At 61.2% G+C, this 227,216-nt stretch carries 208 protein-coding genes, 1 tRNA gene and 1 pseudogene (2 of these 210 cut by a window edge); 117 read left to right on the top strand and 93 right to left on the bottom strand.

Annotated elements, in window-relative coordinates:
• The 5 genes from hemB to AMK00_RS32900 form a co-directional block, all read left to right on the top strand.
• Positions 1 to 831, top strand: the 3' portion of a protein-coding gene (gene hemB, locus AMK00_RS07670) for a porphobilinogen synthase (protein ID WP_064810074.1). The gene continues 183 nt to the left of window position 1, outside the view; the window shows 831 of its 1,014 coding nt (coding positions 184-1,014); its start codon lies off the left edge, out of view; the stop codon is at positions 829 to 831.
• A 74-nt stretch (positions 832 to 905) separates the two neighbouring features.
• Entirely contained in the window at positions 906 to 1,364 is a 459-nt protein-coding gene (locus AMK00_RS07665; RefSeq protein ID WP_064801688.1) for an RDD family protein, read from the top strand.
• A 193-nt stretch (positions 1,365 to 1,557) separates the two neighbouring features.
• Entirely contained in the window at positions 1,558 to 2,334 is a 777-nt protein-coding gene (locus AMK00_RS07660) for an arginyltransferase (protein WP_064801686.1), read from the top strand.
• Positions 2,335 to 3,216, top strand: a complete 882-nt coding sequence (locus AMK00_RS07655; RefSeq protein ID WP_064810073.1) for a DMT family transporter — start codon at positions 2,335 to 2,337, stop codon at positions 3,214 to 3,216.
• Positions 3,217 to 3,264: 48 nt separating this feature from the next.
• Complete coding sequence (locus AMK00_RS32900) at positions 3,265 to 3,408, top strand: hypothetical protein (protein WP_237350449.1); 144 nt, start codon at positions 3,265 to 3,267, stop codon at positions 3,406 to 3,408.
• Positions 3,409 to 3,517: 109 nt separating this feature from the next.
• Here the strand turns inward: AMK00_RS32900 and AMK00_RS07645 are convergent, their stop codons facing one another.
• Both AMK00_RS07645 and parC read right to left on the bottom strand, forming a co-directional pair.
• A complete protein-coding gene (locus AMK00_RS07645) occupies positions 3,518 to 3,976 on the bottom strand; it encodes an SRPBCC family protein (RefSeq protein WP_064801682.1) in 459 nt (152 codons plus the stop codon).
• Positions 3,977 to 4,200: 224 nt separating this feature from the next.
• Positions 4,201 to 6,456 carry a DNA topoisomerase IV subunit A gene (gene parC / locus AMK00_RS07640; protein WP_064810072.1) on the bottom strand — a complete coding sequence of 752 codons (2,256 nt, stop codon included), beginning with the start codon at positions 6,454 to 6,456 and terminating at the stop codon, positions 4,201 to 4,203.
• Positions 6,457 to 6,691: 235 nt separating this feature from the next.
• Between parC and AMK00_RS07635 the strand changes: the two genes are divergently transcribed.
• Positions 6,692 to 7,879: a hypothetical protein gene (locus tag AMK00_RS07635; protein ID WP_064801678.1), complete on the top strand. Its 1,188-nt coding sequence runs from the start codon at positions 6,692 to 6,694 to the stop codon at positions 7,877 to 7,879.
• Between the two features lie 140 nt (positions 7,880 to 8,019).
• On the opposite strand, the gene aspS is transcribed toward AMK00_RS07635, so the two are convergent.
• On the bottom strand, positions 8,020 to 9,810 hold the full coding sequence (aspS, locus tag AMK00_RS07630; RefSeq protein ID WP_064806062.1) for an aspartate--tRNA ligase: 1,791 nt from the start codon (positions 9,808 to 9,810) through the stop codon (positions 8,020 to 8,022).
• 255 nt (positions 9,811 to 10,065) lie between these two features.
• On the opposite strand from aspS, the gene AMK00_RS07625 reads away from it, so the two are divergent.
• The 4 genes from AMK00_RS07625 (at position 10,066) to AMK00_RS07610 (ending at position 15,337) form a co-directional block, all read left to right on the top strand.
• Positions 10,066 to 11,457 carry a multicopper oxidase family protein gene (locus tag AMK00_RS07625; protein WP_064801676.1) on the top strand — a complete coding sequence of 464 codons (1,392 nt, stop codon included), beginning with the start codon at positions 10,066 to 10,068 and terminating at the stop codon, positions 11,455 to 11,457.
• 131 nt (positions 11,458 to 11,588) lie between these two features.
• Entirely contained in the window at positions 11,589 to 12,734 is a 1,146-nt protein-coding gene (rnd, locus tag AMK00_RS07620; RefSeq protein WP_064801674.1) for a ribonuclease D, read from the top strand.
• Between the two features lie 76 nt (positions 12,735 to 12,810).
• Positions 12,811 to 13,872: an adenylate/guanylate cyclase domain-containing protein gene (locus AMK00_RS07615; RefSeq protein WP_064810071.1), complete on the top strand. Its 1,062-nt coding sequence runs from the start codon at positions 12,811 to 12,813 to the stop codon at positions 13,870 to 13,872.
• Between the two features lie 106 nt (positions 13,873 to 13,978).
• A complete protein-coding gene (locus AMK00_RS07610; protein ID WP_064810070.1) occupies positions 13,979 to 15,337 on the top strand; it encodes an esterase-like activity of phytase family protein in 1,359 nt (452 codons plus the stop codon).
• Positions 15,338 to 15,607: 270 nt separating this feature from the next.
• Here the strand turns inward: AMK00_RS07610 and ppx are convergent, their stop codons facing one another.
• From ppx to AMK00_RS07590, 4 genes are all read right to left on the bottom strand, one after another.
• Positions 15,608 to 17,128, bottom strand: a complete 1,521-nt coding sequence (ppx, locus tag AMK00_RS07605; protein ID WP_064801668.1) for an exopolyphosphatase — start codon at positions 17,126 to 17,128, stop codon at positions 15,608 to 15,610.
• Positions 17,129 to 17,139: 11 nt separating this feature from the next.
• A complete protein-coding gene (locus AMK00_RS07600; RefSeq protein WP_064810069.1) occupies positions 17,140 to 19,344 on the bottom strand; it encodes an RNA degradosome polyphosphate kinase in 2,205 nt (734 codons plus the stop codon).
• 65 nt (positions 19,345 to 19,409) lie between these two features.
• The gene (gene hdaA, locus AMK00_RS07595) at positions 19,410 to 20,123 is read right to left on the bottom strand and encodes a DnaA regulatory inactivator HdaA (RefSeq protein WP_064810068.1); all 714 of its coding nucleotides are present in this window, start codon (positions 20,121 to 20,123) and stop codon (positions 19,410 to 19,412) included.
• On the bottom strand, positions 20,116 to 21,240 hold the full coding sequence (locus AMK00_RS07590) for an AI-2E family transporter (RefSeq protein ID WP_064801663.1): 1,125 nt from the start codon (positions 21,238 to 21,240) through the stop codon (positions 20,116 to 20,118). The genes hdaA and AMK00_RS07590 overlap by 8 nt, the downstream gene beginning before the upstream one ends.
• Before the next feature lie 244 nt (positions 21,241 to 21,484).
• Between AMK00_RS07590 and purM the strand changes: the two genes are divergently transcribed.
• Entirely contained in the window at positions 21,485 to 22,558 is a 1,074-nt protein-coding gene (purM, locus tag AMK00_RS07585; RefSeq protein WP_064810067.1) for a phosphoribosylformylglycinamidine cyclo-ligase, read from the top strand.
• Positions 22,555 to 23,226 (top strand): phosphoribosylglycinamide formyltransferase, encoded by a 672-nt coding sequence (purN, locus tag AMK00_RS07580; protein WP_064810066.1) that lies wholly within the window; start codon positions 22,555 to 22,557, stop codon positions 23,224 to 23,226. Before purM ends, purN begins: the two co-directional genes overlap by 4 nt.
• Here the strand turns inward: purN and AMK00_RS07575 are convergent.
• The 3 genes from AMK00_RS07575 to AMK00_RS07565 all read right to left on the bottom strand — a co-directional run bounded on the left by AMK00_RS07575 (position 23,223) and on the right by AMK00_RS07565 (position 27,332).
• Positions 23,223 to 24,392 carry an alpha-D-ribose 1-methylphosphonate 5-triphosphate diphosphatase gene (locus AMK00_RS07575; RefSeq protein WP_064810065.1) on the bottom strand — a complete coding sequence of 390 codons (1,170 nt, stop codon included), beginning with the start codon at positions 24,390 to 24,392 and terminating at the stop codon, positions 23,223 to 23,225. The two genes, purN and AMK00_RS07575, sit on opposite strands and share 4 nt — an antisense overlap.
• Positions 24,393 to 24,540: 148 nt before the next feature.
• Entirely contained in the window at positions 24,541 to 25,131 is a 591-nt protein-coding gene (locus AMK00_RS07570) for an NUDIX domain-containing protein (RefSeq protein ID WP_064801656.1), read from the bottom strand.
• A complete protein-coding gene (locus tag AMK00_RS07565) occupies positions 25,128 to 27,332 on the bottom strand; it encodes a molybdopterin-containing oxidoreductase family protein (protein WP_064810064.1) in 2,205 nt (734 codons plus the stop codon). The genes AMK00_RS07570 and AMK00_RS07565 overlap by 4 nt, the downstream gene beginning before the upstream one ends.
• 16 nt (positions 27,333 to 27,348) lie before the next feature.
• Here AMK00_RS07565 and AMK00_RS07560 point away from each other — a divergent pair, with 16 nt between their 5' ends.
• Positions 27,349 to 28,218 (top strand): 23S rRNA (adenine(2030)-N(6))-methyltransferase RlmJ, encoded by an 870-nt coding sequence (locus AMK00_RS07560; protein WP_064810063.1) that lies wholly within the window; start codon positions 27,349 to 27,351, stop codon positions 28,216 to 28,218.
• A 60-nt stretch (positions 28,219 to 28,278) separates the two neighbouring features.
• Positions 28,279 to 28,875, top strand: a complete 597-nt coding sequence (locus AMK00_RS07555; RefSeq protein ID WP_064810062.1) for a glutathione S-transferase — start codon at positions 28,279 to 28,281, stop codon at positions 28,873 to 28,875.
• 86 nt (positions 28,876 to 28,961) lie between these two features.
• Here AMK00_RS07555 and AMK00_RS07550 read toward each other — a convergent pair whose 3' ends face one another.
• Positions 28,962 to 29,597 (bottom strand): outer membrane protein, encoded by a 636-nt coding sequence (locus AMK00_RS07550; RefSeq protein ID WP_064810061.1) that lies wholly within the window; start codon positions 29,595 to 29,597, stop codon positions 28,962 to 28,964.
• Between the two features lie 365 nt (positions 29,598 to 29,962).
• On the opposite strand from AMK00_RS07550, the gene AMK00_RS07545 reads away from it, so the two are divergent.
• From AMK00_RS07545 to AMK00_RS07525, 5 genes are all read left to right on the top strand, one after another.
• The gene (locus tag AMK00_RS07545; RefSeq protein ID WP_064801647.1) at positions 29,963 to 30,730 is read left to right on the top strand and encodes an SDR family oxidoreductase; all 768 of its coding nucleotides are present in this window, start codon (positions 29,963 to 29,965) and stop codon (positions 30,728 to 30,730) included.
• On the top strand, positions 30,727 to 32,766 hold the full coding sequence (gene uvrC / locus AMK00_RS07540; protein ID WP_064801645.1) for an excinuclease ABC subunit UvrC: 2,040 nt from the start codon (positions 30,727 to 30,729) through the stop codon (positions 32,764 to 32,766). Before AMK00_RS07545 ends, uvrC begins: the two co-directional genes overlap by 4 nt.
• A gap of 158 nt (positions 32,767 to 32,924) precedes the next feature.
• Entirely contained in the window at positions 32,925 to 33,515 is a 591-nt protein-coding gene (pgsA, locus tag AMK00_RS07535) for a CDP-diacylglycerol--glycerol-3-phosphate 3-phosphatidyltransferase (RefSeq protein ID WP_011424811.1), read from the top strand.
• Positions 33,512 to 33,766 (top strand): molybdopterin converting factor subunit 1, encoded by a 255-nt coding sequence (moaD, locus tag AMK00_RS07530; RefSeq protein WP_064801643.1) that lies wholly within the window; start codon positions 33,512 to 33,514, stop codon positions 33,764 to 33,766. Before pgsA ends, moaD begins: the two co-directional genes overlap by 4 nt.
• A 261-nt stretch (positions 33,767 to 34,027) precedes the next feature.
• Positions 34,028 to 34,483 (top strand): molybdenum cofactor biosynthesis protein MoaE, encoded by a 456-nt coding sequence (locus AMK00_RS07525; protein WP_064810060.1) that lies wholly within the window; start codon positions 34,028 to 34,030, stop codon positions 34,481 to 34,483.
• Between the two features lie 56 nt (positions 34,484 to 34,539).
• Here the strand turns inward: AMK00_RS07525 and AMK00_RS07520 are convergent, their stop codons facing one another.
• Positions 34,540 to 35,436, bottom strand: coding sequence for a branched-chain amino acid ABC transporter permease (locus tag AMK00_RS07520; RefSeq protein ID WP_064810059.1), 897 nt, complete (start codon positions 35,434 to 35,436; stop codon positions 34,540 to 34,542).
• A gap of 64 nt (positions 35,437 to 35,500) precedes the next feature.
• On the opposite strand from AMK00_RS07520, the gene AMK00_RS07515 reads away from it, so the two are divergent.
• Together AMK00_RS07515 and AMK00_RS07510 are read left to right on the top strand one after the other, a co-directional pair.
• Positions 35,501 to 36,046 (top strand): CGNR zinc finger domain-containing protein, encoded by a 546-nt coding sequence (locus AMK00_RS07515; protein WP_064810058.1) that lies wholly within the window; start codon positions 35,501 to 35,503, stop codon positions 36,044 to 36,046.
• A complete protein-coding gene (locus AMK00_RS07510) occupies positions 36,043 to 36,546 on the top strand; it encodes a hypothetical protein (protein ID WP_064810057.1) in 504 nt (167 codons plus the stop codon). Before AMK00_RS07515 ends, AMK00_RS07510 begins: the two co-directional genes overlap by 4 nt.
• A 72-nt stretch (positions 36,547 to 36,618) precedes the next feature.
• Here the strand turns inward: AMK00_RS07510 and ndk are convergent, their stop codons facing one another.
• Both ndk and AMK00_RS07500 read right to left on the bottom strand, forming a co-directional pair.
• Entirely contained in the window at positions 36,619 to 37,041 is a 423-nt protein-coding gene (gene ndk / locus AMK00_RS07505; RefSeq protein WP_004680549.1) for a nucleoside-diphosphate kinase, read from the bottom strand.
• An 81-nt stretch (positions 37,042 to 37,122) separates the two neighbouring features.
• Positions 37,123 to 37,811: pseudogene (locus AMK00_RS07500) on the bottom strand (glutathione S-transferase family protein).
• A 138-nt stretch (positions 37,812 to 37,949) separates the two neighbouring features.
• Between AMK00_RS07500 and AMK00_RS07495 the strand changes: the two are divergent.
• The 6 genes from AMK00_RS07495 (at position 37,950) to AMK00_RS07470 (ending at position 45,787) form a co-directional block, all read left to right on the top strand.
• Positions 37,950 to 38,459: a DinB family protein gene (locus AMK00_RS07495; RefSeq protein WP_064801632.1), complete on the top strand. Its 510-nt coding sequence runs from the start codon at positions 37,950 to 37,952 to the stop codon at positions 38,457 to 38,459.
• A 146-nt stretch (positions 38,460 to 38,605) separates the two neighbouring features.
• Positions 38,606 to 39,655 (top strand): GGDEF domain-containing protein, encoded by a 1,050-nt coding sequence (locus AMK00_RS07490; protein ID WP_064810056.1) that lies wholly within the window; start codon positions 38,606 to 38,608, stop codon positions 39,653 to 39,655.
• A 145-nt stretch (positions 39,656 to 39,800) separates the two neighbouring features.
• Positions 39,801 to 41,684 (top strand): ABC-F family ATP-binding cassette domain-containing protein, encoded by a 1,884-nt coding sequence (locus AMK00_RS07485; protein ID WP_064810055.1) that lies wholly within the window; start codon positions 39,801 to 39,803, stop codon positions 41,682 to 41,684.
• A 128-nt stretch (positions 41,685 to 41,812) separates the two neighbouring features.
• The gene (locus AMK00_RS07480) at positions 41,813 to 42,664 is read left to right on the top strand and encodes a polysaccharide deacetylase family protein (protein ID WP_064810054.1); all 852 of its coding nucleotides are present in this window, start codon (positions 41,813 to 41,815) and stop codon (positions 42,662 to 42,664) included.
• Positions 42,665 to 42,731: 67 nt separating this feature from the next.
• Positions 42,732 to 44,771, top strand: a complete 2,040-nt coding sequence (locus tag AMK00_RS07475) for a prolyl oligopeptidase family serine peptidase (protein WP_064810053.1) — start codon at positions 42,732 to 42,734, stop codon at positions 44,769 to 44,771.
• Between the two features lie 89 nt (positions 44,772 to 44,860).
• Positions 44,861 to 45,787, top strand: coding sequence for a Gfo/Idh/MocA family protein (locus AMK00_RS07470; protein WP_064810052.1), 927 nt, complete (start codon positions 44,861 to 44,863; stop codon positions 45,785 to 45,787).
• A 44-nt stretch (positions 45,788 to 45,831) separates the two neighbouring features.
• Here the strand turns inward: AMK00_RS07470 and AMK00_RS07465 are convergent, their stop codons facing one another.
• Together AMK00_RS07465 and AMK00_RS07460 are read right to left on the bottom strand one after the other, a co-directional pair.
• Entirely contained in the window at positions 45,832 to 46,281 is a 450-nt protein-coding gene (locus AMK00_RS07465) for a DNA polymerase III subunit chi (protein ID WP_064810051.1), read from the bottom strand.
• Complete coding sequence (locus tag AMK00_RS07460; RefSeq protein WP_064810050.1) at positions 46,278 to 47,771, bottom strand: leucyl aminopeptidase; 1,494 nt, start codon at positions 47,769 to 47,771, stop codon at positions 46,278 to 46,280. Before AMK00_RS07460 ends, AMK00_RS07465 begins: the two co-directional genes overlap by 4 nt.
• Positions 47,772 to 47,913: 142 nt before the next feature.
• Here AMK00_RS07460 and lpxF point away from each other — a divergent pair, with 142 nt between their 5' ends.
• From lpxF to rsmA, 7 genes are all read left to right on the top strand, one after another.
• Positions 47,914 to 48,687, top strand: a complete 774-nt coding sequence (gene lpxF / locus AMK00_RS07455; RefSeq protein ID WP_064810049.1) for a lipid A 4'-phosphatase — start codon at positions 47,914 to 47,916, stop codon at positions 48,685 to 48,687.
• A 99-nt stretch (positions 48,688 to 48,786) separates the two neighbouring features.
• Positions 48,787 to 49,968 (top strand): LptF/LptG family permease, encoded by a 1,182-nt coding sequence (locus AMK00_RS07450; RefSeq protein WP_011424787.1) that lies wholly within the window; start codon positions 48,787 to 48,789, stop codon positions 49,966 to 49,968.
• A complete protein-coding gene (lptG, locus tag AMK00_RS07445) occupies positions 49,965 to 51,053 on the top strand; it encodes an LPS export ABC transporter permease LptG (protein WP_064810048.1) in 1,089 nt (362 codons plus the stop codon). The genes AMK00_RS07450 and lptG overlap by 4 nt, the downstream gene beginning before the upstream one ends.
• Positions 51,053 to 53,383 (top strand): LPS-assembly protein LptD, encoded by a 2,331-nt coding sequence (locus AMK00_RS07440; RefSeq protein WP_064810047.1) that lies wholly within the window; start codon positions 51,053 to 51,055, stop codon positions 53,381 to 53,383. Before lptG ends, AMK00_RS07440 begins: the two co-directional genes overlap by 1 nt.
• A 183-nt stretch (positions 53,384 to 53,566) precedes the next feature.
• Positions 53,567 to 54,511, top strand: coding sequence for a peptidylprolyl isomerase (locus AMK00_RS07435; RefSeq protein ID WP_064810046.1), 945 nt, complete (start codon positions 53,567 to 53,569; stop codon positions 54,509 to 54,511).
• Between the two features lie 6 nt (positions 54,512 to 54,517).
• Complete coding sequence (gene pdxA / locus AMK00_RS07430) at positions 54,518 to 55,546, top strand: 4-hydroxythreonine-4-phosphate dehydrogenase PdxA (protein WP_064810045.1); 1,029 nt, start codon at positions 54,518 to 54,520, stop codon at positions 55,544 to 55,546.
• Complete coding sequence (rsmA, locus tag AMK00_RS07425; RefSeq protein ID WP_064810044.1) at positions 55,546 to 56,373, top strand: 16S rRNA (adenine(1518)-N(6)/adenine(1519)-N(6))-dimethyltransferase RsmA; 828 nt, start codon at positions 55,546 to 55,548, stop codon at positions 56,371 to 56,373. Before pdxA ends, rsmA begins: the two co-directional genes overlap by 1 nt.
• A 35-nt stretch (positions 56,374 to 56,408) precedes the next feature.
• On the opposite strand, the gene gmk is transcribed toward rsmA, so the two are convergent.
• The 7 genes from gmk to fabD form a co-directional block, all read right to left on the bottom strand.
• Entirely contained in the window at positions 56,409 to 57,071 is a 663-nt protein-coding gene (gene gmk, locus AMK00_RS07420) for a guanylate kinase (protein ID WP_064810043.1), read from the bottom strand.
• Positions 57,072 to 57,074: 3 nt separating this feature from the next.
• Positions 57,075 to 57,962: a YicC/YloC family endoribonuclease gene (locus AMK00_RS07415; protein ID WP_064810042.1), complete on the bottom strand. Its 888-nt coding sequence runs from the start codon at positions 57,960 to 57,962 to the stop codon at positions 57,075 to 57,077.
• 17 nt (positions 57,963 to 57,979) lie between these two features.
• Positions 57,980 to 59,197: an endolytic transglycosylase MltG gene (gene mltG, locus AMK00_RS07410; RefSeq protein WP_064811668.1), complete on the bottom strand. Its 1,218-nt coding sequence runs from the start codon at positions 59,195 to 59,197 to the stop codon at positions 57,980 to 57,982.
• Positions 59,198 to 59,328: 131 nt separating this feature from the next.
• On the bottom strand, positions 59,329 to 60,591 hold the full coding sequence (gene fabF, locus AMK00_RS07405; protein WP_064810041.1) for a beta-ketoacyl-ACP synthase II: 1,263 nt from the start codon (positions 60,589 to 60,591) through the stop codon (positions 59,329 to 59,331).
• 93 nt (positions 60,592 to 60,684) lie between these two features.
• Positions 60,685 to 60,921: an acyl carrier protein gene (locus tag AMK00_RS07400; protein WP_003547058.1), complete on the bottom strand. Its 237-nt coding sequence runs from the start codon at positions 60,919 to 60,921 to the stop codon at positions 60,685 to 60,687.
• Between the two features lie 286 nt (positions 60,922 to 61,207).
• Positions 61,208 to 61,945 (bottom strand): 3-oxoacyl-[acyl-carrier-protein] reductase, encoded by a 738-nt coding sequence (gene fabG, locus AMK00_RS07395; protein WP_010061153.1) that lies wholly within the window; start codon positions 61,943 to 61,945, stop codon positions 61,208 to 61,210.
• A gap of 30 nt (positions 61,946 to 61,975) precedes the next feature.
• Positions 61,976 to 62,920, bottom strand: a complete 945-nt coding sequence (fabD, locus tag AMK00_RS07390; protein ID WP_064811667.1) for an ACP S-malonyltransferase — start codon at positions 62,918 to 62,920, stop codon at positions 61,976 to 61,978.
• A gap of 201 nt (positions 62,921 to 63,121) precedes the next feature.
• Between fabD and AMK00_RS07380 the strand changes: the two genes are divergently transcribed.
• The 6 genes from AMK00_RS07380 to AMK00_RS07355 all read left to right on the top strand — a co-directional run bounded on the left by AMK00_RS07380 (position 63,122) and on the right by AMK00_RS07355 (position 68,809).
• Positions 63,122 to 64,165 (top strand): aldo/keto reductase, encoded by a 1,044-nt coding sequence (locus AMK00_RS07380; RefSeq protein WP_064810040.1) that lies wholly within the window; start codon positions 63,122 to 63,124, stop codon positions 64,163 to 64,165.
• Positions 64,166 to 64,476: 311 nt separating this feature from the next.
• Entirely contained in the window at positions 64,477 to 64,935 is a 459-nt protein-coding gene (rpsF, locus tag AMK00_RS07375; protein ID WP_004680499.1) for a 30S ribosomal protein S6, read from the top strand.
• A 12-nt stretch (positions 64,936 to 64,947) separates the two neighbouring features.
• Positions 64,948 to 65,196 carry a 30S ribosomal protein S18 gene (gene rpsR / locus AMK00_RS07370; protein ID WP_004680498.1) on the top strand — a complete coding sequence of 83 codons (249 nt, stop codon included), beginning with the start codon at positions 64,948 to 64,950 and terminating at the stop codon, positions 65,194 to 65,196.
• Between the two features lie 156 nt (positions 65,197 to 65,352).
• On the top strand, positions 65,353 to 66,339 hold the full coding sequence (locus AMK00_RS07365) for a DUF2232 domain-containing protein (RefSeq protein WP_064810039.1): 987 nt from the start codon (positions 65,353 to 65,355) through the stop codon (positions 66,337 to 66,339).
• Between the two features lie 22 nt (positions 66,340 to 66,361).
• Positions 66,362 to 66,940 carry a 50S ribosomal protein L9 gene (gene rplI, locus AMK00_RS07360; RefSeq protein WP_010013418.1) on the top strand — a complete coding sequence of 193 codons (579 nt, stop codon included), beginning with the start codon at positions 66,362 to 66,364 and terminating at the stop codon, positions 66,938 to 66,940.
• Between the two features lie 372 nt (positions 66,941 to 67,312).
• Positions 67,313 to 68,809, top strand: coding sequence for a replicative DNA helicase (locus tag AMK00_RS07355; RefSeq protein WP_064692681.1), 1,497 nt, complete (start codon positions 67,313 to 67,315; stop codon positions 68,807 to 68,809).
• A 24-nt stretch (positions 68,810 to 68,833) separates the two neighbouring features.
• On the opposite strand, the gene AMK00_RS07350 is transcribed toward AMK00_RS07355, so the two are convergent.
• From AMK00_RS07350 to AMK00_RS07340, 3 genes are all read right to left on the bottom strand, one after another.
• Entirely contained in the window at positions 68,834 to 69,136 is a 303-nt protein-coding gene (locus AMK00_RS07350; protein ID WP_064810038.1) for an AzlD family protein, read from the bottom strand.
• Positions 69,133 to 69,852, bottom strand: a complete 720-nt coding sequence (locus tag AMK00_RS07345; RefSeq protein ID WP_064810037.1) for an AzlC family ABC transporter permease — start codon at positions 69,850 to 69,852, stop codon at positions 69,133 to 69,135. Before AMK00_RS07345 ends, AMK00_RS07350 begins: the two co-directional genes overlap by 4 nt.
• Positions 69,853 to 69,919: 67 nt before the next feature.
• Positions 69,920 to 70,741: an AraC family transcriptional regulator gene (locus tag AMK00_RS07340; protein ID WP_064811666.1), complete on the bottom strand. Its 822-nt coding sequence runs from the start codon at positions 70,739 to 70,741 to the stop codon at positions 69,920 to 69,922.
• Positions 70,742 to 70,927: 186 nt separating this feature from the next.
• Here AMK00_RS07340 and alr point away from each other — a divergent pair, with 186 nt between their 5' ends.
• Positions 70,928 to 72,091 carry an alanine racemase gene (gene alr / locus AMK00_RS07335; RefSeq protein WP_064810036.1) on the top strand — a complete coding sequence of 388 codons (1,164 nt, stop codon included), beginning with the start codon at positions 70,928 to 70,930 and terminating at the stop codon, positions 72,089 to 72,091.
• A 9-nt stretch (positions 72,092 to 72,100) separates the two neighbouring features.
• Here alr and AMK00_RS07330 read toward each other — a convergent pair whose 3' ends face one another.
• A complete protein-coding gene (locus AMK00_RS07330) occupies positions 72,101 to 72,736 on the bottom strand; it encodes a LysE family translocator (protein ID WP_064811665.1) in 636 nt (211 codons plus the stop codon).
• 166 nt (positions 72,737 to 72,902) lie between these two features.
• On the opposite strand from AMK00_RS07330, the gene radA reads away from it, so the two are divergent.
• From radA to AMK00_RS07310, 4 genes are all read left to right on the top strand, one after another.
• The gene (gene radA / locus AMK00_RS07325) at positions 72,903 to 74,300 is read left to right on the top strand and encodes a DNA repair protein RadA (protein ID WP_064810035.1); all 1,398 of its coding nucleotides are present in this window, start codon (positions 72,903 to 72,905) and stop codon (positions 74,298 to 74,300) included.
• Between the two features lie 90 nt (positions 74,301 to 74,390).
• A complete protein-coding gene (locus AMK00_RS07320) occupies positions 74,391 to 75,008 on the top strand; it encodes a CvpA family protein (protein ID WP_064801593.1) in 618 nt (205 codons plus the stop codon).
• A gap of 231 nt (positions 75,009 to 75,239) precedes the next feature.
• Entirely contained in the window at positions 75,240 to 76,730 is a 1,491-nt protein-coding gene (gene purF / locus AMK00_RS07315) for an amidophosphoribosyltransferase (protein WP_064801591.1), read from the top strand.
• A gap of 78 nt (positions 76,731 to 76,808) precedes the next feature.
• Positions 76,809 to 77,549 (top strand): SDR family NAD(P)-dependent oxidoreductase, encoded by a 741-nt coding sequence (locus tag AMK00_RS07310; RefSeq protein ID WP_064801589.1) that lies wholly within the window; start codon positions 76,809 to 76,811, stop codon positions 77,547 to 77,549.
• A gap of 9 nt (positions 77,550 to 77,558) precedes the next feature.
• On the opposite strand, the gene AMK00_RS07305 is transcribed toward AMK00_RS07310, so the two are convergent.
• A complete protein-coding gene (locus tag AMK00_RS07305; RefSeq protein WP_064810034.1) occupies positions 77,559 to 78,308 on the bottom strand; it encodes a glycoside hydrolase family 25 protein in 750 nt (249 codons plus the stop codon).
• 320 nt (positions 78,309 to 78,628) lie between these two features.
• On the opposite strand from AMK00_RS07305, the gene cysS reads away from it, so the two are divergent.
• The 8 genes from cysS to rarD all read left to right on the top strand — a co-directional run bounded on the left by cysS (position 78,629) and on the right by rarD (position 85,873).
• Positions 78,629 to 80,020 carry a cysteine--tRNA ligase gene (cysS, locus tag AMK00_RS07300; RefSeq protein WP_064810033.1) on the top strand — a complete coding sequence of 464 codons (1,392 nt, stop codon included), beginning with the start codon at positions 78,629 to 78,631 and terminating at the stop codon, positions 80,018 to 80,020.
• A gap of 247 nt (positions 80,021 to 80,267) precedes the next feature.
• Positions 80,268 to 80,636 carry an endonuclease domain-containing protein gene (locus tag AMK00_RS07295; RefSeq protein WP_064810032.1) on the top strand — a complete coding sequence of 123 codons (369 nt, stop codon included), beginning with the start codon at positions 80,268 to 80,270 and terminating at the stop codon, positions 80,634 to 80,636.
• Positions 80,633 to 81,112 carry a GFA family protein gene (locus AMK00_RS07290; protein WP_064810031.1) on the top strand — a complete coding sequence of 160 codons (480 nt, stop codon included), beginning with the start codon at positions 80,633 to 80,635 and terminating at the stop codon, positions 81,110 to 81,112. Before AMK00_RS07295 ends, AMK00_RS07290 begins: the two co-directional genes overlap by 4 nt.
• Positions 81,112 to 81,603, top strand: coding sequence for a GFA family protein (locus AMK00_RS07285; protein WP_064810030.1), 492 nt, complete (start codon positions 81,112 to 81,114; stop codon positions 81,601 to 81,603). The genes AMK00_RS07290 and AMK00_RS07285 overlap by 1 nt, the downstream gene beginning before the upstream one ends.
• Entirely contained in the window at positions 81,593 to 82,069 is a 477-nt protein-coding gene (locus tag AMK00_RS07280) for a GFA family protein (RefSeq protein WP_064810029.1), read from the top strand. The genes AMK00_RS07285 and AMK00_RS07280 overlap by 11 nt, the downstream gene beginning before the upstream one ends.
• Positions 82,066 to 83,028, top strand: a complete 963-nt coding sequence (pip, locus tag AMK00_RS07275; protein WP_064810028.1) for a prolyl aminopeptidase — start codon at positions 82,066 to 82,068, stop codon at positions 83,026 to 83,028. The genes AMK00_RS07280 and pip overlap by 4 nt, the downstream gene beginning before the upstream one ends.
• A gap of 175 nt (positions 83,029 to 83,203) precedes the next feature.
• Positions 83,204 to 84,817 (top strand): citramalate synthase, encoded by a 1,614-nt coding sequence (cimA, locus tag AMK00_RS07270; protein WP_064810027.1) that lies wholly within the window; start codon positions 83,204 to 83,206, stop codon positions 84,815 to 84,817.
• A 138-nt stretch (positions 84,818 to 84,955) separates the two neighbouring features.
• Positions 84,956 to 85,873 carry an EamA family transporter RarD gene (gene rarD / locus AMK00_RS07265; RefSeq protein WP_064810026.1) on the top strand — a complete coding sequence of 306 codons (918 nt, stop codon included), beginning with the start codon at positions 84,956 to 84,958 and terminating at the stop codon, positions 85,871 to 85,873.
• 33 nt (positions 85,874 to 85,906) lie between these two features.
• Here the strand turns inward: rarD and AMK00_RS07260 are convergent, their stop codons facing one another.
• The 3 genes from AMK00_RS07260 to AMK00_RS07250 form a co-directional block, all read right to left on the bottom strand.
• Entirely contained in the window at positions 85,907 to 86,839 is a 933-nt protein-coding gene (locus AMK00_RS07260) for a hypothetical protein (protein ID WP_064810025.1), read from the bottom strand.
• A 94-nt stretch (positions 86,840 to 86,933) separates the two neighbouring features.
• A complete protein-coding gene (locus AMK00_RS07255; RefSeq protein ID WP_064810024.1) occupies positions 86,934 to 87,941 on the bottom strand; it encodes an alpha/beta hydrolase in 1,008 nt (335 codons plus the stop codon).
• Positions 87,934 to 88,827, bottom strand: a complete 894-nt coding sequence (locus AMK00_RS07250) for an MBL fold metallo-hydrolase (protein WP_064810023.1) — start codon at positions 88,825 to 88,827, stop codon at positions 87,934 to 87,936. The genes AMK00_RS07255 and AMK00_RS07250 overlap by 8 nt, the downstream gene beginning before the upstream one ends.
• Positions 88,828 to 88,914: 87 nt before the next feature.
• Here AMK00_RS07250 and AMK00_RS07245 point away from each other — a divergent pair, with 87 nt between their 5' ends.
• A complete protein-coding gene (locus AMK00_RS07245; protein ID WP_064810022.1) occupies positions 88,915 to 89,850 on the top strand; it encodes a LysR family transcriptional regulator in 936 nt (311 codons plus the stop codon).
• A 43-nt stretch (positions 89,851 to 89,893) separates the two neighbouring features.
• Here AMK00_RS07245 and AMK00_RS07240 read toward each other — a convergent pair whose 3' ends face one another.
• Complete coding sequence (locus AMK00_RS07240; protein ID WP_082240281.1) at positions 89,894 to 90,517, bottom strand: TIGR00730 family Rossman fold protein; 624 nt, start codon at positions 90,515 to 90,517, stop codon at positions 89,894 to 89,896.
• 154 nt (positions 90,518 to 90,671) lie between these two features.
• Between AMK00_RS07240 and AMK00_RS07235 the strand changes: the two genes are divergently transcribed.
• Positions 90,672 to 92,738 carry a LysM peptidoglycan-binding domain-containing protein gene (locus AMK00_RS07235; RefSeq protein ID WP_064810020.1) on the top strand — a complete coding sequence of 689 codons (2,067 nt, stop codon included), beginning with the start codon at positions 90,672 to 90,674 and terminating at the stop codon, positions 92,736 to 92,738.
• Between the two features lie 199 nt (positions 92,739 to 92,937).
• Positions 92,938 to 94,815: an ABCB family ABC transporter ATP-binding protein/permease gene (locus AMK00_RS07230; RefSeq protein WP_064810019.1), complete on the top strand. Its 1,878-nt coding sequence runs from the start codon at positions 92,938 to 92,940 to the stop codon at positions 94,813 to 94,815.
• A gap of 88 nt (positions 94,816 to 94,903) precedes the next feature.
• Here AMK00_RS07230 and AMK00_RS07225 read toward each other — a convergent pair whose 3' ends face one another.
• From AMK00_RS07225 to AMK00_RS07215, 3 genes are read right to left on the bottom strand one after another with little or no spacing between them, the layout of a single operon-like run.
• Entirely contained in the window at positions 94,904 to 95,515 is a 612-nt protein-coding gene (locus AMK00_RS07225; protein ID WP_064801560.1) for an ATP-dependent Clp protease proteolytic subunit, read from the bottom strand.
• Between the two features lie 45 nt (positions 95,516 to 95,560).
• Positions 95,561 to 95,911 carry an SRPBCC family protein gene (locus AMK00_RS07220; protein WP_064801559.1) on the bottom strand — a complete coding sequence of 117 codons (351 nt, stop codon included), beginning with the start codon at positions 95,909 to 95,911 and terminating at the stop codon, positions 95,561 to 95,563.
• Entirely contained in the window at positions 95,908 to 96,222 is a 315-nt protein-coding gene (locus AMK00_RS07215) for an ArsR/SmtB family transcription factor (RefSeq protein ID WP_064810018.1), read from the bottom strand. Before AMK00_RS07215 ends, AMK00_RS07220 begins: the two co-directional genes overlap by 4 nt.
• Positions 96,223 to 96,509: 287 nt before the next feature.
• On the opposite strand from AMK00_RS07215, the gene AMK00_RS07210 reads away from it, so the two are divergent.
• From AMK00_RS07210 to AMK00_RS32465, 3 genes are all read left to right on the top strand, one after another.
• On the top strand, positions 96,510 to 97,208 hold the full coding sequence (locus tag AMK00_RS07210; RefSeq protein ID WP_064810017.1) for a phosphatidylserine decarboxylase: 699 nt from the start codon (positions 96,510 to 96,512) through the stop codon (positions 97,206 to 97,208).
• A gap of 56 nt (positions 97,209 to 97,264) precedes the next feature.
• A complete protein-coding gene (gene pssA, locus AMK00_RS07205) occupies positions 97,265 to 98,110 on the top strand; it encodes a CDP-diacylglycerol--serine O-phosphatidyltransferase (protein ID WP_064801555.1) in 846 nt (281 codons plus the stop codon).
• A 281-nt stretch (positions 98,111 to 98,391) separates the two neighbouring features.
• Positions 98,392 to 98,538, top strand: a complete 147-nt coding sequence (locus AMK00_RS32465; protein ID WP_164517774.1) for a hypothetical protein — start codon at positions 98,392 to 98,394, stop codon at positions 98,536 to 98,538.
• 138 nt (positions 98,539 to 98,676) lie between these two features.
• Here the strand turns inward: AMK00_RS32465 and AMK00_RS07200 are convergent, their stop codons facing one another.
• Positions 98,677 to 99,441, bottom strand: a complete 765-nt coding sequence (locus AMK00_RS07200; RefSeq protein WP_064810016.1) for an SOS response-associated peptidase — start codon at positions 99,439 to 99,441, stop codon at positions 98,677 to 98,679.
• Between the two features lie 65 nt (positions 99,442 to 99,506).
• Positions 99,507 to 99,827 carry a YnfA family protein gene (locus tag AMK00_RS07195; protein WP_064810015.1) on the bottom strand — a complete coding sequence of 107 codons (321 nt, stop codon included), beginning with the start codon at positions 99,825 to 99,827 and terminating at the stop codon, positions 99,507 to 99,509.
• Positions 99,828 to 100,006: 179 nt separating this feature from the next.
• Here AMK00_RS07195 and AMK00_RS07190 point away from each other — a divergent pair, with 179 nt between their 5' ends.
• From AMK00_RS07190 to AMK00_RS07155, 8 genes are all read left to right on the top strand, one after another.
• On the top strand, positions 100,007 to 100,423 hold the full coding sequence (locus tag AMK00_RS07190) for an NUDIX hydrolase (protein WP_064801549.1): 417 nt from the start codon (positions 100,007 to 100,009) through the stop codon (positions 100,421 to 100,423).
• 58 nt (positions 100,424 to 100,481) lie between these two features.
• The gene (locus tag AMK00_RS07185) at positions 100,482 to 100,898 is read left to right on the top strand and encodes a TIGR02301 family protein (RefSeq protein WP_064810014.1); all 417 of its coding nucleotides are present in this window, start codon (positions 100,482 to 100,484) and stop codon (positions 100,896 to 100,898) included.
• A gap of 103 nt (positions 100,899 to 101,001) precedes the next feature.
• Positions 101,002 to 101,259, top strand: a complete 258-nt coding sequence (locus AMK00_RS07180) for a hypothetical protein (protein WP_020920882.1) — start codon at positions 101,002 to 101,004, stop codon at positions 101,257 to 101,259.
• 17 nt (positions 101,260 to 101,276) lie between these two features.
• On the top strand, positions 101,277 to 102,032 hold the full coding sequence (locus AMK00_RS07175; RefSeq protein ID WP_064810013.1) for a hypothetical protein: 756 nt from the start codon (positions 101,277 to 101,279) through the stop codon (positions 102,030 to 102,032).
• A gap of 97 nt (positions 102,033 to 102,129) precedes the next feature.
• On the top strand, positions 102,130 to 102,975 hold the full coding sequence (gene ygfZ / locus AMK00_RS07170; RefSeq protein ID WP_064810012.1) for a CAF17-like 4Fe-4S cluster assembly/insertion protein YgfZ: 846 nt from the start codon (positions 102,130 to 102,132) through the stop codon (positions 102,973 to 102,975).
• A gap of 29 nt (positions 102,976 to 103,004) precedes the next feature.
• The gene (locus tag AMK00_RS07165) at positions 103,005 to 103,577 is read left to right on the top strand and encodes a YfbR-like 5'-deoxynucleotidase (protein ID WP_064806051.1); all 573 of its coding nucleotides are present in this window, start codon (positions 103,005 to 103,007) and stop codon (positions 103,575 to 103,577) included.
• Entirely contained in the window at positions 103,574 to 104,104 is a 531-nt protein-coding gene (locus AMK00_RS07160; RefSeq protein WP_064810011.1) for a tyrosine phosphatase family protein, read from the top strand. The genes AMK00_RS07165 and AMK00_RS07160 overlap by 4 nt, the downstream gene beginning before the upstream one ends.
• A gap of 58 nt (positions 104,105 to 104,162) precedes the next feature.
• Positions 104,163 to 105,044, top strand: a complete 882-nt coding sequence (locus AMK00_RS07155; protein WP_064801543.1) for a mechanosensitive ion channel family protein — start codon at positions 104,163 to 104,165, stop codon at positions 105,042 to 105,044.
• Positions 105,045 to 105,073: 29 nt separating this feature from the next.
• Here AMK00_RS07155 and AMK00_RS07150 read toward each other — a convergent pair whose 3' ends face one another.
• Both AMK00_RS07150 and AMK00_RS07145 read right to left on the bottom strand, forming a co-directional pair.
• Positions 105,074 to 105,589: a superoxide dismutase family protein gene (locus tag AMK00_RS07150; protein WP_064801541.1), complete on the bottom strand. Its 516-nt coding sequence runs from the start codon at positions 105,587 to 105,589 to the stop codon at positions 105,074 to 105,076.
• A 124-nt stretch (positions 105,590 to 105,713) separates the two neighbouring features.
• On the bottom strand, positions 105,714 to 106,055 hold the full coding sequence (locus AMK00_RS07145; RefSeq protein WP_064801539.1) for a hypothetical protein: 342 nt from the start codon (positions 106,053 to 106,055) through the stop codon (positions 105,714 to 105,716).
• A 425-nt stretch (positions 106,056 to 106,480) separates the two neighbouring features.
• Between AMK00_RS07145 and AMK00_RS07140 the strand changes: the two genes are divergently transcribed.
• The 3 genes from AMK00_RS07140 to AMK00_RS07130 all read left to right on the top strand — a co-directional run bounded on the left by AMK00_RS07140 (position 106,481) and on the right by AMK00_RS07130 (position 110,056).
• Positions 106,481 to 108,385, top strand: a complete 1,905-nt coding sequence (locus tag AMK00_RS07140; RefSeq protein WP_064810010.1) for a putative bifunctional diguanylate cyclase/phosphodiesterase — start codon at positions 106,481 to 106,483, stop codon at positions 108,383 to 108,385.
• A gap of 146 nt (positions 108,386 to 108,531) precedes the next feature.
• Positions 108,532 to 109,176 carry an HD domain-containing protein gene (locus AMK00_RS07135; RefSeq protein ID WP_064810009.1) on the top strand — a complete coding sequence of 215 codons (645 nt, stop codon included), beginning with the start codon at positions 108,532 to 108,534 and terminating at the stop codon, positions 109,174 to 109,176.
• 28 nt (positions 109,177 to 109,204) lie between these two features.
• Positions 109,205 to 110,056, top strand: a complete 852-nt coding sequence (locus tag AMK00_RS07130; protein WP_064810008.1) for an MOSC domain-containing protein — start codon at positions 109,205 to 109,207, stop codon at positions 110,054 to 110,056.
• 120 nt (positions 110,057 to 110,176) lie between these two features.
• Here the strand turns inward: AMK00_RS07130 and AMK00_RS07125 are convergent, their stop codons facing one another.
• The 12 genes from AMK00_RS07125 to rpoZ form a co-directional block, all read right to left on the bottom strand.
• Positions 110,177 to 111,172 (bottom strand): aldo/keto reductase, encoded by a 996-nt coding sequence (locus tag AMK00_RS07125; RefSeq protein WP_064801531.1) that lies wholly within the window; start codon positions 111,170 to 111,172, stop codon positions 110,177 to 110,179.
• Positions 111,173 to 111,271: 99 nt separating this feature from the next.
• A complete protein-coding gene (gene recO / locus AMK00_RS07120; protein WP_064810007.1) occupies positions 111,272 to 112,042 on the bottom strand; it encodes a DNA repair protein RecO in 771 nt (256 codons plus the stop codon).
• A gap of 124 nt (positions 112,043 to 112,166) precedes the next feature.
• Positions 112,167 to 112,652, bottom strand: a complete 486-nt coding sequence (locus AMK00_RS07115) for a response regulator (RefSeq protein WP_064801528.1) — start codon at positions 112,650 to 112,652, stop codon at positions 112,167 to 112,169.
• 102 nt (positions 112,653 to 112,754) lie between these two features.
• Positions 112,755 to 113,507 carry a Crp/Fnr family transcriptional regulator gene (locus AMK00_RS07110; RefSeq protein ID WP_064810006.1) on the bottom strand — a complete coding sequence of 251 codons (753 nt, stop codon included), beginning with the start codon at positions 113,505 to 113,507 and terminating at the stop codon, positions 112,755 to 112,757.
• Positions 113,508 to 113,655: 148 nt separating this feature from the next.
• Positions 113,656 to 114,597 carry a GTPase Era gene (era, locus tag AMK00_RS07105; protein WP_064810005.1) on the bottom strand — a complete coding sequence of 314 codons (942 nt, stop codon included), beginning with the start codon at positions 114,595 to 114,597 and terminating at the stop codon, positions 113,656 to 113,658.
• Between the two features lie 7 nt (positions 114,598 to 114,604).
• Entirely contained in the window at positions 114,605 to 115,324 is a 720-nt protein-coding gene (gene rnc / locus AMK00_RS07100; protein WP_064801525.1) for a ribonuclease III, read from the bottom strand.
• Positions 115,321 to 116,064: a signal peptidase I gene (gene lepB / locus AMK00_RS07095; protein ID WP_064801523.1), complete on the bottom strand. Its 744-nt coding sequence runs from the start codon at positions 116,062 to 116,064 to the stop codon at positions 115,321 to 115,323. Before lepB ends, rnc begins: the two co-directional genes overlap by 4 nt.
• Before the next feature lie 135 nt (positions 116,065 to 116,199).
• The gene (gene acpS / locus AMK00_RS07090) at positions 116,200 to 116,604 is read right to left on the bottom strand and encodes a holo-ACP synthase (RefSeq protein WP_064810004.1); all 405 of its coding nucleotides are present in this window, start codon (positions 116,602 to 116,604) and stop codon (positions 116,200 to 116,202) included.
• A gap of 37 nt (positions 116,605 to 116,641) precedes the next feature.
• Positions 116,642 to 117,232 carry a DUF2062 domain-containing protein gene (locus AMK00_RS07085; protein ID WP_064810003.1) on the bottom strand — a complete coding sequence of 197 codons (591 nt, stop codon included), beginning with the start codon at positions 117,230 to 117,232 and terminating at the stop codon, positions 116,642 to 116,644.
• 155 nt (positions 117,233 to 117,387) lie between these two features.
• The gene (locus AMK00_RS07080; RefSeq protein WP_064706756.1) at positions 117,388 to 117,537 is read right to left on the bottom strand and encodes a DUF3563 family protein; all 150 of its coding nucleotides are present in this window, start codon (positions 117,535 to 117,537) and stop codon (positions 117,388 to 117,390) included.
• A 197-nt stretch (positions 117,538 to 117,734) separates the two neighbouring features.
• Complete coding sequence (locus AMK00_RS07075; protein ID WP_064801517.1) at positions 117,735 to 119,969, bottom strand: RelA/SpoT family protein; 2,235 nt, start codon at positions 119,967 to 119,969, stop codon at positions 117,735 to 117,737.
• A 142-nt stretch (positions 119,970 to 120,111) separates the two neighbouring features.
• Positions 120,112 to 120,516 carry a DNA-directed RNA polymerase subunit omega gene (gene rpoZ, locus AMK00_RS07070; protein ID WP_011424719.1) on the bottom strand — a complete coding sequence of 135 codons (405 nt, stop codon included), beginning with the start codon at positions 120,514 to 120,516 and terminating at the stop codon, positions 120,112 to 120,114.
• Between the two features lie 298 nt (positions 120,517 to 120,814).
• On the opposite strand from rpoZ, the gene AMK00_RS07065 reads away from it, so the two are divergent.
• Complete coding sequence (locus AMK00_RS07065) at positions 120,815 to 121,396, top strand: LabA-like NYN domain-containing protein (protein WP_064801515.1); 582 nt, start codon at positions 120,815 to 120,817, stop codon at positions 121,394 to 121,396.
• Positions 121,397 to 121,435: 39 nt separating this feature from the next.
• Here AMK00_RS07065 and smpB read toward each other — a convergent pair whose 3' ends face one another.
• Positions 121,436 to 121,915: an SsrA-binding protein SmpB gene (gene smpB, locus AMK00_RS07060; RefSeq protein ID WP_004675044.1), complete on the bottom strand. Its 480-nt coding sequence runs from the start codon at positions 121,913 to 121,915 to the stop codon at positions 121,436 to 121,438.
• Positions 121,916 to 122,008: 93 nt separating this feature from the next.
• Entirely contained in the window at positions 122,009 to 122,893 is an 885-nt protein-coding gene (gene dapA, locus AMK00_RS07055) for a 4-hydroxy-tetrahydrodipicolinate synthase (RefSeq protein ID WP_064810002.1), read from the bottom strand.
• A gap of 213 nt (positions 122,894 to 123,106) precedes the next feature.
• On the opposite strand from dapA, the gene AMK00_RS07050 reads away from it, so the two are divergent.
• A complete protein-coding gene (locus tag AMK00_RS07050) occupies positions 123,107 to 125,182 on the top strand; it encodes a lytic transglycosylase domain-containing protein (protein WP_064810001.1) in 2,076 nt (691 codons plus the stop codon).
• 127 nt (positions 125,183 to 125,309) lie between these two features.
• A complete protein-coding gene (locus AMK00_RS07045; RefSeq protein WP_064811664.1) occupies positions 125,310 to 126,212 on the top strand; it encodes an alpha/beta fold hydrolase in 903 nt (300 codons plus the stop codon).
• Positions 126,213 to 126,343: 131 nt separating this feature from the next.
• Here AMK00_RS07045 and AMK00_RS07040 read toward each other — a convergent pair whose 3' ends face one another.
• The 7 genes from AMK00_RS07040 to AMK00_RS07010 all read right to left on the bottom strand — a co-directional run bounded on the left by AMK00_RS07040 (position 126,344) and on the right by AMK00_RS07010 (position 142,096).
• Entirely contained in the window at positions 126,344 to 127,792 is a 1,449-nt protein-coding gene (locus AMK00_RS07040; protein ID WP_064810000.1) for an HlyD family type I secretion periplasmic adaptor subunit, read from the bottom strand.
• Positions 127,789 to 129,933, bottom strand: a complete 2,145-nt coding sequence (locus tag AMK00_RS07035; RefSeq protein WP_064809999.1) for a peptidase domain-containing ABC transporter — start codon at positions 129,931 to 129,933, stop codon at positions 127,789 to 127,791. Before AMK00_RS07035 ends, AMK00_RS07040 begins: the two co-directional genes overlap by 4 nt.
• Positions 129,934 to 129,974: 41 nt before the next feature.
• Positions 129,975 to 130,283, bottom strand: a complete 309-nt coding sequence (locus AMK00_RS07030; protein WP_064801506.1) for a hypothetical protein — start codon at positions 130,281 to 130,283, stop codon at positions 129,975 to 129,977.
• A 73-nt stretch (positions 130,284 to 130,356) separates the two neighbouring features.
• Positions 130,357 to 131,589: a GTP-binding protein gene (locus AMK00_RS07025; protein ID WP_064809998.1), complete on the bottom strand. Its 1,233-nt coding sequence runs from the start codon at positions 131,587 to 131,589 to the stop codon at positions 130,357 to 130,359.
• Positions 131,590 to 131,608: 19 nt separating this feature from the next.
• The gene (locus AMK00_RS07020; protein ID WP_064809997.1) at positions 131,609 to 136,129 is read right to left on the bottom strand and encodes a DUF4082 domain-containing protein; all 4,521 of its coding nucleotides are present in this window, start codon (positions 136,127 to 136,129) and stop codon (positions 131,609 to 131,611) included.
• Positions 136,130 to 136,346: 217 nt separating this feature from the next.
• Positions 136,347 to 137,531, bottom strand: coding sequence for a GTP-binding protein (locus tag AMK00_RS07015; protein WP_064811663.1), 1,185 nt, complete (start codon positions 137,529 to 137,531; stop codon positions 136,347 to 136,349).
• Positions 137,532 to 137,632: 101 nt separating this feature from the next.
• Positions 137,633 to 142,096: a DUF4082 domain-containing protein gene (locus AMK00_RS07010; protein WP_064809996.1), complete on the bottom strand. Its 4,464-nt coding sequence runs from the start codon at positions 142,094 to 142,096 to the stop codon at positions 137,633 to 137,635.
• A 516-nt stretch (positions 142,097 to 142,612) separates the two neighbouring features.
• Here AMK00_RS07010 and AMK00_RS07005 point away from each other — a divergent pair.
• The gene (locus AMK00_RS07005) at positions 142,613 to 143,929 is read left to right on the top strand and encodes a polysaccharide biosynthesis/export family protein (RefSeq protein ID WP_064809995.1); all 1,317 of its coding nucleotides are present in this window, start codon (positions 142,613 to 142,615) and stop codon (positions 143,927 to 143,929) included.
• A gap of 19 nt (positions 143,930 to 143,948) precedes the next feature.
• On the top strand, positions 143,949 to 145,454 hold the full coding sequence (locus AMK00_RS07000; RefSeq protein WP_064801496.1) for an O-antigen translocase: 1,506 nt from the start codon (positions 143,949 to 143,951) through the stop codon (positions 145,452 to 145,454).
• Between the two features lie 190 nt (positions 145,455 to 145,644).
• Here AMK00_RS07000 and AMK00_RS06995 read toward each other — a convergent pair whose 3' ends face one another.
• Genes AMK00_RS06995 through AMK00_RS06970 form a run of 6 tightly spaced genes read right to left on the bottom strand, consistent with a single transcriptional unit; the run spans position 145,645 to position 151,176 of the window.
• Entirely contained in the window at positions 145,645 to 146,862 is a 1,218-nt protein-coding gene (locus tag AMK00_RS06995; RefSeq protein ID WP_064809994.1) for a DegT/DnrJ/EryC1/StrS family aminotransferase, read from the bottom strand.
• Positions 146,859 to 147,833 carry an NAD-dependent epimerase/dehydratase family protein gene (locus AMK00_RS06990; protein ID WP_064801492.1) on the bottom strand — a complete coding sequence of 325 codons (975 nt, stop codon included), beginning with the start codon at positions 147,831 to 147,833 and terminating at the stop codon, positions 146,859 to 146,861. Before AMK00_RS06990 ends, AMK00_RS06995 begins: the two co-directional genes overlap by 4 nt.
• On the bottom strand, positions 147,830 to 148,546 hold the full coding sequence (locus tag AMK00_RS06985) for an acyltransferase (protein ID WP_064801490.1): 717 nt from the start codon (positions 148,544 to 148,546) through the stop codon (positions 147,830 to 147,832). The genes AMK00_RS06990 and AMK00_RS06985 overlap by 4 nt, the downstream gene beginning before the upstream one ends.
• Entirely contained in the window at positions 148,536 to 149,639 is a 1,104-nt protein-coding gene (locus AMK00_RS06980) for a DegT/DnrJ/EryC1/StrS family aminotransferase (protein ID WP_064809993.1), read from the bottom strand. Before AMK00_RS06980 ends, AMK00_RS06985 begins: the two co-directional genes overlap by 11 nt.
• Positions 149,636 to 150,673, bottom strand: a complete 1,038-nt coding sequence (locus tag AMK00_RS06975) for a Gfo/Idh/MocA family protein (protein WP_064801487.1) — start codon at positions 150,671 to 150,673, stop codon at positions 149,636 to 149,638. Before AMK00_RS06975 ends, AMK00_RS06980 begins: the two co-directional genes overlap by 4 nt.
• Complete coding sequence (locus tag AMK00_RS06970; protein WP_064801486.1) at positions 150,670 to 151,176, bottom strand: acyltransferase; 507 nt, start codon at positions 151,174 to 151,176, stop codon at positions 150,670 to 150,672. The genes AMK00_RS06975 and AMK00_RS06970 overlap by 4 nt, the downstream gene beginning before the upstream one ends.
• Before the next feature lie 555 nt (positions 151,177 to 151,731).
• Here AMK00_RS06970 and AMK00_RS06965 point away from each other — a divergent pair.
• Positions 151,732 to 152,487 carry a response regulator transcription factor gene (locus AMK00_RS06965; RefSeq protein WP_064801485.1) on the top strand — a complete coding sequence of 252 codons (756 nt, stop codon included), beginning with the start codon at positions 151,732 to 151,734 and terminating at the stop codon, positions 152,485 to 152,487.
• Positions 152,488 to 152,659: 172 nt separating this feature from the next.
• Here the strand turns inward: AMK00_RS06965 and AMK00_RS06960 are convergent, their stop codons facing one another.
• The 5 genes from AMK00_RS06960 to AMK00_RS06940 all read right to left on the bottom strand — a co-directional run bounded on the left by AMK00_RS06960 (position 152,660) and on the right by AMK00_RS06940 (position 158,201).
• Positions 152,660 to 153,703, bottom strand: coding sequence for a glycosyltransferase family 2 protein (locus AMK00_RS06960; protein WP_064801484.1), 1,044 nt, complete (start codon positions 153,701 to 153,703; stop codon positions 152,660 to 152,662).
• 128 nt (positions 153,704 to 153,831) lie between these two features.
• Complete coding sequence (locus AMK00_RS06955; protein ID WP_064809992.1) at positions 153,832 to 154,641, bottom strand: glycosyltransferase; 810 nt, start codon at positions 154,639 to 154,641, stop codon at positions 153,832 to 153,834.
• Between the two features lie 132 nt (positions 154,642 to 154,773).
• Positions 154,774 to 155,826 carry a UDP-glucuronic acid decarboxylase family protein gene (locus tag AMK00_RS06950; RefSeq protein WP_064809991.1) on the bottom strand — a complete coding sequence of 351 codons (1,053 nt, stop codon included), beginning with the start codon at positions 155,824 to 155,826 and terminating at the stop codon, positions 154,774 to 154,776.
• A 46-nt stretch (positions 155,827 to 155,872) separates the two neighbouring features.
• On the bottom strand, positions 155,873 to 157,327 hold the full coding sequence (locus tag AMK00_RS06945) for a sugar transferase (protein ID WP_064809990.1): 1,455 nt from the start codon (positions 157,325 to 157,327) through the stop codon (positions 155,873 to 155,875).
• Positions 157,328 to 157,334: 7 nt separating this feature from the next.
• The gene (locus tag AMK00_RS06940; protein ID WP_064809989.1) at positions 157,335 to 158,201 is read right to left on the bottom strand and encodes a WecB/TagA/CpsF family glycosyltransferase; all 867 of its coding nucleotides are present in this window, start codon (positions 158,199 to 158,201) and stop codon (positions 157,335 to 157,337) included.
• A gap of 289 nt (positions 158,202 to 158,490) precedes the next feature.
• Here AMK00_RS06940 and AMK00_RS32895 point away from each other — a divergent pair, with 289 nt between their 5' ends.
• A complete protein-coding gene (locus tag AMK00_RS32895; protein ID WP_237350448.1) occupies positions 158,491 to 159,411 on the top strand; it encodes a phytanoyl-CoA dioxygenase in 921 nt (306 codons plus the stop codon).
• A 136-nt stretch (positions 159,412 to 159,547) separates the two neighbouring features.
• On the opposite strand, the gene AMK00_RS06925 is transcribed toward AMK00_RS32895, so the two are convergent.
• Together AMK00_RS06925 and AMK00_RS06920 are read right to left on the bottom strand one after the other, a co-directional pair.
• On the bottom strand, positions 159,548 to 161,677 hold the full coding sequence (locus tag AMK00_RS06925; protein ID WP_064809988.1) for a right-handed parallel beta-helix repeat-containing protein: 2,130 nt from the start codon (positions 161,675 to 161,677) through the stop codon (positions 159,548 to 159,550).
• Positions 161,674 to 162,993 carry an O-antigen ligase family protein gene (locus AMK00_RS06920; RefSeq protein ID WP_064806046.1) on the bottom strand — a complete coding sequence of 440 codons (1,320 nt, stop codon included), beginning with the start codon at positions 162,991 to 162,993 and terminating at the stop codon, positions 161,674 to 161,676. Before AMK00_RS06920 ends, AMK00_RS06925 begins: the two co-directional genes overlap by 4 nt.
• A gap of 616 nt (positions 162,994 to 163,609) precedes the next feature.
• Between AMK00_RS06920 and AMK00_RS06915 the strand changes: the two genes are divergently transcribed.
• From AMK00_RS06915 to gmd, 5 genes are read left to right on the top strand one after another with little or no spacing between them, the layout of a single operon-like run.
• Entirely contained in the window at positions 163,610 to 164,560 is a 951-nt protein-coding gene (locus AMK00_RS06915; RefSeq protein ID WP_064809987.1) for a glycosyltransferase family 2 protein, read from the top strand.
• Positions 164,557 to 165,660 (top strand): glycosyltransferase family 4 protein, encoded by a 1,104-nt coding sequence (locus AMK00_RS06910; protein ID WP_064809986.1) that lies wholly within the window; start codon positions 164,557 to 164,559, stop codon positions 165,658 to 165,660. The genes AMK00_RS06915 and AMK00_RS06910 overlap by 4 nt, the downstream gene beginning before the upstream one ends.
• Positions 165,651 to 166,796 carry a glycosyltransferase family 4 protein gene (locus AMK00_RS06905; RefSeq protein ID WP_064809985.1) on the top strand — a complete coding sequence of 382 codons (1,146 nt, stop codon included), beginning with the start codon at positions 165,651 to 165,653 and terminating at the stop codon, positions 166,794 to 166,796. The genes AMK00_RS06910 and AMK00_RS06905 overlap by 10 nt, the downstream gene beginning before the upstream one ends.
• Positions 166,793 to 169,000 (top strand): GumC family protein, encoded by a 2,208-nt coding sequence (locus tag AMK00_RS06900; protein WP_064809984.1) that lies wholly within the window; start codon positions 166,793 to 166,795, stop codon positions 168,998 to 169,000. Before AMK00_RS06905 ends, AMK00_RS06900 begins: the two co-directional genes overlap by 4 nt.
• A gap of 52 nt (positions 169,001 to 169,052) precedes the next feature.
• Positions 169,053 to 170,144, top strand: coding sequence for a GDP-mannose 4,6-dehydratase (gene gmd, locus AMK00_RS06895; RefSeq protein WP_064809983.1), 1,092 nt, complete (start codon positions 169,053 to 169,055; stop codon positions 170,142 to 170,144).
• Positions 170,145 to 170,297: 153 nt separating this feature from the next.
• Here gmd and AMK00_RS06890 read toward each other — a convergent pair whose 3' ends face one another.
• The 4 genes from AMK00_RS06890 to AMK00_RS06875 all read right to left on the bottom strand — a co-directional run bounded on the left by AMK00_RS06890 (position 170,298) and on the right by AMK00_RS06875 (position 174,694).
• On the bottom strand, positions 170,298 to 171,323 hold the full coding sequence (locus AMK00_RS06890) for a porin (protein WP_064801457.1): 1,026 nt from the start codon (positions 171,321 to 171,323) through the stop codon (positions 170,298 to 170,300).
• A gap of 667 nt (positions 171,324 to 171,990) precedes the next feature.
• Positions 171,991 to 172,081 (bottom strand) — tRNA-Ser (locus AMK00_RS06885).
• Positions 172,082 to 172,273: 192 nt separating this feature from the next.
• Positions 172,274 to 173,491, bottom strand: a complete 1,218-nt coding sequence (locus AMK00_RS06880; RefSeq protein WP_064809982.1) for an NAD(P)/FAD-dependent oxidoreductase — start codon at positions 173,489 to 173,491, stop codon at positions 172,274 to 172,276.
• An 87-nt stretch (positions 173,492 to 173,578) separates the two neighbouring features.
• A complete protein-coding gene (locus AMK00_RS06875) occupies positions 173,579 to 174,694 on the bottom strand; it encodes a Gfo/Idh/MocA family protein (RefSeq protein ID WP_064809981.1) in 1,116 nt (371 codons plus the stop codon).
• A gap of 209 nt (positions 174,695 to 174,903) precedes the next feature.
• Between AMK00_RS06875 and AMK00_RS06870 the strand changes: the two genes are divergently transcribed.
• The 8 genes from AMK00_RS06870 (at position 174,904) to AMK00_RS32460 (ending at position 183,299) form a co-directional block, all read left to right on the top strand.
• Positions 174,904 to 175,779: a MurR/RpiR family transcriptional regulator gene (locus AMK00_RS06870; RefSeq protein ID WP_064809980.1), complete on the top strand. Its 876-nt coding sequence runs from the start codon at positions 174,904 to 174,906 to the stop codon at positions 175,777 to 175,779.
• Positions 175,780 to 175,870: 91 nt separating this feature from the next.
• Positions 175,871 to 177,805 carry a bifunctional 5-dehydro-2-deoxygluconokinase/5-dehydro-2-deoxyphosphogluconate aldolase gene (locus AMK00_RS06865; protein WP_064809979.1) on the top strand — a complete coding sequence of 645 codons (1,935 nt, stop codon included), beginning with the start codon at positions 175,871 to 175,873 and terminating at the stop codon, positions 177,803 to 177,805.
• A gap of 204 nt (positions 177,806 to 178,009) precedes the next feature.
• Entirely contained in the window at positions 178,010 to 179,860 is a 1,851-nt protein-coding gene (iolD, locus tag AMK00_RS06860) for a 3D-(3,5/4)-trihydroxycyclohexane-1,2-dione acylhydrolase (decyclizing) (RefSeq protein WP_064809978.1), read from the top strand.
• Positions 179,861 to 179,927: 67 nt separating this feature from the next.
• Positions 179,928 to 180,845: a myo-inosose-2 dehydratase gene (gene iolE / locus AMK00_RS06855; RefSeq protein WP_064809977.1), complete on the top strand. Its 918-nt coding sequence runs from the start codon at positions 179,928 to 179,930 to the stop codon at positions 180,843 to 180,845.
• Between the two features lie 155 nt (positions 180,846 to 181,000).
• Positions 181,001 to 181,798 carry a 5-deoxy-glucuronate isomerase gene (gene iolB / locus AMK00_RS06850; RefSeq protein ID WP_064809976.1) on the top strand — a complete coding sequence of 266 codons (798 nt, stop codon included), beginning with the start codon at positions 181,001 to 181,003 and terminating at the stop codon, positions 181,796 to 181,798.
• 88 nt (positions 181,799 to 181,886) lie between these two features.
• Entirely contained in the window at positions 181,887 to 182,117 is a 231-nt protein-coding gene (locus tag AMK00_RS06845; protein WP_064809975.1) for a DUF1127 domain-containing protein, read from the top strand.
• Positions 182,118 to 182,190: 73 nt separating this feature from the next.
• Entirely contained in the window at positions 182,191 to 183,030 is an 840-nt protein-coding gene (locus tag AMK00_RS06840) for a helix-turn-helix transcriptional regulator (RefSeq protein WP_064809974.1), read from the top strand.
• A gap of 107 nt (positions 183,031 to 183,137) precedes the next feature.
• Complete coding sequence (locus AMK00_RS32460) at positions 183,138 to 183,299, top strand: hypothetical protein (protein ID WP_167377186.1); 162 nt, start codon at positions 183,138 to 183,140, stop codon at positions 183,297 to 183,299.
• A gap of 46 nt (positions 183,300 to 183,345) precedes the next feature.
• Here the strand turns inward: AMK00_RS32460 and AMK00_RS06835 are convergent, their stop codons facing one another.
• Entirely contained in the window at positions 183,346 to 184,713 is a 1,368-nt protein-coding gene (locus AMK00_RS06835) for an MATE family efflux transporter (protein ID WP_064809973.1), read from the bottom strand.
• Between the two features lie 83 nt (positions 184,714 to 184,796).
• Entirely contained in the window at positions 184,797 to 185,231 is a 435-nt protein-coding gene (locus AMK00_RS06830; protein WP_064809972.1) for a glyoxalase superfamily protein, read from the bottom strand.
• A gap of 353 nt (positions 185,232 to 185,584) precedes the next feature.
• Here AMK00_RS06830 and AMK00_RS06825 point away from each other — a divergent pair, with 353 nt between their 5' ends.
• Entirely contained in the window at positions 185,585 to 185,917 is a 333-nt protein-coding gene (locus AMK00_RS06825) for a hypothetical protein (RefSeq protein ID WP_064809971.1), read from the top strand.
• Here AMK00_RS06825 and AMK00_RS32890 read toward each other — a convergent pair.
• Positions 185,868 to 186,116: a hypothetical protein gene (locus AMK00_RS32890; protein ID WP_082240280.1), complete on the bottom strand. Its 249-nt coding sequence runs from the start codon at positions 186,114 to 186,116 to the stop codon at positions 185,868 to 185,870. The two genes, AMK00_RS06825 and AMK00_RS32890, sit on opposite strands and share 50 nt — an antisense overlap.
• 89 nt (positions 186,117 to 186,205) lie before the next feature.
• Here AMK00_RS32890 and AMK00_RS06820 point away from each other — a divergent pair, with 89 nt between their 5' ends.
• Positions 186,206 to 187,072 (top strand): LysR family transcriptional regulator, encoded by an 867-nt coding sequence (locus tag AMK00_RS06820; protein ID WP_064801431.1) that lies wholly within the window; start codon positions 186,206 to 186,208, stop codon positions 187,070 to 187,072.
• A gap of 53 nt (positions 187,073 to 187,125) precedes the next feature.
• On the opposite strand, the gene AMK00_RS06815 is transcribed toward AMK00_RS06820, so the two are convergent.
• Complete coding sequence (locus AMK00_RS06815; RefSeq protein ID WP_064806044.1) at positions 187,126 to 187,572, bottom strand: baeRF12 domain-containing protein; 447 nt, start codon at positions 187,570 to 187,572, stop codon at positions 187,126 to 187,128.
• 416 nt (positions 187,573 to 187,988) lie between these two features.
• Here AMK00_RS06815 and AMK00_RS06810 point away from each other — a divergent pair, with 416 nt between their 5' ends.
• Entirely contained in the window at positions 187,989 to 188,414 is a 426-nt protein-coding gene (locus tag AMK00_RS06810; protein ID WP_064801427.1) for a hypothetical protein, read from the top strand.
• Positions 188,415 to 188,597: 183 nt separating this feature from the next.
• Positions 188,598 to 189,710, top strand: a complete 1,113-nt coding sequence (locus AMK00_RS06805; RefSeq protein WP_064809970.1) for a pyridoxal phosphate-dependent aminotransferase — start codon at positions 188,598 to 188,600, stop codon at positions 189,708 to 189,710.
• 63 nt (positions 189,711 to 189,773) lie between these two features.
• Here AMK00_RS06805 and AMK00_RS06800 read toward each other — a convergent pair whose 3' ends face one another.
• Both AMK00_RS06800 and AMK00_RS06795 read right to left on the bottom strand, forming a co-directional pair.
• Positions 189,774 to 190,211, bottom strand: coding sequence for a VOC family protein (locus tag AMK00_RS06800; RefSeq protein WP_064809969.1), 438 nt, complete (start codon positions 190,209 to 190,211; stop codon positions 189,774 to 189,776).
• A gap of 238 nt (positions 190,212 to 190,449) precedes the next feature.
• A complete protein-coding gene (locus AMK00_RS06795) occupies positions 190,450 to 190,719 on the bottom strand; it encodes a sel1 repeat family protein (protein ID WP_011424668.1) in 270 nt (89 codons plus the stop codon).
• Positions 190,720 to 191,161: 442 nt separating this feature from the next.
• On the opposite strand from AMK00_RS06795, the gene AMK00_RS06790 reads away from it, so the two are divergent.
• The 3 genes from AMK00_RS06790 to amn all read left to right on the top strand — a co-directional run bounded on the left by AMK00_RS06790 (position 191,162) and on the right by amn (position 193,486).
• Complete coding sequence (locus AMK00_RS06790) at positions 191,162 to 191,500, top strand: DUF2147 domain-containing protein (protein ID WP_064809968.1); 339 nt, start codon at positions 191,162 to 191,164, stop codon at positions 191,498 to 191,500.
• A gap of 216 nt (positions 191,501 to 191,716) precedes the next feature.
• Positions 191,717 to 191,896 carry a hypothetical protein gene (locus AMK00_RS06785; protein ID WP_064809967.1) on the top strand — a complete coding sequence of 60 codons (180 nt, stop codon included), beginning with the start codon at positions 191,717 to 191,719 and terminating at the stop codon, positions 191,894 to 191,896.
• An 87-nt stretch (positions 191,897 to 191,983) separates the two neighbouring features.
• The gene (amn, locus tag AMK00_RS06780) at positions 191,984 to 193,486 is read left to right on the top strand and encodes an AMP nucleosidase (RefSeq protein ID WP_020920826.1); all 1,503 of its coding nucleotides are present in this window, start codon (positions 191,984 to 191,986) and stop codon (positions 193,484 to 193,486) included.
• Between the two features lie 9 nt (positions 193,487 to 193,495).
• On the opposite strand, the gene AMK00_RS06775 is transcribed toward amn, so the two are convergent.
• Entirely contained in the window at positions 193,496 to 193,711 is a 216-nt protein-coding gene (locus tag AMK00_RS06775) for a hypothetical protein (RefSeq protein WP_064801419.1), read from the bottom strand.
• Positions 193,712 to 193,865: 154 nt separating this feature from the next.
• On the opposite strand from AMK00_RS06775, the gene AMK00_RS06770 reads away from it, so the two are divergent.
• Genes AMK00_RS06770 through AMK00_RS06755 form a run of 4 tightly spaced genes read left to right on the top strand, consistent with a single transcriptional unit; the run spans position 193,866 to position 196,202 of the window.
• A complete protein-coding gene (locus AMK00_RS06770) occupies positions 193,866 to 194,216 on the top strand; it encodes a YciI family protein (RefSeq protein ID WP_064809966.1) in 351 nt (116 codons plus the stop codon).
• Positions 194,217 to 194,228: 12 nt separating this feature from the next.
• Positions 194,229 to 194,588, top strand: a complete 360-nt coding sequence (locus tag AMK00_RS06765) for a YciI family protein (RefSeq protein ID WP_016734316.1) — start codon at positions 194,229 to 194,231, stop codon at positions 194,586 to 194,588.
• A gap of 2 nt (positions 194,589 to 194,590) precedes the next feature.
• Positions 194,591 to 194,950: a YciI family protein gene (locus AMK00_RS06760; RefSeq protein ID WP_064809965.1), complete on the top strand. Its 360-nt coding sequence runs from the start codon at positions 194,591 to 194,593 to the stop codon at positions 194,948 to 194,950.
• Between the two features lie 10 nt (positions 194,951 to 194,960).
• Positions 194,961 to 196,202 (top strand): RNA polymerase sigma factor, encoded by a 1,242-nt coding sequence (locus AMK00_RS06755; RefSeq protein ID WP_064809964.1) that lies wholly within the window; start codon positions 194,961 to 194,963, stop codon positions 196,200 to 196,202.
• Here AMK00_RS06755 and AMK00_RS06750 read toward each other — a convergent pair.
• Complete coding sequence (locus AMK00_RS06750) at positions 196,170 to 197,132, bottom strand: lysylphosphatidylglycerol synthase domain-containing protein (RefSeq protein WP_064809963.1); 963 nt, start codon at positions 197,130 to 197,132, stop codon at positions 196,170 to 196,172. The two genes, AMK00_RS06755 and AMK00_RS06750, sit on opposite strands and share 33 nt — an antisense overlap.
• A 183-nt stretch (positions 197,133 to 197,315) precedes the next feature.
• Here AMK00_RS06750 and AMK00_RS06745 point away from each other — a divergent pair, with 183 nt between their 5' ends.
• The 4 genes from AMK00_RS06745 (at position 197,316) to AMK00_RS06730 (ending at position 202,961) form a co-directional block, all read left to right on the top strand.
• Complete coding sequence (locus AMK00_RS06745; RefSeq protein ID WP_064809962.1) at positions 197,316 to 198,809, top strand: ArnT family glycosyltransferase; 1,494 nt, start codon at positions 197,316 to 197,318, stop codon at positions 198,807 to 198,809.
• A gap of 136 nt (positions 198,810 to 198,945) precedes the next feature.
• The gene (locus tag AMK00_RS06740; RefSeq protein WP_064809961.1) at positions 198,946 to 199,962 is read left to right on the top strand and encodes a glycosyltransferase family 2 protein; all 1,017 of its coding nucleotides are present in this window, start codon (positions 198,946 to 198,948) and stop codon (positions 199,960 to 199,962) included.
• A gap of 12 nt (positions 199,963 to 199,974) precedes the next feature.
• Positions 199,975 to 201,474 carry a glycosyltransferase family 39 protein gene (locus AMK00_RS06735; RefSeq protein ID WP_064811662.1) on the top strand — a complete coding sequence of 500 codons (1,500 nt, stop codon included), beginning with the start codon at positions 199,975 to 199,977 and terminating at the stop codon, positions 201,472 to 201,474.
• The gene (locus AMK00_RS06730; protein WP_064809960.1) at positions 201,474 to 202,961 is read left to right on the top strand and encodes an ArnT family glycosyltransferase; all 1,488 of its coding nucleotides are present in this window, start codon (positions 201,474 to 201,476) and stop codon (positions 202,959 to 202,961) included. The genes AMK00_RS06735 and AMK00_RS06730 overlap by 1 nt, the downstream gene beginning before the upstream one ends.
• 6 nt (positions 202,962 to 202,967) lie before the next feature.
• On the opposite strand, the gene AMK00_RS06725 is transcribed toward AMK00_RS06730, so the two are convergent.
• On the bottom strand, positions 202,968 to 204,335 hold the full coding sequence (locus tag AMK00_RS06725) for an aspartate aminotransferase family protein (RefSeq protein ID WP_064809959.1): 1,368 nt from the start codon (positions 204,333 to 204,335) through the stop codon (positions 202,968 to 202,970).
• Between the two features lie 83 nt (positions 204,336 to 204,418).
• On the opposite strand from AMK00_RS06725, the gene AMK00_RS06720 reads away from it, so the two are divergent.
• Positions 204,419 to 205,768 (top strand): glutamine synthetase family protein, encoded by a 1,350-nt coding sequence (locus tag AMK00_RS06720; RefSeq protein ID WP_064801400.1) that lies wholly within the window; start codon positions 204,419 to 204,421, stop codon positions 205,766 to 205,768.
• Positions 205,769 to 205,780: 12 nt separating this feature from the next.
• Here the strand turns inward: AMK00_RS06720 and AMK00_RS06715 are convergent, their stop codons facing one another.
• A complete protein-coding gene (locus AMK00_RS06715; RefSeq protein ID WP_064801398.1) occupies positions 205,781 to 206,725 on the bottom strand; it encodes a diacylglycerol/lipid kinase family protein in 945 nt (314 codons plus the stop codon).
• Between the two features lie 294 nt (positions 206,726 to 207,019).
• Between AMK00_RS06715 and AMK00_RS06710 the strand changes: the two genes are divergently transcribed.
• Together AMK00_RS06710 and mgtE are read left to right on the top strand one after the other, a co-directional pair.
• On the top strand, positions 207,020 to 208,243 hold the full coding sequence (locus AMK00_RS06710) for an MFS transporter (protein WP_064801397.1): 1,224 nt from the start codon (positions 207,020 to 207,022) through the stop codon (positions 208,241 to 208,243).
• A gap of 263 nt (positions 208,244 to 208,506) precedes the next feature.
• Entirely contained in the window at positions 208,507 to 209,880 is a 1,374-nt protein-coding gene (gene mgtE / locus AMK00_RS06705) for a magnesium transporter (RefSeq protein ID WP_064809958.1), read from the top strand.
• A 171-nt stretch (positions 209,881 to 210,051) separates the two neighbouring features.
• Here the strand turns inward: mgtE and AMK00_RS06700 are convergent, their stop codons facing one another.
• Positions 210,052 to 210,546, bottom strand: a complete 495-nt coding sequence (locus AMK00_RS06700; protein WP_189637628.1) for an Lrp/AsnC family transcriptional regulator — start codon at positions 210,544 to 210,546, stop codon at positions 210,052 to 210,054.
• A gap of 125 nt (positions 210,547 to 210,671) precedes the next feature.
• On the opposite strand from AMK00_RS06700, the gene AMK00_RS06695 reads away from it, so the two are divergent.
• On the top strand, positions 210,672 to 211,574 hold the full coding sequence (locus AMK00_RS06695) for a DMT family transporter (RefSeq protein WP_064809957.1): 903 nt from the start codon (positions 210,672 to 210,674) through the stop codon (positions 211,572 to 211,574).
• 75 nt (positions 211,575 to 211,649) lie between these two features.
• On the opposite strand, the gene AMK00_RS06690 is transcribed toward AMK00_RS06695, so the two are convergent.
• Entirely contained in the window at positions 211,650 to 212,264 is a 615-nt protein-coding gene (locus AMK00_RS06690; RefSeq protein WP_064809956.1) for a L,D-transpeptidase, read from the bottom strand.
• 135 nt (positions 212,265 to 212,399) lie between these two features.
• Positions 212,400 to 214,064 (bottom strand): electron transfer flavoprotein-ubiquinone oxidoreductase, encoded by a 1,665-nt coding sequence (locus AMK00_RS06685; protein WP_064809955.1) that lies wholly within the window; start codon positions 214,062 to 214,064, stop codon positions 212,400 to 212,402.
• A gap of 243 nt (positions 214,065 to 214,307) precedes the next feature.
• Between AMK00_RS06685 and AMK00_RS06680 the strand changes: the two genes are divergently transcribed.
• On the top strand, positions 214,308 to 215,096 hold the full coding sequence (locus tag AMK00_RS06680) for an SDR family oxidoreductase (protein WP_064809954.1): 789 nt from the start codon (positions 214,308 to 214,310) through the stop codon (positions 215,094 to 215,096).
• Between the two features lie 6 nt (positions 215,097 to 215,102).
• Here AMK00_RS06680 and AMK00_RS06675 read toward each other — a convergent pair whose 3' ends face one another.
• Entirely contained in the window at positions 215,103 to 215,984 is an 882-nt protein-coding gene (locus tag AMK00_RS06675; protein ID WP_064809953.1) for a phosphotransferase family protein, read from the bottom strand.
• Positions 215,985 to 216,260: 276 nt separating this feature from the next.
• Between AMK00_RS06675 and AMK00_RS06670 the strand changes: the two genes are divergently transcribed.
• The 6 genes from AMK00_RS06670 (at position 216,261) to AMK00_RS32455 (ending at position 223,714) form a co-directional block, all read left to right on the top strand.
• Complete coding sequence (locus tag AMK00_RS06670; protein ID WP_064809952.1) at positions 216,261 to 217,583, top strand: efflux RND transporter periplasmic adaptor subunit; 1,323 nt, start codon at positions 216,261 to 216,263, stop codon at positions 217,581 to 217,583.
• Positions 217,580 to 220,699, top strand: a complete 3,120-nt coding sequence (locus AMK00_RS06665) for an efflux RND transporter permease subunit (protein WP_064809951.1) — start codon at positions 217,580 to 217,582, stop codon at positions 220,697 to 220,699. The genes AMK00_RS06670 and AMK00_RS06665 overlap by 4 nt, the downstream gene beginning before the upstream one ends.
• 200 nt (positions 220,700 to 220,899) lie before the next feature.
• Positions 220,900 to 222,192 carry an Hsp70 family protein gene (locus tag AMK00_RS06660; protein WP_064809950.1) on the top strand — a complete coding sequence of 431 codons (1,293 nt, stop codon included), beginning with the start codon at positions 220,900 to 220,902 and terminating at the stop codon, positions 222,190 to 222,192.
• Between the two features lie 68 nt (positions 222,193 to 222,260).
• Positions 222,261 to 223,145, top strand: coding sequence for a uracil-DNA glycosylase (locus AMK00_RS06655; RefSeq protein ID WP_064809949.1), 885 nt, complete (start codon positions 222,261 to 222,263; stop codon positions 223,143 to 223,145).
• 131 nt (positions 223,146 to 223,276) lie between these two features.
• Positions 223,277 to 223,468 carry a hypothetical protein gene (locus AMK00_RS06650; protein WP_064809948.1) on the top strand — a complete coding sequence of 64 codons (192 nt, stop codon included), beginning with the start codon at positions 223,277 to 223,279 and terminating at the stop codon, positions 223,466 to 223,468.
• 90 nt (positions 223,469 to 223,558) lie between these two features.
• Positions 223,559 to 223,714 (top strand): hypothetical protein, encoded by a 156-nt coding sequence (locus AMK00_RS32455; protein ID WP_167377185.1) that lies wholly within the window; start codon positions 223,559 to 223,561, stop codon positions 223,712 to 223,714.
• Here the strand turns inward: AMK00_RS32455 and AMK00_RS06645 are convergent, their stop codons facing one another.
• Together AMK00_RS06645 and AMK00_RS06640 are read right to left on the bottom strand one after the other, a co-directional pair.
• The gene (locus tag AMK00_RS06645) at positions 223,715 to 224,587 is read right to left on the bottom strand and encodes a hypothetical protein (protein WP_064801380.1); all 873 of its coding nucleotides are present in this window, start codon (positions 224,585 to 224,587) and stop codon (positions 223,715 to 223,717) included.
• Between the two features lie 223 nt (positions 224,588 to 224,810).
• Complete coding sequence (locus AMK00_RS06640; RefSeq protein WP_064809947.1) at positions 224,811 to 225,749, bottom strand: DMT family transporter; 939 nt, start codon at positions 225,747 to 225,749, stop codon at positions 224,811 to 224,813.
• Between the two features lie 363 nt (positions 225,750 to 226,112).
• On the opposite strand from AMK00_RS06640, the gene pepN reads away from it, so the two are divergent.
• A protein-coding gene (gene pepN / locus AMK00_RS06635) for an aminopeptidase N (RefSeq protein ID WP_064809946.1) crosses the window boundary here: on the top strand, positions 226,113 to 227,216 show its start. The gene runs 1,545 nt beyond the window's last position; only the first 1,104 of its 2,649 coding nucleotides appear in the window; the start codon lies at positions 226,113 to 226,115; its stop codon lies off the right edge, out of view.

Raw genomic sequence — 227,216 nt, 5'->3', positions numbered from 1 at the left:
GTCAACCGTATGAGCATCGACAAAGCCGTCGAGGCCGCGCGCGAAGCGGCCGACCTCGGCATTCCGGCGCTGGCGACCTTTCCCAATATCGAGATGGAGCTGCGCGACGAGACCGGCTCGAACAGCCTCGAGGCCAACAATCTGATCAATCGGACAACAGTGGCGATCAAGAAGGCGGTGCCCAATATCGGCGTCATCACCGACGTGGCGCTCGATCCCTTCACCAGCCATGGCCATGACGGAATCCTGAGAGACGGCGAGATCGTCAACGACGAGACCGTCGACCAGGTGGCGCGCGCCGCCGTCATGCAGGCCGATGCCGGCGCCGACATCATCGCCCCATCGGAGATGATGGACGGGCGCATCGGCGCCATCCGCAGGGCGCTCGATGCGGCCGGCCACCAGAGCGTCGGCATCATGAGCTATGCAACGAAATTCGCGTCCGCCTTTTACGGCCCCTATCGCGAGGCGATCTCCACGGGCGGGCTGCTGAAAGGCGACAAGAAGACCTATTATATCGACCCCGCCAACGGCACCGAGGCGATCCGCGACGCCGCCCTCGACGTCGAGGAAGGTGCCGACATGCTGATGGTAAAGCCCGGCCTGCCCTATCTCGACATCTGCTGGCGGATGAAGGAGGCCTTCGGCCTGCCGACCTTCGCCTACCAGGTGTCCGGCGAATATTCGCAGATCAAGGCAGCGGCGATGAACGGCTGGATCGACGGCGAACGGGCGATGCTCGAAACGCTGCTGTCGTTCAAGCGGGCTGGATGCGACGGCATCCTTACCTATTTCGCGGTCGAGGTGGCGAAAATTCTCGCAAAGAGGTGATTTCGGGGCGAATGATTGTATTTCGCCCCGCCGACACCATATCAGCGGCGTCGCTTTTGCGAGAGGAGATTGAGATGAGCTACAACCCCAATCCGCTTTATGCCGCACCGGAGGACTGGCGCGCCTATAGCGGCGTGTTGAGCCGCCGTGTCTTTGCCTTCATCCTCGATTACCTCATCGTGGCGCTGCTGTGCATTCCCGCCGCGATCGTTCTGTTCTTCCTGTCGATCGTCACGCTCGGCCTCGGCTTCTTCCTCTACCCTGCCCTCTTCGTCATCGTCGCCGGCCTTTACTTCGGCCTGACGGTCGGCGGGCCGAGCCAGGCTTCGCTCGGCATGCGGGCAATGGGGATCGCGATCGTGCGCGTCGATGGACGGCCGATGGATTTCCTGACGGCGATCGTGCATCTGGCGCTGTTCTGGATACTCAACTCGGTGCTGACGCCGCTCATCCTGCTTGCCGGCCTGTTTATCGAGCGCAGCCGTCTCATCCACGACCTCCTGGTCGGCACGGTGACGGTACGCACTGCCTGAGACCTGCCTGTCTGAGATCCTGGCGGAGACGAAAAAGTCTCCGCCTTCCCCTGTACCGGGGATGACGACGCTCCATATCCAAGATTAGAAGACTGAAATGTACGGCGAAGGCCGCCGCGCTGTTGACGTTTTCTATTCTTAGGTCATGCTGTCAGAAAACGGCACTGTCTCGACAAGGAAATTTCCGCGACACATGAATACGCAGACGACGCCATCCCCGCAGTTTTATCTGACGGCTCCGGCTGCGTGTCCGTATCTGCCGCATGAGATGGAGCGCAAGGTCTTCACCCATCTGGTCGGCCCGCGGGCCGCCGAAATGAACGACATCCTCACCCAAGGCGGGTTCCGCCGCTCGCAGAACATCGCTTACCGTCCGGCCTGCGAATCCTGTCGCGCCTGCGTTTCCGTGCGGATTCTCGCTCAGGAATTCGAACCGACGAAATCGATGAAACGGGCGCTTGCCGCCAACTCCGACGTCATCGCCACCGAATTCGCAGCCCAGCCTTCCAGCGAGCAATATTCACTCTTCCGGCGCTACCTCGATTTCCGTCACCAGCAGGGCGGCATGTCCGATATGACCGTGCTCGATTATGCGATTATGGTGGAAGACACGCATGTGAACACGCGAATCATCGAATACCGCCGGCGCGAGGAAGGCTCCGGGCTGGAAGAGCGGCCGAAGGGTGAGCTACTTGCCGCCGCACTGACCGACACGATGAGCGACGGGCTGTCGATGGTCTATTCCTACTTCAATCCGTCGCTCGAGCGTCGTTCACTCGGCACATTCATGATTCTCGACCATGTCAGGCGCGCGAAAGCGCTCGGCCTGCCGCATGTCTACCTCGGCTATTGGGTTCAGGGATCACGGAAAATGGACTATAAGACCCGTTTCCAGCCGCAGGAGCATCTGACCCCGCGCGGCTGGGAGCGTTTCGACCCCTCCTCCATGCCCGAAAGCACCCACGACTGAATGTTCCCCACTGCTCTTTCCGAACATTGGAAAGGCCTGTTGCTGACGGCGATCGGCGGGCTGGCGCTTTCCATGGATATCCCGCTCGTCCGCCTTGGCGACGGCGACATTTGGTCGATTCTCGGAGTGCGGAGCGCAGCAACGGTTGTCGCCACGCTCGTCATCCTCGGAGCAATGCGCCTTGTTTCGGGCAAGTGGCCGGTGCTCGTTCCAGGGCGACCCGGTCTGATCGCCGGTCTGCTCTACGGTCTCTCTTCCCTCACCTTCGTGCTGGCCGTCTTCAACACGGCCACCGCCAATGTCGTCTTCATCGTCGCCTTCAACCCAATGTTCGGGGCTCTTCTTTCCTGGATTTTCCTCAAGGAGAAGCCCCCGGCCGCAACGTTGATCGCCATGCTGTTCATGATCCTTGGCGTTGGATTGATCGTGAGCGGAGGACTTTCCAGCGGCCATGTTTTTGGCGACGCCATGGCGCTTCTCAGCGCGCTTATTCTTGCCGCAGCCATCACCGTCGGACGGGCCTCGCGCCGGCAAATGGGCTTCGTGCCGCTGCTTGCCGCCATCCTGCCGGCTGTACTCGGCCTCACGCAGGCTCTGCCCTCAGGGCTTTCTATCGCCCATCCCGGCTGGATCCTCTTCAACGGCGCCATCGTGATGCCGGTCGCCTTCTGGTGCCTGGCGACCGGGCCACGTTATCTGTCCGCGCCTGAAGTCGGCATGTTCTATCTCTTGGAAACGGTGCTCGCGCCGATCTGGGTCTGGCTGATCTTTGCCGAAACGCCCGTAACGACGACGCTCGTCGGTGGCGGCATCCTCACGGCGACAATCGCAGTGCATTCCCTCTGGATGGCGCGACGCAAGAGCGCCAGGCAAGTCTCGTGATGTGACGTTGTCGCCTGCTCGGCGCAGGCACCTTCCCGCGGCCGGCCGATGCATAAGGCCAATTACGGTTGCGACCATGTCGTCGACTCGCCGCCGCATAGCTTTGGCCTTGCCCGCAAGCATGCATTCGTCGACGGCAACAAAAGCATCGAGATCGTCGCCGCCGGTGTATTCCTGCTCGAAAATGGCTAAGAGATTGAGACCACCGATGCCAATCTCTAGGCTTTCGTCCTCGGCGTCGCCGCCGAAGAGGTGGAGGAAGAAGGCGCGACCAGCTTTCTGCGTGACTTCAGCGTGCCGCTCAACCAGTAGCCTTCAACTGCTGCTGTTCCAGTTCCCTGCCGAGCGCTTCGACGACATGCGCCCAGCCTTTCCGTGTTTTCTCCTCGTGTGCGGCCCATTCGGCGCACATTTCATGGGTCAACGTCAGGCGGCTGCCGCCGCCGAGAGGCTCGATGTCGATTTCGACGCGATCGCAATTGTGGTCGTGCTCCTCAACGGAAAAGCTGAAGACCATGCGTTGCGGGCGCTTCAATTCCAGGAAGACGCCCTGATGAAAGGCGTCGCCGGTCGGGCGACGGTCGACGACGAAGAAACGTCCGCCGACGCGCGGATCGATGTCGGCACGGATGACGTGACCATCATCGGTTGCAAACAGGAAGCGGCGGGCAATTTCGGGGTTGAGCCAGGCGTCGTAGACCACAGCGGGCGGGGCCTTGTAGGTCTGGCTGACATGCAATTTGATGGTGCTGGCGGGCATCGATTTTCCTCCGGTAGGGGCACGCGCGCCTTCCCGAAGCGCAACGAACCACAGCCGTTCCGTCCGCCCACGCAACCGGCCTTCTCTTATTTTTGATAACAGCAATGAGATAGAGAAGTTCCCGCGCCCGCCAAGAGCCGAGCGCGCAATTTAATTCGGTACAAAATCAAGGCGTTACGGCAAGTCCTTTGTGCGCCTGAACAGACACGCGGCGCTGTAAAGCCTCAGCCCGCGAATTTGCCGCTGCGCGGGAAGCCCTTCGGCACGGTGCGGCCGGCGCTGGCGCGGTCGCCCAGCCATTCGGCGAGCTCGTCCTTGTTCTTCGTGAAGGTGCGGCCGGCGCTGTCTTCCCAGACGAGGCCGTCTGATATCGCGAAGCAGCGGACGTCGGAAATGCCGCCATCCTTGTAGCGCTGCAGGCGCACGCCCTTGCCGCGCGACATTTCCGGCACCTGCGCGAGCGGGAAGACCAGCAGCTTGCGGTTTTCGCCGACGACGGCGACATGATCGCCGCTGACGGGCACCAGCAGCTGCGTTTCCTCCGGCAGCGCGACATTCATGATCTGCTTGCCTTTGCGCGTGTTGGCGACCAGTTCCGCCTCTGGAACGACGAACCCGTTGCCGGCCGTCGAGACGATCAGCTGCTTGCGCGAGGAATCGTGGACGAAGGCGGTCAGCACCGCCTGGTCGTTGTCCATGTCGACCATGATACGCAACGGTTCGCCATGGCCGCGACCGCCAGGCAGCTTATCGCCACCGAGCGTGAACGCCTTGCCGCCTGTCGTGACGATCAGGATCTTGTCTGTTGTCTGCGCCGGGAAGGCGACCTTCAGGCCGTCGCCTTCCTTGAAGGTCAGCGTCGCCGTGTCGGCGATGTGGCCCTTCAGGGCGCGGATCCAGCCCTTTTCGGAAATGACGACGGTGATCGGCTCCTTCTCGATCATCGCCTGCTGGATCGCCTCTTCATCGGCCTCAGGCGCTTCGGCGAACTGGGTGCGGCGGCGGCCGACCTCGGTCGCCTTGGCGAATTTCTTCTTCACTTCGCCGATTTCCCAGGCGACCGTCTGCCACTGCTTGTCGTCGGAGGCAAGCAGCGCCTCGATCTCGCTCTTTTCCTTGGTGAGTTCGTCGAACTCCTTGCGAATTTCGAACTCTTCCAGCTTGCGCAAGGCGCGCAGCCGCATGTTGAGGATTGCCTCGACCTGATTGTCGGTCAGATCCCATCGCGCCATCATGACGGGTTTCGGCTCGTCTTCCTCGCGGATGATCCGGATCACCTCGTCGATGTTGAGGTAGGCAATCAGAAGACCGCCGAGGATTTCGAGACGCTTGTCGATTGCGGCCAAACGGAAGCGTGACCGGCGCTGCAAGACCTCGCGACGATGGTCCAGCCACTCCTTCAGCACCTCGTTCAGCGCCATGACCTTAGGAATGCGCCCCATGGACAGGACGTTCATGTTGAGCGGGAAGCGGCTTTCGAGCTCCGTCAGCTTGAACATCGATTCCATCAGGATCGTCGGATCGACGCTGCGCGACTTCGGCACCAGGACGATGCGGATGTCCTCGGCCGATTCATCGCGGATGTCTTCCAACAGCGGCAGCTTGCGGGCGATCAGCAGTTCAGCGATCTTTTCGATCAGCCGCGATTTCTGCACCTGGAAAGGAATTTCGGTGACGACGATCTGGTAACCGCCACGGCCCAAATCCTCCGTCTGCCATTTCGCCCGCACGCGGAAACCGCCGCGGCCGGTGCGATAGCTCTCGATGATGCTGTCGCGGCTGTCGATGATGATGCCGCCTGTGGGGAAATCCGGGCCGGGAATGAATTCGACGAGCTTTTCGACGGTCGCATCCGGATGTTTGATCAGATGCAGGGCGGCGTCGCAAAGCTCGTGGGCATTGTGCGACGGGATCGAGGTCGCCATGCCGACGGCGATGCCGGAGGAGCCGTTGGCGAGCAGGTTCGGGAAGGCGCCGGGAAGGACAACCGGCTCGGAATTCGATTCGTCATAGGTGTCGCGGAAATCGACGGCGTCCTGATCGATGCCTTCGAGCAGCAGTTCGGAGACCGCCGTCATCTTCGATTCGGTGTAACGCATGGCGGCGGGGCTGTCGCCGTCGATATTGCCGAAATTGCCCTGGCCGTTGACCAGCGTGTAGCGCTGCGAGAAATCCTGGGCGAGACGGGCAAGCGCGTCATAGATCGACTGGTCGCCGTGCGGATGGTAGTTACCCATCACCTCGCCGACGATCTTGGCGCATTTGCGGAAGGCCGAGGTCGGCCTCAGCCCCATCTCGTTCATGGCATAGACGATGCGGCGATGGACGGGCTTCAGCCCGTCGCGCACGTCAGGCAAGGCGCGATGCATGATGGTCGACAGCGCATAAGCGAGATAGCGCTGCTCGAGCGCCGCCTTGAGGTCGACCGGCTGGATGTTGTCGTCGTCTCCGCCGGAAGGCGGCAAAATCTCTTGTCCCATGGGTCCTGACTAGCCCAGAAGTGGCCGGCGGGCAAGGAATCCGGGCCATTGCAGCTGTGGATGAAGTCTTGGCACCGACATCAAAGGATGAGACACACGTTCCGCCGCAATTTGGACTTCGTTTGCCGTTCCTTTCAACAGAAATTTAGAAGTCCGTAAATATAAAGCGGGCCCAATCCGTAGTAGCGTAACTGCAGATTTTAGAACCGCCACACGCCACCAGAGGAATCACCCCATGAACTTTTACCGGACAATGCGGCTGATGCTGTCGAGCGCAGCCTTTTTTTCGCTCGCCGGCTCGGCCTTCGCTCTCGATGGCACCGATCTGCTGAACAAGATCAATGCCGCTTATGCCGCACAGGGCGGGACGATTGCAGCTGAGAACATCGACATCGACGGCACGACCGTGACGTTGAAGAATGTCACCCTCAAGCCGACCGGCGGCGAAAGCCTGCCCATCGGCGAAATCACCCTTTCCGGCGTCGAAGAAGACGAGGACGGCGGCTATTACATCGAAGAAGCTGCCTTCCCCGACATCAACAAGACCCAAGACGGCGTGACTGTGACCGCGCAGGAGCTGACGCTCGGCGGCATCTCCGTGCCCGCAACGGCTGGCGGCGACACGCTCGACACCATGATGCTCTACGAAACCGCCCATACCGGCCCGCTGAAGGTGGTCAAGGACGGTGCGGAAGTGTTCTCGCTGCTCCAAACCGACATGAACCTGACGCTGCGCGAAGACGAATCCGGCTTCGATTTCGACGGCGCCTTCAAAAGCATGAAGGCCGATCTCAGCAAGGCCGAAGACGCGCAGAGCAAGGACGCGATCGAGAAGCTCGCCCTGCAGCACGTCCAGGGCGACATTACCATGAAGGGCGCCTGGGAACTCGCGCCCGGCACGATCGATATTTCGGAATTCGCCTTCGACTTCACCAATATCGGCAAGCTGAATCTTGGCTTCAAGATCTCGGGTTACACGATGGCCTTCATGAAATCGATGCAGGATGCGATGAAGGAATCCGAAGCCAATCCGAACAAGGAACAGTCGCAGCAGGCGCTCGGCCTTGCCATGCTCGGCCTGATGCAGCAACTGTCCTTCGAGGCCGCACAGGTGCGTTTCGAAGATGCGTCGATCACCAAGCGCGCGCTTGATTACGCCGGTTCGCAGCAGAACATGTCCGGCAAGCAGATGGCGGATTCGCTGAAGGCGATGACGCCGATCATGCTGGCGCAGCTCAATATCCCGGAACTGCAGAACGCCGTTTCGGCCGCGGTTAACACCTTCCTCGACGACCCGAAGAGCCTGACCGTCAAGGCCGCTCCCGAAAAGCCGGTGCCGTTCCCAACGATCGTCGGTGCTGCCATGGGCGCTCCGAACACGCTGCCGCAGGTGCTCGGCGTCAAGGTTTCGGCTAACGACTGATCGTTTGGCTTTCTTCATGAGAGCAGGCTCGGCAGTTCCGCCGCCGAGCCTTTCTATTTCAGGCATGTGCAGGCATCGGCACAAATGAAAAGCCCGGCGATTGCGATCGCCGGGCTTTCTCATTCGAAAACGAACCGAACTCAGTCCTTCTTGACCGGCGGGATCGGCCGGATCGCGAGTTCGCGCAACTGCGTCGGCGTTGCCGGGCTCGGTGCGCCCATCAGCAAGTCCTGCGCTTGCTGATTCATCGGGAAGAGCGAGATTTCGCGCAGGTTCTTCGCGCCGACGAGCAGCATGATGATGCGGTCGATACCAAAGGCAGCGCCGCCATGCGGAGGCGCGCCATACTGGAAGGCGCGGTAGAGGCCGCCGAAGCGGTCCTCGACGTCCTGCTGGCTGAGGCCGATCTTCTCGAAGGCGGCAACCATGGTTTCCGGCGACTGGTTGCGGATCGAACCGGAGGCGATCTCGAAGCCGTTGCAGACGGCGTCATACTGGAAGGCCTTGATCGTCAAAGGATCCTGGTTCTGCAGCGCGTCGAGGCCACCCTGCGGCATCGAGAACGGATTATGGGCGAAATCGACCTTCTTCTCTTCCTCGCTCCATTCGAAGAAGGGGAAGTCGACGATCCAGCAGAGTTCGAAGCGGTCGCGGTCGACGAGGTTGAGTTCTTCGCCGGCCTTGGTGCGGGCCTCGCCCGCAAACTTGTGGAATTTTTCCGGCTCGCCGGCGACGAAGAAGCAGGCGTCGCCGTCACCGAGACCGAGCTGGGTGCGGATCGCATCGGTGCGCTCCTCGCCGATGTTCTTGGCGAGCGGTCCGGCGCCTTCGAGCTTCTCGCCTTCCTTGCGCCAGAATATGTAGCCGAGTCCCGGCTGGCCCTGGCTCTGCGCCCAGGCGTTCATGCGGTCGCAGAAAGCGCGCGAGCCACCGGTTTTGGCCGGAATCGCCCAGACCTGGACCTTCGGGTTAGAAGCGATCATGCCGGCGAAGACCTTGAAGCCGGAGCCGGCGAAATGCTCGGTCACCGCTTCCATGACGATCGGGTTGCGCAGATCCGGCTTGTCCGTACCATATTTGCGGATCGCCTCGTCATAGGGAATGCGCGGCCATTCCTTGGTGACCGGCTTGCCTTCGGCAAACTCCTCGAACACCTTGGTCATCAGCGGACCCATCGTGTTCCAGACGTCTTCCTGGGTGACGAAGCTCATTTCGAGGTCCAGCTGGTAGAATTCGCCCGGCAGGCGATCAGCGCGCGGGTCTTCGTCACGGAAGCACGGCGCAATCTGGAAGTAACGGTCGAAACCTGCGACCATCAAGAGCTGCTTGTACTGTTGCGGCGCCTGCGGCAGAGCGTAGAAGGTGCCGGGATGAATACGGCTCGGCACAAGGAAGTCGCGCGCGCCTTCCGGCGAGGAGGCCGTCAGGATCGGCGTGCTATACTCGGTGAAGCCCGCGCCGCCCATTTCACGGCGCATGGCCGAAATCACCTGGGTGCGCTTGACGATGTTCTTGTGCAGGGTTTCGCGGCGAAGATCGAGGAAGCGATACTTGAGGCGAACGTCTTCCGGATAATCGGGCTCGCCGAAGACCGGCAGCGGCAATTCCTTGGCGGCGGAGAGCACTTCGATCTCCTGCGCATAGAGCTCGATCTCGCCGGTCGCCATGGTCTTGTTGACGGTGTCTTCGGTACGGGCCTTGACGAGGCCGTCGATGCGGATGACCCATTCGCCACGCACGGTCTCTGCCGTCTTGAAGGCGGGGCTATCCGGGTCGGCGACGACCTGGGTGATGCCGTAATGGTCGCGAAGGTCGATGAAAAGAACGCCACCATGGTCGCGAACGCGATGGACCCAGCCGGCGATGCGGACGGTCGAGCCGACATCCGTCTTGCGGAGGGCGGCACATGTGTGGCTGCGGTAGCGATGCATGATCTCAAATCCTGGCATGTGGCTGAAGACGGCAGCAGGGGTTCGAAGACCCTCCCGCGCCGACAAGAAAATCGGGCGGAAAAGCGCATGGACGCTCCGATTTGTCAAGGCTTAGCGCGCCCCGCCCCTGGGTTTGGCATGCGTTTATGGCGAGGCTGCGACCCGCAGGCTGCGGCAGTTTGGCCGCGTTTCCCATATTGATGAAGATGCGGCTCAACTTTAAAAGGATCGGCATTCTCGTCCTGGAGCCTCTGCATGCCTCTGCTGACCCGCCGCAACCTTCTGAAGACATCCGCCGTCGCCGGCGCCTATGGCGCCGGCATCGCCGTTGCGGGCAAATTCGGGCTTGCCGAGGCGGCGCCGGAGCCGCAGCTGCTGACGGCTGTGAAAACCGAGGCCTTGCTGACCGAGGCGGGTCCGACCAGGGATGTCATGAGCTGGGGCCATGACGGCATGCCGCCGGTTCTGAGGATGACCAAGGGGCGGCCCTACGCGGCAAGGCTGAAAAACGGGCTCGATGAGCCGACGACGATCCATTGGCACGGGCTTCGCATCGACAACCGCATGGATGGCGTGCCCTTCGTGACGCAGCCCTATATCTATACCGGCGACAGCTTCGATTATGTCTTCACGCCGCCCGATGCCGGCACCTTCTGGTATCATCCGCATTGCAACACGCTGACGCAGATGGGACACGGCATGACCGGCATGCTCGTCGTCGAGGATCCGGCCGATCCGGAGTTCGACACGGAGGTGCTGCTCAATCTGCGCGACTGGCGGCTCGGAGGCGACGGGCAGTTCATCGCGCCCTTCCGGCCGCGCGACGCTGCCAAGAGCGGCACCTACGGCACGGTGCGCACGGCCAACTGGCGCCAGGAGCCGCAATATGATGCGCCGGCCGGCGGGCTGGTGCGGCTGCGCATCGCCATCACCGACGTGACGCGCATTTTCTCGCTGACGATGGCGGGCGCAGATGCGACCGTCATCGCCATCGACGGCAATCCGGTGCCGAAACGCTTCCCTCTGGACCTCCTGCAGATCGGGCCGGGCCAGCGGCTCGATCTTGCCGTACGCATGCCAGATGGCGAAGGCGCCGTCGCGACGCTGGAAGACATTCGCGGCACGGCGCCGAAGACGATCGCCAGCCTGCGTGCGGTCGGACAGTCGTTGAAACGCAATATCGGCGATCTCGGCCCGCTTGCCGAAAACCCCGTTCCGAAGGCTGATCTTTCCGCTGCCGAACAGATACCGCTGATCCTCAGCGCCACCGCGGAAAATGCCGCCGTCGAGAGTATCTGCGGCACGCTTGGTTACAGCTTCTGGGCGATCAACAAGGTGCCGTGGCCCGGAGACACGCCCGATCCGACGGCGCCGCTGGCGGAGCTGAAGCTCGGCAGGAGCTATGTCTTCAACCTCGAGAACACCACGCCGCACGCGCATCCGATCCACCTGCACGGAATGAGCTTCACGGTGATCTCCTCCTCGACGCGCGAGGTGATGCCGCTGGTGTCCGACACCTACCTCGTCCAGCCGGACGAGAAGGTACAATTGGCCCTTGTCGCCGACAATCCCGGCGACTGGGTGCTGCATTGCCATATCATCGAACATCAGAAGACGGGAATGACCAGCTATATCAGAGTGAGCTGAAGCATTCGCCTTGCCTCAGTTTGGACGTGATTCTTCTTCAGCAATGCGCGAAGCCTGTGCTGTTGTATTGACATATCGAAGCGAAAGGAGAAGGAAGGTTCAACCAACCTTTTCCTTGCGAATGAATTGATATGATCGAAACCACCGCCGATTTGGCGGCCGCCTGCAAAGAGCTGGCCAAGTCCGACTTCATCACCATTGACACCGAATTCCTGCGCGAAACGACCTTTTGGCCGGAGCTCTGCCTGATCCAGATGGCAAGCCCGACACTGGAAGTTCTCGTCGATCCGCTGGCGAAGGGCATCGACCTCGCCCCCTTCTTCGAGCTGATGGCGGACACGAAGGTGTTGAAGGTCTTTCACGCGGCGCGCCAGGACATCGAAATCATCTTTAATCGCGGCAATCTCATTCCGCATCCGATCTTCGACACGCAGGTCGGAGCCATGGTCTGCGGTTTCGGCGACAGCGTCTCCTATGACCAGCTGGTCAGCCGCATCAAGAACGTCCATATCGACAAGTCGTCGCGCTTCACCGACTGGAGCCGCCGACCACTCTCCGAAAAGCAGCTGGAATATGCGCTGGCCGACGTCACGCATCTGCGCGATGTCTACCTGTCGCTGAAGGCCGAACTCGATCGGGAAGGCCGCACATCGTGGCTGCGCGAGGAAATGGACATTCTCGAAGCGCGTGAAACCTACGACATGCATCCCGACGACGCCTGGCAGCGTCTGAAGATGCGCTTGCGCAAGCCGCAGGAGCTGGCGGTCCTGAAATATGTCGCCGCCTGGCGTGAGCGCGAGGCGCGGGCCCGCAATGTGCCGCGTTCGCGCGTCTTGAAGGATGATGCGATCTATGAGGTCGCCCAGCAGCAGCCTAAGGATTCCGAAGCGCTCGGCCGCCTGCGCACCATTCCGAAGGGCTGGGAGCGTTCGGCCGCCGGGACGGCGGTGGTCGAGGCGGTCAATGCGGCGCTCGCCCTTCCGAAAGCCGAGATGCCGCATGTGCCTCGTCAGGCACAGGCCCCGGAAGGCGCAGCTGCCGCCGTCGAACTCTTGAAGGTGCTGCTGAAGCTGATCTCGGAGAAACATGGCGTGGCGCCGAAAGTGATCGCCAACAGCGAGGATCTCGATAAGATTGCCGCCGATGGCGAGAAGGCCGATGTCGCTGCCCTGCACGGCTGGCGGCGTGATCTTTTCGGCGAGCCGGCGCTGCAGCTGATCCAAGGCCAGATCGGGCTGCGTTTCGCCGGCCGAAAGGTTGAAACCGTCAGCCTCTGAAAGCAAATCGAATTCGCTTGACGCTTTTTTCCCAGCTGAAACAATGACTGGAGGAAACCTCAGGCGACGAGGCGGCATGCGGGAAATATCTCCAACGCAGAACTGGATTTTAATCGCGATCGTGCTGGCTGCCAGCGGCGTCGTTTACGATCTGATGTTCTACTCCAATCAGACGCCCGTCATCGGGGCGATCTTCGCGCTCTTCATCGGCATGCCGATTCTCGCCTTCGAGCGCAAAGTTCTGTTTCGCACCCTCTACAGACGCATCCAGAGTCTGCCGACCTTCGTGTTCATCATCACGGAACTGGTGATCTACGAGATCCTGATGAGCATCGGCTTCGCCTGCGCCGGCCTCCTGCTCTGGTCGCTCGGCATGCTGAAGCCGTCGTCGTTCCTCGACCTCGTCATCATGCCGTTCGAGGTCTTCCTCTATGCGCTTGCCGTCTGCTCGGCACTGATCTTCATCCTGCGCGTCCGGGAATTGCTCGGCCGCGAAGTATTCGTCAGCATGCTCATCAGCCGCTATCGCAATCCGGTCAAGGAAGAGCGTGTCTTCCTCTTCATCGATCTCGTCGATTCGACAGCTTTTGCCGAAAAACATGGCGACCTCAGAGCACAGCAGCTGCTGAGCTCACTGTTTGCGACCTTCGCGGAACCAGTGCGGCGCCACAAGGGCATGATCAACGACTATGTCGGCGATGCGGCGATCATTACCTGGCCGCTTGCCCGCGGCGTCAAGGATGCGCGCTGCGTTCGCTGCATCTTCGATATCCTCGCCGATATCGAAGCCAATGCCGCCGGCTGGCGGAAAAATTACGGCCAGGTGCCGAAGCTTCGCGTTGCCCTTCATGGCGGCGATATCATCACGGCGGAAGTCGGCGTCGACCACCACAAGATCAGCTATTTCGGCGATACGGTGAATACGACCGCCCGGCTGGAGACGCTCTGCCGCAGCCTGAACCGGCAGGTGCTGATCTCCACGGAGCTGGCCCGGCGCATGACTTTTCCCGACGACATTTCCTGCGAAGATCTCGGGATCCATGCCGTCAAGGGACGCGGCCAGGCACTCGGCGTCATGGCACTGTCCTCGCGTGCGGTGACCGTTCTGAACACGCCCGCAGTCGTTCTGCACGGCTGAGCAAGTCCATTTATCACGCGTCACCAAAGCTTCACCCAACCGTCAATTCGCTGATACGGAAGCCCTGTTAAGCGGAAGCCATTCGCATCCGTTTCATGGGGATATTATGAAGAACCTCCTTTTTGCGTCCGTATCGCTTTTCATGCTGATTGCCGGCCCCGTTTCGGCCGACCAGCAGCAGTTCCCGGCCAAGCTCGCTGGCCAGGCGATCCTGCCTGCCAACACCATGGTCCCGGCTCCGGCCGACGCGCCTGACTTCCTCAAGCATTCCGGCAAGTTCACGACGCCGGACCGCAAGCGCACCGAAGCGCTCGGCACCGTTCCCGGCAAGGACGGCGCCCGCGTGACCGATCTGAAGCTTCCGTTCGACGGCCAACCGATCCAGGGTTTCTCGGGCATCAAGACGATGGCCGATGGCACCTTCTGGACGCTCTCCGATAATGGCTTCGGTTCCAAGGCCAACTCGTCTGACTCCATGCTGTTCCTGCACCAGATGAAGTTCGATTGGACTGCCAACAAGGCTGAGGTCGTCAAGAACCTCTTCCTCTCCGATCCGAACAAGATCGCCCCCTTCCCGATCGTGCTCGAAGGCACGGATACGCGCTACCTCAGCGGTGCCGACTTCGACATCGAGTCGATTCAGCCGGTTGCCGACGGCTTCTGGCTCGGCGATGAATTCGGTCCCTATATCCTCAAGGTCGATACCGAAGGTCGCCTGACGGACGTGATCCCGACCACGCTCGACGGCAAGCCGGTTCTCTCGCCCGACAATCCGCTGATCCAGCTGCCGGGCAATCCGGCCGCCAAGATGCCGGTCTTCAACCTGAAGCGCTCCGGCGGCTTCGAAGGCCTTGCCATGTCGAAGGACGGATCCAAGCTCTACGGCCTGCTGGAAGGCGCCATCTACAAGGATGACGGCACGATGGAAACAGCCGACGGCCACACAGCCATCCGCGTCATCGAATTCGACGTCGCCGCGAAGAAGTGGACCGGCCGCAGCTGGCTTTATCCGTTCGAGGGCAAGGGCGTGTCGATCGGCGATTTCAACATGCTCGATGACGCCACCGCTCTCGTCATCGAGCGCGACAGCGGCGCCGGTACCAGCGACAAGGCCTGTGCCGACCCGAAGCAGCCGAAGCCGGATTGCTTCGAAGCTCCGGCCGTGCTGAAGCGCGTCTACAAGATCGAATTCAACGATGCCAATGCCGGCAAGGCTGTACGCAAGATCGGTTACATCGATCTCCTTGATATTCAGGACCCCGACAACAAAAAGAAGGCTGGCAGCAAGGACGGCGTCTATGACATGCCGTTCGTCACCATCGAAAACGTCGACCGCGTCGACGCCACGCACATCATCATCGGTAACGACAACAATCTGCCCTTCTCGGCCGGACGCTCTGTCGACAAGGCTGATGACAACGAGTTCAGCCTGCTCGAGGTTGGCGAGTTTTTGAATGCTAAGTAATTGGGGGTTCTAGTGTGAGATTGAGAGGGCGGTGCGTCAGTGCCGCCCTTGTTGCAGCGGTTGTGCCGTGCGCCCCCTGCCCTGCCGGGCATCTCCCCCACAGGTAGGGAGATTGGCTGGGCGCAACGATTCCGCCAAACAATACTGCTTAGCATCAGTAGATTGCTGGAAAGGGACCGAGCGATCACCTCCTGCCAATCTCCACCCTTGTGGGGGAGATGCCCGGCAGTGCAGAGGGGGTGCCCCATGGCCCAACCGCCGCAAATCAACCTACTCGAACCGAAACGCCAGCCTCTTGTTCGTCAGCCTCGACAGCTGCTGCAGGCGGCCGTCCAGGCGCTCGCCGGCGAAGTCCCGGTATTCCGGCGGCACCACGAATTCGAGGTCGAAGTCCGGATTTGACGATTTGCGGAAGGTCAGGTTCTTGACGATGCCGGGCATGGAGGCCGAGAAGAGATAGACGACCCGCAGCATGCCGCCGAGCAGTTTGGCGCGGTCGATGAACTGAGGGGTGGCGATCTGCGCCAGCGGACCGGTGGCGCCGTCGTCATGCAAGCCCTCGAAACGGTAATAATTGGTGAGCGCGATGAAGGCGCGGCCGGGATGGCTGATGCCGACGAAGGAGGAGTGGGCGATGACGTTCAGCGCCTGCAGGCCGCGATAGTCGGGATGGGCGCGCCAGCTGATATCGGCAAGCAGACAGGCGGCCTGACGATAGCGGCTTTCCTCTTCGGTTTCCTGGACGCCGAACAAGGGCATCATCCGACCGGTCCATTCCGCCAGCTCGCGGGCATGCTCCGGCGAACGGGCACGCAGGATCGCCAGTTCGCCGGCGGCAGCCAACAACGGATCGGCGCGGCGCTCGGCCTCCGACAGCAGCGAGTAGAGATATCCCTCGCGCACGCCTTGCGCCGAGAAGGAAATCACCGACGGCTTCATGACGCTCAATACTTCCTTCATGGCGATGGCGCCGAAGGGCAGCAGCGAACGGCGATGCTTGGAGACCGCCTGAAGGGCCGGCTCCTTGGAATCGCGCGCGGTGGCCACCTGATCGAGGAACAGCATCATCGCTTCGAGCGACACTTCATAACCCTGCATCATGTGCAGCGGATAATTGGTAATCTCCATGTGCAGCTTGGCGATGTTTCGCCAGGTGCCGCCGACGGCGTAGAAGGTGCGCCCCTCGCCTTTCGCCAGGAGCTTTGCCGTTTTCACCTGCTTGCGGGCAAAAGTTCGCGCCTTGGGGAGCGAGCCGCCGGCATATTCCGACAGGCGCAGACCGCCAAGCGGCAGCGTAATGCCCTTGCCGACCTCCTTGCCCTTGATGTCGATCAGTTCAAGAGAACCGCCGCCGAGGTCGCCGGCAATGCCGTCAGGATTGAAGAAGCCGCTGATGATGCCGAGCGAGGCGAAGCGAGCCTCCTCCTCACCTGACAGCACCCGGACGTGGCGCTGCAGGATCGTCTCGGCCTGGTGGATGAAGTCGGGACCGTTGCTCGCCTCGCGGGCGGCGGCCGTCGCCAGCACATACATGGTGGCGGCCCGCGCCTGATCGGACAGGGCCTTGAAACGGTGGAGCGCCGCCAGAGCCCGGGCGACGCTCTCTTCATCCATCTTGCCGGTGACGGCTATGCCTTTGCCGAGGCCGCAGAGGACCTTTTCGTTGAAGAGGATCGTAGGCGAACGGGACAGGCCTTCGTAGACGACAAGACGAATGGAATTCGATCCGATGTCGACGACGGAGACCGGGGCGATCCCTGGAAGGCGCCCCTGGGCTTCAGATTCAACCATATGGTCCAGTTTTACATGTTGTTGCGGCCTTCGAGCAGACCGGCGATCAGTTTCGGCGCGCTTGATTTCAGAGCTTCACCACGGCCCGACAGGCTCGGATTGGTCATGAAATACTGCTGCGCATTGAACGGTTCCTCGCCCCTGCGCACTTCCATGCGCCGCGACGTACCGTCGGGCAATATCTCGTAGCTTTGTTGATTGTCAATCACGTTGCCGAGCATAATCTGTGACAAGACCTGCTCATGAACAGTCGGATTCGTCAGCGGAACCATGGTCTCGACGCGGCGGTCGAGATTTCTCGGCATCATGTCGGCCGAGCCGATATAGACCAGCGCCTTGTCCGACGGCAGGCCATGGCCGTTGCCGAAGCAGAAGATACGGCTGTGTTCGAGGAAGCGGCCGACGATCGACTTGACGCGGATCTTCTCCGAGAGACCGGGCACCTGCGGACGCAGGCAGCAGATGCCGCGCACGACGAGATCGATTTCGACGCCGGCATGGCTGGCGCGGTAGAGCGCATCGATGATGTCGGGGTCGACAAGCGAGTTCATCTTCATCCAGATCGCCGCCGGCGCACCGTTCTTGGCATGCTGAATCTCTTCCTCGATGTGGCGCAGGATACGCGAGCGCAACGTATAGGGCGAGACGGCGAGCTGCATACCCTCTTCAGGTTCGCCGTAGCCGGTGATGAAGTTGAAGATGTTCGCCATGTCGTGGGCGATGACGGGATTGCAGGTGAAATAGGAGAGATCCGTATAGATCTTGGCGGTGATCGGGTGGTAGTTGCCAGTTCCCAAGTGGCAATAGGTTCTGAGCTTCCCTTCCTCGCGGCGGACGATCATCGACATCTTGGCGTGGGTCTTGAGCTCGATGAAACCGAATACGACCTGCACGCCGGCGCGTTCGAGATCGCGCGCCCAGCGGATATTCGCCTCTTCGTCGAAACGGGCCTTGAGTTCCACCAGCGCCGTCACCGACTTGCCGGCTTCGGCGGCATCGACCAGAGCGCGGACGATCGGGCTGTCGTTAGAGGTGCGGTAAAGCGTCTGCTTTATCGCCAGAACGTCAGGATCGCGCGCAGCCTGGAGAAGGAACTGGACCACCACATCGAAGGATTCATAGGGGTGATGGACGACCATGTCCTTCTCGCGGATGGCGGCGAAGCAGTCGCCGGCATGTTCGCGGACGCGCTCGGGAAATCGCGCATTGTAGGGCTGAAACCTGAGATCGTCGCGCGGCGCCTTGGTGATCTCGGACAGAGTGTTCAGCGCCAGGAGCCCCGGCAGAACGGCGACGCGATTGTCGGGGATGCTGAGTGCTTGCACGACGAACTGACGCAGCGAGGCCGGCATTTCCGAATCGGTCTCGATGCGGATGACTTTGCCGCGGCGGCGCCGCTTCAGTGCCGTCTCGAAAAAGCGCACGAGATCCTCGGCCTCTTCCTCGACTTCGATATCGCTGTCGCGGATGACGCGGAACGTACCGGAACCCTGCACCTCGTAGCCCGGATAGAGACGGTGGATGAAGATATTGGCGACGTCTTCCAGCGTGATGTAGCGGATTGTGTTCGCGTCATCCGGCAGGCGGACGAAGCGGTCGAGCGCCGGCGGCAGGCGCAGCAGTGCCGTCATCGGTTCGCGGCCATTCTTGCTGACGAGCTGCAGCCCGATCGAAAAACCGAGATTGGGAATGAAGGGGAACGGATGGGCCGGATCGATGGATAGCGGCGTCAACACCGGGAAGATCGCCTGTTCGAATTCGGCCGCCAGCCACTGGCGGTCTGCATCACTCAGGGCGCCCGGACGCACGATCAGAATGTCTTCCTTGGCGAGATACTGCTGCAGCACCGCGAGCGAGGCCTGCTGCTCCATCTGCAGATGGTCGATCTCCTGCAAGATCGAATCGAGCTGTTCGGCCGGCGTCTTGCCGTCGGGGCTGCGGATGGCAATGTTCTGGCGCACCTGGCCTTCGAGGCCCGCGACGCGCACCATGAAGAACTCGTCGAGGTTGGCGGCCGAAATCGACAGGAAGCGGACGCGCTCGAGCAGCGGATGTTCGGTATTCAGCGTCTCTTCCAGGACACGGCGGTTGAACTGCAGCCAGGAGAATTCGCGGTTGATGAAGCGCTCGGGACTTGCCAGCAACTCTTCCAGCGGGGGCACGTTGTCGTTGGTTTCCGGAGTGAGTTCCTGATGTTCTGCGACTGCGCTGTCCATGGTCGGCTTACCCCGTTTTCAATCGCGACGGCAATTATATCAGTTTCACGACGGAACTGTGACAGTCAATCGGCCGGTTCCGAATTTCCCAATTCATTCAATACTTCGGCAGCAAGAGCTCGGGTGATTTTCGTACCCCGCGACAGGGCCAGCCGGTCGAGCCTTTCGACGATCATCTGGGCCGCGTTCAGCGACCGCTCCATCCGGTTGACGATATAGAGCACGAGTTTGTCATCTATATAAAGCTGCCGGTCGGCGAAGAGCTTGACGATCACTTGCGACAGCAAGGCCTCGTCGGGTTCGCCGATCTCGACGACGGTCGCAGCTTTCAGACGCGAGCGCAGATCGGGCAGCAAAACCGGCCAGGAGATCGGCCAGAGACGGCTTGTTATCAACAGGCTGGTGGCGTTTTCGCGCACGCTGTTGATGACGTGGAAAAGCGCATTGTCGTCGAAGCCGAGGCGGTCGGCATCTTCGAACAGCACCGGACCGGCAGCGGCAGCGACAGCCGCGTCCGAACCGAGTTCGGGATGAATGCTGACGGCGCCGCTCAACTCCTGCCAGATGCGGGCGAGATGCGATTTCCCCGAACCGACCGGGCCGGCGAGCACGACTACCGGCGACGGCCATGCCGGCCAGGCGTCGACGATCGACACGGCGGCGGCCAGCCGCTCCGAAATCAGAAGATCGTCGCGGCCGCTTGCGGCGTCGTGCGAAAAGGCCAATGGCAGCTGCTCTCCGGCCTTGCGCTTCGGATCAGCGTTCTTCACGTCACTCATTGGGAACTGATTTCGTCTTCTGAGCGCGGGCGCTCGGCGACCCGCCAAAATAAAGATCGCTCTGAAGGTAACGCGAAAGCGCGAAGCGGACAAGGACGCCGACGGCGGCGGCCGCCGGCACGGCAACCAGAAGACCGACGAAGCCGAAGAGCGCGCCAAAAGCAAACAGCGCAAACATCAGCCAGACCGGATGCAGGCCGACGCTGGAGCCGACGAGCTTCGGCTGCAGGATATTGCCTTCCAGAAACTGGCCGCTGAAGAAGACGACCAGCACCAGGCCGATCCAGGGATAATCTGGCCAGAATTGCACGATTGCCACGCCGACGGCGAGAACGAGGCCGACCAGCGAGCCGACATAGGGAATGAAGCTGATCATACCGGCGAAGAGGCCGATCAAGAGGCCGAAATTCAATCCGACGAGGGAAAGGCCAGCGGCATAATAAATACCGAGAATGAGGCAGAGCGAGCCCTGGCCACGGATGAAGCCGGCGATTGCCTGATCGATCTCACTGGCGATCTGGCGGACATCATTCACGTAATCGCGCGGAATCCATTGATCGACCTTGGCGACCATGCGGTCCCAATCGAGCAGGATATAGAAAGCGACGACGGGGGTGACGACGAGCAGCGAGATGACGTCGACGATCGCCTTCCCGGAATTCCAGATCTGCGCGAAGAGCCCGGTCAGAAAGCCCATGCCTTCGGAGAGGATTCCTGAGAAATTATCCTTGATCGTGCCGACTTGACTCCTGATCCACTGCGGCAGCAGCGAATGCTGCGACTGGGCGATGAATTTCTGCAGCTGGCTGATATAACTCGGCAGGCGCTCGGCGAAATCGTTGAACTGGCTGATCAGCACGGGAATGAGGATCATCAGCGCCAGCGCAAAGACGATGACAAAGGCGATCAGAATGCCGACCGTCGCCATCATGCGGCTGAGGCCCAGGCGCTCCAGCCGGTCGGCGACGGGATCGAGGAAATAGGCGATCGCCATGCCGGCGATGAACGGCAAGAGGATCGAGCTGAAGACATAGAGAAAGGCGATGAAGAAAACGAGCACGGCCAGCCAGAAGAAGATCTGGCGCTTCAGACTGTTGCCGCTGACATGCTGTGGCATTGCTTCCCCGTTTCACTCGCCGCCGCCGAACGCCGCCTCTTGTCCGACGCGGCCATTCAGCACATAGGATGCAGGCGCAAAGATGGTCAACCCTATCACGCCAAATCCCGGACAGGCCGGTTAAAGACACGGGAAATTGGGGGCTTTTCCCATGCAGCGCTTGCATAAATGCCCCTGTCATGCAATTGCGACCGGCAGATGACGCGGCGCGTCTGCCGCCTGGAAATAGCCATCGGAGACCAGCATGAGCCAGTCTGGAAAAAACGGCCTGACCTATAGCGACGCGGGCGTCGACATCGATGCCGGCAACCTCCTCGTCGAGAAGATTAAGCCGGCTGTGCGCTCGACGCGCCGTCCGGGCGCCGACGGCGAGATCGGCGGCTTCGGCGGGCTCTTCGATCTCAAGGCGGCGGGCTTTACCGATCCGGTCCTCGTCGCCGCCAATGACGGCGTCGGCACCAAGCTGAAGATCGCAATCGACGCGGATTACCACGATACTGTCGGCATCGACCTCGTCGCCATGTGCGTCAACGACCTCGTGGTCCAGGGCGCCGAGCCGCTGTTCTTCCTCGATTATTTCGCGACAGGCAAGCTCGATCCCGATCAGGGTGCGGCGATTGTCGGCGGCATTGCCGCCGGCTGCCGCGAGGCTGGCTGCGCTCTGATCGGCGGGGAGACCGCCGAAATGCCCGGCATGTATTCCTCCGGCGACTATGATCTTGCCGGCTTTGCCGTCGGCGCCGCCGAACGCGGCAAGCTGCTCCCCTCCGGCGACATTGCCGAAGGCGACGTCATTCTCGGTCTCGCCTCCTCCGGCGTCCATTCCAACGGCTTCTCGCTGGTCCGCAAGATCGTGGAACTGTCCGGCCTCGGCTGGGACGCGCCGGCGCCGTTTGCCGAAGGCAAGAAGCTCGGCGAAGCGCTGCTCGAACCGACCCGCATCTATGTGAAGCCGCTTCTGAAGGCGATCCGCGAGACCGGCGCGCTGAAGGCGCTCGCCCATATCACCGGCGGCGGATTCCCGGAGAATATTCCGCGCGTGCTGCCGAAGCATCTGGCAGCCGAGATCGATCTTACCGCCGTCAAGGTTCCCACGGTATTTTCGTGGCTCGCCACGACGGGCGGCGTCGAAGCGAAGGAAATGCTGCGCACCTTCAACTGCGGCATCGGCATGATCGTCGTCGTCGCCGAGGAGAATGTCGCCGCGGTATCCAAGGCGCTCGAAGCCGAAGGCGAAAAGGTCGTCATGCTCGGCCGGATGATTGCCCGCGCCGAAGGCGCTGCCGGCACGGTCTACAAGGGTACGCTTGCCATATGAGCACGCCGCGCAAACGCGCCGTCGTCTTCATATCGGGTGGCGGCTCCAACATGATGGCGCTGGTCGCGGCGGCGAAGGCGGCCGATTATCCGGCCGAGATCGTCGGCGTGATCTCCGACAAGGCGGAGGCCGGCGGGCTTGCCAAGGCAGCGGCCGAGGGCATCGCCACCTTCGCCTTTCCCCGCAAGGATTATGCCAGTAAGGACGCGCATGAGGCGGCGATCTTTTCGGCGCTCGACGAGCTTTCCCCCGACATTCTTTGCCTGGCCGGCTACATGCGGCTGCTGACGGCGACCTTCATTCAGCGCTACGAAGGTCGGATGCTCAACATCCACCCTTCCCTGCTGCCGCTGTTCCCAGGCCTGCGCACCCATCAGCGGGCCATCGACGCCGGCATGCGCATCGCCGGCTGTACCGTGCATTTCGTCACCGAAGCCATGGATGAGGGGCCGACGATCGGCCAGGCCGCCGTGCCCATTCTCTCCGGTGACACGGCCGAAAGCCTGGCCGCGCGGGTGCTGACCGTCGAACACCAGATTTACCCGCAGGCGCTGCGGCTCTTTGCCGAAGGCCGCGTGACGATGGAGGACGGCAAGGCGGTCGGCGCCGAGGCTTCGGCAGCTACCCCGAAGGCCCAGCTCATCTCGCTGATCGGCGACCTCGCTTAGGCCGCCAACGCCCGCAGCGGATGCAGCGTACCATCGCTATAAACGAAGCGGCCGGCGCGGAAGGTGGCGCGGATGCGGTTGATCTCGCCCGGCTCGACGACGACCAGATCGGCGCGCTGGCCGATGGCGATTTCGCCACGGTCCAAGAGACCGGCGGAGCGGGCGGCGTTGCCGGTCGCCATGGCGACGGCTGAAGGCAGGCCGCCTTCCACCATGTCGGCGAGCTTGAAGATGCCGGGCACAAAGGCAGCCGGGTGATAATCGGCGGCGATGATGCTGAGCAGCCCGGCCCTTGCAGCGTCGAGCGCGCTGAGATTGCCCGACATCGACTGGCCGCGCAGCGCATTCGGCGCGCCCATCAGCGTCCAGAGGCCGCGGCGGCGTGCCTCTTCTGCGGCGGGTGCCGTTACCGGAAACTCGCTGATGGTGACGCCGAGATCGTGCATTTCGGCGACCTTTTCGACGCTGTCATCGTCATGCGAGGCAAGCGAGAGCCTGTGCTTCAGCGACAGCGCGACGATCTCTTTCAACTTGGCCTCAATGTCTGGATTGCTGCGCATGGCAATGCGCTTGGCGACGATTTCGGCGGCCATGTCCTCGGAGATGGCGCGGCGCTCGGAAATGCTGAGGATGTAGCTTTGCAGGTTATTGTACTGGCCCTGGCCGGGCGTGTGGTCGGTCAGCGACACCATGTCGATCTGATCGGCATTGAGCAGGCGCTCGAGCGCGGGAGCAGCTCCCAAGTTGGTGATTTCATAGCGGGCGTGGACGCGGTGGTCGATCAGCAGATCATCGCGCAGCCGGTTGATGCCCTCGATCACCGCCGACGTCGTCTCCAGCGAGCGGACGTGGCCATAGACGCTTTCGGTGGCGAAGGAGACCGCGGCAAAGGCTGTCGTCACACCGGCGGCGGCAAGTTTCTTGTCGAGTTCGTGAATGCCGAAATCGATCGGCATCGTCGCATTCGGCCGCGGCGCGATCTCACGCTCGATCATATCGCCGTGCAGATCGACGAAACCCGGCATCAGCAGCCGCCCGCCGCCATCGATCGCCGCACCGGCGACTGGCTCCGGCCGGATCTCGGCGATGGCGCCATCCTCGACACGCACGGAACCTTCACTCACTACCTCGTTCGGGAGAACGAGAGTGAAATTGTTGAGCCACATGGGCCTTCTCCTGACCGATCCGATGATTGACAAGCCGCAGCGGATAGAACCGCTCCATGACATTCGTATGAAATCGTAAGCGCTATTATCTCAAAGCGGAAAACGTCATGGGCTTAACCGCCAAGCCGCCCGAAGACCGCCTCATCCGCTATCGAATTTTGTGCCTGTTCAAGGCTGCCCATTGCAGCAGCACGATCGTCTTGGTGTCGAAGATCTCGCCGGTTTCGATCATCCGGGTCGCCTCATCCAGCGGAATTTCAAGAACCTCGATATCCTCGTGTTCCTCATCCAGGCCGCCGCCTTCCGCGACGCGGTCCGTGGTATCGATAAGGGAAACGAAGAAATGGACGACCTCGGCGATAGCGCCGGGCGAGGGATAGGATTTGAAAAGGAAGCGGGCCTCACGCAAGTGGTAACCGGTTTCCTCCATCGCCTCACGGCGGATCGCCTGTTCGGGATGGTCGTCATCAAGAAGGCCGGCCGGCACCTCGATCATCCATGCGGGATCGCCGTTCAGATGAACGGCGAGACGGAACTGGCGGACGAGAACGACGAGATCGCGTTTCGGATCATAAAGCAGGATGCAAGCGGCCGGCGTGCGGTGGTAGACCTCCCGCTTCAGCCGCTGTGTCGCGCCCTTTCGGTCGATATAGTCGAGCAGATAGCTGCTCAGCCGCGTCCACCCATTCGACAGGATTTCCTCGCCGACGATCTTCACCCGCGATTTCGGCTGCATCATACCGTGTCCTTGCGAAGCCAGACCTTGTTGTCGTGCACGGCCGCGCCGCCATAAGGCGCGACCGGATCGGCGCCGGTCAGAACGTTGATGCCCTCGCCGTCCACATGCGCCTTGTTCGGCCAGAGGCCCTCGGCGATCAGCACGCCCGGCCTGACCTCGATGGTGATGCGGGCATGGATGCGCAGATCGCCGCGGCTGTTGCCGATGCGGACGAGCTCGCCATGGGCGATGCCATTGGCTTCGGCGTCAACAGGATTGATCATCACCTCCGGGCGGCCTTCCTTTTGACGCGAGGTCTTGGTCTCGGAAAAACTCGAATTCAGGAAGTTGCGGGCGGGCGATGTGGCGAGGCGGAAGGGATGCTCGGGATCGGCGACTTCGATGACATCGACCTGATCGGGGAAGACCGGAAGCTCCCCATGCGGCCCGAGTGCGCCGATCGCAGTCGGCGGCTTGTTCGGCGCCGGCTGGTTGATCCAGTCCGGCCGGAAATGGAACTTGCCGTCCGGATGGGCAAAACCGTTCAGGAAATGCGCCTCCTCGAAAGCAGGCTGGCGATCGAACCATTTGTGTTCGAGGAAATGGTCGTAACCCGGCAGGCCGCTCGATTCGAGCACGCGGTCGACCATTTCACGGGCGGTGAAGCCGAAACCGGGGCGGTCGGCGACGCCGAGGCGTTTTGCCAGTTCCTCGATGACGAAGAGATTGGTGCGCACGGTAGGCGGCGGCTCGACCAGCTTCGGGCCGAGCAGAATATGGTTCTGGCCGCCGGCCCTGTAGATATCGTCATGCTCGACGAACATTGTCGCGGGCAGCACGATGTCGGCAATCTCGGCCGTCTCGGTCATGAACTGCTCATGCACGGCGACGAACAGGTCGTCGCGGGCAAAACCGCGTCTGACGAGGCGCTGCTCGGGGGCGATGTTGGCCGGATTGGTGTTCTGGATCAGCATTGCCGTCACTGGGCCGCGATGACGCAGGGCTACCGGATCGCCGGTGAGCACGCGGCCGATCTGCGACTGGTCGAGCATGCGGATATCGGCATCCTTCATCGAGCGGCCGGTCAGTTCCGCATTGTTCATGCGGAAGATATCGCTGTTCGAATGGAAGGCGCCGCCGCCCTCATATTGCCAGGAGCCGAGAACGGTGGCGACCGAGGCGGCCGCATGCATGGCGACCGCGCCGTTGCGCTGGCGGGTAAAGCCGTAGCCCAAACGGAAGAAGGTCTTCTTCGTCGTGCCGACGAGGCGGGCGAAGGCTTCGATCTCCTCGACCGAAATGCCGGTGATCTCGGCCGCCCATTGCGGCGTCCTGGTTTTCAGATGCGCTTCAAGACCGGCGGGATCATCGGCGTATTTCGCCATATAATCCCGGTCGGCATAGCCGTCGCGGAAGGCAACGTGCATGACCGCGCAGGCGAGTGCAGCGTCGGTGCCCGGTCTGACGATCAAGGCCATGTCGGCCTGCTTCATCGTCGGATTATCGTAGATGTCGATGACGACGATCTTGGCGCCGCGTTCCTTGCGCGACCTGATGGCATGGGTCATCACATTGACCTGCGTCGAGACCGCATTGGTGCCCCAGATGACGACGCAATCGGTGCGGCCCATCTCACGCGGATCAGGCCCGCGGAGCACGCCGGTCGCCATGGTGAAGCCGGTCCAGGCCGGGTTGGTGCAAATCGACGAGAAAAAGCCGGAGTAGCGCTTGGCGTGACGCAGGCGATCGATTGAATCGCGCTGCACCCAGCCCATGGTGCCGGCATAGAAATAGGGCCAGACCGCCTCGCTGCCGTCCCTCGCCTCGGCCTTTATGAAGGCTTCGGCAATTTCATCCAGCGCATCGTCCCAGGAAATCTGCTGCCATTGCCCTGCCCCCTTGGGGCCGGCGCGGCGCAAGGGGTGCATCAGGCGGTCGGGATGGTAGAGCCGCTCGGCATACCGGGCGACCTTGGCGCAGATGACGCCCGACGTATAGGAATGGTCGCCGGCGCCGCGCACGCGGCCGATGCGGCCGTCTTCCGATATCTCAACCTCCAGCGCGCAAGTGGAGGGACAGTCGTGCGGACAGGCCGTGTGGCCGATCTTGCTGTCCAGCTTCGGGGATTTGGCGTCGATGGGGGTCGCAATATTCATGGCATTTGTATATGCCAAGGCCTGCATGGCCAAAAGCCAGAAAAACTCCCCATGATACGAATTCATACGGGCATCAGCGAAAATGAACTACCGCCATATCTACCACGCGGGCAATTTTGCCGATGTGCTGAAACATGCCGTGCTGGCGCGGCTGATCCGCTACATGCAGAAGAAGGAGGGCGCCTTCCGGGTGCTCGACACCCATGCCGGCATCGGGCTCTACGACCTCTCCTCCGAAGAAGCGCAAAAGACCGGAGAGTGGCAGGATGGCATCGGAAAATTGATGGAGGCAGACCTCGGGGCCCAAGTTTCCGAACTGCTGGAGCCCTACCTCTCGGCGATCCGCGAGCTCAATCCGGAGGGCGGCATCCGCTTTTATCCCGGGTCGCCGAAGCTCGCGCGCATGCTGTTCCGCCCGCAGGACCGGCTGTCGGCGATGGAACTGCATCCCGAAGACTTCGCCCGCCTGCACCGGCTGTTCGAAGGCGATCACCACGCCCGCGTCACCGAACTCGACGGCTGGCTGGCGCTCGGCGCGCATCTGCCGCCGAAGGAGAAGCGCGGTATCGTGCTCGCCGATCCGCCCTTCGAGGAAGAAGATGAATATGAGCGCCTGGCCAGGGGATTGGAAAAGGCCTATCGCCGCTTTCCCGGCGGCACTTACTGCCTATGGTATCCGCTGAAGAAGGGCGCACCGATCAAGGAATTTCACGAGACGCTGCAGGGGCTCGACATTCCGAAAATGCTCTGCGCCGAGCTGACCGTTCGCAGCGATCGCGGGATGACAGGATTGACGGGCTCCGGCCTCGTCATCGTCAATCCGCCCTTCACATTAAAGGATGAGTTGCACCAGATGCTTCCGGCGCTGAAGGATCACCTGGCCCAGGACCGCTTCGCCTCGCACCGCGCCTTCTGGCTGCGCGGCGAGAACAAGACGGTCAAGGGCGATTGACCGGGTAATCCGCATCGGGGATAGTCCGTCCCACAGCCCCACAGCCTCATCAGGTGTCCCATGAAGCTCCTCTGCTCACCCGCCTCGCCCTATTCCAGCAAGGTGCGGATGGCCGCGCACTTTCTGGATATCGAGATCGACGCCATCCGAGTCGATACCAATACCGGACCGGCGATCCTGGTGAACAACAATCCGCTCGGCAAGATTCCGACGCTTCTGACCGATGACGGAGCCTCGATCTTCGACAGCGTCGTGATCATGCATTATTTCGACAGGCTGACGAAGGGCCGGCTCTACCCCTCCAAGAAGGGCAAGCGCACGGATGCGGAAGTTCTCGAAGCGCTCTGCGACGGTATCTGCGACTGCCTGCTGACGATTGTCTACGAGCGCCGCTTCCGCGAGGAAGAAAAGGTTCACCAGCCTTGGATCGACCGGCAATGGAAGAAGGTGACGGCCGGGCTCGCCCATCTCGGCGCCAAGCCGCCGAAACTCGGCAAGAAGCTCAATGGCGGGCATTTCGCGCTGGCCGCCACGCTCGACTATCTCGACCTGCGCTTCAAGGACCAGTGGGAAGCCGATCACGCGCCGCTTGTCGACTGGCTGGCGCAATTCGAAAAGAAATTCCCTGCTCATCGTGAGCTCAAAGCCAGCGCCTGAGCCTGATCCGGAGCTGAAACGGAGCGCCGGACAGCAAAAAGCCGGGCGATGAGCCCGGCTTCTGCATATTGGGATGTTCAATCGGCTTAGAACTTGACGCCGATACCGAGCTTGACGCTGTTCTCGTCGTAACCGCGCGAGAAGCTGCCGGAGTCGAGGTCGTAGTCCTTGCTCTGGTAGTCGGTGTAGCGATATTCGAGGCGCGTCGTGATGTTGTTGGTCACGAAGGCTTCGACACCGGCGCCGACCGTATAACCGTAGTTCGTCTTGCTTTCGTCCGAGGTGCCGTCGGAAACCTTGACGTTGCCGAGGGCAAGACCGGCTGTACCGTAGAGCAGGAAGGGGTTCATGTCGTAGCCGACGCGGCCACGGACGGAGCCGTTCCAGCCATACTTATTCTTGACGCCGCCCGAGGAGACGTCATCGCCGCTGTAGCCGAGATCGGATTCAACGCCGTAAACGATCTGGCCTGCTTGCCAATTGTAACCGGTGAAGACCTGGCCGCCGAAACCGTAGGTGTGGCGGTCGGAACCGAAATCACCCATGTTGTAGGTGCCGGCGCCGCCGAGGTAGAAGCCCTCCCAGTTGCCGGCCGGCTTGACCGGGGCTTCCTGAGCAACCGGTGCTTCCGGAACCTGGTCGACGGCATCAGCCGCCTGAGCTACCGAAAAGCCCGCAATCGCAAAAGTGGAGGCCATGAGGCCAGCAATGAGTACACGCATACTTTTCTCCTTTCAGTCCCGCGCCGCTTATCATCTGTCTCTCAGCGAAGCATTGGCGGGGAAATTGCCAGATGTCCCTTCCGGATCGAGACTGAAATTGGAACTGAATTGCGGATTTGAAAGAGCCAAATTGTGATATCATTGTGGCTGCCGGATGGCGGAAATTCGATGTTGCTTGCGAGCAACATAGGTTTCATTAACCCTACCGAATGGTTAAACTTAAAATATCGATTTTAAGAAATCACATTATTAAATAATACATAGAATATCTCGGCCATGGATGCAACCGTGGCCGCCTATTTATATAATCTCCGCCCGCCCTTATATAGGTTGCACACAGACTCGCGGGATCAGAAGGCAAGATTTTGAACCACAAAAGACTTCGCTCAGCCCTGATAACAGGGGCGGCCAAGAGAATAGGCCGCGCAATCGCCGAAGACCTTGCTGCAAATGGCTTTTCCGTCGCGATCCACGCCAACAGCTCCCTCCGCGAAGCGGAAGAGCTGGCGGCGGAATTGCGGCGAAAGGGACAAAGAGCGGTCGCGTTGCAGGCCGATCTTACCGATATCGGCGAGGCGGGCGAACTGGTCGCGAAGGCGTCGGAAGCGCTCGGGCCTCTCGATCTGCTCGTCAATAATGCGTCGGTCTTCCAGCATGATTCCGCGCGTAGTTTCAACGCCGACACATGGGCTCTGCACTTCGACCTGCATGTGCGTGCGCCGTCGATCCTTGCGGCAGCCTTCGCGCAGCAGGTGCCCGCCGAGGCAGCGGGGATGATCGTCAACATCATTGATCAGCGGGTCTGGGCACTGAGGCCCAGCTTCTACTCCTATACGCTCTCCAAGTCCGCGCTGTGGACGGCAACGCAGACGCTCGCCCAGGCATTGGCGCCACGCATTCGCGTCAATGCGATCGGCCCCGGCCCCTCGATGCCGAGCGAGCGGCAAGCATTGGAGGACTTCCAAGCGCAGGTCTCAGCCCTTATCTTGCAGCGAGGGCCGGCACTGGAAGAATTCGGACAAACGATTCGCTTCCTTTACGACACGCCCTCGATCACCGGCCAGATGATTGCCCTCGACGGCGGCCAGCACCTTGCCTGGCAGACGCCCGACGTGGCGGAGATTACGGAATGAACGGACGAAAGCTGCCGGATGGCGGCGTTCTCTACGACGATACGGATGAGAGCGAAGACGATATCGAGGTGGAAGGCGAGGTTTCCGCCGCCCCTCTGGCGGCTGCGGTCGACTGGAATGTGGGCAGCCTCAACGAGACCGGGCTTGTCGGCGCCGAACTGATCGCCGAATTCGTCAAGCGGCTACCGAACAGCCCCGGTGTCTACCGCATGTTCAATGCCGAGGGAGACGTGCTCTATGTCGGCAAGGCGCGCAGCCTGAAGAAGCGTGTCGGCAACTACGCCGTCGGCCGCGTCCATTCCAACCGCATCGCCCAGATGGTGCGACAGACGGCGAACATGGAGTTCGTGACGACGCGCACGGAAACCGAAGCGCTGCTTCTGGAAGCGAATCTGATCAAGCGCTTGCGGCCGCGCTTTAACGTGCTGCTGCGCGACGACAAGTCCTTTCCCTACATCCTCATCACCGGTGATCACCGGGCGCCGGCGATTTTCAAGCATCGCGGGGCCAGGGCGCGAAAGGGCGACTATTTCGGGCCTTTCGCTTCGGCCGGCGCAGTCGGGCGTACGATCAATTCGTTGCAGCGCGCCTTCCTGATCCGCACCTGCACCGATAGCGTCTTCGAAACACGCACGCGACCCTGCCTGCTCTACCAGATCAAGCGCTGTTCCGGGCCTTGCACGCGCGAGGTCAGCGACGAGGGCTATGCCGAGCTCGTACAGGAGGCGAAAGATTTCCTGTCCGGCAAGAGCCAGAAGGTGAAGTCGCATATGGCGGAAGCCATGAACCAGGCGGCCGAGGATCTCGATTTCGAGCGGGCGGCGATCTATCGTGACCGCCTGGCAGCACTGTCGCATGTGCAGAGCCACCAGGGCATCAACCCGGCCGGCGTCGAGGAGGCTGACGTTTTCGCCATCCACCACGAAGGCGGCGTCTCCTGCATTCAGGTATTCTTCTTCCGCACCGGCCAGAACTGGGGCAACCGCGCCTATTTCCCGAAAGCCGATCCGCAACTATCAAGCGCCGAAGTTCTGAATGCCTTCCTCGCGCAATTCTACGACGATAAGCCGGTGCCGAAACAGATCATGCTGTCGGAAACCGTCGAGGAACTGGAACTGCTCGCCGCAGCGCTCAGCGAAAAGGCCGGCCACAAGGTTTCCATTCTCGTGCCGCAGCGCGGCGAGAAGCGCGATCTCGTCGAGCATGTGGTCGGCAATGCGCGCGAAGCGCATGGGCGAAAGCTCGCCGAGACGGCGTCGCAGTCGCGGCTGCTGGAAGGCTTCAAGGAAACGTTTGGGCTCGCCTATGCGCCGCAACGCATCGAAATCTATGACAACTCGCACATCATGGGCACCAATGCCGTCGGCGGCATGGTGGTGGCGGGGCCGGAAGGCTTCGTGAAGAACCAATACCGCAAGTTCAACATCAAATCCACCGACATCACTCCCGGCGACGACTTCGGAATGATGAAGGAGGTGATGACGCGGCGCTTCTCGCGGCTGATCAAGGAGGAAGGCATTCCCGACCGGACGGCGCAGGCAGCAGCTGCCGACGCCGCCGACATGCCCTTCCCCGCCTGGCCGGATGTGATCCTCATCGACGGCGGCCAGGGGCAGATGACGGCGGTGCGCGCCATCCTGGCCGAACTCGGTATCACTGACAGCGTGACGGCGATCGGCGTCGCCAAGGGTGTCGATCGCGACGCCGGGCGGGAGCGCTTCTTTCCGCCCGGGCGCGAGAGCTTCACACTGCCGCCGCGCGATCCGGTGCTCTATTTCATCCAGCGCATGCGCGACGAAGCGCATCGTTTTGCGATCGGCTCGCACCGGGCGCGGCGCAAGAAGGAAATGGTCAAGAACCCGCTCGACGAGATCGGCGGTATCGGCCCATCACGCAAACGCGCGCTGCTCCAGCATTTCGGCACGGCGAAGGCGGTTTCTCGTGCCGCTTTGTCCGACCTGATGGCGGTGGAAGGTATTTCGGAAGCCGTGGCAAAGCAGGTCTATAACCATTTCCACGACGACGCCGCGAAATAAGCGGCGGCCGTCGCAAATTCCACGCAATGGCGGTGAAAAGACAGAAAGAATGTTGACGGTCCCTGGCCAAAGCCGTCATCTACATCGACCCGAAAATCGGAATCGGTTTTCGTAAAGACGCGGCGCTGCAGCGGCGCATCAATTCAGAGAAACGATCCATGGCATCGCGTGCGTACAGCCTTCCCAACCTTTTGACTTACGGCCGCATCCTCGCCGTGCCGCTGATCGTTCTCTGTTTCTTCGTCGAGGGCAGACTGTCGATCAGCAATACGGCGCGCTGGGTGGCGCTGTGGATCTTCATCATCGCCTCGATCACCGATTTTCTCGACGGCTATCTCGCGCGGATCTGGAACCAGACGTCGAATATCGGCCGGATGCTCGATCCGATCGCCGACAAACTGCTGGTCGCCTCGATCCTTCTCCTGGTCGCGGCCGACCAGACCATCGCCGGCTGGTCGATCTGGGCGGCAATCATCATTCTCTGCCGTGAGATCCTGGTTTCCGGCCTGCGCGAATATCTGGCGGCGCTGAAGGTCAGCGTGCCGGTGACGCGGATCGCCAAGTGGAAGACGACGCTGCAGCTCGTTGCCATCGCCTTCCTGCTCGCCGGCCCGGCCGGCGACGAGATTTTCCCTTATACGACGCAGACCGGCATCGCGCTCTTGTGGATCGCGGCACTGCTGACCATCTATACCGGCTATGACTATTTCCGTGCCGGGCTGAAACATATCGTGGATGACGAGGAATGACGCGGCTTGTCTATTTCGCCTGGGTGCGCGAGCGCATCGGCAAGGGCGAGGAGGAGATCGACCTCCCCTCCTCCGTCGTCACCGTTGCCGATCTTCTGAATCATTTGAAGACGCTGGGCGAGGAATATGAAGCCGCACTTCAATATCCCGAGGTCATTCGTGTGGCTCTTGATATGGAGCATGTCGAGCATGATGAGCCGATTGGAGCTCCCCGTGAGATCGGGATCTTTCCTCCGATGACGGGGGGATGAGACGGTGACGGTGGTGCCATGTCGCTACCCCCCTCTGCCCTGCCGGCCATCTCCCCCACAAGAAGGGAGATTGGCTGGGCGCACCGGTCTCTCCAAACAATCAACGTTTCAGCCCAACGAAACGGTAAACGGGCGGGAAGATCACCCCACTTGTAATCTCCCCACCTGTGGGGGAGATGGCCGGCAGGCCAGAGGGGGGCGGACACGGCGCAGCCTTTCCGCATTCTTCACAGCGGCTTCAAAGCAGCGGAGGATTTCGCTGTGACCCCCACCATCCGCGTCCAGCGCGAGGACTTCGACCTGCAGGCCGAGGTCGATCGCCTCTCCAAGGGCAAAGCCGGCGTCGGCGCCGTCGTCACCTTCTCCGGCCTCTGCCGTGACGAAGGCGGCACGCTGGTGGCGCTTGAACTCGAGCATTATCCCGGCATGGCCGAAGCCGAGATGACCCGCATCGGCGAACTCGCCATCACCCGTTTCGGGCTGCTCGGGCTGACCGCCATCCACCGCTATGGCAAGATCGCTCCCGGCGAGAATATCGTGCTCGTCGTCGCAGCCGCCCCGCACCGACAGGCGGCCTTCGACGGCGCCAATTTCGTTATGGATTTCCTCAAGACCGCAGCTCCCTTCTGGAAGAAGGAGCACGGCAAGGACGGCGCCGAGGGCGACTGGGTCGCGGCCAAAGACGCCGACGATGCGGCGCGCGACAAGTGGAAGTGATCAGAGCATGATGCCAAAAAGTGTGCGCGGTTTTCGGATAACATCATGCGCCATTTCTAAAGCACCACGCGCTCCCTGCGGCTCATAACCAGCAGCAGGACGAGCAGTGAGAAGATGACGAGATCCCGCCAGACAAAGGGACCATAAGCGCCCCACAGGGTTTCGACGATGGCAAGCCCGGCAGCGCCGCCAGCCGAGCGCAGCGGATCGGAATAGCCGCCCACGGCTGCGATCAGCAGCACCTTGAGCCCGAACATCAGACCCGCGCCGAAATCCATCGAACCGTAATAGAAGGTGGCGAGGATGCCGCAGAGGGTGGCGACGAGCGCGGCTGCCGTATAGGCGACAAGGAAGACGCGACTGGCGCTGGTGCCGCAGAGCTCGGCGGCCAGCGGATCGTCGGTGACGGCGCGCCAGAGGCGGCCCCAGGCCGTGCGCCTGAGGATCAGCGCACCGACCGCGACGATGGCTGACATCAGCGCCGTGTCGATCAGTTGGATGTAAGTGAGCGTCACCTTGAATGAACCGTCGTTCCAGAAGACGACGACATCGTTCAGGAACGGCGGCAGCCAGATGGCGCGCGTATCGGCGGCGAGTCTGGCGGTCTCCATCAGCACGATCATAATGCCGAGGGCGGCAACGATCACCGTATTCGGCGATTTGCTGGCGAGCGGCAGCATGATCGAGCGGCCGATCCAGATGCCCGCGGCCAGCGAATAGATAAGCGCAGCGCAGGCGCCGATGGCAAGGGCGGCCGGCAGCACCAGCCAGAACCTGATATAGGCGAGTTCGGTAAAAAGCAGCAGGATCTGGCCCGAGAAGGCGAAGATCGCCCCATAGGTGATATCGGCCCGCTTGGTCACGCCGAAGGCAACGGCATATCCGAAGGCGAGCGCGGCATAGAGGGCGGCAAGCGGCACCGCATTCGCCATCTGCTGCAGAAGATAAGCCATTCCGAGGACTCCGCGTCAGCAAATTATAACTGGTAAAACCTATTTCGCCAGTTATAATTTCATCATGAGCTTTTCCTGGACCCCTCACCGTTTTGCCGGCGGCGCGCTGGCGCTCGATGTCGCCAACAGCGTCGTGCTGCGCGACGACCCAAAACGGCGGATCGACCGCTTCGCGAGCCGCGAGCAGATGCGGAACTTCCCGCGCGCCGCCGCCGAATTCTGCGCCGAACGCGCCTTGTTCGGCGAGATCGCACCGCTGGCAGCACAAGACGAGGCGGATTTCTTCGCGCTGAGGGATGCGATCGACCTCTATTTCCGCAAGCGTATACTGGACGGCAGCGACAACCAATTGCTGGCCGGACTACTGGAAGCGGTGGCCAAGATCTTGCGTGGAGCCAGTCCTGGCAATCTGGCCGCGGCGACCGCCCATTCGGTGCTCAGGCTGATCGCCATGCCGGATCCCGAACGCATGAAGATCTGCGGCAATTGCGGCTGGCTGTTCATCGACCGCAGCAAGAACAGGAGCCGCGCCTGGTGCGACATGGCGGTCTGCGGCAACCGCGCCAAGGCGAACCGTCACTATCGCCGCAAGAAGGAGGAGACGCCATGAGAAGACATCTGATCGTCACAGCGGCGGCAATCGGCCTTGCGCTATCCGCCTGTCAGCGTCAGGCCGAAAACCTGGTCGAGGTCACCGGCCATCTCTTCGTCTTCAACTATCGGGTGGCGAGTGCCACCTATCTGCTGACACTGAAGAAGACCGGTCCCATTCCCGACGGCTCGGTCATCATCGCCGAATTCGAAAATCCTCAAGGCGGCGCGCCGCTGGTGCTGAACCAGAAAATCTACCCGATCGACGACAAGATCGCGCTGCAGAGCGAAAACCTGCACTGCGTGCGCAAGGACCGTCCCTATTCCGTCAGCGTCCGGCTGGTCGACAAGGACGGCAAGGTGCTGCAGCAATTGAAGACTGAGTTCCGCTCCGACCTCGACCAGACGGTGCTGCCGAGCAAGCCGCTCGTCGTCGGCGCGCTTTATGACAAGAACCCGGAAGTCTTCAAGCCTGACGGCAGCGTCGATTTCTCGAACACCGACAAGTGCCCATCATAGAAAAAGCCGGGGCGAGGCCCCGGCTTTCGAGAGTCAATTCAAGCTATTGCGAGGCAATGCCGAAGCGCGGCCTCAGCCGACGATTTCAGTGTCGGAGAACCAGTACTTGATTTCCTGGGCAGCCGTTTCCGGAGCGTCAGAGCCGTGCACGGAGTTTTCGCCGATCGACAGCGCATGGACCTTGCGGATCGTGCCTTCATCTGCGTTTGCCGGGTTGGTCGCGCCCATGATCTCGCGGTTCTTCAGGATCGCGCCTTCGCCTTCCAGAACCTGGACGACGGTCGGGCCGGAGGTCATGCCTTCGACGAGTTCGCCGAAGAAGGGGCGATCCTTGTGAACGGCGTAGAAGCCTTCAGCTTCGCGGCGGCTCATCCAGACGCGCTTGGAGGCGACGACGCGCAGGCCGGCATCTTCGAGCATCTTGGTGATGGCGCCCGTCAGGTTGCGCTTGGTTGCGTCCGGCTTGATCATCGAGAAGGTGCGTTCAATCGCCATAGTCAAATCCTCTGTTTTCTCGGGAAAAGTGGGCGGTCTTTACCCGCCCCAACGCTCGAAAACAAGAGGTCGGCGGCAATTTCACGCCGCTGTCACAGTCCGGCCGCGGCTTTGGTGGAGATCGAGGCAGCGATCGAACCAGGCGATCACGGGATCGTCGGCGGCCAGCATGGCCAGCCCTGCGGACACGCGCAGCCATTGCAGCGCGCCGAAGACGATATAATCGGCAAAGAGCGGCGATTGCCCCCCGATGAAGGGCTGGAACTTCAGCATGTGACGGAGCGGCCCAGCTTGGCGCCGAAGGCAGCCTTCTCCGCCTCGCTGTCGGCGGCAAAGACTTCCAGCGGCTTGCCGAGCCTGACCTCGCGGCTCTGACGAAAGTAAGCCTTGTCGCCTTCGTCCAGGATCGCGTGGATATCGAGAAGGGCGATCCGCATGATCGCCGGGTGGATGATCATCTGCGAATAGCCCTCCACCATGCGCGACAGCGCCTTGCCGCCCTCGCCATTGAACAGCGACGGCCGCTCCGGATAGGCCTCTTCGAGATAGAGGGCGATGGCAAAACTGTCCGAGATCAGCCGGCCATTATCGTCGAGCACGGGCAGGGTCGACGAGACGCCGCCGCCGATTTCACGGATGCGGGCATAGGTTGTCGGGATCTCCTCGAAATCGAGCCCCTTATGCGCGAGCGCCATCACCGCTTTCCAGCAATGGGGCGAAAAGAAGCGCCCTTCGTCGGCGCCGCAGAGGGAATAGAGGGCTCTGGTCATGATAATCCTTTCGAGGTCTGATCTGCCTGCATTCGACGACAGAAAGCGAGCGTGATCAAATCAGGAAATTTCATGGCGCCATCACTCGGACTTCTCGGGAAACCGGCTAGACTGCGCCAGCAACGTCAGGGGAAACATATGCTTAGACATTTCAGAATGTTCGCGGCCTATAACCGCTGGGCCAATGCCCAAGTCTATGCGGCTGCGGCCGAACTCAGCGAGGCGGAGTTCCGCAGCGACCGCGGCGCCTTCTTCGGCTCGCTGCATCGCACGCTCAATCACCTGCTCGTCGCCGACCGCATATGGATGAAGCGCTTCACCGGCATCGGCGAAGCGCCGGTGACCCTCGATGCCGTGCTTTTCGAAGAGCTGGACGCGCTTGCCGCCGCGCGCAAGGCGGAGGACGAGCGCATCATTGCCTGGACAAGTACGCTCGATGAGGCGAGCCTTGCCGGTGACTTCACCTATGCCCCGGTGACGCAGCCGATCCGGATCACTCAGCCACTGTCGAGCGCGCTCGCGCACCTTTTCAATCACCAGACGCATCACCGCGGCCAGTGCCATATGACCCTGACGGCGCTAGGCAAACCGAGCCTCGGGCTGGATCTTATCTATTTTCTGCGCAGCGAAGGCCGCGAGTGGATGTGAGGCAGCGGCCTGCATCAAGACTGAATTAACCGCCTTCGCCGGTTCCCATCGCCCATCCGCCGCTTCCCTTCGCAAATTCAGCCTCTTTTAAAAGCTTGCGAGCATAGCAGAAGGCGAGAAATGAGATCGCGCCGCGAGGGATCGTCATGCAGAATGCAAGCACAAACGCATTGGTGGCGCGCGAGACCGTGCGCCCGGGGCCAATGTCCGATATCCAGAAGATTGCCCAGCACATGGCGCGGCTCAACGTCGCCGCGCTGCCGCGCAACTATGAACTCTTTCATGAGGCGATCATCGGACACAATCCTGGTCTTGCGCAGGATATCGCCGCGCTCGGATCGCAGCCGCAACAGGCGATGCTCGACGAACTCGGACTGAAATACCGCCTCGTCGGCCATTGCGGGCTGGCGGGCGAGACGTCGCGCAACGAGGCCAGCCGGACGCTGCGCGCGCTGGCGGAAAGGCTTGCCGAAGGATTGCGGCACAGAGACGCCTTTGCGCGCGCCTGCGGCACGATCCTGAGATCTGTCGCCGGTCATGAGGACCAGAGCCTTGCCGCCTTCATCGGCGAGGTCGATTACCTCACAGCCTCGCTTGCAACGGTGATGTCGGCGGAGATGGAAATCGCCGCCAGACTGCAGGACGACATCGACAGGCTGGAAACGTTGGAGCGCGGCATTTCGGCGATGCAATCGGCCACCGTCGCGGACAAGATCACCGGCCTTGCGAACCGCATCGCGCTGAACCGGCAGATCGCCGAACTCTACGAACGTGAAGAGGGTGCCGCCGGCAGCGCGCTGATCATGGTCGATATCGACGATTTCACCGAGATCAACGACAGATACGGCACTCAGGCAGGCAACAAGCTCTTGAAGAAGCTTGCCGCCCTGTTTCGGAAATCAGTGAAGAAGAACGACTTCGTCGCCCGCACCGAGGCCGACGAATTCGCCTTGCTTTTTGCCAATGTTGGTATGCAGGATGCGATTGCGATCGCCGAGCGTCTGCGCGCCTCCGTCGAGGAAAATCTCGTCTTCGCCACCTCCGACAGGGCTGACAGCGGCAGGCTGACCATCTCGGTCGGCCTGGCGCTCAGCGCCGATGCGGCAACACCGGGGCAGCTCCAGGCCAACGCCCGGGTAGCGCTGCTTGCCGCGCAATCGAACCGCCGTCTGCCGGTGCAAGCTTTCGGCCGCTGAGGCGTATGGTTGCGGCCAGCGCCGACGAGCGCGCCGCCGGACGAACGGGCTCGCCGCCGGACGAGCAAGCTCGCCGGGGGACGAGCAAGCTCGCCGGGGATAAGCGGTCTTGCCTTGACGGGCAGTTTCGGCCAAAACGCCGGCCATGATCACGATTACCGATATTTCCGCCCGCATCGCCGGACGCCTGCTTCTCGACAATGCCAGCCTCTCGCTGCCTTCGGGCGCCAAGGCCGGTCTCGTCGGGCGCAATGGCGCCGGCAAATCCACGCTGTTTCGCGTCATCACCGGCGATCTCGGCTCGGAGACCGGGTCAGTGTCGATCCCGAAGGCGGCGCGTATCGGCCAGGTGGCCCAGGAAGCGCCGGGAACCGAGGATTCCCTGATCGAGATCGTGCTTGCCGCCGACAAGGAACGCGCGGCTCTGCTTGCCGAGGCGGAAACCGCAAGCGATCCGCACCGCATCGCGGAAATCCAGATGCGCCTCGTCGATATCGATGCGCATTCGGCCGAAGCGCGGGCTGCGAGCATCCTCGCCGGCCTCGGCTTCGACCAGGCGGCGCAAGCCCGTCCCGCCTCCTCCTTCTCAGGCGGCTGGCGCATGCGCGTTGCCCTTGCCGCCGTGCTGTTTGCCGAGCCGGACCTGCTTCTGCTTGACGAGCCGACCAACTATCTCGACCTCGAAGGCACGATGTGGCTGGAGGACTATATCCGCCGTTATCCGCATACGGTCATCATCATCAGCCACGACCGCGATCTCCTGAACAACGCGGTCAATTCCATCGTCCATCTCGACCAGAAGAAGCTCACCTTCTACCGCGGCAATTATGATCAGTTCGAGCGGCAGAAGGCGGAGGCCGAAGAGCTGCAGACGAAGGCCAGGGCCAAGAATGAGGCAGCGCGCAAACATCTGCAGAGCTTCATCGACCGCTTCAAGGCCAAGGCTTCCAAGGCCCGGCAGGCACAGTCGCGCGTCAAGGCGCTCGAGCGCATGGGAACGGTCGCTGCCGTCATCGAGGATCATGTGCAGCCGATCACCTTCCCCGAACCGGAGAAGCAGCCGGCCTCGCCGATCGTCGCAATCCAGGGCGGCGCCGTCGGCTACGAACCCGGCAAGCCCATCCTGAAGAACCTCAACCTGCGCATCGACAACGACGATCGCATCGCTCTGCTCGGGTCGAACGGCAACGGCAAGTCGACCTTCGCCAAATTCATCTCAGGGCGACTGTCGCCGGAGAGTGGCGAAGTAAAGCTTGCGCCGAGCCTGAAGATCGGTTTCTTCGCCCAGCATCAGCTCGACGATCTGATCCCCGAGCAGTCGGCCGTGGAGCATGTGCGGCGGCTGATGCCCGCCGAACCGGAGGCCAAGGTGCGCGCCCGCGTTGCGCAGATGGGACTGGCGACCGAGAAGATGGCAACGGCCGCCAAAGACCTTTCCGGCGGCGAGAAGGCACGCCTGCTGATGGGGCTTGCCGCCTTCCATGCGCCGAACCTGCTGATCCTCGACGAGCCGACCAACCATCTCGACATCGACAGCCGCCGTGCCCTCATCGAGGCGCTGAACGATTATGACGGTGCAGTCATCCTGATTTCGCACGACCGCCACCTGATCGAGGCGACCGTCGACCGGCTGTGGCTGGTCAACGGCGGCACTGTCACCACCTTCGAAGGCGATATGGACGAGTATCGCGACCTCATCGTCAGTTCCGGCAAGAAAAAGGAAGAGAGGCCGCAGACCAGCGACGATACGACCTCGAAGGCTGACCAGCGCAAGCTCAATGCGGAGAGACGCGCCTCGCTGACGCCGCTGAAGAAAAAGATCAACGAAATCGAATCCTTGACGGCCAAGCTGGAGAAACAGATTCAGGCTCTTGATGCGGAACTTGCGGATCCGGCCCTTTATGAGAAGACGCCCGCCAAAGCCGCCGAAAAGGCAAAACAGCGCGGCGAGGCTGCGGCAAAACTCACTGCTGCCGAGGAAGAATGGCTGATGCTGTCGTCCGAATACGAAGAGGCAATGGCAGGATAGCCACAGTCTTCGAGGAAACGCGGCGGACTGCCACGCGTTAACGAGAATTCCTGCCGATCTCAACCGATCGTTAACCATAATTCGAAAGGTTGTCTCAACATTCATTACTGATTTGTTGAGCCCTTTCCATGCATCGATTTTTCGTTCTTTCCTGCATCGCCCTTGCGGCCGCCCTCTCCGCCTGCAGCACGACCAGACAAGCTCCCGACACCTCGATCAAAACCGCCTCGGTTGTTGCGCCCGAGGGGCGGACGCTTTCAGGCAAGCCCGCCAAGGATGATGATGCAACGCCGCTCTTCGTCGGCCCGCATCATCTTTCCGGTAGGACGCTGGAGATCTCCTCGCTCGCCGATCTCAAGCTCAACGACAAGGAAGTGATCTTGAGCTTCGACGATGGCCCGATCCCCGGCCGGACGGACAAGGTGCTGGCGATCCTCGACCAATTCGGTGTCAAGGGCGCCTTCATGATGGTCGGCGAGATGGCCGAGATGCATCCGGCGCTGGCGCGCAAGGTGGCAATGGAGGGCAATGCGATCGGCAGTCACACCTATGACCATGCCAATTTGACTGCGCTGAGCTTCGATGCGGCAATGGACGAGGTGGTGAAGGGCGAACTGGCGGTGACCAAGGCGACGGGAACAGACGTCTCGTTCTTCCGCTTCCCCTATCTCGCCGAGAGCCACAGGCTGCGCGCCGCCATCGCCATGCGCGACATGGTCGTCATGGATGTCGACATCGACAGCAAGGACTATTTCACAACCACACCGGTATCCGTAACGCAGCGGACGATGAATCTGCTGCACAAGCGCGGCCGCGGCATCGTTCTGATGCACGACATCCACAAGCGCACCGCGACGATGCTGCCGACCCTGCTTTCGAAACTCGAAGCCGAAGGTTACAAAGTCGTGACGCTGAAGTTCAAGAAGCCGGCGGCGCCAAGCAACCTCGTCGCCTCGGCCGATCTGGTGATGACCCGCTAAGGCGGCTTGCCAAGCGAGGACCGGCTGCCTAGATCTCAGCGACATCAATGCAAGCGGCAGCTCAGACATGAACCTTCATCTCGAAACGGACGAAGATCCACGCACCCGCCAGTTCATCGCCGAACATAATGCGCTCTCCGACGCGGCATTGAGAACGCCGCAATTTGGCGAAGATCGCGAGGCGATCAAGGCGCTGATCGAGCGTCAGGACAGGCTGATCGTGCCGATGCGCCGCGGCGGTTGGCTGTTCGATTTCCGGCAGAGCAAGGACAATCCGCTCGGGGTCTGGCTGCGCCTGGCAGCCAGCCAGCAGCCGTTGCCGGAGGCCGATTGGGAGCCGGTCTTCGATCTCGACGCCTTCTGCCTCGCCGAAGGCAAGCGCTGGAGCTGGCGCGGCGCCGTCACCTGCCCGTGGGAGCCGACGCGCGTCCTACTGATGCTTTCGGACGGCGGCTCAGATCTCATCCGCCTGCTCGAATTCGACGCGGAGCGCAAACAGATCGTGAAGGGCGGGTTCGACACGCCCGCCGTGCGGTCGCATGCCACTTGGCTGAGCCGCGACGAAATTTGTTATTTCGGCTCGATCGACCGATTTTCGGCGACCCGCTCGGGATGGCCGCGCGTCGGGCGGCGGTTGACGCGCGGACAGCGGCCGGAAGATGCCGCCATCATGTTCGAAGCCGCCGATGAGGATGTCTATGGCTTCAATCTCGTCATCGACCCTGCCCTATCGGGCGCTTCGGCGGATGCCGAACTGATCGACATTTTCGTCACCACCCACGAAATCGGCGTGGCCAGCGCTTTCCTCATCGCCGATGATGGCGCGCAACGGCACATCGATCTGCCCAAGGAAGCCGATTTTCAGTTCAATCATAATCATTGCCTCTGGCGGGCAAAGACCGATGAGCGCGTTGCGACCGGCAGCCTCGTACTGCAATCTTTCGATCCCGCCTCGCAGGCGCTGCTCGGGCCGGAACGGATCCTGTTTCAGCCTGGTGAGGGCCAGTCGATTTCGCAGATGATGCTGATGCGCGAATGGTGCGTGTTCATCGTTTCCGACCGGCTGCGGCCGCGTCTTCTGGTGCTCGACCTGACAAAGCCCGATGCCGAACAGCGGGAAATCGCGCTGCCGGCGGAGATGCAGACGGCTTATGTCAGGCCGCTCCATGCGGATCTGCATCTTGGCGACGACACGCTTCACATCGTCGGCCAGGGTTTCCTGCAGCCGCCGACCTGCTACCGCCTCGAACTCTCCGATCGCAGCAGAGAGCCGGAGCCGATTTTCGTAGCGGCGGCGCCGAGCTACTTCGATGCGACCGATATGTCGTCGGAACTGCTGGAGGCCGTGTCCGAGGACGGAACCAGGGTCGCCTACCGGCTGGTGCTGCCGCGACAGTGGACCAAAGGCGCACTGCCGGTGCTGATCTACGGTTATGGTGGCTTCGATGTCTCGCTGTCGCCAAGCTATTCCGGCGTAACCGGCCGTTGGCTGGAGCAAGGCGGCGCCTATGTGCAGGCCTATATCCGCGGCGGCGGTGAATTCGGCCCTGACTGGTATCGAAGCGCCAAGCGGCAGGGGCGAGACCGGGCATTTGCCGATTTCGTCGCCATAGCCCGCGATCTCGTCGCTCGCGCCTACACTGTGCCATCGCGGATCGCCTGCCAGGGCGGCAGCAATGGCGGCCTGCTGACGGGCGTGATGCTGACGCGCTACCCGCACGATTTCGGCGCGGTCTGGTGCCAGGTGCCGGTGCTCGACATGACGCGCTTCCACCTGTTCAGCGCCGGCCGGGCGTGGATGGACGAATATGGCGATCCGGAGACGCCGGCGGACCGGGAATTCATGCTCGGCTATTCACCGCTTCACAATATCAGGCCGGCCAGCGAGGTCACTTATCCGCCAATCTATATTGAAAGCTCCAGCAATGACGATCGCGTGCATCCCTCGCACGCACGCCGTTTTGCTGCGAGGCTGGAGGAAGAAGGACATCAGTTGCTCTTCCACGAATTCGGCTTGGGCGGGCATGGCGGCGACGGCAGTTCCGAGGAGCGCGCCGCCCGCGCGGCGATGGGTTACAGCTTCCTTCGCGAGACCATCATGCGATAGGATAGAGGAGCAGAGCTTGTCGGCGCTCTTCTTTCTGCTACAACAGGCTCAATAAATCATACTTTTCATACAGGCACGAGCGAAACACCATGTCTCCTATCAATCTCGCCATCGTCGGCGTCGGCAAGATCGTCCGCGACCAGCACCTTCCTTCCATCGCCAAGAACCCGGATTTCAAGCTCGTCGCCACGGCAAGCCGTCACGGCACGGTCGAAGGCATCAACAGCTACACAACGATCGACGCGATGCTCGACGCCGAGCCCACGATCGATGCCGTTTCGCTCTGCATGCCGCCGCAATATCGCTATGAAGCAGCCTATAAGGCGCTCGTTGCCGGCAAGCATGTCTTCCTGGAAAAACCGCCGGGTGCAACGCTGAGCGAAGTGGCCGACCTCGAGACGCTGGCGAACAAGCAGGGGGCGTCGCTCTTTGCCAGCTGGCATTCGCGTTATGCCCCGGCCGTCGAAGCCGCCAAAGCCTTTCTTGCCTCGACGACGATCAAAAGCGTGCATGTGATCTGGAAAGAGGATGTCCGCCACTGGCATCCGAACCAGGACTGGATCTGGCAGGCCGGCGGCCTCGGCGTTTTCGATCCCGGCATCAATGCGCTGTCGATTGTCACCCATATCCTGCCGCGGCAGGTCTTCATCACCGGGGTTGTGCTGGAATTCCCGGAAAATCGTGATGCGCCGATCGCCGCCGACATTCACTTCCGCGATGCAGACGGCCTGCCCGTTCATGCCGAATTCGACTGGCGCCAGACCGGCAAGCAGAGCTGGGACATCGTCGCGGAAACGGCAGCCGGCCAAATGGTCCTCTCCGAGGGCGGCGCCAAGCTTTCCATCGATGGTAGGCTGACATTCGCCGAACCGGAACAGGAATATCCTTCGCTCTATCGCCGCTTCGCCGAGATCATCAAGGCAGGTAAATCGGATGTCGATCTCGCCCCGCTGCGCCACGTCGCCGACGCCTTCATGCTCGGCAAGCGGAAATTCGTCGAGGCCTTCCACGACTGAGTCATTTGGGTCCTTGCCGGTCGGCTCCGACGGCAAGGACTCGCTCAAGCCTTCTTTTCCCACCGCCCTTCCGGCGTCTGCTGCCAATAGGTGAGGTTATGCCCCTCACCTTTCAGCTTCTTCCATTGGGCGCGGGCAGCTTCCAACTGCTCCTGATCGTGGCCATCGAACATGAAGACGACGCGCTCATAGGCATCGGCCGGCGGCGGCTCGGCGCCGTCGACGATGAAACGAACCGTCGCCGCATTGGCATTGTCCGACGTGACCGTCAAAAGCACCGGCTGGTTTTGAGCGAAATCAGCCGTGTCGATCCCATGTGGCAGGAAACTCTCCTCGCGAAACGTCCAGAGATGCGCATCGAGTGCATCGCGCCGCGCGGCCTCGCTCGTCTGGACGACGACGCGCCAGCCGCGCTCAATGCTTTTGTCGAGGAGCGGCGGAAGCGCGTCTTCCAGCCTGGTTTCGGTCAGATGATAGAAGAGAATGTCGGTCATCGGGATTCACAGTGGGCGCGAACGAGCTCGTCGAGCAAGCGCACCCCGAAACCGGAACCCCAGGACTGGTTGATCTCATCCTGCGGCGAACCCATCGCCGTGCCGGCAATGTCGAGGTGCGCCCAGGGCGTGTCCTGCACGAAACGATTGAGGAAATGCGCCGCGGTGATCGAGCCGGCCTGACGGCCGCCGGTGTTCTTCATGTCGGCGAATTTGCTGTCGATCAGCTTGTCATAATCCTTGCCGAGCGGCATGCGCCAGAGTTTCTCGTTTGTCGAAAGGCCGGCCGCCGTCAGCTGGGCGGAAAGCTCGTCGTCATTGGAGAACAGACCGGCGTGCACATTGCCAAGCGCCACGACGATTGCACCAGTCAAGGTGGCCAGATTGATCATGAACTGCGGCTTGAAGCGATCATTGCAATACCAGAGCGCATCGCAGAGCACGAGGCGGCCTTCGGCATCGGTGTTGATCACCTCGATCGTCTGGCCGGACATGGAGGTGACGATGTCGCCCGGACGCTGAGCATTGCCATCCGGCATGTTCTCGACCAGGCCGATGATGCCGACAGCGTTGACGGCCGCCTTGCGGGCGGCGAGCACGTGCATCAGGCCGGTCACGGCGGCGGCGCCGCCCATATCCCCCTTCATGTCCTCCATGCCGGCGGCCGGCTTGATCGAAATGCCGCCGGTGTCGAAGACGACGCCCTTGCCGACGAAGGCGATGGGACGGTCCTTGCTCTTGCCGCCCTTCCACTGCATGACCGCCAGACGCGGCGGGCGCACGGAGCCCTGCGCGACGCCGAGCAGCGCGCCCATGCCGAGACGGCGCATCTCCTTCTCGGTCAGAATTTCCACCTCGACGCCGAGATTTTCCAGTTCCTTCGCCCTGGCGGCGAACTCGACGGGTCCCAGCGCGTTCGGCGGTTCATTGACGAGGTCACGGGCGAGATTGACGCCGCCGGCGATCGCTTCGGAATCGGAAAACGCCTTTTTGGCACCGGTCGCATCCGCGGTGACGATCGTCACCTTGACGGATTTTGCCGGCTTCTCCTCGTCATCATTTTTCTTTGTCTTGTAGGCATCGAAGCTGTAGGCGCGCAGCAGCATGCCGAGAGCGAAATCGGCAGCGGCGCGTGCGTTCGTCTCGAGGCCGGGCACGTCGATGAAGATGGCGGCCTTGTCAGTATTCTTGACTTTCGACGCCGCAGCGCCCCCGGCCTTCAGCCAGTCATGGGCGGCGAGTTCGCCGACCTTGCCAAGCCCGATGACGACGATGCGATCGACGGGGGCGCCTTCCGGGGCGACAATATCGAGCGCGGCCATTGATTTAGCGGAGAATCGAGCGATCTTGGCAGCCTTGGCGATCACGCCTGCCGGATCAGCCGTTTCGGTGCCTGCGGCGCTGTCGGCCTCGGCAGTCTTCAACAGGATCGCCAGCCCGCCATTGAGCTTTACCGACTTCGAGAATGAAATTTCGAACTTTGCTGACATGTCTTCTCCGCTGGGATTCTTGAAATCCGTCCCCGGCGGATAATTTCGCGTTTGGCGGGTCTGTCAATGGCTCGCGACACTTGTTATGGTCGCCCGCGTCCGTCCAGGCTCTCGTGTTTCGTCACTTTCGTAGATATTCGCGTTGACAGTTTTTTCGAAAAATCGATGGCAGGGCCCTGTGATCCGCCTGCCGAAAACGACTTTCGGTGCATTCCTGTTTCTGTTCTGGGCGTGGTGGGCGCTGCTTGCCATCTTTCGCGCCTTCCCCGGAATAGACATCTATTTTTCCCAGCTTTTTTTCCTGGGCACCGATTGTGACGCGACCTCCGCTGCCGGAAGCATCTGCGGCGGTTTTCCCTATCGCGACTCGGGCAATTTCGACCTGCTGCGCACCATCTTCTTCCGCCTCCCCTATGTTGTGGCGATCGTGATGGCGTGGAAACTGATCGAATGCTACCAGCAGCACGGCGCGACCTTCAACGCCGAGCGGGCGCGCAAGCTCAAAGTCGCACTCGGAACGATGCTGATCGGGCCGGTGCTGCTCGTCAATGTTATCCTGAAGGAACATTGGGGTCGGCCGCGGCCGGTGCAGACGGATATTTTCGGCGGGAGCCTGCATTTCGTCGAGGCCGGCTCGCTTGCCGGCAAATGCGTGTCGAATTGCTCCTTCGTCTCCGGCGAGGCGGCGAGCGCCGGCTGGCTGTTCTGCCTGCTGCTCTTTGTCCCGAAATCGCTACGCTATGCGCTGGTGCCGCCCGTTGCCGCGATCTCGATCCTGACGCCGGCAATGCGGCTGTCCTTCGGCGCGCATTATCTCTCCGACGTCACGCTCGGATGGCTCTCGTCGCTTGTGGTCTTCGCAGCGCTGCTGGCGTTAACTGAGTCGCAACAGCACCAAAAAAATTCTGAAATTTGAATGAATTTTTGACACCTGCTTGTCGCAAAAGCGCGACAAAGAGCGTAGAGGGATTCTCCTGCAAGCCGTTTGGGCGTGCAGGTGCTTTCAAGGGCCGGCATGAAACTACTCGAGACATACATATTGCGGCGCGTCGGCCAGATGTTTCTCGTGGCGCTCCTGCCCGTGCTGGCGATCATCTGGACGACACAGGTTTTGCAGCGCATCAACCTCGTCACCGACAGCGGCCAGTCGATCGGCTCGTTCGCCAAGCTCGCGACGATGATCCTGCCGTCGATCATTCCCGTGGTGCTGCCCTTCGCCCTCGTCATCGCCATCACCCAGACGCTGACGACGATGAACAACGATTCCGAGCTGACCGTCATCGATGCGGCCGGGGCACGGCGCACCATTCTGGTCCGGCCGATCCTGCTGCTCGCCGCCGTCATCAGCGTCTTTTCCTTTTTCGTCGACAACATCGTCGAGCCGCGGGCAAAGACCGTGGCGCGTCAGATGATCGCCGAAACCTATGCCGATCTCCTCTCCTCGGTCATCGAGGAAAAGACCTTCCGCAAGCTCGACGAGGGTCTCTATGTGCAGATCTCGCAGCGCCTGGCGGGGCGCATGCTGAAGGGCCTGTTCGTCGCCGACGAGCGGGACCCGGCCTACGAGCTGATCTATTACGCCAAGGAAGGCGCCGTCGACGATACCGGCACGACGCTGATCATGCACGACGGCGAGGTGCATCGCAAAACGCCCGACGGCAACGTCTCGGTCATCAATTTCGATTCCTATTCCTTCGATCTCTCCGACATGACGGAGAGCCGGGGTCAGGCGACGCTGAAAGCCAGCGACCGTGACCTGTGGTTCCTGTTCAATCCGGATCCGAACGACAAGGATTATACGATCCGTCCGCAGAGCTACCGCGCCGAACTGCATCGACGGCTGACGGACTGGATCCTTCCTGTCGTCTTTGCCCTGTTTTCGCTGGCGATCGCCGGCGACGCCCGCTCGCACCGCGAAGCGCGGCTGCATCCGATGGTGAGCGCGCTCGGCTATGCTTTCGCACTACGGTGGGCTGCCTTCTACGCGGCAAACCAAATCGACACCGATCCGGAATATATCGCGGTTCTCTACGCTCTCCCGATCGTCAGCAGCATCGTCTCGATCATCTTCCTCGGCTTGCACAAGCGACTGGTCATGCCTTCGTTCGTCTGGGACCGGATATCGGTTTCCTGGAGACGCATGCAGGAAAGACTGCTTACCGCGACCAGCAGGTCCGGCGGGGGCGCGGCCCAATGATGTTCGGGACATTGTCGCGTTATTTCTTTCGCCGCTACCTGGCGACGACGGGCTGGTTTCTGATCGGCGCGTCGGCGATCGCCTTTCTTCTTGATTTCAGCGAGACGGCGGGACGTATGTCCGGCCTGCCCGGCTACACGATCGGCGGCGGCATCGTGATGACCGCCGTGCGCCTGCCGCTCATCCTGCAGCAGACAATCCCCTTCGTTGCCCTCTTCGTCGGCATGACGGTGCTGATCGGGCTCAATCGCAAATATGAGCTCGTCGTCACCCGCGCAGCCGGCATTTCGGTCTGGCAGTTCATGTTTCCCTTCATCGCCGGCTCATTGGTGCTCGGCGTACTGACGACGACGGCGCTTAACCCGCTTGCCGCCTGGGGACAGCGCCAGGCGCTGCTGGTCGAGTCCGACTGGCGCGGCGAAAACGCGGTTCTGCGCAAGGCGCCACAGATTCCGTGGCTGCGCCAGATCAGCGGCCGTGACGATGTCATCATCGGCGCCCAGACGGTCCAGGAGAACGGCACCAAGCTGATCGACGCCGTGTTGATCCATTTCGATTCAAGCGGTCGAGTCATTCTGAGACAGGATGCCGCCACGGCTAAGTTGGAAGATGGTTACTGGCAGCTTAACGGTGTCGTCGAGCGCAAGCCTGGCGAAATCCCGCTGCGCAAAGCTTCGGTCCAACTTCGCACCAATCTGAAACAGGATTTCGTTCAGGAGCGGCTGACAGCGCCGGAAACAATTGGTTTCTTTGACCTTTCCAATCGCATTGCGGCGGCCAAGTCCTTCGGCATCTCGACCAAGGCCTTGGAGACGCAATTCAACTCTCTGTTGTCTCAGCCATTGCTGCTGGTGGCCATGACTCTCATTGCTGCAACAGTGTCCCTAAAATTTAGCCGGTTCAACCAATCCCGCTCCGTGATTCTGGGTGGAATCCTGTCAGGCTTCATGCTTTATGTCATCACCGTGCTTGTAAAAGCATTCGGAAGCAGTGGAGTCGTGCCTCCCTTCGTGGCGACCTGGATACCGGTTGTTGTCGCGATGGCCTTGGGCGCGACTATTTTGCTTCATCAGGAGGACGGCTAGTGGCGGTAGGCGACCGCAAGTATTTTAGTAAACAATCGGTTGCCCTGCTTGTCGGTGCGGCTCTATGTTCCTATTTCGGCAGCGTCCCGGCCTCCCACGGCCAGGCCAGCGCGCCTGAGCAAAATGTTCAGAACAAGATTCCCGAAGGCGCCAAATTGCTGCTTTCGGCCAATGAACTCGTCTACAATCGTGACGCCGACCTCGTCTCGGCGGTCGGCGGCGTGCAGATCAACTATGGCGGCTACAAAATGGTCGCGCAGAAGGTCGAGTACAATCAGAAGACCGGCCGGATGATGGCGATGGGCAATGTCGAGCTCGTCAGCCCGGACGGCAACCGCATCTATGCCGACAACCTTGACGTGACCGACAATTTTGCCGACGGGTTCCTGAACTCGCTGCGCGTCGAAACCTCCGACAATACGCGTATCGTCGCCGAAAGCGGCGAGCGGGTCGGCGGCACGAAGATGATTCTCAACAAGGGCGTCTATACCGCCTGCCTTCCCTGCGCCGAAGATCCGAAGCGCGCACCCTTCTGGCAGGTCAAGGCCAAGCGCGTGATCCAGAACGGCGAGACCCATACGATCCGTCTGGAGCGAGCCCGCTTCGAGCTGCTCGGCTACCCGATTGCCTTTGTGCCGTTCATCGAAGTTCCCGACAATACGGTGAAGCGCAAATCCGGCTTCCTGTTCCCGACGATGAGCCTGTCGCAAAATCTCGGCTTCGGTCTTTCCATTCCTTATTATTATGTGATCTCGCCGAGCATGGATGCGACGGTCACCACAACCGGCTATACCGCCCAGGGCTTCCTCGTCGAAGGCGAATTTCGTCAGCGCTTCGAGAACGGCACGCATATCCTGCGCGTCGCCGGCATCGACCAGGCAAAGCCGGGCAATTTCAGCTCCGGCACCAGCGATGCCGAAGCCGAGCAGCGCGGCATGGTGGCGTCAAAGGCGGAGTTCCGCATCAATCCGCGCTGGACGTTCGGCTGGGACGTCATGGTGCAGAGCGACAATAATTTCTCGAAAACCTACAAGCTCCGCGGCTTGAGCGGCACCGATCGCACGAACCAGATCTACCTGACAGGGCTTGGGAAACGGAATTATTTCGACATGCGGGCGTTTTATTTCGACGTCCAGGATGCCGATCGGACGAACACGGCCGAAAAGCAGCAGGCCATCGTCTATCCCGCGCTTGATTATCACTATGTCGCGCCTCAGCCGCTTGCAGGCGGCGAACTTTCTGCGGACGTCAACCTGACGAATATTTCGCGCACACACGACGACTTCTATACCGTCGACGGATTCGACCGCTTCCGCGGCCTGAAGGGCCAGACGTCGCGTCTGACGGCCGAACTTCAATGGAAACGCACCTACGTCACGCCGACCGGCTTGGTGATCACGCCGCTTCTGGCCGCGCGCGGCGATGCTTTCGCGCTTAATATGAATGACCCCACAGGTTACGCCGGCAATTATCTTGACGACGAATCCGCCACCCGCTCGATGCTCACCGCCGGGCTGGAGATTCGGTATCCGATCCTGATGACGACTGATAACAGCACCCATATCCTGGAGCCGATCGTCCAGATCTATGCGCGCCCCGACGAGCAGCTCGCCGGACGGCTGCCGAACGAGGATGCACAAAGTTTCGTCTTCGATGCCACCTCGCTCTTCGACCGCGATAAATTCTCAGGTTATGACCGCGTCGAGGGCGGCACCCGCGCCAATGTCGGCTTCCAGTATACCGGGACTTTTGACAGCGGTTACAAGCTGCACGGCATTTTCGGCCAGTCTTATCAGATCGCCGGCCAGAACTCGTTCGCGACCGATGACCTCGTCAATGTCGGCGCGGATTCGGGCCTCGAAACCGACCGCTCAGATTATGTCGGCCTCGGAGGCATCGAAACACCCTATGGCGTTTCCGTTGCGGCCTCCTACCGGCTCGACGAGAAGGATTTCGAGTTTCGCCGTGGCGACCTGACAACAGGCTACCAGAACGACACCTTCCAGACGCAGGTGACCTACACGCATCTCAGCGCCCAGCCGGCCTATGGCTTCGCCGAGGACAATGACGAGATCCAGACCAGCAGCAAGGTCAAGTTCAAGGACTATTGGTCGATCTTCGGCGGCATCGCGTGGGATCTGAACAACGATGTGATCAGCCGCCGGACACTCGGCCTTTCGTATGAGGACGAATGCACGATCTTCACGATCGCCTATACGGATAGCAGGGATTCCGACGACGAATCGGCAAGCGACTGGACGATCGGCGCGCGGCTGACGTTCCGCACGCTCGGCGACATCAAGATCGGCTCCGACACTCTCTCCAACTAGCGGGCGACGGCGTAAACATGGCCTCAAGTCATTCTTTCGCCGTAAGCCTGTGCAGGACATTGCCGCCAGTCGATATCCGAGGCATAGGAGTTTCGCGCCGCGATGGAAGCGATTTCCGCGTGTCTCGCACTGTGGTAAGGACGCCGCGATCAACGTCTCGCGGCGCTATTGGGAGGTCAACAGATGACTGACGCGAAAAAAGCCATAACCGCCTTTCTCGCCGGCGCAGCGATTGCCTTGCTGACAGGCCTTGCCGGCCCGGCGCTTGCAGTAAGCGGAGTCCAGGCCGTGGTGAACGGCACAGCCATCACCAGCGGCGATGTCGCCAAGCGTCAGGCCTTCCTGCGCCTGCAGCATACCAAGGCCGACGCCAAGACCGCCACGGAGCAGTTGATCGACGAGACGCTCAAGCGCCAGGAGGTCGCCCGCGTCCATATGTCGGTTTCGCAGCAGGACGTCGACGCGTCTTTCGCACGCTTTTCAGCCGGCAACAAACTTTCCGTCGAACAGATGTCGCAGATCCTCGATCGCGCCGGCGTCGGCGTCGACCATTTCAAAGGCTTCATCGCCGTGCAGATGAGCTGGCCGCGTGTCGTCAATGCGCGCTACGGCTCGACGTCGCGGCTGTCGAACTATGATCTCGTCTCGCGCATGATGCAGAACAACAAGCAGAAGCCGGTGACGACGGAATATATGCTGCAGCAGATCATCTTCGTCATTCCCGAGGCCAAGCGCGGCGCCATCACCGGCAAGCGCAAGGGCGAGGCCGAGGCATCGCGGTCGAAATTCCCCGGCTGTGATCAGGCAAAGACCTTTGCCGCGACGATGCGCGATGTTTCCGTGCGTGATCTCGGCCGCATGCTCGCTCCCGAGATCCCGCCGGATTGGAAGCCTCTGGTCGAGCAGGCCAAGGGCAACACCACAGGCACCCGCGTTACCGAGAAGGGCGTCGAATATCTGGCGATCTGCAGCCAGCGCCAGGTCTCCGACGACCAGGCCGCCGAAATGGTCTTCCGCCAGGAGGATCTCGACAAGTCCAAGGCGGGCAAGAGTGGCCCACCGGAAAACGAAAACAGCAAGAAATACCTGGACGAACTGCGCAAGAAGGCGCAGATCGCCTATCGCTGACCGACGATGGCGATACCCTTTTCACGACCGCTTGCGCTGAGCCAGGGCGATCCCGCCGGCATCGGACCGGATATCACCTTGATGGCCTGGCTCCGGCGGCGTGAACTCGGGCTCCCGCCTTTTTTCCTGATCGGCGATCCGGATGTCCTGGCTCTGCGGGCCCGCCAGCTCAATCTGGCGGTTTCCATTCGTGAGATCGACACGGCCGGCGAGGCCACCGGCATATTTGCCGATGCGCTGCCCGTGATGAGCGTCCCGGCCGGCATTGAGGTGGTGGCCGGCGAGCCACATGCGGCAACGGCGAAGGGCACGATCGCGGCGATCGAGAAAGCAGTCTCGCTTGTCATCGGCGGCGAGGCACTCGCGGTCGTCACCAATCCGATCGCCAAGGCCGTGCTCTACGAGGCGGGTTTCCGGTTTCCAGGCCATACCGAATTTCTCGCCGATCTTGCTGCCAGGGCAACCGGCAGGCCGGTGACGCCGGTCATGATGTTGTCGGGACCGAAACTGAGGGCCATTCCCGTTACCATCCACATTCCTGTCCGCGATGTGCCGCAAGCGCTGACCGGCGATCTGATCATCGAAACCTGCCGGATCGCCGATGCGGATCTCAGGCAGCGTTTCGGAATCGACGCGCCACGGCTTGCCGTCGCCGGTCTCAACCCTCATGCGGGTGAAGGCGGAGCGATCGGGACGGAGGATGAGGACATCATCCGCCCGTCGATCGAGCAGCTGCGTGACGAGGGTATCGATGCGATCGGCCCCCTGCCCGCCGACACCATGTTCCATGACGAGGCGCGGGCGCGATACGACGTCGCCATCTGCATGTATCACGATCAGGCGCTGATCCCCGCCAAGGCCCTCGGTTTCGACGACAGCGTCAACGTCACGCTCGGACTTCCCTTCGTGCGAACCTCGCCGGATCACGGCACCGCTTTTGGCATTGCCGGCAAGGGTCTGGCGCGTGAGCAGAGCCTGGTTGCGGCACTGAAGCTTGCCGCCCAGCTCGGCCGCGCTTGGGAAGGCCGCCGCTGATGGCAGCACTCGACGGCCTGCCGCCGCTTCGCGACGTCATTCAGCGTCACGGCCTCGATGCGCGCAAGGCGCTCGGGCAGAACTTCCTGCTCGACCTCAACCTTACGCAGAAGGTCGCCCGCACGGCAGGCGCGCTCGAAGAGGCCACCGTTTTCGAGGTCGGCCCCGGTCCCGGCGGGCTGACCCGCGCGATTCTGGCGCTCGGCGCAAAGAAGGTCATTGCCATCGAGCGGGACGCGCGCTGCCTGCCGGCGCTTGCCGAGATCGCCGATCACTATCCCGGCCGACTGGAGGTCATCGAAGGCGATGCGCTGAAGACGGATTTCGAAGCATTGGCGCCGGAAGGCCCCGTCAAGATCATCGCCAACCTGCCTTATAATGTCGGCACGCAACTGCTGGTCAACTGGCTGCTGCCGAAAGCCTGGCCGCCGTTTTGGCAGTCGCTGACGCTGATGTTTCAGAAAGAAGTCGGCGAGCGTATCGTCGCGGGCGAGGACGACGACCATTACGGGCGCCTCGGCGTTCTCTGCGGCTGGCGGACGGAAGCACGCATGGCCTTCGACGTGCCGCCGCAGGCCTTCACGCCGCCGCCGAAGGTGACTTCGACAGTGGTGCATCTCGTCCCCAGGGCGAACCCCATCCCCTGCGCTGTCGCCAATCTGGAAAAAGTAACGCAGTCCGCCTTCGGCCAGCGCCGCAAGATGCTGCGCCAGAGCCTGAAGCCACTCGGCGGCGAGAGCCTGCTCATCAAGGCGGGAATCGATCCAGCGCGGCGGGCGGAGACCCTCTCAGTCGAAGAATTCTGCCTTCTCGCAAATAGCCTTTAGCGCCACATTTCCTGTGGACGCACAAAGGACGCGCCTCAAAGAGACGGCGTCTCTTCCAGCAGCTCGCGAACGAAATCGAACATGCCGTGGCGGCGGTCGCGGCGCAGGCGTTCGGCCTTGACGATCGACTGGACGGCGTCGAAGGCGGTGTTGAGATCGTCGTTGACGATGACATAGTCGTATTCGCGCCAGTGGGCGATCTCGGCGCGGCTGTTGGCGAGACGCGTCTGGATGACCTCCTCGGAATCCTCGGCGCGGCGATGCAGCCGTGACTGGAGCTCCGTCATGGTCGGCGGCAGCACGAAGATCGAGACGACGTCGGCCGACATTTTCTCCTGCAGCTGCTGGGCGCCCTGCCAATCAATATCGAAGAGCATATCGCGGCCCTCGGCCATCGCCTGCTCGACCGGCTCGCGCGGCGTGCCGTAGAAATTGCCGTGCACTTCGGCCCATTCGAGCAGCGCGTCGCTGTCACGCAGCCGCTCGAACTCGCGCACGCTCTTGAAGTGGTAATGCACGCCCTCGACCTCGCTCGGGCGGCGCTGGCGCGTGGTGACGCTGACGGAAAGGCCGATATGCTTGTCGGTCTCCAGTAGCGTGCGCGCGATGGTGGACTTGCCGGCGCCAGACGGCGACGAAATGACAAGCATCAGACCGCGGCGGGCGATCTGCACGGGCGAGGATTTCGCCGGTTTCATGTCCTACTCCAAATTCTGGACCTGCTCGCGGAACTGGTCGATCACGACTTTCAGCTCGATGCCGGCGGCCGTAACCGCCGAGGCATTCGACTTCGAGCAGATGGTATTCGATTCGCGGTTAAATTCCTGTGCAAGGAAGTCCAGCCGGCGCCCGGCAGGCCCGCCTTTTACCAGGAGATCGCGCGCGGCGGCGATATGCGCCTTCAGGCGGTCGATTTCCTCGCGCAGATCCGCCTTGGTCGCCAACAGCGCGGCTTCGGCATGCAACCGGTCGCGGTCGAGCGCGGCCATCCCGTCCATCAACAAGGTGACCTGCGCCACGAGCCGGGAGGCGATCTCCTGCGGCGAGCGCGAGGGATCCATCTCGATCGTCCGTGTCAGGCCCTCGATCGTTGCGACGTGATCGAGAAGAATGCGGGAGAGCGCCGCCCCTTCCTGTTCGCGCATTGCCCGGAGGTCGGCAAGCGCGGCCATGAGTCCGGCGGCAATATCGGCATCCCGGGCAGCCAGCGCCTCCTCAGCGTCCTCGCCCTCACGGAACTCCACGATGCCGCGCACCAGAAGCAGCGTGTCGAGCTTCAGCGGCGCCGGATCGATCACGTCCGCCAATTGCTCGCGCATGGCAAGCACGGCGGCAAGCGCTTCCCTGTTCAGCACCGCCTCGAAACGGTTCTCGTCAGCGGTGACCGAAAGCGAAGCCTGCAGGTTGCCGCGGCTGAAGCTTTCGCCGGCAAGGCGGCGGACCTCTGCCTCCATGCGTTCAAGGCCGGGCGGCAGGCGCAGGCGCAGGTCGAAACCCTTGCCGTTGACCGAGCGCAGCTCCCATGTCCAACGCCAGCGGCCGCTTGTTCCCTCGCGCCGTGCAAAACCGGTCATGGACTGCAAAGCCATGCGAGTCTCCCGAAATGTCAGTTGATCTTCTTTTTCTTCGGCGGCACGACAGTCGCGCCACTGTCGCCAGGCTGCTCTTCCGGCTGGCCGTCGACGGCGATGTTCGGGTCCGAACCCTTGTCGGCCTCAAGCTTGCGCCAGCGCTTGACATTGGCATTGTGCTCCTCGAGCGTAGCGGCAAAGACGTGGCCGCCGGTGCCGTCGGCGACGAAATAGAGATCCTGGGTTTTCCAAGGGTTGGCAACGGCTTCCAGCGCATCCTTGCCGGGATTGGCGATCGGCGTCGGCGGCAGGCCCTTGATGACATAGGTGTTGTAAGGCGTGTCCCGTTTCAGATCCGATTGATAGATCGGCCGATCCGCCGGTTTTCCCTCGCCGCCGAACAGCCCGTAGATGATTGTCGGATCGGACTGCAGGCGCATGCCCTTGCCAAGCCGGTTCAGGAACACGGAAGCGACATGGGCGCGTTCGTCGGGAATGCCGGTCTCCTTTTCGACGATCGAAGCGAGCGTCACGAATTCTTCTTTGGATCGCAGCGGCAGAGAGGCGTCGCGCTTATCCCAGATCTGATTGACCAGCTTCTGCTGTGCAGCCGCCATCTGTTCGACGATTTCCGAGCGCTTCGTGCCGCGCGAGAATTTGTAGGTGTCCGGACGCAGGCTGCCTTCGGCCGGCAGTGCGGCCGGCAAGTCGCCTTCCAGCACCGGATCCTGCAGCATGCGGTCGAACATCTGGCGGACCGTCAGGCCTTCCGGAAAGGACACCGAATAGAGGATGGACTTGCCCGATTTCAGCAGCTCCATGATATCGCTCATGGAGGCTCTCGCCTTGATCTCGTATTCGCCGGCCTTCAGGCTCTCGCCGGCGGCAAGATGCGTCGCGGTGAGATAACGGAAGATACGGGCATCGGAGATGATCGCGTTGCGCTCGAGGTTCGAGGCGATTTCGGCGAGACCCGCGCCGTTGCGGACGATGAAATTGGTGTTGGTCTGCAGCGGGCCTGGGCTCTGATAAGTCGAGGTCGCGTAATAGAAGCCGATGACGGCAAGGACGCAAACCAGCACCGTCATCGTCATGATGAAGTTCAGGAAAAGGACGATCTGGCTGCGAGCGTTCCTGGAGCGCTTCGGCGGCTCCGGAACACGTTCCGGACGCAGGGCTTCGCTCGGCGACTTCGGGATGATCGGTCCCTTCTGCGCCTGGGTATCGCTGCTCTGGTTCGTCGTATCGCTCACCGGCAATCCTCTATAACTCAGCCCTCATTCCGCTATTTCGCGAAGCAATGCGGCAAAAGCAGGTTCTGCCACCGTTCAACGAAGCCGCTACCGGCCGTTGTGCTTTCACCCGGCCGGCTACGGCGGACCCTCTATTGCGCGTAGCGGCGCAGCACGAGCGATGCATTCGTGCCGCCGAATCCGAACGAGTTGGACAGGGCCACGTTGATCTCTCGCTCACGCGCCTTGTGCGGAACAAGATCGATCGCCGTCTCGCGTTCGGGATTGTCGAGATTGAGCGTCGGCGGCGCGATGTTGTCCCGAATGGCGAGCGTGGCGAAGATCGCCTCGATCGCGCCGGCAGCACCGAGAAGGTGTCCGGTCGCCGACTTGGTCGAGGACATGGAGATCTTCGACGCCGCGTTGCCGACAAGGCGCTCGACCGCCCCGAGCTCGATCGTGTCGGCCATGGTCGAAGTCCCATGAGCGTTGATGTAGTCGATGTCGGCCGGCGTCAGCCCGGCGCGCTTCAGCGCCATCGCCATGCAGCGGCCGGCACCCTCGCCGTTTTCGGAAGGCGCGGTAATGTGATAGGCGTCGCCCGACAGGCCGTAACCGACGACCTCAGCGTAGATCTTGGCGCCGCGGGCCTTGGCATGCTCCAGCTCTTCGAGCACCACGATGCCGGCGCCCTCGCCCATGACGAAGCCGTCGCGATCGCGGTCATAGGGGCGCGAAGCCTTCTGCGGGTCGTCGTTGTGCTGGGTCGACAGCGCCTTGCAGGCGGCAAAGCCTGCGAGCGAAATGCGGCTGACCGGCGATTCCGTGCCGCCGGCGACCATGACGTCGGCATCGCCCAGCGCGATCAGTCGCGCCGCATCACCGATCGCATGTGCGCCGGTCGAGCAGGCGGTGACGACCGAATGATTGGGTCCGCGCAGCTTGTGGCGGATCGACACCTGGCCGGAAACCAGATTGATCAGGCGGCCGGGAATGAAGAAGGGGGAGATGCGGCGCGGGCCCTTGTCGCGCAGGGTGTAGCCCGCCTCGACGATGCCTTCGATGCCGCCGATGCCGGAGCCGATCAGCACGCCGGTGGCAATCTGATCCTCGTCGCTCTCGGGATGCCAATTGGCATCGGCAAGCGCCATGTCGGCGGCGGCCATGCCGAAGATGATAAAGGGATCGACCTTGCGCTGCTCCTTCGGCTCCATCCACTCATCAGGGTTGAAGGCGCCATCTGCGGCGTTACCAAGGGGAATGCGGCAGGCGATCTTGGCGGGAAGGTCATCGACCTCGAATTCGGTGACGAGGCGGGCGCCGTTCTGGCCGGCGAGCAGCCGCGACCACGTCACCTCAGTTCCGCATCCCAAGGGTGATACCATGCCGGTACCAGTGATGACGACACGTCTCATCGCGTGCTTTCCCCCGTCTCTTATGTTCTATGGAGAAATAGGCCGAAAAGAAAAGGGCGGACTCCAGGCCCGCCCTTTCTCAAATCTACAGGATCAGGCCTGGGCCTTCTCAATAAACTTCACGGCATCGCCAACCGTCAGGATCGAGTCGGCAGCGTCGTCGGGGATTTCAACGCCGAATTCTTCTTCGAAAGCCATGACAAGTTCGACCGTGTCGAGCGAGTCGGCGCCCAGATCGTCGATAAAGCTGGCGCTCTCGACGACCTTGTCGGCATCGACGCCAAGATGATCAATAACAATTTTCTTTACGCGTTCTGCGATATCGCTCATGTCGGTTTCCTCGACTTTATGTCCTGATCGGAATGCCGTCGCGGCACCCCTACCCTGTTTCAGCCTGCGATGTTTTCAGACATCCTCGGCAAACTCGTTTACCCGGCTTCAGAGATTTCCGAGGCTTGCGAAAAGCCCGCCGGTCCGTCTGCTTTCTCGGGACGACTGTTCACAGTCATGGCCCGCTTAACATGGTTTAAGTCTGCCGCAAAGCCAGAAAATCAACGCTTCGTGATTGCTCAACATGCTATTGGCGGAAATATCCCCAAGCCGATCGTTTATCGTTTCAGATCATCGCCATGCCGCCGTTTACATGCAGCGTCTGGCCGGTCATGTAGGCAGCCTCGGAGGAGGCAAGATAGGCAACCGCCGAAGCGACTTCGCCGCCCGTGCCCATCCGCTTCATCGGGATCGCCCCCATGATCGCTTCCTTCTGCTTGTCGTTCAGCTTGCCGGTCATGGCGCTTTCGATGAAGCCGGGGGCGACGCAGTTGACGGTCACGTTGCGGGTGGCGATTTCCTGCGCCAGCGACTTGGTGAAGCCGATCATGCCAGCCTTTGAGGCGCAATAGTTGGCCTGCCCCGGATTGCCGGTGACGCCGACGACGGAGGTGATGTTGATGATGCGGCCATAGCGGCGGCGCATCATCGGATGGGTCAACTCGCGCGTCAGGCGGAAGGTCGATGTCAGATTGACTTCGAGAACGGCGTCCCAGTCCTCGTCGCTCATGCGCACGAAGAGGCCGTCCCGGGTGATGCCGGCATTGTTGACGAGGATATCGACGCCTTCAAGTTCGGCTTCGGCCTTCTGGCCGAGCGCCTTGACCTCGTCGCGGTCCGACAGGTTGGCCGGGAAGATCTTGACGCGCTCGCCGAGCTCGGCCGCCAGCGCTTCCAGCTTCTCGACGCGGGTGCCGTGCAGGCCGACGATGGCGCCCTGCTTATGAAGAAGGCGGGCGATTTCCTCGCCGATACCGCCCGATGCGCCGGTGACGAGAGCCTTGCGGCCGGAAAGATCGAACATGGAAACGTTCCTTATATCTGGAGCTATCAATCAGGCCATGAGGGCGGCGACGGCCGCTTCGATATCCGCCGGGCCGCTGACGGAGATGCCATTCACTGTTTTGTCGATGCGGCGGGCAAGACCGGTCAGCACTTTGCCGGAACCGAGCTCGTAAAGCGTCGTGACGCCGTTTGCGGCAAACCATTCCACTGTCTCGCGCCAGCGGACCTGACCGGTCACCTGCTCGACCAGGAGGCTGGCGATCTCGCCGGCGCCGGTCACCGGCGCGGCGCGGACATTGGCGATCAGAGGCACGACGGGATCGGACTTGGCGACCGTCGCCAGCGCCGCGCGCATGGCCTCGGCGGCGGGCGCCATCAGCTTGGAATGGAAGGGGGCGGAGACCGGCAGCAGGATGGCGCGCTTGGCGCCCTTGTCGGTTGCAAGACCGGCGGCCTTTTCGACGGCCGCCTTCTCCCCCGAAATGACGATCTGGCCGCCGCCATTGTCGTTGGCGATCTGGCAGGCGCCGGTGGCCGCAGCCTCCTCGCAGACGGCGACGACATCGGCATGTTCCAGCCCGATGATCGCTGCCATGGCGCCGACGCCGACCGGGACGGCGGCCTGCATGGCATTGCCGCGAATGCGCAGCAGCCGCGCCGTATCGGCGAGCGAAAAGGTGCCGGCGGCGCAGAGTGCCGAATATTCGCCAAGCGAGTGGCCGGCGACGTAGGCGACCTTCGACTGCAGATCCAGCCCCTTGGCCCGCAGAACACGGACGACGGCGATCGAGACGGCCATCAGCGCCGGCTGGGCGTTCGCCGTCAAGGTCAACGTGTCCTCGGGACCATTGAACATGACGTCGGAAAGCTTTTCACCAAGTGCCTCATCGACCTCTTCGAAAACGGCGCGGGCTTCGGCGAAATTCTCGGCGAGATCCTTGCCCATGCCGACGGCCTGGCTGCCCTGGCCGGGAAAAGTGAAAGCGATGGTCATGTTCATGTCCCTGACTGTGCCCCTCAAGGCTGTTTTGCCTCCAATTGACATTCTTTCCAGCAGAGTCAAGTGGCGCTCCATTCTCCGCAAAGCCTTTCGCGCCCGCGCAAAAGCCCGGATTTTGCTCTTGCGCTCCGTCAAATCCAGCCTAGATTTGCCCAGACCCTTCCAAGGCTTCCCTCTCTCTCCCAAGGTTTTTCCATGAAGTACAATTCCCTAGGCCGAACCGACATTTCCGTTTCAGAAATCTGCCTTGGCACCATGACCTGGGGCTCGCAGAACAGCGAAGCCGACGCTCATGCGCAGATGGACTACGCCGTCGAGAAGGGCATCAATTTCTTCGATACCGCCGAACTCTACCCGACCACGCCGGTGTCGCCCGAAACACAGGGCTGGACCGAAGACTATATCGGTAGCTGGTTCAGCAAATCAGGCAAGCGTCGAGATATCGTGCTTGCGACCAAGGTAGCCGGCCGCGGCCGCGATTATCTGCGCGGCGGCGAAGGCGCGGATGCAAAGAACATCCGCATGGCGCTCGAGGCCAGCCTGAAACGGCTGAGGACGGATTACGTCGACCTCTACCAGGTCCATTGGCCGAACCGCGGCCATTTCCACTTCCGTCAGAACTGGAGCTATAATCCCTTTACCCAGGATCGAGACAAGGCCGTCGCCAATATGGCCGAGATCCTGGAAACACTGGGCGCGCTGGTGAAGGAAGGCAAGATCCGCGCGATCGGCCTTTCCAACGAAACCACCTGGGGCATCCAGAAATATCTGACGCTCTCCGAACAGAAGGGCCTGCCGCGCGTCGCCAGCGTCCAGAACGAGTACAATCTGCTCTACCGCCATTTCGACCTCGATCTCGCCGAACTCTCGCATCACGAGGACGTCGGGCTGCTTGCCTATTCGCCGCTCGCCGGCGGCATCCTGACCGGCAAATATGTCGATGGTCTGAGGCCGAGGGGTTCGCGCGCGTCGATCAATCCCGATATCGGCGGCCGGTTGCAGCCGCTGCAGGAGCCGGCGACCAAGGCCTATTTGGCGCTCGCAGCCCGGTACGGCCTCAATCCGGCAATCATGGCGCTCGCCTTCTGCCGCTCGAGGCCCTTCATGACCTCGGTCATCATCGGCGCGACCTCGATGGAGCAGCTGAAGCTCGATATCGGCGCGGCCGACCTGACGCTTTCGGATGAGATCCTGGCGGAGATCGCCAAGGTGCACCGGCAGTATCCGCTGACGCTCTGATCTATCCCGCATCGCCCCGACGCTGCCGATTGGGCAGCGTCGGGTTCGAATCTCCGATTGCGCTTGCCTTTCCCCTAAAAATCCGTATAAGCCGCGCTGTTCGTTAACCCGGTCTTCTGGCTGGTGGCTGAACGGAGGGCCGGTTTCCTCTCGGAAATCGTTCGGAACGGAAGCGTTCCAGCCTCCCGTGTCTCCGCTCTCGACCGTCTCGGAAACGCTTTTCTTGCCTGGGTCCGCCCAATCAGGAGCAGTCGTTGAGGCTTAGCCGCCGAATATCGGGTTGAACCAAACGCAAGAAAGGCAAAGCTGTCATGGCTCTTTATGAACATGTATTCCTTGCCCGGCAGGATATTTCCGCTCAGCAGGTCGATGCCCTCGTAGAACAGTACAAGGGTGTGATCGAAGCTAACGGTGGTAAAGTCGGGCGCATCGAAAACTGGGGCCTCAAGTCCCTCACCTATCGCATCAAGAAGAACCGCAAGGCGCATTATGCCCTGATGGACATCGATGCACCGGCAGCAGCGATCCAGGAAATGGAACGTCAGATGCGCATCAGCGAAGACGTTCTTCGCTACATGACCATCGCCGTCGAAAAGCACGAAGAAGGCCCGTCTGCCATGCTGCAGAAGCGCGACCGCGACGACCGCGGCCCGCGCGAAGGCGGCGATCGTGGCCCGCGCCGCGAGTTCGGCGACCGTCCGCCGCGCCGTGACGGCGATTTCCAGCGTGGCCCGCGTCCGGATCGCGCTCCCCGCGAAGACCGTGCATAAGGAGATATAAGAATGTCTGAAGCTTCCTCCGCACCGGTCCGTCGTCCGTTCCATCGCCGTCGCAAGACCTGCCCGTTCTCAGGCGCAAACGCACCGCGGATCGACTACAAGGACGTCCGCCTGCTGCAGCGCTACATTTCCGAGCGCGGCAAGATCGTTCCGTCGCGCATCACGGCCGTTTCCCAGAAGAAGCAGCGCGAACTCGCCCAGGCGATCAAGCGCGCCCGTTTCCTCGGCCTGCTGCCCTACGTCGTCGCTTAATCGGCCGACGCAATCAGATTTGGGGGAAGGCATTCGTGCCTTCCCTTCTCCCTTTCGCGATGGGCGCGGATCGGAATCTTTAAAACCCATGTTGAGACGTTTCTGAATTCGATTCAGCAACAGCCTCTAACTGCTTGATGAAGCAGGACAGCGACTTTGAAACGACCGGATCTTAAAACGCTGCTGATCGGCGCACTCGCCGGATTGACCGCCGCCCTGCTTGTGCTGGGCGCGAGCATGCAGCCGTCGTTTTTCAGCGCGCTCCTCTACACGGCCTCGGCGCTGCCGATCCTGATCGTCGGGCTTGGCTGGGGCAATGCCGCCGGGATTTCGGCCGTCGTCACGGGAGCGGCGCTTGGTGCGGTCCTCATCTCCCCGTCTTTCGCGCTCATCATGACGCTGGTGACGCTGCTGCCGGCCGGCTGGCTCAGCCATCTTGCCAATCTCGCGCGTCCCGCCTCCGAACTCGGCGGCCCCGACCATCTGCTTGCCTGGTATCCGCTCTCCGATATCCTGCTGCATCTCTGCGGACTGGTGACGCTTGCCGTCATCGTCATCGGCGTAATGATCGGCTATGGGCCTGATATCACCGACCCGATTGTCGATCTGCTGATCACCTCGGTCAAGCAGCAGCAGCCGGAATTCATGCCCGATCCGGCGGCGACCGCGCAGACAAAATCGCTGATCCTGCTGATGCTGCCGGCCGTGCAGGGCGGCATGTGGGTCAGCATGCTGTTTGCCGCCTATTACTTCGCCGTGCGCATCGTCGCCGCATCCGGCCAGGGCCTTCGGCCGCGCGAGGATATTCCCTCATCGCTGCGGATGAACCGCAATTCGATCTTTATCTTCCTGGCCGGGCTTGCTGCCTGCTTCTTCGGCGGCGTTCCGGCGCTCGTCGGCGCCACCGTGATCGGCACCTTCGGGGCCGGTTTCATGCTCTCCGGCTTCGCCTCCCTGCATTTCCGCACACGTGGAAAGGACTGGCGCATACCGGCCCTCATCCTCTGCTACCTGGCTTCGATACTCATGCTGCTGCCAGCTCTCCTCATCCTCGTCCTGGGTCTCAGCGATACGCGCAAAGCGATCGCGCTCACCCCGGCGAAAGATGCCGATACCTCCAAACAATCCGACACGAAAATCTGAGACACAAGAAAGGAACAAGAAAATGGAAGTCATCCTTCTCGAACGCATCTCCAAGCTCGGCCAGATGGGCGAAACCGTAAAGGTTCGCGACGGCTTTGCTCGCAACTACCTGCTGCCGCTCGGCAAGGCGCTTCGCGCCAACGCTGCCAACAAGGCTCGTTTCGAATCCGAGCGTGCGACGCTCGAAGCCCGCAACCTCGAGCGCAAGTCGGAAGCCCAGAAGGTCGCCGACGTTCTCGACGGCAAGTCCTTCATCGTCGTGCGCTCCGCCGGCGAAACCGGCCAGCTCTATGGCTCGGTCGCTGCCCGTGACGTCGTCGAAGTTCTCGCCGCCGAAGGCTTCAACATCGGCCGCAACCAGGTTCACCTGAACACGCCGATCAAGGCGATCGGCCTGCACAAGGTCGAACTGCAGCTGCATGCCGAAGTCGAAATCCATGTCGAGCTGAACGTTGCCCGTTCCGCCGAAGAGGCCGAGCGTCAGGCCAAGGGTGAAGAACTCACCTCGGTCGACGCGATCTACGGTGTCGATGAAGACGCGCTGCGTCCCGAAGACTTCTTCGATCCGGAAGCCGACGGCCTCGACGAAGACGAAGCATAAGTCTCGCCGGTACGATCCGCGTGAGGGAAGCCCGGCCGTTGCGCCGGGCTTTTTCTTTTCCGTGCGTTCCGGGTTCGCGCAGCGGGTCGCTTTTTTAGCGGGGGATTACCCGGATGTTTTTGCTGCGTGCCCGATGTCATCGGGCTAACATATCCTTCTCCGGAACGGATGAGCTGAGTCGGCTCCGTACCGTGTCCTGCGGGTGACACTGCCAGTATTTCGCATTTGTGGCGCCCGGGACTGTGGAGAAGTCGAACAATGGGCACAGCGTTCAGGATTTAGGCGAGACGAGCCCCGCTCCTTTCGCAGCCCCTTGATTTTCTCCATCCGGAATTGCAAATCCGGAGTTGGAAAAAGACAGAACGGATGATGATGAACGACGCCGCTCGAAAGATTGCAGCTGTTGCTCCGTCGGAGCAGCATTACCGCGAAGCACCCAACAATATCGAAGCCGAGCAGGCGCTTCTCGGCGCCATCCTAATGAACAACGACGCCTATTACCGGGTGTCGGATTTTCTGAAGCCGATCCATCTCTACGAACCCCTGCACCGGAAGATCTTCGAGGTCGCCGGCGACATCATCCGCATGGGCAAGATCGCCAATCCGGTGACGATCAAGACCTTCCTGAAAGCCGACGAGAAAGTCGGCGACATGACGGTTTCGCAATATCTGGCAAGCCTTGTCAGCAACGCGGTCACGGTCATCAACGCCGAGGATTACGGCCGGGCGATCTACGATCTCGCGCTGCGCCGGGCGCTGATCACCATCGGCGAGGATGTCGTCAACATCGCCTATGACGCGCCGCTCGATATGCCGCCGCAGTCGCAGATCGAGGATACCGAACGCCGGCTGTTCGAGCTCGCCGAAAATGGCCGTTACGATGGCGGCTTCCAGTCCTTCAACGACGCCGTGGCGCTGGCGATCGACATGGCGGCCGTCGCCAAGGAGCGCGACGGCGGCCTTTCCGGCATTTCCACCGGCATCCATTCGCTTGATGCCAAGATGGGCGGCCTGCAGCGTTCGGACTTGATCATCCTCGCCGGACGCCCCGGCATGGGCAAGACCTCGCTTGCGACCAACATCGCCTATAACATCGCCGCCGCCTATGAGGGCGAAGTTCAGTCGGACGGCAGCATGAAAGCCAAGAACGGCGGCGTCGTCGGCTTCTATTCACTCGAAATGTCGTCGGAACAGCTCGCCACCCGTATCATCTCGGAGCAGACGGAAGTCTCGTCCTCGAAGATCCGCCGCGGCGACATCAACGATGCCGATTTCGAAAAGCTCGTCGCCTGCTCGATGATGATGCAGAAGGTGCCGCTCTATATCGACCAGACCGGCGGCATCTCCATCGCCCAGCTTTCGGCGAGGGCGCGCCGCCTCAAGCGCCAGCGTGGCCTCGACGTGCTCGTGGTCGACTACGTGCAGCTGATGACCGGCTCCGGCAAATCAAGCGACAACCGCGTCCAGGAAATCACCCAGATCACCACTGGCCTCAAGGCGCTCGGCAAGGAGCTCAACGTTCCGATCATCGCGCTTTCGCAGCTCTCACGTCAGGTCGAAAGCCGCGACGACAAGCGCCCGCAGCTCTCCGACCTTCGCGAATCCGGTTCGATCGAGCAGGATGCCGACGTCGTGCTCTTCGTGTTCCGCGAGGAATATTACGTCAAGAACCAGGAGCCGCGCGATCCTCACGATCCCAAATATCCGGAATGGGAAGCGCTGTTCGACAAGGTGAAGGGCACCGCCGACGTGATCATCGCCAAGCAGCGTCACGGACCGACGGGCACGGTGAAGCTTGCCTTCCAGGCGGAATTCACGCGCTTCGCCGATCTCGCAGATCCTTCCTTCATACAATACGAGGAACATTGACGCGGTTTCCCGCGTCGATTTTCTTCAGAGCCCTGCAGCCCGCAACAGTGCAACCGTCGCGACGCCGACCACGACGCTTGCAAGCATCGGCAGGCGGCGCGCGGCGATTGCGGTTGCTGCGCATGCCAGCGTCTCCGCCCAGCCGGTCGCAAAGGCTGTCGGGGCGATGACGGCCATCAGCACGGCCGGCGGAATGGCGTCGATCGCCGTTCTCCGGCGCTCATCGATCTCGACATGCCGGATCAGGACGAGACCGCTGACGCGGGTGAAGACAGTTGCGGCAGCCATCGCGAGGATGGCGAAAAAGATATCGCTGTCCAGCGTCATGCCGCCTGCTCCCGCGCCCTGCCCTGCCAGAGGGCCATCGCCAGCCCTGCCAGCGCACCGGCGGCGATATACCAGACCCCCGGCACGAAATGGTGGATTGCAACGGAGGCGGCACCGCTTGCGGCAAGCACGGCGCCGGTTTCCGGCCCCTTCCAGAAGCCCATGACGAGCACGACGAAGACAGCCGGAAAGGCGAAGTCAAGGCCGATGACGGCAGGATTGCCGAGGAAAGCGCCGAGTAGTGCGCCTGTCAGCGAGGAACCGATCCAGGTGAGGTAGAAGGGCGTGACGATGCCGGCATACCAGGCGGGTGTCAGCCTTGTGCTGCCGGCTCGGAATTCCGCCATGGCCCAGAGCTCATCGGCGAGGAAGAGCATGGCGATATAACGTTTGACGCCGGGGAAGGACTGCATCTTCGTGCCGATCGACGCGCTCATGAGCACGTGACGAATATTGACCAGCAGTGCCGCGAAGCCGACGCCGATCCAGCTTGCCGGATGCGTCCAGATGTCCATCGCCACGAATTGCGAACCACCCGCAAAGACCAGCGCGCTCATTAATGTCGTTTCCAGCGGCGAAAGGCCCTTGGTGGCGGCGACCGCGCCGAAGACCAGGCCGATCGGCAAGACGGCGACGACGAGCGGAAAGATGGTGCGCATACCGGCGAGAAATTCGCCAAGACGAAATTCGCCGGATGGCCGGCTGTGCTGCAACATGGCAACCTCCTAATCGAGATCGCGGAGGAGTAGCCCAGCACGCCACGGCCGTATTGAACGAAAGTGATCAGCCCGTGCGGAATTGACCGGGGGTCACGCCCGTGCGCGCCTTGAAATGCCGGGTGAAATGCGCCTGATCGGCAAAACCACATTCGAGCGCAATATCGGCCGGCATGCGCCCCTGCCGCAGCAGCCGGCGGGCGACCTGCACGCGCCGATCCGTCAGGAAGGCATGGGGCGTGATGTGATATTCCTTGCGGAAGGCGCGGATGAGGTGAGCACGGCTCAAACCCGCCACTCCGGCCAATTCCTCGAGGCCGACGTCGCTATCGAAATTCTCGACCAGGTATTCGCGGGCGCGGGCGACGGCGCTTCGCTCCTGCGTATCGACAGGCACGACAATCGTGCTGCCGTGACGCGCAAAGATCGCCGCCAGAACCGAGAACATGCCTTCATCCGCCTCCAGAGCGCCTGCGCCGCTTTCGAGCGTGCGATGGGCCGCATGAAAGGCATTGGCAAGCTGCAGATCGCGTGGAAGCGCGCCGGCGAAGGACGGCGTCGCGTGGAAGGCCTTGCCGGTGACATCCTCCAGAATATCGACGAACAGCTTCGTGTCGGGATAGATCATGCGGTAGCGGTAGCCTTCACCGCCCGGAGCGCCGTCATGGATGACACCGGGGTCGATCAGATAAAGGTCGCCGGGCCCGGTTTCCTCCCGCCTGCCGCTGAGCGTGGCGATCTGGGTGCCGCTTTCTATCGCGCCGATGCTGAAGGTATCGTGCGCATGCGGCGCGTACTCATGCGTGAGAAAGGTAGCGCTCAGGCACTCCATGCCGCGGAAACGGGTATCCCGCCAGAAGCGGGCCGATTCCACATTGGCCAGCGGCATGGCCTCCGCGGCCTCTTTTTGCGATACGTTGTGCATCCAATAGAATTAGCGCGGAAGCCGGCATGCGTCTTGAACAAAAGTGATCGGACGACAGGCAAAGGGTGATATGTGACCGCCTGCGCTTTTCCTTGGCCACAATGCTCTCTAGACTGGGCGACACGGCCCCTCATTTCTTCACGGCGATTCATGACAGATTTTCCCATCCTCTCCGAAGACGACGATCTCTTCACTTCCGCAGGCCTGCGGCTGACCGTCGACCTGAGCGCGCTTACGGAAAATTGGCGCGACATGGCGCGCCGCTCAGGTGCAGCGCGCGCCGCAGCCGTCGTCAAGGCGGACGCCTACGGCACAGGCATCGAGGATGCCGGCGAAGCGCTCTACCTCGGAGGCGCCCGGGATTTCTTCGTCGCGACCGTCGATGAGGGCGTCACCCTTCGCCTCTATGCGCCCGAGGCGCGCATCTTCGTGCTCTCGGGCATATGGCCGGGCACGGAACGGCGGTTCTTCGACAATGATCTGGTGCCGGTGATTTCCTCCGACGAGCAGCTCGCCTTCTGGATGGCGGTGCTTGCCGATTACGGCGATTATCCCTGCGCGCTGCATGTCGATACCGGCTTCAATCGGCTGGGGCTGCGCATCGACGACGCCATTGCCCTTGCCGACGACGTCTCGCGGCCAGCCAGTTTTGCGCCGGTGCTGGTCATGAGCCACCTCGCCTGCGGCGACGATCCCAGCCATGCCATGAACCGGCAGCAACTCGAATCATTCCGTAGGGTTACGGCCGCCTATGAAGGCATCGATTCAAGTCTTGCCGCCTCGGCCGGCATCTTTCTCGGCGAGGATTATCATTTCGACCTGACCCGGCCGGGCATCGCGCTCTATGGCGGCGAGGCGGTCAGCGGCATGGCGAACCTGATGCGGCCGGTCGCGACCGCGGAAGCGCGCGTCATCCAGGTTCGGACCGTCGGGGCCGGCGAGACCGTCAGCTATGGACGGGCGCTGCAGCTTGGCCGTGAAAGTCGGCTGGCGATCGTCTCAGCCGGCTACGCCGACGGTTATATGCGCAGCCAATCGAGCGGCGGCGTCCCTCTGCGCCAGGCTGTGCCGCAAGGCGGACAAGGTTTCATCGCCGGGCATAAGGTACCGGTTGCCGGCCGGATCACCATGGACCTGACGATCTTCGATATCACCGACCTGCCAGAGAACGCGGTGCGCGCCGGCGATTATGTCGAGCTGTTCGGAAAGAACATGCCTCTCGACGACGTAGCGCGGGCAGCGGGCACGATCGGATACGAGATCCTCACCAGCATGGGGCTGCGTCACGAACGGCGCTATGTGGCCGAGGAGTAGGCCTCGTTATCATCGACTGCTCAGGGCAAGACGCACACCGAGCGCCACAAAAAGCGCGCCGAGGCTGCGATCGAGCCATCGTCCGATTTTCGCATTCCGCCTGAGCGCATCGGCAAGGCGTTCTCCGAGAAGCACGAGCGGCGGTTCGATGAAGGCGGCGACGGCGATGATGAGTCCGCCATGCAGCATCAGCTGGGCCCATGCCGGCCCTGCCCCCTCGACAACGAATTGCGGCAGGAATGCCAGGAAAAATATCGCCACTTTCGGATTGAGCAGCGACACCAGGATTCCTTGCCGGTAGATCCTTGCGGCTGGGATTTCCTCACCAGTGGCGTTGATCAGGCCACCGTCGCCGCTGGTGCGCAGAGCTTGAATGCCCAGCCAGACGAGATAAGCGGCACCGAGCCATTTGACCGTAGAGAATGCCAAGGCAGAAGCGGCAAGCACAGCGGAAAGGCCCAATGCCGCCATCAGAACATGCAGGCAGGCGCCTGACCAGACGCCGAACAATGCGGAAAAACCGGCGCGTTTCCCGCCTTTCATCGTATGGCCGAGGATGTAGGCGATGTCTGGACCTGGCGAGAGGTTGAGCAAAACCGCCGCCGACAGAAATGCAAGCCAGTGCGCGAGCGAATAGTCGAACATCTTCCACCGTTTCTGATGATCAGAGGCGAAAAGCATAGGCACGGCGAAGGCTGATGGGGAAATCATTAGTTTTGATCCATCGCGATAGCCATTATCTCGAGCACGACAATGATTCGGTGAAGCCTTCGACGGCTTCATTTGTGGAACGCGACTGAAAGAAAGATCGATGGCGAAGGCCAAGACACAGTTCATCTGCCAGAATTGCGGCGCGGTTCATACCCGATGGGCCGGCAAATGCGACAATTGCGGCGAGTGGAACACCATCGTCGAGGAAGACCCGATGGGCGGCATCGGCTCCGGTCCGGGCAAGACGCCGAAGAAGGGCCGGCCGGTGACGCTGACGGCGCTGTCGGGCGAGATCGAGGAGGCACCGCGCATCCATACCGCCATGTCGGAGCTCGACCGGACGCTCGGCGGCGGTTTCGTGCGCGGTTCGGCGGTGCTGATCGGCGGCGATCCCGGCATTGGCAAATCGACGCTGCTGATGCAGGCCGCCGCCGCCCTGGCGCGGCGCGGCCACAAGATCATCTATGTCTCCGGCGAGGAGGCGGTGGCGCAGGTCCGGCTGCGGGCGCAACGTCTTGCCGCAGCCGATACCGACGTGATGCTGGCGGCCGAAACCAATGTCGAGGATATTCTGGCGACGCTTGCCGAGGGCAAACGCCCGGATCTCGTCATCATCGATTCCATCCAGACGCTGTGGAGCGAGCTTGCCGACTCCGCACCGGGAACGGTGACGCAGGTGCGCACCGGCGTGCAGTCGATGATCCGTTTCGCCAAACAGACGGGAGCCGCCATGGTGCTCGTCGGGCATGTGACCAAGGACGGGCAGATCGCCGGGCCGCGCGTCGTCGAGCACATGGTCGATGCCGTTCTCTATTTCGAAGGCGACCGCGGCCATCACTACCGCATCCTGCGCACGGTCAAAAACCGCTTCGGCCCGACGGACGAGATCGGCGTCTTCGAAATGTCCGACAAAGGACTGCGCGAGGTCGCCAATCCCTCCGAACTCTTCCTGGGCGAGCGCAACGAAAAATCCGCCGGCGCTGCCGTCTTCGCCGGCATGGAGGGCACGCGGCCCGTGCTCGTCGAGGTGCAGGCGCTGGTGGCGCCGACCTCGCTCGGCACGCCGCGGCGCGCCGTGGTCGGATGGGATTCGGCCCGACTGTCGATGATCCTGGCGGTGCTGGAGGCCCATTGCGGCGTCAGGCTCGGCCAGCACGACGTCTATCTCAACATCGCCGGCGGCTACCGCATTTCCGAGCCGGCAGCCGATCTCGCGGTCGCCTCGGCGCTGGTTTCCTCGCTCGCCGGTATTGCCCTTCCAGCCGATTGCGTCTATTTCGGCGAAGTCAGCCTGTCGGGCGCCATCCGGCCGGTTGCGCACACCGCCCAGCGCCTCAAGGAAGCCGAGAAGCTGGGCTTTTCCGCAGCGCTGCTTCCTTCCGCCTCCGCTGAGCTGCCGAAGGGCTCCGGACGATGGAGCGAGGTCGAAAGCCTGCCGGATCTGGTGGCGCGCATCGCCGGGTCGAAGGGAGCGCTGCGTGTGGAAGACGAGGTTTGATCCTTTCATTGCCGGGAATGGTGATGATATAGGAGGCACACGATAAGGCGCGACACGGCCGCCGAGCGGCAGTCCTGGAGTTGAATTTACATGCCCATTACGATTTTCGACGGTATTGTCATCGGCGTCGTGCTCTTCTCCGCCGTGCTGGCGATGGTCCGCGGCTTTTCGCGGGAAATCCTTTCGATCGCGAGCTGGGGCGGTTCGGCCGCCGCTGCCTACTATCTCTACCCGTACCTGCTGCCCTATGCGAAGAAGTACACAGATGACGACCGTATCGCGATCGCCGGTTCGGCAGCCGTCGTCTTCCTGATCGCGCTCATCGTTATCTCCTTCATCACCATGAAGATCGCCGATTTCATCATCGACAGCCGCATCGGCGCCCTCGACCGCACCCTCGGCTTCCTGTTCGGCGCGGCCCGCGGCCTGCTGCTGATGGTTGTCGCCGTCGCCTTCTGGAACTGGCTGGTCGATGTCGAACACCGGCCGGCCTGGGTCAACGAGGCCAAGTCGAAGCCCTTTCTGGATTCGATGGTCGTGAAGCTGAAGGCGGTGCTGCCGGAGCAATTCGCCCAGATGATACAGGCGAGCTTCCGTGATAAGATGCAGTCGCCGGCACAGGGCAGCGAAGGCGCCACGCCGCCGGCGGCCGATCAAGCGCCGGCGGAAGACGCGCCTGCAGGCAGCGCGCAGCAGCCGGCGAATTGACGCAGTGTTCAAGAGCTTGACCCGCCGTCCGGCAATTGCCATTTGAGCGGGACGTAAAGTCAAGGTCCGGCCGGGCATTCCAGCTCCGCCGGGCCTCAGCTGTTTCAGAGCCGGCAAACGGGCTTTGAAAGCAGATGTCGTTCAGCATGACGTTATCGGAAAGCTGCCAGGTTTCCGATATATGATATTGGAAATGCCGATCCATTCTTGTGAGAGCAGAGGCCCGCAGAAATGAACCAGTCCCATTCCTTCCCAATCGACGATCCGCTCGACGGAGATACGCTGCATGAAGAATGCGGTGTTTTCGGAATTCTGGGACATCCCGATGCCGCGGCTCTCACGGCTCTCGGGCTGCATGCCCTGCAGCACCGCGGACAGGAGGCAGCCGGCATCGTCTCCTTCGACGGCAAACGCTTCTATCAGGAGCGCCATATGGGCTTGGTCGGTGATCACTATACCAATCCGATGACGCTCGCCCGCCTGCCCGGCAGCATAGCGATCGGCCACACACGCTATTCGACGACAGGCGAAGTGGCGATGCGCAACGTGCAGCCGCTGTTTGCCGAACTTGAGGAAGGCGGCATCGCCATTGCCCATAACGGCAATTTCACCAATGGCCTGACGCTGCGCCGCCAGATCATCGCAACCGGGGCCATCTGTCAGTCGACCTCCGATACCGAAGTCGTCCTGCATCTTATCGCCCGCTCGCGCCATGCTTCCACGTCCGACCGGTTCATCGACGCCATCCGCCAGATGGAAGGCGGTTATTCGATGCTTGCCATGACCCGCACCAAGCTGATTGCCGCGCGCGATCCCACCGGCATCCGCCCGCTTGTCATGGGCGAACTCGACGGCAAGCCGATCTTCTGCTCGGAAACCTGCGCGCTCGACATCATCGGCGCCAAATTCATCCGCGACGTAGAAAACGGCGAGGTCATCATATGCGAAATCCAGCCTGACGGCTCGATCAGCATCGATGCGCGCAAGCCCAGCAAGCCGCAGCCGGAGCGTCTCTGCCTGTTCGAATATGTCTATTTCGCCCGTCCGGATTCGGTCGTCGGCGGCCGCAACGTCTATACGACGCGCAAGAACATGGGCATGAATCTCGCCAAGGAATCGCCTGTCGATGCCGATGTCGTCGTGCCGGTGCCGGATGGCGGCACGCCCGCAGCTCTCGGCTATGCCCAGGAAAGCGGCATCCCCTTCGAATACGGCATCATCCGCAACCATTATGTCGGCCGCACCTTCATCGAGCCGACGCAGCAGATTCGCGCCTTCGGCGTCAAGCTGAAGCATTCCGCCAACCGGGCGATGATCGAAGGCAAGCGCGTGGTGCTGGTCGACGATTCCATCGTGCGCGGCACGACATCGCTGAAGATCGTGCAGATGATCCGCGAGGCCGGTGCGCGCGAAGTCCATATCCGCGTCGCAAGCCCGATGATCTTCTTCCCGGATTTTTACGGGATCGATACGCCCGACGCCGACAAGCTGCTCGCCAACCAATATGCCGACGTCGAAGCCATGGCCAAATATATCGGTGCGGATTCGCTTGCCTTCCTGTCGATCAACGGGCTTTACCGCGCCGTCGGCGGCGAGGACCGCAACCCGGCCCGTCCGCAGTTCACCGACCACTACTTCACAGGTGACTATCCGACCCGCCTGCTCGACAAGAACGGCGAGTCGATGGGCAACAAGCTTTCGATGCTTGCCAGCAACGGCTGAGCCGCTGCCGCTTTGACTTTCGCTTCCGAGGGGCCTATTGCGCCCCTCACCTTCGCAAGCAAATCCGGAACCGGACAGATGAACATCAATCTTGAGGGCAGGATCGCACTCGTCACCGGTGCGTCGCGCGGCATCGGCTACTTCACAGCCCTGGAACTTGCCAAAGCCGGCGCCCATGTGATCGCCTGCGCACGCACGGTCGGCGGGCTCGAGGAGCTCGACGATGCGATCAAAGCCGTCGGCGGCAGCGCGACCCTCGTGCCCTTCGACCTTGCCGATATGAATGCGATCGACGCGCTCGGCGGCTCGATCTTCGAACGCTGGGGCAAGCTTGATATCCTCGTCGCCAATGCCGGCGTGCTCGGCGTCATTTCGCCGATCGGCCATATCGAGGCGAAGGTGTTCGAGAAGGTGATGACGATCAATGTGACGGCGACATGGCGGCTGATCCGCTCGGTCGATCCGCTGCTCGCCCGCTCGGATGCCGGCCGCGCCGTGATCCTGTCCTCGGGTGCGGCCCACAAATGCAGACCCTTCTGGGGTGCTTATTCCGCGTCCAAGGCCGCTGTCGAGGCGCTGGCGCGCACCTGGGCCGGCGAGAGCCAATCGACGCCGCTGCGCATCACCAGCGTCGATCCGGGCGCCACACGCACGGCGATGCGGGCACAGGCCGTGCCGGGCGAAGATCCGCAGACGCTGCCGCATCCTTCGCAGGTCGCCAAGGCGATCCTGCCGTTGCTCGGTCCCGGTGTGACCGAAACGGGCAAGCTGTTCATCGTGCGCGAAAACAAGCTCGCCGACTACCGCCTGCCGGAATAAACGGACGCTTCAGTTCGCGGCAACGGCCGGGAACAGATGTGCGAAACCTGTTTCGGCGGGGCATAGGACATTGAGGTCCACTGGTCCCCGGATGCCGTTCAGGGCGCCATTGTCGGCAAATTGCCAGATCGACCAGCGACTGCACCCCTCCTGCGTCGGCTCATTCAACACGCTTCGCAGCCAGAGGTAGTGCTCGGGGAAGCGGGCCTCATTGCCCTTCAGATATTGATCGAAGAATTCCTGCGTGACGTAGAAGATCGGCTTTTCCGGAAAGATGGCTTTCAGTTCGGTGACGAAGGCATTCACCTCCGTCGCCATCTCCTCGACCGTCGGGACCTTGTTGCAATTGCCGACGAATTCCAGATCGATGGCGATCGGCAGGGTACGCGGCGCCTTCGGCACCGTCGCCAGCACATTCTGCGCCTGATCCCTGCCCGGGCGGCAGAAGGTGAAGAAATGGTAGGCGCCTCTCACGATCCCTGCATCTCCGGCACGCTGCCAGTTCTCGGCAAATCTGGAATCCTTGTGATCGCCGCCTTCGGTCGCCTTCATGATTGCAAAACGCACATTCGGCTGCGCGGCCACCGTCCTCCAATCGATGTCGCCCTGGTGATGGCTGACATCGATGCCTTGGATCGGATAGCGCGATAAGGACGGATTGTTGAAGCGAAGCATGCCGAAATCGTATGCGAAATATGCGGCGGATGCGACCACCAGAATTGCTGCCGCACCGATCGTCCACCGAACAACGCTCCCCACTCATTCCTCCCGTATTTTCAGCAGCTTCCGAACCGGCTATACGCGATTTGCGCCACGAAAATGGCAGACGAGCCTCAGGGGACGCAGCGCACCGGATAGGTCACTGCAGTTGCCGCCGATCCTTCCTCGCCCCTCTTGACCAAACGTCGTTCCCGCGCCATAAAACGCGGCATGAAAACGGTTATCTGCATTATCTGCGGAAAGATTATTCGCTAGCGCACGCGCTGGCCTGGCCGTTTTCGTCTCCCCAATAGTCAAGATGCGAAACGCCCCGGCCTGCCGGTCGCGATATTTTCTGATCGTGCATTTGGGAGAGTGAAATGGGCCGCACGCCGGAACTGAAGCTATACAACACGCTGACGCGGGAAAAGTCAGTCTTTGCGCCGATCGACCCCGACAATGTCCGCATGTATGTCTGCGGCCCGACCGTCTATGATTTCGCCCATATCGGCAATGCCCGGCCGGTCATCGTCTTCGACGTGCTGTTCCGGCTGCTGCGCCATGTCTACGGCGAAGATCACGTCACCTACGCCCGCAACATCACCGACGTCGACGACAAGATCAATGCGCGGGCGCTGAAAGACCATCCCGGTCTGCCGCTGAATGAAGCGATCCGCGCGGTCACCGAAAAGACCGAGACGCAGTTTCACGCCGATGTCGCCGAGCTCGGCTGCATCGAGCCGAATGTCGAGCCCCGCGCCACCGACAATATCGCAGAGATGATCCAGATCATCGACAAGCTGATCGGCAATGGGCATGCCTATGTGGCGGCCGGCGAAGTACTGTTCGACACCAGATCCATGCCCGATTACGGCCAGCTTTCGAAGCGCCCGCTCGACGAGCAGCAGGCCGGCGCCCGCGTCGCCGTCGACGCGCATAAGAAGAACCCGGGCGATTTCGTGCTGTGGAAACTGTCCAGCCATAACGAACCCGGCTGGGAGAGCCCCTGGGGCCGCGGCCGACCGGGCTGGCATATCGAATGCTCGGCGATGAGCCGGCGCTATCTCGGCGATGTCTTCGACATTCACGGCGGCGGGCTGGACCTGATCTTCCCGCATCATGAAAACGAGATCGCCCAGTCGCGCTGCGCCCACGGGACCGAGGTGATGGCGAATGTCTGGATGCACAACGGCTTCGTGCAGGTCGAGGGCCGCAAGATGTCGAAGTCCGAGGGCAATTTTGTCACCATCCACGAGCTGCTGCACACGGAAACCTTCGGCGGCCGCAAATGGCCGGGCGAAGTGCTGCGTCTTGCCATGCTGATGACGCATTACCGCGAGCCGATCGATTTCTCGATCAAGCGGCTTGAAGAGGCCGAACGGCTGCTTGCCAAGTGGCCGGCGACGGAACCAGGCGACGCCAAGCCGGACGAGGCCGTCCTGAACGCGCTGGCCGACGATCTCAACACGGTCGCGGCCGTGCAAGCCCTGCATGCGCTGGCGCAGGCTGCCCATACCGATGCCGCAGCGGGCGCCACCTTCGCCGCAACGGCTTCCCTCCTCGGCGTGCTGCCGAAGAAGGCCGAAATCGATGAAGCCGTCGCCGCAGCGGTCGATGCACTGGTCGCCATGCGTCTCGAAATGCTGAAGGCGAAGAATTTTGCCGAAGCCGACAAGATCCGCGACGAGCTGACGGGGAAAGGGATCCAGCTGAAGGACGGCAAGGATGCGGCGACGGGCGAGCGGGTGACGACGTGGGAGGTGAAGCGGTAGGATGGGTTGGGCGGCTAGATATACCCCCCTCTGCCCTGCCGGGCATCTCCCCCACAAGGGGGGAGATCGGCAAGACGCGCCCGCTTGCCAAGATATCGACCGCGCACCACGTGGCTTCGGCCAACTGAGGCGTTTGATTAGGGTGAGCGGCCGCTCCTATCCGATCTCCCCCCTTGTGGGGGAGATGCCCGGCAGGGCAGAGGGGGCTGCCGCCGCAGCCCCGTCACGTCATCGCGAGAGGCAAGCCATGCCGCATGCACCAGTTCCGCCCCAACGGCGGGCGAACGCCCGGCGCATGCGCAAAGCTCTGAGCGAGGCTGAGCTGAAACTCTGGAACGAGCTTCGCGCCCATCGTTTGATGGGCCTCAGCTTCCGTCGACAGATGCCGATCGCCGGTTATATCGTTGATTTCGCATGCCCTAGCCATCGCCTTATCGTAGAGATAGACGGCTCGCAGCACGCCCTCGCCCCGAACGTCTCCTACGATCATATCAGGACCCAACGTCTTCAGGCGGACGGCTGGACCGTTCTGCGCTTCTGGAACGAAGATATCCTGCGGGATATCGACAACGTGTGCAGCCATATCATCCGCATCATCGGAAAGGACCTGCCATGACCGAGACCTATACCGGCGGGTGCCAGTGCGGCGCGATCCGTTTCCGCGTCAGCGGCGAGCTCAAGGATTCGTCGATCTGTCATTGCCGCATGTGCCAGAAGGCGTTCGGCGCCTATTATGCGCCGCTGGTCTCGGTGCGCGGCGCCGATTTCGAATGGACGCGGGGAGCACGCAAGACGTTCCGGTCTTCGAATTTCGTCCTCCGCGGTTTCTGCGGCGATTGCGGTACGCCGCTGACCTATGAGGCGCCTGATGGAATGGCGATTGCGGCGGGTGCCTTCGACGATCCGTCGCAGCTGCCGCCGACCATTCAATGGGGCGTGGAAGGCAAGATCGGCTTCGTCGATCATCTGCACGAACTGCCGGGAGAACGGACCGAGGCGGATCTGACGGCAGGCTCCTTCCTGCACGGACTGATTTCCTATCAGCACCCCGACCACGATACGCCGGTCTGGCCGCCGGAGGATCGCACCTGATGGAAACGGCGAGACAGACCGGCGGATGCCAGTGCGGCGCGGTTCGTTATCGCGCGCTGGGCGAACTCGGTTATCCACATATCTGCCACTGCCGCATGTGCCAAAAGGCGGCCGGCAATTATTTCCTGCCGCTCGCAGCGGCCAAGCGCGAACATTTCGAGCTGACGCGCGGCGAACCGAAGTGGTTCCGCTCCTCTGATATCGTTCGGCGCGGCTTCTGCGGCGATTGCGGCACGCCGCTATTTTACGATATTCCGGAAGCGGACTTCATCAACATCGCGCTCGGCACGCTTGACGAGCCCGATGCGGTCAAGCCCGTGATGCAATCGAACACCGTGCGCAAGATGTCGTGGTTCCACGCACTCGACGGCCTGCCGGTGGAACCAGAGCCTGAAACGCCCGACCGCGAGGAGGCGATCGCGGCAAGCAACAACCAGCACCCGGATCAGGACACTTCCCATTGGCCACTCGGAGAAACACATGACGGATAAGATCAGAACAGGCGGATGCCAGTGCGGCGCCGTGCGCTTCCGCATATCGGGCCAGTTGGGGCGGCCGTCGATCTGCCATTGCCGCATGTGCCAGAAGCAGTTCGGCGGCTTCTTCTCCGCGCTGGTCACAGCACCGGAGGAAGGGATGGAATGGACGCGCGGCGAGCCGAGCTATTTTCAATCCTCGGTCAATATCGATCGCGGCTTCTGCAGCAATTGCGGCACGCCGATGACCTACCGGCATCCAGGCGGGCTGGAGCTTGCGATCGGCACCTTCGACGACCGCAGCGATCTCGCGCCGCAGATCCAGGTCAATTACGAGGCCCGCCTGCCCTGGGTCGAGGAAATCTTCGACGCCCCTGTTCATAAGGACGCGGATTTCTACGCGCGACAGGAGGCGATCATCTCCTTTCAGCATCCCGACCACGACACCCGGGCGTGGCCCGCGAAAGGCGTGAAAATATGACCGAGATACTGCGCACGCTCTATCCCGAGATCGAAGCCTATGCCTCCGGCCATCTCGATGTCGGCGACGGCCATGTGATCTATTGGGAGCGCTCGGGAACGCCTGGCGCCAAACCCGCCGTCTTCCTGCATGGCGGCCCGGGCGGCGGCTTCTCGCCGGCGCACCGCCGGCTCTTCGATCCGCATCTCTACGACGTCATGCTGTTCGACCAGCGCGGCTGCGGCAGGTCGACGCCGCATGCGGAACTGAATGCCAACACGACCTGGCACCTCGTCGCCGATATCGAGCGGCTGCGCGAAATGGCGGGAGTCGACAAATGGCAGGTGTTCGGCGGCTCCTGGGGCTCGACGCTGGCGCTCGCCTATGCCGAAACGCATCCGGAGCGCGTCTCCGAGCTCATCCTGCGCGGCATTTACACACTGACCAAGGCCGAGCTCGATTGGTACTACCAGTTCGGCGTCTCGGAAATGTTCCCGGATAGATGGGAACGCTTCATCGCTCCCATTCCGCCGGAAGAGCGGCACGAGATGATGCATGCCTATCATCGCCGCCTGACGCATGAGGATAGAACCGTGCGCCTTCAAGCCGCGCAGGCCTGGAGCATCTGGGAAGGCGAAACGATCACGCTGCTGCCCGAACCGTCGACCAGCGGCAAATTCGAGGAGCCGCAATTCGCCTATGCCTTTGCCCGCATCGAGAACCATTTCTTCGTCAATGCCGGCTGGCTGGACGAGGGACAATTGATCCGCGATGCCGGCCGGCTCAAGGACATTCCAGGCGTGATCGTGCATGGGCGCTACGACATGCCCTGCCCGGCAAAATATGCCTGGCAGTTGCACAAGGCCTGGCCGAAGGCGGAATTCCACCTGATCGAGGGTGCCGGCCATGCCTATTCGGAGCCGGGCATTCTCGACCAGTTGATCCGGGCGACGGATAAGTTCGCCGGGAAGCCGGACTGATCATTTGGGGCAGCCCCTCACCCTAGCCCTCTCCCCGCTCGCGGGGAGAGGGGACGTGCCCTGCGAGACGGTGCGGCATATGCCTTCTCCCCGTCAGAACCGGGAGAAGGTGGCGGCAGCCGGATGAGGGCAGCATCCGCAGTACAACAACACCCGCCCGGCGGGAGGAAACGACATGAAAGAACGCATCTATCTCTTCGACACGACGCTCCGGGACGGGCAGCAGACGCCCGGCATTGACTTTTCCGTCGAGGACAAGATCGCGATCGCCGCCATGCTGGATGAGTTCGGCCTCGATTACGTCGAAGGCGGATATCCCGGCGCCAATCCGACCGACACCGCCTTCTTCAGCGAGAATCGCACAAGCCGGGCCACCTTCGTCGCCTTCGGCATGACGAAACGGGCGGGCGTTTCCGTGTCCAACGATCCAGGCATCGCCGGACTGCTGCAGGCCAAAAGCGAAGCCATCTGTTTCGTCGCCAAGAGCTGGGACTATCATGTCGCTGTCGCCCTCGGCTGCACCAACGAGGAAAACCTCGAATGCATCGCCGAAAGCGTCAAGGCGGCGGTCGGCGCAGGCAAGCAGGCGATCGTCGACTGCGAACATTTCTTCGACGGCTTCAAGGCCAATCCGGCCTATGCGATCGCCTGCGCGAAGACGGCCTATGAAAGCGGCGCCCGCTGGGTCGTGCTCTGCGACACCAATGGCGGGACGCAGCCGCCGGAGGTCCGCGCCATCGTCGAAGCGGTGATCGCAGCCGGTGTTCCCGGCCGCTGTCTCGGCATTCACGCTCACAACGATACCGGCCAGGCCGTTGCCAATTCGCTTGCTGCTGTGGAAGCCGGGGTTCGGCAGATCCAGGGCACTTTGAACGGTATCGGCGAGCGCTGCGGCAACGCCAATCTGGTGACGCTGATCCCGACCCTGGCGCTGAAGAGCGCCTACAACACGCGTTTCGAAACGGCGATCGACGAGGAGCGGCTGCTCAACCTCACCCGGTTCTCGCACGCCTTCGATGAGCTGCTCAACCGCTCGCCGGATCACCAGATGCCTTATGTCGGCGCGTCCGCTTTCGCCACCAAGGCCGGCATTCACGCATCGGCGCTGCTGAAGGATCCGAAGACCTATGAACATGTGCCGCCGGAAAGTGTGGGCAATTTCCGTAAGGTCATGGTCTCCGACCAGGGCGGCAAGGCGAACTTCATCAATGCGCTGAAGCGGCGCGGCATCACCGTCGCCAAGGACGATCCGAAGCTCGACCTCCTGATCTCGATCGTCAAGGAACGTGAATCCATCGGTTATGCCTATGAGGGCGCCGATGCGAGCTTCGAGCTCCTAGCGCATCGCACACTCGGCACCATCCCGGAATTCTTCACCATAGAAGGCTTCCGGGTGATGATCGAGCGCCGCTTCGATAGTCTCGGCCGCGTGAAAATCGTCTCGGAAGCGGTGGTCAAGATCACCATCGACGGACAGACGCTGATGTCAGTTGCCGATGCCGAAGGTCCGGTTAACGCGCTCGACCTGGCGCTGCGCAAGGATTTCGGCAAGTACCAGCACGAGATCGACGATCTGGTGCTCGCCGATTTCAAGGTGCGCATCCTCAATGGCGGCACGGAGGCGATCACCCGCGTGCTGATCGAATCCACCGACAGCGACGGCGTGCGCTGGTGGACAGTCGGCGTTTCGGAGAACATCATCGACGCCTCGTTCCAGGCGCTGATGGATTCGGTCATCTACAAGCTGATGAAGAACCGGCAGCTCGCCGGCAAGATCGCGGCGGAATAAATCTCTGCCGTCGTCATTCGTCTATCACTCGGGTTTTCGCCTCAAGTCCTCTCGCCATTCATTCAACGAAATGAATTGGCCTATTCACGGCGCTTAAGCTAGGCCGGATCAGAAGAAGAACAAAGATGGAAACACCCGATGTCGACCGATGCATCCGTTCCGTTGATCAAGAACGAAGATAGTCCGCGCGGTTTCGCTTTTGCGCTGACAGCCTATCTGCTCTGGGGCTTCCTGCCCTTCTACATGAAGGCGGTGGCACATATTCCGCCGGCCGAAGTCATCGCCCACCGTATCGTCTGGTCCCTGCCGCTGGCAGGCATGGTATTGATCGTGCTCGGGCGCACGGCGGATATCCGCGCGGCACTGCGCTCGCCGCGCATGCTGGCGATGGGGGCGCTGACGGCGTCGCTGATCACCGTCAACTGGGGCACCTATGTCTGGGCGATCGGCGCCGGCCATTCGCTTGATGCAGCACTTGGCTATTTCATCAATCCGCTGTTCAGCATCTTCCTCGGCGCGGTGCTGCTCAACGAGAAGCTGCAGCCGCTGCAGATCGCGGCGATCGCGCTGGCGGCGCTTGCCGTCGCCATTCTCGCATTGGACAGCGGCGGCATTCCATGGGTGGCGGCGACGCTGGCCGTCAGCTGGGGTTTTTATGCCTTGCTTCGCAAGACGCTGCCGCTCGGCCCCAACCAGGGCTTCTTCCTCGAGGTTCTGATCCTCAGCGGGCCGGCCCTCGTCTACATCCTCTATCTCGAATATGGCAGCGGCCTTGGCCATTTCTACCGTACCGGCCTTGCCGACACGAGCCTGCTGCTTGGCTGCGGTGTCGTCACCGCCGTACCGCTGATGATCTATGCCAATGGCGCCAAGCTCCTGAAGCTCTCGACGATCGGCATCATGCAGTATATCGCGCCGACGATGATCTTCCTGATCGCCGTCTTCGCCTTTCATGAGCCGCTCGGCACGGCGCGGATGATCGCCTTCCCGCTGATCTGGGCGGGGCTGTTTCTCTATAGCTGGTCGATGCTGAAGGGAAGCCGCGGAAGGAGGTAGCCGTTGCGCTGGTCGCAACCCGACCGACTTGGTTCAAAGCCAGGATAGCAGCGCTGTGCGGACCAGGATTCCGGCCAATGCGCTGAAGACTGCGACGCCCGCAACCGAGCGGAGCGCCGGCACCGATACGATAAGAATGGAGAGGCCGGGAAGGTCGAGAGGGTTTAGCAGAAATGCGGACCCGTGAATGATTTTCTCTGGCGGAAGACTCAGTTCCTTGTGGGCGTCGAGTAACAGCGTGACCGTTGCGCTCGATCCTGCCAGGCATTTTGTAAGGAAGAACAGCACATCCTGCTGCGAGGCGCCGAACAGCTGAAGCAATGGCTGCGCTACGGACGTGAAGGCCGAAAGTGCGCCTGTACTTTGTGCAAGCCTTACCAGGGCAAGTGAGATCACGAGCACCGGCAGGATCGCAGCAATGACGCCAATGGCATCTGCGCCACCGCGGTTGATCGCAGTCAGCAGATCGCGCCTGCCGACGTCGTCGTCATCCGCCCTGGCGCAGGAACAGATGTTTCCAGGCAAGGAACGGCGGCCGACGATCCAGCCGGCGAGAGTGGACGCAACGAGCGCTCCGCAAATGCCGTTTATTATGATCGAGCCCGGATCGACTCCGAGGCTTGCGAGCGGAAAACTGGCATTCGCCGGCGCCGCCGCAAGCACCGCGGCAAAGGCGGCGGCGATAAATTTCTCCGATGTTCTTTTATGCGCCATCAGCCTCAGGGCGGCGACTGGGGCAGCCGAACTCACGAGGCTGAGCTGGATGATTGCCAAGACCCCAAAACCGTCCAGACCGAAAAGTCTGAACAGCGGGTTTACCTTGCCGGCGATTGGTCGCAGTGCGCTCACGCTCTCGAGGTAGCGCATCAGCGAAAATGTCACGATCATGAGAGGCAGAAAGGTGAATATCGCGATGTCGACGGCACTTCGCCCGGCATCCAGGATGGCGGTTATCAGAATTATCATGGAAACGAATGGCTCGATGGCCGGGTGAACGCGCGGCCGGCTTGATGGAGGAAGCAGGCTCCGGATTCGATGCCGGAGCCTGGTCGTTCAGACTCTATTCCGGTTTGAAAGCTTCATCGAAGAAGCGGACGACCTCGGCATAGGCCTGCATGCGGTGGCTCTCCATCAGGGCCAGATGTGTCGCCTCCCCGATTTCCACCCATCGCCTGTAGGAGGCGCCGGTCAGCTGCTCGAAATAGGCCCGCGCCCGATCAAGCGGAACGTCAATGTCCCATTCGCCGTGCAACAGCAGAACCGGCGCGCGAATCTCGCTCGGCTGATAATATGGGGTTCCGGCTCTCCAGTAGGTGCGGATGTCTTGGATCGGCCCGTTGGTGGCGCGAAGTTTACCTTGCTCCCTATCGTCTTGCGACGTCTCCTCCGAGAGGGTGAATTCCGACCAGAGATCAAACCAGCCCTCGGGCACAAGACGGTCACGCGCGTATTCGGGTGCGGTGCCCAGCCAACGCGCCAGCGCCGCTTTGACGGGAACAAGCCTGTAGGAGCCGAGGCGACCGCCCTGGTCGATGGGGATGGGAACGTCACTCAGCCATTGTGGCGCAAGCAGCGCAAGCTTGACCACCTTGTCGGCGTTGCGAGCGGCATATGCGCCGGCCACGGTACCGCCCCACGACATTGCGAACACGTTGACAGCCTTCAGGCCCCGGAGTCGAAGCACGAAATCGACAGCCGTTGCGAAGTCGGTGACGCCCGTGTCGGTGGAAATAAGGGGCGGGTTGAGATCGGGCTGCGCCTGCATTTCCGGTGGACGGGTCGATTTTCCGTAGCCCCGGACATCGACGGCAAAGACGTCGAACCCATGATGCGCGAGGAAGTCGATGAAGGACATTCCATTGAAGGGAACGTCGTAAAGACTTCCGGACGAGAAGGTCGCTCCATGCACCATCACGATTGTTTTCTCCGCAAGAAAGACTTTGTGGTCCTTCCTTCGCTTATTGCGCAGATAGAGCTTGATGCCCTCGGTTCCGCTGTCGACGTAATGCTCGTCGAATACGATCTGACTGGCGTCAAAAGCTGACGATGCGAGCTCGTTGTTAGACATAGGACCACCTGAATTTTTCGCGGTCGCGGGTGACATAACCAGCAGACGAACCGGGGAAATGCGTGGAGAAGTACATGGCGCGATTATCAGCTGCGAGTTCGAGGACGCGCCGTCTGGACTGGGCGGCCTGATCCAGGAATTCGCAGAAGACCGTGTTGAGGTCGGGCCGTTCCACCTGGATCGGATGGTGCATGACATCGCCGGCGAAGATTGCCGCTTCATTGTCCGCCTCCAGCATAACGGACATATGGCCGATGCTGTGCCCAGGCGTTGGCAAGAAGATGAATCGATCGAGGAAAGGACCGCCTGCGCTGTCGATGAAATCGGCAAGCCCCGCCTCGATCACCGGCCTTACGCTGTCTTCATAGACGCCGAGGCTGGGAATGTTGACGTCGTTGTGACTCGCCGTCGACGCGTAATATTCCTGCTCGGCGCGTGGGAAGACGTAGCGGGCGTTTTTGAAAGTCGGGATCCATCGTCCGTCCTGAAGCACGGTATTCCAGCCGGAATGATCGACGTGGAGATGGGTATTGATGACGAAGTCGACATCTTCGGGCTCGACACCCGCCTGACGCAGCCTATCCAGAAACGGAATGGTCTGACGATGGAAGCCGGAATTGCGCGGTCTCTCCTTGTCGTTCCCCGAGCCCGTGTCGATGAGGATGACGTGGTCGGGCGTGATGACAAGCCAGCTATGAATGCTCACTACAAGGGCATCGCGGCCCTCTTCCATATCGACGGCGGAAAGCCGCGGCTCGACCGCCTTGATCTCCTCAGATCCGGCAGTCGGGTAGAGGAATGAGGGCGGAACGTCGTGAAGGTACTGCTCCTGCACCTTTCTCACTGTCACGCCGGCAATACGATATTCCTTTCCAAGATCGCTCATGGAATTCCTTTCGAGTTGAACTGGAACCGGGACAGCGCTGTCTGATGGCTATGGACAGTAAGAAGGATTCATGTAACGATCAAATCGATGAATGAAATTGTCTCCATTGATCATTTCAATTTGTGGTCTTTCGACCTCAATCTGCTGGTCGCGTTCGATGCGCTCATGAAGGAGCGGAGCGTGACGAAAGCTGCTGTTCGCCTGAAAATCCAGCAGCCCGCTATGAGCCACAATCTCGGCACTCTCCGGACATTGCTGCAAGATGAGCTGTTTGTGCGTGTCGGCCAGGTCATGCAGCCGACTCATCGGGCGCTGCGTTTCGCCGAAGCCGTAGAGCAGATACTCAGCCGCACGCAGCAGGCGATCGTAACGCCGGCAGTCTTCGAGCCCGATCAGGCCGAGCAGATATTCCGCATCGGCTTTTCCAGCGAGCTTGAGGTGCTGCTCGTGCCGCGCCTCGCCGCTATGTTGAACGAGACAGCCCCGGGTATTAAAGTGCTTGCGCGAGCGGTCGACCCGGAGCTGGTCCACAAGCTTCTGGACGACAATGTCATCGACCTCGGCGTCGGTTGCTACGATGACGGCAACAACAGACACCGGCGGACCCTGCTGTTCGAGCAATCGCTAATGTGTTGCTACAATCCTGAGCTTCTCGATCTTCCCGAAACTTTGGACCGGGACAGCTATGTCGGGCTGAGGCATGCACTCGTTTCCCAGAAGGACGCCATCGAAGGCTGCATCGATGACGCGTTGAAGCGGATCAACGTGCGACTGGACGTGTCGGTGGCAGCGCCGGAATTCCTGACCGTGCTTACCGCCGTCCTGGAAGCGCCCCTGATCGCGACCCTGCCGACCAGGATCGTGAAGCGGTATGCCGGCCTTTTCGGCTTGGCGACCGCCGAGGTTCCCCTCGATTTAACGGTGAGCCCGATATCGATGGTCTGGTCGGCGGCAAGTGACAATGATCCCGCCAATCAATGGATGCGATCTCAGGTGACGCAGCTTGTTTCGGCCTACAGCTGAATTTGCCGGCCACAGGGCTGGGCAGTCCAGGTCTCTTGCCCACCTACATCTTCGAAATTACCTCGTCCTCGCCACCGCGATCGGCGGCGAGCTGGGCCGCCTGGGCCATGATCGCCGGAATGATGCCGGAAACGTCGTCGACGATGAGCGGCTGCACCCGGTGGGCGGTGTGCAGGAAACCTTCATCGGTCATATGGCGCAGCAGTTCCATCATCGGATCCCAGAAACCGTTGATGTTGGCAAAGACCATCGGCTTCTCATGACGGCCGAGCTGCGCCCAGGTCATGATCTCGACGATCTCCTCCAGCGTGCCGATGCCGCCGGGCAGCGCGACGAAGGCATCGGAACGCTCGAACATCGTGTGTTTGCGCGCGTGCATGTCAGGGGTTACAATAAGTTCGTTGAGCTGACCGAGCGAATGGCGAGTCGCTTCCATATCGATCAGAAATTCCGGGATGATGCCCGTGACCTGACCGCCGCCTGAAAGCACCCCGCTCGCAACCGCGCCCATGATGCCTTTGGTACCTCCGCCATAGACGAGGCGCAGGCCGTATTCGGCGATCTCTCTTCCGAGAGCGCGCCCGGCCGCCATGTGAGAAGGATCGCGTCCCGGCCTTGAGCCGCAGTAAACGCAGATGGATCGAATCGATACAGATTGTTCGGTCATAGGGCAAAACAACTATTCCATTTCAATGCAGTCAAGAAAATTGACTGAAAAGCAGCGTGCCGAGCTTGCGAAATTGCGTTGAATGCTTGTGAAAAGCATCGGAAATCGCTAGCAATTTCGGTTACTACGGCAAATTGCCGCCTTGGGAGACATAATGATGAAGAACCGTGCCGGCTTGCTGGCCCTTGCAGTGCTCGTAATCGCAATCCTACTGATGGTATTCTTCGTCATGCCGCGCATCGGCGGCGATGCATCCAAAGTCGGCGACGCCATCAACCAGGCGGGCACGGAGCTCAAGAACACGGTTAACGAAGCGGCAAAGACATCACGCTCTGCCGTGGCCGACTCGGCTGCGGTCGTCGATCAGGTCAGACACCTATCGACCGACTCCGGCGTGGCGCTCGGCGAGCTGAAGGCGCTGTTTGCCGACGGCAAAGGACCGGCCATCGATGTCTTCACCGCCGCCAAGACCAAGGCCATCAATGCGCTCACCGCACTTGTCGGCTTCACCGTTCCCGAGGGCATCGATCCCGCAACACAAGCAATTGCCGTCAAGGTTAAGGAAGGCGGCGCCAAGGCGCTCGCCATCGTGCAGTCGCTGCCGGAAAACATGGCGGATGCGCCTGCCGCGATTGCCAGGGCCGAAGCTGCGCTGACCGGTGCGCCCGAACCAGCCTCCGCCGCGACAACGGCAGCCGCGAATGCCGGCCCGAAGCTTCCAGCCTTCGACGTCCTGCGGGTCGAGCCTGATGGATCGACCGTCATCGCCGGCTCCGCCGAGCCGAACGGCAAGCTCGAAGTACTCGACGGCGAAAAGGTGGTGACGACGGCCGATATTGGCCCGAGCGGCGATTTCGCCGCCGTCCTCGACGATCCGCTTCCGGCCGGCGACCACCAGCTCGTGCTCAAGGTGACGGGCAAGGATGGCAAGACCGCGCTTTCCGAAGAAGTCGCCACCGTTTCCGTGCCGAAGGACGGCAATGCCGCAAACCTGCTCGCGATGGTCTCCAAGCCTGGCGCGGCGAGCCGCATCATCACTGCACCGACAGGGGACACCGAAGTCGCCGATGCCTCCAATCCGTTGGCGCCGGCTGCGGACAAGCCGGCAACTGGCGAGACCGCGACTGCTCCCGCTGCAGCCAACGCGCCTGCCGCAACAGCAGCACCGACCGGCGAGCTGGCGCTGCAGACGCCTGGCCTGCCCGACGCCTCCGTCGGTGGGACAGATGCGGCGCCGGCCGTACCCGGTGCGGGCCAAACCGACAAGGCCACTGCGCCCGATGTGATGGTCAACGCCGTCGAGATCGAGGGCAACAAGATCTTCATTGCCGGCACGGCGCGGGCCAACGCCAAGGTCCTCGGTTATGCCGACGACAGCCTTGTCGGCCAGGACACGGCCGGACCCGACGGCCATTTCGTCATCGACGGTGTCGCGGCGCTTTCGGTCGGCGATCATAAGATTCGCGTCGACGTCGTCGATCCAGCGGGCAAGGTGATCGTGCGGGCCGCAGTGAACTTCAACCGCCCGGCGGGCGACCAGGTGCGGGTTGCTGCTCAAGCCGGCCCCGCCGATGCAAATGGCGCTTCCTCGATGGTACCGCTCGACGAAGGCGAACTCGGCAAGCTCAAGGCCGAAGCCGGCAAGGCGTTCGGGCTTTTGAAGGGGCTGTTTGCCGATGGTAAGCTGCCAGGTGCCGAACAGCTGGCGGCGGCGCGCTCGGCAACGGAATTCGCGCTGCGCTCTGTCGCCGACTTCCGCCCGGCGGCGGATGCGTCCGACAGCTTCAAGCAGGCCTCCGGCGCCTCCTCGCAAACCGCCGCCAAGGCGCTGAAGGTGCTGCAGGATCTGCCGAAGGATGCAAAATCGGTCGGCGCCGGTCTCGACGGGCTGGGCGCAATCATCGGGGAACTGACCGACACGCCCGCACCGGCCGCGCCCGCCGCAAACGATGCTGCGAGCAATCAGCCGAAGACGATCGAACAGGCGCCGCTGACGGCAAACAATGCGGCGGTCATCATCCGCCGCGGCGATACGCTGTGGCAGATCTCGCGCCGGACCTATGGCCTCGGCGTGCGCTATACGACGATCTACATCGCCAACGAGGACAAAATCGTCGACCCGGATCGCATTCGTCCCGGCCAGATTTTCGGCCTGCCGAAGGACGCGCTGCCGAACGCCGAGGAACTGCACCGTAAACGGCTCTCCAAGCAGCACCTCTGAAAAGGCGGCAAACGCGACATGATGAAGCCGGGCGGGAGAAACGCCTGGCCTCACTTTTCCCGGCTACTGCACGTGTTGCATTCCTCGGCCCGACGCCCTATCTGCCGGTGGCGTTCGGGATTCAGGTAAGCGCGCCAGATGCGCCCTGCCCCACGCCTTGCCGGACATCGAAGCAAATCATCCGGACTGGAGATACGGCATGGCAAACGGCAAGACAGTCTCGGAATCACACCTGCTGCGGACGCTTTTCAACATCTGGCCCTATATGTGGCCGGCCGGGCGAACCGACCTCAAGATGCGTGTCGTCTGGGCGTCGGTCTATCTGCTGATCTCCAAGTTCGTCCTGCTGCTCGTCCCCTATTTCTTCAAGTGGTCCACCGATGCGCTGAACGGCAGGATGGACCTCGCCGGCACGGTACCGCCGCTCCTTGCCGGAGCCATCGCCCTTGTCATCGCCTATAACGTCACCCGGCTGATCCAGCTCGGTCTCAACCAGCTGCGCGACGCGCTCTTTGCCAGCGTCGGGCAACATGCCGTGCGCCAGCTCGCCTACAAAACCTTCGTGCATATGCACGAGCTGTCGCTGCGTTTCCATCTGGAGCGAAAGACCGGGGGGCTGTCGCGCATCATCGAGCGCGGCACCAAGGGCATCGAGACGATCGTGCGCTTCACGATCCTCAATTCCGTTCCGACCGTCATCGAATTCCTGCTGACGGCGGTGATCTTCTGGTGGGGCTACGGCTTTTCCTATCTTGCCGTCACCGCCTTCACCGTCTGGGCCTATATCTGGTTCACGATCCGCGCATCCGACTGGCGCATCGCGATCCGCCGGTCGATGAACGACAGCGACACCGACGCCAATACCAAGGCGATCGACTCTCTTCTCAATTTCGAAACCGTCAAATATTTCGGCAACGAGGAGATGGAGGCCAAACGCTTCGACAAATCGATGGAGCGCTACGAGAAAGCGGCGACCGACGTCTGGACGTCGCTCGGCTGGCTGAACTTCGGCCAGGGCGTCATTTTCGGTATCGGCACGACGATCATGCTGGTGCTGTCGGCGCTGGCGGTGCAGCGCGGCGAACAGACGGTCGGCGATTTCGTCTTCGTCAATTCGATGCTGCTGCAGCTTTCCGTGCCGCTCAATTTCATCGGTTTCGTCTACCGCGAAATCCGCCAGGGTCTGACGGATATCGAGCAGATGTTCGACCTGCTTGAGGTGAAGGCCGAGGTCAAGGACGCCGCCGACGCTGCCGAGCTTCGAATCCGCCAGGGCGCGATCTCTTTCAAGGATGTGCACTTCGCTTACGATCCGGCCCGTCCTATCCTGAAGGGCATTTCCTTCGAGGTGCCGGCCGGCAAGACGGTCGCGGTGGTGGGGCCGTCGGGCGCCGGCAAATCGACGCTGTCGCGCCTGCTCTACCGTTTCTACGATATCCAGAGCGGCACCATCACGGTCGACGGCCAGGATATCCGCACCGTGACGCAGAAGAGCCTGCGCTCAGGGATCGGCATGGTGCCGCAGGATACCGTGCTGTTCAACGACACGGTCGCCTACAATATCCGCTACGGCCGCACGTCGGCCAGCGACGGCGAGGTGTTTGCAGCGGCCGAGGTGGCGCAGATCGCCCATTTCATCGAGGCGCTGCCCGAAGGCTTCGATACCAAGGTCGGCGAGCGCGGGCTCAAGCTTTCCGGCGGCGAGAAACAGCGTGTGGCGATCGCCCGCACCATCCTCAAGGCGCCGCCGATCCTGATCCTCGACGAGGCGACGTCGGCTCTCGACACGACGACGGAACGGGAGATCCAGACCGCTCTCGACGTGGTTTCAAAGAATAGGACGACCTTGGTCATCGCCCACCGGCTTTCGACCGTGATCGGCGCCGACGAGATCATCGTGCTCAAAAGCGGCGAGATCGCCGAGCGCGGCACCCATGCCGCCCTCCTCGAAAGGAACGGCCTCTATGCCTCGATGTGGAACCGCCAGCGCGAGGCGACGCAGGCGGAGGAGCATCTGAAGCAGGTGCGCGACAGCGACGAGATGGGCGTGATCACGCGGCTTGCCCCGGCAAGCTGAAGCGGCAGGCGGTAGCGTTACCCCGCCACTAACGCAAATGTGGAATCGTTGGAACGATCTTCAGCAATCGGGTTTTTTGCGGCAAGGCTTATAAGCTGCTCGTGTCTTCCCGAACTTTCAGAATACGGTCTATAAGACCCCATTCAAGCGCTTCCTCCGCCGTCATGAAGCGGTCGCGATCCATCCCGCGCTCAAAGTCTTCGTAGGAACGTCCGCAATGCTCCGCGTAGAGCCGCGTCATGCGTTGCTTGGTCTTTAGAATTTCCTCGGCATGAATCAGCATGTCGGAAGCCTGCCCTTGAAAGCCGCCGGAGGGCTGATGAATGAGGATACTGGCATTGGGCAATGCGGCTCTTTCGCCAGGTTCACCTGCCATCAGCAGGAACGACCCCATTGAACGGGCCGTCCCCATGCAAAGTGTATGAACCGGCGCACGGATGAAGCGCATGGTGTCGTACATGGCCAGGCCGCTGGTCACGGCGCCGCCCGGCGAATTGATATAGAGGTTGATGGGCTTTTTGGGGTTTTCCGCTTCCAGAAACAGCAGTTGCGCACAGACGAGGGCCGAAACGGTATCGTTCACCTCGCCATTGAGGAAGATTATCCGCTCGCGCAGAAGCCGGGAATAGATATCGAAGGATCGCTCCCCCCGGCTGGACTGTTCTACCACCATAGGGACGAGTTGCATCGCTTCGCGCATCGGCGACCTCCAGACTTTCAGAATTTAAGGGGAAGGCTCGCCGTGTCAGGCGGCGAGCATGAGGGGCGGGCTGTTGCTGTTCGCCGGCGCTCTTGCCATTCTTGCGTCCGTCAGTTCGTGGACGATCCGAAGGCAGGTGCCGCCAGTGGCATTCGGGGTGATCGTGAACGTCACGGTGCTTTCAAGGAAAGGCGGGTTATCGTCACGCAGCTTGTAGCGAACTTCCTGGCCGGGGGTGACGGTGATCGCATCGGGATCAGACAATGCTTCCTTCGGCAACCACCTTTCCCGAAGTTCCGGAATGGTGACGGCACGCCAGACCTTTTGCGGCGGATCGCCCAAGTCAAACTCCAACTCGACGCCGCTATCCTGCTCCTTGGTCTTCCCTTCGTTCATTGATCCATGTCCTTCAGCAAGACTTTGAGTGCTGCGATCCGCTCCGGCCAGTAGGCCCGGTATCTTGCGAGCCACTGGGCGATGAGAGCCAACCCTTCGGGGTCGACTTCGTAATTCACGAAACGCCCCTGTCGTTCTTCCCTCACGAGCTTTGCACTGCGCAGAACTGCGAGGTGTTGCGACATCGCCGGCTGGCTAATCTCCATGCCCTCGCGCAAGGCACTAGCGTTCATCCTCCCTGACGCCAGCTTCTCAAAGATCGCACGGCGGGTCGGGTCTGCTAAAGCTCGGAAAAAGTCATTCTCGATCATGCGGACACATAAGCACGTACTTATGCGATTCGCAAGCTGTTTCGAGGCAGCTTTCTGTTGCTGCGGAAATCCTAGACGATGTCCGCATCGGGCCGAAGGCGATCAAAAGCTACAAAGTGCGATCATAAAACCTTAGCGATTCCACATTTACGTTAGCGGCTGGGTAGCCTTACCGGCTTTTGTTGTTCAGAACCACGACAGCGGAACCAGGGCCAGGGTCGCAGCATTGCTCAGGAGCTGGTTTTTCGCTAACCAGCAAAAACCGAAAAGCAAGGAGACCGGCAGCCATGAGCCTGTTCAACACGGTTCGCAACACGATCGTGCCCGTGCACAAGGAGGGTTATCCCTTCGTCGCCGCCTTCTTCGTCGCATCGCTGGTGCTGGGCTGGATCTTCAAGCCGCTCTTCTGGATCGGCATGATCTTCACGCTCTGGTGCGCCTATTTCTTCCGTGATCCCGAGCGGGTGACCCCGCAGGACGACGATCTCGTGATCTCTCCCGCCGACGGCAAGGTCTCGGCGATCCAGATGGTGACCCCGCCGGCAGAGCTCGACCTCGGCTCCGAGCCGATGCTGCGCATCTCCGTCTTCATGAACGTCTTCAATTGCCATGTGAACCGGGCGCCGATGCGCGGGCGCATCGTCAGCATCAACTACCGCTCCGGTAGCTTCGTCAACGCCGAACTCGACAAGGCAAGCGAGGACAACGAGCGCAACGGACTGGTGATCGAAACGCGGCACGGCCAGATCGGCGTCGTACAGATTGCCGGCCTCGTGGCGCGGCGTATCCTTTGCTGGGCAAACACCAACGAGCCGCTGGACGCCGGCGAACGCTTCGGGCTGATCCGCTTCGGCTCGCGGCTCGACGTGTTCCTGCCCGCCAGTGCGGCGCCCCGCGTCTCGCTCGGCCAGACGGCGATTGCGGGGGAAACGGTCATCGCCGAATTCGCCTCGGCCAAGGGTCCGGTCATCAGCCGCCGCAGCTAAGGCGCGGAACCTCCGAGCCCTTGCCGGAATTGCTCTAGGAACGATTGGAACGCGACATGGAAACACCCTTTCCGCCTTTCGAACCAAACGGGCCGGATGATTCCGCCCGCGGCCCACGCCTGCGCGAGATTCCGTTCCGCCTCGTCTTTCCGAACCTCATCACCATTCTGGCGATCTGCGCCGGGCTGACCGGCATCCGGCTCGCTTTCGAGAACCGTTACGAGCTCGCCGTCGCGATGGTGCTGCTCGCCGCCTTCCTCGATGGCATCGACGGGCGCGTAGCGCGGCTGATGAAGGCGACTTCGAAGTTCGGCGCGCAGATGGATTCGCTTGCCGATATCGTCAATTTCGGCGTCGCGCCCGCGCTCGTCGTCTACGTTTTTGCCCTCGATCAGGCTCGTTCGCTCGGCTGGATCGCCGCCTTGATCTATGCGATCGCCGCCGGGCTTCGCCTTGCCCGCTTCAACGTCATGGCCGAGCGCGAAAACAAGGCGAGCTGGCAATCGGAGTATTTCGTCGGAGTGCCAGCGCCGGCCGGCGCCATGCTGGTGCTGCTGCCGGTCTATCTCGGCTTCCTCGGTCTGGCGACGGACCGCACCTTCGCCTATCTCTCTTCGGTCTATACGGTCGCCATCGCCTTCCTGCTGATTAGCCGGCTGCCGGTCTGGTCGGGCAAATCGGAAGGCAACCGCTTGCGGCGCGATCTGGTGCTGCCGATGATGCTCGGCGTCGTGCTCTATGTGGCTCTGCTGATGAGCTACACCTGGGAGGTGATGGTCTTTACCGTTGCCGCCTATCTCGTCTCCCTTCCCTTCGGCGCACGCAGATGGCGGCGCAAATATGGGACGCTGACGATCGAGGAACCCGGCGTCGGCGACGACGATATTGGCCGGCACATCTGACCTCCGCGCGCTCCCGGATTCTCCCGGGCCACGGAATTGCTTCTCTCCCTGTTGTCACCTCCCGAATATATGCCCACGCGTTTTACGGGGGAAAACCGCTTTGCGTTTTTTTTGGAACCGCTCCCTTCAGTAAGTATTAACCAACGTAGGCTTCAGTTAAGCCTCGCGAATTATGGTGGGCGTTCACAAATCCTGATAAGCGACGCCGCCGTTTTGTCGCTATTTCCGACGAAAAGCAAAAATACAAAATACCCAGGGAAGCAACACGCAAGGAGAGTATCGTGACTTCGAAGAAGAGCAGTACCGGCGAACAACAGGCGGCCAAGCCAGACCTCGCCGCCAACTATCGCCCGGTCGGCTTGAAGGCCGTTGCCGCGGCATCGCTGATGGCAAAGAACAAGCCGGACAGTGTCAAGAAATCCGCTTGAAGCGCCGAGCTTCGAACAGTAGCCATCCGGTTTCCGGCATGCCGTCATCCCGAGACTGCGGCATGGCTCTCGTGACATGCCTTCAGCATCGCAGCTGAGCCGAACAGGCGGCCGTGCCGGAAGCGGCCGATCCCGTTTTTAGAAAAAGCTGAGCTGGCCGTGATCCGGCTTTTGTTTCGCAGGCGCCTCGAGCGGTCTTTCGATGACGACCGGCTCCTGCAGGTCCGGTCCCATATTGGCAACCTTGTTGACCTTGTCGGAAATCGGTATGGCCTCGAAGAAATCACCCTGAGCAGGCTGCATCAGGTCGACCACCTCGCGTGGTTCCTGCGTCTTGCAATCGAGCCAGCGCGAGAAGTCCTCCGGCTTTATGACGACAGGCATGCGATCGTGGATCGCGGAGATGCCCGTATTGGCTGACGTCGTCAGGATCGCACCGGTATCGACCTCCGAACCGTCGGCCGAGGACCATGTCTCCATCAGTCCGGCGAAGGCGACGACCCCGTCCTGGCGCGGCCTGATCCAATAGGCTTGCGGCTTGCCGCCGCTCTCCCTTGAGGGGCGATGCCATTCGTAAAAACCTGAGGCCGGAATCAGCACGCGGCGATGACGCATCGCCGCCCGAAACGAAGCCTTGCCGATCGCCGTCTCGGCGCGTGCATTGATCAGCAGCGGGAAATCCTTCGGGTCCTTGACCCAGCCCGGCGTGAAGCCCCAGCGCACGAGCACGGCGCGCCGGTCGGGCAGGTTGCTGCCCCGCTCCCTGCCCTCGCCTGCGATGACGACGAGGATCGGCTGCGTCGGGGCGATGTTGTAGCGCACCGGGAAATCGTCGAGATCGAGACCGGAGAAGAAGTTGCGCAGGTCGGCGCTGGAACTTGTCAGGGCGAAACGTCCACACATCGGCCTGTCTTTGCACCCGGTCCGAGTCCGGTCAAGGCGCACTGCATGCTTTTGCGTGACGTGATTCAGGCTCGCGGCGCAAAGAGGATGACGCTCGCCCCGGCAAGGCAGATCAGTCCGCCGCCGATATCATAACGGTCGAGCACACGGCCTTCGATCAGCCACAGCCAGAACAGCGAGGCAAGAATGTAGATGCCGCCATAGGCTGCGAAGGTTCGACCGGCGGCATCGCTCGGCACCAGCGTCAGAAGCCAGGCGAAAAGCGCGAGCGAGATCATGCCCGGCGCCAGCCACCAGATGGGCTTTTCAAGCTTCAGCCACGCCCAGAAGGCGAAGCAGCCGACGATCTCGAAAACGGCGGCAAAGGCGTAAATGAAATAAGTCACGCAAAGCCCTTTCGAATATTTTGACTCCTTGTTGCACAGATGTCGTTATCTCGGGAGCCGCTGCGCAGATTTTGGGACTTGTCTCGGGAGCTATCCCACACGAAAATCGGGCAGGCCCGCTGCCGCGGCCCGCAATCATCAGCCCGTCGGATCGAATAGCCGTCACAGCAAGAGCAGCCATGACCTCCACCGCCAAAGCCGCCTCCTCCGCCATTCTCGAACGCGACGGGCGATTCCTTCTGGTGTTGCGACGCAACCCGCCCTCTGCCGACATGTATGCCTTTCCCGGCGGCCGCGCAGAGCCGGGCGAAACGCCGGAGCAGACGGCGCTGCGGGAGTTCCGCGAGGAAACCGGCATCTCGGCGCATAATCCGCGGCTGTTTTCGACCTATGACCTGAAGACGCATGGTCCGGATGGCAGCATCAGGAGCCATTTCTTCCTGTCGGTCTTTTGCGTCGACGCCGACCGGGAAATGGTGGCGGAAGCCGCCGACGATGCGGCGGCGCTCGGCTGGTATACGGTGGAGGAGATCCGGCGGCTGCCTGTGCCGCAAAGCGTGCTCGAATGCGCGGAACGGCTGGCGAGCGGTGAATAGAAGTGGAAACTTTCAGGCGCGCCTTGTTGCCGTCACGCTCAAAGTATCAACTTGCAGCATGATTCCCGTTCGACGCGTTGTCCTGTCCCTGCTCGTGCTTGCCGGCCCCGCCATGGCTCAGGGCAAGAATACGGCGTCTGTGCAGGAGGAGATTGCGCCGCCGGTCGCGACCGTGCCCTATGACGACAAGCTGGCGCGGCTCGCCGAAGTGCTGGGTTCGGTGCATTATCTGAGAACGCTTTGCAAAGCGCCGGGCGGGGATGAGTGGCGGGAAGGCATGAAGCAGCTGCTCGATTCGGAGACAGGCAACGAGCCGCAACGCAAGGAAAAGCTCACCGCCGCCTTCAATCGCGGCTACCGGGCCTTCGCTTCCGTCTATACGGATTGCACCCCGGCGGCCATCGTGGCAGAAGAGCGCTACCGTAACGAAGGTGCAACACTCGCCACAGAAATTACCTCGCGCTTTGGAAATTGACGATTAATTAACCTGTTTTCGCATGCGGACGTGTCGTTTTGGGAAAAGGCTGTTAGTGTTATTAACGGTGCAGTAAGACATGAGAAGTTCTGAGGAAAAGACAATGGAAGCAAGCCTCAACGACATCGACGACATGATCGTCCACGAAAAGATGCAGGCGGCTCTGGAGTACCAGAACGAGGCTTGGGCCGACGGCATGGCCGATGGAATCGAGCCGGAGATCATCGCTGATGCCGCCATCGCGCATGCCCTGCGCGAAACCATCCGATTGCACGGGGAAAACAGCGCCGAAGCTCTGCTCGATTCGCTGCGCGACCGTATGCTTGCCGGCGAATTTTCCGCCAACCGCACCCTGCAATAATTATCTCAGAGAGTTCGATGCGCATCGGTAAAGAGAAAGTTCCGCGAATTCGGCTCGCGCCGGTGCTGCTTGCGTTGAGCCTTGCCGCCGGCAACGTCCTCCTCGCGCCCTCGGCCTACGCACTTTCCGAACTCCACAAAATCCCCGGCCAGGCTCCCAGCGATGCGCCGCCGGCACAGGGGAGTGCTGAGGGGCAGAACCAGACCCAGGGCACCACTCCCGGCGTTCCCATGGCCGAGCCGCTGGTCAACAGCCAGAACAATCAGGGCGTCGACAAAACGCCGGGCGCCCAGGACGCATCCAAGCCGGTCGAGGTGATTTACGACATCAACAAGGCGCCCGAGCCGGTTCGCAAAATGCGCCAACAGATCGTCGAGGCCGCCGCCTCCGGCGATCTCGAACGGTTGCGGCCGCTGGTGGGCACCGGCAAAGACCAGACGCAGGTGACGGTGGGTGAAGCGACCGACGACCCGATCGGCACGCTGAAAGACATCTCCGGCGATCCCGACGGAGATGAAATTCTCGCCATCATGCTCGATATCGTTTCGACCGGTTTCGTCCATGTCGGCCAGGGCACATCAGACGACATGTATGTCTGGCCCTATTTCGCCGAGAAGGATCTGAAGTCGCTGACGCCGCCGGAGCGAGTCGAGTTGCTGCGCATCGTGACCGCCGGCGACCTTTCCGACATGCAGGAATTCGGTGGCTATAATTTCTACCGCCTCGGCATTACGCCGGACGGCAAGTGGAAGTTCTTCACGGCGGGCGACTGACGCCGCCTCGCATGCGTCTTCCGCATGTCGCATGGCGCTTGCGATCCACTTCACGAAGTCATACCTCTGAGCGACGACCAACGCGACAGGTTCCGCCATGCCAGCCGTATTCCTGAAAGACCGCTCCCTGCTCTCCGTCGGCGGTGCGGACGCCCAATCCTTCCTGCAGAACCTGATCACCACCGATATCGTCTCGCTGGCGCCCGACGAGGCACGCCCTGGAGCCCTGCTGACGCCGCAGGGCAAGATCCTGTTCGACTTCATGGTCTCGCAGGACGGCGACGGCTACCTGATCGAAACGGATGCCGACCAGAACGACGGGCTGCTGAAGCGCCTGACGATGTACAGGCTGCGGGCCGCCATTACACTTACGCCCCTTGCTGAGAATGGCATTACCGTTTGCTGGGGCGAGGATGCCGATCGCATCGGGGGTGCCCGAGACAGCCGCTTCGCCAAGGCGGGTGTCCTGCTCAGCCGCCGGGCAGGAAGGCATGGCGATGACGCGCCCGCGCTCTACGAGGCGCTGCGCATCCGCCACGGTATTGTCACCTCCGGATTGGACTTCGCCTTGCAGGATGCCTTCCCGCATGACGTGCTGATGGATCTGAACGACGGCCTCTCCTTCAAGAAAGGCTGCTATGTCGGCCAGGAGGTCGTCTCGCGCATGCAGCACCGCGGCACCGCGCGCCGGCGCGTCGTCACCGTGTCCGCCGCAACGGCCTTGCCTCAAGCGGGCACAGAGATCACCGCCGCGGGCAAGCCTGTGGGGACACTGGGTTCGGTCGAAGGCGGCAGCGGGCTTGCGATCGTGCGAATCGACCGCGCCGGTGCTGCGATGGCGGAAGGCACGCCGCTGCTGGCCGGCCAAACGCCGGTTTCTCTCGCCCTGCCGCCATGGTCCGGCCTTGTCTTCCCCACCAGCGCCGACGAGGCCAGCGCGTGACGGCCAAAGCTCCGCGTGCCTGGCAACGCATGCTGTCGGGGCGCAGGCTCGACCTGCTCGACCCCTCCCCGCTCGATGTCGAACTCGCCGATATCGCCCATGGTCTCGCACGCGTGGCACGCTGGAACGGTCAGACATCAGGCGATCATGCCTTTTCGGTGGCGCAGCACAGCCTCGTCGTCGAAGATATTTTCCGCCGCTCCAACAATGCGCGGCCGGAGGAATGTCTGATGGCGCTGCTCCATGACGCGCCCGAATATGTGATCGGCGACATGATCTCGCCGTTCAAATCCGTGGTCGGCGGCGGCTATAAGGCGGTCGAAATGCGGCTGGAGGCCGCCGTGCACCTGCGCTTCGGCCTGCCGCCTCATCCATCGCGCGATCTCAAGGACCGGATCAAGAAGGCCGACACGATCGCGGCCTATTTCGAGGCGACGGTACTTGCCGGCTTCACGCCCGCCGAGGCGCAGAAATTCTTCGGCCAGCCGCGCGGCATCAGCAAGGAGATGTTGCTGATCGAACCCTTGCCGGCGCTTGAGGCACAGCGGTTGTTCTGTCAACGCTTTGCGGCGATTGAAGCCGAGCGAGGGATAGTATCGTGAGCTTCATCGTCGTCTCGCCGCTGTCACGCATCGCCGAAATGGCGGTGCGCCACAAGGCGCGCGACATGATCAGCCTGATCGCCAAAGAACAGAGCTTTCATCGGCCGGGTGTGATCGCGCCCGATCGTCACCTGACGCTTTCGATAAACGACATCACCTTCAAGGGCACGGGCGGTCTGGTGGCGCCTGACGAAACGCATGTGCAGGCGATCATCGAGTTTGCTGCATCGTGGCGACAGGAGACACCACTGCTCATCCATTGCTGGATGGGCGTGTCGCGATCACCGGCCGCCGCACTCATCGCAGCGCTATCGATCGCGCCGGATCAGGACGAGGGAGGACTTGCCCGTCGGTTGCGCGCCGCCTCGCCTTTCGCGACGCCGAACGCCCGGCTGATCGAGATCGGCGACACATTGCTTGGCCGCGGCGGCCGGCTGGCTGCGGCCGTAAAGGCAATCGGGCGTGGCGCCGATGCCGACGGCAATGCGCCCTTCCTGCTTGGGCTCCGCGACGACGCCGGCGGTTGACGCTGCTGCCGCCTGCTCCATTTTGGCCTCGACCCCGCAATAGCCACAGGGCCTGATCATGGAACAGCAAGCAGCCGATGTCCTCCTCGCCACCCGCACGGCACTCAGCCAGGCAAGCGCGCTTGCAGTCCAATATTCCTTCTCCGTCCTCGGGGCGTTGATCCTGCTCGTCATCGGCTGGACGTTGGCCGGCTTTGTCAGCCGCTGGGCCTATGAGGGCCTGTCGCGCATCCATGGCATCGACGAGACACTGGCGCGCTTCTTCACCAATGTGGTGCGTTATGCGCTGCTGATTCTGGTGTTCATCACCGTGCTCGGCCAATTCGGTGTCCAGACCGCCTCGATCATTGCCGCCCTCGGCGCAGCCGGCCTGGCGATCGGGCTGGCGCTGCAAGGGACACTGCAGAATATCGCGGCCGGCATCATGCTCCTGATCCTCAGGCCGTTCCGGGTCGGCGAATATATCGAAACCAGCAGCGTCGCCGGCACGGTCCGCGAGGTCGGATTGTTTGCGACAGAACTCAGAACCGGCGACGGGCTCTATCGCCTGGCGCCAAATTCAACGCTGTGGAACACGCCGATCACCAACTTCAGCCGTGAACCTACGCGACAGAACGACCTAAAAATCAGCATTTCTCGTGAGGATGACCTCGATCTGGCGATGGAGACGTTGATGGGCATTGCCAAAGGCAACCCAAGGGTGCTGCCGTCACCAGCACCCAGCGTTTTCATCGACAGCCTCGGTGACAGCACGATATCGCTAACGCTGCGCTACTGGGCAAAGACCGGTGACTGGTGGCAGGTCAGCCGCGACATGGTGAAGCGGGTAAAACTTGCCTTCGACGAGAAGGGCGATCCGGCCGCTGTGCGGGACGGTGGAAATTCCGCGCTGGGAAAAAGGTCCAACGGCACGGCGACGGAAAAGCCGACACGGCAGTGAAACATTGCAGCGCGGAGGCGATCGTCGGCCTATTCGATCACTCCGCAGGCAAGTCTTTCCCCGGCGTCACCGGAAGGCTGGCTGCGATAATCATCCGAATTGGCGTGCACCATCAATGCGCGGCCGCGAATGCCATCTTTCTTGCCGTCGAGCGTGACCATGCCATCGAAGATCTGGGCTCTGAGCACGCCGTCCTGGCCGACATACTGGTTGGGCATGTCGCCGGCATGCGGCCCCTTGGCGGCGAGGATGCCGTGCTCGGCCGAGCCCGGGTTGAAATGGCCGCCTGCCGACTCGTAATGGGCCGCCGCGTCGCAGCGGCCGGTTTCATGGACATGAAAGGCCACCCATTTATTCGCCGGCAGCCCCGATATCTCCACTTCGATCAGGACGCCGCCATTAGCGGCAGCCGTCAATTGGGCCCGACCGTTTTCCTTGCCGTCCTTGCCGACGAAATTGGCGACCGCCGTCTGCTTATCCTGGGCGCTTGCCGGCAAGGCAAGGGCGGACAGGCTCAGGGCGGCGATGATGCGCATGGCTTTCATGGAGATCTCCTTCCGTCCGGTTGTCCTTCTGAACGTCTCAGCCGGAAAGCTGTTCCTCTGGGGAGCATCCAAAGAGAAAAGCCGGCCAAAGGGCCGGCTTCAGATCACGTGAACGATGACATCGTCAGGCGACGGCGTCGAAATCGAACTGGCCGTAGGTGTTGCGGTAGAGATCGTCGGATTGGCTGCCGGTCGCAGACGCGCTCTGCTGCAGCGGATAGGGCACGGCGATACTGCTTGTCGCGCCGCTATCGTGGGTATCCATCATCAGCGCAATCAGGCTGCCGGAAAATTTGGGCTGAGTCTCGCTGCCCATGTCCTCCTCCAGGAGTTCCTTGATGATGCCTGGCTTCTCATCGGCGGCACGCTCGCCGCGGCTCAATACGCCGTCGCCGTTTAGATCAAGCCGCGAAAGCGTCGCAAGATACGCATATGAAGTGTCTGAAACGGATGTGGTGCGGGTCATACAAACCTCCATTCACCGCCTTTTGCCGGTGGTGTTTGTACGCAATACGAGGTGGGAAATCACTGTTGACTCGGTGGTTAAACTGATTTGCGCAGTGCGTCAATAAGTTGTTAACTTCTCATTAACAATGGTTGACAGAAATTAACGGAGCGTGCTCGGACCGGGTTTCCGCCGCCGCCCGCCTTGGTATTTCAGTAATTTTCAATACAGAAAGCAAACCTGTCTGACGACGTGCACCTCTGCTGCACTGCAACCGAATATTAATCCGCCCGCCTCAAAATAGTCATCAGGCATTACCCCATACGTCACTCATAAAAATTGATTTCAATGGTTTCTCTCAGAAAGGTTTTCATGTCCAATATTTTGAGGCACGTCCATCAGGCGCTGACGGCTTTTGCTATTGCCGTCAGCCAAGATGCTTTTCCATGAAGGCTGAAGCGCTCTTCTGGCGGCAATGTACGGAGGCTGTCATGGCCGACGGATCAATCGACGCGCAGCGTCTGATGGAGCTGGTGATCGCAACGTATCACAGTTATGAAAGCGATTATGAGGCAATCGAGAGAAGCGCGGAAACGCTTCTGAGGGAAAACCAGACGCTGAAAGGGAATCTATCGGCGCTCAGTCAAGCGTTCGACGGACAGAAAAAACTCTTCGAGATCGTCCTGAATAACCTGCCGCTCGGCCTCAGCGTTTTCGATGCCGGCCAGCGGCTGACGCTTTACAATCTCCGCTTTCCTCACCTCTTCGGCCTGACACCGGAAGACGTCGCCGCGGGCGCGACGATCGCCGAACTCATCGGCAAAATGCGCGGCAACGAACGCACTGCCTCCAAACCCGTCCGGCAGACAGCACGACCTTCTCTCGCCAAGACAGGAAGCAGCAGCATCCGCCGGCGCGAATGGCAGATGCATGATGGCCGCATCATTCAGAGCGTGGTGACCATCCTCTCCGACGGCAGCAGCATCGCCATTCATGCTGATATCACCGAGGATCGAAAGGCGGCCCAGCGCATCACCTATCTCGCCCATCACGATCCCCTGACCGGTCTTCCCAATCGGATGTATTTCCGCGAGCAGGTCGATGCGACGCTCGCCGAGCGCAAGCCGCACGAGCAGATCGCCCTCGTCCATCTCAATCTCGACCGGTTCAAATCGATCAACAACACGATCGGGGTGTCGGTTGGCGACAAGATCCTGCAGCAGGTCGCGGAGCGGATCCGAGCCTCGGCCGGGTCGGAAAACATGCTGGCGCGCCTTGGTTCGGACGAGTTCGCCATCCTGCAGACGGGCAAGCAGCAGCCTAGAAACGTGACGGCGCTGGCCGACCAGATCCGCCGCGAGCTTTCCGAGCCATTTCTGAACGGCGACAAACAGGTGACGCTCAGCGTCTCCATGGGTATTGCGATCGCTCCCGAGAACGGGGGAGAAACCGATATCCTGCTGAAAAATGCCGGCGTGGCGCTGTCGCATGCCAAGGCGGACGGACGCAAACGCGAGCGCTTCTTCACCGGAGAAATGGAAGCGCAGATGCAGTTGCGCCATGCGCTGGAGGCAGATCTACGAGCCGCGGTCGAGAATGAGGAATTCGAACTGCATTACCAGCCGCTCTACGATCTTGCCGAGCGGCGAACCTGCGGTTTCGAAGCATTGATCCGCTGGAACCATCCGGTGCGAGGCCGCGTGCCGCCGATGGATTTCATTCCGCTTGCCGAGGAGGTCGGCCTTGTCGTCGATATCGGCCGCTGGGTTTTGCGCCGGGCCTGCAGGGATGCGGCCCAATGGCCGGAGAGCATCAAGGTCGCAGTCAATGTTTCGGCGATCCAGTTCCGCAGCGGCAACCTGATGCAGGACGTCAGCGAAGCGCTTGCCGCCGCCGGGCTGTCGCCATCGCGGCTCGAACTGGAAATCACCGAGAGCGTGCTGATGGAGAACCTCAACGAGGTGCTGCCGATTCTGCATGCCCTGAGGGACAGCGGCATCCGCATCTCGATGGATGATTTCGGCACCGGATATTCCTCGCTGAGCTATCTCTCGAGCTTCCCCTTCGACAAGATCAAAATCGACAAATCCTTCGTCAACGACATCGTCGACAATAAGGAGGCGCATGCGATCATGCGCGCAATCATCCTGCTCGGTGATGCGCTCGGCATGCGCGTCACTGTCGAAGGTGTCGAGACGGCCGCCCAGTTGGCGCTGCTCGAATGCGAGGAATGCGACGAGATCCAGGGCTATCACATCAGTCCGCCGCGCCCGGTCCGTGACGTGCCCCATCTTCTCTGCCTGCCGCCGAAGAGCGGCGGCGCGACAGCTTTTCCGACGCTCGAGCGCTGACCTCGCTCGATTGCGACTCGCACGTTAAGCCGCTACAAACCGGCTTCGAGATCTCCGAATTTCGTGGCGGCGTCGCTTCCTGTGAAGCTCCCTTCGCTTTCTGCCGGCGCTCTTCGACGTTTTTCCTTCCGACAAGAGGTGGCGCAATGTTCGAGGCCGAAACCTTCTCCCCTCATGAAACGCTCGCAGCGGCGCTGGTCGCACACGCGGCCGAGGGCGACGACGGCTCACACGATCTTGCCCATATCCTGCGTGTCTTCAGGAACGCCATGCGCATCCATGCGGGAGAAGGCGGAGATGGACGGATCCTTGCTGCCGCCGTGCTGCTGCACGACTGCGTCGCCGTCGAGAAGAATTCACCGTTGCGGGCAAAAGCGTCGGCCTTGGCGGCGGAAAAGGCTTCGGTGATCCTTTCCGAACTCGGCTGGAGCGAAGCGGATATCGAAGCCGCCGCCCACGCCATCACCGCTCATAGTTTTTCCGCCGGGGTGGCGCCGCAGACGCTCGAGGCGAAGATCCTGCAGGATGCCGACCGACTGGACGCGATCGGCATGGTCGGCGTGGCACGCTGCTTCTATATCGGCGGGCGAATGGGATCGGGGCTCTACGATCCGTTCGACCCCGCGGGCGCGAACCGGCCCCTCGACGACAAGCGCTATGCCATTGACCACTTCCAGACGAAGCTGTTCAAACTGGCGGAAGGATTTCAGACCGAGACCGGCCGCCGGATCGCGGCCGCGCGCGACAAGAGCCTGCGCGACTTCCTTTCGGCCTTCATGGATGAGATCTAGTTTAGGGAACGAGATCCAGGAGAACGGCATGCGTATCAGCGACCTCTTCATCTACCCGCTCAAGAGCGCCCGCGGCATTGCATTGCCTGCCGCCGAGGTCGACGCCTATGGGCTTGCCGGCGACCGGCGGGTGATGATCACCGACCCGCAGGGTCACTTCATCACTCAGCGCGAATTGCCGGATCTCGCGCGCATCGCAGTACGACCGGAACCAGGCACCTTTCGGCTGCTGATGGAAGGAAAGACTGAACTGTCGGTGCCGCCGCCCCGGCCTGGATTCCGTATGGATGTGACCGTTTGGAAATCGACCGTCAGCGCTGCCGTCGCCGATCCCGACAGCAACAGGCAGATTTCCGAATGGCTTGGTCGCGAGGTGCGGCTGGTCTTCTTCGACGGGCAGGCACGGCGGACGGCGAGCGCCGAATGGGCCGGCGAAGGCTCGCCCGTCACATTTACCGACGGCTACCAGACCCTGGTAACGACGACGGGCTCTTTGAAGGCACTGAATGCCGATCTCGCCGCGCATGGCGAAGGCAGCGTCGGCATGGAGCGTTTCCGTCCGAACATCGTCATCGACACCGATGAGGCCTGGCCGGAAGATCGCTGGGCGGCGATCGAAATATCAGGCGTCCGTTTCGATCTCGTCAAACCTTGCTCCCGCTGCATCATGACCACGCAGGACCAGTGGACCGGTTCACGCGAGGGGCCGAACCCGATGCCGGCCATGGGCCGCATCCGCATGTCTGCCGACCGGCGTGTGCCCGGGCCACTCTTCGGCTGGAATGTCACGCCACGCGGCAGCGGACGGATTGCGATCGGCGACGAGGTGAGGATCATCGAGGCTCGGCCGGAGGGCTGGGCGATGAAGGTTCGCGCATGAGGGTAGGTCGAATTGCGGAAGGGCTGAGGGCGCTTTGTCATTCTTCCTCATTCCTGTCCTCGGGCTTGACCCGAGGGATGTCACAGGAATGAGGGAGCGTGGGGAGAGTTTCACCGGCTCTCACCCATGTCCGAGTGCGGCGTCGATCGCGGCCATGATCTCGGCCGACAGCGGTCCCTTTTCCAGCGCACCGGCATTTTCCTCGACTTGGGCGACGGTGCGGAAGCCCGGAATGGGAAAAGTGCGCGGCGACCTCGCCAGGAGCCAGGCGAGCGCCCCCTGCGTCAGCGTGCGACCGCCCGACGTCAGGAGATCGCGGACGGCATCGAGCCTTGCGGCAAATTCCGGGGCCATGCGCCCGTCCTTGAAATAGACCATCCAGGGGAGTGCCGCGCCGCGGACATCCTTGGCGCCCACTGCCTTATCGGCGGTGAACTTGCCGGTGAGCAGCCCCATGGCCAGCGGACCGCGATTGATGGAGATCAGGCCCTTCCCTTCGATCACAGAGATCATCTCCGGCACCGGATCGAAGACGTTCATCGTATGCTGGACCGAGACAAAGCCGGCGCGGCCGGCATGGCGGGCGGCGCGATCGGGATAATCGGTGCTCCAGCCGAACGCGTCGATCTTGCCTTCGGTCCGCAGCGCCTCCAGCGTATCGAAGACGGCAACCGACTCTTCCAGCGGAAAGTCATTGATGTGAAACTGCAGGAGATCAAGACGGTCGCGCTTGAGACGGCGCAGCGATGTCTCGACCGAGCGGCGAATGAAAGCCTCATCGGCGAAGGCGCCGATTGCCTGCTTCGTCTCCGGATCGGTCGCGAAGCCGAATTTGGTGGCGACGATGATATCGTCACGATTGCCGACCGCCCGGCCGAGCACCTCTTCCGAATGGCCGGCGCCGTAGTTCGAGGCGGTGTCGAAGAAGCGGATGCCGAGGGCGATGGCGCGATTGATCGCTTCGACGGATTCATTGTCGTCGACTTCGCCCCAGCCAAGCGGCGTGTCACCGGCGTAGAAAGGGCCGCCGATTGCCCAGCATCCCATGCCGAGGCGCGGAATTTCACGGCCGTTCCAGAGCGTAATCGTCGTCGGTGATGCGGTCTTGGTCAGCATGGGATCCTCCTTGATTGGCATTTTTCAAGAAATAGGTGCCGCCCATCGGCGGGTAAACCGCCAAATCCGGAGGATGTTTTGCAGCAGTAAAAAACCAGGTCAGGCGGGGACGCCGTTCGGATCGGAAAGCGTCCGCGAGGCTGGATCAAGCGCCCTGAGCGCGGCCCGCACGAAACCGTCACGGGCTGCCGCAGCCTCGATGCCGCGCGGCTCGTAAACATGGCGATGCAGGAAGAACCCGGTCAGACGGAACGCGGCTGCAAGGCTGTCGAAGTCCGCCGCGTCATTGCCTTCGACGCCGAGGAAGGGCGGCAGGATCAGCATCTTGTCGGCCCACGGCGCGCCGGCGCTACGACTGACGGCGCGGCCGGATTTCGGCGAGACATAGGCGAGATCGGAGCGGGCGCCGGTCGCCGCGCATTCGGCAAGATCGAGACCGAAGCCGAGATCGTTCAGCACCGCCAGCTCGAAACGCACGAAAAGCTCACCGGCATCGGCCGGGTTATGCAGGTGATCGAGGATCACCTCCAGCGCATCGAAGAGGTGCGGATGCGGGTCTCGCTCCGGCAGCAACCGCAGCAGAGCGCCCATCGCCTGAACCCCGTAGACGGCGGTCGCCGTTTCCATCAGACGGGCGGCGCGCAGCGTCACCGGCTCGATGCGGAATTCACCGAGATGTTCGTCGAGCCGGGCGCGCCAGACGACCTCGACGGCATTGCCCGGCTGCAGCACCGGCTGCATGGCGCGCGAACGGCCGGAACGCACCAGGCCGAGATGACGGCCGCGATCACGCGTCATCACCTCGGCGATGACGCTCGTCTCGCCGTGGCGTTTGACACCCAGAATGATTGCGTGGTCCTGCCACTGCATAAAAAAGTCCCTGCGGCCGATTGGCTCATCTTAGCCGATCGGACCGAAAATCGGAATCGATATCAGAAGAGCACGATGTCGATCGAGAGTGCTCAAGCAGGTCTGGCATTTGTCATGGACCGCGTCAGCCCGCAGCCTGCAGAAGCCTCTGCAGGAAGTCGCTCATTGCCTTTTCGTCGAACGGCTTCACCAGGAGCGGTATGTGCTGAAGGTCGCACGGGAAGTCCCGTATGTCGGAATAGCCGCTAACGAAACCGAAGGGGATGCCGACATCGAGGAGATGACGGGCAAATCCGAAACTCGTACCCTCGCCCAGGTTGACGTCGAGAAGGGCGAAATCGTATTTCTCCGCGGCGATGGCAGCTCTCGCCTGTTCGAGACTGCCGACGATATCGATGCTCTCGACGCCGGCCAGCCGCAGGATATCCTCCGCCTCCATCGCAATGATCAGACTGTCCTCGAGAACCAAAACACGCAACGCGTTCATGATTCCATGCCCCTCGTGGTGCGCCTTTCGCAGCGCCCCGGTCGTTTCGCCAACATCATTGCCCTCCGGTGCCCCGCATGGCACGCTATCGGTGAATTCCGCCACCAGTTCTGAATAAACCATTTTTCTGCCCGGTCGATAAGAATCAAAATCGGAGGAAAGATGACGACCGACCTTATTTTCTCAAATGCTAAACTGCATTTAAAAAAGACATAGACGCTTCTGCTAAATGAAGGGACGCTTGCCCTCTCCAAGCCCCTCCCAGCCGGCGATCGCCATCAACTCCTCACCGTTTTGAACTTCGCAGCCGCGTTCCTGCCAGCGGATCAGACCACGTTCTCCAAGCTTTCTCAGGGTCTTGTTGGTGTGAACGATGGAAAGACCGAGAGTGTCGGCGATATGCTGTTGAGTGATGGGGATGAATTTGCGGCCGTTGAAGAGATCGAGCTTCCTGCCGCGCTCATACAGGAAAGCGATCAGATAGGCCGCTCTTTCCAATGCAGTGCGGCGACCGATGCTCAGGAGATGCTCATCCAGTATTCGTTCTTCGCGCGCGGCAATCCAGGTAATGTCGAAGGCGAGCGAAGGATGTTTGTTGTAGAGCGTCATCAAACGATCACGCTCGAAGACACAAAGGGAAACGGGTGAAAGCGCTTCAATGGAATGCTGCATTTCGCCGGCGATCGTTCCCTGCAGACCGATCAGGTCACCAGGCATGATGTAATTCAGAATCTGCCGGCGACCGTCCTCCAGCATCTTATAGCGGAAGCCCCAACCGGACAGCACGGTGAAAAGATGAGCGCTGTGGGCGCCTTCGACGAGGATGGTGGAGCCGGCATCGACGGCAAGTTCGCCGCGCTTGAAACGCGAAACGAATTCCAGCTCGTCGCGGCTAAACTCCCTGAAGTGCGGCAGAGGCCGCAATGGACATAGCTCGCAAGGAGTTTTGAAAGAATGGATGCGTTTCGACGTTGCCATGCCTGCCCTGCAGTCGCGCAAACGACGACGCGTCCGGCGCGCGCCGTCAACCGAGGAATGCGCAAGGCTCGGATTCGTTCCGCAACGACACGGATTTTTTCCTAAGAAACAAGGGACTGGAGGTCGCCCGGTAAAATCGTTGCCATCCTTATTTGGGGAATTCGAGGCCCATTTCGCGGAACCGCTCGGGATCATCTCCCCAGTTTTCGCGAACCTTGACGAACAGGAAGAGATGGACCGGCTGCTCCAATATTTCCGACAATTCCTTACGGGAGGCGGTCGAGATTGCCTTGATGGTTTCGCCACCTTTGCCGAGGGCGATCTTCTTCTGGCTGTCACGCTCGACATAGATCACCTGCTCGATGCGCACCGAGCCGTCCTTGCGCTCCTCCCACTTTTCCGTTTCGACATGCGAGGAGTAGGGAAGCTCCTGGTGCAGGCGCAGGAACAGCTTTTCGCGGGTAATCTCGGCGGCGAGCTGACGCATGGGAAGATCGGAGATCTGGTCTTCCGGATAGTACCACGGCCCCTCCGGCAGGGTGCTTGCCAGATAGTCCATGACGTCGTCGCATCCTGAACCGGTTTCGGCCGAGATCATGAAAGTGCGCTCGAAAGCGACCTTCTCGTTGGCGCTTGCGGCCAGCGCCAGCAGATCCTCGCGGTTGACGCGGTCGATCTTGTTGAGCACCAGGATCTTCGGCTGCTGAACTTCCTTCAGGCCCTCGAGGATGGCTTCGGCGTCACCGCGCAAACCGCGCTCGCTGTCGATCAGCAGCATGATCAGATCGGCATCCTTGGCGCCGCCCCAGGCAGAGGTCACCATGGCCCGGTCGAGCCGACGGCGCGGCTTGAAGATGCCGGGCGTATCCATGAAGACGATCTGGGCATTGTCGTGAATGGCAATGCCGCGGACAATCGCGCGCGTCGTCTGCACCTTGTGACTGACGATCGAGACCTTGGCGCCGACGAGGCGGTTCACCAGTGTCGACTTGCCGGCATTGGTCGGCCCGATCAGCGCGACAAAGCCCGAATGCGTCGGGCCATGGCTTTCTGCAGCAGCGTCGGCCGCGATATCTTCTTCTTGTGTCATTGTCCCGTCAGTTTCCGGCAGACGATTGCTGCCAAATGCCTTCACGCTCGAGCATCTTGGTCGCCGCAACCTGTTCGGCGGCACGCTTCGACCGCTCTACGCCGGTTTCCGGCCTTATGCCAGCAACTTCCACCGTCACCTTGAAACGCGGATCATGATCCGGTCCGCTGCGTTCATCAACCCGGTAGATCGGCGTGACGCCGAATTTCGCGTGTGACCATTCCTGCAGCTCGGTCTTGGCGTCGCGCTTGGCGCCGTCGGCCCTGACCGCCCTGCCCTGCCAATAGCGCAGGATGAACCGCCGGGCGACTTCGAGACCACCATCGAGATAGATCGCGGCGATCAGGCTCTCGACGACATCGGCGCGCACGTTCATCATGCGCTTGCCGGTCAATTTCTTCACATCGGCGCCGGTGCGGATATAAAGGTGGAGATTGAGTTCGTCGGCCACCGCGGCGCAGGTTTCGGCGCTGACGAGCTGGTTGAGACGAACCGAGAGCTCGCCTTCACCCGCCGTGCCGAAGGTGCGGAACAGAAGCTCGGCGATGCAGAGCCCGAGGACCCTGTCGCCGAGAAACTCCAGCCGTTCGTAGTTGCCGCCCTTTTCCGTACGCGCGCTGGCATGGGTCAGCGCCCGGTCCAGGCGTGCCTTTTCGGCGAAGTCATGGCCGATCAGGCTTTCGAGCTTTGCGCGGTCGGCCGCAGAAAGCGTCTGCGCCTTGCTCATTCAACGACCTTGAAAAGGCGGTCCCAGCGCATGTTGGTCGGCCACTTCCAGATTTCGCGGAAAGACGTGTCGTTGCCGAGCGAGAAGAAGATGACACTGGCGCGACCGACAAGATTTTCAGCCGGCACGAAGCCGACGTCGAAGCGGCTGTCGAGCGAGTTGTCGCGGTTGTCGCCCATCATGAAATAATGGCCTTCCGGCACGATGAATTCGCGGGTGTTATCGCCGCGCGACACCGGCGACTGGTCGAGCGTGTCGTAGGTCTTGCCGTTATCAAGCGTTTCGCGGAATACCGGCACGTCCTCGCCCGGATCGAGCTTGTAGTCCGAGGTGAAGCTGCCATCCGCCACCTTCGGAACAGGCTTGCCGTTGACGTAGAGGACGCCGTCGGTGACCTGGATATGATCGCCGGGCAGGCCGATGCAGCGCTTGATATAATCGACATCGGGATTCGGCGGGAAGCGGAAGACGACGATATCGCCGCGCTTCGGATCCGAGCCGAAGATGCGGCCGCTGAAGAGATCAGGCGAGAAGGGCAGCGAATACTTCGAATAGCCGTAAGCGAACTTATTGACGAAGATATAATCGCCGACGAGCAGCGTCGGCATCATTGAACCGGACGGAATGGTAAAGGGCTGGAATAGCACGGTTCGGATCACCATCGCCAGAATCAGCGCCTGAATGATGACCTTGATATTTTCCCAGAGGGCGTTCGGCTTGGTATCGACTTTTTCGGACACGCAGTCTCATTCCTTCAAGACGCCGTAAAGGCGCAATTCTTTCTGCCGTTCTCTCTAGCGGCTTCGGCCGGTTGCGGCAATGGCGACAACATGAAAAGCGACGAGAGGTCGCGATCAACGCTCCCGAGGTCACGATCAGAGGCTCTCGGGCAACGCCTCGATGATGACGAAGGCCTGCGCCAACGGATAATCATCGGTTATTGTCAAATGAATGGCGGCCCGATGGCCCGCGGGCAGCATCGACTTGAGGAGTACGGCGGCGGCACCGGTCAACTGCATGGTCGGCTTGCCGCTCGGCAGGTTGACGACGCCCATATCCTTCCAGAAGACGCCCTGGGCTATGCCGGTGCCGAGCGCCTTGGAACAGGCCTCCTTGGCAGCGAAACGCTTGGCATAAGATGCGGCGCGGTTTGCCCGGTGGTCGGAACGGGCACGCTCGATCTCGGTGAAGCAGCGATGGGTGAAGCGCTCACCGAAGCGCTCGATCGATTTCTCGACACGACGAATGTCGATCAGATCGCTGCCAATGCCGATGATCATGCCGGAACCTTCCGTCGCCTAAGAATTCTGCACCGGTTCATACGCTCGGCATGTCGCCGGCCGAACCCGCCAGGCGCAGGCGCGCCCGCTCCATCAGCCGCGTGCGGCGGCGCGCCTGAAAACCCTTGACGGTGTAGAACGTCAGCGCATAGAGCGCAACGGCGGTCACGGTTCCCGGCGGAATGGCACCGATCAGCATCGGCTCCAGCACCGGCCTCCACAATTCGGTGAAGTTCAGCTTGTGAAAGAGCGCGGCGAGATCCACCGTCTGACCGGCCAGATGATCCTCACGGCTCAACAGCAGATGGCCGATCTCCCAGGTGATGCCCCAGATGAAAGGATAGGTCAGCGGATTGCCGAAGGCGGCGCAGCCGAGAGCCGCGGCCACCATATTGCCGGAGAGGAAATAGGTGATGACGAAAGCCATGACGAAATGCACGCCGATGAACGGCGTCCACGAGACAAAGACGCCCGCGGCGACGCCGGCCGCAACCGCATGCGGAGAAGCGCTCAGGCGCAGGATGCGCATTGTCAGGTAACGGATCGGGCGAAGGAAACCTTTTCGGGGCCATAGAAGCTCCCGCATCTTTTCCTTGAAACCCGCAGGCTTGCGACGGCGAAACAACATGGTCGCTATTTAGTGCAGTGCACCGGACCGTGACAAGAGCGGCAAATGGTACCGCCCGAAACAGCCCCCTTATCTTTCTTGCAAAGGAGCATCTTCATGCCGAGGGGCGCTCGTTATACGTAACGTCCCTCACTCGACCAATTATAAAGGCGGTATCAGCGATTGCGGAACAGACCGCGATCGACCTGACGCTGACGAAACTCGAGATCGATACGATCCAGCGAGCCGTTCAGATAGGCCATTTCACGTTCCTGCGTTGTCGGAGCGCGAAAGGCGCGAGCGATTTTCCTGATAGGATCAAACATTACCTTGTCTCATCTTCTGTTTACGTTTTCGATGACCAGAAGATAGTCCTGCCAAAGGCTGATTACCACCGCTGCGACATGGACACAGCTATGCGCTCAACGCATTCCTTGCCTTATTGCTGCGCCGTCACGATTATAAACCGATCATAAAATGTGCATCTTTGTCGATTCAGGTCCATGGCAGGCTTAACAAAAGCCTACTCATAGAGCCGCCGGACCGTGGCGATGCAATCCAGGTCCTTCATCTGGGCGAGCAACTGGTTGAGCTGGCGCAGATCCCACACCTCGACTTCCAGCATCATCTCGGTGAAATCGGCTGCCACGCGCACCGTATTCAGCATACGAATATTGACGTCGAGCCCGGCGACGGTCTGGGCCACCTTGGCAAGCGTGCCGGGCTCATTCAATGCATTCACCATGATACGCGCCATGAAACGCGACTTGTTGGCCTCGTCGAGATCCCAGCGGACGTCGATCCAGCGATCGGGTTGATCATCGAAACGCTGCAGGCTCGGTGACTGGATCGGATAGATGGTGATGCCCTTGCTCTGATCCATGATGCCGACGATGCGGTCGCCAGGCACGGCGCCGGTCGAAGCGAACTTGACGTCGACATTGCCGGACAGGCCGCGGATCGGGCCGACATCGACATCGGCATCAAGTTCCGAATGGCCGCCTTCGGCCCCTGCCTTGGCCTTGCCGGGAATCTTGAAGATCATGCCTGCGGCGCTGCGGACATTGAACCAGCCGTCATCGCCGGAGGGCTTGACGGTAACGCGCTCGTCCTGATGGTCGGGATAGACGGCGCGCAGCACGTCGAGCGAGGACATCTCGCCGCGGCCGACGGCGGCGATCGCATCCTCGACATCCTTCTGGCCCAGACGGTGCAGTGCCGGCTTCATCGCCTCACGCGAGAAAATCTTGCCGGCTCGGTTGAAGGTGCGCTCGAGAATGCGGTGGCCGAGGCCGGCATATTGCTTGCGGATCGCCATGCGGGTGGCGCGGCGGATGGCTGCCCGCGCCTTGCCGGTGACAACGATCTCCTCCCAGGCGGCCGGCGGAACCTGCACGCCGGAGCGGATGATCTCGACCTCGTCGCCATTCGCCAGCCGCGTCACCAGCGGCATGATGCGGCCGTTGATCTTGGCGCCCACCGTGGTATCGCCGATATTGGTATGCACCGCATAGGCGAAATCGATCGGGGTGGCGCCACGCGGCAGGGCAATCAGCTTGCCCTTCGGCGTGAAGCAGAAGACCTGATCCTGGAAGAGTTCGAGCTTGGTGTGCTCGAGGAATTCTTCCGGGCTGTCACCTTCGGCGAGCGCCTCGATCGTATGGCGCAGCCAGGAATAGGCATTGGATTCGCGCGAAAGAATGTCGCCATCGGCATTGGTGGCGCCGTCCTTGTAGAGCGTGTGGGCGGCAATGCCGAATTCGGCGATTTCGTGCATGCGCTTGGTGCGAATCTGCAACTCGATGCGCTGGCTGGAGGGACCGACGATGGTGGTGTGGAGCGAACGGTAATCGTTCTGCTTCGGCGTCGAGATATAATCCTTGAATCGCCCGGGCACGACGCGCCAGCGCGTATGGACGATGCCGAGCGCCCGGTAACAGGACGGGATGTCCTCGACGATCAGACGGAAGCCGTAGACATCGGAAAGTTGCTCGAAGGAGAGCGACTTCGACTGCATCTTGCGAAAGACCGAATAGGGCTTCTTCTGCCGGCCCTTGACATAGGCGCTGGTCAGGCCGCTGGCGACCAGGAGGTCGCGCAATTCGGCCTCGATCTTCTTGACGATGCCTTCGTTGCGCTTGGAGAGCTCTTCCAGCCTTTTCGTGACGGTCTCGTAGGCCTCCGGATTCATGTGCCGGAAGGAAAGCTCCTCGAGTTCCTCGCGCATGTCCTGCATGCCCATGCGGCCGGCGAGCGGCGCATAGATTTCCATCGTCTCCTCGGAGATGCGGGCGCGCTTATCGGCCGACATGTGATCGAGGGTTCGCATATTGTGCAGGCGGTCGGCGAGCTTGACGAGCAGCACCCGTACGTCATCTGATATGGCGAGCAGCAGCTTGCGCAGGTTCTCCGCCTGCTTGGCTTTCTTGGTGACGAGATCGAGCTTCTTGATCTTCGTCAGTCCCTCGACCAGGCGGCCGATGTCCTCGCCGAAGAGTTCGTCGATCTCGGCGCGCGTCGCCGTCGTATCCTCGATCGTATCGTGCAGAAGGGCGACCGCGATCGTCGATTCATCGAGATGCATATCGGTCAGGATGGCGGCGACCTCGAGCGGATGGGAAATATACGGGTCGCCGCTCGCGCGTTTCTGCTGGCCATGTTTCTGCATGGCGTAAACATAGGCCTTGTTCAGCAGTGCTTCATTGGCATCGGGCTTGTATTGCTGAACCCGCTCCACGAGCTCGTACTGCCGCATCATTCCAAAGCCACTCCGACAAAAATAAAAGCGCGCCAATCAACGATTGGCGCACACATGGGCAATAATATGCCTAAGCAATAAAGGCGCAAGATTGACGATTGGTAATCGTCGCTCTTTTCCGAATCAGATCCGGTCGAGACGCTTAATAATCGTCGCTCTTTTCCGGCGGCACGAGGCCCTCGATACCGGCAAGCAGCTCTTCTTCCGACATCTGGTCGAAAGTGATCGTCTCCGGCAGGTCGTCCTGCTCCTCGCTGTCAGCGGCAGCAGCGCCGCCGGCGGCGATCATGCTGGCCGGATCGGGCTCGGGCTCGTCGACTTCGACATGCTTCTGCAGCGAATGGATCAGATCTTCCTTGAGATCATCGGGCGAAAGCGTCTCGTCGGCGATTTCGCGCAGCGCCACGACAGGATTCTTGTCGTTGTCGCGATCGATGGTGATCGAGGCACCCTGGGAAATCAGCCGGGCGCGGTGGCTGGCGAGCAGAACCAGCTCGAAGCGGTTCTCCACCTTGTCAATGCAATCTTCAACTGTGACACGGGCCATTGCCTGTCCTTTACGGTCGTCATTTCGGGATTAGCACGCCCGATACAATTAAAACCGGGCAAATACAAGTTTTTCGTTCCGGCTCCCCTCGTCTTTATCCGCGGCCGAGCTAAATTTCCATGGAGAATGTGACAATTCCACCAAAGGTTGCTTGGAATATGCGGAATCGTGCCCTAAATCTCTCTTATATGAACAGATGGTAAAGTAAGCATCAGATCAAAAATCACAATAAGCCATTGTATTTATTGAAATTTGATGCCCCGCGAATTTCGATTTCTCTCATTGGAATTGGTAAGCGATGTTTGACCCACGCGAAAAAATTGCACTCTTCATTGACGGCGCCAACCTCTACGCTGCATCCAAGAGCCTCGGTTTCGATATAGATTACCGCAAGCTCTTGAAGGCATTCCAGAAACGCGGCTACCTCCTGCGCGCCTACTATTATACGGCGTTGATCGAGGACCAGGAATATTCATCGATCCGTCCTCTGATCGACTGGCTCGACTATAACGGCTATAAGGTCGTCACCAAGCCCGCCAAGGAATTCACCGACTCCATGGGCCGGCGGAAGATCAAGGGCAACATGGACATCGAGCTTGCGATCGACGCCATGGAGCAGTCGGAAACCGTCGACCATCTCGTCATCTTCTCCGGTGACGGCGACTTCACGAACCTCGTCGAGGCGCTGCAGCGCAGAGGCCGCAAGGTCTCGGTGATCTCGACGATGGCGACGCAGCCGCCGATGATCGCCGACGACCTGCGCCGGCAGGCCGATCATTTCATCGACCTCTTGTCGCTGAAGGCTGAAATCGGTCGCGATCCCGCGGAGCGGGCGCCGCGCCCGGTCGAAGTCGCCCCGGCCAGCGATTTCGGGGAGTAATCGAAAGCGCCGCGAGCCTATCGGCTGCGGCGCGATGGGTTAGCCGTTATCCTTCAACAAGCGGCTCTTCTGCCGGTTCCAATCGCGCTCCTTCTCGGATTCGCGCTTATCGTGCAATTTCTTGCCCTTGGCGAGCGCAAGCTCCATCTTCGCCCGACCCCGATCATTGAAATAGATCTTCAGCGGGACCAGCGTCATGCCTTCGCGGTTGACAGCTGAACGCAGGCGATGGATCTCACGGCCCGACAGCAAGAGCTTGCGGCGCCGGCGCGGTTCGTGATTGAAGCGGTTCGCCTGCAGATATTCCGGCAGGTAGGAGTTGATCAGCCAGATCTCGCCGTCCTCATCCGACGCATAGGATTCGGCGATATTGGCCTTGCCTTCGCGCAACGACTTGACCTCCGTGCCCTTCAGCACGAGACCTGCCTCATAAGTATCGATGATCTCGTAGTTGAAGCGGGCCTTGCGGTTTTCGGCCACGACCTTGTTCACCACACGCTGGCTGCCTTTGGGGGCCATGACGATATTCCCTTCGGGGCGCGAAAAGCCGCGCCCTCATTGCCTGTCCTTATGTAAGGGAACGACCCGGCCTTGTGAAGGTGGCCGGTCTCCTCAGTTCAGCAATCCTGCATGACGCATGGCGGCGTCGATTGCTGCTTCGGTTGCCGGCTCCAGGGTCGAAAGCAGCGGCGAGCGGACATTGCGGCTCATCCGGCCGAGCTTGGAGAGGCCGTATTTGGCGCCGCAGAGACCGGGCTCACGGAAGATCGCCTTGTGCAGCGGCATCAGTCGGTCCTGATATTCGAGCGCGCGGGCGTATTCACCGGCCAGCGTCGCGGCCTGAAAATCGGCGCAGAGGCGCGGGGCGACATTGGCCGTCACCGAAATGCAGCCGACGCCGCCATGGGCGTTGAAACCGAGGGCTGTCGCGTCCTCGCCGGACAATTGTCTGAAGTCCTTGCCGCAGGTGATGCGCTGCTCGGAGACACGCTCGATCTTGCCCGTCGCGTCCTTGACGCCGACGATGTTGCTGTGCGCCTTGGCGAGAGCACCCATCGTTTCCGGCGTCATGTCGATCACCGAACGGCCGGGAATATTGTAGATATAGATCGGCAGGGCGACGGCCTCGGCGATCGCGGAAAAATGCGCGATCAGACCCTTCTGCGTCGGCTTGTTGTAATAGGGCGTGACGACGAGCACGGCGTCGGCGCCGACCTTTTCGGCATGCTGGGCGAGTTCGACCGCCTCACGCGTATTGTTCGAACCGGCGCCGGCCATGACCGGAACGCGTTTTGCCGCCACTTCGATGCAGAGTTCCACGACCCGCTTGTGCTCGGCATGCGACAGCGTCGGCGATTCGCCGGTCGTGCCGACCGGAACGAGACCGCTGCTGCCTTCCTTGATCTGCCAGTCGACATGGGCGGCGAAGCTCGCTTCGTCGATCAGTCCGGCATCGGTGAAGGGGGTGACGAGGGCGGGAATGGACCCATTGAACATGCAAAGCTCCTCACGACCAAATCCTTGCTTCGGCCGCATTCCATGAATATTTTGCGCACCATAGAGCGCCGAAATCATCGCGACAAGCGCGGAGAGTTCGGTTTAGGGCAAATTCCGATAGCAGATGTGAATGAATTTTACCTGGTACGGTAAGGTTTCGTTAAGATGCCTCTAGCCAAATGGGCGGGGCGTGTTTTCGTTGCGAGATCCCGGATGAAGAAAGCTGTGCTGATTCTGACCGCCTTCGGCTTTGTTGCCGCCGCGTGGGGCAGCCTCGCGTCGCCGCTTCCCGGCGAAAGCGTTCCGACGCCTGGCATCAAGCCGATCGGCTTCGTTCCCGAGACCTCGATACCGGAAGCGCTGACCACCGGCGCCATCCCGCGCAATCCGGCCGTCGCGCCGATCGCCAATGATCTGAAAAGCGGCCTCGACGCGCTTTCCGCCAAGAATCCGCAACTGGCCATCTCGATCCGCGACAGCCTGCGCGACGATACGCTCGACCGCCATATCCTCACCTGGGCGATCGCCGTCTCCGGCTTGAAGGGCGTTCCCTCCTATGAAATCGCCAGTGCCGCGCAGGAGCTCAAGGGGTGGCCCGGCCTTTCCAGGCTGCGCGCCTATTCCGAACGTGCGCTCTACGACGAAAACCCCGCCCCGTCAGCCGTGCTCGCCGCTTTCGGCGATACCGCGCCGGAGACGGTGCAGGGCGCCGTCATCCTCGGGCGGGCGCTGACTGCGTCAGGCAAGCAGGCGCAGGCAGCAAAATATATCCGCAAGGTCTGGCGCACCGAGGCGCTCGACAAGGCGAGCGAAGACAAGATCCTCCTCGAGTTTTCCGCCCTGCTGACGCCAGCCGACCACAAGGCGCGGATGGACTATCTGATGTATCGTGGCCGGGTGGCGCAGGCCAAGCGCTTCGGCGATATGGGCGAGGCGCAGTCCCTCTACAAGGCCTGGGCCGCCGTCGACGCCAAAGCTGCCAATGCCGACGCGCTGCTCAATAGCGTCGAGCCGAAATGGCGTGGCGATGCCGGCCTGCTGTTCGCGCGGATCGAATATCTGCGCAAGCAGGACAAGTATGCCGAAGCGGCGGCGCTTCTGGAAAAGATGCCGCGCGAGCCGGGCGAACTGGTCAATTCCGGAGAATGGTGGAACGAGCAGCGGATCGTCAGCCGCGGCCTCGTCGATCAGGGACAATTCAGACCGGCCTACCGCGTCGTCGCAAGTTCCGCGGCAACCAGCCCGACTGATATCGTCGAGGCCGAGTTCCATGCCGGATGGTATGCGCTGCGCGGTCTGCAGGATCCGACAACGGCAGAAAAGCATTTCCGCAAGATTTTGGCGACTTCGAACGGCCCCATCTCGGTGTCGCGCGCCTGGTATTGGCTCGGGCGGGCAGCCGAGGCCGGCGGCCCCGGCAACTCCAGCGAATTTTACGGCAAGGCCGCAAATTTTCCCGGCACCTTCTATGGGCAGCTCGCGGCCGAAAGGCTTGGACGCAAGACGCTCAACGTCAGCTATCCCACCCCGAGCGCAGCCGACCGCCAGAGTTTCCAGGCGCGCGAGGCCGTGCAGGCAATCGCCCGGCTCGAGGCAGCCGGCCATGGATGGCGGGCCGATATCCTCTATCTCGCGCTCGCCGATCAGCTGCAAAGTCCCGGTGAACTGGCGATCCTTGCGGCGCAAGCCGAGCAATCAGGCAATCATCATCTGTCACTGCAGGTCGGCAAGATCGCCTATGGCCGCGGCATCGACGTCGCCGCGCTCGCCTTTCCCGTCGGCGTAATCCCGGCGAATGCCAATATCTCCGGCTCCGGCAAGGCGCTCGCCTACGCGATTGCCCGGCAGGAAAGCGCCTTTAACCCGGCCGCCGTTTCGGCGGCGAATGCTCGCGGCCTGCTGCAGCTTCTGCCCGGCACGGCCCAGGCGGTGGCCAAGCGCCACAACATCACCTTTTCGAAGGACAAGCTGACGGCCGATGCCGGTTATAATGCGACGCTCGGCGCGCATTATCTCGGCGAGCAGATCGAAGCCTTCGGCGGCTCCTACATCCTCACCTTCATCGCCTATAATGCCGGGCCGAAGCGGGTGCCGGAATGGATCGGACGCTACGGCGACCCGCGTGGCAGGCCGGTCGACGAGATCGTCGACTGGATCGAGCGCATCCCCTTCCCCGAAACGCGCAACTACGTGCAGCGGGTGATGGAGAATTACGAAGTCTACAAAGCCCGCCTCGGCCAGCCGGCGGATATCGAGCGCGACCTGATCGGCGGACGCAGCGCCTCCTGAAGCCGTTTGGCGCGGCTTGAAAAGCAGGCTGGTCTTTGTTTTTGCGCATGTCTTTATCGCAAAACCGCTGCACACTTTTGCGAGACATGCTCTACACCTTCTGGATCAGACAGGTCTCGAGGATGCGATGCCGGATATGGATGCAGGCGGTTTCCAGGAACGATTTTACTCTTCCCCCGATGGGCTGAGGCTTTATGCACGCGACTACCGGCCGGAGGAGGCGGCAGCCCCCGAACGGCTGCCGGTGATCTGCCTGCCCGGCCTGAGCCGCAATGCCCGGGACTTTCATCCGCTTGCGCTGCTTCTCAGCCGCGACAGAACAGGCCCGCGCAGGGTGATCACGCTCGATTCGCGCGGGCGCGGAAATTCTGCATGGGATGAGAACAAGGCCAATTACAATCTTGCCGTCGAGACCGGCGACATCATTGCCGCCTGCACGGCATTCGGCATCGAGCGAGCGATTTTCATCGGCACCTCGCGTGGCGGCCTGATCCTGCATTTGATCGCGGCGACACGGCCGGATCTTCTCGAAGCCGTGGTCCTGAACGATATCGGACCGGCGATCGAGGCGAGAGGGCTGGCGCTCATTCGCGACTACCTCAACAGCGGCAAGGCGCCGGCCGACTGGAAAGAGGCGGCCGATCTATTGCGGGAAAATCACGGCGCCTCGTTTACCGCGCTTACAGGCGAGGACTGGCGCGAAATGGCGCTTGCGCTATATCGCGACGTCGGCGGAAGGCCGGTCGCCGACTTCGATCCGGCGATCGCCGAGGCGCTGAGATCGATCGATTTCAGCCAGCCGCTGCCCGATCTCTGGGCACAATTCGAAAGCCTGAGCCGCTTTCCGCTGATGCTGATCCGCGGCGAAAATTCACCGCTTCTTTCCCAAGAAACCGCGGGCGAAATGGCCCGACTGCATCCCGGATTGATCCTTCATACCGCCGGAGGGCAAGGACATGCGCCCCTCCTCCATCTCGGCAATATCCCTGCAGCAATACGCGCTTTTCTCGCCACTTTCCCGGTAGGCTGATTAATCGGAATCGAATGCGGCTCCCGCTGCTACCCAAACGCCTTGGGGGCGGCTGCCTGGAATCCTGGCGCGCCGTCCCCTCCCCCGGCCTGTGTCGGAGGCCCCTCGCCTCCGCCTCGTCTGCGGCTTTCTCAGTTCGGTTCCCGGATGGCATCATCCAGGCCGCGCAGCAGCGGGTAGAGGAAATAGGAGATTACCGTCCTGTTGCCCACCTTGATCTCTGTCGAGACGGTCATGCCCGGCAGCAGTCTGACCGGCACGTCCGAGGCGTTCAGCCTCGTATCGGCAAGCAGGATGCGAGCCTTGAAGAAGGGCGCGGCCGGCTGGCTCGGAGTGGCGGTCTGTTCCTGCTGCTGGCCGGTCATAAACGTGTCCTGGCTGATGGTGCGAACCTCGCCCGACGCGGTGCCGTATTTCTGGAAGGGATAGGCGTCCAGCTTGATGCGGGCCTCCTTACCCACGGCGATGCGGCCGATGTCGCGGGTGTTGATCGAGACTTCCGCTTCGAGCGGCACGTTGATCGGCACCAGCGTGACGATGGGTTCGGCTTCGCGCACGACGGAGCCGATGGAGCGCTGGGCGAGATCGAGCACGACGGCGTCGGCAGGTGCTGTCAGCGACACCATGTTGCGGCGCAGCTCCATCTTCTTCAGCTCTTCATCCGCCATGTCGCGCTGGCCACGCAGCTCTACCAGCTGTTCCATCGCGGCACGGCGGAAATCCTCGATGAAGGCCTGCCGATCGGCTTTCAGCTTGGCAAAGGCATGCGCGGCCTCGTCGGCCTTGCCGCGCACGGCAGTCAGATCGGACTCGACGTCGAGGCGGGCGTCGCGCGAGCCGAGCATGGTGATCAGCGAGCCGCTCTGCGTGTTAAAGAGCCGCTCGCGCGCGCCTTCGATTTGCGAGAGCGTGTCGCGTCGGTCGATGAGCACGGCCTCCTGGTTCCTGGCCGCGGCAAGCGCTGCCGACTGGCCGGCGATCTGCTGCTCGAAATTCTGCAGCTGCGCCGTGTAGAATGCCCGCCGCTGGCCGAAGAGCTGCACCTGCAGCATCTCGTCGGGCGTCGTTCCCGCCATCATCGTGTAGTCGTTGCCGGCAAGTTCCGCCTCGATGCGCTTCACCTGGGCGTCGAGTGCCGAGAACTTCGCCTGCTGCTGGTCGACATCGGCCTGGCTGAAAGTGGCGTCGAGCGTTGCGAGCGTCTGTCCGGCATGCACCACCTCGCCGGCCTTCACATCGATCGTGCGGATGATCGAGGTTTCGAGCGGCTGGACGACGATGGTCGGCTGGGTGGTGACGAGCTTGCCGGGCGCAATCACCACCTCGTCGATATCAGAAACGGAGGCCCAGATGATGGTCGCAGCAATCAGCGCCGTCACGCAATAGAGCGTCATGCGCGCAACGCGCGGCGGAGCACGTTCCTCGAGCTCGACGGCGTCGGACTGGAATTCCGCAATTGCCGGCGGCAGCGGCAGGCGGGCGACGAGCTGCCCACCTCTGCCTGGCGGCCCCTTGTCTGAGGGACCATGGTCTGGGGCTACGGGCAGGTTCTCGCCGGATTTTCTGACACGCGCGTTCATGCGACCTGCCTCATTTGCTGTGCCCACAGGTGGCGATAGGTCATGCAGCGCGACACCAGCTGGTCGTGCCGGCCGATATCGGCGACCTTGCCCCGATCGATAACGAGAATGGCATCGGCATCGACGAGCGTCGAAAGCCGGTGCGAGACGATGACGACGGTGCGCCCGGCAGCGATACGGCTCAGATTCTCGCGGATGATCGCCTCGCTGTCGGGGTCGAGCGCGCTCGTCGCCTCGTCGAAGATCAGGAGCTTCGGATCGGTGATCAGCGCCCGCGCAATGGCAAGCCGCTGCCTCTGGCCGCCGGAGAGGTTGGCGGCGTTTTCTTCCAGCATCGTGTCGAAGCCGCGCGGCAGGCGCTCGATGAATTCTTCCGCGCCGGCGATGCGGGCGACCTCCATGATTTCCTCGATGCTGGCATCGGGTTTGGCGGCGGCGATATTGTCGCGCACCGTTCCGCGGAAGAGGAAATTATCCTGCAGCACGACGCCGATGCTGGTTCTCAGGTGCACGAGGTCGATCTCGCGGCTGTCATAGCCGTCCATGCGCACCAGCCCTTCCTGGCTCTGATAGAGCCCCTGGATGAGCCGCGTGATTGTCGTCTTGCCCGAGCCGCTCTTGCCGACCACGCCGAAAACGCAGCCCGCCGGAATGGCGAAGGACACATTGTCGAGTGCCGGCGGCCCATCCGGACCGTAGCGGAAGGTGACCCTGTCGAACTCGATACGTCCGTGCAGATGCGGCCGCACCCCTCGCCCGCGGCCTGCCTGTTCCGGCCGCTGGTTCATGATCTCGCCGAGCATGCGCACCGACAGAGCCACTTCCTGATATTCGTGCACCATGGTGACGATCTGCACCAGCGGTCCCGAGACGCGGCCGGCCAGCATGTTGAAGGCGACCAGCGCGCCGATCGTCATGGAACCGCTGAAGACATCGAGCGCGCCGAGCCCGATGATCGCCACGCTCATCAGCTTCTCCAGAAGCCCGGTCATCGACTGGGCGATAGTCGAGATCTTCTCGACCCGGAAACGCACCGAAATCGACTGGGCCGAATAATTGTCCCACACCTTGCGTTGGCGCGGCTCCAGCGCCAGTGACTTGACGGTGCGCATGCCATGCACGGTTTCCACCAGCAGGGCCTGCCGGTCGCCTTCGGCCTGATAAAGAGCCTGCAGGCGACGCTGGAACGGCCCGACGAGCAGCATCACCACGAGCCCGACGAGCGCCGCAAAACCCAATACCACGAGCGTCAGCTTGACGCTGTAGAGAAGCAGGATCGGCAAGAAGACGAAGAGTGAAACACCGTCGAGAAGCGTCAGAAACAGCCGGCCGGTCAGGAATTCGCGGATGCGCCCCGTCTGCTGCATATGCTTGACGAGAACACCGGCTGAGGCCTGTTCGAAGAGCGCGATCGGCAGGTTGAGCAGGTGGCCGAAGGTGCGTGTCGCCACCCGGATGTCGATCCTATTGGTGGCGTAGAGCAGCAGATAGCGGCGCAGGAAGCTGAAGGTCGCGTCGAAGACGAGCGCCACCGCGATGCCGACCGTCAGAACCGTCAATGTCGCGTAGCTCTGATGCACGAGCACCTTGTCGATGACGAGCTGAAAAAACATCGGCGTCGTCAGCCCCAGGCCATAAAGCACGAAGGCTGCGAGCGCCACGTCACGGAAGAAGCTGCGCTGGCGGATGATTTCGGGGACGAACCAGCGGAAGCCGAAGGGCCGGTCCTCATCCGACATGCGATAGTTGCGCTTCATCAGCACCACCGATCCGAGCCAGGCCTTGGCGAATTGCTCCTCACTCAGCAGCATGACTTCGGGGCGCGTGGCGAGCGGGTCGAGAACACGGATCCGCTCATCCTCGCCCTCCCCGAGAGCGCCGGCGATGACCACCCAGTTGCCGTTCGAAAGTTCGGCAAGCACCGGGAAAGCCTCGCCGAGCTGGAACAGGCTTCGCCAGTCGAGGGTCAGATGCCTGGCCCTGAGGCCGGCATCCTTGGCCATTCTGAGCATTTGCCGCACGGCCACCGGATCGTTGCCGACGGAATAATCGTGCTGCAATCGCTCAGGAGAAAGGTCGACGCCGTGGTGACGCGCGACGAGCGCAAGACAATGCAGGTTGGTATGCAGAAAACCACTCATGGCCCACCCGAAACACTACGAGACCGAGGCTATCCCCGTTGTCAGTTGAAATTCGGCGAGGCGTTCGAAGCGCCGCCCTGCACCGATTGGATATCGGTGGCGGCTGCAGCCGACATGTCACCGATGCGACGGACCGCGCCCGCCTCGACCAAGCCGCCAAGCGCCTTCTGCATGAGGTCGACCGCATTGGCGAAGGCGTCGACAGGCATGATGATGCGCTGGCGGAAAACCGGCTTCGGATTGTTGTTGGCGTCACGATCGGTGGCCGAGAGCGACATCAGGTCGATGCGCACGATCGTTCCCGTAACGGTGATTTCGCCGATACCGTCGGCATAAAGTTCGCTGCTCATTGTTCTCTCCTCTGGTTGATAATCAAAACCTGTTCACCTTTGGGCCGACGCATCGGATTATCCGAAAACCGCTTCACACTTTTCGGTCCGATGCGTGCGTATCGTGCCGCCATGCCGGAAACGGATCGCGAAGGCCGACGGCGGCCTGTGGATCGAAACCCGTCTCCTCCCCGGTCAGGCAATCGTCGAACGCGGTGCGGATGGCGCCCTCGTCGAAGCCGGAGCCGATGAAGACCAGCTCCTGGCGGCGGTCGCCCCAGACATCGTCCCAATGCCGGTCGAGCAACTGGCGGAATTGCGGATGGCGCGGCCAGTGCGCCCGCGGCACCGAAGCCCACCAGAACCCTCTGGTATCGATGCGGCATTGCGTGCCGGCAATCGACAGCAAGCCGATCTCGTCCGGCCGGGTCGCCAGCCAGAAATGGCCTTTCGCCCTGATGACGCCGGGCAATGGCTGCTCGAGCATGCGGCCCAGCCGCGCCGGATCGAAGGGCCGGCGGCTGCGATAGACGAAGCTTGTTATGCCGTATTCCTCGGTCTCCGGCACATGATCGCCCCAGCCGTAAAGCTCCTTGTGCCAGAGTGGATGGCGGGCGGCCTTGGCTTCGCTGAAAAAGCCGGTATCCAGGATCGCGCCGAGCGGCACCTGGCCGAAAACCGCCTCGATGACGCGGGCATCCGGATTGAGCGCTGCGACGACCCGGCGAACCTCGGCAAGATCGGTGCAGGGCACGTCGCCCGCCTTGTTGATGATGACGACATCAGAAAATTCGATCTGCTCGACGAGCAGTTCCACGAGTTTGCGATCATCGTCCCCGTCACGCCTTTCGCCGCGATCGGCCAGGAACTCGTCGCTCCGGTAATCGGCAAGCAGATTGACCGCGTCGACGACGCAGACCATGGTATCGAGCCGCGCCACATCGCAAAGGGCCGCTCCGCTCTCGTCGCGGAAGGAGAAGGTCGCCGCTATCGGCAGGGGCTCGGCGATCCCCGTGCCCTCGATCAGCAGATAGTCGAAACGGCCGGTGGCGGCGAGCCCGCGGACCTCGCTCAGGAGATCGTCGCGCAATGTGCAGCAGATGCAGCCGTTGGTAAGCTCGACCAGGGTTTCGTCCGTCCTCGAGAGGTTGGCGCCGCCGTCACGGACGAGATCGGCATCGATGTTCACCTCGCTCATGTCGTTGACGATCACGGCGATCCGACGTCCCTCGCGATTGTTCAGGACATGATTGAGGACCGTCGTCTTGCCGGCGCCGAGAAACCCCGCCAGGACTGTTACCGGAAGTCGATTGTCTGCACCCGTCATCGATACCCCCCGCTCGCCTTTACGCCGCGAGCTGCGGTTTGAACGCCACGTCCACATAGTAGTTTGTGCTGTTGTAACTGCTGGTCGGGAACAACCCGCTCGATCCATAGGCGTAGACGCCGTTGTCACCGCTGAGCGCCCTGAGGTCGCCGCTCGTCTTCTCGGTGCTGAAATAATTGCCCGTCGCCGAGTAGTTGCCGTTCGTGCTGTAGGAAACGACGTAGGTCGTATCCGCTTCGACCGCGACCTGCTGGGTGAGCGCGGCAGTCTGCCAGCCGCTTGCTGTTTCGTTGCTGAAGGTGATGCTTGCAAGCAGCGTGCCCGAGGCGGTCCAGAGATAACCGTTATGCGGGCCCGTATTGTCGGCGCCCTTATAGAAGCGGATGCCCGTGACCCAGCCTGCCGTGTCCGCCTGAAATTTCATGCCGAGATTGACCGGGTGATTGTCGTTCACCGAGACGACTGCAGGCGTTTCATTGGCGCTGAAGAGGTTCTGCTCACTCCCCTGGGCGTTGACGGTAAGCGCAACCTGGGCCGATGCCGTGCCGCCCTGACCGTCGGTGATGGAATAGCTGAAGCTCGCCGGCCCGGTATATCCTGCTGTCGGCGTGAAGGTGACGGTCTGCGTCTGGCTGTTGTAGGACACCGAACCGTTGACCGCGCCGCTGACGCCGGTGATGACAAGCGGGTCGCCATCGGCGTCGCTGTCATTTGCGAGCAGGTTTGCAGCGGCGATCGACAGAGCCGTATTGGTATAGCTCGTATAGCCATTGTCATTGGCGGCGACCGGCACCGTATTGCCCGTCGACTGGTTGAAGACGACGTCGACCCAGTAATTCGTCGACTGGTAGCTTGACGTCGGGAAGGTCGAGCCCGATCCGACCGCGTAGACGCCGTTGCTGCCTGCAAGCGCCGTCAGCGAGCCGTTGGTATGAGCCGTGTTGAAATAGTTCGAGGTCGCCACATAGGTGCCGGTCGTGTGGTAGGAGGCGACATAGGTCGCACCCGCCGTGATCTGCAGCGGCGTGGCGAGGTTCGCGGTCTGCCAGCCGGAAAGCGACTCGTTGGTGAAGGTGACTGCGGCGACGAGCGTGCCGTCGGCCCTCCAGATGGAGCCGGTATGCACACTGGTATCGCCGGCAGCCTTGTAATAGCGGATGCCCGAGATCGTGCCGGTCGAGGAAGCGACGAACTTCATGCCGAGTTCCAACGCGGTATTGTCGTTGAAGCTGCCGCCGGTCGGCCCCTCACTTGCCGTAAACAGCGTCTCGCCAGCCGAACCCGTCTGGACGGTCAGGCTGACATTGCCCTGATCCGTGCCGCCGCGTCCGTCCGACAGCGTATAGGTGAAGCTCGCCGGGCCTGAATAATCGTTGGCCGACGTGAAGGTGATGGTGCCGGTCTGCTTGTTGAGAGCGACCGTGCCGTTGGCGGCATTGCCGACGGCCGTGATGGTCATCGCATCGCCATTGGGATCGGTATCGTTTGCCAGGAGCGCGGCAATGGAGATAACCAGCGTTCCGTTGTGGCCGACGATCAGCCCACTGTCGTCGGTCGCGACCGGTTGGCTGTTGGGGCCGGCATCGAAGACCACGTCCACCCAGTAATTGCTGCCGCCGGGGTTCTGGCCGGGGAATGTGCTGGGCGTGGTGCCGTAGGCGAAGACGCCGCCGCCATCGACGGCCTTCAGCTGGCCGCTGGCATAGGGCTCGTTGAAATAGTTCTGGGTGAGCGAGTAGTAGCCATTGCTGTGATAGGAGGCCACATAGGTCGTGCCGGCTGCGATCTGGATCGGGCTGGAGAACATCACCGTCTGCCACCCTGAGAGCGATTCCCCTGTCGCTACGCCGGTCGCCAGCAGCGTTCCGGTGCTGCTCCAGAGGCTGACGACGTGTTCGCCAATGTTATAGAAGCCCTTGTAGAAGCGGATGCCCTCCACCGAGCCTGCCGTCGTCGCCTGGAAGCGCAGGCCGAGCTCGACTGAATCGCGATCGACCGCTACTTCGGTCGCGGGCTTTTCGGCGAGCGTCCACAGGCCCTGCGTGCCCGGCAGCGTGACGGTGACCTGCTTGCCGGCCGATGGCGCCTCCAGATTGACGCTGTCGTCGACGGCGCGTGACAGGATCGTATAGGTGCCGCTCGCCTGGACGACCCAGTTATAGCTCCAGTTCTCGCGGCCCGTGGCCTTGAACCAGTGCTGGCCGCCATCGGTGGAGACCTCGACGCCGGCAATGATGCCGCCGCCGAAATCCTGCGCCGTTCCTGATATCGTCACATGCTGCCCTTCGAGAAAGCTTGCGCCTGATATCGACGAGGTGATCGACGAGGTGGGCTTCAGCGTGTCGGTCGATTGAGTCGCGAGGATCAGGCTCGCGTCGAGCGTCGTCGGCTGGATGCCCATGTCCGCGAACATGTTGACCATCGCCTGCTGCACGTTGCGATCGGTTGGCGTTGCCGGCCCCTGATGCTGATCATTCAGCCCCCAGGACCAGAAGACGGTGCCGGCGCCGAAGACGAGCGCGCCGCTTGCCGCCCGGTACATCGTCAGGCTGTGGGTCGCCACCGCATCGCCGATCGTCGAGCCGTAATCGCGGAGATAGGTGTTGACCGCGACCGAGGAGAGCGACAGGTCGATCAGTCCAGCCGGACGGAATCCATTCTCGACATCCGAGTCCCATTCATAGCCGAGCAGATTCCGCACCAGATTGTAGGTCTCGCCCGGTTGCAGCTCTGCCACATCGGTATTGCGCCAGAAGCGAAGGTTCGAATAGTCGTAGGGGATGGAGATCGTATCCTGGCGATAGCCGTCCACCTGAAACATCGTGCCCGTCAGCGAATTTTCCGGCTCCTGCCCCGGATCGGCGTAACGCGGATCGCGCCAGGTGCCGGTGCCGATATTGCTCGGGTCCGTGCTCGTGCCGTAGGTCTCCTTGTAGCAGACCATGGTGCGGTAGGCCTGGCCGCTGCCGTCGATGCTGCTTTCCCAGCGAACCTTCCAATAGACTTCGTTGCCGCTCCAGAAGGCGAGGTTCACGCCGGCATCGCGCGCGGCCTCCACATTGGTGCGCTGCTCGGCCGACCAGTATTCGTCATGGCCGACCGACAGGAAGGCCTGATGGTTGAGCAGCAGATTGCCGCTGCGCGTCGCATCGACGCCGGAAATATAGGAAACGTCGTAGCCGTTCTGCTCCAGCCACTGGATGGCTGAATGCTCCACGCCAAAGATGAAATCGTGCGAGCCGCCGACCGGGCTCGTATTGGTGATGATCGGCCTGTTATAGCTGATCGCCGAGGCGCGACCGATTGCGGTCAGGCCGCAGCTGCAGTTCGGCGGCAGGTAGCCGATCATGTCGGCGGGATCGACGGGGACATCGCCGTAATAGAGGCTGGCGCCGCCCCAGGCATTATAGGCCTGCCAGGTCGTGTCCGAGGTCTGGAAGACGATATTGCTGTGCGAGGAGTCGTCGCGCACGACGAAGGGAATGATGCTGGCATCCTCGGTACCGTCCTCGCGCACCAGCTTGGCGAAATAGACGCCGGAGACCGCATCGGTCGGAATCTGCCAGCTCGCCGAGACCGACCAGTTGCCGCAGTCGATGAGACCGAGCGACATGTCGACGATCGGATGCGGCTGGATCTGCGCCGTGGTCAGCTGCTGCTCGATCGAGCCGACCTTGCGCGCACCGGCCCCGCCGTAATAGCCCATCCGGTAGATATCGATGCGGTAATGCGTGGAATCGGTGGCGATCTTGAAATCGACGGTCTGGCCGATATTCGTGCTGATTTCAGTGGCGAAGCCCTGAATGGTGCCCTTGCCGTCGCCTTCCAGGCCCCACTCGCTGATCGGGTTGCCCTGTTTCAGGTTTTCCAGTGCGATAATGTTGAGCGTCACCGCAGCCGGAGCCGCCGCCGGTGCGGCCAGCGCTGAGACCGCGGTCGTCTCAGCCGAAACGTCCTGGCTCGGTTCCACCGTAAGGGATGCTATCGAGGCCTGAAGCCGCAACGAAGTCGTGTCGAGACTGCTGGAAGACATCACCGGCGCCGCCGTCGTGACACTTCCGATGTCGGCATCGCTGGTAATACCCGTCAGCGCGGGAGCGGCAGGCAGTGTCGCAGCCTCTTCGTACGGATCCGGGGCAAGTACGGTGTCTTGCGATATCGAGGAGGTCGTGTCGAAGACCGTCGCAGCCGACGCCGTCTTCGTGGATGTGTCCTGCGCGCCGCCATCGGCGGCATGCGCTGGCATCGGCGTCGACGATGCAGGCGACGACTGAATGTCGCCTGATGATATCAAGGAAGATGTAACCGTGCCGATGAAGGAGGATTGAACGCTTGCGCTGCCTTGATTGGCAAAGCCGGAAGAACCCTGAGTGCTCGAAGACACTACGGTCGGAGTTCCAAGCAGTGCGGGCCAGGCCGAGGTTGCGTGACTGATGCACGGCGTGCCGCCGGCAGCGGTCAGGTATTTGCGATTCCTCACATGAAATCTCAGCAAGAGCGGCGTCCCCATTTCCCGTCGACCAGCATTGAATGGCTTCATCCTGCCAGCTTTCGGAGCGGAACGTACGACAGCAATCTTGGGTATGTGGGTGGTACTCCATACGCCGATATGATGATCCTCACCGCATGTCCGACCGACAGGTTCTGGAGCTGTCTGGTGCTTCCGCTAAGCCGCAGATGTTGGGTGAAAGGAAACTTGTCGGCCTTGTTTTGCCGGTCCGGGTGATCGAGCCGGTAATCTCCTGCGCCGCTCCGTGCTACCAGGTCGGAAAGGGATCTTCGAGGGCCGACCAGTCCCGAGGATCCGAGCTGGCCAGGCAGTCGTCCAACGCGCTGCGGACGCCTGTCTCGTCCATATCAACACCAATGAACACGAGTTCCTGCCGACGATCGCCCCAAGCGCTGTCCCATCGACGCTCGATATGCTGGCGAAACTGGTGGTGGCTCGGCCAGTCCTGCCGGGGAACGGCCGCCCACCAGAGCCCCATGGGTTCACAGCGCCGCTGCGCTCCGGCCGCCGACATCAGACCCACGTGACGCGGTCGCGTAGCCAGCCAGAAATGACCTTTGGCGCGGATGACCCCCGGCCAGGGCTCGTCCAGGAACGCCCGAAACCGCGTCGGGTCGAAGGGACGCCTGGTGCGATAGACAAAGCTCGATACCCCATATTCCTCCGTCTCCGGAACATGAGCACCCGGGCTGTACAGTTCCTTGTGCCATAACGGGTGAGCGGCGGCCTTTGCTTCGTCGAAGAGGCCCGTACTGAGAATGCTTGCAAGAGATACCTTGCCGAAGTCCGTCTCCACCTGGTGTGCATCCGGGTTGAGCGCAGCCACCGTCTTGCGGACTTCCGCGCGAATCTCGTCGGTCGCGTCCGAGATCTTGTTGATGACGACAACGTCGGCAAACTCGATCTGGTCCACCAACAGGTCGATGAGTGTCCGCCGGTCCTCGCCGTCCCGTTGCATGCCGCGATCGCGAAGCAGATCGGCGCTGCTGTAATCAGCCAGAAGGCTGGCGGCGTCGACAACAGTCACCATCGTGTCAAGTCTGGCAAAATCGGAGAGCGAAACACCGTTCTCGTCGCGGAAGGAAAAGGTGGCAGCGATGGGGCGCGGCTCGGCAATACCGGTTCCCTCTATCAGCAGATAGTCGTATCGCCCCTCTTCGGCCAGTCGCCGCACTTCCGTCAGGAGGTCATCGCGCAGGGTACAGCATATGCAGCCATTGCTGAGCTCAACCAATGCCTCCGTCGTATGCGACAAGTTGCAGCCGCCGTCGCGAATGAGACTGGCGTCTATGTTCACGTCACTCATATCGTTGACGATGACGGCGACCCTGAGGCCCTGACGATTGGTCAGCACGTGGCTGAGAAGCGTCGTCTTGCCGGCGCCGAGAAAGCCGGCGAGCACTGTCACCGGGAGCCGCTCGCCCTTGTTCATCACTGTCGCTTGAATGGGAGCGGAGGCGGCGTCCCTCTCTGCGATCGGCATTTGCGTCGTGTCAGCCTCATTCGAAACCGATCCTAACCTTATCCTTTGCATCACGCGACCAGTTGCGGCCGGAAGACGACGTCCGCGTAGTAATTGGTTGAATTGTAGCTGTTGGTCGGGAAAAGACCTGCGGTGGCGGAACCGCCATAAGCATAGACGCCATTGCCGCTGGCCGGGGCCGTCAACGGCCCGCTGGTGACGGGGGTGGTAAAGAAATTGCTGGTCGCCACATAAGCGCCGGTCGTGTGGTAGGAGGCGACATAGGTGGTATTGGCGGCGATGGTGACGGGGTTTGTGAAGTTCGCCGTCTGCCAGCCGCTCGCGGTGGTGGTGGTGAAGGTGGCGGTGGCAAGTTTGGTGCCTGTCGCGGTCCAAAGGTCGACGACATTCTGGCCGTTGTCATTGGCGCTGCGATAGAACCTGATGCCGGTGACATCTCCGGCAACGTTCGACGTGAACTTGACGCCAAGTTCGAGTTGCTGACCATCGTTGAAGGTCCGGCTCGGCGTGCTGGAAGCAGAGAACAGGCTGTAGGTCGTCGGCGCCGTCGACACGGCAATGTTGAAGGTCTCGTTGGCCGCAAGGCCGCCGAGATCGGTTGCCGTCACCTTGATGCCGTAAGTGCCCGACGTCGTCGGCGTGCCGGAGAAGGTGCGCGTCGAGGCGTTGAAGGTTAGCCAGGAAGGCAGCGCCGTGCCGTCGGCGGCCGTTGCCGCATACGCCAACGTGTCGCCGCTGTCGACATCAGTGAAGGTGGTCGTCGGCAGCGAGTAGGAGAAGGCAGAGCCGACGGTGGCATTCTGGGTCGTCGTCTGGACGGCCAGCACCGGTGCATCGTTGGCGCCATGGATGGTGATCGTCAGGTTCGCCGTGGCCGTGGCGCCGGCGCTGTCGCGCATCGTGTAGCTGAAGACATCGCTCAGCGTGTTGGTCGACTGTCGCAGCGCCTGAACGGTCGCATTGTTCTCGTTGACCGCATAGCTATAGGCACCCGATGCATTGAGCACGAGACTGCCATAGGTGCCGTTCAGCGCCGAGCCGAGCGTGCCTGACGTCGTCCCGAAACGGACTGCCGTGACGGTCTTGGTGTCACCGGTATCCGGATCGGTGTCGTTGGTCAGCACGTTGCCGCTCGCAACCACGCCGCCCGAACCATTGGCCACTCCGCCCTTCTCGGTCGCATCCCCTGTATCGGCAACCGCCGTCGGCGTCGTGTTCGAGCTCGACGTCGTAAACATCACATCGACCCAATAGTTCGTCGACTGGAAGGTGCTCGTGGGGAATAGGCTGTTGCTGCCATAGGCATAGACGCCGTTGCCGCTGGCCGGCGCCGTGAGCGGACCGCTGGTTACATTTGAGGTGAAGTAGCCGGTCGTCGACGAATAGTGACCGGTATTGGTATGGTAAGATGCGGTGTAGGTTTGTCCGACCGTCAGCGATACCGGACTGGTGAAATAGGCGGTCTGCCAGCCGCTGGCAGTCTCGTTCGTGAAGGTGAGGGTCGCAATCCTCGTGCCGGTACTCGACCACAGTGAACCGGTATGCGTGCCGGTATCCTGACTTCCCTTATAAAAACGAATGCCGGTGACGGTACCTGCCACGGACGTCTGGAATTTGAAGCCGAGTTCAACCGCCGAGGTATCGTTGGTGTTGACGACCGCGGGCGTCCCCGAACCGAAGAGAGAGGTGTAACTCGGCCCGCTGACGGTGACCGTTCGTCCCGCAGAGGGCGTTTCCAGGTTGACGTTATCATCGACTGCGCGAGACCGGATAGTATAGGTGCCCGCGGTTTGCGGCTGCCAGGTATAAGTCCAGTTCTCATCGCCCGTCGCCGGATGCCAGCTCGCACCGTTGTCGGTCGAAACCTCGACCGCGGCGATGACCCCGCCTCCGGTATCGGCAGCGGTGCCGGTAATCGTCACGGTGGATCCAACGGTCGCCGTGGCGGGCACCGTGATGACCGATGTCGGCGCAGTGTGGTCCAACGAAGCGGTCGCGGCGGTGAGCCCGGACTGTAGCGTTCCAGGCTGAATGCCCATGTCAGCAAGCAAATTGACCATCGCCTGCTGTACGCGCGAGTCCGTCCGGGTCGCCGTGAGGTCGTGATTGTCGCTGAGACCCCATGTCCAGTAGACCGTGCCGGCGCCGAACACCAGCGCGCCGCTGGGCGCGCGATAGAGCGTCAGATTGTGGGTCGCCGTCGCATTGCCGGTCGTGTTTCCGTAATCGAGCAAATAGCTGCTGACCGGAAGCGTCGTCGACGACAGCTTCACCAGGCCAGCCGGATCGAAGCCGTTATCGGGTGCTTCGTCCCACTCGTAACCGAGATAATTCTTGGTGAGCGTCGCCGTCTGCCCCGGCTGAAGATTGGCAACGCTCGTATTGCGCCAGAAGCGAAGGTTGGCATCATCGTAGCCAACGGTGATCGCACCGAGGTTGCTGCCGACATCGTCGACCTTGAACAGTTGACCGGTCAGCGAATTCTCCGGATTGCCGCCGCCAATGGCAGGTGGGCTGAAGCGTGGATCGCGGAAAGTGCCTGTCCATTGGTCGGAAGGATCGATATCGCCGCCCGCCCATGTCTCCTTGTAGGTGATCAGAGTGCGGTAGGGCGTGCCGTCGGCGCTATAGGCGTTGCCCCAGCGGGTGCGCCAATAGACTTCGTTGCCGCTCCAGAACATCAGGTTGACGCCCGCATCGCGCGCGGCCTCGACATTGGTTCTCTGCTGTCCCGACCAGTATTCGTCATGCCCGGCATCGACATAAGTCTTGTGATTGAGCAACAGGCTGCCATAGCGATCGGCGTCGACACCCGACAGATAGGAGACATCATAGCCGTTCTGTTCCAGCCAGTAGATGCCCGCATATTCAGCACCGAACAGATAGTCCTGGGGGCCGGCGTAAGTGCCGACCCCGCCGCGCGTCGCGATCGGCCTGTTGTAGCTAACGGCATAGGCGCGACCGGCACCCTGCCCTGTCGCCGGACCGTTGCCGCCATAGAGGTTTGCGCCACCCCAACCATTGTAAGCTTGCCAGGTCTCATCCGCGGTCTGGAAGACAACGTCGCTGTGGCTGTCGTCGTCGCGCACGATGAACGGGATGTGATTTTCGCCGGAGGTGCCATCCTGACGGACGAGCTTGGCGATATAGACGCCTGAAACGGCATCATCCGGTACGGTCCAGGACGCCGAGACGGCCCAGTTACCGGCGTCCACCGTGCCGGTCGTCGCATTGCGCAACGGACTAGGTTGGGTCTGCAATCCTGTGTGCTGCATCGTCGCGACCTTGCGCGCCCCCATGCCGCCATAATAGCCGAGCCGATAGATATCGATCCGGTAGTTGGTGGAATTGGTATTGATCTTGAAGCTGATCGTCTTGCCATTATCGACGCTGATATCGGTCGCAAACCCTTCGATGTTGGAGCTGCCGGCACCGTCGATGCCCCACTCGCTCTCCGGATTGCCCTGCTTCTGGTTTTCCAGCACGATCGCGTTGCTGACCGCCGCCGCAGCCGCCAGACTCTGCGTTGTCGATGACCCCTGCGTAGAAGGCTTAGGTGGCTTCGTCACAGAGCCGGACAGGATACCGATATCCTTGGATTTTGTTCCCGTTCCCGTCTCTCCCCCGCCCGGCAGGGTTCCATTGGTGAGCGCCGCGTCCGACCATGTTGCAGTGCCGGTCCAGCCCGAGAGTGGGGACACGTCACGATCGAGAAGCGGATCGCTGACCGAGGCGCCGATGGCCGGCTTGATCGTCGCCACATAGTCCGGCCCTTCGATCAGCCTGGTCCCCGGCAATTGACCGTCCTGTTGAAGCAGGGCGCCGCCATGGGCCCAATCGAGAATCCGCGTAGGGGAGGTAAGATAGCCGCACCCGCACACGCCAAAGGGCATGCCGAAGGCCAGCGAATTCGCGCCGGCGTCGTGCGCCGTCGCCTGCCCTGACGGGCTCGATTCGAGAATGACGACCTTGCCCGAATGAGCACGCCCGGCCGCCACCTTAGGAGCACCATGCCCCGAAACTGTCGGTGCAGGGCTTTGCGGCAGATAGGGAGCCAGAGGATCGTCGCCCATTGAGCTTATTGCCGTATTGGTGCGCTGAAGGGACGATGCGGTCCCGAACGCAACTCCATCCGCGCGCCACTGGAAACGTGCAAAATCCGGCATAGGCGCCGACAGCGCGGCCACATCGCCGCTTCGAATACCAATTTCGGCAGGCGTTGCGAAAGTGTCAGGCAACGGCCGCTCTTCGAGGCTGTTGTCCGCGTCGCCGTTCACGTGCGCTCTCTGCCCGCCATCATGCTCGTTGAGGGCCGCATCCTTATAGGGACCGTCGACAAGGGTGCCCTGCTTGTGTCCATCGGCGGTTTGAACAGATGCCGCAAGTTGAGCACTATCCTTATGCTTTTCGGCAGGTTTGCGCGGTCTTTCCTTTCCGCCGACGGTCAACCATCGGGGCACCAACGAATCCACCAGGAGTGAGCGCGAAGTCCACCGGCGAGCGTTGCGATACATGGCAAGAACCTCTCGCGAAATTTAAGGATTAAATCTATTAGGATCGTTTGACACGATCTCCGGAAGTATAGTCGAAAAATACACGAGTATATCCTACGCCTTTCGCTCTACAGACGGCATCCTTTGGGCAACGGCCGTTGACGCTGTAAACGCCCAAACGGGAAGCAACGGCCGGGTCGACCAAGCGATGGCAAAGGCCGTCTGCATCGGGGTGTCTTCAATCCGGCACGCCTATGCGATCGCTATCCTTCAGGGCGAGCACATCTATTCCTGCGTGCATGATCTCGTGATTTTTCAGGATGATACCTCTCTGAGATATACGCTCCTGCTCGATTTTAGACTGATGCACCCACCCCATCTCATCAATAGTGATGAGGCAAAGCAAACGACCTTCACCTTCCTCAAGCCTTCGCCAGACGGCACACTAACGATGCGGCTTCGGACCTGCCGGCCGGCGGTCGAACAGCGTCAAGGCATCGGATCAGCATCCGTTCAAGGATGTTTCGCAGGCGAGATATGTATATGAATTCATCGCACCGCATCCCCCAGCGGCTCTTTCGCACGACGTTTGTCATCGGTGTACTCGCCCTTCTTGCCGGCGCGGTGTCGCCGGCTCTCGCCGATAGCGCGTTCTTCGCTCCACAAACGAAAATCCGTCTGAGCGTCGTGCAATGGATACCCTCCAAGGGTCAGTTTGATCGGTTGGATGGGATCAGTGGGGAATACACTGTTTCGGATTCAGGTATAATCTCCCTGCCCTTCCTGGGGGCGCTGGCGGTCGCCAATCTCGACAATGAGGGCCTTGCCATCGAAATTGCCAAGCGCCTTCAGGCGAAGATGGGTCTGACCCAGGCACCTGCAGTGACCATCGACGTTCTGGACTATTCCTCCATTTACGTGGTGGGAGACGTGATGGCGCCGGGAGAATACAAGTTTCGCTCCGGCCTCAGCGTCTTGCAATCCCTCGCAATGAGCGGCGGCCCGTTGCGGGCGGCGGCGCAGCAGCAATCGCAGGCGATCAGGCTTGCCGGCGATTTGCGGGACATTGACCATTCGCTGCTGCGCAGTTCGGCAAAGCTCGCGCGGCTGCAGGCGGAGATGGCCGACGCGAAGGAGATAGTCTTCGATCAGCCGCCCGCCGCCGATCGGCAATATGCCGAGAGTATCTACCAGGAGGAGCGGGTCATTTTTCAGGCCCGTGCAAGCGCGCTGGACAGACAGTCGGTAGCGCTCGTCGAATTGCGTAATCTCTTGACTGCGGAAGTCGAAACGCTGCAAGAAAAACTGAAAGGCTCGGATGACAATATCCAGTCAGTGGAGGAACAACTGACGAGCGTGAAGACGTTGGTCCAGAAGGGCCTGACGATCTCCTCACGTCAGATGGATCTGGAACGATTGCTCACCACCTATCGCTCCGATCGGCTCGATCTCGTGACTGCCATCATGCGGGGACGCCAGGCAATCAACGAGACGACGCGCAGTCTCGAGGGACTTTCCGACACTCGCCGCAACGAGCTCGCTACCGAGCTACAGGCGGAAAAGGCCAACCTCGATCAGCTCAAATTGAAGCGTGACACCACGCAACAGCTGCTTCTCGAAGAACTGTCGAGCGGCGCCAGCGTGAAGAATTACAATGAAGAACTGCCGCTGACGTTCATTGTGAGCCGGCGGGAAAAGGGTGAGGTCAGTCAATTCCAGGCTTCCGAAATGACGGAGCTGGCACCGGGCGACGTGGTCAGGGTGACTCGGGTACGCACCGCCGATGCGTCTTCCGAAGACGCCACTGCGCTGCCTGTCCAGACAGGGGCGAATGTCAGTCAGGTAAGCCGATGATAACGGGCTGGGGCCTTCGATGACTTTCAGAATGATCCCACCAAGCCAGACCTATACCCAGATCCTCAAATCGACGATGCTGATGGGCGGCTCTTCGCTCGTCAACGTCGCACTCAGCATCGTCAGAAACAAAGCCATGGCCGTCCTGCTCGGGCCGGAAGGCATCGGGCTGATGGGCCTTTACAGCTCGATCGTGGACATGGCGCAGTCCCTCGCCGGCCTGGGCGTCGGCGGCAGTGGCGTGCGTCAGGTCGCTGAGGCAGCCGGCACCGGCGATACAACCAGGATCGCCCAATCGGCGACCGTACTGAGACGCATATCAGTGGTGCTGGCGCTCTTTGGGGCGCTCCTTCTTGCCGCATTGGCGTATCCTGTCTCAAGTTTCACCTTCGGTGATTACCAGCACGTCGGGGGCATTGTGCTGCTGTCGCTCGCCGTTTTCTTCCGGCTGGTGTCTGCGGGGCAAGGCGCATTGATTCAGGGTATGCGCGGAATTGCGGATCTTGCCCGTATCAACGTGCTTGCCGGGCTCTTCGGTACAGCGGTGAGTATCCCTCTTATCTATCTCTTCGGGGTGCAGGCGATCGCACCGTCGCTTGTGCTCATTGCAGCTGCCTCAATCGTTCCGACGTGGTGGTACAGCCGGCGGATCTTTCCAAATCCCTACCCGATGTCGGCGCGCCAGTTCGGCCGGCAGGTGTCGGCGCTGCTCCGGCTCGGGTTCGTCTTTATGGCAAGCGGGCTTCTGACCTTCGGCGCGGCCTATGCCATCCGCATCATCGTGCTGAAGGAAGGCGGCGTCATGGCGGCGGGATTGTATCAAGCTGCCTGGGGTCTCGGCGGTCTCTACGCCGGCTTCATCCTGCAGGCCATGGGGACGGATTTCTATCCTCGCCTGACTGCAATGATCGACAACGATGTCGAATGCAACCGGCTCGTCAACGAACAGGCCGAAGCCAGCATGCTGCTCGCCGCCCCCGGCCTGCTCGGCACGCTGACGCTGGCGCCGCTCATGATGAGCCTGTTCTATTCGGCAGAATTCCACGGGGCAGTCGAACTTCTGCGCTGGATCTGTCTCGGCATGATGCTGCGCATTATTTCCTGGCCGATGGGTTTCATCGTTGTGGCGAAGAACACCCAGGCGATTTTCTTCTGGACTGAGGTTGCGGCTGCAGTCGTGCATGTTGGGCTTGCCTGGCTCCTGGTATCGCTGCTTGGTACCCAAGGAGCCGGCATGGCATTTTTTGGCCTCTATGTCTGGCACGGCATCCTGATCTATGTGATCGTCCGCAAATTGACCGGTTTTCGCTGGTCCGCCGCCAATCGCCGACACGCGTTGCTTTTCTTGCCCGCATCGGGGCTGGTATTCCTGATGTTCTCGATTTTGCCGCTGTGGCCGGCGACGGTGATCGGCTTCGTCGCCGTCCTTGTCTGTGGGTTGTATTCACTGCGCATGCTGGTCGACCTGCTTCCGCCGGAGTCCGTGCCGGCCATGATTCGCGGATGGATCACGAAGTCAGCCTAGAGCGATTCAGCTCTTCACGAAAACGCAGGGCCGCTCTAACCCTTTGTAGTTACTGCAATTCCCGGCAACAGCGCTTCGCGGTTTGCCTGGGAAAACCGCTTCGCACTTTCCTGGTGCTCTAACGAACAATGCGCGCATCCTCAGATCCGCGCATCGTTTGTTATGCAATTGCCGTATCAGGAGATGGCGTTCAGGCGACAGCGATATCCATGGGACGTTGGACGTTGGCGGCTCCGACGGTCGCCTCCTCGAGGGCTGCGCGAAGTGCCTCAACAACCCTGACGATGTCGAGGTCCGTCATCTGGGCGAAGAGCGGCAGGATTATCGTTTGCTGCTGCGCTGACACGCTTCGCGCCAGGCCAGTGGCGGCTCGATGGACGCTCTGGCCGGAATAGGCTCCTTCCAGATGAATGTTCATCACGCCGCGCCTGGTCGATATCCCTTGGTCGAGCAGTACCTGCATGACTGCCCGCTGGTCGACGGCATCAGGTAATCTCACACAGAAGCTCTGCCAGTTGCTGCGGGCCCAACCAGGCTCCATCGGCAACGTTAGGCCGCCGATCGTCGACAGGTGCTCGCAATATCGAGCGGCAATCCGCCTTCGCTCTGCAACCAGCTCCGGCAGCCGCCGGAGCTGCACCCGTCCGACCGCGGCCTGGAGGTCAGTCATGCGATAGTTGTAGCCCAGTTCATCATAGTCTTCGAAAATCACCTGTTTCGAGCCGTGGCGGACGGCATCGGTGACGCTCATGCCATGCTGGCGCCACAGCCGGAATTTTCGGTCATATTCCGGATTCACAGTCGTCAGCATGCCGCCGTCACCCGTCGTGACGACCTTTCGGGGATGGAAGGAGAAGCAGGCAATGTCGCCATGCGGCTTGCCGATCTTTTCCCAACGCCCGTCCCAAAGGATTTCGCTTCCCGTCGCACAGGCAGCGTCCTCGATAACCGGTATCGAATGGCGCTTGCCGATCTCCACGATCGAACGGAGATCGCAGGGCATGCCGAGCTGATGCACGCACAGGATTGCCTTGGTGCGGGGCGTGATTGCCGTTTCGATCAAGCTGGGGTCGATATTGTAACCGTCAGGCTCGATGTCGACGAAGACGGGCACCGCGTTGCAGTACCGAACAGCGTTCGCGGTGGCGATGAACGAATGGCTGACCGTGATGACTTCATCGCCGGTACCGATGCCGACCGCCATCAAGGCGAGATGAAGCGCGGTCGTGCAGTTGGAAACGGCACAAGCGTGCTCGGTGCCGACGAAGGCTGCGAACTCCTTCTCAAATGCCGCGACTTCCGGCCCTTGCGTCACCCACCCCGACAGGATAACGCGGCGCGTGGCTTCAGCCTCTTCCTCTCCGAGAACGGGTTTGGCGACGGGAATCGTCGATAACAACGGGCTCATGCAGCCTGGCCTCCTGCCGAAGCAGTCTTCGACTGCCACCACGCGACAAGGTCACGAAGCCCCTGCTCCATCGAGATTTCCGCCTTGAAGCCCAGAAGCCTTTCGGCCTTGCTGATATCGGCAAGACGACGCGTGACGCCGTTGACGGCGCGCGCCTCTTTGTGCTGCGGCTCGAGTGAGGATCCCATGATATCGCTCAGCATCTGCGCGAGTTCCAGCAGGCTTATTTCCCTGCCGCTCGCGACGTTGAACACCTCGTCCGTAACGTCGCTCTTTGCCGCCAGCATGTTTGCCCGCGCGATATCGCGTGCATCGACGAAGTCCATCGTCTGGCTGCCGTCTCCATAGACGAGCGGCGGCATTCCGGCCGCCAGACGTTCCATCCAGCGGATCAGAACTTCCGTATAGGCGCCGTAAACGTCCATTCTCGGCCCGTAGACGTTGAAATAGCGCAGCGCCACATAGCGCAGGCCGTACATTTCCGCGAAACTGCGCAATAGACCCTCGTTGAAGGTCTTGGCCGCGCCGTAGATCGTCCGGTTATTGTAGGGATGATGCTGCTCGGTCGTCGGGAAGCTTTCGGCAAGCCCCAGCACGGAGGCGGAGGAAGCAGCAACGACCTTCGACACGCCGGCCTTCACGGCAGCTTCGAGGACGTTGAACGTGCCCTCGGCCAGAACATCGAAGGCGAGCCGCGGTTCTTCCGCGCATTGGGTGATGCGGATCGCCGCCTGGTGAAAGACGATGTCGACGCCTTCGAAGGTTTTCGCCAGCAATGCCCTGTCGCGGATATCGCCCTCGATGATGTTGACGGAGCCGCTTGATATTGCCGTGCTGAGATTGTCCCGGCGCCCACGCACGAAATTGTCCAGGACGATGATCTCGCGAGGTTTTTCCAATGCAACAAGATCGGCAATATGCGAACCGATCAGACCTGCACCGCCGGTGATGAGCACTCGTTTGTTTCTCATGATCTTCCCTCACGCGACATGTTCGTCATCGGATCATTCTCCGAACGCCAACGTATGAATTTCGCCGGTACACCGGCGGCAACCGAGAACGGCTCGACGTCGGAAACGACGACTGCTCCCGCTCCAACGATCGCCCCCTTCCCGATGGTCACGCCGGGAAGAATGGTCGCATTCGTTCCGATATCGGCCTCTGCACAGATGCGTACCGGCTTGATTTCAAGATCCGTACGGATGATCGGCACGTCTATCGGCAGTGCGGTGTGGGTCGAGCCAAGCACCTTGGCGCCCGGCCCCCACCCGACAGAATCCTCGATCACGAGGTCGCGCGCGTCGAAATAGGCCATCGGGCCGATCCAGACATTGTCGCCGATGACGCAAGTGCCATCGTAGCGTCCCTGGATGTAGGCCTGAGCACCGATGAACACGCCATTGCCGATTTCGAACGTTTCCGGATGTTTGAAACCAGCGCCGCCTGCGACCTGCAGACCTTCGCCGCAGCTCCGCGTGATAGCCTGCCAGATGGCTTTGCGCATCAGCGCGTCGACCACGCCGTCGCCTGTCGCGAAGCGGCCGTAGAGTTCGATCAGGCCGGCGCGCCCATATGATTGCCTGAGCTCTTCGACGAGCCCCGCCTGATATGCTGGATCTGCCGGCTTCTGGCTGCGGCCGTGGACGGCCTGCACGACGCGAGCCTCGCGTGGACTAGCTGACATAGGCATACTCCAGCGCAGCCGCGACCTGATCGACGTGCTGTACGGGCATTTCAGGATAGATCGGTAAGGAGAGAACCTCGCGTGCGGCAGCTTCCGAGACCGGGAAGTCGCCTGCTTGGTAACCGAGGTCGGCATGGGCCTTCTGCAAATGAACGGGAATAGGATAGTGCAGGCCGGATGGAATGCCCTCTGCTGTGAGCACACGTTGCAGGCCGTCCCGATCATGGCTTCTGATGGCGTAGACATGGTAGACATGCCGCCGCTCCGGCACTTCGACAGGCGTTCGCAAATGCGGCGATCCTGCAAGCAGCGAGGAGTAGCGGCGACCATGCGAACGACGGGCTTCGGTCCAGGCTTCGAGATGCCGGAGCTTGACACGCAGAATGGCTCCCTGGATGGCGTCCATGCGATAGTTGAAGCCCTTCAGCAGATGATGATAGCGCTGCTCCTGACCCCAATCCCGCAGCATGCGCATTGTCTTGGCCTGCTCATCGCTGTTCGTGACGGCGATCCCGCCCTCGCCGCAAGCGCCGAGGTTCTTGCCCGGATAGAAGCTGAAGCAGCCAGATGCGCCGATGCTGCCGGCGCGCGCGCCCTTATATCGGGCGCCATGTGCCTGGCAGGCGTCCTCGATGACCGGGATCTGGTAGCGATCGGCGACTGCCATGATGCCATCCATATCCGCCATCTGACCATAGAGATGGACGGGGATGATGGCCTTGGTCCGGGAGGTGATCTTCGCCTCGAGCTGAGCCGGATCCATGGTCAGCGTCACCGGCTCGACATCGACGAATACGGGTGTTGCGCCCGTATAGCAGATCGCCGACACAGTCGCGACAAAGGTGAATGGCACTGTGATGACTTCATCGCCGGGACCAATGTCCGCCGCAAGCAAAGACAGATGCAGGGCACTCGTCCCGGTGTTGACGGCGATCGCGTGTTTGACGTTGCAATAATCCGCGAATTCCTGCTCGAGGCGGATGACTTCCTCGCCCAGTATGTATTGCCCAGAGGCGAGCACGCCGAGCACGGCGGCGTCGATTTCGCTCTTGATCGATTGATATTGTGCTTTGAGGTCCAGAAAGGGGATCATGCGATGCGCCTCGCCTCTTCGAGCTCGACGATACGACCGCGCTGTGCGAGCGACCGGCTTGCGGCTTCAAGGACTCGAACGACACGCAACCCGGCATGCCCGTCCGTAATGGGCCGGGAATTCTGCTCGATGCACTCGACGAAGTGATCCAGTTCGCGCTTCAATGCCTCGGTCATATCGAGCTTGGGCGCCCACATATCGCCGCTGCGGTAGCCGACCAGCATCTGATGCACCTTCTCGCCATACGCATCGGAATTTGGGCACATGGTGATGCCCTTGTCATAAACCTTGATCTTTTCGCTGGGCTCGAGATCGTCATAGACGATCATCTTGTTGCTGCCGCCGATCAGCGTGCGGCGCACCTTGACCGGCGCAAGCCAATTGACGTGGATGTGCGCGATGAGCTTGCTCTCGAAAAAGAGCGTCAGATAGGCGATGTTCTCCGGCTCGCCGAGCACGTGGCTCATGCCCGTCGCAGAAACAGCCACCGGTTTTTCCTGCAGGACGTGGTCCAGGATGGAAAGGTCGTGCACGGCGAGGTCCCAGATGACGCTGACATCATGCTGGAAGAGCCCGAGATTGACCCGAACCGAGTCATAATAATACATGTCGCCAAGGCCGCTTTCGACCAGTTCGCGCATTTTCCGGACGGCGCCGGTGTGGACGAAGGTATGATCCACGGCCAGCACGAGGCGCCGGCGCGCAGCTTCGTCGACCATTCGCGAGGCTTCTTCCGCCGTCGCTGCCATCGGCTTTTCGACGAAGACATGCTTTCCGGCCATCATCGCCTGCATTGCAAGCTTGAAATGTGTCGAGACCGGCGTCGCGATGGCGATCGCGTCGACTCTCGGATCGCGCAAGACTTCCTCGAAGTTGTCGGTGACCGTTATTGCGGGGTACCGGCTTTTGACGGCCCCCAACCGTTCGACGTTGAGATCACAGACTGAAACAAGGTGGGCGCCGGCCGCTTCCGAGATGTTACGAACCAGATTCGGACCCCAATACCCATATCCGACAACAGCGATACCGATCATTCCATTTCTCCCAACGCAAACATGTCTACCGGTCCGTCATTGACGCGGCCGATCACCCGAGCCGGAACGCCCGCGACGATGGCGCCGTCAGGCACGTCCTTCGTTACAACCGCCCCGGCGCCGACCTGCGCAGCCTCTCCGATGGTCACGCCGGGCAGAATGGTGGCGTTGCTGCCGATCGACGCGTGGCGCTTGACAAGTGTAGGGATGAGGATCCAGTCGGCCTCCGTCTGCAGGCTGCCGTCCGGATTAATGGCGCGCGGGTAGGTGTCGTTCGTAAACATGACCCCGTGGCCGATGAACACGCCGTCTTCCAGCGTCACGCCCTCACAGAGGAAGGAATGGCTGGAAATCTTGCAGTCTCTCCCGACCACGACATTCTTCTGAATTTCGACAAAGGTGCCGATGCGCGTTCCTGCGCCGATCGTGCAGCCATACAGATTTACGAGATCTCGATGGTGGATGACGCTGCCGTCGCCCAGCTTGACATTTGATGCAATCATCCCTGAAAACCCCTACTACTCCTAACAGGGCCCGATTTTCAGTTGAAACAAACAATCGGGCGATTGCGTCCAAGGTTTCTAACCAACAGGACAAATATTTCTCTACACCTCAAAGAGAATTGTTTTCGTCACTCGAGTAAAGAAACAAAACGGTTAAGCTTACTCACCTAAAGGCGTATCTACTTATGACGACTTACGCCCTGGCTCATGCTATCGACCAGCACTGGTGGCAGGAGTCACCTCCCGTACGCAATGCGGCCTACGCCGGAGACAGCGATTGTTTCCATGCATTTAGTGGCTTGCCATAAAACCGATATGTAAAAACATAGACTAGCTTGCGATGAATCCAGTAAGACCTAAGTCTATACTCAGGATTACCTTCCAATTTCCAGCAATTTAAGGAAGTTGTGCTGTACTTAGCCTATATTAGCTACTGTAACGTTCCGCGAATTGTGGTATTCGATTCCTACTTTAGAGTTTCCTAAACCCCCGTATTGAGAGGGGTCGGTACTCGGGTCGTAGTGAAGCGTAACGTGTTAGAGGGAGGGTGAAGCTGTGAATTCAGCACTTATACCGAATTTGGACCTCAGGCAGGAAAACGTAGCTCTTCCCCTTAATAACGCGCACACACTTGCCCTGTCGGCAGGACAGACGCATTCGCTTGTCATTCTCGATAATCGCGAACTTGATCGTCAATGCCTGGCGCAATGCATGGCTGCCCAAAAGGCGGATTTGCAGATTCTGGCGTTTGGATCGATTGAGGAGTGGAAGCAGAAGCGAGACGAATACGCTCCGCTTGCGGCAATCCTCTTGAACGTCGGCGGCAAGAAGGTCGATGAACCGGCCGTTTCGGAACAAATCCGGAAGCTGTCGTCGGAATTCGCCTCTACACCCCTTATCGTATTGGCTGATAGCGACGATTTCGGCCAAATCGTCAGGGCTCTTGAGTACGGTGCCAAAGGGTTCATACCCGCCTCAGTCAGCGTCAGCGTCTGCATGGAGCTGATCGCGCTGTCGGTGGCAGGAGGAATATTTGTGCCTGCAAGCGCCCTGTTCGCCATGCGTCACCTGCTGGACTCGAGCAACTCGACGGCCCGCCCGCTCTCCGGCATCTTCACCGATCGTCAGGCAGAAGTGGTGGAGGCGCTCCGACGCGGAAAGGCGAACAAGATCATCGCCTACGAGCTCAATCTCCGAGAGAGCACCGTCAAGGTGCATGTTCGCAACATCATGAAAAAGGTCAAAGCGACCAACAGGACGGAAGTTGTTTTCAAACTCAACGACTTGTTCCAAAGTGGTGTTCCGGCGTGAGCGTGAATACAGCGATGCGCTGATACAATTCTTGGGGTCAATCTTTTCGTATTTTGCAGCACATTTGTGCTCAAATCACCCCGGTGGCGCGAAATGCGTCACCGGTTTTTTTGATACGTTTTTTTGATACCGGGCAGGTCTGTCTCGTATGGCGTGAAGAGCGATCGAGCGCTCAGCTGCCGACCGTTGTTCCCGTACTTGCAGATGAACTAACCCGGTTCCTGCGCATGCATCCTGCAACTCGTCGCGCGATGGACTTCAAGGCGTACCAATACTTTGGCCCAATCATTTGCTTGCAGGCCAATTTGAAGCAGGGCAACGAATTTCGCAGCTCAGGAGAGACCTCCAGTGCAAAACGCTGAATGGCAGCGGCCGTTGCAAGGTCGAAGTTGTTGAAGGCGATGCCAGCCTGTTGAAGCGCCTTATTTCCGAGCTCCCTGGCAAGAAAGCGTCTCAGCGTCTGATCCTTTTTGAGGCTATCTGTCGCTTGGCTAAACAGCGCATCAAAAGCCTTTTTTCTTTGCAGAAGGTCGGAAAGAATGTTTTCGCCGTAGTATTGCAGCGACATATTCGAAGCATGTCGGCGATATACTGCTTGATCCTCTTTGATGAAGCCTACATCGGCATGTGATGCGAGCCGCAGCCACATTTCCATATCGCCGGCATGCGGCAGCTCCTTACGATAGCCGCCAACCTGCTTTTGCAGCGCCGTCCTCACGACAGCCGTCGGCGTTGGAACGAGATTGCTTGCCCCGCTCAACCGCATGAATTGCGGACCGGACAAGACCTGCATGGGACGCACGTTATCGCCGAGAGGATCAGCGCGGCTCGTATTACCGTCCGGCTCAGCTATGAGCGCGTTCCCGAACGCCATCCCCACATTTGGATAGGTGCGCATCAGTTCCGCCGCGCGGCCCAGCGAGCCCGGCAAAAGATAATCATCCGCAGAAAGAAGCAGGAATAAGTCACCGCCTGCCCAATCGATTCCCTCATTGTAGGTGGCGATGTGGCCCATGTTTGTCGTGTGCCGCCGATAAGTGACCCGGTCATCCCGGGACGCCAGCGCCTTTCCGACTTCCGGTGTATTGTCCGGCGAGCAGTCATCCAGAATAAGCACGCGCACATCGACGCCTGCTTGTGAAAGGACACTCTCAACAGACTCCTGCAGGAAATGAGCGTAGTTATAGCAGGGAATGACGACATCAACACGTTGCAAACTTATTCCTCCGCTGGCACAGCGCCATGCTTGGTTCGACAGATCTTCCGCTGGCGGCATCGTCTTGTTGTTCAGTGGCGTTTGTTTCCCGCTCGCAGGTGCGTTGAGAGATGTTTCCGCCTCAGCACTCATATTTTGGCTCCGAGATAGGAGTACGGGGAAAGTCTTGACAGCGCATATTGACCGATCAGCTTTGCTACCGTGCGCCGCCTGAGCGGAAAGCCGAAATCCTGCCAGATGCGCCAGCGGTCTCGAACCGGAAGGGACTTGAGCCAGTAGTAGGGCTGATCAGTGAATGCGAGGGTCTTGCTGCCCGCGGGGGCAGGTTCACCCATCCGCTTGTAGTCGGCTTCCCAAGTCGTGCGGTAACAGACCGTCGAGATCGGCTCATGAGCGCGCGACAGCCCAGAGCTCCGTATCGAGCTCCAATAGACAGAATCTCCTACGGGATAGAGTTCCCTCGGCATGTGAGCCCAACGCGCGATGATCGGCAGGCACGGCCGCGTGAGAAACAAGCAGTTCGTATCCACGTGCGTGCGGCCGTCGCTTTTTGAGTCGTCGAACATGTAGGTGCCGTCTGCGCGATGCATCGAACGTCTCGATGAGCAAACCGCAGCACCGGTACGGTGGTGAAGTTCAAGCAGACGCTGGATGTGGTCGGATCTGTACCAGTTGTCCGCATCGAGAAACGCCACCGCGTCATAACCCTGGGCGAAGGCGCTGAGGCTGCCGATCACGCGAGCCATGTTGCCCGCATCGCCGTGAGCATTGGGCAGGATGAAATGTTTTGCGCCCCAGCGACCGACGGAACTGTTCGGAAAACCGTCGGCAACAAAGACATGGTCGCATGCAACGGTTTGCTCGACAACGCTCGCCCGGCACTGCTCAAGGAGTTCGTTAGGCTCCTTGTAATATGGTGTAATAACAGCAACGCGCATTGCCCATGTCCTCGGTGTTTTTTTGCGGCGATTTGCACGTCCGACGATCGCCGCCCCTTTTTTACAAACCGCGATATGGGCTCGGTTCAGTAAACCCAAACCGAGCCATGATTTGCGCTTTGACGTTGCCGATCACGTTCCCAAGGGCGCAGCGTGCGGAACGGGAACGCCGACGGCCGGAGCAGGCGGATTGGTGTAGACCATCTGTGGAAATCTGACGCCGGGCATGCTTCTGGCCTCGCCGGAAAGCTTCCACTCGAAATAGGCGATCGTTCTCTCGAGCCCCTGGCGCAGGCTCACCGTCGGCTGCCAGCCCAGTTCCTGCTTTGCCCGGCTGATATCGGGCTTGCGCTGGGTCGGATCGTCGATCGGCAGGGGTTTGAAGACGATGCTTGATTTCGATCCGGTCATGTCGATGACCATTTCGGCCAGTTCTCGGACCTGGAATTCTCCCGGGTTACCGAGATTGATCGGACCGGTTACGCCGGCCGGCGTACCCATCAGGCGGATGAAGCCCTCGATCAGATCGTCGACATAGCAGAAGGAGCGCGTTTGCGTGCCGTTGCCGAAGATGGTGATCGGATCGTTTTGAAGCGCCTGAACGATGAAATTGGAGACGACGCGGCCGTCATTGGTCTGCATTCGTGGCCCGTAGGTATTGAAGATCCGTGCCACCCGGATTTCCACGCCATATTGACGGTGATAGTCGAAGAACAGCGTCTCGGCGCACCGCTTGCCTTCGTCGTAGCATGCCCGCGGGCCTATGGGACTGACGCTTCCGCGATACTCCTCGGGCTGCGGGTGAACCGCCGGATCGCCATAGACCTCGCTTGTCGATGCCTGGAAGATCTTTGCCTTGGTGCGCTTGGCCAGGCCGAGCATATTGATTGCTCCATGCACATTGGTCTTCACGGTCTGCACCGGATCGTGCTGGTAGTGGACCGGAGATGCCGGGCAGGCAAGGTTGTAGATCTCATCGACCTCCACATAAAGCGGGAATGTGATGTCGTGGCGGAGTATCTCAAAACGAGGATCGTCAAGAAGATGCAGCACGTTATCGCGCGAGCCGGTATAGAAATTGTCCACGCAGAGGACGTCATTGCCCTCTCGCAAAAGCCTTTCGCACAGGAATGATCCCAGGAATCCGGTGCCGCCGGTAACCATAATTCGCTTCTGTCCGTGCATTGATTTGCTCCGTTGTTAATGTTTGCCCACAGGGATGGAGAACATGTCAGCAGGCTCCCTTGCCTTTCAGGACCGCAGGAATTGTGCTGAGAAGGATGTGCCAGTCGAACCACAAGGATCGATTGTCGATGTAGAACTCGTCGAGTTGCTGCTGCAGTTCGATATCCGCATTGCTTCGTTCGGATATCTGCCAAAGCCCAGTCAGCCCCGGCGTTACCGAGCGCCGCTTGGCACGAAACTCGCTATCCATCGCCGAAAGGTGATATTCCGGGAAGGGGCGCGGTCCCACGAAGGACATCTCTCCTGCAATGATGTTCACCAACTGCGGGAGTTCGTCGAAACTCGATGAGCGAAGGACATGCCCGATCACCGGCAGGATGCGCGGATCCTGCCGAAGCTTGAAGTGGTTCGACCACTCGGCTTGTATGTCCGGATTGTCCCGGAACAATGTTTCGAGCCGCTGCTCCGCATCTCTGTACATCGTTCTCAGTTTCAGGACGCGCACCGGTTTGCCAGACAAGCCTTCCCTGGCGTGTCTGAAGAAGACGGGGCCCGGATCGATGGCATAGATCGCGGCGGCGGCAACCAGAATGCAGGGCATCAGCACCAGCGTCGCAGGGATAGCGATCACGAGATCGAGGACTCGACGAACCAGGTTCGAGCTTGCCGATCTCCCGCCGACGGCCAAGCGAACACCGATCTCTCCGCCGACATCCGCCGGTCGCAATCCGGTTATCTTGAGGTTCGGCGTGTCGGAGAGGAGGATGACTTCGGCGAACTGTCGACGCATCGTTGCCAACTCGGCGATAAATGAGCCCGTATCATCAGCGATCAAGGCAATCGACGGCCCATTGTCGGCTAATGCTTCCGAGGTATCGGGAGAAAAGGATTCCGGCCGAATGCCGTAGTGCCAATGCTCTGAGAAATACGCCATGAGCGCGGGGATGCGATTGCGGGCACCGACGATCACTGCCCGCTCACCCCAGATACCGATCCTCCAGGACAGTCGTCGTGCGGCCCCACGCATAAGAGGTTGAACAACCAATCCGAGGCCCAGGAAGCCGATGATCGGAAGCAGCACTCCTAGCCCTTCCGGCAGAAGGATCGCCCCAAACGCTGCAATGACCCCCACCTTGAAGGACGCTATCGTGCGGCGGCGCAGATGTTCGTGGTCGTGGAGGCGATATCCGGGATAGAGCGCGTTCGATGCATAAAGAACGATCGCTGCCAGCGCTGCGAGGGCGAAAGCGCGCTCCGGCACCATATTCTCCGAACCGTGCGGAAGAAACGGCAGCAGAAGAAGATAGGCTATCAGATAGCTTGCGATGTCGCCGGCAATCAGAAATGACGACGTAGCAAGCCGAGGCAACCTGCGCCTGAATGGAACCGGTATCTTCAGCCCTGCCCGTTTGTTGAATTCGTCGGTCGGCGTGGGGTTTGCCACGAAAGGGTTCGCCTTCCGCAGGTCGGACGTGATTGCTGACGGCGCAAATAGGGACATGATCGCTTCACACCTTTACGGCTGTTGCTTTTGGCGCACTCGATCCGAAAACCTGGTCTTCGATCGGAAACTTCCGAAGCCCCAGTCTCTGGAATGCTGTCAGTGAGATGAAGGTCGGCACGACGAGCGCATAGCGCCGCCACAGCCGTCGCGGCTCGCATAAAAGACGAAAGGCCCATTCGAAGCCGCTTCTTTGAATGAACCTTGGAGCTTGCCGCTTGAGGCCGGCGTGGAAATCGAATGCAGCTCCGACGCCGATAAGCATCGATGCATCCAGACGGTCACGCATGCGCGCCATCCAGAGTTCCTGCTTGGGACTGCTCAGCCCCACCCAGATGATATCGGCGCCGGATCGATTGAGCCGGTCCGCAATATCGGCTTCCTCTTGCGGTGACAGTTTATGAAAAGGCGGTGCATAGGAGCCGGCTATCTCAGCTTCCGGGAATTTCGCGAGAAGCCGCGCCTGCAAGTGCTGCAGCGTCTCGGGCGTTGCGCCATAAAGGAAGTGGCGTATACCCTTCGATGTGCCGGCCTCGAAAACAGACAACATCAGATCAGGTCCGTAGACCCTGTCGCTGTCCACATGGCCAGCACGCTTCAACGCCCATACCAACGGCATGCCGTCCGGGGTCACGAGGAACGCCCGGTTATGTATCGACCGGAGCTCTGGGTCATCTTGACATCGAACGACACCGTGTGCGTCGCGAACACACACATATTCCCTCCTGCCGTCTTCAATCCCTTTTTGAATAAAACCGGTCGCGCTTTTAAGATTAACTGCCGAAATGCGAACACCAAGGACATTAGTCCATTCCAGGGAGTCCTTTTGTTTAAGAACTGAAGTTTGGCCTCTGTCTGCTGGTTGCTTTCCCATGACCTACGCTTTCGCGATTTAAACTGTCACCAGAATATGCCGGCAGAGCGATTGCCTCCATACTTTCAGTTCCAACTATTGGACGTAGAAGACACTTCATATTCCTACGCCTTCGGCCGAGATAAGTTACAATGTTCGAAGTAAGGCGGCGTACCCCCACGGCTTGCCACGTTGCTCTTTTTGATGAGTACGATCCCGAAAGAGCGGTTTGACCTTCACAAAGCCGCGGAAGATAGTCACTCTCGCGCCAAGCCTGGGCGGACCTGCGCGCGAATAAAGCGGGGGAGAGATGGTTAACCCAACAGGCGAGATGACAGGCCCGGCTGGCGAGCCTTCAGAGCTGCCCGGCAAAACTAACCAGCTACAGAAAGACCTGAGCTCTCATGGGTATATCGTCATCAGAGAACTATTGTCCCCCGATCAGGTGGAGCGCTTACGGCTGATTATCAAGCAGCACCTGAAGTCGGGAGGTCGCTACCAGTACGGCGGCAAACTCCAGCTTCATGCCATGTATGTCGCAGAGGAAATCGCCAAGTTTCTGACTTCCGATGTGATCCTCAGTCGCCTCAAGGAAATCACGCGACCGCTTGACGTCATTCTCACGGGCGAATGCGATATGATGATCAACACGACATCGTCATGGCATAACGACGTTCCCCACCACCCTGCCTGCATCGACGGAACCATCTTCGCGGACGAGTCTTTCAGGGTCTACAAGATCGCATTCTACCTACAGGACCAGGACGAAAACTCGCCGGCGACATTGAAGGTTCGACCAAGATCTCACCTCAAGGGCCTGGTTGAGAGCATGCCGGAGAAGGGCTTGGGTATAGGGGCAGGCGATGCCATCATCTTCGACGTGCGCATCGAACACGCCGGTCAAATGCCGACACTCGTTGACAGAAGCCTACGCAAGTTCTTTGAGCGGATCGGGCCGCGACTTCGCCTCGACTCGCAAAAGGCTTTCACCCTGACACGTTCAGCCCTCCGACGGATGGTCGGGACCGGTGACCGCATGGCGCTTTTCATGACCTTTGGTCCGTCCGATCCATGGACCCACTCTTATGCCGAAGAAGGCTGCAATCGCCATCCCGGCGTTCGGGGAACGCTGAGTGCAGAGGTTCTGAAACAGCTCGCTGCCAATAACATCAGCCCGCCCATTATCGGCAAGCCGGTCGCACCCCAGCAGGTTTCCGGCCCGGGAACTTGATGCGTATAGCTCCGTCGGCGTATGCATTCGAACCTGACGCAGTATCCGTTGGAATTTTCGCTCTGGGCCGGTTCGCTGAGGCCATGACGCCATAGCTCCTACCGGCAGCAGTCATTTCCGTCGCGTTGCGGCCTTGTTATTTGGGGTGCGACGCTACGCTGCCTATGTCGATCCCAGCCTTTTGAAGATCGCTTAGACTGCCAAACTCTCCCGACGGCATGGTCTCCGGATGTATCCTGAAGCTCTTGTCGTTCAGATTGCCGCTGTAGCGGTTACGCGCAAATTGCACCGATCCGAGCTTGTGGTCAGGCACGTAGATGTATGCCGCCAGCCCATTACCGCTGTTGACCGACACGATATTGTCCTCGATACGATTGGGGCCTGCCCAAGGGGGACGCCACCCCCGGCCCGTACCGTCATCGACGCGAAAGGCAGCCCCAGACCCGCCTGTAATGATGTTCCCGGTCACCAGGTTGCTCCAGCCGCCGTTTATGCCGATCGCCGATATGTTATCCGAAAGCGTATTTCCTTCGATGCGCACTCCACTCGCCTTGCCGTCGGTATAGATCGCCCAACTGATAGGAGAAGGCCATTCACTGGTATTTTCATATCCAGGAGGCCAGAATGTCCCATCGACCCTGTTCATAAGCTGACCTGTTCCGGTGACGAGATTGTCGCGAATGCTGCTGTTCAAAGGGTCCGTCTGCTCACCCATCATCTTGATGGCACCGCCATCTGCCGTTTGCTGATTGGCGTTGCGGACCACGTTGTGTTCGATGACCGCGTCATGAACTGCGTCCTGATCTCCCCACAGCGAGCCACCGGCGATACCGAACTGGGCTGCGTTTTCGATGAGATTATGAGCGATCCTGACATTGTCGGCAGCCTGGAACCAGATCCCGGCCGTTTCGAAATAGACCCTGCCGATGTCATGGATGTGGTTCGACAGGATTGTCGCACCGTGGGACTTGAGGAAGGTGCCGTAGGTCGTGCCGACATAAATCCCGTTGCCGGCCACATCCGCAATCACGTTGCCGGCAATCAGGACATCTTTGCTCTCGGAAACATGGATGCCGACGCCGACATTGTCGATGGAATTGCCAAGCAGCCGGACGCCGTCCGCCCGGTCGAGCCGTATGGCGCCGAAGCTCCTGGTGTCGGTACCGAACTTGCCGCTGCCGCGCGGATCCCCATCCCGGAACTGGAGCCCGGATACAACCATTCCATCGGCTCCATCCAGCCTGAAGAATGTCGGCAGGATGCCGGCGACAGCCGTAGAACTGATTGGCAATCCATCGGTCGGGAGGTAGACGAGTTGCTCCTTGGCGCGGTCATACCACCACTCGCCGGGAGCATCGAGCAGGGCCGCCGCCCCGGCCAGGAAATAGCGGCTGCCTTCCGCGGTGAAGAAATAGGCAGTGCCTCTGGTGTTGATGGCCCGGTTCGCGGTGTCGATTGAGACCACTGGGAGGGTGTCACTGCCCCATTGGCTGCCGGGGCGAAAACCACCGACAATATGGGCGACAAGCCCCGCTGTATTTTTCGAGATCGCAAGATCGCCGGCATGGAAGCAAAAACGCGTGTTGCCATGCCATATGTCATCATCCTCAGTACACTTGGCCGCAAAAAGCCATCCTTTGCGCGGATCTCCATCGAGCGGGGCGTTGGGAAAGCGTGCCTGCGTCTGCACCGCCCCCTTGACGAAAAGGTCGCCCACCTCCCTGCCTGCAGGCAGCTTCAGTGATGCCGTCCAGCGGCCATCGGCCTGTGCCGTCCAATTGCGTACAAGCGGACCCCCGTGCAGAACCGGCGCTTCGTTGCACCTCGCCGCGATGACAAGGCCCGCGTCGCGCGCGTCGAAGACGATCGGTTCAGAGAGATAATAGTCCCCGCCGCCCATTGCGATCGTATTTTGGCCGCCCTTCTCACGCGCAGCATCCTGAGCTCTCTCGATGCTGACAAAAGGACCGTCGGTATGCTGAGGATTGGGTTTGGGAAGACGCCCACTCCAACTGTCCTTGCCATTAGGAGAAACATAGAATACCGCCCGGGCCGCAGATGTGCCCGTCAGTACTTTGCTCAGTGAAGTCCCCTTCAACCTGTCGGAAAAGATAGCCGGCGACGCTTCCGCGCAAGTCGCTTCCCTGAGCGCCGTCTGCAGCTTATCGGGCGCATCTGCGTCCGAAGTCACTGAGGCCGGGTTGCTCGGCTGCGGAAAGAGCGTCGTAAAGAGAATGCTCAAGATTGATGCGAAACGCAGCCTCAAATCTGCATCTCCGCCGTTTTGCTGCGCGCCGATGTCCGCATTTGCTGGCCGGGGGTCATTGAAACAACGGGCTCGTATAGAGAGAACATGATGATGCCCGACATAAACAGAACGAAAATCGCGTCATTCTGAATTAGGAAGATGGTCTCGGTCATGTTCATCACCAAAATGACGACTGTGAAGACATTCAGCCAGAGCCAGCAATAGCGCGGGTCCCGGCATTGGAGGACCGCCCCTTGGCGCAATGCCTGTAGAAGCATCAGAGCGAACAAAATCATTCCGCTTATTCCGAAGTTCAGCAGCGTATCGCGGAATCCGTTATGGGCATGGGGAGCCATCCATTGGATCTTCGACCAGATAATCCAGGCCTCGGGATTCGCCTCTGTCCAAAACGCCTGGTAGCCGAAGCCGAGCAGCAGATGATCGGCAATCTGACCATCGACCAGTTCCCACAAGGGCACTCGGCCCGTTAAAGTGGCATCCTTGCCAAGCGCCTCCAGGAATGGAACCAGGAATTCGTGAAGCAAAAGGAGGAGCCCGATGAACATTTGAACAAAAAACAGGATGAGGACGATGCGACTGATCCCACCGATCCGCCGCAACAGGGAATAGAACCCGATCAAGCAATAGGCAGATACCGTCGCAATGATCGCGGTCATCGATCCGGAGCCCATGAGACAGGCCCCACCCGCGATCAAGAAAAGCAAAGCGGTTCGCCGCAAACCCCGGTTACCGTCCATTAAAACGGCCGTCGACACCAGTATCATCATGGCGGCATACCAACCGAGACTGTTCTTGTGGATGAATATGCCACGCACGGCGCCGTCCATCGGCATGCGAGCGAGACCCGGCGACGCCACGAAGACCAGCAGGCTGAGGACGATGCATATTCCGAAGGTGGCAAATGCCAGGAGAAGCAACTGCCGTGGTGTGAACCGTATCGCCAGCACGTAAGCCAGAAGCACCGTAAAGAGCAGGCCGATGGCGCGCCTGAATGTCGTTGATGGGCCTACCGACCAGAAGACGGACACAAACGGCATGGCGACCATCAGGGGGACAAACCAATTTCGCTTGAGCGCCGTTAGAAATTGCGGAAAATTCCTGACCAGCATCAACAATGTAAAGCCGTATACGGGTAGGCAAAGCAGACGCAATATAGACCGGGCGTGATCGCTAAGGGCTCCGTCGGCGTCCGCCAGCATGAGCGGGAAAAGGGCGCCTGTCTGAAGGAAAAGGCAGAAGCCCGCGCCCCAGCATTCTATCGCTCGCCAACTGACGGTTGGCCCATTCGCGGCTCTAAGCGTATCGGCTCTCATCATCGGTCCCGATTTGCTTGGACGGATGAGTGGCTGCTGATCGCGGCAATTTGGAAAGACATGGGTCCCCTTTCACAGCTGCGCTGCTTACCAACGAACATCCCGCCACATCCCCAGTCAACTGACGCAAACGAAGACGGAGCTAAGCCTAACGCGCATACCCACCGTCCAAGGACGTTGGTTGGGTTAAGCTCACGGTCACCCCCTCCCCCAAAAGTTGGTGCTTGGGCCAACGGCATTGCCCATAAGAGCAGATGTCACCCGTGACCAATCGCCGGTAGCTTGGCGATGAAAACATACCGCGAAGATCGCGCTGAGCCGCAGTTGGTGGTGAAGTGAGGCAATAGTTCTGGCGCAGCTGGCTGTTGGCAGTGACGCTTGGAAGGGTTGGGATTCTTATGGTTCTGCGTCATGGTCCTGGTTTCGTATGCACTATAACGGAAGCGTCACGCGTTGCGGTGGTGACCCTACGAGCTCAGGGCGGAAGCCTGATCGCGCAGAATGATGCCTGTCCGCCTCTCATCTCTTTCCATCAATTCGCGTTGCCGAACGAACGAGCGTTCGCAACTCCGGCGTACCGATGTGTCGCGCAGCAACGCGCTTGAGAGGGGGTGTCATGGAGCGGCCGACGATCAGCGTCCTCATCAACAACTACAACTACGGTTGTTTTCTTCCTCGGGCGATCGACAGCGCCTTGCGCCAAAGGGCGTCTGATGCCGAGATCATCGTCGTCGATGACGGCTCGAGCGATCAGTCGCGCTCGGTACTCGAAGGTTATGAAAAGCGGGTGAAGGTGCTCTTCCAGGAGAACCAGGGGCAGGCCGCCGCCATTAATGCTGCTGTGAAGGCAAGCAGTGGTGACATCCTCTGTTTTCTGGATGCCGATGACTGGTGGGCGCCGGACAAGCTGTCGGCAACAGCCGCTGCTTTCCAGTCGAATCCTCATGCATCTCTTGTTTATCACCGACTTCAGCCAACGCAGACCGATGGCTCAATGGCCTTCAAGCCAATTCCTCGAACCCTGTGTTCGGGAGATTTGTCGCTGCGCCTTGCGAGATCGGCTGGCTGGTGGCCCTTCCCACTGACATCAGCCATCGCAGTAAGACGTAGCGCCTGGAAAGCGGCAGGAGATATTCCCGAGCAGTTCCACATTTCCGCCGATGCCTGGCTCACGGGCATCTACCCATTTCTGGGGGATGTTGTCGCCCTGTCGGATTCACTCGGATTCTACCGGATTCACAACAATAACTGGTATCGGCCAGTCGATGACGCCGCCATGCTGCGAAAGCGGCTGGCCCATTGGCGGACTGTCGTTGACGCGACGAACCAGTTTCTTTCCGTGCACGGCTTAGCCGGAAGGCTGCGTCTGGCCGATCACTTTCCGTATCGGGTGGCCTCAGCCAGACTGGAGGGCGCAGATGCACGCACCCGGTTCAGACTTGCCGCCGAAGGACTTTTTTTCGCCGGAGAACCAAACTTGCTGAGGCGTATGCGTGAGGCATTGCGGACAGTCCGCGACCTTCCTCGACGCGGTCAGGCCGTCAGCTTGTCGGAGTCGGCACGATGAAGGCGCTGATGCTGGTTTCCGAACTCGAAGACTACACCATCTCCTTCGCCAGCGGTGTTGCGCAACACCTGCAGGTCGTGCTCGCAGTGCCGCGTCGGCGCTACGCCAACCTTGTCTCCTCTTTCGATCCGGCCGTCGATCTGCGCCTTTTGGACTGGCCACGGCACCGCTCGCTCTCCAATCCCTGGTTCCTGCACCAACTCACGCGTCTCATCCGGCACGAGCGGCCGAACGTCATTCACCTTCTAAGCAATTCAACGCTCTGGCTGAACTTTGCTGCGCCATTCTGGCGGCCGATCCCGCTCGTGACGACTGTCCATGACGTTGACGTGCATCCCGGCGATTCCGACACCCGAACGCTGCCGGCCTGGGCTCCGCAATTGATCGTGCGGCAATCGGGTCATGTCGTCGTCCATGGCGAGGGGCTGAAACGAATGGTTCTCGAGCGATATTCAAAATCGCCCGAGTGCGTCCATGTCCTGTCGCATCCGGCCATTCATCGCTACGCGGAACTCGCTCGGCAGCACAAGATGGTGCGGCGCCGCGCAGATGGAACCTTGCGCGTCCTGCTTTTCGGGCGGATTTTTGCTTACAAGGGGTTGGAGCATCTGGTCCGCGCCGAGGCGCTGCTGAAGGACCAGCTCCCCAATCTGCGCATCACGGTCGCCGGCCGCGGCGATGATCCCTGGATCTTCCAGCCTCTTATGGGCGAAGCAGGCCGCTATGATATTCGCAACCGTTTTATCGAGGACATTGAGGTCGCCCAGCTTTTTCTGGATGCCGATATCGTTGTTCTTCCCTACACGGAAGCCTCGCAAAGCGGTGTACTCAACCTTGCCGCGGCATTTGGCAAACCGGTCATCGTGACCGATGTCGGCGAATTGCGCGCCACCGTTCTGCCGAACGGACTGGGAATGGTGGTTCGGCCAGGGGACGTCGAACAGCTCGCCAGCGCCATCCGGACACTGGCTGATAACAGCGAACTGAGAAGCAGCTTCGGGACCAGCGCGCTCGCCTGGGCCACAGGTCCGAATTCGCCTGAACAGGTCGGGGCGCAGGCTGCGGCCGTTTATCGCGAGGTGGTCGGAGCATGCGAATGACGGCGCTCACAGAGGGGAATCGGATAGCGGTGCGGAATGCAGCAGCAACCGTGCGCCACTATGTCCCGGGTGGATGCGAGAACGGCGGCGGAATTGGCAGGCTGGTCGGTTATATATCGAGGACGGCGAAGGAGGCGGGCGAAACGCACCTCGTCACCGACACCAGAGGACCGCGCTGGTCCCTGTTTACGTCGCCGATGCGCATGCTCGGCGCCATCTTGATGATGGCCAAGGATCGGATAATTGCTCCGGCGCGCATTCACCATATCCATATTGCCGGTCGCGGCAGCACCGCTAGAAAACTGATCCTCACCGAGGCTGCCCGCCTCCTCGGATGCTCTCACATATTGCACCTGCACGATTACGACTACGCGAGTGACTTTGCCGCACGCTCGCCACGGCAACAAATGCTCATACGCCGGATGTTCCAACATGCCGACCAGGTCGTAGCGCTGGGGCAGCGCGACCGTATGACGCTAACGACGCTTCTGGGCGTGGACGAGCGCCGCGTGGCCGTCATCCGCAATTGTGTTCCCGACCCCGGCGCGCGCAGTGTTCACGTCGGCAAGATGCCGTTGATCGTCTTTCTCGGCCGACTGAGCGAACGCAAAGGCGTTGGGGAGCTTCTGCTCGCCTTAAGTCATCCGATTATGAAGGCGCTCCAGTGGCGAGCCGTGCTGGCAGGCGACGGACCTGTGGAAGACTACCGACGCCAAGCCGCAGCCCTGGGCCTTTCAGATCTGGTGAAAATGCCGGGCTGGCTCGGCGCCGACGAAGCGCAAGCCTTGTGTGCACGGGCAGATATCCTGGTCCTACCTTCGCATGCCGAGGGTTTGGCAATGGCTGTGGTCGAAGGACTCGCCCACGGGCTTGCGGTCATTACCACGCGCGTCGGCGCGCATGGCGAGGTCATCTCCGACGGTGAAACGGGCGTCTTCGTGCCTGTCGGAGACAAGGATGCCCTGGCTGCGGCGCTGGCGAAACTCGTCAGCGATCCGGAAATCCGCAACCGCCTCTCGGCCAAGGCCCGAGCTCATTATCTCGATCAGTTCAGTATGAAGGCCTATATGCGATCGCTGGAAAAACTCTACGACGCCGTCTCCGCGCAACCTCAAACGTCGGTTGGTGAACGATGACCATTTCAACTATCCCGCCAGACCGCAACACCTCGCTCTCGTCGATGCGCTACGATCCCCGGTTTCAGGTAGAAACGAGGTCGGACGACTTTGACCTCACATCGGGCCTGCGTCTTATCCGGCGAAGGATGGCGATGATCGCGGCTATCATCACGCTGTTTATGGCGATCGCCGCGATCATGGTTTCGGGATTGAAGCCGAGTTTTCATGCCGAGTCCCGGCTGATAATCCACACGCCTCTGGCGACGAAACTCGGCCCGGAGGATTCCGGCCGCAACGATCCGCTGGACGCCGCATCGGAGACCGAACGGCTTCTTTCCAGAAGCATTGCAGAGCGGGTAATCCGCGACCTGCGGCTCGATCAGTGGCCGGAATTCAATCCGGCGCTGCAAGAGAGCTCGCTTATCGACAGGATCCGAGCAATGTTGCGCGGTCTGGTCGACAGAGAAAAACCATTCTCGCCGGTACGAAACAGCATCGAGCCAATCATCCCGAAGTACTACAAGGCATTGCGCGTATGGCGTGATGGCCAGAGCGATGTTATTCAGATCGGCTTCGATGCGAGCGATCCCCAACTGGCAGCCTCGGTCCCGAACCGGCTCATCAGCATCTATCTCGAAGAGCGGAAGGACGGTCTGCGGGGGCGCCTGGACGCGGCAGAAGAATGGGTTCTGCAGCGCATCGCCGAACAGAAGGACCGCGCTGCGGCAGCACGCGATGCCGCCGACGCGTATCAGAAAACGATGGACGTTGGCTTAAATGACGACGATCAGGTTGAACAGATCAAGTCAATAATGGAGCTGGGCGAGCGGCAAACAAAAATCGAACAAAGCCGCACTGAAGCGAGAGCAACGATATCTGCACTGGAAGCGGCCGACGACCTCTCGCTTGCCCTGCAGAATATCGTTATTCCCGACAGCATTGGCACGGCGCAACGGGAGCTTCGTACGCAGGAGCAAGATCTCGAGCGCCTTCTCGAGATATATGGCAACACCGCCGAAGCCGTTGTCGATATGCGGGCGAAAATTCTCAAATCCCGCACCGATCTCAGCCTTGCAGTCGATCGATATCTTCAATCCATCCGCTCCAAGCTTGCGGCGCTCGATCATGAGGATGACGCCGTCCGGTCGGCCTTGGCGGTTGCTCATGAGAAGCGCGCTCGCTCTGCCCTGGCGCAAACGGAGCTGGCGCGACTCCAACGCATGGCTGACAAGGAGCAGACCGCGCTTGATAAGCTCGAGGAGCAGCGCCGTGGCCTGGCTGCGCAAGCCATGCTGCCGGGAGCGGAACTGGAAGTTTTGTCACCGGCAGCAGTGCCGCTGGCACCGCAGGGGCGCGGACGACTTTTCTATCTGGTCGGCGCCCTCCTGGCTTCGATATCGATCGCGGTAACAGCCGCTTTCGTGGTCGAGATGCTGGATAACTCCGTCCGCAGCTTCGATCAGATGGCCGGAATGCCTCGCATAGCGCCAGCCGGATTCATCCCGCGGCTGAAACGGAAGGACCGGGGGGATCCATCTATGCTCTTTGGGTACATTCAAGACGGAATGTTTGACGAAGCAATTCGCTCGGTCATAACTTCGCTCAAACAGTCCAACGGTGGAAAGCTACCTAACAGTATTGTCGTGACGTCGGCTCACAGCGGAGAGGGCAAGTCGCTTGTCGCCAGATCACTGGCAATCGATCTCGCCGCAAACGGAATTCCGGTGCTGCTTGTTGATGGCGACCTCAGACACGGAAATCTCGACTCGTTTTTCAGGTCAGAGCTACAGCAGGGGTTGAACGAATTCCTGTGTGGACAGGCTGGAATCCGGGACATTGTCGATCACCATCCGAGCGGCATCGATTTCATTCCGGCCGGCAATGCCACTCTCCATCGGCGCGCCCGCATGACGGATGCGGCCGACATCGTCTCGATGGCCGCCTCGCTGGGCCAAGTCGTGATCTTCGACAGCGCACCTGTGCTCGCCTCGGCTGATACGATGCATCTGACGGCCTTAGCAGAACGAACGCTCGTGGTCGTTAAATGGGGTAAGACGAGCCGTCGCGCCGTCGAATTTTGCTTACATCAGCTGAGGACCGCACGCAACGCAGAGCTCTGCGTTGCGATAAACAACGTCAATCCGAAACAACACGCCATGTACAACTTCAGCGATTCGGAATTGTTTGTGAAATCACTGAGGAAATACCACGAATTCACCTGAACCGGGAGTGCATTCACATCTGGTTCTGCCAAAACAAATTACGGAGACCGTAGTGAAGAATAAAAACAAGGTTGCGCTGATTACGGGTATAACAGGTCAGGACGGTGCTTACCTGGCCGAGTTTCTCTTGGAGAAGGGTTATATTGTTCACGGCCTCAAGCGACGCTCATCGTCATTCAACACCAGCCGCATCGAGCACCTATACGAGGATCCCCATGTCGAGAATCCCCGGTTCATCTTGCATTTCGGGGACATGACCGATTCAACGAACCTCATCCGTGTCGTTCAGGAAACGCAGCCGGACGAGATCTATAACCTCGCAGCACAGAGCCACGTTCAAGTCTCCTTCGAGACGCCGGAATATACGGCCAACGCGGATGGAACCGGCACACTTCGGCTGCTTGAAGCAATTCGCCTCCTGGGACTGACCAGGAAGACTCGCTTCTATCAAGCGTCCACCTCGGAACTCTACGGCAAAGTGCAGGAAGTTCCGCAAAGCGAAACGACGCCTTTCTACCCTCGCTCACCCTACGCAGCGGCCAAGCTCTACGCCTATTGGATCGTGGTCAACTATCGCGAGGCATATGGAATGCACGCCTCGAACGGCATCTTGTTCAATCATGAAAGTCCGATTCGCGGCGAAACCTTCGTGACCCGTAAAATCACCCGGGCGGCGGCTGCGATCCATCTTGGACTGCAGGAAAGGCTCTATCTCGGCAATTTGGATGCACAGCGCGACTGGGGACATGCGCGCGAATATGTCCGTGGGATGTGGCTGATGCTGCAACAGGACGAACCGGAGGACTATGTCCTTGCAACCGGTGAAACGCACTCGGTTCGTGCCTTTGTCGACAAGGCCTTTGCCAAGGTGGGCATGCCGATTGATTGGCGTGGGACCGGAGTTGAGGAAAAGGGATATGACAAGACATCCGGTCGGTGCGTGGTGGAAATCGATCCGGCTTATTTCCGCCCGACTGAAGTTGACCTTCTGATCGGTGATCCGACGAAGGCGCATACGAAGCTTGGCTGGAAACACGAGACCAGTCTTGATCAGCTGGTTACGGAGATGGTCCGCGAAGATCTGAAAGTCATGGCACGAAATGTTCCGGCGGTGAGCGTAACCAAGGGTTTTGCCTATGCCTGAGGTGACCTGTCGCCGGCCACCACGGCATGGTGGGCTCCGCGATCATGCGATCGTCTCGCTTCCGAGGACTGCGAGATTCAAACACTACCCTGCACAAGGCAAAAAGCCCGGCTCGAGAGCCGGGCTTTCCTGATCGACCGAAGTCAAACCAGATTAGAACGAACGCTGCAGGCGGAAGTAGCCCGAGGTGGAGTCGTCGCCGTCTTCCGGATCGAGGTACTGAACCGAAGCCTTGGCGTAGAAGTTGTCGACGATCTGGTAATCAACCGTCAGACCAACCTTCCAGGCATCGCCGTCGGCGAAGTCGTTACCGTCAACACCGTAGTCGCTGTAGTACTGGACGCCGGGGGTGATCTTGAGCTTGTCGGTTGCCTTGATTGCGTATTCGGCAGCGATCGCCCATTCAGCTGCGGTGTAGTAGGAGCTCGGGCCGGTGGCGTAGACGGCTGCGAGGCCGAGCGTGCCGGGACCGATGTCAACCGTACCCATTGCGCGGATAGCGCCTTCTTCGTTGTCGACGTCGTAGCCAGCAGTGATCTGGTAGCTGAAGATGCCACCCTTGCCGCCGAGACCGACTGCAACGCCGACGTTGTTCGGGTCTTCGTCCGTCTTGTAGAAGCCGTCTTCCAGTTCGTCGACGCTGATGCCAGCGTAGAAAGCGTCGGTTTCGTACTGATAACGGATGGAGTTATGCAGCGTGACGGGCGAGCCGATATCGTCGGTTTCACCCGAGAGACCATCGTCCCACCAGCTGTAGAACAGACCAGCGCGGAAGCCGGCGATGTCGAGGTAAGCGGAGTCGAGCTTAGCGTTCTGATCCGAAGCGTTGTCAGCATTGAACTGCATGACGATGACGCCGGTCAGCGGACCATACTCGGTGTCGCTCTTGGCGGTGAACTGAACCTGACCGCGAGTAACGGCATCCCAGTCCGAGTCGTTGCCGCGATCGTCGGTTGCGCCGACATTTTCGCCAACGTTAACCTGGAAACGGATGTAGCCGTTGATCTTCAGGCAGGTTTCCGTGCCCGGGATGTAGAAGTAGCCGGTGCCGTAAGCGTCGCAGACGCGAACATATTCAACCGGTTCCGGCTCAGCAGCAACAATAGCGTCAGCAGCCTGAGCACCGGAAACTACTGCGAGAGCAGCAGCGGAGCCGAGAAGAAGGCTCTTGATGTTCATAAATGACCTCCAATTCAAAGTTTCGATCGGGTTTGAGATCTTTCGCTGAGCAGCGTTCCCTGCCCCATCCCCGTGTTTCAAGAAGTGGACGATCCGTCGCCCTTGCTTCCGAGGGTGAAAATACAAGACGGCGCCCGTCACGCAATCACCAACTTACTCGAATGGGTGGTTTGCGGGAGCCTTCCCGGCATTCTGTTGCCGAAAGGACACAAGTCGGGCAACCGGCCCCGATTTCCTTTATGCTTTGTTAAGAAAAGCCTGATTTTGCCGCTGCTTAGCCGAAGTCGATAAAGAGCTGGACAGTCGCTTTCCGACGCATTCGCGACACTTTTTTGACAAGTTCGGGGAGTTGCGGGAAAGACGGCAGCTCCCGAGAGCGTAACCGCACGTTCACGGATCCGCTCGCTACCGCCTGAGCGCAGAAGCTCGGGACGTGATTCCTGCCGGCGATTCTCCCTCTTCGAAGCGAAGCGATTCTACCTCGCGCGACGGCAGAGATAGCCGACCAGCGCATCGGCCCGAAAATCGGAATCGATTTTCCGTAAGCATGATGCGTAGATTCGTAGGGTTAGAGCCTCCTCGTGCGTCCGACAGGACGTACGGCGCTCTAAGGGGCCGTGATTCGCCAATGGAAAGTGAGACCAGAGATACGCTGCGGAAATCGAAGTGGCGGAGAAGATGGGATTCGAACCCACGATACGCTTTTGACGTATACTCCCTTAGCAGGGGAGCGCCTTCGACCACTCGGCCACCTCTCCGGTGCGGCCTAACTAGGGTGAGCGATCTGTGAATGCAAGGGTTTTTTGAGTTTTCACCAGAAGAAATGCAGGGGCCGGCGTTTTGGCTTTTGACGGACGGACGAGAACAATCGCTCGTCTGCGCCCACCCCCAAAAGCTCTGCCGATCGATCCTTCAGGCGCACACGCCTTACGGCGCGCGCGCTCGCGGACTCAGCTCAACAGGCTCTTCAGATCGGCCGAGGGGTCGGCGAGAATCGCTCGATCGGGATTGGCTCCGGATTCCAGCAGCTTCTTGCCGGTCACATAGGCCTTCGCATCATTGATCGCATCGACAGCGATCAGCCGGCCTTCCCTGAAGTACCAGATTGAATGAGCCCCTTCGCGGACACCAGGACGCAAAAGCGTGTCGTCATAACCGAGATTGAAGCCGGCAATCTGCAGCTTGACGTCATACTGGTCGGACCAGAACCAAGGCTTCGGTTCATAAGGCTCGTCGCCGCCGGCGATGAGAGCTGCCGCAGCTTCGGCCTGGTCGACGGCGTTCTGCACCGATTCGAGCCTGATGCGCCCACCCTGCCATGGAAGTGCGGCGCAATCGCCGGCAGCAAAGATCGCCGGATCGGAGGTGCGGGCGAATTCATCGACGAGGATGCCGTTGGCGACTTCCAGACCGGCATCCTTGGCAAGCTGGTCGTTCGGCACGACGCCGATGCCGACGACGACGAAATCGACATCGATGACCGAGTCGTCGGAAAGGGCGGCGCCGGAGACCCGGCCATCCTTGCCGATCAGATGTTTCAGGCCGGTCTTCTCGCGGATCACCACGTCGTGGCTCTCGTGGATGGCGCGCATGAGGTCGGCCGTTTCCTTCGCCGCGACGCGCTGCAGGATGCGATCGGCCATTTCGATGACCGTGACTTCGAGACCACGATGGCGAGCGACGGCCGCAGCTTCGAGGCCGATGTAACCGCCGCCGATGATGAGGACGCGACGGCCGGGGCGCATTTCATCGGCCAGCAGATCGGCATCGCGCTTGTCGCGGGCGACATAGACGCCTTCGAGATCGCCGCCGATGGCCGCCGGCAGCCGGCGCGGCGTCGAGCCGGTGGCGAGCACCAGCGTACCATAGTCGAGAACGGAGCCGTCCTGCAGCAGAACTTGCTTGCTGTCCCGCTTGATCTCCTCGGCCCAGGTCGAAAGGCGAAGATCGACGTCGTTGTCGGCATACCAGTGTTCCGGGCGGAACAGCAGGCGGTCGAAGCTCATTTCGCCGAGCAGATATTTCTTCGAAAGCGGCGGTCGCTGATAGGGCGCCACATCCTCGGCGCCGATGAGGGTGATCGGGCGCGTATCCTTCAAAGCACGCAGTTTGGCCGCCAAGGCGAAACCCGCCTGTCCCGCGCCGATGATCACCACTCTATCCGTCACGATCTCACTCCTAAAACCAGGCTCGACACTTACGCCAAGGCCTATCCCCTGCCCCATGCGCCGTCAACGGAAAGCGGCTTCTTACATTCAGCCGATCTCGATCCAGCGACGCTCGTGGAATGACTGTGCCATGGCATGAACCGACTTCTCTATCCTGAGACCGTCTTTAAATGTCACGATCGACGACGGCTCGCCTGATATTGCCCGGATCAGCTCGCGGCACTCGATGATCTTCAGATCGTTGAAGCCGAGACCATGGCCGGGCGCCGGAATGAAGCGATCATAAGGCCGATGGGCGGGCGCCGCCAGTATCTTGCGGAAGCCCTGTTCCGAGCCAGGCCCTTCTGCCTGATAGAGTTCAAACTCGTTCATGCGCTCCTGGTCGTAGAGGATCGAGCCTTTCGAGCCGTAAATCTGCAGGGCGATGCGCCCCTTGCGACCCCAGGCGGCGCGATTCGCCATCAACACGGCGGAGATGCCGCCGCCGAGCCGCATCAGCACGTTGGCGGCATCGTGATTTTCGACGGCACGGCGACCACCCTCGCTGAGCGGACGGTCGGCATAGGGCTTCACCATGTCCGTTATGACGGCCTCGACATGGCCGAAAAGATACCAGAGCAACGACAGCGGGTGCACGGCGAAATCGTCAAGCGCACCATAGCCGGCGGAAAGCTCGCTCTTCCAATAAAAGAAGACGTCGGGATCGGCCATGAAATCCTCGTCCATTTCGACGCGGACATGATTGACCGTACCGATGACGCCGTCGCCGACGAGCGTCCTGATGTGCCGCATGACGGGATTCTGAATGTAATTATAGCCCAGAGCGGCAACCTTGCCTGATCGTTCCGCCGTCGCCAGCATGCGCTCGGCGTCGGCGTAGGCGGGTGCCATCGGCTTCTCACACCAGACATGCTTGCCGGCTTCCAGGGCTGCAATCGCCATCTCGGCATGGAACTGGTTGGGCGTGGTGACGGAAACGACGTCGACCTCGGGGTCGGCGATCAGCGCCCGCCAGTCGGCCGTTGCCTTCTCGAAGCCGAACTCGCCGGCACGGGCCTCGGCAAGCCCGGCATTGGCTTCAGCCAGGTGCACGAGCCGCGGACGCTCGACATCGCCGAACACGGTCTTTACCGCATTCCAGGCCAGCGCGTGGCACTTGCCCATATAACCGGTGCCGATCAAACCGATGCCAAGTGGCTTCATTTTCCGTCTCCTCCAGAAGTGTGCGCGGATTTTTGGAATATTTGGATCATTTTGACAAGAGACCGTTGGCAGGCATATGGCCTTCATTCTCTCGGTGCGATTGTCCAAAACCCTGAAATTACAGGCGATTAAAAACAATTAGGCGCACCGTTTGAAATCGTCTATGCTCGGGGATATGGAATATTTGTTTCATCCCGTGAGCCGCAAGCATGGATAATGACCCCCAAAGGCACGCGCGCGTGCCGCGCGATTTCGAAAGCCTGCGCAGCACCATCATCGAGCGCAAGGCGAACATGCCGAAGCGGCTGGCGCAGGTCGCCGCTTTCGCGCTCGGCAATCCCGACGAGATCGCCTTCGGCACGACGGCGAGCATCGCGGCCGCCTCCGAGGTCCAGCCGTCGACGCTGGTGCGCCTGGCGCATCATCTTGGTTATGACGGCTTTTCCGATCTGCAGAGCATCTTCCGTGAAAGGCTGCGCGACCGAACGCTGAGCTATGAAGAGCGGCTCGTCACGCTGGAGCAAACGAGCGGCGACGACGAAGACGCCAATCTACTCTCCGGATTCATTGCCGCGGCGAACCAGTCGGTCAATCGGCTGGCCGCGACGGTGCAGAGCGAGACATTCACGAAGGCGGTGGATATCCTCGCCGCCGCCGAAACGATCTATCTGATCGCCAAGCGCCGCTCCTATCCGCTGACGGCGCATATGAGCTACGCATTTTCCAAGCTCAACATCCGCCACCAGATCGTCGCCTCGCCGAACGGAGTCGATCTTGAAATGGTGCAGTTCGCATCGCCGAGGGATGCGGCGATCGCTGCGAGCTTCTCGCCCTATGCAGCCGACAGCCTTAGCCAGAGCCAGGAGCTTGCCGACCGCGGCGTCCCGGTCATTGCGATCACCGATTCGGCCTTTTCGCCGCTTGCCGCCTGCGCCACGCATTGGTTCGAGGTGGCGGAAGCCGATTTCGCCGGCTTCCGCTCGCTTTCGGCCTCGATGGCGCTCACCATGGCGCTGCCGGTTGCGATCGCCGAGCGGCGTCGCAAGCATCAACATCACAAAGCTGGAAAAGAGAAAATGGAATAAACATTCCGAATTGACAAAATATCGGAACCAATGTTTCATTATCGACATTCGCAGGCACTGGAAGCCGCGCAAAATCTAGCGGGAGGACATCATGGTACAAACGAATCCGGGTTCACAGCCGGAGCCGGCGCTTGATGTAATCACCATCGGCCGGTCCTCGGTCGATCTTTACGGCCAGCAGATCGGTTCGCGGCTGGAGGATATCGCCTCCTTCGCCAAATCCGTCGGCGGCTGCCCGTCCAATATCGCCATCGGCACGGCGCGGCTCGGCCTCAAGTCCGGGCTCATCACCCGCGTCGGCGACGAGCAGATGGGACGCTTCATCCGCGAGCAGGCCGCGCGCGAGGGCGTGGCGACGGACGGCATCGTCACCGACAAGGAACGGCTGACAGCGCTGGTGCTGCTGGCGGTCGAGGCGGAGGGCGTGTCGCCGATGATCTTCTATCGCTCCGACTGCGCCGACATGGCGCTCGAGGAAGGCGATATCGACGAAAACTTCATCAAATCGTCGCGCGCCGTTCTCGTTTCCGGCACACATTTCTCGCGGCCCAACACCGAAGCCGCGCAACGCAAGGCAATCCGCATCGCCAAGGAGAACGGCCGCAAGGTGATCTTCGACATCGACTACCGGCCGAACCTCTGGGGGCTTGCCGGCCATGCGGAAGGCTTCGAACGCTATGTGAAATCCGACCGCGTCTCCTCGAAGATGAAGGAAACGCTGCCCGATTGCGATCTCATCGTCGGCACCGAAGAGGAAATCCTGATCGCATCAGGCGCCGACGACGTGCTCGGCGCGCTGAAGGAAATCCGCCGCCTGACGCCGGCGACGATCGTGCTCAAGCGCGGTGCGATGGGCTGCATCGTCTATGACGGGCCGATCGCCGATGACCTCGAAGCCGGCATCGTCGGCCAGGGCTTCCCGATCGAGGTGTTCAACGTGCTCGGTGCCGGCGACGCCTTCATGTCCGGTTTCCTGCGCGGCTTCCTGCGCGACGAGCCGCTGAAGACCTGCGCCACCTGGGCCAATGCCTGCGGCGCCTTCGCCGTCTCCCGCCTGCTCTGCTCGCCGGAATATCCGACCTGGGCGGAGCTCGATTTCTTCCTGAAATCCGGCAGCAAACATCGGGCGCTGCGCAAGGACGAGGCAATCAACCATATCCACTGGGCATCGACCCGGCGCGGCGAAATCCCGCTGCTGATGGCGCTGGCGATCGACCACCGCTCGCAGCTTGTCAGCGTCGCCGACGAACTCGGCGTCGGCCATGACAAGATCGTTGCCTTCAAGCGGCTGGCGGTCGAGGCGGCAGCGCGCGTTTCGAACGGCCGCGATGGCTACGGCATGCTGATCGACGAGCGCTTCGGCCGCGACGCCTTCTTCGATGCGGCGACGAAGAATTTCTCCTGGATCGGCCGGCCTGTCGAACTGCCGGGCTCGAAGCCGCTGCGCTTCGAATTCAGCCAGGATATCGGCTCACAGCTTGTCGAATGGCCGCTCGGCCATTGCATCAAGTGCCTGTGCTTCTATCATCCCGACGATCCCGCCGAATTGAAGACGGAACAGCAGGAGAAGCTGCGCACGCTGTTCGAGGCCGCGCGCAAGGTCGGTCGCGAGCTCCTGGTGGAAATCATCGCCGGCAAGAACGGACCGCTCACCGACGATACGATCGCGACCGCGCTGGAGGAGCTCTACGCGCTCGGCATCAAGCCGGACTGGTGGAAACTGGAACCGCAGGCCTCCCGCGAAGCCTGGAAGAAGATCGATGCGATCATCGCCAAAAATGATCCATGGTGCCGTGGTATCGTGCTTCTCGGGCTCGAAGCGCCCGCAGAGGAACTGATCTCCTGTTTCGAGGCGACGCTGGCGGCTCCCTCGGTGAAGGGCTTCGCCGTCGGACGGACGATCTTTGCCGATCCGGCGCGCGCCTGGCTCTCGGGCAACATGAACGACGAGGAGGCGATCGCCGACATGGCCGACCGCTTCCGGCAATTAACAGAGGCCTGGCTTAAGACGCGTGAGCTTCAGTAGCATAAAATTTAGACCCCTCCCCAACCCCTCCCCACGAGGGGGAGGGACTTAACCTGAGGCGCCGCCTCGAACCAGGCGGCAACCGTCCTGCTGGAAGAAGCGCTGCAATAGGCGTGAAACGGCACGGCAGGTTAGCCCCTCCCCCTTGTGGGGAGGGTTGGGGAGGGGAAACCAGACAAAGAGTTAAAAGTTCGGGAGGCCCCGATGGGCAAGACGATACGGTTGACGATGGCGCAGGCTGTCGCGCATTTCCTGAAAGTACAGATGACTATTGTCGACGGCAAAAAGGTGCCGATCTTCGGTGGCGTCTGGGCGATCTTCGGTCACGGCAATGTCGCCGGTGTCGGCGAGGCGCTCTATCAGGTGCGTGGAGAACTGACGACCTATCGAGCCCACAATGAACAGGGCATGGCGCATGCCGCGATTGCCTATGCCAAGGCGAATTTCCGCACGCGATTCATGGCTTGCACGACCTCGATCGGCCCCGGCGCGCTGAACATGGTGACAGCCGCAGGCGTCGCGCATGTCAACCGCATTCCCGTTCTCTTCCTCCCAGGCGACGTCTTCGCCAACCGCGCGCCGGATCCGGTGCTGCAGCAGATCGAGGATTTCGGCGACGGCACGGTTTCCGCCAATGATGCCTTCCGCCCGGTTTCGCGCTATTTCGACCGAATCACCCGGCCGGAGCAGATCATCACGGCGCTGAAGCGGGCCATGCAGGTGCTGACCGATCCGCTCGATTGCGGCCCGGTGACGCTGTCGCTCTGCCAGGACGTTCAGGCCGAGGCCTTCGATTATCCGGAAAGCCTGTTCGAAGAAAAAGTCTGGGCGAGCCGCCGGCCGCAGCCGGATGCGGACGAGCTGGCAAATGCCATCGCGCTGATCAAGGCGTCTGAGAAGCCGGTGATCGTCGCCGGCGGCGGCGTGCTTTATTCGCAGGCAACGAGGGAACTCGCGGCCTTCGCCGAAACCCATGCCATCCCCGTCGTCGTCACCCAGGCCGGCAAGTCGTCGATCAACGAGACCCATCCGCTGGCGCTCGGCTCGGTCGGCGTCACCGGCACCTCGGCGGCGAACGCGATCGCCGAAGAGACGGATCTCGTCATCGCCGTCGGCACGCGCTGCCAGGATTTCACGACCGGCTCCTGGGCGCTCTTCAAGAACGACAGCCTGAAGATGATCGGCCTCAACATCGCCGCCTACGACGCGGTGAAGCACGACAGCCACCCTGTCGTGGCCGATGCCCGCGAAGGGCTGAAGGCGCTTTCGGCAGGCCTTTCCGGCTGGAAGGCGCCGGCGGCACTTGCCGAAAAGGCAGTTGCGGAAAAGAAAATCTGGATGGAGGCTGCCACCAAGGCTATGGCGGCGACCAACACCGCCCTGCCCTCCGATGCGCAGGTGATCGGCGCGGTGGCGCGCACTCTCGGCGGTGAGAACACGACGGTGCTTTGCGCCGCAGGCGGTCTGCCCGGCGAGCTGCACAAGCTCTGGCCGGCGACGGCGCCCGGCAGCTATCATATGGAATACGGCTTCTCCTGCATGGGCTACGAGATCGCCGGCGGGCTCGGCGCCAAGATGGCGCGCCCCGAACGCGATGTCGTCGTTATGGTCGGTGACGGTTCCTACATGATGATGAACTCCGAGATCGCGACCTCGGTCATGCTCGGCCTCAAGATCAATATCGTCATGCTCGACAATCGCGGTTATGGCTGCATCAACCGGTTGCAGATGGGCACCGGCGGCGCCAACTTCAACAATCTGCTCAAGGACTCCTATCACGAGGTGATGCCGGAGATCGATTTCCGCGCACACGCCGAAAGCATGGGCGCCATCGCCGTCAAGGTCAGTTCCATCGCCGAACTCGAGCAGGCGATCGTCGATTCGAAGAAGAACGATCGCACGTCTGTCTTCGTCATCGACACCGATCCCTTGATCACCACTGAGGCCGGCGGCCACTGGTGGGATGTCGCGGTGCCGGAAGTCAGCCCGCGCGAAGAGGTCAACAAGGCGCGCAAGGGTTATGTCGAAGCCCGCGGCTCCCAGCGCATCGGCTGAACAGGTTAGCCCCATTTTTCCGGAGGAGCGGACCCGCTCCTCCGCAATGTCTTTAAGGAGAATATTGATGAAGGCCAAACTCGGCATGTCGCCCATCGCATGGTGGAACGACGACCTTCCTGAGCTTAGCGACGATGTGTCGCTCGAAGAATGCCTGCGGCAGTCGCGCAGCGCCGGTTTCACCGGCATGGAGCAAGGGCGCCGTTTCCCGAGCAACCCGGAAGAGATGCTGCCGATCCTGCGCGCTGCCGACGTGACGCTATGCGGCGGCTGGTTCTCCGGCACGCTTGTCAATGAGGAACTGGCGGCCAACAAGGACCGCATCGCGCCGATGATCGAGCTTTTCAAGGCGGTCAGTGCGCCCTGCATCGTCTATGGCGAAGTGGGCCGCTCCATCCAGGGCGACCGCTCCAAGCCGCTCGCGACCAAGCCGCGCCTCGCCGAAGACGAGATGAAGGCCTATGCGCGCCGCGTCACCGAATTCGGCGAATGGTGCGCGGACCAGGGCATGCCGCTCTCCTACCACCACCACATGGCGGCGGTGGTCGAAACCGAGCCGGAACTCGACGCCTTCATGCGCAATTCAGGCGAAGGTATTCCGCTGCTGCTCGACGCCGGGCATCTGGCCTTTGCCGGCGGCGATGTGCTGCGCGCCATCGACAATCATCACGCCCGCATCAACCACGTCCACGTCAAGGATATTCGCCAATCCGTGGTGGATGGGCTCGACCGCAGCCGGCAATCCTTCCTCGACGCCGTGGCGCTTGGCGCGTTCACCGTGCCGGGCGACGGCTCGCTCGATTTCGGCGCCATCGTCCAGCGCTTCGCCGACCATGGCTATGAAGGCTGGTTCGTCGTCGAGGCCGAACAGGATCCGCGCAAGGCGCCGCCGCAGAAGATGGCCGAGATTGGCCATGCCGAACTGATGCGCGTCATGACCGCGGCTGGTTATACTGTGGAAACGGAAGGTTTCCCGAAGGGGTAACGCGACGAAGGCCCTCCCCCGCCAGGGGGCGGGGGCAAGGCGCCCCCTCATCCGCCCTTCGGGCACCTTCTCCCCGATGGGGAGAAGGGGGAATGGAGACGGCACGGCACATCCCTTCTCCCCCGCGCCCGCTAACGTTACGAGGAGAAACACCAATGCCAAACCTCAAGGTGAAACCATCCGGCACGCATGGTCGTGTGACGCATGTCACCCCGGAGAATGCCGGCTGGACGTATGTCGGCTTCGATCTGCATCGAATCAAACCGGGTGAGACCGTTTCTGGGGAAACCGGCGAGCGCGAGGTCTGCCTGGTCTGGGTGACCGGCAAGGGCAAGGCCTCGGCCGGCGCGAAGGATTTCGGCACGCTCGGCGAGCGGATGAACCCCTTCGACGGGGCTCCGCATGCGCTTTATATCCCGACGGGCTCGACATGGTCCGTCACGGCAGAGACCGATTTGGAACTGGCTGTCTGCTCGGCGCCCGGCGGCGGCGGCTATGAGGCAAAGGCGATCCCGCCCGGCACGCATCCGCAGGTGACGCGCGGCAAGGGCACGAATGTGCGCTACGTCAACAACATCATGCCTGAGGACGATAATTCGGCGCATTCCTTGCTCGTCGTCGAGGTGATCACGCCAGGTGGCCATACCTCCTCCTATCCGCCGCACAAGCACGATCAGGACGACCTGCCGAACGAGAGCTTCCTGGAAGAGACTTACTATCATCGCCTCAACCCGCCGCAGGGTTTCGGTTTCCAGCGCGTCTACACCGACGACCGCTCGCTCGACGAGGCGATGGCGATCGAGGACGGCGACGTCACACTGGTGCCGAAGGGCTATCATCCCTGCGCGGCAACGCATGGCTATGATCTCTATTATCTCAATGTCATGGCCGGGCCGAAGCGAATCTGGAAATTCCACAATGCCGCCGAGCACGAATGGCTGCTGAAGGCATGAAGGCCGTGCTCGATCGCTAAATAATCTGACAGCGCCAAACTGTCGGTGATGGTTCACTGCCTCCATCCAACGAAGATGGAGGATCATCATGCACAGCTCGAATTTCACGATACCGGCCCGCAATATCCGCTCTTCGCGGCGCATCCGGCCGGCCGGCCTTCTTTCTACAGCCGTCACGGCAGTCCGCTGGCTGGAGCGCAAGATCAGCGAACGGCGCAACTATAATGCGCTGATGGAACTTTCCGACGCTCAGTTGAAGGATGTCGGCCTCTCCCGGGGGCAGACAGAAAGCGACGTGCACGTTTACAGCCGCTACTGAAACATCAAACTCACTGTGGTACTGTGCCCCTGCGCAGCCTTGTCGGGCTGCCCGCCTGAACCCGGACGATACGATGTCGCAGTTTTCAACAGCACTGCTCCTGAAAACGAAGACCGTAACCATTCGTGACGTCGTCTGCAATGGCGAGTGCCGCCACAAGAGCGACGAGGAATGTGCGCACAAGACAAGCCTCGTCTATCCCTATCGCGGCGTCTTCATGCGCCATGTCGGCCGCACGGATACTGTGGCTGAAGCCAATCAGGTGCTGTTCTTCAATGCCGCTCAAGGCTATCGGATCAGTCATCCGATCGCGGGCGGCGACGCCTGCATCGACCTGTCGATCGACGAATCCATGCTGGAAGAGCTGGCGCCGAAGGAGCAGGCGCAGCCCGGCCCGGTCTTTTCCTTCCGCCGCCAGCGCCGGCGGATCGACCCGCGCGCGCAGGCGCTGGTCGCCCTGCTGCGTCACGGTCTCAGGCGCAATATCGCAGAAACGCTCGAGGCGGAAACGCTGGCCCTGACGCTGGTTCGCCGCTCGCTCGGCGAGCGCACGTCGCACGCAGCCGGCGCGAGCGTCGGCCGGCAGAAACTCGTCGACCGGGCAAAGCTGGTGCTTTCCTCCGATCTCGCGAGACGCTGGACGCTCGCGGAAATCGCCTCGGAAGTCGGCGTTTCCCCTGTTTACCTCACCCAGGTCTTCCAGCAGGTCGAGGCCACGCCGCTCTATCGCTATCAGTTGAGGCTGCGGCTTGCCCGGGCGCTCGATCTGCTCGGCCAGTATGACGATCTGACCTCACTCGGCCTCGATCTCGGTTTTTCCAGCCATAGTCATTTCAGCGCTTCCTTCAAACAGGCCTTCGGTCAGACTCCGGCCGAATTTCAGCGCTCGGCGCAATTGCGGCGCCGACCGTAGAGCTTTTCCGCATTGATAATCGCTAAAGTTTTCGACAGCGGTGATGCGGTCTTCGATGCTCTCATGACGCTGTCCCGATCCGGGGACGATCAATGGAGGATTACCCGATGAAGAAGACCACATGCGCTGTCTGCGACTGCGAACTCGGCGCCGAGGTCATCACCGTCAAGCTCGGCGGCAGGACCGTCGAAGTCTGCTGTCAGGAATGCGCCGAGGCGCTGAACGAGGCGGAAGCGTCGACGTCGGCCGCTCAGAGCAGCAAGGAATAAAGGGCAATCGACGGAGGCCGCGCCAGGGAGGCGCGGCTCCCACATCTCAGGCGGGCAGAAGCCCGTATCGCCAGCCGCGGCGCCTGGCATTCTCAGACAGTACCAGCAAGGCAAGCGCCACCATGCCTGCCTCGGCAAAGACAGGCACCATCCAGATTCCCTGTTCGCCGAAGACGAAGGGCAGCAGGAAGGTGAGAGGCAGGGTGAGAAGATAGGGTCGTGACAGACCGAAGATCGCCGCGCGCGGCGCATCGCCGATCGACTGGAAATAGGACGACAGGATCAGCATCTGCCCGAAGAGAAAATAGGCGCCGATCGTCCAAGGTAGAATTCGCCTGACCTCGGCGATAATGGCGGGATCGCCGACGAAGACGGCGCCGATGCGGCCGGCCAGCAATTCCACCGTGATCTCCACCAGGCTGCAATAGACGAGCGCCGAGAGCATGGCGATCTGCAGGCTGCGGCCGACGCGCAATCCAAGGCCGGCGCCGTGATTGTTGCCGGCGATCGTCTGCAGGGCGATGCTGAGACCAAGCAGCGGCAGATAGGTGAAGGTCAGGATGCGGGTGATGATGCCGTAGGCGGCAATGGTGGCGGTATAATCACGCGTGCTCCAGAGCGAGACGTTGACCAGAATCGCGGCCGAGGCAAGCGATATGCCGATGAAACCGAGGCTCATGGGCGCGCCCAAGGCGACGATGCCGCGCCATTCGACAAGGGCGAATGCGGGAGCAGGTCTCAGCGTCGCCGGCCGGCGCCAGCGATAGACGAGCACGGCCACGAGACAGACGAATTGCGAAGCGATGGACCCTGCAGCCGAACCGAGCACGCCCCAATGCATCGCTGCCATGAACAGCCAGTTGGCGAGGATGTTGAGCAGCGAGGCCGAGAGCGTGACCGCCGTCATGAAACCGATCCTGCCTTCACAGCGCAGCCCGTCGAGATGCAGCGACAGGAAGAAACTCACTGGCGTCGAGGCGATCATCGCGCCCATGAATAGCGTGGCGCCGTCGGCCACAGCGGTGTTTTCGGCGGCGCCGGCATTGATGATCCGCCCGCCGAGGGTCCAGTAGACCATGATGAGGATCACGATGACGGCGAGCGCCAGCGTATGGGCGCCGGAAAATACCCGACGCGCACCCTGGCGATCGCCGGCACCGAGCCGGCGGGCGAGGATGCTTCCCATGCCGTTCGAGACGAGCGATTGCAGGGCGACCAGCAGCATTAACCCCGGGAAGATCAGGCTGACGGCTGAGAGCGCGTCGGGGCCGACATAGGCGCCCAGGAAATAGGCGTCGACGACAGTAAAGAGGCCGTTGACGGTGGTGATCGCGACGATCGGCGCCGCAGTCCTGATGAATACGCCCGGCAGCCAGCCGGTGAGGAAGGCATTGCCTTTGGAAGGATCGGTCATGGGGAAATCCGCGCGATATCGGGCGACATCCGCTGCGGCTTGAACAAGCGCATGCGGGCAGCCTGGAAAGGATGAGGAGCAAATCAGAGATCGAGCACCAGATGAGGCACGCCGTTCGAGGTCTTCCTGGGGGAGACGCCGTCGGCATCGATCTGCGCAGTCACGCGCCGCCGAAAGGCTGAAAAGCTCTCGAAGGTGACCACGTCAACCGTTTCGTCGAAATGGATAGTGATCCGGTGGAGGCCGCCCGGCAGAGCGGAAAGCGAGAGGATTTCGCCAGTGAACGGCTGATTGAGATAGCGTCCGCGAATATGGGCGCCGACGAAGAGCGGCGTTTTCGCAGCCGCATTGGGCCTTGCCGCCAGAGCCGCAAGCGTGTTCCAGTCACGCGCGCCGTGCTGGCGGGCGATCATTTCCAAGGCCGCACTGTGGGTCAGCGCGGTGCCGCGATCGTTCATCGCCTGGCGCAAGCGCTTGGCCTGGGCCTTCAGTTCTTCAATGCCGGGATAGGTCGTCATGGAGTGAGCCTTCGCAAGGCATGCTCTTCGACTGCAAATGGGAGCTCGCGTTGCCGTCAGTCAGCATGCACAAGGGGCCGTGACCATGATCGCGAAGGCTTCACCATGGATTTTCATCCGCGAGCGGCCGGTGCCTCGAACCGGGCTTTGTATGCGCGATTGCCGTCGGCATGTCAAGAATGGCGCGATTGCCCGCGGAATTGCGCGAATTTGGAGCAGATCTGGACGGAATCGGTGCGATTTTCAGCGATTCTCAGCAACAGCCTTCAATCTTAACGATGATCTTCAGCAATCGTCAGCACTCTTGCATTATTCTCTGCTTACGATGAGCGGAGGCTAAAAGGGCCTTTCAGATGCACCTCGACACAGAACACCCCAAGCCGGAACGTGCTTACCGGGAATTCAATCTCGACAGGCCGGGCAATATCATCTTCGTCGGCCACCACCTCAGCACCGGTACGCAGGTACGCTGCCTGATCCGCACGATCACACTTGCCGGCGCCGTGCTCGAAGTCAGTCCGAGCCTGGAGATGCCGAGTCATTTCTTTCTCGAAATACTCGGCATCCATGACGAGATCGGCGCCACGGTGGTCAAACGCGAAGACGAACTGGTGACGATCAGCTTCAACATGCTGCTCAATCCGGCATTCCTGCACCACGTGCTGCGACTGAGCTTCGAAACCTGAGGCGTCTTCCGATCACCGCCCGATCGCGGCGCGGCCTCCTCGTCTCGCCTCTTCTTGCGGAGAGATGCGCGATGATCGGTATGATCCAGAGAAGTCCGCGCCATTCCGGGCCATCGAGCGGATCGGCCACGGGATCGCGGCGCATCCGGTAATTGCGGGACGCGACTTCGTTGAAGAAAACTACCCAGTTGAGAAGCATTGCCTATCCTCCATCTATTGCTGGAGTAGTTGAGCTAGGCCTTCACGCCCCCGCTATGTAGAGGCGTGGAGGAAAGGGGGGTTTCATCCATGAAAGAGGCGAGCTGGGACGATCTGCAGCTTTTCTTCCATGTCGCGACCGGCGGCGGGCTTTCGGCAGCGGCGGCGCGGACGGGGCTCAGTGCGCCGACGATCGGCCGGCGGATGCTGGCGCTCGAACGGGTGACCGGCCGGTCGCTATTCAACCGCGGCCCCACAGGCTACCTGCTTGCCAAGGACGGCCAGGAGCTGCTCGATCGCGTGCGGCGGATGCAGGATGCAGCGCGGGCGATCTCCGACTGGCGCGGTGAAGTTCTGACGCTGCCGATTGTGTCGACGGTCGTCGACAGCTGGACGTCGCGCTTCATCGCCGACCACCTGGCCAGTGTCTGGACGCCGAAAGACTGCTTTCGCATGTGCTACAAGACCTGTGACGCGAGCGTCGATTTCACCTATCGCGAGGCGCATATCGCCATTCGCCACAGCCGGCCGGACGGCGGCAACGTCGCGATCCGCCGTTCAGTCAAGGTGGCGCATGCGGTTTATCAGGCAGCCGATTATGACGAGACCAATTGCAACTGGATCTCGCTCGGAACGGACATCGCCATCACACCGGCGGACAAGTGGACTTTCGAACAGCCGGATTATTGGATCACCAGCTGGACGAACACGCCGCATATGCTCTTTTACCTGATCCGAGGCGGCGCCGGCCGCGGCGTGCTGCCCTGTTTCATCGGCGACCAGGAGCGCAAGCTCGTCCGCGCCGGACCTGTCATCGATGAATTGACCTACGAGATGTGGATCGTCGCCCATGACGACGAGCGGCAAAGGCCTGAAGTCAGGACGGTCATCGATCGCCTGGCCACACTGTTTGCCGATCATGAAGATCTGTTTGCCGGAGAGAGACCGTTGGTCTGAAGCGAACAAGAACACGGGCCAACGGGCCCGCGTTAGCTCATCGGTTGGTTTCATCACGCGGCGAGATGCCGCTCGATCTCGTCTATCGGTAGATTGGTATAGTCTTTCGCCAGTTCCGCCGATATCGCCGCCTGCGTCTCGGCGCTCAGCGCCGGCCGCAGGGTGCCGAGCGCCTTCGGCGGCGCGATAAGGACGATACGGCGTGCATCCTTTGCCTGCGTCAGCTCGTCCATTCGCTCCGCCACATGTTTCAGAAATTGCGCTTCGGCCTGCTCCTGCCAGCTGGTCTCTTCGACAGCGCTGCGGCTCCATCCATCAGCGGCATGGCTGCGGCCAGGCTTGTCGGTGCCGAGCTCGCGATCGGGCTCGTTCGGCTGCGTCAGGGTTTCCAACACCTTCAGGTTCATCAGCTGGGCATCGCCGGCGTTCTGCATGATGAGGGCCTTGGCTCCATTGCAGACTACGACCCATGATTTCCCGGGGATTCTGATGTCGGTCATCTTCAACTCCTCGCTGTCGTCATCGAAGCGCCCTTGCTTCATCGATCGAAAACGCGTCGCGATCTTTCAGATTCGCTCCTTGCGCTTTCGCTGTTTATTTTTACGCATGTCGTTACCGCAAAACCGCTGACACTTGTGCGCGACATGCTTTAGGCAGAACGCCCGGCCATTGAAAGAGTTCGGGAAAACTGCGCTGAAATCGGTAGGGGCACATCCGCAATGTGTTTTGGCAGCACAGTCTGCGTACCGATTGTGAACATTCGGCGTCCCGCATGGAAACAAAATTTGAACTCGTTAAAATTGTCTTTTTATATTTGACGAATGTGCAAAACATTCATGTGACCGTGGCTGAAGCAAGATTAGCTTGCTCCAGAGCAAGAACCCCCAATTGTGCCCTGTCTGACGGAGAATGTAAGATGACTATGCTCCGCGCCACACACCTTGCGACGGTCAAGTCCGCCATTTACGACCTGCGCTGGGAAGAGTTCAACGTCAAGCGCCCGGCCCGTATCGTCGCCGTCCGGCCGTGCCTCACCGGCGTCTCGATGCGAAGCGCCGAGATCATCGACATATCGCAGGGCGGCGCAACCTTCATCGTGTCGACCACCGCCGGTCTGCCGAAACATTATTATCTCAACATTCTCGGCCTGGCCTATCGCATCGGTTGCGCCGAGGTCTATCGCAATAAAGAACGCATCGGCGTACGGTTCATCAACCTCCTGGACCCCGAGGTTCTGCGCCGCGTCGTGCGCGCCGATTTCCTTGTCGGCAATATGGAAGCGATCGACGCCCGGCGTGCACCGATGTTCCGCGATACGAGGCTCGCCGCCGGTCCCGCATAAGTCCTTGGATGGAAATGACCCAAGGACAAATTGTTCGGCAATTCAAAGCGCTACGTCGCCCCCGCCGCTTTGAAAAGGACGCACTGTGTGAGCGCTGCGGCTGCAGGATAATCTTGCTTGCCTTGGCCGTGCCCGGGCCTATTGTTGCGCCTGATCTCAACATGTCCGGGAAACAGCCTTCGCATGTCCGCCTTCTCGCGCTTCACGCCCCTCATCAGCGCCCTGCCCTCCACAGTTCCCTTCGTCGGCCCCGAAGCCATCGAACGCCAGCGCGGACGTGCCGTTCTGGCGCGCATCGGCGCCAATGAGAACGGCTTCGGCCCGGCCCCCTCCGTGCTCGCCGCGATGGGCGAAGAGGCACGCGACATCTGGAAATACAACGACTCGGAAAATTTCGCGCTGAGGGAAGCGCTTGGCGCGCATCTTGGTGTGACGGCCGCCAATATCGCCGTCGCCGGCGGCATTGACGAATTGCTCGGCCAGATCGTCCGGCTGGTGATCGAACCGGGGGCACCCGTCGTTACCTCGCTCGGCGCCTATCCGACATTCAATTTCCATGTCGCCGGTTTTGGCGGCCGACTGGTGACAGTCCCCTACGCAAACGACCGCGAGGATCTCGACGGGCTGCTCGACGCGGTCAGGCGCGAGAATGCGCCCCTCGTCTATTTCGCCAATCCCGACAATCCGATGGGAAGCTGGTGGGACGCCGACAGCATTGTCGCTTTCGCCCGGGCGCTGCCCGAGACCACGATGATGGTGCTGGACGAAGCCTATAGCGAAACCGGTCCGGCACATTCGCTGCCGTCGATCGCCTCGCTCATCGAACTGCCGAACATCGTGCGCACCCGCACCTTTTCCAAGGCTTACGGGCTTGCCGGCTCACGCACCGGCTACGTGATCTCGACCTCAGGCACGGCACAGGCGTTCGACAAGATCCGCAATCATTTCGGCATGAACCGGCTGGCGACGGCTGCAGCGCTGGCCGCGCTCAAGGATCAGGCCTATCTGGCCGAGGTGGTCGGGAAAATCCATGCAGCACGGGAGCGGATCGGCCGCATTGCCCGGGCAAACCGTCTTGAGCCGCTGCCCTCGGCAACGAACTTCGTGGCGATCGATACCGGCCGCGACGGCGCCCATGCGCGGGCGATCGTCGATGGCCTGATGGAGCACGGCGTCTTCGTCCGCATGCCGGGTGTTGCGCCGCTCAATCGCTGCATCCGTGTCAGCGTCGGACCGGAGGCCGAGATGGCGCTGTTCGAGGAAGCACTGCCGCAAGTCCTGAAGACGCTCACCTGAGGTTGTCATTCCTGTCCGTTCGCCGACATGGTCGGGTCTTCGCCATTTGCCTGCGTATTGCGATCAGCTGAGTTCCTGGGCGAGGCCGATCAGAATCCCTTCAGGTCCGCGAATGTAGCAGAGCCGATACGCATCCTTATACTGAACGACTTCCCCTACGAGCTGCGCGCCGCGCCCGCGGAGCCTCTCAAGCGTCTCGTCGATGTCATCCACTGCGAACATGACGCGGAGGTAGCCGAGGGCGTTGACCGGGGCGTTCCGGTGATCTGCGACGACAGGCGGCGCCAGGAAGCGGGAGAGCTCAAGCCGGCTGTGGCCGTCCGGTGTGCGCATCATGGCGATCTCGACACGCTGATCTCCCAGCCCGGTGATACGTCCGGCCCATTCGCCTTCGACCGTGGCCCGCCCTTCCAATTCGAGGCCGAGCTCGCGAAAGAAATCAATCGCCTCTCCGAGGTCTTCGACGACGATTCCGACATTGTCCATTCGCTTGAGCGCCATGTTTTGATCTCCAAGGTGTCGTTGCAATCGACGAGGTCTTGCCTCGTCTAACGAAGGACGTCTGAGGCGTCCCAACACCGACAACCTCAGAAATTTGAATCATGGACCCGCTCAAATCGCCATTCCGACTTCAAACGTCTGTTGGAGCACCGTGCGTCCCCTGGAGACGCGGCGCTCCAACACGTCGAGTTGAGCTATCGTTCTGTCCGGGAATCGTTTCGGATTTTCGGTCGATGCGTTAGTGGACCGTCATCCATTCGCGGGCAGCGCGCAGTGCTTCCACGAGCTGCATCTTGTTCATGGCAGCGGCCACGTCGGCGCGAAGCTCGGCGGCGCGGTCGTTGCCCTTGATCGCGGCAATGTTCAGCCACTTGTGGGCGGCAACGAGATCGACGGCACAGCCGCGGCCGGTTGCGTACATCAGGCCCATTTCGCAGAAGACATCGGCGCTGTTGTTGTCGCCACCCATGGTGGCCGTTTCAGCATTGTGCATTTCAAAGCGTGCCATCGGTTTTATCCCTGTTAGCCTGTTTACGACTTACCCTGTTTTACCTTCGGACCCGCCGTCTATCGCGGCTTTGCGGCCCTTCCGGTCCGGCGGGTTTGCCCCGCTCGTCTGATGGCTTGACTATGCCAAACGGCTTTCAAAAAACGCCTAAAATGCATGATTAATTTGAGACAAACAAACTGCAAACGCTTGGTAAAATTGGGTTTTTGTTAAACATCGGATTCCCTGGGATTTAGGCATTTTCGCTCAAATTTTACAAAAGATTCAGATTCGCAAATAAACGGATCATTCATCATGAAATCAGCAGGCGACGGGTTTAAAAGCTCTACGGTCGGCTTTTCGGCTGCTTTCAGCGAGCGGCGAACGGACAGCCGGCTCTATTTACCTTTACGTTCGCGTCAGTTATTTTCGCGGCCGGTCAGAGGACATCAGGGAGGAAAAGATGATCCGCAGTCTCATTCTTGCCGGCGCTATCGCCGTGATCGCTGGTACAGCGCATGCCGAGGAACCTATCGTCGGCAAGTGGAAGACGGCTTCCGGCGAAACGGCGGTGATCGCGGCATGCGGCGGGAGTTATTGCGTGACGCTGAAAACCGGCAAATATACCGGCCGCAAGATCGGCACACTTGCCGGGACCGGCGGCAGCTATGCCGGCGAGATCACCGACCCCGCCGCCGACAAGACCTATAGCGGCTCAGGAACGATTTCCGGCAATTCACTGAAGATGCAGGGCTGCGTGATGAATATCCTCTGCAAGACGCAGACCTGGACGCGGCTCTGACACGATAAGGCCGACACAACAATCATCCCAAACGTATAATCGTGCCGGCCGAAATGCCGGCATGCCTCATGGCCTTCTCCGGCTTGCCGATCCTCACTGCAATCGCCCGAGCCTGCCCCGCAAGCTGAACGGCTGATGAACCGGCATCTCAGCACTCGTTCAGCCGAGGTGTGGCAAAACTCATGTCACGGTTAGGTTGCGTATCGGGGGCCTGGGATGAACTTCTATATTCTGGCAAGACGTTTCACCATCATCACGCTGTTCGCGGCGATCTTCGCCGTCACATTTTCGGCGGTCGTCGTGCACAATGGCGGCGGCGGCACGCAGTCGCATTTCGGTGCAAGCTATACCTGCCTGGAGAGAAGCGGAACCTTCTGCGCACCCACGGTGCGATGACCGGCATCAGATTCGCAAGAGGATAAAAAATCGGATTCCGCCGGCGCGCGTCGTTTGCTTGTCAAAAACAACTCTCTATAATGCGTCATGAACAAACGAATCTCCCCTCTGTCGCCCCTCGACATATCCTCTCCGCCTCCTTTCCAGCCTGAGAGTTTCGATGATCCGGCCAAGGCCGTCGAGACGCTGACAGCGCTTTATGAACGCAATACGGCGTTCCTGATCCAGAGCTTCACCGACCTTGCCCAGGGCGCTCCGATCGCCTCGCGCTACCGCGCCTTCTATCCGCAGGTCAGCATCGAGACGACGAGCTTCGGCCATGTCGATTCACGCCTCTCCTACGGCCATGTCACGGCGCCCGGCATCTACACGACGACGGTCACCCGGCCGAAGCTCTTCAAGCATTACCTGAAGGAGCAGCTGTCGCTCTTGATAAGGAGCCACAATGTTCCGATCGTCGTCTCGGAATCCTCGACGCCGATACCGCTGCACTTCGCCTTCGGCGAGGGCGCGCATGTCGAAGCATCGGCCTCAGCCTTCGTCGACGTTCCCATGCGCGATATTTTCGACACACCCGACCTCAACACCACCGACGACGAGATCGCCAACGGCGAATATATCCCGCCGCCGGGAGAGCCCTCGCCGCTTGCGCCGTTCACCGCACAGCGCATCGACTATTCGCTCGCCCGGCTGTCGCATTATACGGCCACCCATGCCGAGCATTTCCAGAACTTCGTGCTGTTTACGAACTACCAGTTCTATATCGATGAATTCTGCAGCTGGGCGCGCAAGCTGATGGCGGAAGGCGGCGATGGCTATACGGCCTTCGTCGAGCCTGGCAACATCGTCACCTTGCCCGGCTCGAGCGTGCCTGAAACCGATGCCACGCTCGCCCGCCTGCCCCAGATGCCGGCCTATCATCTGAAAAAGAAGGGCCATGCCGGGATCACCATGATCAATATTGGCGTCGGCCCTTCCAACGCCAAGACGATCACCGACCACGTCGCCGTGCTGCGCCCGCATGCCTGGCTGATGCTCGGCCACTGCGCCGGCCTGCGCAACAGCCAGCGGCTCGGCGATTATGTGCTTGCCCATGCCTATATGCGCGAGGACCATGTGCTCGACGACGACCTTCCGGTCTGGGTGCCGATCCCGGCGCTCGCCGAAGTGCAGGTGGCGCTGGAGGCCGCCGTGGCCGAAATCACCGGCTACGAGGGCTTCGAACTGAAGCGCATCATGCGCACCGGCACCGTCGGGACGATCGACAACCGCAACTGGGAACTGCGCGACCAGCTCGGGCCGGTGAAGCGGCTGTCGCAGGCGCGCGCCATCGCGCTCGACATGGAATCGGCAACGATCGCCGCCAACGGCTTCCGCTTCCGCGTGCCCTACGGCACGCTGCTCTGCGTCTCCGACAAGCCGCTGCACGGCGAATTGAAGCTGCCGGGCATGGCGACGGCCTTCTACCGCACGCAGGTCAACCAGCATCTGCAGATCGGCATCCGCGCCGTGCAGAAGCTTGCCGCCATGCCGAAGGAAGCCCTGCATTCGCGCAAGCTGCGCAGCTTCTTCGAAACGGCCTTCCAATAGGCCGTTTCCTCATCTGCCTGCGACGACGGGTGCCGCGTGCTGCGCAACCACCTGCGGTCTGCCGGCAGCAGCGTTCAGCCCCGCGATCAACAGGGTGAAGCCGACGATGGCGAAAGCGGTGCGTGAGAGAATCGTCAGCCCATCGCGTTCGTCGAACGCCTGACGACGCTTTTCATGGCGGCGAGCCCAGATCTGGCTTGCGAGCGCGATTTCAAGAATACTCATTGCCGTTCTCCTCGACGGGTTTCGATGAAGCCTTGTCGAGTGCTGCCTTGCGATTTCGACACCGGACCGGCACAAATTATTTTTCCCGCCGCTGTCGAAATGCGCGGCGATCGTTCGTCCAGGGATATGGAGACAGCAAAGGAGGCTGCCTGCGATGAAATATCTCTGCCAGGTCTGGTTCGATGGCGCGATACTCGACGCCATGACGCAAGAGGAGAAGGCCGAACTCGACGCGAACTCCTTGAGCTACGACAGAGATCTCGTCGGAAGCGGACATATGATCGTCGCCCAGGCGCTGCAGTCGCCGAAATCAGCGGTGACCGTCAGGGTGCGCCATGGCGAGATGTCGGTGACGGACGGCCCCTTCGCCGAGACCAAGGAGGCGCTCGGCGGCTTCATCCTGGTCGAGACCAAGGATCTCAATGACGCGATCCGGATTGCGGCTGGCATTCCGCTAGCGAAACTCGGCGCGATCGAAGTTCGCCCCATCCATGAATTCGGCTGAAGAGGTCACACAATGAAGTTTCTGGGTCAGGTCTGGTTCGATACAGAAAAGAGCAGCAAAGTCACGCAGGAGGAATGGGACGCGGTCACGCAGGAGTGCATCGTCAGCGACGATCATTGGCGCGACAGCGGTCACATGCTGAGCGCGCTGGCGCTTTATGAACCGGAGCGAGCCGTAACGCTCCGCGTTCGCAACGGCACTGTCGCCGCTACAGATGGTCCCTTCGCCGAAATCAAGGAGCATCTCGGTGGCTTCGTGGTGATCGAGGCCAAGGACATGGATGAAGCGAAAGCAATCATTTCCACCTTCCCGATCCTCAAATATGCGTCGATCGAAATCAGACCCGCCTATTCGATCAAGGATGGGAGATAGCCATGCGCTTCGTCTGCCTCATCTATAATCCCGCCGATATGGATGGCACGCTCAGTCAGGCCGAGGGCGACGATCTCGTAAGGGCGCATTTCCAGTATGACGAGGAGCTTCAGCGCAAAGGCATCATGATCCATTCCGATGCATTGGAAGCTCCCGACAGCGCCTCGGTCCTGAGAGTGCGCCATGGCATTCTGTCTTCGACCGATGGCCCTTACGTCGAGACCAAGGAACATCTGGCTGGCATCTACATCATCGAGGCAGCCGATCTCGAAGAGGCGCGCAAGGTCGTCGCGGGCATTCCAAGCGTCCGCGTCGGATCGATCGAATTGCGTCCGGTGAGGCTGCTCACCCTGCCAGAGTGAGGATCGCCCGTTGGAACAGGTGATCGAAGATATCTACAGGCAGCATTCGCGTCGGGTTCTGGCGACGCTGATCCGTCTGCTCGGCGATTTCGACCGTGCCGAGGACGCGCTGCACGATGCCTTTGCCGCGGCGGCACGGACCTGGCCGGCTGACGGCATTCCCGGCAACCCTTTCGCTTGGCTCGTTTCGACGGGACGCTTCAAGGCAATCGATACAATCCGCCGCCGGGCGCGCTTCGATGCCTCGCAGCAGCACATCGAGGACAGTCTCTACACGTTCGACGAAACGGAGATCGGCGACATGGAAGCGATCGAAGACGATATGCTGCGGCTGGTCTTCACCTGTTGCCATCCCGTTATTCCCGCCGATGCGCAGATGGCGTTGGCGCTTCGGGAAATCTGCGGGCTGACCACCGAAGAGATCGCCCATGCCTTCCTCATTCCGGCGCCGACGGTCGCCCAGCGGATCGTGCGCGCCAAAGGCAGGATCCGGGCTGCGAACATCCCTTATGAAGTGCCGGGCCGCGAGGCGCTGCCCGAACGGCTCGACCGAGTGCTGCATGTCATCTATCTCGTCTTCAACGAAGGCTATTCCGCCTCTTCGGGAGACGCGGTCGTTCGCGCCGATCTGACCGGCGAGGCCATCCGGCTGGCGCGGCTGCTGCTGGCACTGCTGCCGCATCCCGACGTTTGCGGACTTCTGGCCCTGATGCTGCTGCAGGATTCCCGTCGCAGCGCGCGCAGCAGCGAGGAGGAAGCACTGGTGCTGCTTGCCGATCAGGACCGCTCGCTCTGGGACCGCGCCAAGATCTCGGAAGGTCTGACACTCCTAGCCGAGGCAATGCGGACAGGAGAGATCGGCACCTATACGGTGCAGGCGGCGATCGCCGCCGAACATGCGAAGGTGCCGACCGCCGAGGAAACCGACTGGCGGCGCATCGCCTTCTATTATGACCTCCTTCTGGCGGCCCAGCCCTCACCGGTCGTCGAACTCAACCGCGCCGTGGCGATCGCGATGGCGGAAGGACCGGCGACAGGCCTGGATCTGATCGATGCCATTCTGGGCCGCCAGGAGCTCACGGCCTATCACCTCGCCCATTCGGCCCGCGCCGATCTCCTGCGCCGTCTCGGCCGGCGAGAAGAGGCAATCGCGGCCTATGAAACGGCGCTGTCGCTCTGCCGGCAGGAGCCGGAGCAGGCTTTTTTGCGGAACCGGATTTCAGAGCTTGCCGCGGCGCCCGAGCGGCAGTGAGATTGCGGTGCCCGTCAGCGCCGAGACGATGATCAAGAGATGCGCATTGACGCTTGCCTGCGCCAGCGCGGCCAGAGCCATCCGCTCGCTCGAGGCTCCGAGCGCAATGGCGCCGGCGGTGATGCCGGCCGGATAGGTGCCGACGCCGCCCGGCGCGTGCACCGGCAGAACGGAGGAGAGTTCGCCGCCGAGCGCGCCGCCGAAGCTTGCCGCCATCGGCAGCACCCCCATCAGGCCGAGCGCCCATGCTAGCACGATCACCTTCACCAGCCAGTTGACGATGGTCATCACCCAGGCGCGCGCAAAGGCTGCGGCATCGAGCGGTAGCCCGTTTTCGATCTCGACGACGAATTTCTGCGCCCTATCAGGCAACAGCCTGGCAGCGAGCCGGAACAGCGGCTTGCGCGCGGCGAAAGCTGCGACCGGCAGCAGCAGGAAGACTGCCCAAAGCGACCATGCGACAAGTGCATCGGCCGCGGCGAGCGCAAAGCCGATTCCGGCCGCCGCCAGGAGCGCGTGCAAGTCGAGCAGCCGCATGACCAGGAGCGCCGAGGTTCCGCGGGTCAGCGGGATGCCGAACTCGGTGCGCATCAGCAAGGGAAAGCTGGTCTCGCCGGTGCGGAAGGGCAGCATAATGTTCAGGAGATTGTGGATCTGCGTGACGCGAAAGAGGGTCGCAAACCGGCCCGCAGTTTCCTTGGGAAAATAGTCGTAGATGCGCCAGGTGCGCAGGAAATAGGTGCTCGTCAATGCCACGAGCGCGCCGATCACCGGGCCTGCCCCGACATCGGCCCATTGGCTGATGATGACGGGCCAACCCCAGAACCATTGCACGAAGAGCGCATAGGCTGCGACAATTACGACCGTCAGCGCCGTCATGCGATTGCGCATAAACCAGGACTGCTGGCTTTCAACGATCGAACTCTTCATGTAGTAGGCATTCCTCGCTTGGCGTCGGCATGAGCCTCGGCTCCATTGCCAGGCGTTTTAGGAGAAATGAAGGTTGGGCACAACGGCGGAGTTGAAGCGACGGCGGCGAGATCGCTTTAAGGCCGACAACCGCCGTGGCAGACCGACAGATCACGGCGCCTTGCCGGTTTGACTTGGAGATCGATGTTGGAGCGCATTACCAAAAACATCACGAGCGCGAGCATTTTTCTGGCAGTCTATTTCCTGCTGAACATCGTGCTCCGCATCGCGCTGCCCCATACGCTCGATCTCGACGAGGCGGAACAATCCTTCTACTCGCAATATCTTCTGGCCGGCTATGGCCCGCAGCCGCCCTTCTACAACTGGATCCAATACGCCATCGTCTCGGTCACCGGGATCACGATGTGGGCGCTCTCGGTTCCGAAGAACATCATTCTCTTCGGCTGCTATCTTTTCTATGGGCTGGCCGCCCGCGAGGTGCTGAAGAGCCGTCTGCTCCCGCCCATCGCCATGCTGAGCCTGATCACCCTGCCGCAGGTCGGCCTCATGGCGCAGCGCGAACTGACCCATACCGTTGCCCTGCTGTTTGCGACCTCGCTCTTCCTCTTCGGCTTTTTTCGCACACTTCGGCAGCCGACGATCGGCAGCTATCTCGTCATCGGCATCGCCACCGGCATTGGCCTCATCTCCAAATATAATTTCGCCATTCTGCCGTTTGCCGCCTTCGTCGCAGTCCTGGTGGACCGAAAGTGGCGCAGCCGTCTGTTGGACTGGCGTCTGCTGCCGGCGTTCGCAATCGCCATTCTGATCGTTCTGCCGCATGCGCTCTGGCTGCCCGATAATCTCGTCAGCGCTTCGGCCCCGACCATGGAGCGGATGACCGCCGAGCACGAGGCCGCCGCTGGCCTTCCCCGTATCGGACAGGGGCTGTTGTCCCTCGTCATCGCCGTCCTCGGCTTCGTCGCGTTGCCGATCGTTGTCTTCGCGGCAGCCTTCCGACGGGATTTCTTCCGTGCGCTTTCCGCGTCCAGCCCGATGATCCGGGTCATTGAGCGGATGATGGTCGTCAGCCTGCTTGCCTTCGTCGGTGTCGTCATCGTCGCCGGCGCAAGCGATATCCACGAGCGCTGGCTCGACCCGTGCCTGCTCGTCCTGCTGATCTATCTGTTCCTGAAGCTGGAAACCGCAGGCTTCGATCTTTCCGCAGGCCTTGTACGCTTCCGGCCTGTGGTGCCGGTCTTCATGGTCGTCATCCTGGCGATCCTTCTGCTACGGATCGTCGCCATGCAATATACCGGCGTTTATACGAGAACGAATGTGCCCTTCTCCGGCTACGTGGCCGAACTGACCGCGGCCCGCAAGCCGGTTCTCATTGTGGCGGGAACCAAGTTCGTGGCCGGCAACATGAAGCTGGAATTCCCCGACGTTCCCGTCGTGATCCCATTCTTTCCAGGCCCCGGAGTGCCTGAATATGCGACTGCGAAGGGTCCTGTGCTCGTCGTCTGGCGCGGAGAAACCGCAAATGACCCCACCATTTCTCCCGACTTTGCCGATGATCTCGTGAAATCGGGTATTCATCTGCAGGAGGTGAAGACGCTGACCCTTCCCTATCTTTTCGGTGACGGCAAACGTACGTTCTCGATTGGTTATTCCTGGCTGGAAGGCGGCGCGAAGTAGGTTTCGGCAAGTCGGCCGATTGCGGGAAAGCGGCATTGCCCGCTGGCAACGGGCGGACACTTCATGTAGTAGGCTTCCGCAAGCGCGGCGGCGGCAGTAAGATTGCAAGGCCGCTCGGCCTTTTGGAGATGCAAAGTTGCAGACAACGGTAGAGCCCATTCGCGGCACGAATGATCCGGTACAATCGCTTGAGCTGTCGCTGGTCGTGCCCGTTTTCAACGAAGAGGAAAGCGTCGGCCCGCTGGTCGAGCGCATCGTTGCGGCGATGGCCGAGTATTCGCATCGCTGGGAACTGATCCTCGTCGACGACGGCAGCACGGATGCGACGCTCGTCAATGCCCGCAAATTCGTCGGACACGAGGGCCTGGCGCTCCGGATTGTCGAGCTGCAGCGCAACTTCGGCCAGACCGCCGCCATGCAGGCCGGCATCGATACCGCTCGCGGCCGGCTGATCGCGACGATGGACGGCGATCTGCAGAATGACCCGAAGGATATCCCTTCGATGGTCTCCGAGCTCGAGCGGCGCCAACTCGACCTCCTGGTCGGCTGGCGCAAGAACCGCAAGGACGGCCTGTTCCTGCGCAAGATCCCGTCATGGTGCGCCAACTACCTGATCGGCCGCATCACCGGCGTCAAACTACATGATTACGGCTGCAGCCTGAAGATCTACCGTGCCTCGATCATCAAGCAGGTGAAGCTGATGGGCGAAATGCACCGCTTCATCCCGGCCTGGGTGGCCGGTGTCGTCCCGAGCTCGCGCATCGGCGAGATGGCCGTCACCCACCATGCTCGCGAACACGGCGTTTCGAAGTACGGCATTTCGCGCACCTTCCGCGTCATCCTCGACCTGCTGTCGGTCATGTTCTTCATGCGCTACAAGGCAAGGCCCGGCCATTTCTTCGGCTCGCTCGGTCTCGGTCTCGGCGCGGTTGCCATATTGATCCTGCTCTATCTCGGCTTCGACAAGTTCATCCTGGGCAACGATATCGGCACCAGACCCATGCTGATGGTCGGGGTCGTTCTCCTCCTTTCGTCGGTGCAGATGATCACCACCGGCATTCTGGCGGAAATGATCGCGCGTACCTATTATCGTGACGACGCCTCCCCGAACTATATCGTGCGGCAGATCTTCGACGATCAAAGCCAAGCGTAAGCCGGCAGCATGATGCTGGACCGCGCGACGAGGACGATCAGAACCGCGGCGCTGCTGCTTGCAGCCTATTTCGTGCTGAACATCGCGCTCAGGCTCGCGCTTCCGCACGCGCTGGAACTCGACGAGGCCGAGCAGTCCTTCTTCTCGCAATATCTGCTGGCGGGCTACGGTCCGCAGCCGCCCTTCTACAACTGGATGCAATATGCCGTCGTTTCGGTGACCGGCTTGTCGATGGGCGCGCTTATCATCCCGAAGAACATCCTGCTCTTCCTGTGTTACCTCTTTTACGGCCTTGCCGGGCGCGAGGCACTGAAGGACCAGAAGCTTGCCGCCGTCGGGATGATGGCGCTGATCACCCTGCCCCAGGTCTCCTATATGGCGCAGCAGGATCTGACCCACACGACGGCGCTGCTCTTTGCAAGTTCGCTCTTCCTCTATGGCTTCTTCCGCACGCTCGAGCGGCCCGGCATCGGCAGCTACCTCCTGCTCGGGCTTGCCACAGGCATCGGGCTGATCTCGAAGTATAATTTCGCGCTTATGCCCGTCGTCGCGCTGCTTGCCATCCTGCCCGATGCCGAGTGGCGGCGCCGGGCACTGGACTGGCGTATCCTGGCAGCGATCGTCATCGCGCTCATTATCGTGCTGCCGCACGCGATCTGGCTGCGGAGCAACCTCGAATTCGCCTCCTCCGATACTCTGGTCAAGATGGCCGCCGGCAACGAACCGGCTGGCGCGGTGCGGATCGGCAAGGGCATTCTTGCCTTTCTCATCGCCATCATCGCCTTTGCAGCGCTGCCCGTCGCCATTTTCGCCGCCGCCTTCCGCCGGGATTTCATCCAGGCGCTCTCATTCGGAAACCGCTGGACGGGGATGCTGGAGCGAATGATGCTCGCGAGCCTCGCCGGCATTCTTCTGATCGTGCTGCTCACCGGCTCCACGACGGTGCGTGAACGCTGGCTCGACCCGTTCCTGCTGGTGCTGCCGATCTATTTCCTGGCAAAGATGCAGGCGGCCGGACTCGACCTTTCCGCCGGACTGCGCCGCTTCCGGCCTGTCGTGCCGGTGCTGATGGCCTGCGTCCTGGTCGCGCTCGGCTTCCGCGTCGTCGGCGCCGGGCTGATCGGCACCTACAGCAGGCCGAATGTGCCGATGGCCGATCTCGTCCGCGATATGACCCGACAGGCCGAGCCCGCGCTGGTGATTGCCTCCGATCCCTATGTCGCCGGCAACATGCGCCTGCAGCTTCCCCATGTGCCCGTCGTCATCCCCGATTTTCCCGTTGCCGGCATTCCGGCCTACACAACAGCAGGCGGACCGGTGCTGATCGTCTGGCGCGGCAAGAAGACGGCGACGGCTGCGGACGCCGTCATGCCGGAGCGGTTTTCATCGGCGCTGACGGCGGCTGATATCACGCCGCAGGAGATCGGCGCCCTGTCCCTTCCCTATGCCTTCGGCCGCCAGGGCGATAATTTCGCACTCGGTTATGCCTGGGTTCGGCCGGGGGCGCGATAATGACCGAGACCAGGCTTCGCGACATCCGGTGGATTTTCGTCCTGCTGGCCGCCTATTTCGTGCTTCAGGTCGGCGTCCGGCTTGCAACCTCACATTCGCTCGATCTCGATGAGGCCGAACAGGTCTTCCGCTCGCAATGGCTCGCCGCCGGTTACGGCCCGCAGCCGCCATTTTACAACTGGCTGCAATATACTGTCTTCCAGTTTACAGGCGTTTCGCTGGCTGCCCTGTCCGTCGTCAAGAACCTTCTGTTGTTCAGCTCTTATCTGCTGTACGGCCTGACGGCGCGGCTCATCCTGCGCGACAAGGCGCTCGTGGCGATCGCAACGCTCGGGCTGCTGACGATCCCGCAGATGGTTTTCGAGATGCAACGGGATCTGACACACACAGTCGCGGTCTTCTTTTCTGCCAGCCTGTTCTTCTGCGGCTTCGTTCGCAGTCTGAAACAGCCGAGCGCCCTCTCCTATCTGATGGCGGGCATCGGCATCGGTTTCGGCCTGCTTGCCAAGTATAATTTCGCCATCCTGCCGGCGGCGGCCCTGATTGCCGCGCTGGCGGATGCGCGCCTGCGGCCGCGGATCTTCGACCGGCGGCTGGCGCTGACCGCGGTCGTGGCGCTCGTCATCATCCTACCGCATCTTTTCTGGCTGAATGACAATCTCGATTTCGCAAGCGCGCGCACGCTGGAGAAGATGACCGCGAGCGGCCACGCGAGTTATCCCATGCAGGTCGCCATGGGCATCGGCTCGCTCGCTCTCGCGGTCATCAGCTTCGCAGGATTGACGGTGGCGGTGTTTGCGGCCGTCTTCGGCAAGAAGCTTCGTTCGGCGCTCGGCGCCCGATCGGAATGGACTGGGCTTCTCGAGCGGATGATGCTCGTCTTCGTCATCGGCATCCTGCTCCTGATCGTCTTCGGCGGCGCGGCCGGGATCAAGGATCGCTGGCTGGTGCCGATGCTCTTCATCGTGCCGCTCTATCTCTGCTTGAAGATCGAGGCGGCGGGCGTGGAGACCGACAGGGCTTTCCGGCGTTTCATGCCCATCGTTGCCGTCATCATGATCGGCGTGCCGGCCGCCCTTTACGGCAGCGTGGCGAGCGCGAGCTTCTCAGGGCACTACGAACGATTGAACAGGCCCTATGCCACGATGCTGAAAAACCTGCGTCAACAGGCTGAACCGGCGGCAATCCTTGCCGGCGACAGCCTTCTTGCTGGCAATCTCAGGCAGGATATTCCCGGGGTACCGGTCCTCTCCGTCGATTATCCCGGCTTCCATCCGGATCTGACCGGCCGGCGACCGCTTCTCCTCGTCTGGCTGATACCGCCGAAGGGAGGCAGCGAAGCGCTCCCGCCTGATATGGCTCAATGGCTCCAGGCCAATCTCGGCGCCTCCGCGCCTGAGACGTCGGTGATCGACGTGCCCTATTTGTACGGCCGCGGCAGGGACAGCTATCGTTTCGGCTATGCCTGGATCAATCAGCCGGGCTGAGCGAAATCACGATTTCAGCTCCTTCCAGGCCGCGTCCAACGCCAGCCTGGTAATCCTTGCCATCTCGTCCACCTCCGCGTGGCTGATGACAAGCGGGGGCGAGGCGAGCATACGGTCGCCGGTGGCGCGCAGCACCAGGCCGTTCGCCAGTGCGTGGTTGCGTACCAGCGCGCCGATCTGATCGGGCTTGTCGAAGCGAGTGCGCGTGCTCTTGTCGGCAGCAAGCTGCAGGCCGCCCATGAGGCCGATGCCGACTGCCTCGCCGACAAGATCGTGTTCGGCCAGCGCTGCCCAGGCCTTGCCGAAATAGGGACCGATATCGTCGCGCACGCGCTCGACCAGTCTTTCCTCCTCGATGATGCGCAGGTTTTCGAGGGCGGCGGCGGCGCAGACCGGGTGGCCGGAATAGGTGAAGCCGTGATTGAAGTCACCGACCTCGTTGATCAGCACGTCGGCAATGCGGCCGCTGACCAGCACGCCGCCGATCGGCAGATAGCCGGAAGACAGTCCCTTGGCGATCGGCGCGAGATCCGGCTCGACGCCGAAATGCTGATGGCCGAACCAGGCGCCGAGACGGCCGAAACCGCAGATCACCTCGTCGGTCACCAGCAGAATATTGCGCGCCTTGCAGATGCGGTCGATCTCCGGCCAATAGGTCTCCGGCGGGACGATGACGCCGGCAGCACCCTGCACGGGCTCGGCGACGAAGGCGGCGACATTCTCCTCGCCGAGCTCGTCGATCTTCGCTTCCAGCTCACGCGCGACTTTGAGACCGAATTCGGCGGGCGAGAGATCGCCGCCCTCGCCGTACCAATAGGGCTGGCCGATATGGACGATGCCCGGGATCGGCAGATCGCCCTGCTCATGCATGTATTTCATGCCGCCAAGGCTGGCGCCGGCAACGGTCGAGCCGTGATAGCCGTTCTTCCTGGCGATGACGATCTTCTTCGACGGCTTGCCGACGGCGCTCCAATAGACGCGGGCCATGCGAAACCAGGTGTCGTTCGCCTCCGAGCCGGAGCCGGTGAAGAAGATATGGTTGAACCGTTCGCCGGCATGGGACGTCACCTTCTCAGCCAGCAGCGTCGCCGGCGTCGAGGTCGTGCCGAAGAAGGTGTTGTAATAAGGCAGCTCATTCATCTGCCTTGCGACGGCCTCGGTGATCTCCCTGCGACCATAACCGATATTGACGCACCAGAGACCGGCGAAGCCGTCGAGATATTTCCTGCCGTGATTATCGAAGATGTAGACGCCCTCGCCGCGCTGAATAATGCGCGTTCCCTCGGCATTCAGCTTCTTCATGTCGGCGAAGGGATGCAGATGGTGCGCGGCGTCGATAGCAGCAAGGTTGGAGGGCGGGTAAGTATCGGGCATGACTGGTAAAAGACCCTCGCGGATTGAAAGGCTGCTGTCGATGGGATAGGAGCTTGGCCTTGTCCCGGAGGATTTTCAAGGTCATGGCGAGCGACAGGATGGACGGCAAGGCCGATGGAGAGCCGCGTTTCGAAATCCTGATCGTCGGCATGAACGGTGAGTTGCGCGGCAAGCAGCTTCCTCAGAACAGCGAAGGTAAGATCTGGACCGGCGAGATCCGCCTGCCGACCTCGACGCAATCGCTCGACATTTGGGGCGACGACAATGACGATATCACTGGCCTGTCGCTGACGATCGGCGATCCCGACGGCATGGTCGTTGCCGACCGACGCAGCCTCGCGCCGATGCCCTGGGCGCCGGAGGGCTCGATGCAGGTGCTGGCCACCATGTGCGAATTCGACGGCAGCCCAAGCTTCATGGATCCGCGCGCCATCCTTGCCTCGGTGGTTGAGCGCTACAGGCTGCGCGGATTGACGCCCGTCGTCGCGACCGAACTGGAATTCTATGTGATGTCTGGAGACTGGCGCGAGACCGGACGCCCTTCCCCGCCCGAAAGCCTCACCTATCGCGGCGAGCCGAACGGTTTCCAGCTCTACGACATGAGCGCCGTCGATGCGCTCGACGCCTATCTGCAGACGCTGAGGGCCTATGCGAAGGCGCAGGGCCTGCCGGCGGATGCGACGACAGCGGAATTCGGGCCCGGTCAATTCGAAGTCAACCTCATGCACCGCGCCAATGCGCTGGCGGCGGCCGACGACTGCCTCTACTTGAAGCGCATCGCCGAACAGGCGGCGCGCCGCCACGGGTTGAAATCGACCTGCATGGCCAAGCCCTATACCGACCATGCCGGTTCCGGCCTGCATGTGCATGTAAGCGTCATCGACGAACAAGGCCGCAACATTCTCGACGCCAAAGGCGGCGAGCCGAAGCTGCTGAAATCGGTCACCGCAGGCATGCTCGACAGCATGCGCGAGGCGCAGCTGATCTTCGCCCCCTTCGCCAATTCCTACCGGCGCTTCCAGCCAGGCTCGTTCGCGCCCGTCGATCTGACCTGGGGCAGCGGCCATCGGGGCACGGCGATCCGGATCCCCGACAAGGAAGGGCCGGCCGCGCGCATCGAACACCGCGTCGCCGGCGCCGACGCCAATCCTTACCTGCTGCTGGCGGCGATCCTCGGCGGCATGCTCACGGGGCTCGACCACGAACTCAACCCCGGCGAGGAGACGACGCCGGCGCATACGCCCGCCAATACAACGCGACTGACACATGATTTCCTGAGCGCGGTCGATGCTTTCCGCGCCTCACCCTTCGTCGCCGATATCTTCGGCACACGCTATCAGGCGCTCTACGGCGACACCAAACGCAAGGAAGCGCTGGCGCACCTGCGCGCGGTCTCCGATTTCGATTACCGCACCTACCTGCCGCGTGTCTGACGTCTTCGGCCCTCACGCCGCGGGTTCGCGGCGTTCGTCCGCATCAATCTGAGCTGCCAGACCCTGCTTGACGAGAACCTTCAGTTCGCCGGGATGCAGACGGATCAAAACGTCGCGTTCGAGCGGCAGCAACTCGCCGTCCATGACGCAATTGGCCTTGGAGCGCAGCTTCGGGAAATGCAGGCGCACCTCGGCCGGATGCATCACCATGACATCGGCATTCTCGCGCACCTTTCCGCGCAGCATGTCGATGGCAAGGCGGGCGACACCAAGGGGTTTCAGCGGATTTGCCGTATAGAAGCCGAGCTCGCCGCTTCTGAGATTATCGGCATAAAGCAGCGCATTTTCGCCGAAAGGATTGTTGGAGACCGAGACCGCCGAGACCCTGCGGCGCTCACGCATGCCGGCTGCTTCGAACTCGACCTCGAACTCGGGCGGATTGAAGATCACGCCGAGAGCAGCCTTCATGCTCGCCCTGATCTTGCCCAGCCGCGAACGATAGCTGTAGGCGTTGCGGTAGCGCACCATGCGGGCATGCAAGCCGGCGGAAAACTGGTGAATGAAGGGGCGGCCATTGGCGCTGGCGATATCGACGTTGTCGATCTCGCCTGATGCAAGCACATCGAGCGCCTGCCAGATATCGAGCGGCACGCGCAGCGAGCGGGCAAAGAGGTTCATGGTGCCGGCCGGCACGACGCCAAGCGCGATGCCGTTTTTCCAGGCGATCGAGGCCGCCGCCGAAATCGTGCCGTCGCCACCACCGGCGACGATGCCGTCGATATCGTCGCGCTTGGCCGCCCGCTCCATGGCGGGAATGATTTCCTTGCCGGAGAAAACGATCGCCTCGAAATCGTGTCCGGCGTCGCGGAAAGCTGCTTCCGCCCTCTTCTCGTAGGCCAGCATATCGGTGGTCTTGAAGGTACCGCCGTCGCGATTGAAAAAGCCTACAAGCTTCATGAGGGCTCCCGTTCCTGGCGCGGAAATGGTCCTGCCTTGCTCCTCAGATGGTTGCGCCACCGGCGATTTCAAGCGCCGCCCCTTCACGGCAGGAAATGACAGAAATGCAAATATTGCAACGGACATATGCACATAGCAGGACGCTGCACTGCGAAAATTGCACTCGACGCCGGCCGCTGCATTGCGGATAGATCGGATATCGGAGAGATCGTCCACTTCCCGCCATTTATCCCGATCGCCTCGCGGCGACGCCAGGGGTCATTGCCAAGCAGAAAACCTTTCCACGGAGCTCTCATGACTGAGATCGCCATCAGTGATTCCATTGGTACCCGGCCGGGTGACGAACTGCCATCGGCAACGACCGTGGCCTTGGTTCAACTGGCGCTCGCTTGCGGCGGCTTCGGCATCGGTACCGGCGAATTCGCAATCATGGGGCTGCTGCCCAATGTCGCCGATACCTTCTCGGTAACGACGCCGCAGGCGGGATATGTCATCAGCGCCTATGCGCTCGGCGTCGTCGTCGGCGCGCCCGTCATCGCCGTTCTTGCCGCGAAGATGGCGCGCCGCACACTGCTTTTGACGCTGATGCTGGTCTTTGCCATCGGCAATATATCGAGCGCCATGGCGCCGACCTTCGAGGCCTTCACCGTGCTGCGCTTCATCACCGGTCTGCCGCATGGCGCCTATTTCGGTGTCGCCGCGCTTGTGGCCGCCTCGATGGTGCCGGTTCATCGGCGGGCACGCGCTGTCGGACGCGTCATGCTCGGACTGACTGTCGCAACTCTCCTCGGCACGCCGCTGACGACGTTTTTCGGCCAATCGCTCGACTGGCAGGTGGCGTTCCTGTCGGTCGGCGTCGTCGGCCTGCTGACAGTGGCCTTGATCTGGCTCTATGTTCCCAGGGACAGGGTTTCCGAAGAAGCGAGTTTCTCACGCGAACTCGGCGCCTTCCGCCGACCGCAGGTCTGGCTGACGCTCGGCATCGCCGCCGTCGGTTATGGCGGCATGTTTGCCATGTTCAGCTATATCGCCTCGACGACGACCGAGGTGGCGATGTTGCCGGAAACAGCCGTTCCGATCATGCTGGTGCTCTTCGGCGTCGGCATGAATGCCGGCAATTTCATCGGCTCGTGGCTCGCCGACAAGTCGCTGCTCGGCACGATCGGCGGCTCGCTCATCTATAATATCGTCGTGCTGACCACCTTCTCGCTGACTGCTGCCAACCCCTATATGCTCGGCCTCTCGGTCTTCCTCGTCGGCTGCGGCTTTGCCGCCGGCCCGGCGCTGCAGACGCGGCTGATGGATGTCGCTGCCGATGCTCAGACGCTGGCGGCGGCTTCCAACCATTCGGCCTTCAACATCGCCAATGCGATCGGCGCCTGGCTTGGTGGTCTCGTCATCGCCTGGGGCTATGGGTTTGCGGCAACCGGCTATGTCGGCGCGGCACTCTCCTTCCTCGGCCTGTTCGTCTTCGCCGCCTCCGCCCGCCTGGAGCGTCGCAGCACGCAGGTGGCGTAGCGCATCTCCGCCTGCAATGCGAACAGGTGCGACATTCTGGCGTTAAGCATTTAGCCGGCTTGACTTTTTCCGCGTTCGGGACCACCTAGCATACATGTGGACGGCACCTGTCGGCCACGGATTTCAACGGAGTCATCTTAGCGATGCCAAGCGACAGTAGCAGTCGATTGCCTTTGCCGTACGCGGCCGCCCTCGTGCGCTGACCGACTCCTGTCGGCTCGCCCGATCGGACGCTACGGCGGATCGACGGAAAGGCGAGCCTCATGAATATCAATCGCTTCCCTCTTCGGGCAGGCCATGCCGCCCGTGCCTTCATCAACAACAGCCGCGGCGCCACGATCGCCGAACGCGTCGACGCGTTGAACGCGCTCAGCATCCAAGACGCCGGGCGGGTGCTGTCGGCCATGCCGCTCGACTATGCCGTCAACATTTTCGACCGGCCGGAGCTTCGCAACGCCGCACAGATCCTCGCGCTGATCAGCGCCGAGGACGCCGCACGGCTGCTGCACGGCATGTCCAACGACCGCGTCGCCGACGTGCTGCTCGAACTCGACGGCGAGACCCGCGCCCGGCTGTTCTCCAGCCTCGACGAGCCGGTGCGCGTCGCCATCCAGCATCTGATGGGCTATCCGCCACGCACGGCCGGCGGCATCATGACGACGGAGTTCGTCAGCGTGCCCGACAGCTGGACCGTTGCCCAGACGCTCGATCATGTGCGCCAGGTCGAACGCTCGCGCGAGACCGTCTATGCTATCTATGTGCTCGACGAGCGCAGCCATGCGCTGATGCATGTGGTGACGCTGCGCCGCCTCATCACCGGCGAGCCTGACGCCTCCATCCTCACGGTCGCCCAGAAAGGCGTTCCGGTTTCGGCCGATCCGCTGATGAAGCAGGAGGATGTTGCCCGGTTGATCCGCAAACACGACCTGCTCGCCTTGCCGGTGACCGACGAACATGGGCAGGTGCTCGGCATCGTCACGGTCGACGACGTGATCGATACGATGATTTCGGACACGACGGAAGCAGCCCAGAAGTTCGGCGGCATGGAGGCGCTCGGCCAGCCCTATATGAAGATCGGCTTTGCCGGCATGATCCGCAAGCGGGCCGGCTGGCTCGCCGCCCTGTTCCTCGGCGAGATGCTGACGGCGAGCGCCATGCAGCATTTCGAAGGCGAGCTGGAAAAGGCCGTGGTGCTGACGCTGTTCATCCCGCTGATCATGAGCTCGGGCGGCAATTCCGGTTCGCAGGCGACGTCACTGATCATAAGGGCGCTGGCGCTCGGCGAGCTGAAGCTTTCGGACTGGTGGAAAGTGCTCTTCCGCGAGCTGCCGACCGGCATCGTGCTCGGCGCGATCCTCGGCCTCGTCGGCTTCATCCGCATCGTCTTCTGGCAATCGGCCGGGCTCTACAATTACGGCCCGCACTGGCCGATGGTCGCCGTCACAGTGTTTGCCGCGCTGATCGGGATCGTCACCTTCGGCTCGATCTGCGGCTCGATGCTGCCGTTCGTGCTGCAGAAGCTCCGGCTCGACCCGGCCAGCGCCTCGGCCCCCTTCGTCGCCACGCTGGTCGACGTCACCGGCCTCGTCATCTACTTCTCGGTGGCGCTGCTCATCCTCAGCGGGACCCTGCTGTAGCACCCAAGACCCCTCCCCAACCCCTCCGCACAAGGGGAGCTTAAACTGCCGCACCCGCATCCCAACTATTGACCTTTGATGGGGAGCGAGACGGTGCCCCAGATTAGTCCCTCCCCCTTGTGGGGAGGGGTTGGGGAGGGGCTTTTATTAGCGAGAAAAACTATTGGGAAATTATCTTCCCTCGGGCAGTTTCAACGGCCCATGCGTCTTGATGCTGCGGATGGCGAAGTTCGAGCGGATGTCGCTGACGTTCGGCAAGGTCAGCAGCGTGTCCGTCAGAAGCCGTTCATAGGCGGCGAGATCTTCCACTACCACTTCGGCCAGGAAATCGGCTGTTCCCGAAATCAGGAAACAGGAGACGATTTCGGGGATGGCGAGCAATGCCTTCTGCTGCGCCTCGGAATTTTCGCGGCTGTGATGCACCACCTTGAATTCGACGAAGACCGTCAGGCCGAGACCGACCTCCTTGCGATCGATATCGGCGGTGTAGCCGCGGATGATACCGGAGCGTTCGAGATTACGGATGCGACGCAGGCAGGGCGACGGCGAGAGGTTCACCTTCTCGGCGATCTCGACGTTGGTGGCCCGCGCATCCTCCTGCAGGCATTTCAGGATGGCAATATCGAATTTATCGAGATTTGGCACTTTCGTGAAATCCTTGGGCATGATTTAGCAGAAGATTGCGTATAGCACGCTTTTCGAGCCACAGATAGCAAGGACATGCCCCGGCTCTCGGCGCTAATCTCTTCCTCAACCGGACAAGATCCGGATGGAGGAAAGGATTAGGGACGATGAGCACGATTGTATTTTCAAAAGACAAATCGCCTTCGCAGACGTTCGGTTATGCCGCCGGCAGTATCACCGTACTGATCTGGGCGACCTGGTTTCTGGCGACCCGCCACAGCGCGGCGACGTCGCTTGGCTCCATCGATATCGGCCTCATCCGCTTCGGCATTCCGGCGCTCGCGCTTTCGCCCGTCTGGCTTCGCATCGGTCTGCTGCCGAAGGGCGTGCCGCTCTATCTGCTGGCGATCATGGTCGCCGGCTGCGGCGCGATCTTCTTTCTGGTCACGACGCTTGCCATTCACTCCACACCGGCAGCTTCCTCCGGTATCCTGCTCGGCGGCTCCATGCCGCTTGCCACCGCACTGATCGGCATTCTCTTGTTTCGGGAACGGCCGGATGCCACACGCATTGCCGGGCTGGCGGCAATCGTCGGCGGCGTCCTGATCCTGCTTGCCCGCAGCCTTGCCGATGCCTCCCTGCCCTGGACAAGCTTTGTCATGCTGCCGGCCGGCGCCGTGCTCTGGGCAAGCTACACCCATGCCTTTCGCCGCTCGGGTCTGACGGCCATTCAGGCCAGCGCGCTGATTGCCGCCTGGTCTTTCCTGATCATGGCGATGCTCGCACTCGTCTTCGGAATCTCGCTGCCGCAGGCCCCGCTTGCCGAAATCGGCCTCCAGGTTTTGAGCCAGGGCATTCTGTCAGGCCTCGTCGCCATGGTCGCCTATGGCACGGCGGTCCGCATCCTCGGCGGAACACAGGCCGCCGCCTTTACGGCTTTGACGCCTGTTCTTGCGACCCTCGGCGGCGGTCTCCTGCTCGGCGAAACGATCGGCCTTGCCGAAATCAGTGCCGCGGTGGTCACCGGCATCGGCGTCGCACTTTCGACGGGAATTGCCGCGCGACGCTGACCATCAGCCGCGACCGACATTACGAAGCCGCCGGCAGCCATCGCTGCGGCGGCTTTTCAGCGTGTTCTCGGTCTCTCAGGCCTGAATGACGACAACCCTGGCTCCGACCTCGACGCGGCTATAGAGATCAATCACATCGTGGTTCATCATGCGGATACAGCCGCTCGACATGGCGAGGCCGATCGATTCCGGCTGATTGGTGCCATGAATGCGGAAATGCGTGTCGTTGCCGCCGCGATAGAGATACATCGCCCGCGCGCCGAGCGGATTGTTCGGGCCGCCCGGCATGCCGCCGGCAAGCCTGCGATAGCGTTCTTCGCGGCGCTGCATGTTTTCCGTCGGCGTCCAGCTCGGCCACTCGGCCTTGCGTCCGATATAGGCGTTGCCGGCAAATGCCAGTCCCTCGCGGCCGACACCGACACCATATCGCATCGCCCTGTTGTCATCGAGGACGTAGTAGGCGCGACGCGCCGGCGTGTCGATGACGATCGTGCCCGGCGCATGCGCGCTTTCATAGGCCACTTCCTGGCGGCGAAGTTCCGGCTTGATCTTGTCGATCGGCACCTGCCTCAACGGAAACTTTTCATCCGGAAGTGCTGCATAATTCGTCTGGCTGTTGAGGCCGGTCGAGGAGCAGCCGGCGACAAAAAGCGGCAGAGCGATCAGAAAACCCCGACGGGAGATCGTCATGAATGTGTCCTTAGTGCGTCAACAAGATGTCGCAAGCTAAGGAATTTATGGTTAACGAATGGCTAACGGCAGCCGTCGAAAGGCGATCACGAAGACGTCAGCGGTCGAAATCACCGCCGATGTCCGCGATGCGCCTCACATATTCGGATAGACCGGCCCCTCGCCGCCCTGCGGCGGCACCCAGTTGATGTTCTGGTTGGGGTCTTTGATGTCGCAGGTCTTGCAGTGCACGCAGTTCTGGGCGTTGATGACGAAGGTCTTGTCGCCATCCTTCTCCACCCATTCGTAGACGCCGGCCGGACAGTAGCGGGTCGACGGCCCGGCATAGATGCCGAGCTCGGAGCTCTTCTGCAGCCCCATGTCCTTGACCTGCAGATGCACCGGCTGGTCTTCCTCGTGATTGGTGTTCGACAGGAACACCGAGGACAGACGGTCGAAGGTCAGGACGCCGTCGGGTTTCGGATAGGCGATCGGCTTATGCTGGGATGCCGGCTCCAGGGACTGCGCATCCGTCTTGCCGTGCTTCAGCGTGCCGAAGAAGGAGAAGCCGAGCAGCGTGTTAGTCCACATGTCGAGACCGCCGAGCGCGACGCCGAGCGCCGTGCCGAACTTCGACCACAGCGGCTTGACGTTGCGCACCCGTTTCAGGTCGCGGCCGATGTCGGTGCCACGCCATTCATTCTCGATCTCGACCACCTCGTCATGGCTGCGGCCTGATACAATCGCCGCAGCAATCTTCTCGGCGGCCAGCATGCCCGACAGCACCGCATTGTGGCTGCCCTTGATGCGCGGCACGTTGACCAGACCGGCCGAACAGCCGATCAGCGCCCCGCCCGGGAAGGATAGCTTCGGCACCGACTGGTAGCCGCCCTCGGTAATAGCGCGCGCGCCATAGGAGAGCCGCTTGCCGCCCTCGAAGGTTCCGCGGATCGCCGGATGGGTCTTGAAACGCTGGAACTCCTCGAAGGGATAGAGATAGGGGTTCTTGTAGTTCAGGTGAACGACGAAGCCGACGGCCACCAGATTGTCTTCGAGGTGATAGAGGAAGGAGCCGCCGCCGGTCTTCATGCCGAGCGGCCAACCGAAGGAATGCTGCACAAGGCCCGGTCTGTGGTTCTCCGGCTTGACCTGCCAGAGCTCCTTGATGCCGATGCCGAATTTCTGCGGCTCGCGGTCCTTCGAGAGATCGAACTTGGCGATCAGCTGCTTGGCAAGCGAGCCGCGCACGCCTTCGCCGATCAGCGTGTATTTGCCGCGCAGCTCCATGCCGCGGGTGTAGTTCGGGCCGGGTTCGCCGTTCTTGTCGATGCCCATGTCGCCGGTGGCAACGCCGACTACCGCACCCTTGTCATCGTATAGCACTTCGGCGGCGGCGAAACCCGGATAAATCTCGACACCGAGTTCTTCTGCTTTCGCCGCCAGCCAGCGACAGACATTGCCGAGAGAGACGATGTAGTTGCCGTGATTGTTCATCAAGGGCGGCATCAGCACATTCGGCAGACGGATCGAGCCGGCCGGGCCGAGTACCAGGAAGTGATCTGCCGTCACCTCCGTCTTGAACGGATGATCGGCTTCCTCACGCCAGCCGGGCAGCAGCCTGTCGATGCCAATAGGATCGACGACGGCGCCGGAGAGGATATGGGCGCCGACCTCGGCCCCCTTCTCCAGCACCACCACCGACAGTTCCGGATTGACCTGCTTCAGCCGGATCGCCGCCGCCAGACCGGCAGGACCGGCGCCGACGATCACAACGTCGAATTCCATGCTCTCGCGTTCGGGCAGCTCAGTCGTCTCGGTCATTCATTCGTCTCCGCTTGGCCAGTGGCCATCATCCCATGGCCACTGTCTTGTCAAAACCGCGAAGCATTGTCGAGCCGGGATGCGACAGCCAATCCTCAATTCGCACAAAGACATTTCAGCCGATGCGAGACTTACAGTACCGCTTACGTTAACGTCAAATGCGAAACCTGTGAGACCACGGCCCTCCCTTTCCCTTTTTGTCGCCCGCGCCTTATACAACCCTCGAAGACATCGGAGGAAATCATGGATCTCGGCATCAAGGGCAAACGGGCGCTCGTTCTCGCCTCCTCGCGCGGGCTTGGCCTCGGCATCGCCGTAGCACTCGCACGCGAAGGTGCAAACGTGCTGCTTTGCGGACGCAGTGGCGAACAGCTGGAGGCCAATTGCGCGGCGATCAACAGCGAAGGAAATGGCCGGGCCGACTGGATCTGGGCCGATCTCGGCGATGAGCGCTTCGTCGAGACGGCAACAACGGCGGTGAAGGAGAAGTTCGGCGGCATCGACATCCTCATCAACAATACCGGCGGACCAACGCCCGGTACGACGGAGGAGATGACGGCCGAAAAGCTCGAAACCTACTTCCTCTCCATGGTTGCGCGGGTGATAACGCTCACCAATGCGCTGCTGCCCGATATGAAGGCGCAAGGCTGGGGCCGCATCCTCACGGTTGCCTCATCAGGCGTGATCGAACCGATCGCCAACCTGGCGCTGTCGAACACGCTGCGCCCGGCGCTTGCCGGCTGGAGCAAGACGCTTGCCTCCGAAGTGGCGAGCTTCGGCATCACCACCAACCTGCTTCTGCCGGGCAGCATCCTGACGAGGCGGCTCGACGACCTCGACGGCGCCGCGGCAAAGCGGACGGGCAAAAGCCTCGAGGAAATTCGCGCCGACAAAGAGGCGCGCATTCCCGTCGGCCGCTATGGCACGGTCGAGGAATTTGCCGCAACGGCCGCCTTCTTGTGCAGCCAGCCGGCAAGCTACATTACCGGCTCGCTGATCCGCTGCGACGGCGGCGCCGCACGGTCCGTCTAGAGCCGCTCAGGCCGCACGGGCCGCCGCAGCGGCCCAGGTCGCCGCGCTCCGGATCATCTGTTCGACATTCGCCGGATCGTCGGCAAGTTCGGCGAGTTCGGAAAGCCGATGGAAGCCCGTCAGGATCGCGATGCGCCGCCGGTCAAGCCTGCGTCCGGTCAGGATTTCATAGGCCGAGACGATGCGCGCGGTCAGATCGGGCGAGATGAAGTTCGAGTAGATGAACTCCTGGTGCAACGGACCGAAACCTGAATCGGCGAAATCGTAAATGCCGTTGAGCCTACCCTGGCGATAGTCGAAGGCCATATTCCAGCCGTGACCGTCGAAGAAACCGTAGACGTTGCCGTAGGGATCCGGCGGCAAGGCTTCGAAATCCGAAACAACGGTTTCGGCAAAGCCCTTGATATCAGCCGGCAGCAGCGGCAAAGCCTTCGTCCGAACCGCCTCCGGCGATTGCCATGGCTGGATCGCTCCGGCGCCGGCCGCCCGCAGGCGATCGGCATCGAGCGCGTGCAGTTCGGCGTAGAAACGCGCGAGGTCATCCGCCAGGCGCTGACGGCCGCCCTCTCCCAGCGCATCGTAATCTTCGGCAATGAGGTGTTCGCCCTCGAGCTTGGCGTGGCTGGAGAAGATCGGCGGCCCGTCGTGAATGCGCATGTCGGGAACTGCCATCGACAGCGAGGGTCGAACGATATCGAGCACAGCGGCTTCCTTCACGAGCGCTCTTTCGGCGCCGAGATGGCGGGGAAACTTGAAGATCAGCGTGTCGTCGACGTCGACTGCCATCGAATCCCAGCCCTTCGCCGCGAGCTTGAAAACGGAGGCCGTCAGTTCCGGAAATACACTTGTGATGAGAGAGCGAAATTCGCTGACGTTCAACTCTGTCATGACGACCTGCCTTTTCTGTTTTCCCTGTTCTTTGGATGCAGGCGAGCAGCATCGGCCTGTCGAAACCCGTCGGCGTCCAGCCGCCGAAGCCGCGCCAAGTGGCACCCGCACTATATTAGTATAATTTGAATATTACGGAATATTCATTACAAAAATTTAAGCCGTTATAACCACTTAGTGATCGCGACACGGGAATTATGTCTTTTTTGCGCCGCAATATAAGCGGCTCAATCAAAGCATAAAATTTGCACCCTTGCTCAAACCCCGGTCTAGCCCATGAAGAAATTTTGGATCACCGTCAGCTTTGTCGCAATCGCCGCGGTCGGCGTTTGGCAATTCGGGAATCTGGTCCCTTATGCGGCGCGCATTCCCTACCTCTCCGAGCTCATCAAGCAGCCGGCCGGCGGCAATGGCGGCAGCAGGCAGGCACAGGGCGATCAGACACAGGCAAATCAGGCGCCGACCGACCAGGCCGAGAATGGCGGGCAACACCAGGGTGGCGGGCGCAGACGCGGCGGCGGTCCAACTGTCGTCAAAACAGTTGCTGCGGTGAAAACGACGCTGCCGACGGATGTCACCGCGTCCGGCTGGGCCGATGCCGACGACAATACGACCATGGCCGCACAGGAACAGGGCCTGATCGTCAGCATCAATGCGCAGGATGGAGCGACCGTCAAAGCCGGCGACCTTATCGCCAAGCTGGACGACCGGACGGCGAAGGCGGCGGTCGACAAAGACAATGCGATGATCGTCCGGGATACGGCAACGCTTTCGGAAGCAGAGACGGCGCTGGTTCGCGCGCAGGACCTGTTCGACCAGAAGGCCGGCACGCAGCAGAGCCTCGACCAGGCAAGAGCTGCCCGCGACACCGCCGCGGCCACGGTCGAGGCTGACAAGGCCACCCTCGACTCGGATCAAGTCATCCTCGAGAATACAGATATCCGGGCGCCCTTCGACGGCCGGCTCGGCGATATTGCCGTCAGCAAGGGCGCCTTCCTCAATGCCGGCTCGGCAATCGTCACCATCGCGAAATACGATCCGATCTATGTGAAATTTCACCTGCAGGAACGTTATCTGCGCGTCCTGAAGAAGGCGCTGGCACTCGGTCCGGTCGAGGTCAGCACAGTTCCCGCTTCCACCAAGGGGCAGATCCGCAAGGGCGAAATCAGCTTCTACGACAACACGGTCGATACCGCCTCGGGCACGATCTTGGCCAAGGCAAAGTTCGAGAATGCCTCCGGTGCGCTCTGGCCTGGCCAATCGATCAACATCATCGTGCATTTCAACAACGACCAACAGCAGGTGGTGGTGCCGACGGTTGCCGTCAGCCCCGGCCCGGACGGGTTCTTCGCCTTTGTCGTCAAGGACGGCAAATCGCATCTGACGCCGGTCACCGTCGCCCGCGCCAATGGCGGCTTTACCGCCATCGAATCGGGTCTTCAGCCGGGCGACCATGTCGTCATCGAAGGCCAGGGCCAGCTCAGCGACCAGCAGGCAATCAACGAGCAGTTCGACGACAAGACCCTTGATGTCGCCTCTGCCGAAGAGCCTCGGCAACCGCAGCAGTCCGAGACGATCGCCGTGGGAGCTCAGCAATGATCCCGATTTTTTGTATCCAGCGCCCCGTCGCGACGACGCTGCTTGCCATCGGCGTCATTCTGGCCGGTCTTGCCGGCTACCGGCTCGTGCCGGTTGCAGCCCTGCCGCAGGTCGATTTTCCGACGATCAACGTTTCGGCCCAGCTGAGCGGCGCCTCGCCGCAGACCATGGCGACCTCGGTTGCCACGCCGCTGATCAAACAGTTCGAGACCATTCCCGGGATCAGCGAAATCAGCGCCTCGAGCTCGCTCGGCAGCACCAGCATCGTGCTGCAGTTCGATCTCAACCGCGATATCGACGCGGCCGCAGCCGACGTGCAGGCGGCGATCTCGCACGCGACCCGGCAGCTGCCCGACAACTTGACGACACCACCGAGCTATCGCAAGACCAACCCAGCCGATGCGCCTGTGATGCTGCTCTCCGTGCAGAGCAACACCATGCCGCGCAGCAAGCTCGACGAGATCGCCGAGGACATCATCTCGCCATCGCTTTCGACGCTGCCCGGCGTTGCCCAAGTCAGCGTCTATGGTGCGCAGACCTATGCCGTGCGCGTCGAAGTCGACCCCAACAGGCTGCTCACCCGCGGCATCGGCATCGACACCGTCAACAAGGCGCTTGCTGCCGCCAACAGCCAGCAGCCTGTGGGGACGCTGCAGAACAATTCGCAGAGCATGACGATCACCGCCAACACGCAGCGCACCAATGCCGACCAATTCCGCTCGCTCGTCATCGCCAATCCGAATGGAGCGCCGATCCATCTGGGTGATGTCGCCGATGTGCAGGATGGGGTCGAGAACCAGTATACCGGCAGCTGGTATGATGGCCAGCGCGGCATTATCCTCGCCATCCAGCGTCAGCCGGATGCCAATACGGTCGATGTCGTCGATGCGATCAACGCCAAGCTGCCGCAGCTGCACGCCGAAATTCCGTCTTCGGTGACGACCGTGGTCATGAACGACGCCGCAAAACCCATTCGCGCCGCCATCGCCGACGTGAAGTTCACACTGTTCCTGACGATCGGCCTCGTCGTTCTCGTCATCTATCTCTTCACCGGCCATGCGACCGCGACGATCATTCCGGGGCTTGCCGTTCCGCTGTCGCTGATCTCGACGTTCGGGATGATGTATGTGCTCGGCTACAGCATCGACAATATCTCGCTGTTGGGGCTGACGCTCGCGGTGGGTCTGGTGGTGGACGATGCGATCGTCATGCTCGAAAACATCCTGCGTCACGTCGAAGAAGGCATGCCGGTGCGTGAAGCGGCGATCAAGGGAGCGGGCGAAGTCAGCTACACCATCATTTCCATGTCGGTTTCGCTGATCGCGGTCTTCATCCCGATCCTCTTGATGGGCGGCGTCGTCGGCCGCGTGTTCAACGAATTCGGCATGGTCGTTGCCATCGCCATCATATCGTCAGCGATCGTCTCGCTGACGGTGACGCCGATGCTCGGCTCGCGTCTTTCCAACAATCACAGCCGGCCGCCGCTCCTCATTCGCCTCTTCGATGCAGGCTTCGAGCGGACGCTCAACGGCTACGACAGGGCAGTTGGCTGGTGCCTTCGCCATCGTCTGACGATCCTCGGCATCTTCCTGGGCTCCGTCGCACTGACGTTCTATTTCTTCATGACGCTGCCGACGAGCTTCTTCCCGCAGGAGGATATCGGCCGCCTGTCGATCAGCACGCAGGCCCGGCAGGACATTTCCTATTCCGCCATGGAGGCGCTCCAGCAGCAGGCGGCAGCCGCCGTCAAGGCGAACCCGGCGGTCAATCACGTGATGTCGACAATCGGCGGCAACCCGAACAAACCGCAGAACAATGGCTCGATGTTCGTCGAACTCAAGGACAAGAAGGAGCGCCCGCCGCTTGATCAGACATTGCGTGAGCTGCGCACTGCAATCAACAAGATTCCCGGATTGCAGGCCTTCGTGACGCCGAACCAGAGCCTGCGCTTCGGCGGCCGCCAGACCGCCAGCCAGTATCAGCTGGTCATCCAGGCGCTGAGCGCCGACCAGACCAACCTCTGGGCCGGCAAGATCCAGGCGGCGATGCGTGGTGACCGCGGGCTGTTCACCGATGTGACATCGGATGCCCAGAACAACGCCCTGCAAGCCAATATCGTCATCGATACCGAGCGGGCGGCCGCCTATGGGATCGACAATGATACGCTGCGCACGACGCTGCAGGAATCCTTCAGCGGATATGCAGCGGCGGAGATCCAGTCGACCGGCGACAGCTACGACGTCATCGTCGAATACGACACCAGCAAGCCCTGGGACGACCAGAAGCTGTCGGAGATTCGCGTAGCCTCGTCCAATGGCAGTCTGGTGCCGCTTTCGAACTTCGCGCACGTCCGGCGCACCACCGGCCCCGTGACGATCAATCAGACGGGCCAGCTCGTCTCGACCACCGTTTCCTTCAACCTGCCCGAGGGCGTTTCGCTCAGCGACGCGACGGCAGCGATCGACCAGATCAAGAAGGAGATCGGCCTGCCGGCCGATGTCTTCACCTCCTATGGCGGCACGGCCGAGATCTTCGAACAGTCGCAAGGCAATACGCCCTATCTGATCCTGGCGGCCATTCTGACCATCTATGTCGTGCTCGGCGTCCTCTATGAGAGCTTCATCCATCCGCTCACCATTCTGTCCGGCCTGCCCGCGGCGGCCTTCGGTGCGCTGCTCGCCTTGAAGATCACGGGCTTCGACCTGTCGATCATTGCCCTCATCGGCCTGTTGATGCTGATCGGCATCGTCAAGAAGAACGCGATCATGATGATCGACGTGGCGGTGGAGACCATGCGCACGACCGGCGAAAAAGCGACGGCAGCGATCCACGAGGCATGCGTGCGGCGCTTCCGGCCGATCATGATGACGACCTTCTGCGCCCTGCTCGGCGCCCTGCCGATCGCGCTCGGCACCGGCGCCAGCTCGGAGCTACGCCAGCCGCTCGGTATCGCCGTCGTCGGCGGCCTCGTCGTGTCGCAGCTGCTGACGCTGTTCATCACCCCCGTCATCTTCGTCGAGATGGACCGCTTCGGAAGCTTCCTCGGCAGGCTGATGGGCCAGAAGAAGGTCGAGGAGCCGGTGTTGCAGGAGACAAGGGCGCTGGCCGCCGAGTAAGGCGTTCTGACGATACCGGGCCTTGCCGGTCCGCTTCTTGCCCGAGCGGGAAGCGGACATGGCGGCGCGCCTCGATCTTCAATCCACTTGAATGTGTCACGCCGCTATGGCATCAACCGCCCTCCTTGATCCGGGCGTCCTTACGCCCTTGCGGAGCGCTGCTCCGTCTCCATCAACAATCGGCATGAAGAGGTGCGGGCATGGCTCAGGCGCTGGGTTTCGACTTCGGCACGACGAATACGGTTCTCGCCATGGCGGATGGCGGGGCAACGGGCTCGATGACGTTCACAAGCGCAGCCGGCACGGCCGACAGCATGCGGACGGCACTCTCCTTCATGAAGGACTCCCAGCTCGGCGCCTCGGCGCTGAAGGTGGAGGCGGGCCATGCGGCGATCCGGCAATTCATCGACAATCCCGGCGAATGCCGGTTCCTGCAGTCGATCAAGACCTTTGCGGCAAGCGCGCTGTTCCAGGGCACGCTGATCTTCGCCAAGCGGCACAATTTCGAGGACCTGATGGAGATCTTCGTGCGGCGCCTGCGCAACTATGCCGGCGACAGCTGGCCCTCGGATGTCAGCCGCATCGTCACCGGCCGTCCGGTGCATTTCGCCGGCGCCAGCCCCGATCCGGCGCTGGCGACCGAACGTTACAACGAGGCGCTGTCGCGCTTCGGCTTTCCCGAAATCCACTATGTCTACGAGCCGGTCGCCGCCGCCTTCTATTTCGCGCAGAATCTGAAGCAGGATGCGACGGTGCTGGTCGCCGATTTCGGTGGCGGCACGACCGACTATTCGCTGATCCGCTTCGAAACCGTCGCCGGCAGGCTGACGGCAACGCCGATCGGCCATTCCGGCGTCGGCGTCGCCGGCGATCATTTCGACTATCGGATGATCGACAACATCGTCGCTCCGCTAATCGGCAAGGGAAGCCATTTCAAGAGCTTCGACAAGATTCTCGAAGTGCCGTCCAACTACTATTCCAGCTTCGGTCGCTGGAACCAGCTGTCGATCTTCAAGACCACGCGGGAGTTCGAGGATTTGAAGAAACTGGTGCGCACCAGCCTGGAGCCGGAAAAGCTCGAAATCTTCATCGACCTCATCGACCATGACGAAGGCTATCCGCTCTACCAGGCGGTGTCGGCGACAAAGATGGCGCTCTCGGCTGCCGACGAGGCGCTTTTCGACTTCGCGCCGCTTGGCCGCGGCGGACAGCGCAGCATCAAGCGCCGCGACTTCGAAGGCTGGATCGCCGAGGATCTCGCCCGCATCGAAGGTGCGCTCGACGAGGTGCTCGTCAAGACCGAGACGAAGCCTGCCGACATCGACAAGGTGTTCCTGACCGGCGGCACCTCCTTCGTGCCGGCGGTGCGCCGCATCTTCACCGAGCGCTTCGAGCGCGGCCGGATCGAAAGCGGCGGCGAACTGCTGTCGATCGCCCATGGACTGGCGCTGATCGGCGAACGCGACGACATCACGCAATGGACTGTGCAATAAAGCCGGCAAGTGCGGCCAATGTGCCGCCCGCCCTTTCAATGCCACGATCTCTTCGCTAGATTTGCCGCATGATCTCCGCCAACGACCTTTCCCCCGCCGAGCTTGCAGCGCTTCTGCATTTCCATGCGGATGCCGGTGTGGAATGGCTGCTGGAAGAAGAGGCGGTCGACCGCTTCGCCGAATTCGAGGCGATAAAGGCCGCGCGCCGTCCGGCGCAGCAGGAACGGCCCATTGCTGAGGAACGTCCTCTCCCGGGGCAGCGCCAGACATCGCCTCGTCCGAGTGCAGCGGCGCGTCCGGCCCCGGCCTCCGGGCCGCAACCGGCGATCCCGGACGGCGAGGCCGTGCAGCAGGCGCGTTTTGTCGCCGAAGCCGCGCGGTCGCTCAGTGAGCTCAAGACCGCGATCGAGGCCTTCAACGGCTGCAATCTCAAGCACAGCGCCCGCTCGACGATCGTTGCCAGCGGCGACGCCGACAGCGGCATCATGGTGATCGGCTCGGCGCCGAGCGCCGAAGACGATCGTGAGGGCACGCCGTTCTCGGGAAAATCCGGCCAGCTGTTCGACAAGATGCTGGCGGCGATCGGACTTAGCCGTTCCAGCGTCCTGCTGACGCAAGTCATTCCCTGGCGGCCGCCCGGCAACCGCGCGGCGTCGCCGGCCGAAATGGATATCTGCCGACCCTTCATCGAGCGGCAGATTGCGCTCGCCGAGCCGCAGGCGATCCTGCTGCTCGGCAATTTCGCGGCGCGGTTCTTCTTCGGAGAAAACGATACGATTCACGGCCTGCGCGGCCGCTGGAGAGAAATTGCCGTCGCCGAGCGCGTCATCCCTGCCATTGCCAGCCTGCATCCTCAGGATCTGTTAACCGCACCTGTCAACAAACGGCTGGCCTGGAACGACCTGCTGGTCTTTCAAGCAAAGCTTAACTCGCTCGCTTTGCTTAGAAATTAGTCGAAGTGAATAATTCATCAAATAATCCATGCGTTTTCCGCATGGCTGCATCGCGTCATGATGCATTGCAGAATCGATGCTGCACTGCAATATAAAGGGGTGTCTTGGGAGGAATTACAGGAACCAAGGCCATGAACAAGCGATTTCGTCCTATCCATTGCGGGTTTGAAACCCTTCGCCTCGCCGGCGACCAGATTCGTTCCACCCAGGGCTATAGCCGTTTCGGCTTTGCCACGAACGAGCAGATGGTTGCCCGCGGCACCGGCATCAACGGCCGCACAGCGCGTCCGAACGCTATTTTTTCCGACTTCCAGCAATATTGAGTGGCGGGCACCACAGCCCCGTGCGTCTTTTCGGGGGGCGCACCGGCTTCGATTTAACGAAGCGTGCACTCCGTATCAGAGTAAGCCAACATGTCGACGATCCTGCTATCCATTCTTCGCAACATTGAAACCTTCGAGCATATCCGCGCCGCGGTCTGCGCCGCACGGGAGTATGAACGCGAGCGGGTAAGGCCTGTCGATGGCGTCTCCGATTTCGGCGCGAGTGCAGCGGCGATCGTTCTCTGATCAGACCGCCAATTCTTCGATCCGGGTTTTCGCCCATTCGAAGGCTTCGTCGACATAGGCGAACTTGACGGCCTGCCAGGCGCAATATTCCTCGACAAAATCCCGCGATATCCAGAGCCGCGTCTTGCGCGGCTCGTCATGCCAGCCGACGCAGCCGCGCTGCGCCGCCTTTGCCAAGAGCCGCTGCAGGTGCGTCCGCGACATCATGAAATCGGCGGCGAGCGCGCGGGTTTCGACGCGGCCGACGACAAACCTGTCGGACTCGGTGTTCTCGATATCCATCCGGCTGATGAAGTTGTCGACGACGAGGCCGCCGGCTTCCGTCCAGAGAAACTGTGCCACCTGCTCCGGCGGCTCCCGCCAGGCAGCATCTTCCAGGCAATGGCGGGCAATGCGCGGCTGAACGAGCTTCATCAATGCTGGATTTGCCTGGAAAAAGGTCGCCCTTTCGCCGCCGTCGAGAAGGTCGAGGGCGGCCAGATTGGCGTAGATCCAGCCGAACATCGCCTGGTGGCTGACACTGGCCGGTTCAAAATGTCGTGGCCGGCGCCGCTCGTCGCCAGGTGTGTGGGTGATGAAACGGTAGGTATAGAGTTCTTCGATGAAGGCGAGCACGGTGTTGCGGCTCGCCACCTTGTGTGCGGTGATGCGACCGGTCAGCCGAACGGCGGTGAAACCCGACGTCGGGTCGCGCGGATCAAATTCCAGGTGGAGGGCATAGGCGGTCTGAGTCAGGAGCCAGCGCTGATGCGAGGCGAGCAGTCGCGCCAAACGTGGACCGGCGTCGAACATGCCGCGCGTCTGCCCAGCCAGAAAGCGGATGCTCATCAGAAAGGAGCAGTTCCCCGCCAATTGCTCCGCCGTGAATGCCATTATGCTTTTCTCCACCTCCGCTCGCAGGCCAGCGTTCGGAGCAGTAATATCGAAGCCGCAAAGCGGCCTATCAGACATGCATAGTGTTGAATAAATGATAGTTTCTCATGTTCAACAATCATATTCCGCGGGTCGACGCCATCCCAAGAATTCGCCATTCCTTTCGCTCACCGGAAGCAAGCCTCGCACGGAGGCAATCTTCGCGTTAATGCCGGTCAGAGCGTCAGGCTTGCGGCGTCGTCGCCTTGCGCGCCTCGCGCTGTTCGATGCCCAGCTGATGCTCGCGATAGATGATGAAGATACCGGCGGCAACGACGATGACGGTACCGATCAGCATGGTGACGGTCGGCACGTCGCCGAACACGAAGTAGCCGACGATACCGCCGAGCAGGATCGAGGTATATTCGAACGGCGCGATGGTGGAGACATCGGCATGGCGATAGCTTTCCGTCAGCAGAATCTGGGCGACACCACCGCAAAAGCCGGCAGCGACCAGATAAAGCGCCGACGGCCATGGCAGGACGAGCCAGCCGAAAGGAAGGGAAGCCAGCGAGAAGGCCGACGCGGTGAGTGAAAAATACAGCACGATCGTCGCAGTCTTCTCCTCCTCGACGAGACGACGCACCTGGATCATCGCCATGCCGCCGAGAACGGCCGAGAGCAGCACGCAAAGTGCGCCGACTGCCTGTTCGGCTTCCATGCCACCGTCACGCAACAGCGTCAGTTTCGGCCAGGAGACGATAGCGACGCCGACGATGCCGACCAGAACGGCGCTCCAGCGATAGATGCGTACGGTCTCGCCGAGAAAAACCGCGGCGAAGATAACGGCGACGAGCGGCAAGGCGTAGCCGAGCGCGATCGCCTCCGGCAGCGGCAGATGCAGCAGGCCGTAAAAACCGAAAGCCATCGACAGGATGCCGATCGTGCCGCGCTTCAGGTGGCCGACCGGGTTGGCGGTGTGGAAGGCGGCGCGCAGCTGGCCGATATAGGCGAGGTAGGCCATGATCGGGAATAGCGCGAAGAAGGACCTGCAGAAGGTGACCTGGCCCGGCGGGATGTCCGGGCCGGCCAGCTTGATGAAGGTCTGCATGGCCAGGAAGACCACGACCGACGAGACTTTCAGCGCAATGCCTCTCATCGGGTTTCTGAGAACCGAGTGCATGATCCTGGCTCTGGTGCTGACTTAACAGGAACGGGGAGACGCGTCCGACTCGGGGACGCGGCGAGTGACGTCTGTCATCCTAGCTAAAGAAAATCCGAGATGGGCGAAAATTTATCACTTTTCGCATCCAATCCGACTGGTCAGGCGGGAGAGCGGCGCTGCGGCGCTCGATCCGATATAGCACCTTCGGCCGACAGCCACGTTCATCCGCTTCCAATAGATATTTTGCCTGCGAACTTCGCGTTTGCCGGCAATTTGCTTTAACTTTAGTTCAGACTTTAATGTAATCATGCCCGGCAATTTAGGCAGAGTGCGCCCGCCTCTGTATCCGCGGTTGTCAAATAACGGTCTTCAGGAAACACCATGCGAACAGATACCGGCCAGGTCATTCATCTGGCAGATTACCGTCCCACCGACTTCGTGCTGGAACGCGTGGACCTGACATTCGAACTTGATCCGACGGAGACGAAGGTCGAAGCGCGGCTCATCTTTCATCGTCGTCCGGGCGCCGACATTACCGCGCCGATCGTGCTCGACGGCGACGAGCTGACGCTGGCGGGGCTGCTGTTCGACCAGGTCGAGCTTGACCCTTCACGTTATGACGCGACGCCGGAAAGCCTGACAGTGCGCGACCTGCCGGAGAGCGCTCCCTTCGAGCTGACGATCACCACGATCATCAATCCTGAAGCCAATACCCAGCTGATGGGCCTTTACCGCACCGGCGGCATCTACTGCACCCAGTGCGAGGCGGAAGGCTTCCGCCGCATCACCTATTTCCCCGACCGGCCGGACGTGCTGGCGCCGTTCACGGTCAACATCATCGCCGACAAGGACGCCAACCCGCTGCTGCTGTCGAACGGCAACTTCCTCGGCGGCGCCGGCTATGGCCCCGGCAAGCATTTCGCCGCCTGGTTCGACCCGCATCCGAAGCCCAGCTATCTCTTCGCCCTCGTGGCCGGCGATCTCGGCGTCGTCGAAGACACCTTCACTACCATGTCCGGTCGCGAAGTGGTGCTGAAGATCTATGTCGAACACGGCAAGGAGACCCGCGCAGCCTATGCGATGGATGCGCTGAAGCGCTCGATGAAGTGGGACGAAGAGCGGTTCGGGCGCGAATATGATCTCGACATCTTCATGATCGTCGCCGTCTCCGACTTCAACATGGGCGCGATGGAGAACAAGGGTCTCAACGTCTTCAATGACAGATATGTCCTTGCCGATCCCGAGACCGCGACCGATGCCGACTACGCCAATATCGAAGCGGTCATCGCGCATGAATATTTCCACAATTGGACCGGCAACCGCATCACCTGCCGCGACTGGTTCCAGCTGTGCCTCAAGGAAGGCCTGACGGTCTATCGCGACCAGGAATTTTCCTCCGATCAGCGCTCGCGCCCGGTCAAGCGCATCGCCGATGTGCGCCACCTGAAATCCGAGCAGTTTCCGGAGGATGGCGGCCCTCTGGCC

Source organism: Rhizobium sp. N621 (genome assembly GCF_001664325.1).
GTDB lineage: Bacteria > Pseudomonadota > Alphaproteobacteria > Rhizobiales > Rhizobiaceae > Rhizobium > Rhizobium esperanzae.
Note: the sequence above shows the minus strand (reverse complement) of the source record. Positions and strands in the feature narration are given on the sequence as shown.

Bases quoted from the DNA above. Each gene is read 5' to 3' on its own strand.
- AMK00_RS07665 (WP_064801688.1), top strand. From the start codon at position 906: ATGAGCTACAACCCCAATCCGCTTTATGCCGCACCGGAGGACTGGCGC.
- AMK00_RS07660 (WP_064801686.1), top strand. From the start codon at position 1,558: ATGAATACGCAGACGACGCCATCCCCGCAGTTTTATCTGACGGCTCCG.
- AMK00_RS07655 (WP_064810073.1), top strand. From the start codon at position 2,335: ATGTTCCCCACTGCTCTTTCCGAACATTGGAAAGGCCTGTTGCTGACG.
- AMK00_RS32900 (WP_237350449.1), top strand. From the start codon at position 3,265: ATGCATAAGGCCAATTACGGTTGCGACCATGTCGTCGACTCGCCGCCG.
- AMK00_RS07645 (WP_064801682.1), bottom strand. From the start codon at position 3,976: ATGCCCGCCAGCACCATCAAATTGCATGTCAGCCAGACCTACAAGGCC.
- parC (WP_064810072.1), bottom strand. From the start codon at position 6,456: ATGGGACAAGAGATTTTGCCGCCTTCCGGCGGAGACGACGACAACATC.
- AMK00_RS07635 (WP_064801678.1), top strand. From the start codon at position 6,692: ATGAACTTTTACCGGACAATGCGGCTGATGCTGTCGAGCGCAGCCTTT.
- aspS (WP_064806062.1), bottom strand. From the start codon at position 9,810: ATGCATCGCTACCGCAGCCACACATGTGCCGCCCTCCGCAAGACGGAT.
- AMK00_RS07625 (WP_064801676.1), top strand. From the start codon at position 10,066: ATGCCTCTGCTGACCCGCCGCAACCTTCTGAAGACATCCGCCGTCGCC.
- rnd (WP_064801674.1), top strand. From the start codon at position 11,589: ATGATCGAAACCACCGCCGATTTGGCGGCCGCCTGCAAAGAGCTGGCC.
- AMK00_RS07615 (WP_064810071.1), top strand. From the start codon at position 12,811: ATGCGGGAAATATCTCCAACGCAGAACTGGATTTTAATCGCGATCGTG.
- AMK00_RS07610 (WP_064810070.1), top strand. From the start codon at position 13,979: ATGAAGAACCTCCTTTTTGCGTCCGTATCGCTTTTCATGCTGATTGCC.
- ppx (WP_064801668.1), bottom strand. From the start codon at position 17,128: ATGGTTGAATCTGAAGCCCAGGGGCGCCTTCCAGGGATCGCCCCGGTC.
- AMK00_RS07600 (WP_064810069.1), bottom strand. From the start codon at position 19,344: ATGGACAGCGCAGTCGCAGAACATCAGGAACTCACTCCGGAAACCAAC.
- hdaA (WP_064810068.1), bottom strand. From the start codon at position 20,123: ATGAGTGACGTGAAGAACGCTGATCCGAAGCGCAAGGCCGGAGAGCAG.
- AMK00_RS07590 (WP_064801663.1), bottom strand. From the start codon at position 21,240: ATGCCACAGCATGTCAGCGGCAACAGTCTGAAGCGCCAGATCTTCTTC.
- purM (WP_064810067.1), top strand. From the start codon at position 21,485: ATGAGCCAGTCTGGAAAAAACGGCCTGACCTATAGCGACGCGGGCGTC.
- purN (WP_064810066.1), top strand. From the start codon at position 22,555: ATGAGCACGCCGCGCAAACGCGCCGTCGTCTTCATATCGGGTGGCGGC.
- AMK00_RS07575 (WP_064810065.1), bottom strand. From the start codon at position 24,392: ATGTGGCTCAACAATTTCACTCTCGTTCTCCCGAACGAGGTAGTGAGT.
- AMK00_RS07570 (WP_064801656.1), bottom strand. From the start codon at position 25,131: ATGATGCAGCCGAAATCGCGGGTGAAGATCGTCGGCGAGGAAATCCTG.
- AMK00_RS07565 (WP_064810064.1), bottom strand. From the start codon at position 27,332: ATGAATTCGTATCATGGGGAGTTTTTCTGGCTTTTGGCCATGCAGGCC.
- AMK00_RS07560 (WP_064810063.1), top strand. From the start codon at position 27,349: ATGAACTACCGCCATATCTACCACGCGGGCAATTTTGCCGATGTGCTG.
- AMK00_RS07555 (WP_064810062.1), top strand. From the start codon at position 28,279: ATGAAGCTCCTCTGCTCACCCGCCTCGCCCTATTCCAGCAAGGTGCGG.
- AMK00_RS07550 (WP_064810061.1), bottom strand. From the start codon at position 29,597: ATGCGTGTACTCATTGCTGGCCTCATGGCCTCCACTTTTGCGATTGCG.
- uvrC (WP_064801645.1), top strand. From the start codon at position 30,727: ATGAACGGACGAAAGCTGCCGGATGGCGGCGTTCTCTACGACGATACG.
- pgsA (WP_011424811.1), top strand. From the start codon at position 32,925: ATGGCATCGCGTGCGTACAGCCTTCCCAACCTTTTGACTTACGGCCGC.
- moaD (WP_064801643.1), top strand. From the start codon at position 33,512: ATGACGCGGCTTGTCTATTTCGCCTGGGTGCGCGAGCGCATCGGCAAG.
- AMK00_RS07520 (WP_064810059.1), bottom strand. From the start codon at position 35,436: ATGGCTTATCTTCTGCAGCAGATGGCGAATGCGGTGCCGCTTGCCGCC.
- AMK00_RS07515 (WP_064810058.1), top strand. From the start codon at position 35,501: ATGAGCTTTTCCTGGACCCCTCACCGTTTTGCCGGCGGCGCGCTGGCG.
- AMK00_RS07510 (WP_064810057.1), top strand. From the start codon at position 36,043: ATGAGAAGACATCTGATCGTCACAGCGGCGGCAATCGGCCTTGCGCTA.
- ndk (WP_004680549.1), bottom strand. From the start codon at position 37,041: ATGGCGATTGAACGCACCTTCTCGATGATCAAGCCGGACGCAACCAAG.
- AMK00_RS07495 (WP_064801632.1), top strand. From the start codon at position 37,950: ATGCTTAGACATTTCAGAATGTTCGCGGCCTATAACCGCTGGGCCAAT.
- AMK00_RS07490 (WP_064810056.1), top strand. From the start codon at position 38,606: ATGCAGAATGCAAGCACAAACGCATTGGTGGCGCGCGAGACCGTGCGC.
- AMK00_RS07485 (WP_064810055.1), top strand. From the start codon at position 39,801: ATGATCACGATTACCGATATTTCCGCCCGCATCGCCGGACGCCTGCTT.
- AMK00_RS07480 (WP_064810054.1), top strand. From the start codon at position 41,813: ATGCATCGATTTTTCGTTCTTTCCTGCATCGCCCTTGCGGCCGCCCTC.
- AMK00_RS07475 (WP_064810053.1), top strand. From the start codon at position 42,732: ATGAACCTTCATCTCGAAACGGACGAAGATCCACGCACCCGCCAGTTC.
- AMK00_RS07470 (WP_064810052.1), top strand. From the start codon at position 44,861: ATGTCTCCTATCAATCTCGCCATCGTCGGCGTCGGCAAGATCGTCCGC.
- AMK00_RS07465 (WP_064810051.1), bottom strand. From the start codon at position 46,281: ATGACCGACATTCTCTTCTATCATCTGACCGAAACCAGGCTGGAAGAC.
- AMK00_RS07460 (WP_064810050.1), bottom strand. From the start codon at position 47,771: ATGTCAGCAAAGTTCGAAATTTCATTCTCGAAGTCGGTAAAGCTCAAT.
- AMK00_RS07450 (WP_011424787.1), top strand. From the start codon at position 48,787: ATGAAACTACTCGAGACATACATATTGCGGCGCGTCGGCCAGATGTTT.
- lptG (WP_064810048.1), top strand. From the start codon at position 49,965: ATGATGTTCGGGACATTGTCGCGTTATTTCTTTCGCCGCTACCTGGCG.
- AMK00_RS07435 (WP_064810046.1), top strand. From the start codon at position 53,567: ATGACTGACGCGAAAAAAGCCATAACCGCCTTTCTCGCCGGCGCAGCG.
- pdxA (WP_064810045.1), top strand. From the start codon at position 54,518: ATGGCGATACCCTTTTCACGACCGCTTGCGCTGAGCCAGGGCGATCCC.
- rsmA (WP_064810044.1), top strand. From the start codon at position 55,546: ATGGCAGCACTCGACGGCCTGCCGCCGCTTCGCGACGTCATTCAGCGT.
- gmk (WP_064810043.1), bottom strand. From the start codon at position 57,071: ATGAAACCGGCGAAATCCTCGCCCGTGCAGATCGCCCGCCGCGGTCTG.
- AMK00_RS07415 (WP_064810042.1), bottom strand. From the start codon at position 57,962: ATGGCTTTGCAGTCCATGACCGGTTTTGCACGGCGCGAGGGAACAAGC.
- fabF (WP_064810041.1), bottom strand. From the start codon at position 60,591: ATGAGACGTGTCGTCATCACTGGTACCGGCATGGTATCACCCTTGGGA.
- AMK00_RS07400 (WP_003547058.1), bottom strand. From the start codon at position 60,921: ATGAGCGATATCGCAGAACGCGTAAAGAAAATTGTTATTGATCATCTT.
- fabG (WP_010061153.1), bottom strand. From the start codon at position 61,945: ATGTTCGATCTTTCCGGCCGCAAGGCTCTCGTCACCGGCGCATCGGGC.
- fabD (WP_064811667.1), bottom strand. From the start codon at position 62,920: ATGACCATCGCTTTCACTTTTCCCGGCCAGGGCAGCCAGGCCGTCGGC.
- AMK00_RS07380 (WP_064810040.1), top strand. From the start codon at position 63,122: ATGAAGTACAATTCCCTAGGCCGAACCGACATTTCCGTTTCAGAAATC.
- rpsF (WP_004680499.1), top strand. From the start codon at position 64,477: ATGGCTCTTTATGAACATGTATTCCTTGCCCGGCAGGATATTTCCGCT.
- rpsR (WP_004680498.1), top strand. From the start codon at position 64,948: ATGTCTGAAGCTTCCTCCGCACCGGTCCGTCGTCCGTTCCATCGCCGT.
- rplI (WP_010013418.1), top strand. From the start codon at position 66,362: ATGGAAGTCATCCTTCTCGAACGCATCTCCAAGCTCGGCCAGATGGGC.
- AMK00_RS07355 (WP_064692681.1), top strand. From the start codon at position 67,313: ATGAACGACGCCGCTCGAAAGATTGCAGCTGTTGCTCCGTCGGAGCAG.
- AMK00_RS07350 (WP_064810038.1), bottom strand. From the start codon at position 69,136: ATGACGCTGGACAGCGATATCTTTTTCGCCATCCTCGCGATGGCTGCC.
- AMK00_RS07345 (WP_064810037.1), bottom strand. From the start codon at position 69,852: ATGTTGCAGCACAGCCGGCCATCCGGCGAATTTCGTCTTGGCGAATTT.
- AMK00_RS07340 (WP_064811666.1), bottom strand. From the start codon at position 70,741: ATGCCGCTGGCCAATGTGGAATCGGCCCGCTTCTGGCGGGATACCCGT.
- alr (WP_064810036.1), top strand. From the start codon at position 70,928: ATGACAGATTTTCCCATCCTCTCCGAAGACGACGATCTCTTCACTTCC.
- AMK00_RS07330 (WP_064811665.1), bottom strand. From the start codon at position 72,736: ATGTTCGACTATTCGCTCGCGCACTGGCTTGCATTTCTGTCGGCGGCG.
- radA (WP_064810035.1), top strand. From the start codon at position 72,903: ATGGCGAAGGCCAAGACACAGTTCATCTGCCAGAATTGCGGCGCGGTT.
- AMK00_RS07320 (WP_064801593.1), top strand. From the start codon at position 74,391: ATGCCCATTACGATTTTCGACGGTATTGTCATCGGCGTCGTGCTCTTC.
- purF (WP_064801591.1), top strand. From the start codon at position 75,240: ATGAACCAGTCCCATTCCTTCCCAATCGACGATCCGCTCGACGGAGAT.
- AMK00_RS07310 (WP_064801589.1), top strand. From the start codon at position 76,809: ATGAACATCAATCTTGAGGGCAGGATCGCACTCGTCACCGGTGCGTCG.
- cysS (WP_064810033.1), top strand. From the start codon at position 78,629: ATGGGCCGCACGCCGGAACTGAAGCTATACAACACGCTGACGCGGGAA.
- AMK00_RS07295 (WP_064810032.1), top strand. From the start codon at position 80,268: ATGCCGCATGCACCAGTTCCGCCCCAACGGCGGGCGAACGCCCGGCGC.
- AMK00_RS07290 (WP_064810031.1), top strand. From the start codon at position 80,633: ATGACCGAGACCTATACCGGCGGGTGCCAGTGCGGCGCGATCCGTTTC.
- AMK00_RS07285 (WP_064810030.1), top strand. From the start codon at position 81,112: ATGGAAACGGCGAGACAGACCGGCGGATGCCAGTGCGGCGCGGTTCGT.
- AMK00_RS07280 (WP_064810029.1), top strand. From the start codon at position 81,593: ATGACGGATAAGATCAGAACAGGCGGATGCCAGTGCGGCGCCGTGCGC.
- pip (WP_064810028.1), top strand. From the start codon at position 82,066: ATGACCGAGATACTGCGCACGCTCTATCCCGAGATCGAAGCCTATGCC.
- cimA (WP_064810027.1), top strand. From the start codon at position 83,204: ATGAAAGAACGCATCTATCTCTTCGACACGACGCTCCGGGACGGGCAG.
- rarD (WP_064810026.1), top strand. From the start codon at position 84,956: ATGTCGACCGATGCATCCGTTCCGTTGATCAAGAACGAAGATAGTCCG.
- AMK00_RS07260 (WP_064810025.1), bottom strand. From the start codon at position 86,839: ATGATAATTCTGATAACCGCCATCCTGGATGCCGGGCGAAGTGCCGTC.
- AMK00_RS07255 (WP_064810024.1), bottom strand. From the start codon at position 87,941: ATGTCTAACAACGAGCTCGCATCGTCAGCTTTTGACGCCAGTCAGATC.
- AMK00_RS07250 (WP_064810023.1), bottom strand. From the start codon at position 88,827: ATGAGCGATCTTGGAAAGGAATATCGTATTGCCGGCGTGACAGTGAGA.
- AMK00_RS07245 (WP_064810022.1), top strand. From the start codon at position 88,915: ATGAATGAAATTGTCTCCATTGATCATTTCAATTTGTGGTCTTTCGAC.
- AMK00_RS07240 (WP_082240281.1), bottom strand. From the start codon at position 90,517: ATGACCGAACAATCTGTATCGATTCGATCCATCTGCGTTTACTGCGGC.
- AMK00_RS07235 (WP_064810020.1), top strand. From the start codon at position 90,672: ATGATGAAGAACCGTGCCGGCTTGCTGGCCCTTGCAGTGCTCGTAATC.
- AMK00_RS07230 (WP_064810019.1), top strand. From the start codon at position 92,938: ATGGCAAACGGCAAGACAGTCTCGGAATCACACCTGCTGCGGACGCTT.
- AMK00_RS07225 (WP_064801560.1), bottom strand. From the start codon at position 95,515: ATGCGCGAAGCGATGCAACTCGTCCCTATGGTGGTAGAACAGTCCAGC.
- AMK00_RS07220 (WP_064801559.1), bottom strand. From the start codon at position 95,911: ATGAACGAAGGGAAGACCAAGGAGCAGGATAGCGGCGTCGAGTTGGAG.
- AMK00_RS07215 (WP_064810018.1), bottom strand. From the start codon at position 96,222: ATGATCGAGAATGACTTTTTCCGAGCTTTAGCAGACCCGACCCGCCGT.
- AMK00_RS07210 (WP_064810017.1), top strand. From the start codon at position 96,510: ATGAGCCTGTTCAACACGGTTCGCAACACGATCGTGCCCGTGCACAAG.
- pssA (WP_064801555.1), top strand. From the start codon at position 97,265: ATGGAAACACCCTTTCCGCCTTTCGAACCAAACGGGCCGGATGATTCC.
- AMK00_RS07200 (WP_064810016.1), bottom strand. From the start codon at position 99,441: ATGTGTGGACGTTTCGCCCTGACAAGTTCCAGCGCCGACCTGCGCAAC.
- AMK00_RS07190 (WP_064801549.1), top strand. From the start codon at position 100,007: ATGACCTCCACCGCCAAAGCCGCCTCCTCCGCCATTCTCGAACGCGAC.
- AMK00_RS07185 (WP_064810014.1), top strand. From the start codon at position 100,482: ATGATTCCCGTTCGACGCGTTGTCCTGTCCCTGCTCGTGCTTGCCGGC.
- AMK00_RS07180 (WP_020920882.1), top strand. From the start codon at position 101,002: ATGGAAGCAAGCCTCAACGACATCGACGACATGATCGTCCACGAAAAG.
- AMK00_RS07175 (WP_064810013.1), top strand. From the start codon at position 101,277: ATGCGCATCGGTAAAGAGAAAGTTCCGCGAATTCGGCTCGCGCCGGTG.
- ygfZ (WP_064810012.1), top strand. From the start codon at position 102,130: ATGCCAGCCGTATTCCTGAAAGACCGCTCCCTGCTCTCCGTCGGCGGT.
- AMK00_RS07165 (WP_064806051.1), top strand. From the start codon at position 103,005: ATGCTGTCGGGGCGCAGGCTCGACCTGCTCGACCCCTCCCCGCTCGAT.
- AMK00_RS07155 (WP_064801543.1), top strand. From the start codon at position 104,163: ATGGAACAGCAAGCAGCCGATGTCCTCCTCGCCACCCGCACGGCACTC.
- AMK00_RS07150 (WP_064801541.1), bottom strand. From the start codon at position 105,589: ATGAAAGCCATGCGCATCATCGCCGCCCTGAGCCTGTCCGCCCTTGCC.
- AMK00_RS07145 (WP_064801539.1), bottom strand. From the start codon at position 106,055: ATGACCCGCACCACATCCGTTTCAGACACTTCATATGCGTATCTTGCG.
- AMK00_RS07140 (WP_064810010.1), top strand. From the start codon at position 106,481: ATGAAGGCTGAAGCGCTCTTCTGGCGGCAATGTACGGAGGCTGTCATG.
- AMK00_RS07135 (WP_064810009.1), top strand. From the start codon at position 108,532: ATGTTCGAGGCCGAAACCTTCTCCCCTCATGAAACGCTCGCAGCGGCG.
- AMK00_RS07130 (WP_064810008.1), top strand. From the start codon at position 109,205: ATGCGTATCAGCGACCTCTTCATCTACCCGCTCAAGAGCGCCCGCGGC.
- AMK00_RS07125 (WP_064801531.1), bottom strand. From the start codon at position 111,172: ATGCTGACCAAGACCGCATCACCGACGACGATTACGCTCTGGAACGGC.
- recO (WP_064810007.1), bottom strand. From the start codon at position 112,042: ATGCAGTGGCAGGACCACGCAATCATTCTGGGTGTCAAACGCCACGGC.
- AMK00_RS07115 (WP_064801528.1), bottom strand. From the start codon at position 112,652: ATGGTTTATTCAGAACTGGTGGCGGAATTCACCGATAGCGTGCCATGC.
- AMK00_RS07110 (WP_064810006.1), bottom strand. From the start codon at position 113,507: ATGGCAACGTCGAAACGCATCCATTCTTTCAAAACTCCTTGCGAGCTA.
- era (WP_064810005.1), bottom strand. From the start codon at position 114,597: ATGACACAAGAAGAAGATATCGCGGCCGACGCTGCTGCAGAAAGCCAT.
- rnc (WP_064801525.1), bottom strand. From the start codon at position 115,324: ATGAGCAAGGCGCAGACGCTTTCTGCGGCCGACCGCGCAAAGCTCGAA.
- acpS (WP_064810004.1), bottom strand. From the start codon at position 116,604: ATGATCATCGGCATTGGCAGCGATCTGATCGACATTCGTCGTGTCGAG.
- AMK00_RS07085 (WP_064810003.1), bottom strand. From the start codon at position 117,232: ATGTTGTTTCGCCGTCGCAAGCCTGCGGGTTTCAAGGAAAAGATGCGG.
- AMK00_RS07080 (WP_064706756.1), bottom strand. From the start codon at position 117,537: ATGTTTGATCCTATCAGGAAAATCGCTCGCGCCTTTCGCGCTCCGACA.
- AMK00_RS07075 (WP_064801517.1), bottom strand. From the start codon at position 119,969: ATGATGCGGCAGTACGAGCTCGTGGAGCGGGTTCAGCAATACAAGCCC.
- rpoZ (WP_011424719.1), bottom strand. From the start codon at position 120,516: ATGGCCCGTGTCACAGTTGAAGATTGCATTGACAAGGTGGAGAACCGC.
- AMK00_RS07065 (WP_064801515.1), top strand. From the start codon at position 120,815: ATGTTTGACCCACGCGAAAAAATTGCACTCTTCATTGACGGCGCCAAC.
- smpB (WP_004675044.1), bottom strand. From the start codon at position 121,915: ATGGCCCCCAAAGGCAGCCAGCGTGTGGTGAACAAGGTCGTGGCCGAA.
- dapA (WP_064810002.1), bottom strand. From the start codon at position 122,893: ATGTTCAATGGGTCCATTCCCGCCCTCGTCACCCCCTTCACCGATGCC.
- AMK00_RS07050 (WP_064810001.1), top strand. From the start codon at position 123,107: ATGAAGAAAGCTGTGCTGATTCTGACCGCCTTCGGCTTTGTTGCCGCC.
- AMK00_RS07045 (WP_064811664.1), top strand. From the start codon at position 125,310: ATGCCGGATATGGATGCAGGCGGTTTCCAGGAACGATTTTACTCTTCC.
- AMK00_RS07040 (WP_064810000.1), bottom strand. From the start codon at position 127,792: ATGAACGCGCGTGTCAGAAAATCCGGCGAGAACCTGCCCGTAGCCCCA.
- AMK00_RS07035 (WP_064809999.1), bottom strand. From the start codon at position 129,933: ATGAGTGGTTTTCTGCATACCAACCTGCATTGTCTTGCGCTCGTCGCG.
- AMK00_RS07030 (WP_064801506.1), bottom strand. From the start codon at position 130,283: ATGAGCAGCGAACTTTATGCCGACGGTATCGGCGAAATCACCGTTACG.
- AMK00_RS07025 (WP_064809998.1), bottom strand. From the start codon at position 131,589: ATGACGGGTGCAGACAATCGACTTCCGGTAACAGTCCTGGCGGGGTTT.
- AMK00_RS07020 (WP_064809997.1), bottom strand. From the start codon at position 136,129: ATGAAGCCATTCAATGCTGGTCGACGGGAAATGGGGACGCCGCTCTTG.
- AMK00_RS07015 (WP_064811663.1), bottom strand. From the start codon at position 137,531: ATGAACAAGGGCGAGCGGCTCCCGGTGACAGTGCTCGCCGGCTTTCTC.
- AMK00_RS07010 (WP_064809996.1), bottom strand. From the start codon at position 142,096: ATGTATCGCAACGCTCGCCGGTGGACTTCGCGCTCACTCCTGGTGGAT.
- AMK00_RS07005 (WP_064809995.1), top strand. From the start codon at position 142,613: ATGTATATGAATTCATCGCACCGCATCCCCCAGCGGCTCTTTCGCACG.
- AMK00_RS07000 (WP_064801496.1), top strand. From the start codon at position 143,949: ATGACTTTCAGAATGATCCCACCAAGCCAGACCTATACCCAGATCCTC.
- AMK00_RS06995 (WP_064809994.1), bottom strand. From the start codon at position 146,862: ATGAGCCCGTTGTTATCGACGATTCCCGTCGCCAAACCCGTTCTCGGA.
- AMK00_RS06990 (WP_064801492.1), bottom strand. From the start codon at position 147,833: ATGAGAAACAAACGAGTGCTCATCACCGGCGGTGCAGGTCTGATCGGT.
- AMK00_RS06985 (WP_064801490.1), bottom strand. From the start codon at position 148,546: ATGTCAGCTAGTCCACGCGAGGCTCGCGTCGTGCAGGCCGTCCACGGC.
- AMK00_RS06980 (WP_064809993.1), bottom strand. From the start codon at position 149,639: ATGATCCCCTTTCTGGACCTCAAAGCACAATATCAATCGATCAAGAGC.
- AMK00_RS06975 (WP_064801487.1), bottom strand. From the start codon at position 150,673: ATGATCGGTATCGCTGTTGTCGGATATGGGTATTGGGGTCCGAATCTG.
- AMK00_RS06970 (WP_064801486.1), bottom strand. From the start codon at position 151,176: ATGATTGCATCAAATGTCAAGCTGGGCGACGGCAGCGTCATCCACCAT.
- AMK00_RS06955 (WP_064809992.1), bottom strand. From the start codon at position 154,641: ATGCGCGTTGCTGTTATTACACCATATTACAAGGAGCCTAACGAACTC.
- AMK00_RS06950 (WP_064809991.1), bottom strand. From the start codon at position 155,826: ATGCACGGACAGAAGCGAATTATGGTTACCGGCGGCACCGGATTCCTG.
- AMK00_RS06945 (WP_064809990.1), bottom strand. From the start codon at position 157,327: ATGTCCCTATTTGCGCCGTCAGCAATCACGTCCGACCTGCGGAAGGCG.
- AMK00_RS06940 (WP_064809989.1), bottom strand. From the start codon at position 158,201: ATGGGAAAGCAACCAGCAGACAGAGGCCAAACTTCAGTTCTTAAACAA.
- AMK00_RS32895 (WP_237350448.1), top strand. From the start codon at position 158,491: ATGGTTAACCCAACAGGCGAGATGACAGGCCCGGCTGGCGAGCCTTCA.
- AMK00_RS06920 (WP_064806046.1), bottom strand. From the start codon at position 162,993: ATGAGAGCCGATACGCTTAGAGCCGCGAATGGGCCAACCGTCAGTTGG.
- AMK00_RS06915 (WP_064809987.1), top strand. From the start codon at position 163,610: ATGGAGCGGCCGACGATCAGCGTCCTCATCAACAACTACAACTACGGT.
- AMK00_RS06910 (WP_064809986.1), top strand. From the start codon at position 164,557: ATGAAGGCGCTGATGCTGGTTTCCGAACTCGAAGACTACACCATCTCC.
- AMK00_RS06905 (WP_064809985.1), top strand. From the start codon at position 165,651: ATGCGAATGACGGCGCTCACAGAGGGGAATCGGATAGCGGTGCGGAAT.
- AMK00_RS06900 (WP_064809984.1), top strand. From the start codon at position 166,793: ATGACCATTTCAACTATCCCGCCAGACCGCAACACCTCGCTCTCGTCG.
- AMK00_RS06890 (WP_064801457.1), bottom strand. From the start codon at position 171,323: ATGAACATCAAGAGCCTTCTTCTCGGCTCCGCTGCTGCTCTCGCAGTA.
- AMK00_RS06875 (WP_064809981.1), bottom strand. From the start codon at position 174,694: ATGAAGCCACTTGGCATCGGTTTGATCGGCACCGGTTATATGGGCAAG.
- AMK00_RS06870 (WP_064809980.1), top strand. From the start codon at position 174,904: ATGGATAATGACCCCCAAAGGCACGCGCGCGTGCCGCGCGATTTCGAA.
- AMK00_RS06865 (WP_064809979.1), top strand. From the start codon at position 175,871: ATGGTACAAACGAATCCGGGTTCACAGCCGGAGCCGGCGCTTGATGTA.
- iolD (WP_064809978.1), top strand. From the start codon at position 178,010: ATGGGCAAGACGATACGGTTGACGATGGCGCAGGCTGTCGCGCATTTC.
- iolE (WP_064809977.1), top strand. From the start codon at position 179,928: ATGAAGGCCAAACTCGGCATGTCGCCCATCGCATGGTGGAACGACGAC.
- iolB (WP_064809976.1), top strand. From the start codon at position 181,001: ATGCCAAACCTCAAGGTGAAACCATCCGGCACGCATGGTCGTGTGACG.
- AMK00_RS06845 (WP_064809975.1), top strand. From the start codon at position 181,887: ATGCACAGCTCGAATTTCACGATACCGGCCCGCAATATCCGCTCTTCG.
- AMK00_RS06840 (WP_064809974.1), top strand. From the start codon at position 182,191: ATGTCGCAGTTTTCAACAGCACTGCTCCTGAAAACGAAGACCGTAACC.
- AMK00_RS32460 (WP_167377186.1), top strand. From the start codon at position 183,138: ATGAAGAAGACCACATGCGCTGTCTGCGACTGCGAACTCGGCGCCGAG.
- AMK00_RS06835 (WP_064809973.1), bottom strand. From the start codon at position 184,713: ATGACCGATCCTTCCAAAGGCAATGCCTTCCTCACCGGCTGGCTGCCG.
- AMK00_RS06830 (WP_064809972.1), bottom strand. From the start codon at position 185,231: ATGACGACCTATCCCGGCATTGAAGAACTGAAGGCCCAGGCCAAGCGC.
- AMK00_RS06825 (WP_064809971.1), top strand. From the start codon at position 185,585: ATGCACCTCGACACAGAACACCCCAAGCCGGAACGTGCTTACCGGGAA.
- AMK00_RS32890 (WP_082240280.1), bottom strand. From the start codon at position 186,116: ATGCTTCTCAACTGGGTAGTTTTCTTCAACGAAGTCGCGTCCCGCAAT.
- AMK00_RS06820 (WP_064801431.1), top strand. From the start codon at position 186,206: ATGAAAGAGGCGAGCTGGGACGATCTGCAGCTTTTCTTCCATGTCGCG.
- AMK00_RS06815 (WP_064806044.1), bottom strand. From the start codon at position 187,572: ATGACCGACATCAGAATCCCCGGGAAATCATGGGTCGTAGTCTGCAAT.
- AMK00_RS06810 (WP_064801427.1), top strand. From the start codon at position 187,989: ATGACTATGCTCCGCGCCACACACCTTGCGACGGTCAAGTCCGCCATT.
- AMK00_RS06805 (WP_064809970.1), top strand. From the start codon at position 188,598: ATGTCCGCCTTCTCGCGCTTCACGCCCCTCATCAGCGCCCTGCCCTCC.
- AMK00_RS06800 (WP_064809969.1), bottom strand. From the start codon at position 190,211: ATGGCGCTCAAGCGAATGGACAATGTCGGAATCGTCGTCGAAGACCTC.
- AMK00_RS06795 (WP_011424668.1), bottom strand. From the start codon at position 190,719: ATGGCACGCTTTGAAATGCACAATGCTGAAACGGCCACCATGGGTGGC.
- AMK00_RS06790 (WP_064809968.1), top strand. From the start codon at position 191,162: ATGATCCGCAGTCTCATTCTTGCCGGCGCTATCGCCGTGATCGCTGGT.
- AMK00_RS06785 (WP_064809967.1), top strand. From the start codon at position 191,717: ATGAACTTCTATATTCTGGCAAGACGTTTCACCATCATCACGCTGTTC.
- amn (WP_020920826.1), top strand. From the start codon at position 191,984: ATGAACAAACGAATCTCCCCTCTGTCGCCCCTCGACATATCCTCTCCG.
- AMK00_RS06775 (WP_064801419.1), bottom strand. From the start codon at position 193,711: ATGAGTATTCTTGAAATCGCGCTCGCAAGCCAGATCTGGGCTCGCCGC.
- AMK00_RS06770 (WP_064809966.1), top strand. From the start codon at position 193,866: ATGAAATATCTCTGCCAGGTCTGGTTCGATGGCGCGATACTCGACGCC.
- AMK00_RS06765 (WP_016734316.1), top strand. From the start codon at position 194,229: ATGAAGTTTCTGGGTCAGGTCTGGTTCGATACAGAAAAGAGCAGCAAA.
- AMK00_RS06760 (WP_064809965.1), top strand. From the start codon at position 194,591: ATGCGCTTCGTCTGCCTCATCTATAATCCCGCCGATATGGATGGCACG.
- AMK00_RS06750 (WP_064809963.1), bottom strand. From the start codon at position 197,132: ATGAAGAGTTCGATCGTTGAAAGCCAGCAGTCCTGGTTTATGCGCAAT.
- AMK00_RS06745 (WP_064809962.1), top strand. From the start codon at position 197,316: ATGTTGGAGCGCATTACCAAAAACATCACGAGCGCGAGCATTTTTCTG.
- AMK00_RS06735 (WP_064811662.1), top strand. From the start codon at position 199,975: ATGCTGGACCGCGCGACGAGGACGATCAGAACCGCGGCGCTGCTGCTT.
- AMK00_RS06730 (WP_064809960.1), top strand. From the start codon at position 201,474: ATGACCGAGACCAGGCTTCGCGACATCCGGTGGATTTTCGTCCTGCTG.
- AMK00_RS06725 (WP_064809959.1), bottom strand. From the start codon at position 204,335: ATGCCCGATACTTACCCGCCCTCCAACCTTGCTGCTATCGACGCCGCG.
- AMK00_RS06720 (WP_064801400.1), top strand. From the start codon at position 204,419: ATGGCGAGCGACAGGATGGACGGCAAGGCCGATGGAGAGCCGCGTTTC.
- AMK00_RS06715 (WP_064801398.1), bottom strand. From the start codon at position 206,725: ATGAAGCTTGTAGGCTTTTTCAATCGCGACGGCGGTACCTTCAAGACC.
- AMK00_RS06710 (WP_064801397.1), top strand. From the start codon at position 207,020: ATGACTGAGATCGCCATCAGTGATTCCATTGGTACCCGGCCGGGTGAC.
- mgtE (WP_064809958.1), top strand. From the start codon at position 208,507: ATGAATATCAATCGCTTCCCTCTTCGGGCAGGCCATGCCGCCCGTGCC.
- AMK00_RS06700 (WP_189637628.1), bottom strand. From the start codon at position 210,546: ATGCCCAAGGATTTCACGAAAGTGCCAAATCTCGATAAATTCGATATT.
- AMK00_RS06695 (WP_064809957.1), top strand. From the start codon at position 210,672: ATGAGCACGATTGTATTTTCAAAAGACAAATCGCCTTCGCAGACGTTC.
- AMK00_RS06690 (WP_064809956.1), bottom strand. From the start codon at position 212,264: ATGACGATCTCCCGTCGGGGTTTTCTGATCGCTCTGCCGCTTTTTGTC.
- AMK00_RS06685 (WP_064809955.1), bottom strand. From the start codon at position 214,064: ATGACCGAGACGACTGAGCTGCCCGAACGCGAGAGCATGGAATTCGAC.
- AMK00_RS06680 (WP_064809954.1), top strand. From the start codon at position 214,308: ATGGATCTCGGCATCAAGGGCAAACGGGCGCTCGTTCTCGCCTCCTCG.
- AMK00_RS06675 (WP_064809953.1), bottom strand. From the start codon at position 215,984: ATGACAGAGTTGAACGTCAGCGAATTTCGCTCTCTCATCACAAGTGTA.
- AMK00_RS06670 (WP_064809952.1), top strand. From the start codon at position 216,261: ATGAAGAAATTTTGGATCACCGTCAGCTTTGTCGCAATCGCCGCGGTC.
- AMK00_RS06665 (WP_064809951.1), top strand. From the start codon at position 217,580: ATGATCCCGATTTTTTGTATCCAGCGCCCCGTCGCGACGACGCTGCTT.
- AMK00_RS06660 (WP_064809950.1), top strand. From the start codon at position 220,900: ATGGCTCAGGCGCTGGGTTTCGACTTCGGCACGACGAATACGGTTCTC.
- AMK00_RS06655 (WP_064809949.1), top strand. From the start codon at position 222,261: ATGATCTCCGCCAACGACCTTTCCCCCGCCGAGCTTGCAGCGCTTCTG.
- AMK00_RS06650 (WP_064809948.1), top strand. From the start codon at position 223,277: ATGAACAAGCGATTTCGTCCTATCCATTGCGGGTTTGAAACCCTTCGC.
- AMK00_RS32455 (WP_167377185.1), top strand. From the start codon at position 223,559: ATGTCGACGATCCTGCTATCCATTCTTCGCAACATTGAAACCTTCGAG.
- AMK00_RS06645 (WP_064801380.1), bottom strand. From the start codon at position 224,587: ATGGCATTCACGGCGGAGCAATTGGCGGGGAACTGCTCCTTTCTGATG.
- AMK00_RS06640 (WP_064809947.1), bottom strand. From the start codon at position 225,749: ATGCACTCGGTTCTCAGAAACCCGATGAGAGGCATTGCGCTGAAAGTC.